The organism is Pedomonas mirosovicensis, from assembly GCF_022569295.1.
Lineage (GTDB): Bacteria > Pseudomonadota > Alphaproteobacteria > Sphingomonadales > Sphingomonadaceae > Pedomonas > Pedomonas mirosovicensis.
The window spans coordinates 15,001-240,556 of the sequence record NZ_JAKFIA010000001.1 but is presented as its reverse complement, the minus strand read 5'-3'; the positions used below and the strand labels follow the sequence as shown (position 1 = coordinate 240,556).

The 225,556-nt window shown below is 65.6% G+C and carries 208 protein-coding genes, 3 tRNA genes and 10 pseudogenes (2 of these 221 running past the window's edge); 124 read left to right on the top strand and 97 right to left on the bottom strand.

What is annotated here, in order from left to right; genetic code table 11:
- Positions 1-283 carry the 5' end (the start) of an SIMPL domain-containing protein gene (locus tag L0C21_RS01175; RefSeq protein ID WP_259278778.1) on the bottom strand. It extends 449 nt beyond the left edge of the window, so the window shows 283 of its 732 coding nt (coding positions 1-283); the start codon lies at positions 281-283; its stop codon lies off the left edge, out of view.
- Between the two features lie 205 nt (positions 284-488).
- On the opposite strand from L0C21_RS01175, the gene L0C21_RS01170 reads away from it, so the two are divergent.
- Together L0C21_RS01170 and gloB are read left to right on the top strand one after the other, a co-directional pair.
- The gene (locus L0C21_RS01170) at positions 489-908 is read left to right on the top strand and encodes a VOC family protein (protein WP_259278777.1); all 420 of its coding nucleotides are present in this window, start codon (positions 489-491) and stop codon (positions 906-908) included.
- Between the two features lie 20 nt (positions 909-928).
- Positions 929-1,660, top strand: a complete 732-nt coding sequence (gloB, locus tag L0C21_RS01165; protein ID WP_259276634.1) for a hydroxyacylglutathione hydrolase — start codon at positions 929-931, stop codon at positions 1,658-1,660.
- A gap of 502 nt (positions 1,661-2,162) precedes the next feature.
- On the opposite strand, the gene L0C21_RS01160 is transcribed toward gloB, so the two are convergent.
- Together L0C21_RS01160 and L0C21_RS01155 are read right to left on the bottom strand one after the other, a co-directional pair.
- The gene (locus tag L0C21_RS01160; protein ID WP_259276633.1) at positions 2,163-2,993 is read right to left on the bottom strand and encodes a tetratricopeptide repeat protein; all 831 of its coding nucleotides are present in this window, start codon (positions 2,991-2,993) and stop codon (positions 2,163-2,165) included.
- Between the two features lie 18 nt (positions 2,994-3,011).
- Entirely contained in the window at positions 3,012-3,785 is a 774-nt protein-coding gene (locus L0C21_RS01155) for an alpha/beta fold hydrolase (RefSeq protein ID WP_259276632.1), read from the bottom strand.
- 296 nt (positions 3,786-4,081) lie between these two features.
- On the opposite strand from L0C21_RS01155, the gene L0C21_RS01150 reads away from it, so the two are divergent.
- Together L0C21_RS01150 and thrS are read left to right on the top strand one after the other, a co-directional pair.
- On the top strand, positions 4,082-5,095 hold the full coding sequence (locus L0C21_RS01150; protein WP_259276631.1) for a DUF481 domain-containing protein: 1,014 nt from the start codon (positions 4,082-4,084) through the stop codon (positions 5,093-5,095).
- 165 nt (positions 5,096-5,260) lie between these two features.
- The gene (gene thrS / locus L0C21_RS01145; RefSeq protein ID WP_259276630.1) at positions 5,261-7,252 is read left to right on the top strand and encodes a threonine--tRNA ligase; all 1,992 of its coding nucleotides are present in this window, start codon (positions 5,261-5,263) and stop codon (positions 7,250-7,252) included.
- A gap of 103 nt (positions 7,253-7,355) precedes the next feature.
- On the opposite strand, the gene L0C21_RS01140 is transcribed toward thrS, so the two are convergent.
- Complete coding sequence (locus L0C21_RS01140) at positions 7,356-8,009, bottom strand: IS5 family transposase (protein WP_259276629.1); 654 nt, start codon at positions 8,007-8,009, stop codon at positions 7,356-7,358.
- Positions 7,921-8,130: pseudogene (locus tag L0C21_RS01135) on the bottom strand (transposase); the annotation flags it as partial. The pseudogene L0C21_RS01135 and the gene L0C21_RS01140, both read right to left, overlap by 89 nt.
- A gap of 290 nt (positions 8,131-8,420) precedes the next feature.
- On the opposite strand from L0C21_RS01135, the gene L0C21_RS01130 reads away from it, so the two are divergent.
- From L0C21_RS01130 to infC, 3 genes are all read left to right on the top strand, one after another.
- On the top strand, positions 8,421-8,801 hold the full coding sequence (locus L0C21_RS01130; protein WP_259276628.1) for a hypothetical protein: 381 nt from the start codon (positions 8,421-8,423) through the stop codon (positions 8,799-8,801).
- 140 nt (positions 8,802-8,941) lie between these two features.
- On the top strand, positions 8,942-10,114 hold the full coding sequence (locus L0C21_RS01125; protein ID WP_259276627.1) for a PQQ-dependent sugar dehydrogenase: 1,173 nt from the start codon (positions 8,942-8,944) through the stop codon (positions 10,112-10,114).
- Between the two features lie 140 nt (positions 10,115-10,254).
- Positions 10,255-10,791 carry a translation initiation factor IF-3 gene (gene infC / locus L0C21_RS01120; RefSeq protein WP_259276626.1) on the top strand — a complete coding sequence of 179 codons (537 nt, stop codon included), beginning with the start codon at positions 10,255-10,257 and terminating at the stop codon, positions 10,789-10,791.
- Positions 10,792-10,913: 122 nt separating this feature from the next.
- Here infC and L0C21_RS01115 read toward each other — a convergent pair whose 3' ends face one another.
- The 7 genes from L0C21_RS01115 to ubiE all read right to left on the bottom strand — a co-directional run bounded on the left by L0C21_RS01115 (position 10,914) and on the right by ubiE (position 16,190).
- Positions 10,914-11,075 (bottom strand): DsrE/DsrF/DrsH-like family protein, encoded by a 162-nt coding sequence (locus tag L0C21_RS01115; RefSeq protein ID WP_259276625.1) that lies wholly within the window; start codon positions 11,073-11,075, stop codon positions 10,914-10,916.
- The gene (locus L0C21_RS01110; protein WP_259276624.1) at positions 11,069-11,287 is read right to left on the bottom strand and encodes a DsrE/DsrF/DrsH-like family protein; all 219 of its coding nucleotides are present in this window, start codon (positions 11,285-11,287) and stop codon (positions 11,069-11,071) included. Before L0C21_RS01110 ends, L0C21_RS01115 begins: the two co-directional genes overlap by 7 nt.
- 3 nt (positions 11,288-11,290) lie before the next feature.
- Positions 11,291-12,046, bottom strand: coding sequence for a HesA/MoeB/ThiF family protein (locus L0C21_RS01105; RefSeq protein ID WP_259276623.1), 756 nt, complete (start codon positions 12,044-12,046; stop codon positions 11,291-11,293).
- A gap of 205 nt (positions 12,047-12,251) precedes the next feature.
- Positions 12,252-12,716, bottom strand: coding sequence for a dUTP diphosphatase (gene dut / locus L0C21_RS01100; RefSeq protein ID WP_259276622.1), 465 nt, complete (start codon positions 12,714-12,716; stop codon positions 12,252-12,254).
- A complete protein-coding gene (gene coaBC / locus L0C21_RS01095) occupies positions 12,694-13,908 on the bottom strand; it encodes a bifunctional phosphopantothenoylcysteine decarboxylase/phosphopantothenate--cysteine ligase CoaBC (protein WP_259276621.1) in 1,215 nt (404 codons plus the stop codon). The genes dut and coaBC overlap by 23 nt, the downstream gene beginning before the upstream one ends.
- 25 nt (positions 13,909-13,933) lie before the next feature.
- Complete coding sequence (gene ubiB, locus L0C21_RS01090; RefSeq protein WP_259276620.1) at positions 13,934-15,457, bottom strand: 2-polyprenylphenol 6-hydroxylase; 1,524 nt, start codon at positions 15,455-15,457, stop codon at positions 13,934-13,936.
- Between the two features lie 4 nt (positions 15,458-15,461).
- Entirely contained in the window at positions 15,462-16,190 is a 729-nt protein-coding gene (gene ubiE, locus L0C21_RS01085) for a bifunctional demethylmenaquinone methyltransferase/2-methoxy-6-polyprenyl-1,4-benzoquinol methylase UbiE (RefSeq protein ID WP_259276619.1), read from the bottom strand.
- A 77-nt stretch (positions 16,191-16,267) separates the two neighbouring features.
- On the opposite strand from ubiE, the gene mutM reads away from it, so the two are divergent.
- The 5 genes from mutM to dnaA all read left to right on the top strand — a co-directional run bounded on the left by mutM (position 16,268) and on the right by dnaA (position 20,696).
- A complete protein-coding gene (mutM, locus tag L0C21_RS01080) occupies positions 16,268-17,083 on the top strand; it encodes a bifunctional DNA-formamidopyrimidine glycosylase/DNA-(apurinic or apyrimidinic site) lyase (RefSeq protein ID WP_259276618.1) in 816 nt (271 codons plus the stop codon).
- A gap of 13 nt (positions 17,084-17,096) precedes the next feature.
- Entirely contained in the window at positions 17,097-17,444 is a 348-nt protein-coding gene (locus tag L0C21_RS01075; RefSeq protein WP_259276617.1) for a hypothetical protein, read from the top strand.
- A gap of 137 nt (positions 17,445-17,581) precedes the next feature.
- A complete protein-coding gene (locus L0C21_RS01070; RefSeq protein ID WP_259276616.1) occupies positions 17,582-18,358 on the top strand; it encodes an enoyl-CoA hydratase in 777 nt (258 codons plus the stop codon).
- Between the two features lie 117 nt (positions 18,359-18,475).
- Positions 18,476-18,739: a 30S ribosomal protein S20 gene (gene rpsT / locus L0C21_RS01065; protein WP_259276615.1), complete on the top strand. Its 264-nt coding sequence runs from the start codon at positions 18,476-18,478 to the stop codon at positions 18,737-18,739.
- A 568-nt stretch (positions 18,740-19,307) separates the two neighbouring features.
- The gene (dnaA, locus tag L0C21_RS01060; protein WP_259276614.1) at positions 19,308-20,696 is read left to right on the top strand and encodes a chromosomal replication initiator protein DnaA; all 1,389 of its coding nucleotides are present in this window, start codon (positions 19,308-19,310) and stop codon (positions 20,694-20,696) included.
- A 235-nt stretch (positions 20,697-20,931) separates the two neighbouring features.
- On the opposite strand, the gene L0C21_RS01055 is transcribed toward dnaA, so the two are convergent.
- Positions 20,932-21,384 carry a YkvA family protein gene (locus L0C21_RS01055; RefSeq protein ID WP_259276613.1) on the bottom strand — a complete coding sequence of 151 codons (453 nt, stop codon included), beginning with the start codon at positions 21,382-21,384 and terminating at the stop codon, positions 20,932-20,934.
- 79 nt (positions 21,385-21,463) lie between these two features.
- On the opposite strand from L0C21_RS01055, the gene L0C21_RS01050 reads away from it, so the two are divergent.
- Positions 21,464-21,856: a hypothetical protein gene (locus L0C21_RS01050; protein ID WP_259276612.1), complete on the top strand. Its 393-nt coding sequence runs from the start codon at positions 21,464-21,466 to the stop codon at positions 21,854-21,856.
- 71 nt (positions 21,857-21,927) lie between these two features.
- On the opposite strand, the gene L0C21_RS01045 is transcribed toward L0C21_RS01050, so the two are convergent.
- On the bottom strand, positions 21,928-22,698 hold the full coding sequence (locus L0C21_RS01045; protein WP_259276611.1) for a phospholipase A: 771 nt from the start codon (positions 22,696-22,698) through the stop codon (positions 21,928-21,930).
- 206 nt (positions 22,699-22,904) lie between these two features.
- Here L0C21_RS01045 and L0C21_RS01040 point away from each other — a divergent pair, with 206 nt between their 5' ends.
- Complete coding sequence (locus tag L0C21_RS01040; RefSeq protein ID WP_259276610.1) at positions 22,905-23,315, top strand: hypothetical protein; 411 nt, start codon at positions 22,905-22,907, stop codon at positions 23,313-23,315.
- Between the two features lie 232 nt (positions 23,316-23,547).
- Positions 23,548-24,099 carry a fasciclin domain-containing protein gene (locus L0C21_RS01035; RefSeq protein WP_259276609.1) on the top strand — a complete coding sequence of 184 codons (552 nt, stop codon included), beginning with the start codon at positions 23,548-23,550 and terminating at the stop codon, positions 24,097-24,099.
- Positions 24,100-24,161: 62 nt separating this feature from the next.
- Here L0C21_RS01035 and L0C21_RS01030 read toward each other — a convergent pair whose 3' ends face one another.
- Positions 24,162-24,473, bottom strand: coding sequence for a 4a-hydroxytetrahydrobiopterin dehydratase (locus tag L0C21_RS01030; protein WP_259278776.1), 312 nt, complete (start codon positions 24,471-24,473; stop codon positions 24,162-24,164).
- A 74-nt stretch (positions 24,474-24,547) separates the two neighbouring features.
- Between L0C21_RS01030 and L0C21_RS01025 the strand changes: the two genes are divergently transcribed.
- On the top strand, positions 24,548-24,946 hold the full coding sequence (locus L0C21_RS01025; protein ID WP_259276608.1) for a metallopeptidase family protein: 399 nt from the start codon (positions 24,548-24,550) through the stop codon (positions 24,944-24,946).
- Between the two features lie 65 nt (positions 24,947-25,011).
- Here L0C21_RS01025 and L0C21_RS01020 read toward each other — a convergent pair whose 3' ends face one another.
- On the bottom strand, positions 25,012-25,719 hold the full coding sequence (locus tag L0C21_RS01020; RefSeq protein WP_259276607.1) for an NAD-dependent deacylase: 708 nt from the start codon (positions 25,717-25,719) through the stop codon (positions 25,012-25,014).
- Between the two features lie 49 nt (positions 25,720-25,768).
- Here L0C21_RS01020 and dapB point away from each other — a divergent pair, with 49 nt between their 5' ends.
- The gene (gene dapB, locus L0C21_RS01015) at positions 25,769-26,545 is read left to right on the top strand and encodes a 4-hydroxy-tetrahydrodipicolinate reductase (protein ID WP_259276606.1); all 777 of its coding nucleotides are present in this window, start codon (positions 25,769-25,771) and stop codon (positions 26,543-26,545) included.
- A 229-nt stretch (positions 26,546-26,774) separates the two neighbouring features.
- Here the strand turns inward: dapB and L0C21_RS01010 are convergent, their stop codons facing one another.
- Positions 26,775-27,257, bottom strand: coding sequence for a DUF2244 domain-containing protein (locus tag L0C21_RS01010; protein ID WP_259276605.1), 483 nt, complete (start codon positions 27,255-27,257; stop codon positions 26,775-26,777).
- Between the two features lie 75 nt (positions 27,258-27,332).
- Here L0C21_RS01010 and nth point away from each other — a divergent pair, with 75 nt between their 5' ends.
- The 3 genes from nth to L0C21_RS00995 all read left to right on the top strand — a co-directional run bounded on the left by nth (position 27,333) and on the right by L0C21_RS00995 (position 28,792).
- Positions 27,333-28,034, top strand: coding sequence for an endonuclease III (nth, locus tag L0C21_RS01005; RefSeq protein ID WP_259276604.1), 702 nt, complete (start codon positions 27,333-27,335; stop codon positions 28,032-28,034).
- A 108-nt stretch (positions 28,035-28,142) separates the two neighbouring features.
- On the top strand, positions 28,143-28,601 hold the full coding sequence (locus tag L0C21_RS01000) for a DUF6491 family protein (RefSeq protein WP_259276603.1): 459 nt from the start codon (positions 28,143-28,145) through the stop codon (positions 28,599-28,601).
- Positions 28,602-28,715: 114 nt separating this feature from the next.
- Positions 28,716-28,792: transfer RNA gene (locus L0C21_RS00995), tRNA-Arg, on the top strand.
- Positions 28,793-29,082: 290 nt separating this feature from the next.
- Here L0C21_RS00995 and L0C21_RS00990 read toward each other — a convergent pair.
- The 13 genes from L0C21_RS00990 to L0C21_RS00930 form a co-directional block, all read right to left on the bottom strand.
- Complete coding sequence (locus L0C21_RS00990) at positions 29,083-30,693, bottom strand: terminase large subunit (protein WP_259276602.1); 1,611 nt, start codon at positions 30,691-30,693, stop codon at positions 29,083-29,085.
- Positions 30,665-31,072: a phage terminase small subunit P27 family gene (locus L0C21_RS00985; protein WP_259276601.1), complete on the bottom strand. Its 408-nt coding sequence runs from the start codon at positions 31,070-31,072 to the stop codon at positions 30,665-30,667. Before L0C21_RS00985 ends, L0C21_RS00990 begins: the two co-directional genes overlap by 29 nt.
- 66 nt (positions 31,073-31,138) lie before the next feature.
- Positions 31,139-31,429 (bottom strand): HNH endonuclease signature motif containing protein, encoded by a 291-nt coding sequence (locus L0C21_RS00980; protein ID WP_259276600.1) that lies wholly within the window; start codon positions 31,427-31,429, stop codon positions 31,139-31,141.
- 189 nt (positions 31,430-31,618) lie between these two features.
- Complete coding sequence (locus L0C21_RS00975; RefSeq protein WP_259276599.1) at positions 31,619-33,256, bottom strand: phage major capsid protein; 1,638 nt, start codon at positions 33,254-33,256, stop codon at positions 31,619-31,621.
- Positions 33,243-34,463: a phage portal protein gene (locus L0C21_RS00970; protein ID WP_259276598.1), complete on the bottom strand. Its 1,221-nt coding sequence runs from the start codon at positions 34,461-34,463 to the stop codon at positions 33,243-33,245. The genes L0C21_RS00975 and L0C21_RS00970 overlap by 14 nt, the downstream gene beginning before the upstream one ends.
- A 114-nt stretch (positions 34,464-34,577) precedes the next feature.
- A complete protein-coding gene (locus L0C21_RS00965; protein WP_259276597.1) occupies positions 34,578-34,805 on the bottom strand; it encodes a hypothetical protein in 228 nt (75 codons plus the stop codon).
- Positions 34,798-37,347 carry a DUF927 domain-containing protein gene (locus L0C21_RS00960; protein WP_259276596.1) on the bottom strand — a complete coding sequence of 850 codons (2,550 nt, stop codon included), beginning with the start codon at positions 37,345-37,347 and terminating at the stop codon, positions 34,798-34,800. Before L0C21_RS00960 ends, L0C21_RS00965 begins: the two co-directional genes overlap by 8 nt.
- 8 nt (positions 37,348-37,355) lie before the next feature.
- A complete protein-coding gene (locus tag L0C21_RS00955; RefSeq protein WP_259276595.1) occupies positions 37,356-37,637 on the bottom strand; it encodes a hypothetical protein in 282 nt (93 codons plus the stop codon).
- Entirely contained in the window at positions 37,637-37,999 is a 363-nt protein-coding gene (locus L0C21_RS00950) for a hypothetical protein (RefSeq protein ID WP_259276594.1), read from the bottom strand. Before L0C21_RS00950 ends, L0C21_RS00955 begins: the two co-directional genes overlap by 1 nt.
- Before the next feature lie 2 nt (positions 38,000-38,001).
- On the bottom strand, positions 38,002-38,280 hold the full coding sequence (locus tag L0C21_RS00945) for a hypothetical protein (RefSeq protein WP_259276593.1): 279 nt from the start codon (positions 38,278-38,280) through the stop codon (positions 38,002-38,004).
- A 216-nt stretch (positions 38,281-38,496) separates the two neighbouring features.
- Positions 38,497-39,060 carry a MerR family transcriptional regulator gene (locus tag L0C21_RS00940; protein WP_259276592.1) on the bottom strand — a complete coding sequence of 188 codons (564 nt, stop codon included), beginning with the start codon at positions 39,058-39,060 and terminating at the stop codon, positions 38,497-38,499.
- Between the two features lie 261 nt (positions 39,061-39,321).
- Positions 39,322-39,774 (bottom strand): hypothetical protein, encoded by a 453-nt coding sequence (locus L0C21_RS00935; RefSeq protein WP_259276591.1) that lies wholly within the window; start codon positions 39,772-39,774, stop codon positions 39,322-39,324.
- Positions 39,774-40,430 (bottom strand): hypothetical protein, encoded by a 657-nt coding sequence (locus tag L0C21_RS00930; RefSeq protein ID WP_259276590.1) that lies wholly within the window; start codon positions 40,428-40,430, stop codon positions 39,774-39,776. The genes L0C21_RS00935 and L0C21_RS00930 overlap by 1 nt, the downstream gene beginning before the upstream one ends.
- A gap of 71 nt (positions 40,431-40,501) precedes the next feature.
- Here L0C21_RS00930 and L0C21_RS00925 point away from each other — a divergent pair, with 71 nt between their 5' ends.
- From L0C21_RS00925 to L0C21_RS00915, 3 genes are all read left to right on the top strand, one after another.
- Positions 40,502-40,723 (top strand): hypothetical protein, encoded by a 222-nt coding sequence (locus L0C21_RS00925; protein ID WP_259276589.1) that lies wholly within the window; start codon positions 40,502-40,504, stop codon positions 40,721-40,723.
- Positions 40,720-41,157: a PBECR3 domain-containing polyvalent protein gene (locus L0C21_RS00920; RefSeq protein WP_259276588.1), complete on the top strand. Its 438-nt coding sequence runs from the start codon at positions 40,720-40,722 to the stop codon at positions 41,155-41,157. The genes L0C21_RS00925 and L0C21_RS00920 overlap by 4 nt, the downstream gene beginning before the upstream one ends.
- A gap of 314 nt (positions 41,158-41,471) precedes the next feature.
- Positions 41,472-41,732: a hypothetical protein gene (locus L0C21_RS00915; RefSeq protein ID WP_259276587.1), complete on the top strand. Its 261-nt coding sequence runs from the start codon at positions 41,472-41,474 to the stop codon at positions 41,730-41,732.
- A gap of 547 nt (positions 41,733-42,279) precedes the next feature.
- Here L0C21_RS00915 and L0C21_RS00910 read toward each other — a convergent pair.
- A complete protein-coding gene (locus tag L0C21_RS00910) occupies positions 42,280-43,557 on the bottom strand; it encodes a tyrosine-type recombinase/integrase (protein ID WP_259276586.1) in 1,278 nt (425 codons plus the stop codon).
- A 545-nt stretch (positions 43,558-44,102) separates the two neighbouring features.
- Between L0C21_RS00910 and L0C21_RS00905 the strand changes: the two genes are divergently transcribed.
- Positions 44,103-45,164, top strand: coding sequence for a polysaccharide deacetylase family protein (locus L0C21_RS00905; protein ID WP_259276585.1), 1,062 nt, complete (start codon positions 44,103-44,105; stop codon positions 45,162-45,164).
- Positions 45,165-45,168: 4 nt separating this feature from the next.
- Here the strand turns inward: L0C21_RS00905 and L0C21_RS00900 are convergent, their stop codons facing one another.
- The 4 genes from L0C21_RS00900 to L0C21_RS00885 form a co-directional block, all read right to left on the bottom strand.
- Positions 45,169-46,074 carry a GNAT family N-acetyltransferase gene (locus tag L0C21_RS00900; protein WP_259276584.1) on the bottom strand — a complete coding sequence of 302 codons (906 nt, stop codon included), beginning with the start codon at positions 46,072-46,074 and terminating at the stop codon, positions 45,169-45,171.
- A 207-nt stretch (positions 46,075-46,281) separates the two neighbouring features.
- On the bottom strand, positions 46,282-46,983 hold the full coding sequence (locus L0C21_RS00895) for a GNAT family N-acetyltransferase (RefSeq protein ID WP_259278775.1): 702 nt from the start codon (positions 46,981-46,983) through the stop codon (positions 46,282-46,284).
- Positions 46,865-47,461, bottom strand: coding sequence for a GNAT family N-acetyltransferase (locus tag L0C21_RS00890; protein ID WP_259278774.1), 597 nt, complete (start codon positions 47,459-47,461; stop codon positions 46,865-46,867). The genes L0C21_RS00895 and L0C21_RS00890 overlap by 119 nt, the downstream gene beginning before the upstream one ends.
- The gene (locus L0C21_RS00885) at positions 47,365-47,943 is read right to left on the bottom strand and encodes a GNAT family N-acetyltransferase (protein WP_259278884.1); all 579 of its coding nucleotides are present in this window, start codon (positions 47,941-47,943) and stop codon (positions 47,365-47,367) included. The genes L0C21_RS00890 and L0C21_RS00885 overlap by 97 nt, the downstream gene beginning before the upstream one ends.
- A 518-nt stretch (positions 47,944-48,461) precedes the next feature.
- Between L0C21_RS00885 and L0C21_RS00880 the strand changes: the two genes are divergently transcribed.
- Positions 48,462-51,152 (top strand): TonB-dependent receptor, encoded by a 2,691-nt coding sequence (locus L0C21_RS00880; protein ID WP_259276583.1) that lies wholly within the window; start codon positions 48,462-48,464, stop codon positions 51,150-51,152.
- A gap of 84 nt (positions 51,153-51,236) precedes the next feature.
- Here L0C21_RS00880 and L0C21_RS00875 read toward each other — a convergent pair whose 3' ends face one another.
- Both L0C21_RS00875 and L0C21_RS00870 read right to left on the bottom strand, forming a co-directional pair.
- Positions 51,237-52,364 (bottom strand): energy transducer TonB, encoded by a 1,128-nt coding sequence (locus L0C21_RS00875; RefSeq protein WP_259276582.1) that lies wholly within the window; start codon positions 52,362-52,364, stop codon positions 51,237-51,239.
- An 80-nt stretch (positions 52,365-52,444) separates the two neighbouring features.
- Positions 52,445-54,502 carry a S9 family peptidase gene (locus L0C21_RS00870; protein ID WP_259276581.1) on the bottom strand — a complete coding sequence of 686 codons (2,058 nt, stop codon included), beginning with the start codon at positions 54,500-54,502 and terminating at the stop codon, positions 52,445-52,447.
- A gap of 549 nt (positions 54,503-55,051) precedes the next feature.
- Between L0C21_RS00870 and L0C21_RS00865 the strand changes: the two genes are divergently transcribed.
- The 3 genes from L0C21_RS00865 (at position 55,052) to L0C21_RS00855 (ending at position 58,919) form a co-directional block, all read left to right on the top strand.
- Complete coding sequence (locus L0C21_RS00865) at positions 55,052-55,843, top strand: ion channel (protein WP_259276580.1); 792 nt, start codon at positions 55,052-55,054, stop codon at positions 55,841-55,843.
- An 81-nt stretch (positions 55,844-55,924) separates the two neighbouring features.
- Complete coding sequence (locus tag L0C21_RS00860; protein ID WP_259276579.1) at positions 55,925-57,823, top strand: M1 family metallopeptidase; 1,899 nt, start codon at positions 55,925-55,927, stop codon at positions 57,821-57,823.
- 139 nt (positions 57,824-57,962) lie between these two features.
- Positions 57,963-58,919, top strand: a complete 957-nt coding sequence (locus L0C21_RS00855; RefSeq protein WP_259276578.1) for a DMT family transporter — start codon at positions 57,963-57,965, stop codon at positions 58,917-58,919.
- A gap of 10 nt (positions 58,920-58,929) precedes the next feature.
- On the opposite strand, the gene L0C21_RS00850 is transcribed toward L0C21_RS00855, so the two are convergent.
- Complete coding sequence (locus L0C21_RS00850) at positions 58,930-59,880, bottom strand: cation diffusion facilitator family transporter (RefSeq protein ID WP_259276577.1); 951 nt, start codon at positions 59,878-59,880, stop codon at positions 58,930-58,932.
- Between the two features lie 272 nt (positions 59,881-60,152).
- Between L0C21_RS00850 and L0C21_RS00845 the strand changes: the two genes are divergently transcribed.
- Positions 60,153-61,739, top strand: coding sequence for a peroxidase family protein (locus tag L0C21_RS00845; protein WP_259276576.1), 1,587 nt, complete (start codon positions 60,153-60,155; stop codon positions 61,737-61,739).
- A gap of 114 nt (positions 61,740-61,853) precedes the next feature.
- On the opposite strand, the gene L0C21_RS00840 is transcribed toward L0C21_RS00845, so the two are convergent.
- Positions 61,854-62,261 (bottom strand): ArsR/SmtB family transcription factor, encoded by a 408-nt coding sequence (locus tag L0C21_RS00840; protein WP_310593343.1) that lies wholly within the window; start codon positions 62,259-62,261, stop codon positions 61,854-61,856.
- Positions 62,262-62,645: 384 nt separating this feature from the next.
- Between L0C21_RS00840 and L0C21_RS00835 the strand changes: the two genes are divergently transcribed.
- Positions 62,646-63,404, top strand: a complete 759-nt coding sequence (locus tag L0C21_RS00835) for a PEP-CTERM sorting domain-containing protein (protein WP_259276575.1) — start codon at positions 62,646-62,648, stop codon at positions 63,402-63,404.
- Positions 63,405-63,886: 482 nt separating this feature from the next.
- Positions 63,887-65,308, top strand: coding sequence for an MFS transporter (locus tag L0C21_RS00830; RefSeq protein ID WP_259276574.1), 1,422 nt, complete (start codon positions 63,887-63,889; stop codon positions 65,306-65,308).
- Between the two features lie 29 nt (positions 65,309-65,337).
- On the opposite strand, the gene L0C21_RS00825 is transcribed toward L0C21_RS00830, so the two are convergent.
- The 3 genes from L0C21_RS00825 to L0C21_RS00815 form a co-directional block, all read right to left on the bottom strand.
- Positions 65,338-65,413: transfer RNA gene (locus L0C21_RS00825), tRNA-Thr, on the bottom strand.
- Between the two features lie 256 nt (positions 65,414-65,669).
- Positions 65,670-66,533 carry an RNA polymerase factor sigma-32 gene (locus L0C21_RS00820; RefSeq protein ID WP_259276573.1) on the bottom strand — a complete coding sequence of 288 codons (864 nt, stop codon included), beginning with the start codon at positions 66,531-66,533 and terminating at the stop codon, positions 65,670-65,672.
- Positions 66,534-67,132: 599 nt separating this feature from the next.
- Positions 67,133-67,402: a BolA family protein gene (locus tag L0C21_RS00815; protein ID WP_259276572.1), complete on the bottom strand. Its 270-nt coding sequence runs from the start codon at positions 67,400-67,402 to the stop codon at positions 67,133-67,135.
- A gap of 75 nt (positions 67,403-67,477) precedes the next feature.
- On the opposite strand from L0C21_RS00815, the gene L0C21_RS00810 reads away from it, so the two are divergent.
- The 4 genes from L0C21_RS00810 to L0C21_RS00795 all read left to right on the top strand — a co-directional run bounded on the left by L0C21_RS00810 (position 67,478) and on the right by L0C21_RS00795 (position 72,256).
- A complete protein-coding gene (locus L0C21_RS00810) occupies positions 67,478-68,080 on the top strand; it encodes a J domain-containing protein (protein WP_259276571.1) in 603 nt (200 codons plus the stop codon).
- A 30-nt stretch (positions 68,081-68,110) separates the two neighbouring features.
- Positions 68,111-69,130, top strand: a complete 1,020-nt coding sequence (cobS, locus tag L0C21_RS00805) for a cobaltochelatase subunit CobS (protein ID WP_259276570.1) — start codon at positions 68,111-68,113, stop codon at positions 69,128-69,130.
- Between the two features lie 9 nt (positions 69,131-69,139).
- Positions 69,140-71,014 carry a cobaltochelatase subunit CobT gene (cobT, locus tag L0C21_RS00800; protein WP_259276569.1) on the top strand — a complete coding sequence of 625 codons (1,875 nt, stop codon included), beginning with the start codon at positions 69,140-69,142 and terminating at the stop codon, positions 71,012-71,014.
- Positions 71,015-71,116: 102 nt separating this feature from the next.
- Positions 71,117-72,256: an esterase-like activity of phytase family protein gene (locus tag L0C21_RS00795; RefSeq protein ID WP_259276568.1), complete on the top strand. Its 1,140-nt coding sequence runs from the start codon at positions 71,117-71,119 to the stop codon at positions 72,254-72,256.
- A 206-nt stretch (positions 72,257-72,462) separates the two neighbouring features.
- Here the strand turns inward: L0C21_RS00795 and rpmB are convergent, their stop codons facing one another.
- From rpmB to L0C21_RS00770, 5 genes are all read right to left on the bottom strand, one after another.
- Complete coding sequence (rpmB, locus tag L0C21_RS00790; protein WP_259276567.1) at positions 72,463-72,768, bottom strand: 50S ribosomal protein L28; 306 nt, start codon at positions 72,766-72,768, stop codon at positions 72,463-72,465.
- 461 nt (positions 72,769-73,229) lie between these two features.
- Positions 73,230-73,829 (bottom strand): glutathione S-transferase family protein, encoded by a 600-nt coding sequence (locus L0C21_RS00785; RefSeq protein ID WP_259276566.1) that lies wholly within the window; start codon positions 73,827-73,829, stop codon positions 73,230-73,232.
- A gap of 349 nt (positions 73,830-74,178) precedes the next feature.
- The gene (locus L0C21_RS00780; protein ID WP_259276565.1) at positions 74,179-74,670 is read right to left on the bottom strand and encodes a Dps family protein; all 492 of its coding nucleotides are present in this window, start codon (positions 74,668-74,670) and stop codon (positions 74,179-74,181) included.
- Positions 74,671-74,798: 128 nt separating this feature from the next.
- Positions 74,799-75,524, bottom strand: a complete 726-nt coding sequence (locus tag L0C21_RS00775) for an LrgB family protein (RefSeq protein WP_259276564.1) — start codon at positions 75,522-75,524, stop codon at positions 74,799-74,801.
- Positions 75,512-75,880: a CidA/LrgA family protein gene (locus tag L0C21_RS00770; RefSeq protein WP_259276563.1), complete on the bottom strand. Its 369-nt coding sequence runs from the start codon at positions 75,878-75,880 to the stop codon at positions 75,512-75,514. The genes L0C21_RS00775 and L0C21_RS00770 overlap by 13 nt, the downstream gene beginning before the upstream one ends.
- Positions 75,881-76,012: 132 nt before the next feature.
- Here L0C21_RS00770 and L0C21_RS00765 point away from each other — a divergent pair, with 132 nt between their 5' ends.
- The 5 genes from L0C21_RS00765 (at position 76,013) to L0C21_RS00745 (ending at position 80,376) form a co-directional block, all read left to right on the top strand.
- Positions 76,013-76,294, top strand: a complete 282-nt coding sequence (locus L0C21_RS00765) for a YciI family protein (protein ID WP_259276562.1) — start codon at positions 76,013-76,015, stop codon at positions 76,292-76,294.
- Positions 76,295-76,521: 227 nt separating this feature from the next.
- Positions 76,522-78,345, top strand: a complete 1,824-nt coding sequence (typA, locus tag L0C21_RS00760; protein WP_259276561.1) for a translational GTPase TypA — start codon at positions 76,522-76,524, stop codon at positions 78,343-78,345.
- A gap of 508 nt (positions 78,346-78,853) precedes the next feature.
- Positions 78,854-79,366: a hypothetical protein gene (locus L0C21_RS00755; protein WP_259276560.1), complete on the top strand. Its 513-nt coding sequence runs from the start codon at positions 78,854-78,856 to the stop codon at positions 79,364-79,366.
- Between the two features lie 10 nt (positions 79,367-79,376).
- Complete coding sequence (locus L0C21_RS00750; protein ID WP_259276559.1) at positions 79,377-79,634, top strand: hypothetical protein; 258 nt, start codon at positions 79,377-79,379, stop codon at positions 79,632-79,634.
- Positions 79,635-79,944: 310 nt separating this feature from the next.
- Positions 79,945-80,376 (top strand): nucleoside deaminase, encoded by a 432-nt coding sequence (locus tag L0C21_RS00745; RefSeq protein WP_374940238.1) that lies wholly within the window; start codon positions 79,945-79,947, stop codon positions 80,374-80,376.
- A 517-nt stretch (positions 80,377-80,893) separates the two neighbouring features.
- On the opposite strand, the gene L0C21_RS00740 is transcribed toward L0C21_RS00745, so the two are convergent.
- Entirely contained in the window at positions 80,894-82,324 is a 1,431-nt protein-coding gene (locus tag L0C21_RS00740; RefSeq protein ID WP_259276557.1) for a carotenoid oxygenase family protein, read from the bottom strand.
- 90 nt (positions 82,325-82,414) lie between these two features.
- Here L0C21_RS00740 and L0C21_RS00735 point away from each other — a divergent pair, with 90 nt between their 5' ends.
- The 6 genes and pseudogenes from L0C21_RS00735 to L0C21_RS00710 all read left to right on the top strand — a co-directional run bounded on the left by L0C21_RS00735 (position 82,415) and on the right by L0C21_RS00710 (position 87,404).
- Positions 82,415-83,077, top strand: coding sequence for a TetR/AcrR family transcriptional regulator (locus L0C21_RS00735; RefSeq protein ID WP_259276556.1), 663 nt, complete (start codon positions 82,415-82,417; stop codon positions 83,075-83,077).
- A gap of 48 nt (positions 83,078-83,125) precedes the next feature.
- A complete protein-coding gene (locus tag L0C21_RS00730; protein ID WP_259276555.1) occupies positions 83,126-83,632 on the top strand; it encodes a UPF0262 family protein in 507 nt (168 codons plus the stop codon).
- Positions 83,633-83,810: 178 nt separating this feature from the next.
- Positions 83,811-84,641 carry a methyltransferase domain-containing protein gene (locus L0C21_RS00725; protein ID WP_259276554.1) on the top strand — a complete coding sequence of 277 codons (831 nt, stop codon included), beginning with the start codon at positions 83,811-83,813 and terminating at the stop codon, positions 84,639-84,641.
- A gap of 384 nt (positions 84,642-85,025) precedes the next feature.
- The gene (gene dcd, locus L0C21_RS00720; protein ID WP_259276553.1) at positions 85,026-85,580 is read left to right on the top strand and encodes a dCTP deaminase; all 555 of its coding nucleotides are present in this window, start codon (positions 85,026-85,028) and stop codon (positions 85,578-85,580) included.
- Positions 85,581-85,628: 48 nt separating this feature from the next.
- Positions 85,629-86,913, top strand: a pseudogene (murA, locus tag L0C21_RS00715) (UDP-N-acetylglucosamine 1-carboxyvinyltransferase).
- Positions 86,914-86,975: 62 nt separating this feature from the next.
- Positions 86,976-87,404: a DUF2948 family protein gene (locus L0C21_RS00710; protein ID WP_259276552.1), complete on the top strand. Its 429-nt coding sequence runs from the start codon at positions 86,976-86,978 to the stop codon at positions 87,402-87,404.
- Between the two features lie 283 nt (positions 87,405-87,687).
- Here the strand turns inward: L0C21_RS00710 and L0C21_RS00705 are convergent.
- Positions 87,688-88,253: pseudogene (locus tag L0C21_RS00705) on the bottom strand (HNH endonuclease).
- A gap of 258 nt (positions 88,254-88,511) precedes the next feature.
- On the opposite strand from L0C21_RS00705, the gene L0C21_RS00700 reads away from it, so the two are divergent.
- From L0C21_RS00700 to L0C21_RS00660, 10 genes are all read left to right on the top strand, one after another.
- A complete protein-coding gene (locus L0C21_RS00700; protein ID WP_259276551.1) occupies positions 88,512-89,090 on the top strand; it encodes an HPP family protein in 579 nt (192 codons plus the stop codon).
- A 348-nt stretch (positions 89,091-89,438) separates the two neighbouring features.
- A complete protein-coding gene (gene gluQRS / locus L0C21_RS00695; protein WP_259276550.1) occupies positions 89,439-90,299 on the top strand; it encodes a tRNA glutamyl-Q(34) synthetase GluQRS in 861 nt (286 codons plus the stop codon).
- A 112-nt stretch (positions 90,300-90,411) separates the two neighbouring features.
- Complete coding sequence (locus tag L0C21_RS00690) at positions 90,412-90,615, top strand: HIG1 domain-containing protein (protein WP_259276549.1); 204 nt, start codon at positions 90,412-90,414, stop codon at positions 90,613-90,615.
- Between the two features lie 3 nt (positions 90,616-90,618).
- On the top strand, positions 90,619-91,188 hold the full coding sequence (locus L0C21_RS00685; RefSeq protein ID WP_259276548.1) for a cob(I)yrinic acid a,c-diamide adenosyltransferase: 570 nt from the start codon (positions 90,619-90,621) through the stop codon (positions 91,186-91,188).
- Positions 91,189-91,430: 242 nt separating this feature from the next.
- Positions 91,431-92,180, top strand: coding sequence for an electron transfer flavoprotein subunit beta/FixA family protein (locus L0C21_RS00680; RefSeq protein WP_259276547.1), 750 nt, complete (start codon positions 91,431-91,433; stop codon positions 92,178-92,180).
- The gene (locus L0C21_RS00675; protein ID WP_259276546.1) at positions 92,177-93,109 is read left to right on the top strand and encodes an electron transfer flavoprotein subunit alpha/FixB family protein; all 933 of its coding nucleotides are present in this window, start codon (positions 92,177-92,179) and stop codon (positions 93,107-93,109) included. The genes L0C21_RS00680 and L0C21_RS00675 overlap by 4 nt, the downstream gene beginning before the upstream one ends.
- A 110-nt stretch (positions 93,110-93,219) precedes the next feature.
- Positions 93,220-94,095 carry a 3-hydroxybutyryl-CoA dehydrogenase gene (locus tag L0C21_RS00670; RefSeq protein WP_259276545.1) on the top strand — a complete coding sequence of 292 codons (876 nt, stop codon included), beginning with the start codon at positions 93,220-93,222 and terminating at the stop codon, positions 94,093-94,095.
- A gap of 242 nt (positions 94,096-94,337) precedes the next feature.
- A complete protein-coding gene (locus tag L0C21_RS00665; RefSeq protein WP_259276544.1) occupies positions 94,338-94,874 on the top strand; it encodes a dihydrofolate reductase family protein in 537 nt (178 codons plus the stop codon).
- Positions 94,871-95,221, top strand: a complete 351-nt coding sequence (locus L0C21_RS16780; protein ID WP_374940211.1) for a TetR/AcrR family transcriptional regulator — start codon at positions 94,871-94,873, stop codon at positions 95,219-95,221. The genes L0C21_RS00665 and L0C21_RS16780 overlap by 4 nt, the downstream gene beginning before the upstream one ends.
- A complete protein-coding gene (locus L0C21_RS00660) occupies positions 95,142-95,450 on the top strand; it encodes a hypothetical protein (protein ID WP_259276543.1) in 309 nt (102 codons plus the stop codon). The genes L0C21_RS16780 and L0C21_RS00660 overlap by 80 nt, the downstream gene beginning before the upstream one ends.
- A 192-nt stretch (positions 95,451-95,642) precedes the next feature.
- On the opposite strand, the gene L0C21_RS00655 is transcribed toward L0C21_RS00660, so the two are convergent.
- Positions 95,643-96,242 (bottom strand): glutathione S-transferase N-terminal domain-containing protein, encoded by a 600-nt coding sequence (locus L0C21_RS00655; RefSeq protein ID WP_259276542.1) that lies wholly within the window; start codon positions 96,240-96,242, stop codon positions 95,643-95,645.
- A 112-nt stretch (positions 96,243-96,354) separates the two neighbouring features.
- Between L0C21_RS00655 and L0C21_RS00650 the strand changes: the two genes are divergently transcribed.
- Both L0C21_RS00650 and L0C21_RS00645 read left to right on the top strand, forming a co-directional pair.
- Positions 96,355-97,014 carry a glutathione S-transferase family protein gene (locus tag L0C21_RS00650; protein ID WP_259276541.1) on the top strand — a complete coding sequence of 220 codons (660 nt, stop codon included), beginning with the start codon at positions 96,355-96,357 and terminating at the stop codon, positions 97,012-97,014.
- Between the two features lie 169 nt (positions 97,015-97,183).
- Positions 97,184-97,453 (top strand): hypothetical protein, encoded by a 270-nt coding sequence (locus L0C21_RS00645; RefSeq protein ID WP_259276540.1) that lies wholly within the window; start codon positions 97,184-97,186, stop codon positions 97,451-97,453.
- Positions 97,454-97,540: 87 nt separating this feature from the next.
- Here L0C21_RS00645 and L0C21_RS00640 read toward each other — a convergent pair whose 3' ends face one another.
- Both L0C21_RS00640 and L0C21_RS00635 read right to left on the bottom strand, forming a co-directional pair.
- Positions 97,541-98,128, bottom strand: a complete 588-nt coding sequence (locus L0C21_RS00640; protein ID WP_259276539.1) for a TlpA family protein disulfide reductase — start codon at positions 98,126-98,128, stop codon at positions 97,541-97,543.
- 106 nt (positions 98,129-98,234) lie between these two features.
- Positions 98,235-99,590: a Xaa-Pro dipeptidase gene (locus tag L0C21_RS00635; RefSeq protein WP_259276538.1), complete on the bottom strand. Its 1,356-nt coding sequence runs from the start codon at positions 99,588-99,590 to the stop codon at positions 98,235-98,237.
- A 32-nt stretch (positions 99,591-99,622) separates the two neighbouring features.
- Between L0C21_RS00635 and argH the strand changes: the two genes are divergently transcribed.
- The 6 genes and pseudogenes from argH (at position 99,623) to galU (ending at position 105,936) form a co-directional block, all read left to right on the top strand.
- Positions 99,623-101,035: an argininosuccinate lyase gene (argH, locus tag L0C21_RS00630; protein ID WP_259276537.1), complete on the top strand. Its 1,413-nt coding sequence runs from the start codon at positions 99,623-99,625 to the stop codon at positions 101,033-101,035.
- The gene (lptM, locus tag L0C21_RS00625) at positions 101,032-101,253 is read left to right on the top strand and encodes an LPS translocon maturation chaperone LptM (protein WP_259276536.1); all 222 of its coding nucleotides are present in this window, start codon (positions 101,032-101,034) and stop codon (positions 101,251-101,253) included. Before argH ends, lptM begins: the two co-directional genes overlap by 4 nt.
- Before the next feature lie 3 nt (positions 101,254-101,256).
- The gene (gene lysA, locus L0C21_RS00620) at positions 101,257-102,528 is read left to right on the top strand and encodes a diaminopimelate decarboxylase (protein ID WP_259276535.1); all 1,272 of its coding nucleotides are present in this window, start codon (positions 101,257-101,259) and stop codon (positions 102,526-102,528) included.
- 43 nt (positions 102,529-102,571) lie between these two features.
- Positions 102,572-103,858, top strand: a pseudogene (locus L0C21_RS00615) (DUF4175 family protein); the annotation flags it as partial.
- A gap of 37 nt (positions 103,859-103,895) precedes the next feature.
- The gene (locus L0C21_RS00610) at positions 103,896-104,933 is read left to right on the top strand and encodes a DUF4175 family protein (protein ID WP_259276534.1); all 1,038 of its coding nucleotides are present in this window, start codon (positions 103,896-103,898) and stop codon (positions 104,931-104,933) included.
- Positions 104,934-105,063: 130 nt separating this feature from the next.
- Positions 105,064-105,936 carry a UTP--glucose-1-phosphate uridylyltransferase GalU gene (galU, locus tag L0C21_RS00605; protein ID WP_259276533.1) on the top strand — a complete coding sequence of 291 codons (873 nt, stop codon included), beginning with the start codon at positions 105,064-105,066 and terminating at the stop codon, positions 105,934-105,936.
- An 88-nt stretch (positions 105,937-106,024) separates the two neighbouring features.
- Here the strand turns inward: galU and L0C21_RS00600 are convergent, their stop codons facing one another.
- A complete protein-coding gene (locus L0C21_RS00600) occupies positions 106,025-106,573 on the bottom strand; it encodes a CDP-alcohol phosphatidyltransferase family protein (protein ID WP_259276532.1) in 549 nt (182 codons plus the stop codon).
- 115 nt (positions 106,574-106,688) lie between these two features.
- Here L0C21_RS00600 and L0C21_RS00595 point away from each other — a divergent pair, with 115 nt between their 5' ends.
- The 3 genes from L0C21_RS00595 (at position 106,689) to L0C21_RS00585 (ending at position 108,814) form a co-directional block, all read left to right on the top strand.
- Positions 106,689-107,120: a protein tyrosine phosphatase family protein gene (locus L0C21_RS00595; protein WP_259276531.1), complete on the top strand. Its 432-nt coding sequence runs from the start codon at positions 106,689-106,691 to the stop codon at positions 107,118-107,120.
- A 7-nt stretch (positions 107,121-107,127) separates the two neighbouring features.
- A complete protein-coding gene (locus tag L0C21_RS00590; RefSeq protein WP_259276530.1) occupies positions 107,128-108,078 on the top strand; it encodes an NADP-dependent oxidoreductase in 951 nt (316 codons plus the stop codon).
- Positions 108,079-108,145: 67 nt separating this feature from the next.
- Positions 108,146-108,814, top strand: a complete 669-nt coding sequence (locus L0C21_RS00585; RefSeq protein WP_259276529.1) for a trimeric intracellular cation channel family protein — start codon at positions 108,146-108,148, stop codon at positions 108,812-108,814.
- Between the two features lie 67 nt (positions 108,815-108,881).
- Here L0C21_RS00585 and L0C21_RS00580 read toward each other — a convergent pair whose 3' ends face one another.
- The 7 genes from L0C21_RS00580 to L0C21_RS00550 form a co-directional block, all read right to left on the bottom strand.
- A complete protein-coding gene (locus L0C21_RS00580; protein WP_259276528.1) occupies positions 108,882-110,219 on the bottom strand; it encodes an ammonium transporter in 1,338 nt (445 codons plus the stop codon).
- Between the two features lie 16 nt (positions 110,220-110,235).
- Positions 110,236-110,574: a P-II family nitrogen regulator gene (locus L0C21_RS00575; RefSeq protein ID WP_259276527.1), complete on the bottom strand. Its 339-nt coding sequence runs from the start codon at positions 110,572-110,574 to the stop codon at positions 110,236-110,238.
- A gap of 184 nt (positions 110,575-110,758) precedes the next feature.
- Positions 110,759-111,580, bottom strand: coding sequence for a patatin-like phospholipase family protein (locus tag L0C21_RS00570; protein ID WP_259276526.1), 822 nt, complete (start codon positions 111,578-111,580; stop codon positions 110,759-110,761).
- A gap of 33 nt (positions 111,581-111,613) precedes the next feature.
- Complete coding sequence (locus tag L0C21_RS00565) at positions 111,614-112,048, bottom strand: GNAT family N-acetyltransferase (RefSeq protein WP_259276525.1); 435 nt, start codon at positions 112,046-112,048, stop codon at positions 111,614-111,616.
- A 317-nt stretch (positions 112,049-112,365) separates the two neighbouring features.
- Complete coding sequence (locus L0C21_RS00560) at positions 112,366-112,635, bottom strand: putative signal transducing protein (RefSeq protein WP_259276524.1); 270 nt, start codon at positions 112,633-112,635, stop codon at positions 112,366-112,368.
- A 93-nt stretch (positions 112,636-112,728) separates the two neighbouring features.
- Positions 112,729-114,111, bottom strand: a complete 1,383-nt coding sequence (tldD, locus tag L0C21_RS00555; protein WP_259278772.1) for a metalloprotease TldD — start codon at positions 114,109-114,111, stop codon at positions 112,729-112,731.
- 261 nt (positions 114,112-114,372) lie between these two features.
- Entirely contained in the window at positions 114,373-114,570 is a 198-nt protein-coding gene (locus L0C21_RS00550) for a zinc-finger domain-containing protein (RefSeq protein ID WP_259276523.1), read from the bottom strand.
- 243 nt (positions 114,571-114,813) lie between these two features.
- On the opposite strand from L0C21_RS00550, the gene L0C21_RS00545 reads away from it, so the two are divergent.
- The 5 genes from L0C21_RS00545 (at position 114,814) to L0C21_RS00525 (ending at position 122,185) form a co-directional block, all read left to right on the top strand.
- The gene (locus L0C21_RS00545; protein WP_259276522.1) at positions 114,814-115,800 is read left to right on the top strand and encodes an ABC transporter ATP-binding protein; all 987 of its coding nucleotides are present in this window, start codon (positions 114,814-114,816) and stop codon (positions 115,798-115,800) included.
- A complete protein-coding gene (gene nadB, locus L0C21_RS00540; RefSeq protein ID WP_259276521.1) occupies positions 115,790-117,397 on the top strand; it encodes an L-aspartate oxidase in 1,608 nt (535 codons plus the stop codon). The genes L0C21_RS00545 and nadB overlap by 11 nt, the downstream gene beginning before the upstream one ends.
- Before the next feature lie 32 nt (positions 117,398-117,429).
- A complete protein-coding gene (locus tag L0C21_RS00535) occupies positions 117,430-117,984 on the top strand; it encodes a tetratricopeptide repeat protein (protein WP_259276520.1) in 555 nt (184 codons plus the stop codon).
- Between the two features lie 142 nt (positions 117,985-118,126).
- Positions 118,127-120,886 carry a DNA polymerase I gene (gene polA / locus L0C21_RS00530; protein ID WP_259276519.1) on the top strand — a complete coding sequence of 920 codons (2,760 nt, stop codon included), beginning with the start codon at positions 118,127-118,129 and terminating at the stop codon, positions 120,884-120,886.
- Positions 120,887-120,898: 12 nt separating this feature from the next.
- Entirely contained in the window at positions 120,899-122,185 is a 1,287-nt protein-coding gene (locus L0C21_RS00525) for a YfiM family lipoprotein (RefSeq protein WP_259276518.1), read from the top strand.
- Between the two features lie 254 nt (positions 122,186-122,439).
- Here the strand turns inward: L0C21_RS00525 and L0C21_RS00520 are convergent, their stop codons facing one another.
- Genes L0C21_RS00520 through L0C21_RS00490 form a run of 7 tightly spaced genes read right to left on the bottom strand, consistent with a single transcriptional unit; the run spans position 122,440 to position 130,855 of the window.
- Positions 122,440-123,627: an acetyl-CoA C-acyltransferase gene (locus tag L0C21_RS00520; protein WP_259276517.1), complete on the bottom strand. Its 1,188-nt coding sequence runs from the start codon at positions 123,625-123,627 to the stop codon at positions 122,440-122,442.
- The gene (locus L0C21_RS00515) at positions 123,624-125,246 is read right to left on the bottom strand and encodes a dipeptide ABC transporter ATP-binding protein (protein WP_259276516.1); all 1,623 of its coding nucleotides are present in this window, start codon (positions 125,244-125,246) and stop codon (positions 123,624-123,626) included. Before L0C21_RS00515 ends, L0C21_RS00520 begins: the two co-directional genes overlap by 4 nt.
- 3 nt (positions 125,247-125,249) lie before the next feature.
- Entirely contained in the window at positions 125,250-126,107 is an 858-nt protein-coding gene (locus tag L0C21_RS00510) for an ABC transporter permease (protein ID WP_259276515.1), read from the bottom strand.
- On the bottom strand, positions 126,104-127,027 hold the full coding sequence (gene oppB / locus L0C21_RS00505; protein ID WP_259276514.1) for an oligopeptide ABC transporter permease OppB: 924 nt from the start codon (positions 127,025-127,027) through the stop codon (positions 126,104-126,106). The genes L0C21_RS00510 and oppB overlap by 4 nt, the downstream gene beginning before the upstream one ends.
- Before the next feature lies 1 nt (position 127,028).
- Entirely contained in the window at positions 127,029-128,624 is a 1,596-nt protein-coding gene (locus tag L0C21_RS00500; protein ID WP_259276513.1) for a peptide ABC transporter substrate-binding protein, read from the bottom strand.
- Positions 128,621-130,327: a peptide ABC transporter substrate-binding protein gene (locus L0C21_RS00495; RefSeq protein WP_259276512.1), complete on the bottom strand. Its 1,707-nt coding sequence runs from the start codon at positions 130,325-130,327 to the stop codon at positions 128,621-128,623. The genes L0C21_RS00500 and L0C21_RS00495 overlap by 4 nt, the downstream gene beginning before the upstream one ends.
- Before the next feature lie 27 nt (positions 130,328-130,354).
- Positions 130,355-130,855, bottom strand: coding sequence for a flavin reductase family protein (locus L0C21_RS00490; protein ID WP_259276511.1), 501 nt, complete (start codon positions 130,853-130,855; stop codon positions 130,355-130,357).
- Positions 130,856-131,052: 197 nt separating this feature from the next.
- Between L0C21_RS00490 and L0C21_RS00485 the strand changes: the two genes are divergently transcribed.
- The 4 genes from L0C21_RS00485 to htpG all read left to right on the top strand — a co-directional run bounded on the left by L0C21_RS00485 (position 131,053) and on the right by htpG (position 135,467).
- Positions 131,053-132,072: a cysteine synthase A gene (locus L0C21_RS00485; protein ID WP_259278771.1), complete on the top strand. Its 1,020-nt coding sequence runs from the start codon at positions 131,053-131,055 to the stop codon at positions 132,070-132,072.
- A 58-nt stretch (positions 132,073-132,130) separates the two neighbouring features.
- Positions 132,131-132,367 (top strand): hypothetical protein, encoded by a 237-nt coding sequence (locus tag L0C21_RS00480; protein WP_259276510.1) that lies wholly within the window; start codon positions 132,131-132,133, stop codon positions 132,365-132,367.
- A 155-nt stretch (positions 132,368-132,522) separates the two neighbouring features.
- A complete protein-coding gene (locus L0C21_RS00475; RefSeq protein ID WP_259276509.1) occupies positions 132,523-133,491 on the top strand; it encodes a hypothetical protein in 969 nt (322 codons plus the stop codon).
- Between the two features lie 101 nt (positions 133,492-133,592).
- Entirely contained in the window at positions 133,593-135,467 is a 1,875-nt protein-coding gene (gene htpG, locus L0C21_RS00470; RefSeq protein WP_259276508.1) for a molecular chaperone HtpG, read from the top strand.
- 301 nt (positions 135,468-135,768) lie between these two features.
- On the opposite strand, the gene L0C21_RS00465 is transcribed toward htpG, so the two are convergent.
- A complete protein-coding gene (locus L0C21_RS00465) occupies positions 135,769-136,860 on the bottom strand; it encodes a fatty acid desaturase family protein (RefSeq protein WP_259276507.1) in 1,092 nt (363 codons plus the stop codon).
- Positions 136,861-137,066: 206 nt separating this feature from the next.
- On the opposite strand from L0C21_RS00465, the gene L0C21_RS00460 reads away from it, so the two are divergent.
- The gene (locus L0C21_RS00460; RefSeq protein WP_259276506.1) at positions 137,067-137,504 is read left to right on the top strand and encodes a MarR family winged helix-turn-helix transcriptional regulator; all 438 of its coding nucleotides are present in this window, start codon (positions 137,067-137,069) and stop codon (positions 137,502-137,504) included.
- Between the two features lie 358 nt (positions 137,505-137,862).
- Positions 137,863-138,150 (top strand): hypothetical protein, encoded by a 288-nt coding sequence (locus L0C21_RS00455; RefSeq protein ID WP_259276505.1) that lies wholly within the window; start codon positions 137,863-137,865, stop codon positions 138,148-138,150.
- A gap of 261 nt (positions 138,151-138,411) precedes the next feature.
- Here L0C21_RS00455 and acnA read toward each other — a convergent pair whose 3' ends face one another.
- The gene (acnA, locus tag L0C21_RS00450; RefSeq protein ID WP_259276504.1) at positions 138,412-141,102 is read right to left on the bottom strand and encodes an aconitate hydratase AcnA; all 2,691 of its coding nucleotides are present in this window, start codon (positions 141,100-141,102) and stop codon (positions 138,412-138,414) included.
- 535 nt (positions 141,103-141,637) lie between these two features.
- On the opposite strand from acnA, the gene ccmA reads away from it, so the two are divergent.
- The 10 genes from ccmA to L0C21_RS00400 are packed head-to-tail and all read left to right on the top strand — an operon-like array spanning position 141,638 to position 148,285.
- Positions 141,638-142,243, top strand: a complete 606-nt coding sequence (ccmA, locus tag L0C21_RS00445) for a heme ABC exporter ATP-binding protein CcmA (protein WP_259276503.1) — start codon at positions 141,638-141,640, stop codon at positions 142,241-142,243.
- A complete protein-coding gene (gene ccmB, locus L0C21_RS00440) occupies positions 142,240-142,896 on the top strand; it encodes a heme exporter protein CcmB (RefSeq protein WP_259276502.1) in 657 nt (218 codons plus the stop codon). Before ccmA ends, ccmB begins: the two co-directional genes overlap by 4 nt.
- 19 nt (positions 142,897-142,915) lie before the next feature.
- Positions 142,916-143,650 (top strand): heme ABC transporter permease, encoded by a 735-nt coding sequence (locus L0C21_RS00435; protein WP_259276501.1) that lies wholly within the window; start codon positions 142,916-142,918, stop codon positions 143,648-143,650.
- Positions 143,647-143,820, top strand: a complete 174-nt coding sequence (ccmD, locus tag L0C21_RS00430) for a heme exporter protein CcmD (protein ID WP_259276500.1) — start codon at positions 143,647-143,649, stop codon at positions 143,818-143,820. The genes L0C21_RS00435 and ccmD overlap by 4 nt, the downstream gene beginning before the upstream one ends.
- Positions 143,817-144,269, top strand: a complete 453-nt coding sequence (ccmE, locus tag L0C21_RS00425; protein ID WP_259276499.1) for a cytochrome c maturation protein CcmE — start codon at positions 143,817-143,819, stop codon at positions 144,267-144,269. The genes ccmD and ccmE overlap by 4 nt, the downstream gene beginning before the upstream one ends.
- Before the next feature lies 1 nt (position 144,270).
- On the top strand, positions 144,271-146,277 hold the full coding sequence (locus tag L0C21_RS00420; protein WP_259276498.1) for a heme lyase CcmF/NrfE family subunit: 2,007 nt from the start codon (positions 144,271-144,273) through the stop codon (positions 146,275-146,277).
- 21 nt (positions 146,278-146,298) lie between these two features.
- Positions 146,299-146,847 (top strand): DsbE family thiol:disulfide interchange protein, encoded by a 549-nt coding sequence (locus tag L0C21_RS00415; protein ID WP_259276497.1) that lies wholly within the window; start codon positions 146,299-146,301, stop codon positions 146,845-146,847.
- A complete protein-coding gene (locus L0C21_RS00410; RefSeq protein WP_259276496.1) occupies positions 146,844-147,245 on the top strand; it encodes a cytochrome c-type biogenesis protein in 402 nt (133 codons plus the stop codon). The genes L0C21_RS00415 and L0C21_RS00410 overlap by 4 nt, the downstream gene beginning before the upstream one ends.
- Complete coding sequence (locus L0C21_RS00405; protein ID WP_259276495.1) at positions 147,242-147,940, top strand: tetratricopeptide repeat protein; 699 nt, start codon at positions 147,242-147,244, stop codon at positions 147,938-147,940. Before L0C21_RS00410 ends, L0C21_RS00405 begins: the two co-directional genes overlap by 4 nt.
- A 36-nt stretch (positions 147,941-147,976) precedes the next feature.
- Positions 147,977-148,285, top strand: coding sequence for a hypothetical protein (locus L0C21_RS00400; protein WP_259276494.1), 309 nt, complete (start codon positions 147,977-147,979; stop codon positions 148,283-148,285).
- A gap of 196 nt (positions 148,286-148,481) precedes the next feature.
- Here the strand turns inward: L0C21_RS00400 and ald are convergent.
- A pseudogene (gene ald / locus L0C21_RS00395) lies at positions 148,482-149,595 on the bottom strand (alanine dehydrogenase).
- Positions 149,596-149,976: 381 nt separating this feature from the next.
- Between ald and L0C21_RS00390 the strand changes: the two are divergent.
- The 3 genes from L0C21_RS00390 to apaG all read left to right on the top strand — a co-directional run bounded on the left by L0C21_RS00390 (position 149,977) and on the right by apaG (position 153,795).
- The gene (locus L0C21_RS00390; RefSeq protein WP_259276493.1) at positions 149,977-151,860 is read left to right on the top strand and encodes a potassium transporter Kup; all 1,884 of its coding nucleotides are present in this window, start codon (positions 149,977-149,979) and stop codon (positions 151,858-151,860) included.
- A gap of 184 nt (positions 151,861-152,044) precedes the next feature.
- A complete protein-coding gene (metZ, locus tag L0C21_RS00385; protein ID WP_259276492.1) occupies positions 152,045-153,250 on the top strand; it encodes an O-succinylhomoserine sulfhydrylase in 1,206 nt (401 codons plus the stop codon).
- Positions 153,251-153,372: 122 nt separating this feature from the next.
- A complete protein-coding gene (gene apaG, locus L0C21_RS00380; protein ID WP_259276491.1) occupies positions 153,373-153,795 on the top strand; it encodes a Co2+/Mg2+ efflux facilitator ApaG/CorD in 423 nt (140 codons plus the stop codon).
- Positions 153,796-154,038: 243 nt separating this feature from the next.
- On the opposite strand, the gene gdhA is transcribed toward apaG, so the two are convergent.
- Positions 154,039-155,400 carry an NADP-specific glutamate dehydrogenase gene (gdhA, locus tag L0C21_RS00375; RefSeq protein WP_259276490.1) on the bottom strand — a complete coding sequence of 454 codons (1,362 nt, stop codon included), beginning with the start codon at positions 155,398-155,400 and terminating at the stop codon, positions 154,039-154,041.
- Between the two features lie 160 nt (positions 155,401-155,560).
- The gene (locus L0C21_RS00370) at positions 155,561-157,081 is read right to left on the bottom strand and encodes a hypothetical protein (protein WP_259276489.1); all 1,521 of its coding nucleotides are present in this window, start codon (positions 157,079-157,081) and stop codon (positions 155,561-155,563) included.
- Between the two features lie 163 nt (positions 157,082-157,244).
- On the opposite strand from L0C21_RS00370, the gene L0C21_RS00365 reads away from it, so the two are divergent.
- Complete coding sequence (locus tag L0C21_RS00365) at positions 157,245-158,291, top strand: glycosyltransferase family 2 protein (RefSeq protein ID WP_259276488.1); 1,047 nt, start codon at positions 157,245-157,247, stop codon at positions 158,289-158,291.
- On the top strand, positions 158,288-158,716 hold the full coding sequence (locus L0C21_RS00360; RefSeq protein WP_259276487.1) for a GtrA family protein: 429 nt from the start codon (positions 158,288-158,290) through the stop codon (positions 158,714-158,716). The genes L0C21_RS00365 and L0C21_RS00360 overlap by 4 nt, the downstream gene beginning before the upstream one ends.
- Here the strand turns inward: L0C21_RS00360 and L0C21_RS00355 are convergent.
- The gene (locus L0C21_RS00355) at positions 158,688-159,797 is read right to left on the bottom strand and encodes a phosphatase PAP2 family protein (RefSeq protein ID WP_259276486.1); all 1,110 of its coding nucleotides are present in this window, start codon (positions 159,795-159,797) and stop codon (positions 158,688-158,690) included. The genes L0C21_RS00360 and L0C21_RS00355 overlap by 29 nt on opposite strands.
- 446 nt (positions 159,798-160,243) lie before the next feature.
- Between L0C21_RS00355 and L0C21_RS00350 the strand changes: the two genes are divergently transcribed.
- Entirely contained in the window at positions 160,244-160,537 is a 294-nt protein-coding gene (locus L0C21_RS00350; protein ID WP_259276485.1) for a hypothetical protein, read from the top strand.
- Positions 160,538-160,600: 63 nt separating this feature from the next.
- On the opposite strand, the gene L0C21_RS00345 is transcribed toward L0C21_RS00350, so the two are convergent.
- The 4 genes and pseudogenes from L0C21_RS00345 to L0C21_RS00330 all read right to left on the bottom strand — a co-directional run bounded on the left by L0C21_RS00345 (position 160,601) and on the right by L0C21_RS00330 (position 164,109).
- Positions 160,601-161,530, bottom strand: coding sequence for an Hsp33 family molecular chaperone HslO (locus tag L0C21_RS00345; RefSeq protein WP_259276484.1), 930 nt, complete (start codon positions 161,528-161,530; stop codon positions 160,601-160,603).
- The gene (gene argF, locus L0C21_RS00340; protein ID WP_259276483.1) at positions 161,527-162,471 is read right to left on the bottom strand and encodes an ornithine carbamoyltransferase; all 945 of its coding nucleotides are present in this window, start codon (positions 162,469-162,471) and stop codon (positions 161,527-161,529) included. Before argF ends, L0C21_RS00345 begins: the two co-directional genes overlap by 4 nt.
- 3 nt (positions 162,472-162,474) lie before the next feature.
- A pseudogene (locus L0C21_RS00335) lies at positions 162,475-163,657 on the bottom strand (aspartate aminotransferase family protein).
- Between the two features lie 59 nt (positions 163,658-163,716).
- Positions 163,717-164,109 (bottom strand): hypothetical protein, encoded by a 393-nt coding sequence (locus L0C21_RS00330; protein WP_259276482.1) that lies wholly within the window; start codon positions 164,107-164,109, stop codon positions 163,717-163,719.
- Here L0C21_RS00330 and L0C21_RS00325 point away from each other — a divergent pair.
- The gene (locus L0C21_RS00325; RefSeq protein ID WP_259276481.1) at positions 164,108-165,562 is read left to right on the top strand and encodes a DEAD/DEAH box helicase; all 1,455 of its coding nucleotides are present in this window, start codon (positions 164,108-164,110) and stop codon (positions 165,560-165,562) included. The genes L0C21_RS00330 and L0C21_RS00325 overlap by 2 nt on opposite strands.
- A 198-nt stretch (positions 165,563-165,760) precedes the next feature.
- Here L0C21_RS00325 and L0C21_RS00320 read toward each other — a convergent pair whose 3' ends face one another.
- A complete protein-coding gene (locus L0C21_RS00320; protein ID WP_259276480.1) occupies positions 165,761-166,612 on the bottom strand; it encodes an ABC transporter permease in 852 nt (283 codons plus the stop codon).
- Positions 166,613-166,739: 127 nt separating this feature from the next.
- Here L0C21_RS00320 and L0C21_RS00315 point away from each other — a divergent pair, with 127 nt between their 5' ends.
- Positions 166,740-167,168, top strand: coding sequence for a GcrA family cell cycle regulator (locus tag L0C21_RS00315; protein ID WP_259276479.1), 429 nt, complete (start codon positions 166,740-166,742; stop codon positions 167,166-167,168).
- A gap of 54 nt (positions 167,169-167,222) precedes the next feature.
- Here L0C21_RS00315 and L0C21_RS00310 read toward each other — a convergent pair whose 3' ends face one another.
- The 5 genes from L0C21_RS00310 to L0C21_RS00290 all read right to left on the bottom strand — a co-directional run bounded on the left by L0C21_RS00310 (position 167,223) and on the right by L0C21_RS00290 (position 171,305).
- The gene (locus L0C21_RS00310; protein WP_259276478.1) at positions 167,223-167,729 is read right to left on the bottom strand and encodes a hypothetical protein; all 507 of its coding nucleotides are present in this window, start codon (positions 167,727-167,729) and stop codon (positions 167,223-167,225) included.
- Positions 167,730-167,857: 128 nt separating this feature from the next.
- Complete coding sequence (locus L0C21_RS00305; RefSeq protein WP_259276477.1) at positions 167,858-168,265, bottom strand: YkvA family protein; 408 nt, start codon at positions 168,263-168,265, stop codon at positions 167,858-167,860.
- A 95-nt stretch (positions 168,266-168,360) separates the two neighbouring features.
- Positions 168,361-168,435: transfer RNA gene (locus L0C21_RS00300), tRNA-Thr, on the bottom strand.
- 222 nt (positions 168,436-168,657) lie between these two features.
- Positions 168,658-169,245 carry a glutathione peroxidase gene (locus L0C21_RS00295; protein ID WP_259276476.1) on the bottom strand — a complete coding sequence of 196 codons (588 nt, stop codon included), beginning with the start codon at positions 169,243-169,245 and terminating at the stop codon, positions 168,658-168,660.
- Positions 169,246-169,520: 275 nt separating this feature from the next.
- Positions 169,521-171,305 (bottom strand): aminopeptidase P family protein, encoded by a 1,785-nt coding sequence (locus tag L0C21_RS00290; RefSeq protein WP_259276475.1) that lies wholly within the window; start codon positions 171,303-171,305, stop codon positions 169,521-169,523.
- 202 nt (positions 171,306-171,507) lie between these two features.
- Here L0C21_RS00290 and L0C21_RS00285 point away from each other — a divergent pair, with 202 nt between their 5' ends.
- A complete protein-coding gene (locus L0C21_RS00285) occupies positions 171,508-173,619 on the top strand; it encodes a S9 family peptidase (protein ID WP_259276474.1) in 2,112 nt (703 codons plus the stop codon).
- 66 nt (positions 173,620-173,685) lie between these two features.
- The gene (locus tag L0C21_RS00280) at positions 173,686-174,111 is read left to right on the top strand and encodes an acyl-CoA thioesterase (RefSeq protein ID WP_259276473.1); all 426 of its coding nucleotides are present in this window, start codon (positions 173,686-173,688) and stop codon (positions 174,109-174,111) included.
- A 44-nt stretch (positions 174,112-174,155) separates the two neighbouring features.
- On the opposite strand, the gene L0C21_RS00275 is transcribed toward L0C21_RS00280, so the two are convergent.
- Together L0C21_RS00275 and L0C21_RS00270 are read right to left on the bottom strand one after the other, a co-directional pair.
- On the bottom strand, positions 174,156-174,908 hold the full coding sequence (locus L0C21_RS00275) for a metallophosphoesterase family protein (RefSeq protein WP_259276472.1): 753 nt from the start codon (positions 174,906-174,908) through the stop codon (positions 174,156-174,158).
- A 3-nt stretch (positions 174,909-174,911) separates the two neighbouring features.
- Positions 174,912-175,850 carry a LysR family transcriptional regulator gene (locus L0C21_RS00270; protein WP_259276471.1) on the bottom strand — a complete coding sequence of 313 codons (939 nt, stop codon included), beginning with the start codon at positions 175,848-175,850 and terminating at the stop codon, positions 174,912-174,914.
- Positions 175,851-176,050: 200 nt separating this feature from the next.
- On the opposite strand from L0C21_RS00270, the gene L0C21_RS00265 reads away from it, so the two are divergent.
- From L0C21_RS00265 to L0C21_RS00255, 3 genes are all read left to right on the top strand, one after another.
- Entirely contained in the window at positions 176,051-176,302 is a 252-nt protein-coding gene (locus tag L0C21_RS00265) for a hypothetical protein (RefSeq protein WP_259276470.1), read from the top strand.
- A 79-nt stretch (positions 176,303-176,381) separates the two neighbouring features.
- The gene (locus L0C21_RS00260; protein WP_259276469.1) at positions 176,382-177,812 is read left to right on the top strand and encodes an FAD-binding oxidoreductase; all 1,431 of its coding nucleotides are present in this window, start codon (positions 176,382-176,384) and stop codon (positions 177,810-177,812) included.
- 146 nt (positions 177,813-177,958) lie between these two features.
- Entirely contained in the window at positions 177,959-178,753 is a 795-nt protein-coding gene (locus L0C21_RS00255) for a SapC family protein (protein ID WP_259276468.1), read from the top strand.
- 326 nt (positions 178,754-179,079) lie between these two features.
- Here L0C21_RS00255 and L0C21_RS00250 read toward each other — a convergent pair whose 3' ends face one another.
- From L0C21_RS00250 to purD, 3 genes and pseudogenes are all read right to left on the bottom strand, one after another.
- The gene (locus L0C21_RS00250; RefSeq protein WP_259276467.1) at positions 179,080-179,835 is read right to left on the bottom strand and encodes an alpha/beta fold hydrolase; all 756 of its coding nucleotides are present in this window, start codon (positions 179,833-179,835) and stop codon (positions 179,080-179,082) included.
- Positions 179,832-180,911, bottom strand: a complete 1,080-nt coding sequence (locus tag L0C21_RS00245) for a phosphotransferase (protein WP_259276466.1) — start codon at positions 180,909-180,911, stop codon at positions 179,832-179,834. Before L0C21_RS00245 ends, L0C21_RS00250 begins: the two co-directional genes overlap by 4 nt.
- A gap of 28 nt (positions 180,912-180,939) precedes the next feature.
- Positions 180,940-182,222: pseudogene (gene purD, locus L0C21_RS00240) on the bottom strand (phosphoribosylamine--glycine ligase).
- Positions 182,223-182,290: 68 nt separating this feature from the next.
- Between purD and xseA the strand changes: the two are divergent.
- The 8 genes and pseudogenes from xseA (at position 182,291) to L0C21_RS00200 (ending at position 195,538) form a co-directional block, all read left to right on the top strand.
- A complete protein-coding gene (gene xseA / locus L0C21_RS00235) occupies positions 182,291-183,754 on the top strand; it encodes an exodeoxyribonuclease VII large subunit (RefSeq protein ID WP_259276465.1) in 1,464 nt (487 codons plus the stop codon).
- 90 nt (positions 183,755-183,844) lie between these two features.
- Entirely contained in the window at positions 183,845-184,060 is a 216-nt protein-coding gene (locus L0C21_RS00230) for a DUF2093 domain-containing protein (RefSeq protein WP_259276464.1), read from the top strand.
- 142 nt (positions 184,061-184,202) lie between these two features.
- A complete protein-coding gene (locus tag L0C21_RS00225) occupies positions 184,203-185,087 on the top strand; it encodes a M23 family metallopeptidase (protein ID WP_259276463.1) in 885 nt (294 codons plus the stop codon).
- Between the two features lie 461 nt (positions 185,088-185,548).
- Positions 185,549-186,484 (top strand): TonB-dependent receptor plug domain-containing protein, encoded by a 936-nt coding sequence (locus L0C21_RS00220; protein WP_259276462.1) that lies wholly within the window; start codon positions 185,549-185,551, stop codon positions 186,482-186,484.
- 239 nt (positions 186,485-186,723) lie between these two features.
- Positions 186,724-188,445, top strand: coding sequence for a TonB-dependent receptor domain-containing protein (locus L0C21_RS00215; RefSeq protein ID WP_259278770.1), 1,722 nt, complete (start codon positions 186,724-186,726; stop codon positions 188,443-188,445).
- Positions 188,446-189,053: 608 nt separating this feature from the next.
- Positions 189,054-191,105, top strand: a pseudogene (locus tag L0C21_RS00210) (TonB-dependent receptor domain-containing protein); the annotation flags it as partial.
- 82 nt (positions 191,106-191,187) lie between these two features.
- Positions 191,188-191,940 carry a TonB-dependent receptor domain-containing protein gene (locus L0C21_RS00205; RefSeq protein WP_259276461.1) on the top strand — a complete coding sequence of 251 codons (753 nt, stop codon included), beginning with the start codon at positions 191,188-191,190 and terminating at the stop codon, positions 191,938-191,940.
- Between the two features lie 655 nt (positions 191,941-192,595).
- On the top strand, positions 192,596-195,538 hold the full coding sequence (locus L0C21_RS00200) for a TonB-dependent receptor domain-containing protein (protein WP_259276460.1): 2,943 nt from the start codon (positions 192,596-192,598) through the stop codon (positions 195,536-195,538).
- Positions 195,539-195,706: 168 nt separating this feature from the next.
- Here the strand turns inward: L0C21_RS00200 and L0C21_RS00195 are convergent, their stop codons facing one another.
- From L0C21_RS00195 to L0C21_RS00170, 6 genes are all read right to left on the bottom strand, one after another.
- Entirely contained in the window at positions 195,707-197,566 is a 1,860-nt protein-coding gene (locus L0C21_RS00195) for a tetratricopeptide repeat protein (protein ID WP_259276459.1), read from the bottom strand.
- A 64-nt stretch (positions 197,567-197,630) separates the two neighbouring features.
- Entirely contained in the window at positions 197,631-199,391 is a 1,761-nt protein-coding gene (locus L0C21_RS00190) for a sensor histidine kinase (RefSeq protein WP_259276458.1), read from the bottom strand.
- 67 nt (positions 199,392-199,458) lie between these two features.
- Positions 199,459-202,044 carry an ATP-dependent chaperone ClpB gene (clpB, locus tag L0C21_RS00185; protein WP_259276457.1) on the bottom strand — a complete coding sequence of 862 codons (2,586 nt, stop codon included), beginning with the start codon at positions 202,042-202,044 and terminating at the stop codon, positions 199,459-199,461.
- 91 nt (positions 202,045-202,135) lie between these two features.
- Positions 202,136-203,095, bottom strand: a complete 960-nt coding sequence (locus tag L0C21_RS00180) for a right-handed parallel beta-helix repeat-containing protein (protein WP_259276456.1) — start codon at positions 203,093-203,095, stop codon at positions 202,136-202,138.
- A 49-nt stretch (positions 203,096-203,144) separates the two neighbouring features.
- Positions 203,145-204,710: a cisplatin damage response ATP-dependent DNA ligase gene (locus tag L0C21_RS00175; protein WP_259276455.1), complete on the bottom strand. Its 1,566-nt coding sequence runs from the start codon at positions 204,708-204,710 to the stop codon at positions 203,145-203,147.
- Positions 204,710-205,714 (bottom strand): ligase-associated DNA damage response exonuclease, encoded by a 1,005-nt coding sequence (locus tag L0C21_RS00170; protein WP_259276454.1) that lies wholly within the window; start codon positions 205,712-205,714, stop codon positions 204,710-204,712. The genes L0C21_RS00175 and L0C21_RS00170 overlap by 1 nt, the downstream gene beginning before the upstream one ends.
- A 17-nt stretch (positions 205,715-205,731) precedes the next feature.
- Between L0C21_RS00170 and L0C21_RS00165 the strand changes: the two are divergent.
- Both L0C21_RS00165 and pdeM read left to right on the top strand, forming a co-directional pair.
- Positions 205,732-208,145, top strand: a pseudogene (locus L0C21_RS00165) (ligase-associated DNA damage response DEXH box helicase).
- Positions 208,142-208,822 carry a ligase-associated DNA damage response endonuclease PdeM gene (gene pdeM, locus L0C21_RS00160; RefSeq protein ID WP_259276453.1) on the top strand — a complete coding sequence of 227 codons (681 nt, stop codon included), beginning with the start codon at positions 208,142-208,144 and terminating at the stop codon, positions 208,820-208,822. Before L0C21_RS00165 ends, pdeM begins: the two are co-directional and overlap by 4 nt.
- Here pdeM and L0C21_RS00155 read toward each other — a convergent pair.
- A complete protein-coding gene (locus L0C21_RS00155; RefSeq protein WP_259276452.1) occupies positions 208,795-209,442 on the bottom strand; it encodes a DNA-3-methyladenine glycosylase family protein in 648 nt (215 codons plus the stop codon). The genes pdeM and L0C21_RS00155 overlap by 28 nt on opposite strands.
- A gap of 102 nt (positions 209,443-209,544) precedes the next feature.
- On the opposite strand from L0C21_RS00155, the gene L0C21_RS00150 reads away from it, so the two are divergent.
- From L0C21_RS00150 to L0C21_RS00140, 3 genes are all read left to right on the top strand, one after another.
- Positions 209,545-209,862: a 2Fe-2S iron-sulfur cluster-binding protein gene (locus tag L0C21_RS00150; protein ID WP_259276451.1), complete on the top strand. Its 318-nt coding sequence runs from the start codon at positions 209,545-209,547 to the stop codon at positions 209,860-209,862.
- 121 nt (positions 209,863-209,983) lie between these two features.
- Positions 209,984-211,093, top strand: a complete 1,110-nt coding sequence (locus L0C21_RS00145; protein WP_259276450.1) for a sensor histidine kinase — start codon at positions 209,984-209,986, stop codon at positions 211,091-211,093.
- Positions 211,090-211,878, top strand: a complete 789-nt coding sequence (locus L0C21_RS00140; RefSeq protein WP_259276449.1) for a LytR/AlgR family response regulator transcription factor — start codon at positions 211,090-211,092, stop codon at positions 211,876-211,878. Before L0C21_RS00145 ends, L0C21_RS00140 begins: the two co-directional genes overlap by 4 nt.
- Before the next feature lie 226 nt (positions 211,879-212,104).
- Here L0C21_RS00140 and ubiG read toward each other — a convergent pair whose 3' ends face one another.
- Positions 212,105-212,860 carry a bifunctional 2-polyprenyl-6-hydroxyphenol methylase/3-demethylubiquinol 3-O-methyltransferase UbiG gene (gene ubiG, locus L0C21_RS00135; RefSeq protein WP_259278769.1) on the bottom strand — a complete coding sequence of 252 codons (756 nt, stop codon included), beginning with the start codon at positions 212,858-212,860 and terminating at the stop codon, positions 212,105-212,107.
- A gap of 55 nt (positions 212,861-212,915) precedes the next feature.
- On the opposite strand from ubiG, the gene L0C21_RS00130 reads away from it, so the two are divergent.
- From L0C21_RS00130 to ispG, 5 genes and pseudogenes are all read left to right on the top strand, one after another.
- On the top strand, positions 212,916-214,139 hold the full coding sequence (locus L0C21_RS00130; RefSeq protein WP_259276448.1) for an aspartate kinase: 1,224 nt from the start codon (positions 212,916-212,918) through the stop codon (positions 214,137-214,139).
- Positions 214,136-215,179, top strand: coding sequence for an NAD(P)H-dependent flavin oxidoreductase (locus L0C21_RS00125; protein WP_259276447.1), 1,044 nt, complete (start codon positions 214,136-214,138; stop codon positions 215,177-215,179). Before L0C21_RS00130 ends, L0C21_RS00125 begins: the two co-directional genes overlap by 4 nt.
- A 59-nt stretch (positions 215,180-215,238) precedes the next feature.
- Positions 215,239-217,452: a phosphoenolpyruvate--protein phosphotransferase gene (gene ptsP, locus L0C21_RS00120; protein WP_259278768.1), complete on the top strand. Its 2,214-nt coding sequence runs from the start codon at positions 215,239-215,241 to the stop codon at positions 217,450-217,452.
- 374 nt (positions 217,453-217,826) lie between these two features.
- Positions 217,827-218,807, top strand: coding sequence for a helix-turn-helix domain-containing protein (locus tag L0C21_RS00115; RefSeq protein ID WP_259276446.1), 981 nt, complete (start codon positions 217,827-217,829; stop codon positions 218,805-218,807).
- A gap of 173 nt (positions 218,808-218,980) precedes the next feature.
- A pseudogene (gene ispG / locus L0C21_RS00110) lies at positions 218,981-220,112 on the top strand (flavodoxin-dependent (E)-4-hydroxy-3-methylbut-2-enyl-diphosphate synthase).
- 207 nt (positions 220,113-220,319) lie between these two features.
- Here ispG and L0C21_RS00105 read toward each other — a convergent pair.
- Complete coding sequence (locus L0C21_RS00105) at positions 220,320-220,784, bottom strand: hypothetical protein (RefSeq protein WP_259276445.1); 465 nt, start codon at positions 220,782-220,784, stop codon at positions 220,320-220,322.
- 194 nt (positions 220,785-220,978) lie between these two features.
- On the opposite strand from L0C21_RS00105, the gene hisS reads away from it, so the two are divergent.
- The 5 genes from hisS to L0C21_RS00080 all read left to right on the top strand — a co-directional run.
- Complete coding sequence (hisS, locus tag L0C21_RS00100) at positions 220,979-222,226, top strand: histidine--tRNA ligase (RefSeq protein ID WP_259276444.1); 1,248 nt, start codon at positions 220,979-220,981, stop codon at positions 222,224-222,226.
- A 3-nt stretch (positions 222,227-222,229) separates the two neighbouring features.
- Positions 222,230-223,318 (top strand): peptide chain release factor 1, encoded by a 1,089-nt coding sequence (gene prfA / locus L0C21_RS00095; protein ID WP_259276443.1) that lies wholly within the window; start codon positions 222,230-222,232, stop codon positions 223,316-223,318.
- A complete protein-coding gene (gene prmC, locus L0C21_RS00090) occupies positions 223,305-224,171 on the top strand; it encodes a peptide chain release factor N(5)-glutamine methyltransferase (protein WP_259276442.1) in 867 nt (288 codons plus the stop codon). The genes prfA and prmC overlap by 14 nt, the downstream gene beginning before the upstream one ends.
- Positions 224,172-224,309: 138 nt before the next feature.
- The gene (locus L0C21_RS00085) at positions 224,310-224,882 is read left to right on the top strand and encodes a DUF4167 domain-containing protein (RefSeq protein ID WP_259276441.1); all 573 of its coding nucleotides are present in this window, start codon (positions 224,310-224,312) and stop codon (positions 224,880-224,882) included.
- 306 nt (positions 224,883-225,188) lie between these two features.
- Positions 225,189-225,556 carry the start of a porin gene (locus L0C21_RS00080; protein WP_259276440.1) on the top strand. 571 nt of this gene lie beyond the right edge of the window, so only the first 368 of its 939 coding nucleotides appear in the window; it begins with the start codon at positions 225,189-225,191; the stop codon falls past the right edge of the window.

Here is a 225,556-nt window from a genome sequence, read left to right as displayed (position 1 = left end):
CCGCGAAGCCGAAGCCCTTGAGAAAGTCCCGGATGATCTGGGTATCCCGGTCGATCTTGCCCTGCACCGCTTCCAGCTGGTGGCCGCTGGCGGCGTAGGCGATGTTCCAGGTGGCGATGTCCGCCACCACGTCGCGCTCGGCCAGCCCGCGCACGGTGACAGCCCGGTCGGCTCTTCGTGCGTTCTTGAAGCCATCGCCGATGAAGTAGCCGCCCACGCCCACGCCCAGGGCAACAAGGGCGGCGGCGCCCAGAAGGATGGCATTGCGGTCGGTCATGGTTATCCCCCTTTTCACATGCCGTTTGGGCCCTGGCATTGTTTCAACCTGGCCGAACAGCGGTTATGTCATTAAGACCCCTGTTAGATTTCTGCCCGATGAACGTTTCGGCCGCACGGACGGATCGTCCGGCATCCACCCTCTGGACCCTTCGGGCGGGCGGGCATAGAAGCCACGGACGCGTCATAAAGCTGGAGTTGAGAAAATGGGTCTGAAGTATCTTCACACCATGGTCCGCGTGTCGGATGTCGATGAATCCCTCCGGTTCTACTGCGATCTCCTCGGCCTTCGGGAAGTGAAGCGCTGGGACAACGAGAAGGGCCGCTTCACCCTCATTTACCTCGCGGCCCCCGGCGACGAGGACGCGCAGGTGGAGCTGACCCACAACTGGGACGAGAAGGGCTACACGGGCGGGCGCAACTTCGGCCATCTCGCCTACGAGGTGGACAACATCTACGAAGCCTGCCAGCGCCTGATGGATGGCGGCGTCACCATCAACCGCCCGCCGAGGGACGGCCACATGGCGTTCGTGCGCTCGCCGGACGGCATCTCGATCGAGCTGCTCCAGAAGGGCGAGGCGTTGGCCCCCGCCGAGCCGTGGGCATCCATGCAGAACACCGGCAGCTGGTAAATCATAAGGGGTGATGCGCCATGGTTGAGGTCGTCCAGATTCCGGTGCTGAGCGACAACTACGTCTACCTCATCGGTGACGAGGGCACCAAAACCTGCGCCGTCGTCGATCCCGCCGTCGCCGAGCCGGTGCTGGCGGAGGCGCAGCGGCGCGGCTGGCGCATCACCCACATCCTCAACACCCACTGGCACGGGGACCACACGGGCGGCAACGCGGACCTCAAGGCCGCCACCGGCTGCACGATCACCGGGCCACGGGGTGAAGAGGCCAAGATCCCCGGTATCGACCGCGCCGTGGGCGAGGGCGATACGGTGACGCTGGACGGCGGGGCGATGGCCCGCGTGTTCGATGTGCCGGGCCACACGGCGGGCCACATCGCCTACCACTTCGCCGAGGATAACTTGCTGTTCTGCGGCGACACCCTGTTCGCCATGGGCTGCGGGCGGCTTTTTGAGGGCACGCCAGAGCAGATGTTCACCAGCCTCGCCAAGCTGAAGGCCCTGCCGGACGAAACGCGCGTTTACTGCGCCCATGAATACACCGAGAGCAACGGCCGCTTCGCGCTGACCGTGGAGCCGGACAACGCCCGGCTCGCCGCCCGCATGGAAGACGTGCGCGCCGCCCGCAGCCGGGGCGAGCCCACCGTGCCCTTTGCCCTCGGCCTCGACAAGCAGACCAACCCCTTCCTCACCGCCAAGTCGGTCGAGGAGTTCGCCGCCCGCCGCGCGGGGAAAGACGTGTTTCGGGGGTGATTCATCAGGGGTTTCTTTTTTTGCAGGAGGGGCTTGCCCCTCCTGCACCTCCCAGTGGTTTTAACGAGCCGCGTTTCCGGGGCGTTCTGGATAAAAGTTTGTTTGATTTTTATCCAAACAGGCAAATCGCCGCTAATGGGGTTAAAACGCCCGTAGAGAGGTTTTTGCCTATCTCGGCTAGGGTGGTAGCGGGCAGGTCTGTTTTGGCGCTGTAAGGGGCCTCTACGGGGCTTTACGGGGCATCTGGGCGTGAAGTCTCGTCCCGTTTGCCCCGTGGGCTGAAAAGGGCCGCGCCTGACCCCGAATGTTGAGCGAACGCTCCTTAAACTCATTCAAGTTTAGAGAGGCGCGGGATTTGAGACGAGGCTCCATGGGCCATCATTGGGTGCGGCCCGTTCAATTCCCGCTTGTCCAGACAACTTATCCAGAGGGCGCGCCCGTCATCCCGCGCACGGCCCGATCAAACGAATGGGGGCGCGAGGGGCGGCCCCCTCGCATGACCTTAATTCGCCTCTGCGGACTCGGTGGCGGGCACCTGTTCCAGGTTGGCGCGGGCGGTGCTGGCCTGCGCCGAGCCGGGGGCGATGTCCATGATGGCGCGCCAGTCGGTTCGGGCGGCGGCGATGTCTCCGGCCAGCGCCGCGAGGGTGGCGCGCTCCAGCAGCACCTCGGGCTCCTTGGGGGCGAGGGCGACGGCCTTTTCAATATCGGCGCGGGCGTCCTGCACCTTGCCAAGCTGCCGCTGGGCGGCGGCGCGCAGCAGCCAGGCATCGACGGAGCCCGGCAGGTCGGCGACCGCCTTGTCGAGGTCGGCCTTGGCGCGCTTGTAATCCTTCATGCCGGCCAGCGCCCGCGCCCGGTCGATCAGCAGATTGCCGCGCTGCGCGCCGGGGGTGTTCTCCACCAGTTGCAGGGCGCGGCTGAAATGCTGGTAGGCGCTCGCCGGGTCGTCTGCCACGAGGGCGGCGTTGCCCGCCTGCCCGTAAAGGGCGGCGATGGTTTGCGGAATGGCGCGGATCGGCCCGCCCAGCAGCTGGTTCTTGCCGCTTTCGAGGTCGGACGCCGCCTGGGCGAAGGCGACGGCGGCGTTCTTGGCCTTGCCGCTGTCGAACAGCGCCAGCCCCAGGCAGTGCTTGGCGGGCACGCCGCCGCCCTCGTCGCGCCAGCGGGAGGCAAGGTCCACCGCCTTGGCCGGGTCAGCCCTGACAGCGGAGACGCACTCGCGGTAATGCCGGGCCGCCGCTTCCTCGGCAGGCGTGGCGGCGGCATGGGCGGTGGCGGCGACAGTGGCGGCAGCCAGCAGGGCGGAGAGGAGAACGGCGGGTTTCGGCATGGCGGCGAGATTAGCAGGTCAGTTGCCAATCGTCGCCGTCAGTTCGCCGACAACGGAGCACAGCAGGTCCAGATCCTCCGGCCGGGAGAGGCGATGGTCGCCATCCTTCACCAGATGCAGGCGCACGCTTTGGGTGGTCAGCTTCTCGGCAATCTCCAGCGCCAGCGTCCACGGCACGTCCGGGTCCTGCTGGCCGTGGAGCAGCCGCACCGGGCCGGTAAAGGCGATCGGGCCACGCAGCAGGCGGTTGTTCGCGCCGTCGTCGATGAGCGCCTTGGTGTAGATGTAGGGGTCCGGCCCGTACTCGGAGGGAATGGCCACCTGCCCGTCCCGGCTAAGCGCTTCCCTTTGCTCGGGGGTGAAGTCGGCATAAAGGCCCCAGTCGGTAAAGTCCGGCGCGGCGGCGAGCAGCACGAGCCCCTTTACGCGCTCGGGGCGCGCCAGCGCCGCCAGCAGCGCCAGCCAGCCGCCCATGCTGGAGCCCACCAGCAGCAGCGGGCCTTCCGTGCGCTGGTCGAGCAGCACCAGCACGTCGTCGCGCCAGCGGCTGATGGTGCCGTCCGTAAACGCGCCCTCGGACTTGCCGTGGCCGGAGCAGTCGAACCGCAGGAAGGCCTGCCCGGCTTTCCGACAATGCTCCTCCAGCGCCAGCGCCTTGCCGCCCTCCATGTCTGACATGAAGCCGTGGAGGAACACGACCGTGGGTCCCTTGCCCTCCAGGCGGGCATAGGCGAGGCGAACGCCGTCGCCGCGATCAACAAGGCCGTGCTGGCTGACGGATTGGCGGATCATGCGGGCTCCCTTGCTCAAGAATAGTACGGCACCGCCTTAGAGCAGGTTTCGGACGAGGTGAAAACAGGCTGCGCCAGAGAGGGAGGACAAGGAACCCGGATGGCGGGCGTGGATGCCATTTGCTTGCCGGAGGGGAACGGGAGACAACAAAATAGCATCTTTTGCCTAGCCTTTTTCGAAATATTAAAACACAAGCGTTGCTCGGCTATTGGCATTTTGCCTAGGGTATGGGCCGGGGTGTCGAATCTTGTCGGGTCAGCCTTTCCCGGCGCGTATGATAAAACAAAGGGTAGGGTATGCTTTCTACGACTCTGCGGGTCCCGGTCATGGCAGTGGGGCTGGTGGCCGCGAGCCAGGTTTGCGCTGTTGCCGCACAGGCCAAGACCGCCGTGCCGGATGCATCGGCATCTGCCGCTTCTCAGGATACGTCAGTCTCGTCCGGCGTCTCCTCCGCTTCGGAGCCAGCCGCACCGGCGGCCATGCCCGAGGCGATCGGTGCCATGCTGCACAAGGCGGCCGAGGCCGGCGACACGGGCAAGCTCGACAGCGTGGCGGATGTGGCCAAGAGCGCCTATCCCGAGCACGCCCGCCAGATCGACCACCTGGTGGCCGAGCTGAAGAACGGGCTGGAGCAGGAGCGTCGCACCGAACTGGCCGAGCGGTCGTTCGTCGAGGGCTGGAACGGCTCCGTCGAGGCGGGCCTCAGCAAGACCACCGGCAACAGCGATGAAACCGGCATCCTGGTCCAGGTCGATGCCCAGCGCGAGGGGCTGACCACCCGCCATCGCATCAATGCCCTGCTCGACCGGCAGAAGTCCTATGGCGAGCTGACCCGCAACCGTTCGCTCGCCAACTACCAGCTCAACCGCAAGTTCAATGACTGGATTTCTGTCTACGGTCTTGCCGGGTGGGAGCGCGACCGCTTCGCCGGTTACGAAAACCGTTTTACCCAGTCCCTCGGTGTGGGCTTCCAGCTGATCCAGAGCCAGCGGATGAGCCTGTCGCTGGACGCGGGCCCGGCGTTCCGCCAGGTAAAGTTCATCGACGGCACGTCGGAGAATGCCATCGCAGCTCGCGGCTCGCTGGCTTACCGCTGGGATATCCTGCCGACGCTGGTGCTCCGTCAGGACGCCTCGGCCATCATGGACACCAGCAACACCTTCACTTCCAACACATCGCTGACGACAAAGCTGATCGGCTCGCTCTCGGCCCGCCTGTCCTACAACGTGGTTCACGAAAGCGACCCGCTGGATGACAGCCTGAAGAAAACCGATACCGCCATGCGCGTGACGGTGGTTTACAGCTACTGAGCATCGGGGGACGGGCCTCCCGCGTCCACATGGGGCGGGGAACCCCCGGGCGGGTGGCCCTTGCCCCGAAATCCTTGGCCGCAGCGACACCGCATCGCTTGACTTGGCCGCCCCGGTGAATAGGGTCTGCCAGCCTTCCAGACCCTTATGGTAAAGCAGAGACTCATGAACGACGCATCCCTCCGCATCACGCTTCCCGACGGCTCCGTACGCGAAATGGCGCGGGGGACGACTCCGGCGGACGTGGCCGCGTCTATCGGCGCGGGGCTGGCCAAGGCGGCGCTGGCGGCGCGCGTCAATGGCGACCTGTGGGACCTCAACCGCCCGCTGGAGGGCGACGCCCAGCTCGCCCTCATCACCTCCAGGGACACGGACGATGCGCTCGATATCGTGCGCCACGACTTCGCCCACGTGCTGGCCGAAGCGGTGCAGGAGCTGTTTCCCGGCACGCAGGTGACCATCGGCCCGTCGATCGAGGACGGCTTCTATTACGATTTCGCCCCCGCGGGCCGCGGGCCCTTCACCGAGGATGACCTGCCGGTCATCGAGGAGAAGATGCGCGAGATCATCGCCCGGGATGAGCCCATCACCCGCGAGGTGTGGAACCGCGAGGAGGCGATCAAGCACTTCAACGAGATCGGCGAGGTCTACAAGGCGCAGATCATCGACGACATCATCGCGCCGGGCGAGCCGATCACGGTCTACCGCCAGGGCAACTGGAAGGATCTGTGCCGGGGCCCGCACCTGCCCTCGACCGGCAAGCTGAATCCGGAAGCCTTCAAGCTCACCAAGGTGGCCGGCGCCTACTGGCGCGGCGACCACCGCAACGCCATGCTGAGCCGCATCTACGGCACCGCCTGGCTGAACAAGAAGGACCTGGAAGCCTACCTCCACCGCATCGAGGAGGCCGAGAAGCGCGACCACCGCAAGCTGGGCCGCGAGATGGACCTGTTCCACCTGCAGGAAGAGGCCCACGGCTCGGTGTTCTGGCACCCCAACGGCTGGGTGCTGTGGCAGGCGCTGGAGCAGTACATGCGCCGCCGCCTGAACGACGCGGGCTACGTTGAGGTGCGGACGCCCCAGCTCTACCACAACAAGTTCTGGAAGACCTCGGGCCACTGGGCCAAGTTCCGCGCGGGCATGTTCCTGGTGCCGGACGAGATCCCCAACATCGACACCGAGGAGCCGAAGCTGGGCGAGGAGCCCGACTTCCTCGCGCTGAAGCCGATGAACTGCCCCGGCCACATCCAGATCTTCGACCAGGGCATCAAGTCCTACCGGGATCTTCCGATCCGCATGACCGAGTTCGGTTGCTGCCACCGCAACGAGCCGCACGGCGCGCTGCACGGCCTGATGCGCGTGCGCCAGTTCACGCAGGACGACGCCCACATCTTCTGCCGCGACGACCAGTTCATCGACGAGACCATCGGCTTCTGCGAGTTGCTGAAGACGGTCTACGCCGACCTCGGCTTCCCCGAGTTCAAGGTGCACCTCGCCACCCGGCCCGAGCTGCGCGCCGGCTCCGACGAGGTGTGGGATCGCGCCGAGAAGGGCCTCGAGGACGCGGTGAAGGCCGCGGGCTACGAGTATCAGGTATTCCCCGGCGAAGGCGCGTTCTACGGCCCCAAGCTGGAATTCCACCTGCGCGATGCCATCGGCCGCACCTGGCAGTGCGGCACCATCCAGCTGGACTTCGTGCTGCCGGAGCGGTTCGATATCTCCTACGTGGCGGAAGACGGCTCGCGCCAGCGGCCCGTGATGCTCCACCGCGCCATCCTCGGCTCGATGGAGCGGTTCATCGCCATCCTCATCGAAAGCTACGCGGGCAAGTTCCCGCTGTGGCTGGCCCCGCGCCAGGTGGTGGTGGCGACCATCGTGTCGGACGCCAACGACTACGCCGTCGAGGTGACGAAGGCGCTGAAGGCGGCGGGCATCCGCGCCGAGGCGGACATCCGCAACGAGAAGATCAACTACAAGGTGCGCGAGCACTCGCTGGGCAAGGTTCCCTACCTGCTCGTCGTCGGCAAGCGCGAGGCGGAGGAGCGCACCGTCGCCGTCCGTCGCCTCGGCTCGGACGAAAAGCAGCAGGTGGCCAGCCTCGACGAGATCATCGCCCGCCTCAAGGAAGAAGGCACGCCGCCCGACCTGCGTGGGTGAGGTTTTTCCTTCTGACGGAAAATCACAGGAAGGCGGCCTTCGGGCCGCCTTTTTGTTTTCTCAGGATTTTTTGCAGGGGTCTTGGGCTGTGGTGACATTTTAATTATTTGAGCCAGAGCATGATGCTGACAAGCTTTACGAATCCGAGGAAGGTGGCGGCGAGCTTGTCGTAGCGGGTGGCGATGCGCCGCCATTGCTTGAGCTTGGCGAAGAAGCCCTCGATGCCCCATCGCTGTTTGTAGGCAAAGCGGTCATAGCCATGCTGGCATCTGCGGTGCCGGCGCGGCGGGATGACCGGACTGCCGCCCTGTTCGCGGACGAGGTCATAGACGCAGTCGGCATCATAGGCGCGGTCGCCCAGAACCAGCAGCGCGTGCAGGCCGTACAGCAGCTCGCAGGCCGGGGTCATGTCGCTCTGCTGACCCGGACCAAGGGCGAAGCGGACCGGCAGGCCCAGCGCGTCAACTACGGCATGGATCTTGGTCCCGAAACCGCTACAGGAGCGGCCAAGAGCCTGGGCTTGCGGTCCCCCCTTTTTGGCGCCCGCCCGCCGCCTGAGCTTGAGCGCGGACCACCGTGGCGTCGATCGCCAGCCACTCCATGTCCGGGTCCGAGGCCACCGCCTCGAAGATGCGATCAAATACGCCCTGCTCGATCCAGCGGTAATAGCGCCTCTTGACCGTCTGGTAGGGGCCAAAACGATCCTCCGGCAGATCGCGCCAGCGTGCCCCCGAGCGCGCCAGCCACAGCAGCGCATCGAAGAACCGCCGCCCGTCGCTGCGCGGACCGCGTTTGCCCTTGCGGCCGCCGGGCACAAACGCGCGCAGCCGCTCCCACTGATCGTCCCGAAGAACCTCGCCTTCCACACCAGCCTCCATCAGCCAGCCGTGAACCACGCCTCCCGAAACGCATCACCTCCTAAAATGTCACCGCAGCCTGGACCCCTGCACCCCCATTCGTTTATCGGGCCGCGCCCTTCATGCCGCGCTCGCCCCATTCATACAGAAATTGACGGGCCATGTTCCGGGCGGTCGCTGGAAACACGGCCGTAAAACGAATAGGGGGTCGCAGGGGAGCAAGCTCCCCCTGCATTCTTCCTGAAAGGCCGTCATACGGAACCCCGGAGACGGCGTGGCCGTTCGCTTCGCATGGGGGAAGGAGAAGCGTGATGGCCGAAGACAAGAAGATTCACGAGCAGCCCGTACCCACCGTTGCCAAGCCGACGACGCCGGACCGGCTGCAGGGTGCGCCGACGGAGCCGGAGCGGGAGCTGGAGCAGGCCGACGAGCCGGAAGAGGAGCCGGGCGATCATAGCGCCGGCGGGCTGATCCGGCAGGCGTGGTCGCTGCGCGAGGGCGACGGGATGCACGAGGTCGATACGCACGGCCACACCGCGCCGCCTGCGGCATCGGTTGGCGCGTCGGTGGCGCGGGGCGATGTGGGGCCGATGCCGCCGGCCCGGCGCCGCGCCAAGGGCAATGAGGCCAAGCCGACCGGGGCGCGGCCCGAAGGCGCGCCGCCCGCGCCAGGGTCCGCCAAGCGCCGCTGAGGGGCGAATATCGGATTATCAGCCCCTCGCCAGGGCCTGTGCGGAAACCACCATTCTTGACGGAACGGAAAGGAGCCGGTTAGGTGCTCATCCGTTTATAACGTAACGATCCGTTGGCGAAGTTTGGTGGGGGTGCAGTCATGTCGATGCAGGCATCGGGGCTTTTCAACATGAAGGCGGCGCGGGGTGCCATGGTGGCGCTGATGCTGGCGGCCTGCGGCGGCGCGGTGCCGGGCAGCGCATCCATGGCGGCGACCAGCGTCAAGGTGGAGACCGTGGCCGAGGGGCTGGAGCAGCCGTGGGGTCTCGCCTTCCTCCCCGATGGCCGGATGATCGTCACCGAAAAGCCGGGCCGCATCCGCATCGTCTCGAAGGACGGCAAGCTGTCCCAGCCGGTCGCGAGCGTGCCCGAGGTGGATGACCGCCGCCAGGGCGGCCTTCTCGGCATTGCGCTCGATCCGAAGTTTGCCGAAAACCGGTTGATCTACTTCGCCTTCTCCGAGCCGCGCGGGGACGCCGGCAACGGCACCTCCGTTGCGCGCGCCAAGCTGGTGGAAGAGGGCGGCGCGCCCCGGCTGGAGGGGCTGCAGGTGATCTTCCGCCAGATGCCGACCATCAAGAGCAGCGCCCACTTCGGCGGCCGCGTGGTGTTCGCTCCCGACGGCACGCTGTTCGTGACGCTGGGCGAGCGCTACAGCCAGAAGGAAAAGGCCCAGACGCTCGACAACCTCCTCGGCAAGCTGGTGCGAATCAATCCGGACGGCTCGGTGCCGAAGGACAATCCGTTCGTCGGCAAGCCGGGCGCCAGGCCGGAGATCTGGTCCTATGGCCACCGCAATATTCAGGGCGCGGCCATCAACCCGACGACGGGCAAGATCTGGACCGTGGAGCACGGCGCCAAGGGCGGCGATGAAATCAACATCCCCGAGCCCGGCAAGAACTACGGCTGGCCGGTCATCACCTGGGGCGTTGATTATTCCGGCGCGAAGATCGGCGAGGGCACGCACAAGGAAGGCATGGAGCAGCCGATCCATTACTGGAATCCCTCCATCGCCACCTCGGGGCTGGCCTTCTACACCGGCACCCTGTTCCCTGAGTGGAAGGGCGACGTGTTCGTTGGCGGCCTTGCCGGCCAGATGCTCGCTCACGTGGATGTGGAAGGCAACAAGGTCGTCGGCTGGGAACCGCTGCTGCAGGATCTGGGCGAGCGCATCCGCGATGTGGTGCAGGGACCGGACGGCGCGCTTTATCTGCTCACCGACAATGTGGAAGGGCGCGTCCTGCGTGTTGTGCCTGCCACAGCGCAGAAGTGACGCGGTTGCAGCGGATACTCATTCGAAATTCGCGCGTTTACGCCTTGCAGGTTTCGTGTTAGCGATTACCTGCTCAAGCGTGCCGGGGACGGCGCGCTTGTTTGCGTTAACTGAAAGGAGAATGAGCCATCCGCCCGCCTATGTCACGGCGCCCTCTGGCGCCACCACCGCCGCTTAGTGGTCCCGCCTATAATGAGTTCATCAAGGCGCCGCGCGTGCGCGTCATTGATCAGAACGGAGAGAATCTCGGCGTTCTCTATACGCGGGAGGCACGGGAAATTGCTGCTGAAGTCGGCCTCGACCTGGTTGAGATTTCTCCCAACTCCGATCCGCCAGTGTGCAAAATTCTCGACCTCGGAAAGTTCAAGTACGAGTCGCAGAAGAAGGCGGCTGCCGCCCGGAAAAACCAGAAGACCCAGGACGTCAAGGAAATCAAGATGCGTCCGGGTATCGATGACCATGACTACCAGACCAAGCTGAAGGCCATCGCGCGCTTCATCGAGGAAGGGGATAAGGTCAAGGTCACCCTGCGTTTCCGTGGCCGCGAGATGGCTCACAACCAGCTGGGTATGCGCGTCATGGAACGCGTGGCCACAGACACGGCGGAATACGCCAAGGTCGAGCAGTCCGCCCGCATGGAAGGCCGTCAGATGCTTATGGTCATCGCGCCGAAGTAAGCGGCGGCGTCGATCCGTAATCGAGAACAAGGAAGGCCGGGCATCGCCCGGCCTTCCTTGTTTTCAGGCCCTGCCTTTTTGAAACCTGAAGGCAAACTTGCGGTACGGAAAAGCCAGCCGGCTCACACGAAAAGAAGCTCGCTGTCTTTCGCGTCGGCAAGGAAGGCCACCATGCCCGCCGCTTCCACGCCTTCGGGCAACTGGTTGGCGGTGAGGCCGCACAGGTGCAAGCCCGTGGTGCACGCCGTCATGACGATGCCCAGTTCGCGCGCCGTCGTCAGCATTTCGCAGATCGAGGGAATGCCTGCGCTGGCGAAGGTGTCATCGCCTTTCCATTTTCGGTGAGGGTCAAGCGCCGCGACCGACTCGCTGTGAAAAAGATCCGCACCGGGCGGCCCATGGCCGCCGAGGCGCAGGCGAGGCTGAGGCCGGCATGAATGCGGCCGTGATTGGAATCACTGAAGATGATCGCCAAGCCTTGGCGCGTCTTGCCCATCGATTACCTCCCGCGGCACGCCGGGCAACCAGGGTCCTTCGGCAAACTCAACGTGCGTATCCGATTGCTGAGACCGTCATAAATCAGCAGGCGGCCGGCCAGCGTTTGTCCAAAGCCTACGATCTCACGCAGCACTTCGAGAGCTTGCAAGGACCCTATAACGCCTGTCAGCGCGCCAAGGACACCAACGTCCGCGCATGTACGCTGCTGGCCGCCGGGGGTTTCAGGTACAAAGCAGCGATAACAGGGAAGGGTTTCCTCATATCCCTTAAAAACTGAAACCTGCCCCTCAAACGGTCCCACCGCTGCCGAAACCAGCGGCTTTTTCAGCTGTAAGCAGGCATCCGCCACGGCAAACCGCGTCTCGAACGAATCAGAACCATCCGCGACGATATCATAGCCGCTAATGATCTCGGCTGCATTCTCCGTCGTCAGGCGCAGGGCATGGGCCACCACCTTCACGTCCGGGTTGAGGCGCGCAATGGCTTCCTGCGCGCTCTCGGTCTTCAACCGGCCGATATCGGGCGTGCCGTGCAGCACCTGCCGTTGCAGGTTGGACAAATCCACCACGTCATCGTCCACGATGCCGAGCGTGCCGACGCCCGCTGCCGCCAGATATTGCAGGCACGGGCTGCCCAGCCCGCCCGCGCCGATGACCAGCACCCTCGCCTGCAGGATCTTCACCTGCCCCGCACCGCCCACATCGCGCAGCACGATGTGGCGGGCATAACGGTCCAGCTGCTCGTCGGTCAGGTCCATGGCTCTGGCTCCGGGCTTAGAACTTCAGGATTTTTCAAGGGGGACTTGTCCCCCTTGACCCCCATTCGTTTTATCCGGCCGTGTTTCAGGCGCTTGCTGGATACACGAGCTTTAGATTAGAGGGCCGCGCCCTTCATGCCGCGCACGGCCCGATGAAACAAATGGGAGGTGCAGGAGGGGTAAGCCCCTCCTGCGAAATAACAAATCATACGCCCGTCGAGCCGAAGCCGCCCGCGCCGCGGCTGGTCTCGGAGAGGGTTTTGACTTCCTTCCACACGCCGCGGGTGACCGGGGCAATGACCATCTGCGCGATCCGCATGCCGCGGGTGATGGTGACGGGAGCATCGCCCAGGTTGATGAGGATGACCTTCACTTCGCCGCGATAGTCGGCGTCCACCGTGCCCGGCGCGTTGGCGACGGTGAGGCCCTGCTTGAGGGCGAGCCCTGAGCGCGGGCGCACCTGCGCCTCGAAGCCTTCCGGCAGGGCGATGCCAAGGCCGGTCGGCACGGCGAAGCGCTTGCCCGGCTCGATCACCAGTTCCTCGGTTTCGCCGACGGCGGCCAGCAGGTCCATGCCCGCAGCGCCGGGGGTTTCGTAGCCCGGCAGGGGCAGGCCTTCGCCGTGGGGAAAGCGGATGACTTCAATTTCAGCGTGGTTGGGCGAGAGCATGGGCAATCCGTTCTGCAAGGAGGGTGGCAACGTCGGCCTTGGCCGCTTCCGGCCACGACTCGACTTGGGTGGGAGTGATGATGTGCACCGCGTTGCGGTCGCCGCCCATCACGCCGCCCGCAACGCCGGATGCCGGCGAGACGTCGTTGGCGACGATCCAGTCGCAGCCCTTGCGGGCGATCTTGGCCTTGGCGTGCTGGATGACGTTTTCCGTCTCCGCCGCGAAGCCGACGACGAGGCGCGGGCGGTTCTCGCCGGGCCGCGACAGGGCGGCGAGAATGTCCGGGTTCTCGATGAAGGTGAGCGCGGGCGTGCCGCTGGCGTCCTTCTTGATCTTCTGCGGGCTTTCCTCCACCCGCCAGTCGGCAACGGCGGCAACGCACACGGCGGCATCGACCGGCAGAGCGCTCTGGCAGGCGGCGGCCATCTCGCGGGCGGTCTCCACGTCCACCCGCGTCACGCCTGCGGGCGTCGGCAGGCTGGTGGGGCCGGAGACGAGCGTGACCTGCGCGCCGAGTTTCGCCAGCGCTTCCGCCACCGCATAGCCCTGCTTGCCCGACGAGCGGTTGGCGATGTAGCGCACGGGGTCGATGGGCTCGTGGGTCGGCCCGGCGGTCACGAGGATCTTGTGGCCCGCAAGCGGCCTTGGTGCATCCTCAAGCTGGGCGGCCACCCAGTTGACGATATCCGGCACGTCCGGCAGGCGGCCGGGTCCGTATTCGCCGCAGGCCATGGGCCCCTCGGTTGGCTCCATCACGGCGACGCCATCGGCGCGCAAGCAAGCGACGTTGCGGCGGGTGGCCGGGTGCTGCCACATCCGCACGTTCATGGCGGGGACGATTGCGACTGGCTTATCGGTGGCGAGCAGGACGGTCGACGCCAGATCCCCCGCCAACCCCACCGCCATCTTGGCGATAAGGTCTGCGGTCGCTGGGCACACCAGCAGCAGGTCCGCCTCGCGGCTGAGCTGGATGTGGCCCATCTCGGTCTCGTCCTTCAGGCTGAACAGGTCCGTGTAGACCGGCTGCTCGCTGAGCGCCGCGACGGACAGCGGGGTGACGAACTGCGCGCCCCCTTCGGTGAGCACGCAGCGCACGCTCGCGCCCCGGTCCCGCAGGCGGCGGATCAACTCCAGCGCCTTGTAGGCCGCGATACCGCCGCCGATGATGAGAAGGATGCGCTTGCCGTTCATGCCGCGTGTTCCCGAGTTGCCGCGCCTAGAGTAGCCAGCCCGCGGCCAGCCCGGCAAGGAAGGCGGTTGTCAGGCCGATGAGCCACCAGTTGGGGCCATGCACGGTGATGTCTTCCGGCAGCGGCGGCAGCGGCGGCGCCGCGCCCTTCGGCGGCACCAGCTCCATCAGGCGGCGGGCGACGCTTGGAAGGGCGCGTACGTCCCGCACGAACTGGATGATCTCGTCCGCCGCGCGCGACTCAGGGGAAAGCTCGTCGCGCATCCAGCTCTCGATATAGGGCTGGGCGATCTCCCACATGTTGGCGTCGGGGTCGAGCGAGGCGGCAAGCCCCTCCACCATCACCATGGTCTTTTGCAGCAGCAGCAGGTGCGGCTGGGTTTGCATCTCGAAGATGCGGGTGATGGCGAACAGCTGTTCGAGCAGGCGGCCAACCGAAATGTCCCTGACCGGGCGGCCGAGGATGGGATCGCCCACCGCGCGCAGCGCCGTCGCGAATTCCTCCACCGAATGGTAGGGCGGCACGTAGCCCGCCTCGAAGTGGATTTCGGCGACGCGGCTATAGTTGCGGGTGAGAAGGCCGTAGAGGATTTCGGCCAAGTAACGGCGGCCCAGCCGGTCGAGGCGGCCCATGATGCCGAAATCCACCGCCACCAGCCGGCCCTTGTCGTCCAGCAGCAGGTTGCCGTGGTGGAAGTCGGCATGGAAATAGCCGTCCCCGATCGCCTGCTGGAGGAACACGCGCACGGCGGTGGCGGCCAGCGCCTTCAGGTCCGCGCCGCTCTCCACCAGTCGCTTGCGGTCGGTGAGCGGAATGCCGTTGATCCACTCCATGGTCAGCACACGCTTGGTGGTGCGCTCCCAGTCGATGGAGGGAACGTGGAAGTTCTCGAACGACTCGAGCCGCGCGCCCAGCTCCGCCGCGTTGGCGGCTTCCAGGCGGAAGTCCAGCTCCCGGTCCACCCACTGGCGGAAGGTGTCGATGACGATGCGCGGGCGCAGGCGCTCGGCCTCGCCGCCCAACCGCTCCAGATGCCACGCCGCCCAGTTGTAGGTGGAAATGGCCTCGGCGAAGATTTCCTCGATATGCGGGCGCAGCACCTTGACGGCAACCGTGCGGCCGTCCGTCGTCATCGCCCGGTGCACCTGCGCGATGGAGGCCGCGCCGATGGGCGTCTCGTCGAATGCGGTGTAGAACTGCCCGATCGGCCCGCCCAGCTCCCGCTCCACCGTCGCCTTCACCTGCGCGAAGGGGAAGGCGGGCAGCTTGTCCTGCAACCGTTGCAGGTCGCGGGCGGCGTCCTGGCCGATCAGGTCCGGCCGGGTGGCGAGCGCCTGCCCCAGCTTGATCGCCGCGGGGCCGATGGCCTCGAACGCGTGGGCGTATTCGGGCTGCTTGGGCACGCTGAGGCCGATGCGGGCAAGGCGGGCCAGCATCCGCGCGCTGGCGGGGATGTCCTGAATGTCCTCAAACGGGCGCAGCACGCCGTGGCGGGCAAGGATGCGCCCCCACTTAATCATGCGCCAGGCATGAACGAGCGTTCCGGCCACGCTTTTAGACCTTCCAGCCGGAGTGGATGGCAACGACGCCGCCCAGAATCAGCTGGGAGCGCACGTTGGAGAAGCCCGCGTCCCTGATCATCTGCTCGAAGGTTTTGGCGTCGGGGAAGCGGCGGATGCTCTCGGCCAGATACTGATAGGCTTCCCGGTCTTTCGCCACGATCTCGCCCATCTTCGGCAAGAGGTTGAAGGAGTACCAGTCATAGGCGCCGGCCATCAGCGGCAGCTCGACCTTGCTGAACTCCATGCAGAAGAAGCGCCCGCCGATCTTGAGCACGCGATAGGCTTCCCGCAGGGCGGCCGGAATGTCGGTCACGTTCCGGATGCCGAAGGAGATGGTGTAGGCGGTGAAGCTGGCGTCATCGAACGTCAGCTTCTCGGCGTTCTGCTCGCTCCACTTGAGCTCAAACCCGCGCTTGGCGGCGCGCTCCTTGCCCACTTCCAGCATGGCCGGGTTGATGTCGGAGACGGTCACATCCGCGCCCTTGCGGGCCATGCGGAAGGCGATGTCGCCGGTGCCGCCCGCCATGTCGAGGATGGGCTCGCCGGGGCGCGGGCGCACCTTATCGACGAAGTGGTCCTTCCACATGCGGTGCAGGCCGCCCGACATCACGTCATTCATGATATCGTAGTTGCGGGCGACGCGCCGGAACACGTCGGTGACGCGCTCGGTCTTCTCGGCGGGGTCCACCCACTGGAAGCCGTAGGAAACTTTCTCGCTCATGGTGACCGTCTCTAAAGGAGGCTTGCGGTGGGTGCAATTGCACGCGACTAAGGCAGGGGCAAGACAAGTGAGGACCCATGCCCGAATTACCTGAAGTCGAGACCGTCTGCCGCGGCATGGCGCGGGTGCTGACAGGCCGCCGCATCGCCCGTGTCGAGGTCCGCCGCCCGGACCTGCGCCGCCCGATCCCTCTCGACCTGGCGGAGCGGCTGACGGGCAGCACCGTTACCCGCATCACCCGGCGCGCCAAGTATGCGCTCATCCACACCGACCGGGGGGACGTGGTGGTGCTTCATCTCGGCATGTCCGGCCGGGTGCGGGTGGACCCGGAGGCTCCCGAAAAGCACGACCATGTGCTGTGGGCAACCGACGACGGCCATGTGCTGGTGCTGAACGATGCCCGCCGCTTCGGCAGCCTCGACATCGAGCGGGAGGAGCGGCTGCACGAGCACCCGCTGTTCATCCACCTCGGCCCCGAGCCGCTGGGTAACGAATTCAATGCGGAAAGCCTGGCCAGGGCGCTGACGGGCAAGGGCACACCCATCAAGCTGGCGCTGCTCGACCAGCGCGTGGTGGCGGGGCTTGGCAACATCTACGTATGCGAGGCGCTGTTCGGGGCGGGGATAGACCCCTGCTGCCCGGCAGGCCACCTGTCGCCCGAACAGCTGGAGAAGCTGGTGGCGGAGATCCGCGCCGTGCTGGCGCGCGCCATCGAGGCGGGCGGGTCATCCTTGCGTGACTATGTGCAGGTGGATGGCGAGCTTGGCTATTTCCAGCACAGCTGGCAGGTTTACGGGCGCGAGGCGGAAGCGTGCCGGGTATGCGCCCGGCCCATTTCCCGTATTGTGCAAAGCGGGCGCTCGACCTTCTATTGCGCCCATTGCCAGCGGTGAAAGGCGATTCGGAATGAAGATGGTGCTTGCGGTTCTGGCATTCCTGGCGGGCGCGCCGCTGCTCGAAGGCTTCGACGTGCCGCTGATGCCGGGCCTGGCCGAGCAGGCCGACTCGCGCCTCACCTTCGATAAGGAGGAGGGCAGCATCGTTGAGACCGTGCTGGAAGGCGCGGTGCCGAGGGACCAGGTGCGGGACTATTACGCCAAGGCTCTTGCCGGGCTGGGCTGGACGCTCGCCGACTCGCAGGGCAGCCGCCAGGTCTATCGCCGGGGCGGCGACCAGCTCATCATCGACTACGCGGGCGAAGGCGACACCACCCGGATGCGGCTGCTGCTGGAGCCGGTGGAGCCCCGGCCTTAAGATCTCGGCCTGCATTGGGATTTTTGCAGGAAGGCTGTGCCTTATCGCCTCTGGCCCCAGGGCCGGGGGTGGGGCATGTCATCTCCTGTACAGACGCGCATGGCGCCTGAAATTCCGAACAATCGAGGAGTCGTCCCTTGAGTTACGAAACCCTGATCGTTGAGACCCACGGCGCGGTTGGCCTCATCCGCCTCAACCGGCCGGAGGCGCTGAATGCCCTCTCCCTCAAGCTCACCAGCGAGCTGACCCAGGCGCTGCGGGCCCTCGAGGCGGATGACGCCATCGGCTGCATGGTGCTGACCGGTTCGGAAAAGGCGTTCGCGGCCGGCGCGGATATCAAGGAGATGGCGGGCAAGAATTTCTCCGACGTCTACCTTGAGGACTTCATCACCGCCACGTGGGAGGAGATCACCCGCTGCCGCAAGCCGGTTCTGGCGGCGGTGAACGGCTTCGCGCTGGGGGGCGGCTGCGAGTTCGCCATGATGTGCGACATCGCCTATGCGGGGGAGAACGCCAAGTTCTCCCAGCCCGAGATCAAGCTCGGCGTCAGCCCCGGCGCGGGCGGCACGCAGCGGCTCGCCCGCTTCGTCGGCAAGGCCCGCGCCATGGACATGTGCCTGACGGGCCGCATGATCGATGCCAAAGAGGCGCTGGAGATGGGGCTGGTCGCCCGCATCTTCCCGACCGAATCGCTGGTGGCTGAGGTGCTGAAGATCGCCGCCGAGATCGCGGCCTATTCGCGGCCGACGGTGCTGGCGGTCAAGGAGATGGTCAACCGCGCCTACGAGACCACTCTCTCCGAGGGCATGCGATTCGAACGCCGGCTGTTCCACGGCCTGTTCAGCACCGAAGACAGCAAGGAAGGCATGGCCGCTTTCCTTGAGAAACGGAAGCCCGCCTTCAAGAATCGGTAAAATTTGAGCGGACTCGCGCCCCTCCTGTTGACCGGGGGGCGCGACTCTGCCATAAGCCGCCCGCTCGTGTCGGGCAGGGCCCGGCGCATTTAATATTCTATTGGCTGAGGACGAGAGATGGCCAACACACCGCAGGCGCGTAAGCGCATCCGCCGCAACGCTCGTCGCGCGGAGATCAACAAGGCGCGCGTCAGCCGCATCCGTACGTTCGTGAAGAAGGTTGAGCTCGCCATTGCCAGCGGCGACAAGTCTGCCGCCGAAGTGGCTCTGCAGGCTGCTCAGCCGGAACTGCAGCGCGGCGTCACCAAGGGCGTCCTGCACAAGAACACGGTTGCGCGCCGCATTTCGCGCCTCACGCATCGCGTTCGCGCCCTGGGCTAATCCAGCCCCGATTCGGAGCCGAAAGGCTCCGGCGCATGTCTCGCGAGAGCGTCAATCATGGCCCCGGCCGGCAACGGCTCGGGGCTTTGTGCGTTTTGAACCTGCCGCATTCCAGGCGAATCGAGACATGGCGGTAGCGTAATAATTTCAGCACTTTAGATATCGCAGATGTTTGAAGAGCTTAGCCTGTCAATGAATTTATTTGTGCGATGGGTTTGAGCGTGGCCTTGTGAAGCCTGGGACGGCTGGCTACAGTCCGCCTAACGAGATTCGGGGCAGCACCTATTCTTCGTAAAACCGAAGAAGAACGGGTTTAGGGCAGGTAACTTGTTCTAAATCTTGTTGTCGATATTACTTTCGGCAACCGTTCAGTTTGCTTCGATATCTTGGCTATGGGTACTTCGACGTACAGAGCATTCCATTCTGCCGCAGGTTCTTTTTCGTTCCGGAACATTTTGGAGCGAGGAGTCTTCATCCTTTTGGAGCGGGATTGCGGCGGGGATCGCAGGGGGCAGCGATCCGCTGCGTCGGGGACCCGCAGGCGCGTGCTGAGCATTACGAGGGGCAAATGAACGGGGATCTAGGAGGGCAGGCGGCTCATACCGGCGATCCGTGGCAGACGATTCGGGACGTTCTGCGCGCGGAGTACGGCGAGCGCACCTTCGAGAGCTGGCTGAAGCCCATCACCTATGTGGGCGTTGAGGGCAGCGACGTTCTCCTCAGCCTGCCGACCCACTTCATGTGCGATTGGGTGAAGAGCCATTTCGCCGAGCGCCTGCGCGCCCTGTGGTCGTTCTATGTGCCGGGCATCCGCTCCGTGCGCCTGGTGGTCGCCCCGGCCATGCGCGGCGAAGCCTCGCCCGTTTTCCCCGCCAACGATTCGCACGCCAACGATACGGTGTCGGTCGATCCGACCGTCGAGGAGCCGGAACTTGGCGCGCGCCTTGAAGAGCGCTTCACGTTCGAGCGGTTCGTCATCGGCAAATCCAACGAGTTCGCCTACAACGCCGCGCGCCGCGTGGCCGAAGGCGGGCCGATCAACTTCAACCCGCTGTTCCTGCACGGCGGCGTCGGCCTCGGCAAAACCCACCTCATGCACGCCATCGGCTGGGCCGTGCGCCAGCAGAAGGCCGATGCCAAGGTGGTCTACCTTTCGGCCGAGAAGTTCATGGTCGCGTTCCTCGCCGCCCTGCGCCACAAGGACACCATCTCCTTCAAGCAGCGCTTCCGCAGCGTCGACGTGCTGATGATTGACGACGTGCAATTCATCGCGGGCAAGGAATCGACTCAGGAAGAATTCTTCCACACCATGAATGCGCTGATCGATGACGGCAAACGCCTCGTCATCTCGGCGGACCGCAGCCCCTATGATCTGGAGGGCATCGAGGAGCGGGTGCGCTCGCGCCTCCAGTGGGGCCTGGTGGCGGACATCAACCCCACCGACTACGAGCTGCGCCTCAACATCCTGCATGCCAAGGCGGAAGCCATGCCGGGCGTCATGGTCTCCCACGACGTGCTCGATTTTCTGGCCCGCAAGATCGTCTCCAACGTGCGCGAACTGGAAGGGGCGCTCAACCGAGTCGCCGCCCACGCCTCGCTCATCGGCCACCCGATCACGCTGGACTTCGCCCGGCAGGTGCTGGCCGACGTGCTGCGCGCCAACGACCGCAAGATCACCATCGACGATATCCAGCGCAAGGTGGCCGATTACTACAAGGTGAAGCTGGCGGACCTGCTCTCCGCCCGCCGCGCGCGCGACATTGCTCGCCCGCGCCAAGTCGCCATGTACCTGGCCAAGCGCCTGACGCCCCGCTCACTGCCGGAAATCGGCCGCAAGTTCGGCGGGCGCGACCACACCACCGTCATGCACGCGGTCAAGCGCATCGAGGAACTCCGCACCACCGATAGCGAACTGGAAGCGGATCTCGACCGCCTGTCCCGCCTGATCGACGGCTGATTCTTTCTCTTTCGAGATTTTTCTGAAGGTCTTTTTGCAGAGGGTCGCTCAGCCAGTGGCTTCGCCCCTCTGCACTCCCCTTCGTTTGCCGGAGGCGTTTCAGGTGCCTTCTGGAAACACGTCCGTTTTAGAAGACCTTGCTGGGACGCGACCTTCATCACACGCGCGGCCCGAAAAACAAATGGGAGGTGCAGGAGGGACACGTCCCTCCTGCAAAACCCTTTCTCGCCGGATATCAAAACAACCAGAAGCGCTTTTTCTTCGTCGGCTCCTCGGCGACGGGGGCGGGTTCATCTTCTGGGGAGGGCGGCAGGCCGAGGGCCTGGCGGGCCGCAGCCCGGTGGCTTGGCTTGATGTTGGACCCGACGATGCCGATGACGGCTGCGAGCACGGCGGCATCGTCCGTAAATCCGCCGAGGTGAAGAAGGAAATCGGGGATGACGTCGGTCGGCACCACGAAGTAGGCCAGCGCGCCCAACAGCATGGCCCGCACCCTGGGCGGCGTGTCGGGGTCGCGGGCGCAGAACCACGCGGCGACCAGCGTGTCGGCAAAGGGCAGGCGGCCGGCAAGGCGGCGGATCTTGTCCCAGAAGCCGGCGTCCACGGTTTCGGCGTTGCGCGCCTCATCCTTCACGTCGATGACGGGGATAGGCGTCAGGGGCGGTTCGCTCGCCCGGTCTTTCGGCATGGGCTTTGTTCCTCCTGGCCTGACAGGCATGTGCGCCCTACAACCCTTATGTAGGAACGCCTCGCCGGATATGAAATCGATGAGATTGGGCCCCCTCGCATTCCTTGCCCGCCGCCTCGGCCCGCTGCTGCGCCGCCGCCCCAGGCGCGAGACGGTGCTGTTCACCGAGGATCATCTGGTACTGGTCTGGCCCCAGCGGGGCGAGGAAGCGGTGGCGTGGGATGCCATCAGCCACATCGCGCTGCGGCGGATGGAGGGCGCAGCGGGGCCGGAGGGGCTGTTCGTCTACGTGGTGGCGGGGCGGGAGCGTCTGGTCATTCCCCCGTCGGCGGACAACAGGCAGGCGCTGCTGGGTTTTGTGCGCGGCCTGCCCGCCTGCGATACGGCGACGTTCGACCGGGTGCTGGCAGGCGTAGCGCCGGAAACCGTGCCTGCAGGGCTTGTCACCGTCTGGCGGCGGCCTGGGGGCTGAGCTTTCTCAAGCGTTCAAGGCCTTGTTGCAGGGGGTCTTGGCCCCCTGCAATCGAACAAAACCGAGCCGCCTTACCGCACGATGGCGAAGCCGATCCGGAAGCGGGTGTCGCGCCGGTTATAGTCCAGCAGGTTCTCGCCGTAGCCGGTGAAGGCCTGGCCGAAGAGGTAGAGGTTGAGGCTGGTGTCGATGATGCGGTCGAACGGGTAGGACAGCTCGGCGTTGATCGATGCCCGGCCGGACTGGAAGCTGAACCTCGTGTTGGTGGAGAGGCGCAGGCCATCGTCGTCGCCGACCTCGACCAGCAGGCCGGTGTTGCCCCGGTAGCGCTTGATGTCCGGGTTGTCCTTGAGGCTGCCCACATAAACCTCCACCAGCGGGCCGATGGAGAGGCTGTAGTCGTCGCCCACCGGCAGGGTGGCCACCGGCTGCACGTAGAGGGTGTTGATGCTGCGGGAGTCCGCGCCGTCGCGTCCGTTGGAGGCGTGGCGGATGCCGAACTGGCCGCCGAGCGAAAGCCCGTCCGCCACCTGCTGCGCGGGGATGAGGTAGAACAGCTCCGGCATGAAATCGATGTTGCGGAAGGGGGAGGAGTTGGCGCTCCAGTCCCAGAACATGCGCTGGGTGTAGCCGAAGTGAATGCCGTTCAGCAGGGAGTGGCCGGGGCCGACCGCGCCGGGATTGCCGAACAGCTGGTACTTGAAGCTGAACTGAAGCCGGATCTCCGTGTTGGTGCCCGGCCCGTAGGCGGCGTAAATGGGCGCATAGGCTGACAGGTTGCCGATGTAGGCATTGCCCGTTTCCGGCTTGGCGGAGGGAACGGGGAGCCAGCGGGGGCGCAACGTTCGGTGCGGCTGGCGCCTGCGCTGTTGCTTGCGCTTCCGTCCCCTGCTGCATGGCAAGCGCCGTGCCGGCCTCAATGGTGGGAAGCGCGAAGGCCAGGCCGGGCGTGTCCTGTTCCCTCAGGCGCAGCAGCGCGGTCCCGCCTTGGGAAGCGCCTTCCGGCAGGGGCAGGGTATAGCGCGCCTGGGCGAAGCCGCCGGGGGCAATGGCAAGGGTTTCCGGCGTTTCCTTGGTGCGGATCAGTTCAACCGGAATGCGCCGGCCTTCCACCTCCAGCGTGGCGGCCATCCGCGCGGGAAAGTCCTGCCGCCCGGTGGTCGCCCCCGTGTTCAGCACGGTAATCTCCACCACAAGGGTGCCTGCCGCCGGCGCGGGCTCTACGGCGCTCACCAGCATGCGTGCCTTGGCGGCCAAGGCGGCGGAGGCCGCCATCGGTATGGCCAAAGCGGCGGAGGCCGCCATCGGTGTGACCAAAGCGGCGGAGGCCGCCATCGGTGTGGCCAAAGCGGCGGAGGCCATCGTCAGCGCGGCAAGCCAGCTCAGGCTCAGGGCTTTCATCGATTCTTGTCCTTATTCCGCAAGGGGGCAGTGTCGCGGACACGACAGGAATGGGTAAGAACCCCTCCGGCTCCGCACGTCAATTGGCGACTGGCCAGCAGGTGCTTGGCAGCAGACGAGGAGTGACGGCGCAACATCCGGTAATTCTTTCTGCTGGTCGCCATTAATTCAGCTGACAGCAACTTAATTCGTTATAGGGGTGTCATAAACATGGCCAGGGTCGGCCTGGCCGTGCAAGGGGAGAACTTCCCCTTGCAGTGCACAACCATACGTAGCTTTAGGTTCTTTCCATGCTGAACGCTTTAATCCGATTCGGGATCGTCGGTCTGACGGCGGCCTCAGCGCTTGCTGCTCCCGCTGCCGTGGCGCAGGAGACGGACCAGCAGGCCGGGGCCGTGTCGGCGGCATCGGCTGCTGCTGAGCAGGCCAATGTGCTCGACATCATCAACGGATCGGCCAACTACAGTGTCTTTGCCAACCTGCTTCAGAAGTCAGGTCTGGCGGGCGTGCTCGCCGGTCGGGGGCCGTTCACGGTTTTCGTGCCGTCGAACGAGGCCTTTGCCAACCTGCCGGCCGGCACCGTTGACTGGCTGCTCCAGCCCCAGAATAAGGCCCGGCTCGCGGAACTGGTGACCGCGCACATCCTGCCGGGGCTGATCTCCTCCAACCAATGGGGCGCCAGCACCCACCTCGGCATTACTTTGGGCGGCAATCCTCTGGCCTACGTTGGTGGCCAGCAGGAGCGGGTCAACAATGCCCCGGTGATGGCGAAGGACATTCGCGCCGCCAACGGCGTCGTGCATGTGGTGGGCGCGCCGCTGAAGCTGCCGCAGGCCGGCTAGGCGGTTACCCGTCGCAGGCGAAACAGCGCCGGCCGGACCCCCCTCCGGCCGGCGCTTTGCCGTTATGCGCCAGTCGCCCCTTCCGCACCCGCGATGCGGTCGATGGCCTTGGCGAGATCCACATCCCGCCCCGAGAGGCCTTTCACGTCGTGCGAGGTGAGGAAGATATCGACCCGGTTATAAACATTGAACCACTCCGGGTGATGGTCCCGCTTCTCGGCCGCCAGCGCCACCCGGGCCATGAAGCCGAAGGCGGCGTTGAACGACTTGAAGCGGAAGCTCTTGGCAATGCCGTCCCGCACGGCGTCATGGGTCCAGCCCGCAAGGGCGCTCAAGGCTTCCTGCCGCTCGGCCTCCGTCAGCTTTTCCTTCATGGCGTCATTCTCCATCGCGCCCTGTCGATAAACAGGCATTGCCGAAACGGTTCCGGCACCATATCTGCCCCGTGATGCAACGCTCAACACTCCCTCCGGCTCTGGCCGATATCGAAGCGATGGCCCGCGCGGCGCTGGAGCGCCTGCCCGAGCCGTTCCAGACCTGGCTGGCGGATGTGGTGCTGCGGGTGGAAGATTTCCCCGACGAGGATGTGATGGACTCGATGGGGCTGGAGACGCCCTTCGATATCCTCGGCCTCTACCAGGGCTTTCCCATCGGGGAGAAGTCGGTGAGCCATTCGGGCGCGCTGCCGGACATTATCTTCCTCTACCGCCGCCCGATTCTCGACTACTGGGCCGAAACCGGCGAGTCGCTGGAGGATATCGTCGTCCACGTGCTGGTCCACGAAGCCGGGCACCACTTCGGCCTGTCCGACGAGGACATGGAACGCATCGAAGCTTCGGTGGAGTGAGTTTGGTTTTGTTTTTCGCAGGAGGTTATAGACTCCCTGCAAGGAAAACCGCGTAGCGGAAAGCGTTACCCGCCCAGCACCTCGTCCACGAACGCGGGCACCAGCTTTGAGGCCGGGCCGTGGCGGGTCTCAGCGAACAGGCGGCTGCCTTCGGAGGGGTCTAGGTTCAGCTCCAGCGTGTGGGCGCGCCCATAATGGCGGACGAGGGCGACGAATCCGGCGGCGGGGTAGACGTTGCCCGAGGTGCCGATGGAGACGAACAGGTCGCAGGCGCTGAGCGCTGCGTCGATGCGCTCCATCTGGTAGGGCATTTCGCCGAACCACACGATGTCCGGCCGCAGTCTGCCTTCCCGGGCGCAATGGGGGCAGCGGCTGGTCTCAAGAATGTCGTCTTCCCAGAGGGCGCGGCCGTCGCAGCCCAGGCACCAGGCCTTTTTCAGCTCGCCGTGCATGTGGAGCACGTTCTTCGAGCCCGCGCGCTCGTGGAGATCATCGACGTTTTGCGTGACGATGAGCAGGTCGCCATCGAACGCGTCTTCCAGCTTTGCTAAGGCCTGGTGGGCGGGGTTGGGCTCCACGGTTTTAAGCGCCGCGCGGCGCATGTTGTAGAACTGGAGCACCAGTTCGGGGTCCCGCGCGAAGGCTTCAGGCGTTGCCACGTCCTCCACGCGATGCCCTTCCCACAGGCCGTCGGAGCCGCGAAAGGTCGGAATGCCCGATTCCGCCGAGATGCCCGCGCCGGTCAGCACAACGATCGATCTGTACTTTGCCATGGCTTGCTTTTAACCCTGCCGGGCAAGGCTTCAAACAGGAGAGATGGGCATGGCGGTACGAATCGGCATCATCGGGGCAGCGGGGCGCATGGGCCATGCCCTGGCCGAGGCGGCGCTGGCGCAGGATGGCGCGGTGCTCGCCGGGGCCATCGAGCGGCCAGGCCACCCTGCCAATGGCCAGCCGATCTTGCCGGGCTCCGATATTCTGATTCGCGACGACGCGGCGGCGGTGGCAGCCGAATGCGACGTGCTCATCGATTTCTCCGCCCCCGTGGCGCTGGCCGCCTCGCTGGCTTTGGGCAAGCCGCTGGTCGTCGGCACCACCGGGCTCGAGGCCAGCCACCACGCCGCCATTGACGCAGCGGCGAAGGGACAGGCCGTGCTCCAGTCCGCCAACATGAGCCTCGGCGTCAACCTGCTGGCGGCGCTGGTGAAACAGGCCGCCGCGCGTCTGGGCGATGATTGGGATATCGAAATCCTTGAGATGCACCACCGCCACAAGGTGGATGCCCCCTCCGGCACCGCGCTGCTCTTGGGCCGCGCCGCCGCCGAAGGGCGCGGCGTTGACCTCGAAGAGAAGTCCGTGCGCGTGCGCGATGGCATCACCGGCGCGCGCCGGGCAGGCGACATCGGCTTTGCGACCCTGCGCGGCGGCTCGGTGCCTGGTGACCACACGGTCATGTTCGCCGCCGAGAACGAGGTCATCGAACTCTCCCACCACGCCCAGTCCCGCGCCATCTTCGCCCGCGGCGCGGTGCGCGCGGCGCTATGGCTCACCGGGCAAAAGCCGGGGCGCTATTCGATGAACGACGTGCTGGATCTGTGATTATCTGATTGGTTTTCAAGGTTTTTGCGGGGGTCTTAACCCCCGCGCCCCCTTTCGTCAGGAGGGCCGTGTCCTTCATGGAGGGCGCGGCCCTTGTCTTTGAAAGGGTTGGATTGGGACGTGTTCGTCAGGGCTGGCGCAGCGTTCCGGTTTGCACCGCCCAAAAAGGACCGGGAGGTGCAGGAGGGGCAAGCCCCTCCTGCGAAAAGAGAATCATCCCGAGATTCCCTCACGCGTAGCGCAGGGCCTGGTCGCGGCGGGCGAGACCATCCTCGATGACGGCCTTGATCTCGCGGCGCTCCTCGGGCGTCAGGAAGCCGCCCAGCGCCAGCTTGCGCCCGTGGGAGCGCAGCCACAGCTTGTTTTCGTCCTCGCCGAAGGTCTCGAGTTCCAGCCGCACCCAGTAGGGCTGGAAGCTCACTTCTTCCTCGCGGCCTCCGGAGGAGACGCGGCGGATGACGAGGGCGTCTTCGTCCAGCTGCACTTCCTCGTATTCCTTGCCCGAGGCGTAGTTGAGGCGGAAGGCGCCGTAGAGCAGCGCGGCGTCCAGCACGAAGAAGAAGGCCACCGGCCAGGCGCCGATCATCAGGAAACGCAGGGCGCTGAAGGCGGAAATGATCGCCACAATAACCATCATGCGCTTGAACTGCCGCACCGTCAGCGACCGGTGCGGGTATAGCCGTAGGTTGAGGAAGAAGGTATGACCCATCATATGCCTCACGATAGCGCGCGGCGCCGGGGCTTCAAACCGGACAGGGCGTCAAACCTAGGGTAGCTGATCGTCACAATGAAACCCTCTGATATCGAAGAGATGTTCCGCCGTCTGTCGGCCGCGAACCCCGAGCCCAGGACCGAGCTGGAATACACCAACCCCTATACGCTGCTGGTGGCCGTTGCCCTGTCGGCGCAGGCCACGGACGTTGGCGTCAACAAGGCAACAAGGGCGCTGTTCGCCAAGGTCTCCACCCCCCAGCAGATGCTGGATCTGGGGTTGGAGGGCTTGAAGCAACACATCAAGACCATCGGCCTGTTCAACACCAAGGCGGCCAATGTGATCGCCATGTCCGAGATTCTGGTACGCGAGCATGGCGGCGAGGTTCCGCGCGACCTGGCGGCGCTGGAGGCGCTGCCGGGCGTGGGGCGCAAGACCGCCAATGTGGTGCTGAACGTCGCCTTCGGAGAGGAGACCTGCGCGGTCGATACCCACATCTTCCGGGTGTGCAACCGCACCGGCCTTGCGCCGGGCAAGACGCCGCTGGCGGTGGAGCAGGGGCTGATGAAGGTGCTGCCGAAGACCTACCGGCGGCACGCCCATCATTGGCTCATTCTGCACGGCCGCTACACCTGCAAGGCGCGCGGCCCCCTGTGCGGGGCCTGCCCCATCAGCGACATCTGTGAGTGGCCGGAAAAACCGGCCTTCGGCGGTCCGGCATTGCCTGCGTCGTCCAGGGTGCGGGCGGGCGCCAAGGCCAAGGCAGCGGTTCATTAGACTTGTTAAGCCTGTTCATCCACGGTTCAGCGTTCAGTCCGCGTTCAGTTGCAGGGGCGTAGCTTTTGCCGAACGATGGACAGGAATGTTCGCGTAAGGGGAGTTCACATGGCAAAGCCGTATCTTGGTTTTCTGCTGGCCGTTCCACTGGCGCTGGTGGGCGGCTGCGCCGCCTCTGCCGGCAACACGGGGGCGCAAAGCGCGAATGCGCCGGCCGCCCAAACCGCGGCAAAGCAGGCAGGCGGTCCCCAGACGGTGGACTGCATTGACCTCATCCGCATCGACCGCACCGAGGTGCTGGATGACCAGACCATCCTCTTCCACATGAAGGGCGGTAAGATCTGGCGCAACCGTCTGCCCTACAAGTGCCCGCAGCTCGGATTCGAGAAGGCGTTCAGCCACAAGACCACCATCAGCCGCCTGTGCAGCATCGACACCATCACCGTGCTCAACACCACGGCGCGGATGCCCGGCGCGACCTGCGGCCTTGGCGAGTTCGAGGCCTACACTCCGCCGCCGAAGGGTGAGAAGGGCGATGCGGCCAAGCCCGAGGGCGAAAGCCGCTAGCAGGTTCGCCCGCCAAACGGGCTCTGCCGGCCGCCCAAGTGGCGGCAGGCGCAAATTTCTGCTTGGCCGAAGGGCCCTTCTTCTGATAACGGAAGGGCCGTTCGCTTAGGCGATGCACCCGTAGCTCAGCTGGATAGAGCGTTGCCCTCCGAAGGCAAAGGCCACACGTTCGAATCGTGTCGGGTGCGCCACCTTTTTCAAGGACTTAGAGCGAACAACTGCCCCGCTTGGATCGGCGCAGGAATCATATAGGAAGCAGGCGAGAGCAAATGCCTGCCGGGCGAACCGCCAAGGATTTCCGCCCTGATTGTGCGCCTCCGCCGCCATTATCTCCCAGTTCAACCTTGATGTTTTTCGCATGGAACGCGGGGAACATGGGGAACAAGACGCGCAAGCGTCTGATTTTACAGAACTAATGCTTCGATCTGGGCTGTTCCCCCGCCCCGCAATGTGAGGGGAACGCAGGGAACAGCCGGGCGAATCAGATGAACAGGAAGCCTTCTTCGCGCTGCTCGTAGGGCGAGGGGGCCGATTCATTGGCCAGCACTCGCCCGATAGCCATTGCTGCTGCCACCGCGCCGTCAATGCGTCCCCGCGCTCGGTCCTTGGTGAACTTCTCGTTTTCAGCCGCATCCTTGTCAGCCACCACGTTGGCGAAGCACATCCGCAAGAGCGGGTTCCCGCCGTGGCGAAAGTGACCGCTGAGGATTGCCCGCTTCAGTTCCTTCACAGGGGCGGCCATGCTGGCAAAGCCTTGGCCGAACTGGTTGATCGTAAACCCCTCTGCCTGAAGGGCTGTGCTGACAGCCGTGGAGTTCCAGCGATCAATGGCGATTTCCTGAACAGCATACCGTTCGCCGAGGGCGGTGATGTGATCCACGATGGCGGAGTGATCCACGACGTTGCCGGGCGTGAGGGTGAGATGTCCTTCTTCTGCCCAGCGCAGATAGTCGGCCTGGTCGCGCTCTCCCTTCTTGGCGATGCCCGCCTCTGGCAGAAAGAACATGGGCAGCACGTCATACCGCCGGGCCTCGCCATCGCCGTCCGGAAACACGGCTACAACCGCCGTCAGATCCTCGACGCTGGACAGGTCCACACCGATCCAGCACGGCCGCCCCATGAGCTGGTCGATCGGCGTCATTGCCTCGGCTGTGTCATACACATCCAGCGCCAGCCAGGGGTTTGCCGCACCCTCCTGCCACTGGTTGAGGTGGAAGCGGCGGAAGTCGGCAATCTCAGCCGGGAAATGTTCGATCCTGCGGGCCTTGATCCGCAGTTCCTCAAGCGAACAGAAACCGGCCTCGATGGCAGGGTTGGCAGCGTGCCAGGCGGCTTCATCTCGCCAGTCGGCCGCCGGGTCAGCGGCAAAGATGATCGGGGCGAAGCTTGGGTCCTCCACTTCGCCAGAGGCCACCTTCTGGGAGTACTGCCACAGATCCCACGCAAGACCGCCTTGCCCCTCGCCTGCGGTGGAAATGACAACCGTGAGCGGGTTTGACCGCTTCACCATAGAGTCGGTGACGGTCTTGAACAGCTTGCGGCCCTCTCCCAAGGGCCAGGCATGGATTTCATCGGCCAGGAAGAAGGACACGTTCAGGCCGTGTTTCGAGTAGGCTTCCGACGAGATGGCCTTCAGCGTGCTTTTGGTGCGAGGATGGATAAGCGTCTTCCGGCTCTCAACCGGGCGGACCAGGCTGGACAGGGTATCGTCCTGCAGAACAAACTGGTGGGAGGAGTTGAAGGCGATGCTGGCGTTTTCGCGGTCAGCGGCGGCCATGACGACCTGTCCGCCAGCCTCCGCCTCCGGCCCCATGAAATGGGCGAGGGCGAGCGCACTGGCCAAGGTTGTCTTGGCGTTGCCGCGAGGAATCCAGATGCAAGCCAACCGTACCTTGCGGCTCCCGTCTTCGTTGGACGGACCATAGATGCGGCGGATCACGGCCTCCTGAAAACTGTGCAGGTGGAAGGGGCGACCGGCAAAGTCTCCTTCCCACAGGCGCAGGCGTCGGACGAAACGGCAAATCCGGTCTGCTCGGCCTGTCGGGTCAGGATAGAGTGCTGGATCAGGCGAGAAGATCGGCCCAGTCGTCATTTTTGCGTCCTTCGTCCTTTCCTTTCGAGCCGCGGCGGTGCGGGGTGAGGCCGAGTTCAGCCGCAAGCAGGCGGGCTTCCCGCATGGCGGCGCTCTGCATTTTGAAGGCTGGATGGGGTTTGGGGCCGTCTTCGGTATCGATCAGCCGCCCATCGCGGCCCATGATCTCCTCGCATTCACGCACCACGCCGACGGCTACGCAGTAGCTTTCCAGCGTTGCCAGCGTGTCCGAGGACAGCAGATTTCGGCCGTGCAGTTCCGGGGCAGCCCGCTTCCATTCAGCCTTGGCCTGCGGCGTCAGCCAGGCTGGTGCGGACGGGCATTTGCCGCGCACGGTCCCGCCATCGATGACGGTGAGCTTCGGCTTCCTGCCCTTCATTTTAGAAAACTCCCAATTTCCGAAAGATTGCGCGCAAGATTGGGTGGCGGTCCCTGGCCAACTCGCTCAAAATTCGAAGCTGCCCCCTCCTTCTGTGACCGGCCGGCCGAAGCCGCCATCATGCTGGGCCGTCTTGCGGCTGTGGCACCGGCGGTTCATGGGCTGCCAGTTGGCTCGGTCCCAGAAGAGGCCCATGTCTCCCTTGTGGGGTATCCTGTGATCCACAACGTCAGCCACCTGGCCGCACCCACAGATGCACAGGCGGTTGCGAGGCAGGGCGAGCCACGCCTTGCTTTCCCGCTGCCACTTCCGGTCATAGCCGCGTGCCCGCGCGGAAGGACGCAAAGCCTCGGTCATGGCCTTGCATTGAGGGCAACGGTTGCCGGTGTAGGGTGGGTGCCCCCTCGGGCAGTGCTTGGGTGGTGCCCAAGGCATCGCGTCATCCTCTCAGAACTCTGTGCTTCAGAGGCGATACCCTCGGTAATGTCGAGGGTATCCTTTGCTTCAGGTGGGTCAGGGCGCGGGCCAAGACCCGCGCCCAGCCGATCAGGCAGCCGCCATGCGAAGGAACTTGATGGCTTCCGCCTTCACCACGCCACCGGCCACGCGGCGGCGGGCATGGAAGCGCACCTGGCCCTTCGTCTGGATTGAGTAGGGATCCCGCAGCACGGACAGGGACACGCGGTCAAAGATGCGGAAGCCCTGCCGGAAGTCGCCGAAAGCAACGGGAACCGTGCCTGCGCCAAGGTCCGGCATGTCAGGCATCTCGACAACCGGGCGGCCAAGGATGGTCGGGGGATTGCCTTCGGCAAGGGAGTCCCGCCACAGGTAATCGCCGGATGCGTTCTTCAGCTTGCGAACCACGCCGATGGTGCTGCGGTTCATAATCCACGTTCCGTTGGCCGCGTAGAAGCCCGGCAAGGCATGGAACAGGTCAATCAGCTCATCAGCCGTGATCGCGTTGGCCGCTGCCGCCTCAAGGGCAGTAATGCCAGCCGTGTTGAGGAGGCCGCTCGGCTGCCCGGCGCCGGTGCCGTTGATGAATGCCGCGCCCTCGGCCCGGCCGAACTCTTCGGCAAAGTCCGAGGAAAGCTCAGCCTCCATGTTGAAGGCGCTGTCTTCCAGCAACTGGTTGGAGATGTCCACATAGCAGCCCAGCTCATAGACGGTCAGGGTCTGCTGACCGTAGCTGGGCTGGGTGCTGTCACGGTCATCTGTCTCGCCTTCCCACTTGGCGGTGAGCGTGCCGGTGCGCTTGGGGAGCAGAATCGAGCTGCTCGAAGCCTGGCTGATCCGGGCGAGTTGCCGCATGGGGCTGAACAGCACCAGGTTCTTGATAAGCTCGCGCTGGAATTGGTCAGGGACTAGATAGCCTCCGGCGGTGTCGGCAGAGACGGTCAGCGCCTTGGCTTCCAGCGGGTCCATGCGCTCGAGGCCGCGGCGCAGGAACGAACCGAAGGCCTTGCCCTCAAGTTCGGCCGGTGCCGACTTCACTTCGGGGGCGATGCCGCCGGGGCGGTTCAGCTTCTGCTCGATGCGCGAAGCGGATTTGGCAACATCCGTGATGCTGGCCTCCACCGCCTTCAGGCGGGTGTCGATACCGGCCACGCTTTCTTCAATGGCGGTGACGCGCTCTTCAATATCGGTGTCGCCCGCTTCGGGCGCGGGGTTCTGTTCATTGCGATCCATGCTGTTTCTCCGTTCATGCGCCGCGCCCATCGCGGCATTCTTCACGCTGGTGATCCGTGCCCGTGTCGCGGCAGGGATCGTCACCAACGAGATTTCGTAGAGGTCCACGTCTTTCAGGATTCGGCCGCCGCCAGGGCGGGGGTCAGACGCCCGCGTGCGGTAGCCAATGGAAAGGCCATTCAGCGCCCCGGCCTTCAGCAGGGCATAGGCTTCCTGCCCCCGGCGGGTTTCAAGGATCAGGCGGCCAGTCACGACAAGGCCCGCGCTGTCCTCCCGCACGTCCAGCCAGATGCCGATGGGTTCGGCCAGATCATGATGCCACAGCATCAGGGGCACGGTTCCCGCCGCCTTGTGCTGGGCGAGGCTTCGGGCGAACGCGCCCTTAGCGATCACGTCGCCGTAGCTGTCCGGCTCATCGTTGAACAAGGAGGCATAGCCGGTCAAAACCCCGGCCTCGCTGGTGGACAGCTTCACTTCAAGGTCAAAGCGATCCATCGCGGGCCTCCGGCTTGCGGGCGTCTTCGGTGTTCATCGGCAGGCGGAACTGATCGCCGCCAGCGTAGGGCGGGCGGTTCTCAGCGGCGCGTACTTCGTTCGGGGAAAGCAGGCCGTTGGTGACGGCCTTCGCATAGGCATCGAACCGGGCGGCCAGATCGGCACGGGCAAGATCGTCGGTCAGGAACTCTGCGTAGTACTGTGCTCGCTCATCTTGCGTCAGGAGAGAGCGACGGATTGCCCCTTCCCAGCACTTGAGCCACGGCAGCAGAGTCAGGGACAGGAACTGCTGGCCCATGTGTTCGGCATTGTTGTGAGTCGTGCGCTCCAGTTCCTGAAGCAGATGGAGCGGGATGCGAAAGACGCGGGCAATCTCCGCCAACTGGTGCCGGCGCATTTCCAGAAACTGAAGATCCACGGAGTTGAACTGGAGCGCCTGGAAGTCCATCCCATCTTCGAGGATCAGCGTCTTGCCCGCATTGGCTCCACCGGAGTGAGCGGCGTTGAAACTGTCCTTGAGGCGGCGAAGCGCCTCCGGACCCAGGGTCTTGGCATATTTGAACACGCCGCTAGGCCGCGCACCGGAGCCGAACAGCCGCGCTCCGTACTCCTCCATGACAAGGGCCAGCCCGATCGCTTCCTTGGCCTGCATGATGGGAGACAGGCCAACATGCGGAGCGGTGCCGAGGGTCCGCAGGTGGAAGATCTCGGCGCGGTCATAGACGCGCTGGCTGCCGTCTGCTGCCGTCACGCGGTAGAAGGGTTCGAGCGTCGCCGTGTCGATCTCCACAGTGACGCACGGAGAAGGCAGGGGAATCAGCTCGGCAATCTGTCCATCGACGCGGTTGATATAGGCGTAGGCGTTGCCGTGCAGGCAGAGGGCCGTTTGCAGGTACAGCTTGAACTCGAAAGCCGAAGTCCAGTCGTTGGCCTGGCCGCTCAGCAGTTCTTCAAGCGGGTGGTTGCTCGCCCGCTCCTTGCCGCCGCCGGGAAGGCGCTGGAACAGGTGCAGGGGCAACTGGGCGACGGATTCGGAGATGACCTTCACGGCCGCATAGACCGCTGGGCAGCGCATGGCCGTCTCCGGTGTTACTGCAACACCAGAGGCCGCTGGACTGCTTCCGAACAAGGCGAGAAGTTCGGAAGAGGGATTGGCCAGTGTTCCCTTCTCTTCCAGTCTAAGAAGCTTCTTGAGGCGATCAATCATTTCCGTTCACAAGCAGTTGCTGTGAACTAGATTTGCCATTATCGTTGCGATCTAAAGGAAAAACGGCCACGAAGGCCGCCTTAGATTTTCCGGAGTATTCCAGAACATTCCCGATTATTCTTGGTCACTCTGTCCGTATTGCTCGGAGCCGAACACTTCCTGCCATGCGCGAGCCTCCGCTTCCTGGCGCGGAAGGCCGCCGTCAAATTCCATGATGGCGGCTCGCTCCTCGTAATCGTCCAGTAGGTCTGCGTCACCTATGCCTACGCCCTGCGGCGCAGGCGTCAGCGGGGTCAGGCCCAGCCGCCGGGCGAGCGCAGCAGCTCCGCTCAGGTCAATCATGCTCTTCCTCCCCTTGGCTGTCGCCAAGGATGTGGGAAGCGATGACGTAGCAGCGGTATGTTTTTGACGACATCGGCAATCGCACGTTCCGCTGGGGCTTGCCTTGCTCGCCAGCCTTCAGGATGCCGTGCTTCAGCAGCGTGCGTGCCACAAGCGACGGGTCAAAGCCCTTGCAGATTTCCGACCGCCACACCTCTGGCAGCACGATATATTCGGTGCCCCCAGCCTTATCCCGACGGCGAAAACCGGCGCGATCCACAATACGGGTTTCAATCGGGTTGCCGAAGCCATCCTTGGGAGCCAATTCCCCCATCGGCTCGAACCGGGAGGATCCGTGCAACTCGATGAAGCGCCGCACCGCCGCCAGCGCCTCCCGCTCTTCTGCGGGTTCGGCCCCGCCTCGCGCCTCCAGCCAGTCGGAGAAGCACTTTGCTGCCGCATGGGCGGCCTCAAGTGGCTGCCAACCGACAATGCCGAATTGGATGGCAAGCTCGCCGGCTGCCGCGACAAGGCCAAAGCGGGCCAGCACCCGCCGCACCTGTCCATCCGCAAAGGGAGGGCAATGCGCCTCAATGAATTGCTGCTGGATGTTCTTCACCTCGCCTGGAATTTCATCGCGGCCTCGCACCAGGGCGTGCAGAAAGGTAAGGGAGGCATGCCCGAAGTGTTCGCTGACCGCTGCCTTCAGATGGCGGGCGAGCTCGTCGGCAGACGGGAAGCCATGCAGATTCTCGAAGATGCCAAGGCCCGCGCCGGCATCGGCCGGAATGTCGGTGACACGGACTTCCTGACCGGCAGCAGCGCGGCCGCCGCGCCCGTCCTCCGCCATCTTGTCAGCCAGGCTGATTTCCCCGGTTGAAAGGAACAGTGTGCGCCACCGCAGCGCCCGGCGTGCCTCTCCATTCCGGCCGGCGCGGGTTTTCCCCTGGCCGTTGGCCAGCATGTAGGCACTCTGTCCAACCTCCCGGCTATCGCACTGGCCCATCTCGTCCAGCAGAAGCACGGTGTCGCAGTGCATCGCCGCAATGGACTCAAGGCCGTTCGAGGTGGCCCGCCATGAGCGGATGAAATCCCTGCCACCCCAGACGGAGCCAGCCACTTGCAGCGCCGTGGTCTTGCCAATGGATGACCCGCCCCGGAAGTGGAAGCCGCCCGATTCCGTCTCTACGAGTTTCAAAAGCGGGCCGGCCAAGGCTGCGCTGATCGCGAAGACGAGGCGGGAGTTTCCGACCGCCAACGCCGCAACGCTGCTCTGCCAGCCATCCAGCGTGCCGCCCACCCGGTAAGGATCGGTTGCATAGGCATCACTCTGATACAGCACCCGCTCGCCATCATTGCCGAGGGTTATGGTTTGACGGGGCAGCACAAAGGCCTGGCTGCTCCAGCCAAGGTGGCTGACACACCGCGCCTTCTCGGTGGGGCGGGCAGTTGAAATCATCTCGTGCAGAGCCTCGCGTGCGAAGCGGCCCGGCGCGAGAATGAGGCCGAGGCTGAGCAGCCGCTCCCGGTATGCGCTGCCGTCGCCTGCCAACATGGACATGGGCATTGCCCACTCCTTGCTTCGTGCGTCGCGATCCGTGACCCTGAGCAGCCGCCCCCAGTCCTCGCCATCGTCGTTGCGGGTGTCAGCCACCACTTCGAGGGACGAACAGAACCAGCGCCACTCGACGGTGGTTTGTCCGGTCTCCTTGTCCACTTTCTCGATGCGCTTCTCGACGCCAAGTTCGGTCAGGCGAAACGGCCAGCGCCAACCGGACGAGGCTTCAGCAGTGTCTTCTTCATCATCATAAGGGTAGGGCGAGAAGAAGTGGGGGTGGCTGGCCTGCGCCTCCGCTACCGCCTCGGCGGTCCAGCCCTCTTCTAGGGCGTCGGCCAGATCCCAGCCCTTGGGAATATCAGCGCCTCGGGGCAACCTTTCACCGTTGCGCCAGATCCAGTCCGCCAGTTGATGCGGCGCAAGATGCAGGATTTCGGCAGCGCCAGCCTCACGCAGCAGCGAGGCCACGTTGTCGCCAAACCGGGTGCCGGGTTCGTCGTTGTCCGTCGCAATGATGACCTGCCGCCCGGCCAGTGGCGTCCAGTCGGCCCTGTGAGGGGATTGGGCACCGTTGGGCGGGGTTGTTGCAATCATCTCAGGAAAGAGAACCGTCGCCGCGTCCGCCGCCTTCTCCCCCTCCGTGACGATCACGGGCGCGTCAGGGCGGGCCAAGATTTCGTGCAGCCGATAAAGGGGGCGCTGGCCCTCGATGCCCTTGGCGCGCCACTGCCGTCGGCCGTTGCCGAGGTCGCAGAAGGTGAGGGGCAGATACACCTTCGACGGAACACCCTCTACGTTCTGGTAGTCGAAGCGGGCGATGTAGAAGAGGAGCTGCCCTTCGGCATTGTGGTAGGACCACCTCTTGGTGGGAATGCCGAACTCCGGGTGGCGGAACTTCACCTCGGGGGCATCATCCGGCACCGGCAGGATTGGCCGCCGATTATCGCTCCGGGCGGAGGCTCCCTGCAAAGATGCGATTTCCTCTGGCGTCAGAGGAGAAAACATGTTCATATTCATACACCTAGCATGGAGGCAAGGGAGCGGGCGGCCTCGGCCTGGCTCACACCGGCCAGATAAGCGGCCAGGCTGATCGGATCGCCGCCCCTGTCTCCGGTTGCAAAATCCGCCCACTTTCCTGTTCGCATGTTCACCCGGAAGCTGCCGGGGGTGCGGTCAGCGCGCCTTGGGTTGCGGGCGGTCCATTCATTGCCGACGCACCGGCCATCCGGCAGCCAGCGCGCCACCAGAGACGGCAGCACGGCTAGAGCCGCAGCGTTGATGCGGGCGTAATCCATCAGTGTGTCGCCTCCCGCCGCATCCGGACATAGATGGCGCGGAGCCATGCTTCCTGTGCTTCGGTCGGCTGGCGGCCACAAACAAGGTGGGCGGCCACGCTTGTGACGAACTCCCTCTCCCGCGGCGCAAGGCGGCCGTGGTCGTTGTCCCGGCACCAGATAGCCACTTCCTCCCACGTTTGAGGATCGCGGCTAAGTGCGGCAATGGCTTCCAAGGATGAGGCCAGATCGTGGAAGTCCAGGCCGGCGCTTTTCAGCGTGCGCTCGATGGCACGCACCGCCGCCAGCGCCTCGCCGTCGTGATTGGTGCCGAGCAGGGGCAGCAGCTTGGTCAATTTCGGGGCCACGGCTTCAAGGCTCATGCTCACTCCTCCGAAGTGCTGCTGACCGGGGCGGAAATCTTGGACGCCACCCAGCGGTCCAGTTCTTCAACCGGGTAGAGGGGGGTGCGATTGATCCGGCTGTACCTTGGGCCGCCGCCCACCGACGCCCACTTGCTCAGGGTTGCGGGGGCTACCTCGATGCCATGCACCAGGCGCAGATACTCCGAGGCCTCCCAGCGGCGGAGGCGCGGCTTGCGAAGGGCTGGCGGCAGGCAAAGTGCGGCCGTTCCCGCCGAAGCGGGCTTGGTGATCTCACCCATGTTTGGTCTCCTGCTAAAGGAGCAGTGGGCTGCCGGTTATCCCGATGCGTGCCCCGTGTTGCTCGTCATGTTCCGGTTCCCCCATGAATTGTTGCGGCGTTGCCTTCCTTGACCCTTGATATGCCCCGCTCTTTCGAGCGGGCCGCCCCCAGGGAGGAAAGCTTTTCGTTGTTGGCTGCGCCGCGTCAGCCTCTCGGAGCAGGGGGCGGGGAAATCTCAAATTTCTTGGCCTTCCCACCATTCAACCGTAGCGATGGGCTTCTGGGCGCGGCTTCGCAGATTATTGCCAAGTGCCATCAGGTCGAGAACGATAGTGACGGCAGAAGCCTCTGGGCTCAGTTGCTGATAAAAGCTATTCAGATCATCGACCGCATGGATGCCGCCCGGCGCGGGCAGGATGATGCCGAACCGTTTGGTCGTGAATGCAAGCGGCCGGCTTTCTCGATCAGCAATGTCTTCACACCAAGCTTGGTATCCTTCGATGGTTTCCCAAGCGGCCTCATTGGCCATCGCGTGCTGGGTGACGTGCGATGCCATTGCTGACAGCCAAGCTCCAACCCGCTGGGGGCCAACTCCTTGATCGGACAGGGTCCGAAGAATTAGTAACTCGGCCACCTCAAACAGAGTGAAGCGCTGCCAGCCCTGGCCTTCGCGAGGCGGGATGAATCCGCGCCGCCGCCAATCGCGAATGGTCGCGGGCTTAATGTTGGTGATCGCCTCAACCTCCATAGGGAGGAAGCTGGCGTGACGGAATTCAGGGATTCGGATCGTATCGGTCATAAGCGTGTTATCTCCCACGCTTGTTGGCGTGTCAATAGAGCGTTGTATGCACCGCGCTTTTTTTGCAAGCCAGCCGTAGCCCTGATCCACTTGCCTGCTCCTACTGGCCGAAGAACGCCCATTGGACGGGGGTTCCGACGGGGGTTTTAAGGGGGGGTATTCGGCTAAGGATGCCGCCTGAGCCGACGCCGTTTTTCGGTGACTGCCGAATTACAGGCAGGGGTGTCAGTTGAATTGACATCCCCGCCCGGTGCAGCCCCCTCAATGCGTTGCCTTGGCAAGCCGCCGCGCGTCGGTCAGGGCTGACCAGATCAATTTCTGGTAGTAGTCGAGCGCATCGATGTCATCCGCAGTCAATTCGCGCTCGCCGAGAATGGCTGCGTCAATCATCGGCTCATGCCAAGTGTGATGCACGCCAACCCACAGCTTTGCCGCAATGCCTGCGGGCGTGTAAGCTGGCTCGCGCAACATGGCGTCACTGGCCGCATCCATGCGGGCGTAAAACTGGTCGTTGTCCCGATCAGTATTGGTAATCGGCGCGTCGCGCAGTTCACGAAAAGCCACGCAGTATGTGTCAAACGCCGCCAGCAGTCGGGCATCCGGGTTGTCATGAACCGCAGCAGGAAGCGCCGCGGCAGGCAGTGCCATAATGGACGAGGCGGCCAGCAGGCCCAGCACGGCCCGCCGATTCGCAGAGGTTGTCTGAATGTCCATCACGCCCTCCCTCCGGCCCACTCGGCCTCTGCTGCAAGACGGTTCAGGTCTTCAACGACAAGGCGCTTGTCCTCGTTGACCGGACAGCCCTCGCCATCATCGCCCCACAGCAGGCGTAGCTTGTAGATGGCCGCCTGAAGATCGGGCGCAGGCGTTTCCAACAGGCGGCGGCGGGCTGCGCTGTGCCGATCCTCTGCCGCTCCACAAGCCACCTCAATCTCTTCGCAGTTGCGTCTCGCTTTGATTGCTGTCGCTTGCCGGTGCCACTCATCCCACAAAGGAATCAGATCCCTCCGTGCCTCGGCGTAAGCAACCCCCAGAAGGGTCCATTCATACAGGCAGGGTCCGCGCAGTTCATTCTCGCTGCCAAAAGCTACAGGCAGGGTGCGTTGGGAGCCATTGGGGAACTGCACAATCTTGTTCATCTGAAGCGGCGGTGTAGGCGGAAGATCGTCAAGATAGGCCTCGATTGCTGCATCGTTGCGAGCAATTGCAGCCTCAAGCTCGGCCTCTGCCGCTTCGTATTCGGCCACCGCCGCCCTCCAGGCCGATCGGTCAGTTGTTTGCGCCAGTGCGGCGGGCGCAGCGATCAAAGAGGATGCTGCCAGAATGCCGAGAACTTCCCGGCGTGATGTGTTAAGGCATGGCTCAGCCATGATCGTCTCCTGGTAAGACGGTTGGTGGTTAGAGCCGAGGGGAGGCGGCAACCTCCCCTTGGTTCGCAACGGTGATATCACTCACAACACTTGCCGTCAACACCATTGTCGGTTATATCACCTACATGGCTATCAACCGCGAGACCACGACTCGAAAACTTGTTTCTCTGTCGCACGAGAAAGTGCGGGAGATTGAGGGCTATCGCTTCGAGAACAGGATCAAAACTGAATCCGAAGCTATCCGCCGCCTGATCGACCTCGGCCTTGAGGCGAGCAAGCGCGAGCAAAAATGAGCAGTCCTCGCCCGGTTGCGCCTCGCCGTCCCGCAGCAGCGAAGCGCAAGTACCCGGCAATCATTGTTGGGCCGCTACCCGTAGACAAGATCAATGGCGCGCTGGGCACCGAACTGGAGCCCGGCGTGGTTTCGGTCAGCCCCGCCTGTCACAGACACATCGCCGAAGACCACCCCGACGATTACCCGCACATCATAGCCGCAATCGCGGACATCGTGACCGGGCCTTTGTACGTCGGGCAGGATCCCAAACACGCCGACAACTTCTATGTTGTGCGTCGGTTGCCTGAAGAGGCACCGAACCCCTACGGTCTGGTGGCTATCGGCTTCGAGCGGAACAAAGAGGGCGGGTATAGTGTGAAGTCTGCCTATACCATCAACCAGGTCACGGTAGATAAGCGAAGGGCGGCTAGACGCCTTCATCGCATCCTGTAATAAAAAGGGAGAGCCTAGGCTCTCCCTTGAATGGTTTGAGCGCGTTGCAAAGCGCGATCTCTTGGCTCGAAGCCTCTACTCCACTTGCCGAAGCCAGTGAAGTGTGTGGGTAGCGGTTCCACCTCTCAAACCAACTTGTCGACACTTTATCAAACTTGGTTCCAGAGTCAACTTTCGGTTGACGCCTTGGTTCCCGGGCCCGTCTCGCTTCGTCATCGCACGGCACAAGCCTCCAATGCCTACGCCAGCGCCGCTTCCGTTCGTGCTTTTCGAAGTGTTAGGCTGGCGCTGCTCAGCAGAAGAGGTAGGTAGGCATGAGCGAAGCAATCACATTCGATAGATCAGACTGGCGCGACCTCACCGGGGCCGAAAAGCGGGCGCTGCGCGCCTTCTCTCGGGTCGGGATCGACTTTGAGCCGCTGGCGAAGGCGGTGGGCGTCGGCCAAAAGAGCATGGATGCGCTGATAGAAAAGGGGCTTGCTGTTGAAGGCAAACCGTCTCTGCACGGGCGTACCTTCAAGATCACGGAAAAGGGCTGGCTGGCCGTCGAATGGCTTTCGGGCCGCCGGGGGTGATCGTCGTGGCCTTGGCGATAGGGGGTGAGGCAAGGGCCAGCCCCATAAGCCAGGTCAACGCGTGCAAAAAATGCACAGGTTCGCCAAGGGTGTCCACAATATGGACACCCTTTTTGTTTGCCTGAGGCTCACCAAAGCCACCCATTGGTGAGGGTAAAGGTGAAGGCCTTGATGGGGCCGTGCCCCTAAGCTTAACTTAGCCTGGCACAGCTTGACCCTCCACAATGGAGAGGGTCGGCTGATGCCGTCCATACTGTGGACGGCAGGTCACGCATTGTCACGCCGCGTCACGCATAGATCTTGGGCGCGGTTTCCGCCGGCTCTGGCGAAAACCCAAGGCCTGCCGTCGGCAATTCCGACACCAGCTGGATGGGGGGCGAACACGCATCTCCTGACGGTTGCCCGGCCTTTTCTTTGTTCCCTAGTGTTCCCTAACCTCTATCATATATAGGGAACAGAAAATCCGTATATAGATCAGCCAGTTAAAGGCGGTGTTCCCCGTGTTCCCCATGTTCCCCGGAAAAATAGATGTTCGCGTGAGGCATTTTCAGCCTCCCTGCGCCCGGCGCGGAAGAGGGACCACCTTTCCTTCGGCCTTAGTCATCATGCTGTGGATGGTCCGGGCCACCTTGTCGGCCGCCGCGATCAGCACGCTGTCGAGGTGATGGACATAACGCGAGGTCACGGATCCGGCTGAATGCCCAAGCAACGCCGCCACAACGCTTTCCGTGAAGCCGAGGTCCGCCGCCACACTGGCAAGGGAGTGGCGCAGCGTGTGGGGCGTCACCCCCTCCAGCTTGGCCCGGTCCATCACACGCCTCCAGGCGCGAGCCATGCCCCTGAAGGCTCCCTCGCCCCTGATGGCGGTCAGCACAAACGGGTTGCCGTCCTCCGGGGCGATCTGCTCGATCACATCAAAGGCAGCCCGGCCCACCGGGCGGACCGATGCCCCCTCCTTGGAGTCTTCCAGCCGGAAGCAGCCGCCTTCCTTGTCCACCTCCGCCCACTTGAGGTTCTGAATCTCGCCCAGGCGGCATCCGGTGAGGGCCAGCAGCCAGATGGCATAAAGCCCCTGTTCCGTCTCCCGGTCTGCCGACGCCGCTGCCAGCGCCTTGCCCAGCGCCCGGTACTCATCGACACTCAGTCGCCGCTGCCGTCGGTTATCGGCCGGGCGCTTCACTCCGGTTGCCGGGTTGAAGGGGATAATGCCTTCCGCCACTGCGAAGGAGAGGATGCCGCCCAGCAGCCCGGCTGTGCGCGCCGCCGTGCCTGCCCCTCCCTCCACCACCGCCTTGCCACCCTTGCGCTCAGTGGTCACGACTGTGGCCGTCTTGCCGGCGGATACGTCCCGAATGAAGCGGTTGATGTCAGCTTGCGTCAGATCGCGGACCAGCTTCTTGCCCAGCAGGGGTTTGATATGCCGCTCGATGCGGCCCCGGTCGCTGTAGAGCGTGGATGCCTTCTTCGGTTGCCGGCGCTTGCCCATGACAAGCCCCTTCTCGGCAGCCTTCAGATAGTCGTCGCAAAGCTGGGTGACGGTCAGAGACTTGCGGCGGGTCTGCTTGTCCTCCTGCGGATCCTCACCCCGAGCCACCTGCCCCAGAATGACTCGGGCCTCCTTGCGGGCCTCCTCGACGGTCAGGGGGCCATGCGCTCCGATCTTCATGCGCCGAAGGCGGGTGCCAGCCCTATACTGGGCCACATAGACCTTCTTGCCTGTGGGCCACACACGCACCCCGAAGCCGGGCAGTTCGTCATCCCACTCAAAGTAATCCTTGTCCCGCGGCTGAAGGGTGTCGATCAGCCGCTTTGTGAGCCTTGCCATGCTGCCCCCTTTCAATGGCCTTTCAGGTTACAGGAATCATATAGGAATCACGCGGCGGAATATTCCGGAGTTTTCCGGAGTTTTCTCGCGCCTGCTCCATGCCCTGTTTTTCCAAAGAATAGAAGGGCTTGGACAAGCGGGGAAAGGTCGGGAAAGTTCGGGAAAGCCCACGGTCGCCGCCCTCCGAAGGCAAAGGCCACACGTTCGAATCGTGTCGGGTGCGCCACCTTTCCTTTCTTCCTGCGCCTGCCTGGTTTTTCTGCGGTCACGCTTCGCGTGGGGCGCGGCGTGCTTTCGCCTTGGGTAGACCGGCGAACCTTAGACCCCAGCTTGGTTGACAGGCAGGCCGGTTTTCATGGGATAATCATGAAAGCGTAGGGCCCTGGTGATGGCCCTGCCGCACGCTGGTTTTCTTTCCCCGTATCGCTTTCTTCCCGTTCCGAGCATCGAGACGTCATTCATCGATTGGTGGCCGTCGCTTGGTGGCGCTTGCGTGGTGGTTCCTCCCTGAAACCCACGTTCCCGAATCCCATGGCGGAGAGCCTATGACGGGCGTCTTCATCACCATCGATACGGAGCTGTCGCTGGGGCGGCACCTGCAGGGCCTCACCCCCAGGGTCAACCTGCTGGAGTCGGTCTTTGGCGTCTGTGGCGACGGCACCCTCGGCATTTCCCACCAGATCTGCCGGCTCGACGCCTATGGCCTGAAGGCGGTGTTCTTCGTCGACCCCATGCCGGCGCAGGTGTTCGGCCTTGATCTCCTCAAGCGCATCCTCGCCCCCATTCTGGAAGCCGGGCATGAGATCCAGCTGCACATTCACACGGAATGGCTGCCTTACCTGCCGTTCGATCCGGTGGGCGGGCGGCGCGCCGCCAATATCGGCAGCTTCAGCTACGAGGACCAGCTCGTCCTCCTCAACATGGCGAAGGAGTTGCTGGTGGCGGCCGGCGCGCCGGAGCCTCTGGCTTTCCGGGCCGGCAACTACGGGGCAGACGACAACACCCTGCGCGCCCTGGCCCGGCTGGGCATCCGCTACGATACCAGCTTCAACCCAGGTTATCTGGGGGATCGGCCCCGGCTGTCCCTGCCGCTCAGCGTCGTGGAGCCGGTTCTGCATCACGGCGTCGTGGAGTTTCCCATCAGCTGCATCGCCGACCGGCCGGGCGGGCTGCGTCCCGCCCAGCTTTGCGCCCTGTCGGCGTGGGAGATGCGGGCCGCGCTGCGCCATGCCGCAGCCTCAGGCCAGCGCTATTTCACCCTGGTCTCCCACAGTTTCGAACTGCTGAGCCGCGACCGGCAGCGCGCCAACCGCACGGTGGTGGAACGGTTCGAGCGCCTGTGCGCCTTCGTTGCCAACCCCGCCAGCGGGCTGCGGGCGCTTACCTACAGCCAGGTCGATCCGGCAACTCTGGGGCAGGCGCGGCCCACTGCACGCCTGTCGCCCAACCTGCTGCGAACGGCCCACCGCATGGGCGCGCAGCTGCTGGCCTCGATCCGCTATGAGCGGGCGACGCGCCGGCCCGCGCCGCCGTGGCCGGTCGCTCCTCCCCCGGCCACGCCTGCGCGCGCGCGGGCCCGGCAGCGGGCGGAGGCGCGCCGGATCTGACGCGCTATTTCCGCCGGCTGCGCGATCGCCGCTTGCGGATCTGCGCGGCGGCTTCCCGCGCCCGTGCCGCCAGCAGGGCGGTCCTGCCGCCAAGGCTCGGCGCGAAGGCGATGACATCGATCAGGGTTGAGGCCGGGCGCGCGCCCCAGCCCGACTTGTAGCCGGAATCGCCAAGGCCGATGTTCACTTGGCTCAGCCCGCGCCCGAAGGCATCGAAGATCAGCTGCTGATAGATTTTGGAGCCGGTGCTGAACTTCGCCACCCGCTCGTCGAAGCTGTTGGCAATGACATAGCGGGTGCTGCCGGAATCGAGCGTCAGCGCGAAGCTCACCGGCGTGCCGCAGTGGTCGATCAGCCACACGTTGACCGCCTGGTTAAACCAGGGATCGTCCATCAGCTGGTTCCAGTACCGCTCGTTGCGCGCTCCAAGGAAGCGAGGCTCACCGGTTTGGGCCACCCACGAGGCGGCCTCCACCGCCCGGATGTCCGCAAACACGCTGGGCCAATCGCAGCCTGCTCCATTGAAATGGCGCAGTTCGGTCTTCCCGGCCTCGTTCAGCTTGCGCCAGTAATAGTCCACCTTCTTGCGGCGGTTGCTGCTCAGCCCGGCCTGATAGGCCTCAAGGCCGCCGGGGTTTTTCAGCACGAACTCCACCCCCACCCTTTGGCGCAGCAGCCGCCAGCCGCCACGTTCCAGCGCCGGCAGCAGCGCCGTCAGCATGGCGTCGTCGTGCGGCACGGGGCCAAGGCGTAGCCCCACCTTGGCCTTCATGGCGCGCAGGGCCGCCTCGCAGGCCGGGGCCAGCCGGTCCGGCGCGCCGCAGTAGGGGATGCCGCGCGAGGGAAAGTAGCCGCCGCACAGGGAAGCGAAGGGAAAGGGGCCAACCCGCTGGGTGCCCAGCGGCAGCACGCAGGCGGCATCTCCGCCGTCCGCAACGGCGATGTAGCGAACAGGGGGCGCCAGTTGCGGTCGTCGCCGAAGGCGGCTTCCCAGGCCTGATACCAGGCGGGCCTCAGGAATTGCCGGTCGTCCGGCCCCGTGTCGGCAACATGCGTCCAGTCCTGCATTGCTGGGTATTTCTCTCGCTCCGGTCCTTCAGGGAGTACGCGCACGCACCTACGCAGGGTCGATGGCAATGCCGTGCCGGTTGAGCCCGCCCTGGTAGAGGATTCGCCGTCGCCGGTCGGTCACCAGGAGGCCGGCGCGCCGCCAGCCGCTGGCAAGAAATGCGTTCTGGGAACTGATGTTGGTGGCGCTGACATGGGAGACGAAATGCGATGTGCCTTCCTCGCTGAGGCCGCGCACCACGTGGCGGATCAGCCGCTGCGCCAGGCCGCGCCCCCGCCAGGCGGGATAGGTGTAGAGATAGCTGAGGAAGCCCGCGGCCGGCGGCAGCTTGATGAAAAGCGGAACGGGCGTTTCAACCGCCACCGGAGCGCGTAGGTCCACGGTGAGTTGGGTCAGCACCGCATCGCCATCCACCAGGGCATAGACCCGGCCGCCGGCGCGGATGATCCGGCGCACATTATGGCCGCTCTGGCGGGAGAGCCGGCTCACCAGCGCCTCGCCGCAGGCATCGCAATCCGCCAGGGTGCGAAGGGCCGTGAACCGGGCCTCCGGGCTGGCGTCAATGCCGGCGCTGCTATGGCCGCCTGCCGCCTGCGCGGTTCGCAGGTCGCCGGCCGAGGCCAGGAAAACGTCATAAATCTCGATCGGCATTACGCGCTTCATCAGCCAGGCCGTGGTTCCGCGCAGGCCGCCCGGCTTCAGGGCGGCGCGCAGGCGCTCGTTCTGTTTCAGACGCGCCGGCAGTCGCAGCTCCGCCATTGGTTGCCTCAAGCGTTGGGGTCCCGCGCAGCCACTTCTTCAGCCGCGCCTTCACGCCCCAACGCTCGGCTACGTTTCCCAGTGCCTCGACGCCAAGGTGGAAATTGCGGTGTGTTGCGATCAGGACGCGGTTTGAAAGGCTCGGGCGCAGCAGCAGCACGTCGGCGCAGTCCACGCAGCCGGTGGCGAACAGCCGCTTGTGCTGGCCGTCGCCTTCGGTGAAATCGAAGAAGCGGTGGCGCCGCTCGGCGAACAGGCGCGCCATCGCCTCCAGTTGCAAGACGGTGCCCGGCGAGTGGGCGGCCAGCGCCGGGTCATACCCGAGGTGGGAATAGATCACGCAGCCCTGCCGCACGGGCGCGTAGAGATAGCTCACCGGCTCCCCGGCCAGGAACAGCAGGTAGCCGCGCTCATTGTCCTCTGCCGCGCTGGCCAGCATCTCGGCGCGGAAGGCCTCGCCGTCCGGCAGGCCGCTGCCCAGCAGCCGTTCCTGGTAGGTTTTTTCGAAACCAAGCGGGCCAGCGCGTGAAACGTCTCCATCTGGACGGGGGTGCGGTATTCCCGCACGTCGAGCCGCCCGCCGGAGAGCTGCTCGAACCGGCGCACCTTGCGCTTCAGCGTCGAGCGGGACTTGGGCGAAAAGCCCGCTAGATACTCCTCGAAGCTGCCCTCCAGCCGCGCGTAATGGCGGGGGTAGCGCTGGCGCACGTATAGCAGCAGGTCGTCCGCCCGCGCCTCGATGGTCCCAAGCTGGTCGGAGGCGACGGAGCGCAGCAGCAGGCCATCCGCGTGCGGCGGCAGCGGCGGCAGGGTCACGTCCGCCGCATCGAGCAGGCTTTCCAGATCCTGGCTGCGTGAGAGCAGGCGGCGTCGAACCGTTGCCAGCGTGCGTTCGCCGATCTGGAAGCGCAGCGGCAAGATCAGGGAGCTGTCGGGCGCGCCGGGGTCCATCAATAATTCCATCAAATGGATTGATAAGAACTGAATGAGAAAAAGAGCACGCCAACTATAATCATGCGAATTGGTGCTATTTTACCGGCTATGTTCGTGAAAAAATATATCATTCTTTTAAATGATATATGGCGATAATTCTTCCTGTCGTCCGTAATTTAATTCAAGGCAGCGCCGCTGGCCGGCTCGGCCCGTTTGCCTCCCGCGCCTTTGGGGGGCGTCTTCCCAGGCGTGCTGGGAGGGAAAGGCTCGCTCCTTCCCCAGGTCGACCAGCCCCCAATCGAAACCCAGGCCCCCCCGAGCCCAGACCTAGCGTGTGATGCGGCAGTCGGTAGAGTTGCACAAAAGACGCGGGCTTTAATCCTTTACCTGGGGGTTAATTCAAATCACTTAATCACAACCGCATAAGTGATAGGCTTCCAAGAGACTGAGCCAAAAAATAAAAATCGATTGGCCGTCCGGAAAGACAGGGCTCGGCGCGCAGTGCAGACGCCGCGGCTGAACATGGGGAGGAGCGAATGCGAAAGAGTGTATTTCTGGCATCCGTATGCGTTCTCGGCTTCCAAAATCTGGCGCTGGCCCAGACGGAGGAGCCGGCGACCGGCGCGACTGCCCAACCGGCTACCCGGTCATCGGCGGCTGAACTGGGGCAGATCATCGTCACCGCCACCCGGCGCGCCCAGGCCTTGTCGGAAGTGCCGATCGCGGTCTCCGCGGTGACGGCCGAAAGTCTTGAGCGCTCCGGCGTCAGCGACATCCGCCAGCTGAACCAGCTCGCGCCGTCGCTGCTGGTCTCCTCCACCTCGTCCGAAGCCAACACCGCCGCCCGCATCCGCGGCATCGGCACGGTGGGCGACAACCCAGGGCTTGAAAGCTCGGTCGCCGTGTTCATCGATGGCGTCTACCGCGTCCGCAACGGCGCTGGCCTTACCGAGCTGGGCGATCTCGAGCGCATCGAGGTGCTGCGCGGCCCGCAGGGCACGCTGTTCGGCCGCAACGCCTCGGCGGGCCTTATCAACGTCATCACCAAGAAGCCCAGCTTCGATTTCGGTGCGGGCGGCGAGGTGACCTACGGCAACCATGATTTCCTGCGCCTTGGCGGCTATGTCACCGCCCCGATCGTGCAGGACACGCTGGCGGCCCGGTTTGACGCGGTCTACTCCGAGCGCGACGGTTTCCTTGAGGACCCGACGACGGGCTTCCAGATGAACGACCGCGATCGCTACATGCTGCGCGGCCAGCTGCTATTCACGCCCAACGACAACCTCGAGATGCGGCTGATCGCCGACTACGCCAAGACCGACGAGCATTGCTGCGGCGCGACCTTCCAGCCGACGGTTGAGACTTACGTGGATGCCGACGGCAACATCGCAACGCGGCCCAACCCGTTCGTGCCGCTGCTGGAGAGCCTGGGCGGGCGCTACAACTTCAACACGTTTGATCGCGAGATCGCCGTCACGCCGGGCAAGGAAACCCAGAGCCCGACCGAGGATTGGGGCATCTCGCTCCAGGCCGACTGGGACATGGGCTTCGCCAACCTGACCTCCATCACCGCCTACCGCGACTACTCCTCGCTGCTCTACGGCGATACGGACTACACGAACGTGGACATCCTCTATCGCGATCCGGGCAGCGGCCGCGAGTTCAAGACCTTCTCGCAGGAGCTGCGCCTGCAGGGCCGCGCCTTCGACAACCGGCTGGACTGGCTGGTCGGCGCCTACTTCGCGGATGAATCGCTGGAGATGGTGGACCGGCTGAAGTTCGGCAGCGATTACGGCCAGTTCGCTTCCTGCCGCGTGGTGCCCGAGGCGCTGCGGATTCTCGGCGTGCCGGGGTGCCGCGTGCCGCAGACCAGCGCCATTCTCAGCGCGGTGGCCGGGGCGCACGGCGGGCGCATCATTGAGGCGCTCGACCTGCTCGGCGGCATGAACAACGTGGGCGACGAGAACTCCCTGTTCAAGCAGGACAGCCAGAACTGGGCGCTGTTCACCCACAACGTCATCAGCATCACCGATAAGCTGAGCCTGACGCTCGGCGTGCGCTACACCGAGGAAACCAAGAAGCTGCGCGCCACCTTCGACAACAGCAACACCTTCTGCCCCAATCTGAAGCAGACACTGGCGCCGGTATTCCTCGATCCGGCCGCCAACCCCACCGCTCAGGCGCTGGCGGGCGGCATCATCGCGCTGGGCTGCCAGGGCGGTAACACGGCGGAGCTGAACGCGCTCACCCTGGCCGACAAGACCAAGGACAGCGAGTGGACCGGCACGGGCGTGCTGTCCTACCAGTTCAACGACGACCTGATGGCCTACGTCAGCTACGCCAAGGGCTACAAGGCGGGCGGCTACAACCTGGACCGCTCCGCGCTCGATACGCCTGGCGCGACCCTTACCGCGTCCGACGTGGAGAACCTGCGGTTCGATCCCGAGAAGGTGGACGCCTACGAGGCGGGCTTCAAGTACACGGGCGGCAGCTTCAACCTGAACGTGGCGGCCTTCCGCCAGCTGTTCAAGAACTTCCAGCTCAACACCTTCAACGGCCAGTTCTACTTCGTTCAGACCGTCAACAGCTGCGGCACGGACCTGGGCGGGGCGGATCGGGACGCCTCCGGGGCGACCGGCGCATGCAACCCGAACGATGTCCGGGCGGGCGTCGTCACCCAGGGCATCGAGGTCGAGGCGACGGCCTTCCCGTCCGACGACATCACCGTGTCGGCCGGCCTCACCCTGGCGGATACCAAGTACCGCAAGAACCTGGTGGGCGGGGCGGACGGTGTGCCGCTTGATCCGGTGCTGTTCCTGCTGCCGAACCAGCGCCTGTCCAACGCGCCCAAGTATGTCCTCACCGGCTCGTTCGCCTATACGCCGCAAATCGGCGGCAACGGCATGAGCGCCCTGTTCTATGCCGACTTCCGCTACAGCTCGGACTACAACACCGGCTCCGACCTGTTCCCGGAGAAGATGCAGGACGGCTACATGGTGGTGAACGCCCGCGTCGGCCTTTACGGCGAAGAGCGGCGCTGGGGCTTGGAGCTGTGGGCGCAGAACCTGCTCAACAAGGACTACCGGCAGGTCGCCTTCAACGCGCCGTTCCAGGGCAGCGGCTCGTCGGCGCAGACCGCCGCCTTCGGCACCACGGCCAACCAGATGTTCACCAACTTCCTGGCCGAGCCGCGCACCTATGGCCTGACCTTCCGGGTGCGCTACTAAGCAGCGCCTGAAAGGCCGGAAACGGGAAGGCCCGCGCTTCGCAGCGCGGGCCTTTTCTTTTGCCCGAGACGGGGCGGGCCGTCCTCAGGGCAGGCGACTGCCGGTGCGCGCCTCGCGCTCGCGGGAGACATTGAACCTCTGGCTGTGCTCGCGCGAGACTTCCGGCACGCCGTCGTGAATCACCGGCACCCAGCGCCATTTCTTCATCGCCTCCACCACATAGGCGGGATACTGCGGGTTGCCCGAGATCAGCTCGCCGCGAATGTTCTGGGCGCGGCCATCCGGGCCGATGTCGAAGTGCGCGGTCGCCGAGGTGGTCATCCGGTCTTCGTTCCAGTCCTCCAGCGGGTCTGGGCTCCACATCACCAGCGCCTTGGGCTCCGGGTTCTCCTGGGTGTTGGCGATGATGCGGGCGATGGCCGCATCGGCCTTCTCCTGCTCGCCCATGCGCGCCAAGGTGGCGGCCAGGGTGCCCATGGTCTGATGCCACAGGGAAGCCTGCGCCTTGTCGTCGGGCGACAGCTTGGCGACGATTCCCTCCAGCCGCCGCACCGCCTCGTCGTGGCGCCGTCCTTCGATGTCGTAGATGGCGAGCATCCGCAGGATCGCCAGCCGGTTGAGGTTCGCAGGCGGTAGTTTACCGGCGATGCGCTCGGCGGCCTCAAGATGCCCGCTGGCATTGCCCCATGGGCCCGAGCGCATCCGCCCCAGCATCTGGCTTTGACGGGCATATTCAATATGGACGAGGGCAAGTTCCGGGCTATCCGGCCCGAACGCTTCCTCCGTTGCTGCGATGAGGGCGAGGTATTCGTTCTTCGCGTCCGCCCAATAGCCGCGCGCCTTCGAGAGATCGATGACGACATTGTGCAGGTAAAGCCGGTTCTTGGCCGAAGCCGGGCCTTTTTCCTTGAGATCCTTGATGATCGCCTTGATCTCTCGCAGGCTGGCGTCGATGTCCGTGCGGGTGCGCCCCGCCATGTCCGCCATGTTGATGGCAAGGTTCACCAGCATTTCTTCAGATGGCGCGCCTGCCTCCCTGTAAAGCCGCAGCGCTTCCTGGCTGTGGGCATAGGCGGCCTGGTTGTCCCCCGCTTCCAGCGCCTTGCCCATGGCTTGGTTGGCGGCCTTCCAGTCCGCCGCCGCCCAGGCGTCGCTCGCCCCGGCGCTGGCAAGCAATATCAACCCCAGCGCCACTCCCCTCTTGTTGACCATGAATTCCCCCCCTCCAATGTTTTCGAGCCGGAACAATATTGACCGACTAGTCTGATTGGAAGACACAAGGGCGCATCGCGCTACTCGGCGGCTGGGGGTGTCGATGCCGCTGAAGCCGCCACCGCCGCTTCCAGCCCCGGCACATGCGCCGCCCCCTCTTGAATGCGGACGCTGGAGCCCTTGAGCGCGGCGCCGATCGGCTCGGCCCGGCCGCCCAGGCAGGGTTGGAGGAAGTTCTCAGCAATGGCCATGAAGGCGATGTTGTTCTCCGGCCGGGCGAAGCCGTGGCCTTCGTCCGGGTAGAGCGCGTAGGTGACCGGAATGTTCTTGGCTGTCATCGCCGCGACGATCTGGTCGGATTCGCGCACGTTGACGCGCGGGTCGTTGGCCCCCTGGCCGATGAGCAGCGGCCGCTTGATGGCATCGACGCGGAAAAGCGGCGAGCGGTCCCGCAGCAGGGCGCGCCCCTCCTCGGTGGTGGGGTCGCCCATGCGCCGGTAGAACTGCCGCCGGAGCGCTTCCCAGTAGGGCGGAATGGTCTCGAGCAGGGTGAAGAGGTTGGACGGGCCGACGATATCAACGCCGCAGGCGAAGCGCTCGGGCGTGAAGGTCATCCCCACCAGCGTCGCATAGCCGCCGTAGGAGCCGCCCATGATGGCCACCTTGTCCTTAGCGGCGATGCCTTGCCCGATGGCCCAGTCGACCGCATCGATCAGGTCGTCGTGCATCTTGCCGCCCCACTCCAGGTCGCCTGCCGAAATGAAGCTTTTGCCAAACCCGGTCGAGCCGCGGAAATTCACCGAGAGCACCGCATAGCCCCGGTTGGCCAGCCACTGGTGAAGCCGCGTGAAGCCGGAGGTATCCCGCCCCCACGGGCCGCCGTGGACGAGCAGAACCATCGGCACCGGCCGGTCGGGCCGGGCGTTGCCGTCCGCGTCGCTTCCGGGCGGCAGGGAGACGTAGCCGGTCAGCGTCAGGCCATCGCGGGAGCGCATCTCGACGGAGTGCATGTCCACCAGCGGCGCGGCCTCCAGCTGCGGCAGGGTGCTGAACAGCCTGGTCAGCACTCTCGCCTGGCGATCATAAAGGTAGGTCGCCGGCGGCGCATCGGTCGGGCTGGCGGATACCATCCAGCGGTCATCGGCCAAGGTGCGGGAGGTCACCTCGATCTCGCCGTTCAGCTTCTCCTGCAGAAAGGCTATGTCCGGGGCGATTTTTGGGGCCAGCGCCGTCCACTGCGTCTCCAGGTAATTGACCGCATAGGCCTGCATCTCGCCCGTCTTGGGGTCGGCCAGCACGTCGGATACATCCGCCCGGTCCGATTGCCCGAGGATGGTCTGCTTCCCGCTCGTCATGTCCTGCGCCACCAGCGCCGCCTTGTCCCGCCCGCTGGACATCATCCAGTAAAGGGTCTTCCCGTCGGCGTTGAAGCCGAGCGGCAGGGTGGTGAGCGAATCCTCCAGCCCGACGGAGAGGAAAGGCTTCGGCTCGATCGCGCCGCCCATGATGCGGTGGTAGTCCGTGCCACCGTCATCCCGGGCCTTGGCGGCGAGGCGGAGGTTGAGATTGCGGTCGGCGATGAAATCGGCATAGCCGTCGTTCTGCTGCACCAGCGTCAGCGCGCCGGTTTTCAGATCGATGCTGTAAACATCGTGCCAGCGCGGGTCGCGGTGGTTGAGGCCGACGAGAATTCGGTCCGTCACCTGCGGGCTGATGCCGACGACGCGGTTGCGAACCTTGGGGAAGGGCGTCAGCACCCGGTGCTGGCCGGTGTGCACGTTCACGCTGTGAAGCTTGAAGTTCTCGTCCCCGCCATCATCCATGTTGTAGAGAACCTGCGCGGAATCGGGCGACCAGTAGTAGAAGCGGATCGGCCGCGTTTTCTCCGCGCTTACGGCGCGCGCCTGCGAAGGGTTGTCGGCCGGGGCCACCCAGATGTTCAGCACGCCATCTTTTGGCGCCAGCCACGACAGCCATCTGCCATCCGGGCTGATGCGCCCCACGCTTCGCGCCGGGTTGCCGAAGATGGCCTCCCGCGGGATCAGCGGCGTTGCGGTCCCGCTCGCGGCTTCCGCCGCAAGCGCTGGTGTCTGGCAAAGCGATGTAAGCAGCAGTGCTGCAACGACGGCCTGGCGCATCCTGTCCTCCCCCTGATGCCCGTGCGCGAAGAAGGTGAGGCTGCATCAAACGGCGGGCCCGCGCAATTGGCCGGGTAGGCGAATGGCATGCCTTTCCGGGCGGAAAAGCGATATATTCCTAATATGTTATGGTGAGCCAGCGCCAGGAGGGGCTCAGGTGGCCGCCATGGAAAAATCGGCGGGGGAGAACCCCCGCCGATGTATTTTCCGGAAACGTATTTTTGGAAAGTGCTCAATCTCTTGAGCGAATTAAAGATAAGAAGGATAGACATTCCACGTCAGATCAACGCGCTGGTCGAGTGCCTTGAGGAAGGGTTGCCGACCCCTCAGGGCAATGTGGAAATTACCATCCGGGAACAGGGGCAGGCAAGCCATGCCGCCAGTTCTTATAGTCGTAGATTCAGGGTCCTTGTTGGAGTGTCGCGGGGCGGTTTGTGATTGCCTCGGGGGCCGTCCTGGCGTTTTCTCACTGACGCCAGGGGTTCGCGCCCGTGCGGTGGTCTTCGCCGGCGGGAGGAGGCGCGGCGCCATAGGGTTGGGGAGTTGGTGATGAGCGTACGATCGGACCGGAGTATGGCGAAGCGGGATATGGCGAAGATCGTTGTCTTTCTGCGCCGCCTCTATGCCAACGATGGGTTCCAGTTCGGCCTCCTCATCTTCGATGTCCTGACCGTCCTGTCCTTTCTGGTGCTCACCTTCACGCCTCACACCCTGTGGGTGGATATCTTCGATGCCGTGCTGGGCGCGTTGCTGCTGGCGGAGGTGATGATGCGCGGGCTGGTGTCCTACAACCGGCCCAAGTTCTGGCGGCAGCCGAGCACCATTCTCGATTTGGTGATCGTCTGCTCCCTCCTCTGGCCGGGGTTCACCGGCAGCTTTGCTTTCCTGCGGGTTCTGCGCGTGGTGCGGCTGGTGCGGGCGGTGCCTTTTCTGCGCGACCTGCCCAAGCGGCACCTGTGGCTGATCGAAAAGGGCGAGCTGCTCCGCAGCGCGGTCAACCTGCTGATCTTCGTGTTCGTCGCCTCGGCGCTGGTCTACGAGGCGCAGGCGGACCAGAACCCCGCCATCAACACCTTCAGCGACGCGCTCTATTTCACCGTCACGACGCTGACGACCACCGGCTTCGGCGACGTCACCCTGGTGGGCGAGAGCGGGCGGCTGATCTCGGTCGTCATCATGATCGTCGGCATCTCGCTGTTCGTGAAGCTGGCGCAGTCCATCGTCCGCCCGTCCAAGGTCTACTACCCTTGCGACCAGTGCGGCCTCAGCCATCACGATCCGGATGCCGTCCACTGCAAGCACTGCGGCAACCAGCTCGCCATCCCGACCGAAGGGCTGTAGATCCCGCCCCCATTGCCCTGGCGGGACGCGGCCGTTAACGTTGCCGGCAATATTCTTTTTCAGTCTGAAAGGCGTCTTTTCATGCGCTCACTCGTTGCTGCCGCCTGCGCGGGCCTTTTGCTCAGCGCCGCGCCCGCTGCCCTTGCCGCGCCCCAATCCCAGCGCGCTGCGGCCCCGGCCGTCGCGCCGATCCTGACCACGCCCGAGGCGAAGGACGCGATGACCTACGCCCGGCCGGAGATCGCCCGCGTTACCCATGTGGACCTGGACCTTGCCGTTGATTTCGACCAGCAGACCCTCAGCGGCACGGCGGCGCTGTCGGTTCTGGCCCAGCCGGGCGCGAAGGAGATCATCCTGGATTCCGAGAACCTCGCCGTCACCCGGGTGACGGATGACAAGGGCCGGGCGCTGCCGTGGACCATCGGCGCGGCGGAGCCGGAGAAGGGCGCGCCGCTCACCGTGCAGCTGAACGGGGCGAAGCGCATCATCGTGCACTACACCGCCCGGCCGGGGGCGAGCGCCCTGCAGTGGCTGCCGCCCGCGCTGACGGCAGGCAAGAAGAAGCCGTTCCTGTTCAGCCAGGGGCAGGCCATCAACAACCGCAGCTGGATCCCGACGCAGGACAGCCCCGGCATCCGCCAGACCTGGACCGCCCGCCTCGTGGTGCCAGAGGATCTGATGGCGGTGATGAGCGCCGAGCGGCTGACGCCCGAGGGCGAACCGGCGGGCGATGGCCGCCGCGCCTTCCGCTTCGCCATGGACAAGCCGGTGCCGCCGTACCTCATCGCGCTGGCGGTGGGCGATCTTGCGTTCCGTCCGCTGGGCCCGCGCACCGGTGTCTACGCCGAGCCCTCCATGCTGGACCGCGCCGCCTACGAGTTGGCCGATACCGAGAAGATGGTGGAAGTGGCCGAGAAGCTCTACGGCCCCTACCGCTGGGGCCGGTATGACGTGCTGGTGCTGCCACCCGCCTTCCCCTACGGCGGCATGGAGAACCCGACGCTCACCTTCCTCACCCCCACCTTCCTCACCGGGGACCGCTCCAACGTGAACCTGGTCGCGCACGAGCTGGCGCACAGCTGGTCCGGCAACCTCGTCACCAACGCCACCTGGCCGGACGGCTGGCTGAACGAAGGCTTCACCAGCTACTTCGAGAACCGCATCATGGAGGGCATGTACGGCCGGGAGCGCGCCGTGCTGGAAGCGGATCTGGACTGGGATGTCCTGATGCGCGAGATCGAGCTGGCCGGCGGCATGGATGCGCCCGCCACCCGCCTGCGCGGGGATGACGGCGAGGAGTCGGGCCAGATCGACTACATCAAGGGCTCGCTGTTCCTGCGGACGCTGGAGACCATCCTGGGCCGCGAGCGGTGGGACGCCTACCTTACCTCCTACTTCAACCGCCATGCCTTCCAGCCGCAGACGACGGCGGGCTTCCTGGCCGACCTGCGCCAGCATGTCGTCAAGGGCGACAAGGCGCTGGAGGAGAAGCTCCAGCTCGACAAGTGGGCCTACGGCACCGGCCTGCCGGACAACGCGGTGCGCCTCCACTCCGAGGCGCTGGCCGCCGTGGACGCGCAGGTGAAGGCGTTTGCGGAAGACGACGCCTCCGCCGCCAGCCTCCAGACCAAGGGCTGGTCGACGCAGGAGTGGCTGCGCTTCGTGGGCAACCTGCCGCGCGCGCTGTCCGCGGAGAAGCTGGCGGATCTGGACAAGGCCTTCAACCTGTCCCGCTCGCCCAACGCCTATGTGCGCTCGGCCTGGCTGGAACTGGCCATCGCCAACCGCTGGGAGCCCGCCGTGCCCGCGCTGGAGGAGTTCCTCAACAGCGTCGGCCGCACGCTGTTCCTGCGCCCGCTTTACCGGGAACTGAAGGAGCAGGGGGACTGGGGCATGGCCATCGCCAAGCGCGCCTACGCCACCGCCCGCGACACCTATCACCCCAACACCGCATCGACGATCGACGCGATTCTGAAGTAATTCAGGCAGGGAAGCTTTTGGCAGGAGGGGGCCGCGTGCGCGGAGGCGCACAACGATCAAGCCCCTCCTGCACCTCCCTTTCGTTTTCCCGCAAGACGGCGGCTTTCCGCTCCGCTATAGCGGCGGCGGAGGTTGGCGTATGCGTGCGGACAGCAAACTGCTTTTGGGCACCCTCAGCGGCATGGGGGCGGGCGCGTTGTGGGGGCTGGTGTTCCTGACGCCCCAGATCGCGGGGGATTTCTCGCCGCTCCAGCTCTCGGCCGCGCGGTATCTCGCCTATGGCGTCATCGCGCTGGCGCTGCTGCTGCCGCGCTGGCGGCGGATATCGGGGGCGGTCGGCCGGGCGGAATGGGTTGCGCTCGTCTGGCTGAGCCTGCTTGGCAACATCATCTATTACCTGTTCCTCGCCGCTGCCGTGCAGATGGCGGGCGTTGCGGCCTCCACGCTCATCGTCGGCTGCGTGCCGGTGGTCGTCACCGTGGTCGGCAGCCGGGAGAGCGATGCGGTGCCGCTGCGAACGCTGCTGCCGTCGCTGGCGCTGGCGGTCGTTGGCGTCGGTCTCATCGGCTGGGAGTCGCTGGGCCGGGAGAGCGCGGGCGGCGACCCGTGGCGACAGCTCATCGGCATCTTCTGCGCCTTCGGGGCGCTGTTTTCCTGGTCGGCCTATGCGGTGTTCAACAGCCGCTGGCTCGCCCGCCTGTCCCATGTTTCGGCGCATGACTGGTCGCTGCTCACCGGCGTCGTCACCGGCGCGCTGGCGGTGGTGCTCGCGGTGCCCGCCTTCGCCCTCGGCGGCGAGGCCCATGGCGGGGAGGCCTGGCTGCGCTTCTGGGGCGTCAGCTGCGCGGTAGCGCTGGGCGCATCCATCCTTGGCAACGGGCTGTGGAACCGCGCCAGCCGCCTGCTGCCGCTCACCATGGTCGGGCAGATGATTATCTTCGAGACGCTGTTCGCCCTGCTCTACGGCTTCCTGTGGGAAAACCGCTGGCCGACCGCGCTGGAAGTGATCTCCTGCGTGCTGCTGGTGGCGGGCGTGCTGTGGTGCGCCTCCTCCCACGGGCGCAAGCCGAGGGCGGAGGGCAAGGCCGCGGCGTGATGCGGCCTGCTCAGGCCTTGTAGCGCTTCATCTTTGCCTGCTGGTATTGCTCCGTGCTCTGCGGCTTGACGAACAGGGCGGAGATCTCCGGGTGGGCCTGCCGCACGCGGTCTTCGATGTTGCTCACGGCGGTCTCGATGTCCCCGGCCAGCAGCTGGTCGTCGAAGTCCACGCTCAGCGCGGCCACCACCTGGTCGGGCGCGAGGTGGCTGGTGATGACGCCATTGGCATGGGTCACGCCCGGCTCCGCGTCCGCGATGGCGAGGATGGACTGGCTGAGGCGCGCGTCGGCCCGCTCGCCGATGAGCAGGTTCTTGCTCTCGCGGGCCAGCACTGCGGCCACCACCGCCAGCAGCAGGCCGATGCCGATGGAGGCGAGGCCATCGATGCGGGTATCCCCCAGCTGCACCGAGAGGAACACCCCGGCAAAGGCGATGACGAGGCCGAGCAGGGCGGCGGTGTCCTCCAGCAGCACCATGAAGGAGGGCGGGTCCTTGCTCTTCCGCACCGCTTCCAGATAGCCCATGTCCCCCTTCAGCCGGCGGAAGGAGCGGAAGGACACCCACCACGACACGCCCTCGAACAGGAACGACAGGCCCAGCACGATATAGCTCACGTGGGGATCGGCGATCGGCTCCGGCGCCAGTATGTGCATCACGCCTTCATAGAGGGAGACGCCCGCGCCCACCGCGAAGATCAGCAGGGCGACGATGAAGCTCCAGAAATACAGCTCCCGCCCGTAGCCGAGGGGATGCTCCCGGTCCGGCGGGTTGCCGGCGCGGCGGATGCCATAGAGCAGCAGCACCTCGTTCCCGGTGTCGACGAGGGAGTGGATGCCCTCCGACAGCATGGAGGAGCTGCCCGTCCACCCTGCGGCGATGAACTTGGTGATGGCGACCAGAAGATTGCCGATGAGCGCCGCATAGATGGGCGCCTTGGAGGAGACGGGGCCGGATGTCATGCCCTCACAATGAGTGTCGCCACCAGATGTTCCGCTGGCAACCAGGCTTGCATCACGTTGATGCGGGGGATGCCGGAGACGATCCGATCCGGTCGTCGGTTTCGGTGTCGCTCTGCCCGCCATCTTCCGGCAATGCCGTAGCCGCAGCAAGAGAACGACTATTAGAAATATTAAATAAAATGAGTAACTTATGGTAGAATACCGGCCGAATCCGCCTGTTTGCGGTTTGGGCGGCGTGGTAGCTTTTCCCTTCCTGATCGAGGGAGGCGGCTATGCTTCACGGCGTCGAGCGGTATCTGATCGAAGGCGAGGGGCTGGTGGAGGGGGCGCTGATCCCGTCTGCCTTGCGCGCGGCACGGGCAGGGCCGGAACTGGCGCTGCGGGCCACCGATCCCTTCCAGAGCCCGGAGAAGCGCCTGCTCGCGCCCCGGCAGCGGTTCTGCCGCCTGTTCGACAAGGGGGTCCAGCCTGATGCGGAGGCGCTCATTGAGCTGGGCCTCGCCATGGAGACGGAGGTGGATGTCACCACTGATCCCAACAGTTCCATCCCGGCGGGCTACACCTATCTCGGCCAGTTCATCGACCACGACATCACCTTCGACAAGACCAGGCTGACGCGCGGCGGCGCGGCGGATCCGGACGCCACGGCCAGCCATCGCACGCCGTCGCTCGATCTCGACAGCCTCTACGGCGGCGGGCCGGAGGTCAGCCCCCAGCTTTATGAGGCGGATGGCGCTACCCTGCGGGTGGGGATGTGCAGCGAGAGCGTGGATGGAGACGGAAACCCGGTCCCGGCAGTGCCGAATGACCTGCCGCGCGAGGACCGCAAGGCGATCATCGGCGACCCCCGCAACGACGAGAACCTGGCCATCGCCCAGCTGCACCTGACCTTCCTCAAGTTTCACAGCAGCTTCGTGCGGGAGCTGCGCGCGGCCTATCCCACCTTGCCGCCCGCCCGCCTGTTCCGCCGCGCGCGGGAGGCGACGATCCGCCACTATCAGCGCATCGTGCTGCGGGACTTCCTGCCGCGCATCGTTGATGCCAACGCCATCCAGCAGGTGCTGCTGAACGGCCACACGATCTTTCCGCCAATGCTGCATGACATGATGCCCATTGAGTTCTCGGTGGCGGCCTATCGCTTCGGCCACTCGATGGTCCGGCCGGTCTATGACTGGAACCGCTTCTTCCACTCGCAGGAGGGGGCCATCACCCAGGCGACGCTGGAGCTTCTGTTCGAGTTCACTCAATTCTCCGGCTCCGATCCCGAAACCGAACTGCCCTTCTTCGGCGGTGATACCCTGCCGTCCAACTGGGTAGCGGACTGGCGGATGCTGTTCGAGATCGAGGGGCACCCGCCGGAGCCCCTGTTCGTCGTCAACCGCGCCCGCAAGATCGATACCAGCATGGCGTTTGCGCTGAAAAGCCTGCCCGAGTTCTCCGGCGCGGGAGAGGCGGACCCGGCGCTGCTGTCGCTGGCCAGCCGCAACCTGCTGCGCGGGCGGCTGGTGGCGCTGCCGCATGGCCTGCAGGTGGCGGAGCGCATCATCGTCACCGGCCTGCCGCACGAGCGGCTGACGCTCGACCAGCTGCGCGGCGGCCCGCATGGGGCAACGCTGGAGCGGGTGGGGCTGCTGGAGACGCCGCCGCTATGGTATTACATCCTGCGCGAGGCGGAGCTGAACGGCGGCGAGCCGCTCGGCCCCGTTGGCTCGCGCATCGTGGCGGAGACCATCATCGCCCTCATCCGCAATTCAGACGTCTCCATTCTCGACCAGCCTGGCCCCATCGGGCTGGCGGACATTCCGCGCTATTCCATGTCCGACATGCTGCTTCGGGTGAACGAGCTGATGCCGGTGTAGGGAGCTATTCGGGCCAACCGCGCCGCCTCTTCGCGCTTTGGGCAGGGCGGGGGCACCCGCCGGCCGGCGGATTGCAGGCAGCCGTAAACCTTGCCCGGCGCTTCCCGGCTTTTCTTAGCTTTCGGTGGGGCAGCAGGTCGTGGCGGCGTTGTCGCTGCCGCGAATCTCCGGGTGGCCGTGGCAGCAGTCTTCCATCAGGAAGGTAATGAGGCCGCGGGCGCCTTCATAATCGGCGGCATAGAAGATCTGGCGGCTCTCCCGGCGCGAGACGGCAAGGCCCGCCCGCTCCAGGGTAGCCAGGTGGTGCGACATGGTAGAGGCGGGAACGCCGAGATGCCGGGCGATCGCGCCTGCGGTCAGGCCGTCGGGCCCGGCCTGCACCAACAGGCGAAACACGGTCAGGCGCGTGTCCTGCGCCAGGGCGGCGAAGGCGTTGATGGCATCGGCCTGTTCCATGAGCATTCGGCTCCTGCCCTTGGTTTCGATCTTCATGGAAATATTGAGCGCGGGGAAGATGGTCAAGCCATTGTTCCCGCAATCACCGAATAAAGGTGTCTTTGCCCGTGCAGGAAACCCCTGGGGTCGAAAGGCCAGGGTGGTTTGCGGCGAGCGGATGGCGGATTTTTAAGAAAGATAATAAGTTAAGTAGTCATCGGTGCGAGCAAATAATAAATATAAAATCTATAAACTGCATTTGATACGGCAATAAAACTGTCGGTTATATTTACGATTAAAGTAAAATTAACAGGATTTAATTGTTACGGAGAGTGCGGAATTCAGCGACTGGCCCGAAAGTTGCTTTGTTGGACGGCGGAAGCTCCGCCGTTGGGGCTTTCTTGTTGGGCTTGGGGAGCCGGTTGTCAGATGTCGGCTGCCCGCAAGGCCTATCGGGACAGGAGATACCAAATGAAAATAATGATGAGTATGTTTCTTGCAGGCGTTGCGGCGCTTGGTCTTTCGCACAGTGCGTCAGCCAGTCTGGTTGTTTTGAACTCTGATGACACGAACGGTTTCGGCTTCGGCAACGTGAACCGTGACCTGACGATTCAGGAAACCGGACCCGATCAGGACGGCACTGAGTCCGGCTGTGTCGGCATTACCGGCGGCGGCTCGTTCGCGGTCGGCAGCGGGGCCTGCTTGCCCAACGAGTCTGGCGTGTTCATGGGCAACGGCGTCGTCAATTTGGGCGGTAACGAGCCGCCGCCGCTGACTGATGACCTGAAGTACGGAACTCCCACGATCGGCTCGCTCGGCATCACGGATGCAAGCGAAATCCTGATCGTCTTTGATGCCACCGAGCCCGGCGGCGATGGTTTGACCATCACTGACCTGACCCTGAAGTTCTATGATGGGGGCACTCTGCTTCTGGCCATCGACGGCGATGCCACGTTTGCGACCACCAGCCCAGGCAACGGCATTGCCGACTACATTTTCGGCATCGACGCCGCGCAGCAGGAAGAAGTGAACGAAGTCATCTTCAGCGCTGAGGACTTCGGCGATTTCCGCATGGCGCTGGAGGCCACCATCGAGGACGTTGACGGCGGTCCCGAAAGCTTCGTCATCGTTCGCGGCGAAGGCGGCGTGCCGGTGCCCGAGCCTGCCTCTCTCGGCCTGCTGGGCCTGGGCATTGCCGGTCTGGGTCTGGCGCGCCGGCGTCGGAATTAATCTGGTTTCCGCGTAACCCTCGCATTGGAAAACGCTCCCCTCACCGGGGAAAACTGGAGGGCGGCATCACCCTGCCGCCCTCTTTTTGGGCCCCCGCTTTCTTTGGCTGCGTTCCGCTTGATATCAGCAGGGGCGCTCGGCCAGCGGCTTTGCCCCTCGCGCTTCTTCTGTTTTTTTCATGTCCTGTTTTTATGGCTGTGCAGACGCAGATGGACGCCCCTGCTGGATTATTCTTGGATTTTAAAGGATCGCGATGGGCAGCAGCCCGCTGCGCTTCATTCTACGGCGATGATGAATTGCTGAATGATTTTAAGGAACGATTGCCTCTTTAATTTCCGCCACGCAGCGCCAGGCATGCAAGGCCCAGCCCATGGCGGGGTTGCCAGTGCGGATTGGCGAATGTGGATTTGTCCGCGGCAAGCGGCCATAGTGCCGGGCGATCTGATTTTAAATCGTTCAAACCCTTCGCCGGCATCCCCTCTATGAGCGAACACAGGCACGCCCCTTCCACCTGGGCCGATCTTCTGGCTGCAGGCCGGTTGCCGCGCTTTGCCCTCATCTGCCTCGGGGTCTGGCTGAACGCTGCCGATGCCCTGGTCACCGCCACCATCATGCCGAGCGTCGGGGCAGACCTTGGCGGCTATGCCTTCTTCAGCTGGTCGGTTGCCGGCTTCCTGCTGGGGGCCATCCTTGCCGGGGCCTCAGCCGGCCGGTTTTCCGAAATTGTCGGGCTGCGGCCCGCCACGGTCATGGCCGGTCTGGTGCTGACGGCCGGGTGCGTGCTCAGTGCCCTTGCTCCAGGCATGGGTCTGTTCCTGCTTGGCCGGGTCGTTCAGGGCGCCGGCAGCGGCTGGATGTCCGGCCTTGCCATGGTCGCCATCGCCTTCCTGTTTCCCGAGCGGCATCTGGGGCGCATCTTTGCCGCCGTGGCTGCCGTCTGGGGTTTGGCGACCATCCTCGGCCCTCTGCTCGGCGGGCTGCTGGCGGCGGCAGGCTCCTGGCGCACTGTCTTCTGGATCTTCGCGGCGCAGGCCGCCCTCTTTGCCGTGGCCGCCCGCTTTCTGCTGCCGCGGGAGGCCACGCCGGCCCAGGCCGCAACGGTGCCCTGGCGCCAGCTGGGCCTCTTGTGCCTTGCCGTTGCCGCCATCGGCTGTGCGGATATGATCCAGCGGCCGGGCCTGGCCCTGGCCCTGGTCGGCCTGGGTCTGGGATTGCTCGTGTGGCTGCTCCGGTTCGACCGGCGGGCGACGCATCGCCTGCTGCCGCGCATGGCCGCCAACCTCGGCGCCGTGCCGGGCGCGGGCTATGCCGCCATGTTTTTCCTTACCGCCACGTCCATCGGCTTTCTCATCTATGGCCCGGCGCTGTTGCAGCAGCTGCACGGCCTCACGCCGCTGGCCGCAGGCTATGCGGTGGCCGCCCATGCCATGGCCTGGACGCTGGCCGCCTTCGTCGTCTCGGGCGCCACGCCGCAAACGGGTGACCGCTGGATACGGCTGGGGGCGGCGTGCATCCTTGCCGGCCCCATTCTCCTCGCGCTGGTGATGCGCGAGGCGGCCGTGCCCCTGGTCATTGCGGCGGCGGTAATAATGGGGGCGGGCTTCGGCTTTTCCTCCGCCCTGATGAACCGCCGGGTGCTGGCCGCCCTGCCGGATGAGGACCGCGCCATCGGCAGCTCCGCCCTCATCGCCGTGCGCCAGACAGGCGAGGCGGTAGGCGCGGCCATTGCAGGCGCAACGGCCAACCTGGCGGGCTTCGGCGCGGGGCTGACGCTTATCAGCGCCCGGTCGACGGCGCTGTGGGTGTTCATCGCGGCTCTTCCCCTGGCGTTGGCGGGCGCCATGGCCGCCTGGCGGATGACGCGCCTGCCCCACGGGGAGGACGGTCAGGGCACGGGCGGCTGAGAGGCCAGGGCGGGAGAGTGGTTGGGAAGTGGTGCCGGATGTCGGACTCGAACCAACGACCTACCGCTTACAAGGCGGTTGCTCTACCAGCTGAGCTAATCCGGCACGCCGCAGACAAGTCTGCCCAAAGACGGTTTGGGATGTATGTCTTGCCTTTGGAGCGGAATCAACGCCCCTTTGGGAAAATTCTCATGTTTGCGAGGCTGATGAGGTGGCGGCCCGCCATGTTGGGGTAGGGCCTTGCTGGTGTGGAGGGAGGAGGAGAGGCAGGTCCGGCGCGGCAGGCAACGGGGCATCGTCCGTCCCCTCTCCGGGCGTGCCCGCCCGTTGCTCACCGCGCCGGTGCCCCCCTCCGTGGTCCTCAGCCGTAGCTGCTGACCAGTCCGGCGCTCACCGGGTCCCCCACCCGGTTGATGAGCGCCGTACGAAGCTTGTTGAGCGCCTGGGTTTCAATCTGGCGCACCCGTTCCTTGGAAATGCCGAGCCGCTCGCCCAGCGCCGCAAGCGTCACGCTGTCGTCGCCCAGCCGGCGCTCGCGGATGATGGTCATCTCCCGCTCGCTCAGAATCTTCATGGCGTCGCGCAGCAGGTCCATCTTCACGCGGCTGTCGTTGATCTCCTCCAGTTCCTCGTCCGGCTGGGGCGCATCGGAGGCGAGGAAATCCATCCATTCGCTCTCGCCGTCCTCGCCCACCATGGCGTTGAGCGAGCGGTCGTAGCCAGTCAGGCGCGCCTCCATCACCTCCACGTCCTTCAGCCGCACGCCCAGCTTCTCGGCCAGCAGCTGGCGCGAGGCGTAGGTCATGGGGCCGTCGTAGTCGCCCACGATCTGGGCGCGCAGGCGGCGCAGGTTGAAGAACAGGCTCTTGTGCGCCGCCGTGGTGCCGGTCCGCACGATCGACCAGTTCCTGAGGATGTAGTCCTGCATCGATGAGCGGATCCACCAGGAGGCATAGGTGGAGAAGCGAATCTCCCGTTCCGGTTCGAAGCGGCCGGCGGCCTCCATCAGTCCGACCGTTCCTTCCTGAATGAGGTCGGACACCGGCAATCCATAGCTGCGGAAGCGGCTTGCCATGGAGATGACCAGTCTTAAATAGGATCGTGTGAGCGCCCTGAGCGCATCTACGTCCCGCTGTTCGCGCCAACGGCGGGCGAGTTCCAGTTCATCCTCTTTTCCGAGCATGGGCGCGGACATGGCCGCGCGCAGCACTGCCTGACTTTCCATTCCCGAGGGCTGTGATGTTTTAAGCGCCATGAAGTCCCCCTGCGTCGGATCTTTCGGCTCCGCTGTCCGGCCGGGTGGCCGGGGCGCGAACGGGCAGGGCGGATCTGGCTTGTCCGAAGCCGCGCTGTGCGGTCACGCTGTGCTGTGGTGAAGCGGTCAAAGGCCAGAACACCCTTTTCATCTGCCGTGCGCCGCCGAACGGAGCGCGGCTGTTGACTCCGTAACAACCAGGAAGGCGTTGCGGACCCGTCAGACCCGTAACGTTCGAACTCGTCAAAGGTTGCGAGTCCTCTGGTCGGAATCGCGCGGGGCGGGACGGCGGAGAACCGGGAGGATGGCGGCCAGCCCGAAGGCGCGCGAGCAATCAAACCCTATGCGGGGAGCGCGTGAGCAAAAGGGCCAGGGGGGCTCACGTCCCCCTCAAGGCCCGCATACGTTTTCTTGGGGCATCGCCGGTCAAGCCGGCGTGCAGGCACTGAACACCAAGGGCCCCGCAGTTCATGCAGGGCGCGGCCCGGCCAAGCAGACGGGAGGGTGCGGGAAGGGGCTGGGATCCCCCTGCAAAACAAGCACTTCCTGCGAAGTGAAGGCCGCGGGCCCTAGCCTTCCGGCGTGGTGATCTTCAGGCTGAGCGCGTGGATGGGGTTGTTCATCAGGTCGGAGAGCGCCGCATAGACCATGCGCTGCCGTTCCACCCGGCTGCGTCCGGCAAAGGCGGCGGCGCAGATTTCCACGGTGAAATGGGTTTCCACCCCTTCCCGGTGGCCGGCATGGCCGCGGTGCTGTTCGCTGTCGTCCCGCACCACCAATGCGGTAGGTTGAAACGTTTCGCTCAAACGGCGGCTGACTTCCTTGGCAACAGGCCCCATATAAGCTCCATCCGGCAGCCGTGGCTGTTCGCTCCCCCCTTTACGAACCTGCATGCGTTACAGCAAGGAGAACCCGTGTCTGAGTATCAGTCCCGTCCCAAAGGCCGGTCCAGCCGGTTTCACGGCCGTGTCGTCCACGCCGATGGGCGGCGCTGCGACTCTCCGGGCTGCGCGGAGGCCGGTGAATTTCGGGCGCCCCGCTCACCCCGGCCGGAGCGGGACGGCTACCACTGGTTCTGCCTGGAGCATGTGCGCGCCTTCAATGCGGGCTATGACTATTTCAAGGGCCTGTCGGAGGAGGAGGTGGCGGCCGAGCGCGTGGGCCATCCATCGTGGGAACGAGGCAGCCGGCCCTTTGCCACCAACGCCAATCCGGCCGACCTGAACATCGATGATCCCCTCGGTATCCTGAAGGCCATGCAGGGGTTCACCCGCCGGTTCGGCGCGGGCGGCGCACGCCCGGACGGAACCCGCCTGTCGGCCAAGGACCGGCAGGCGTTGAAGGTTCTGGGACTGGGCGACGATGCCTCGCTTGAAGCCATCAAGAAACAATACAAACGGCTCGCGCGGCGCTATCATCCCGACACCAACGGCGGAGACCGCTCCCAAGAGCATCAGTTGCACAAAGTGATCGATGCCTATACGCATCTGAGCCAGTCGCCCGCTTTTTCGTCCTGACCCGCTAAGCTGTTTGCAAGGTTGCGATCTATGACTGCTGAAGCCCACGCCCACCGCCCGCGCACCGTCGCGCTCGAGGCCCCGGACATCACGGTGGATGCCCGGCAAACCTTTGGCGTGGATGTTGACCTCAAGGTGCCCGCTTTTTCCGTGGCCGATGAACACGTGCCCGAGCGGGACGATTCCTATGTGTTCGATCCGGATACCACGCTGGCCATTCTGGCGGGGTTCGCCTTCAACCGCCGCGTCATGGTCCAGGGCTTCCACGGCACCGGCAAGTCCACCCACATCGAGCAGGTGGCGGCGCGCCTCAACTGGCCGTGCATCCGCGTCAACCTCGATTCGCACATCAGCCGCATCGATCTGGTCGGCAAGGATGCCATCGTGCTGCGCGACGGCAAGCAGGTGACCGAGTTCCGCGAGGGCATCCTGCCCTGGGCGCTGCAAACCCCGACGGCCCTGGTGTTCGACGAATATGACGCCGGCCGGCCGGACGTAATGTTCGTCATCCAGCGCGTGCTGGAGGTGGAGGGCCGCCTGACCCTGCTCGACCAGAACCGGGTGATCCGCCCCAACCCCTGGTTCCGCCTGTTCGCCACCGCCAATACGGTGGGCCTGGGCGACACCACCGGCCTCTACCACGGCACCCAGCAGATCAACCAGGGCCAGATGGACCGCTGGAACATCGTGACGACCCTGAACTATCTGCCGGCGGAAACGGAAGTCGGCATCGTTGCGGCCAAGTGCAAGGCTTATGATACCGAGGCGGGCCGCAAGACCATCGCCAACATGGTGCGCGTCGCCGAGATGACGCGCCAGGGCTTCATCGCGGGGGACATCTCCACCGTCATGAGCCCACGCACGGTCATCACCTGGGCACAGAACGCCGAGATCTTCAAGAACGTCGGGTTCGCCTTCCGTCTGTCGTTCCTCAACAAGTGCGACGAGGCGGAGCGGGCGATCGTGTCGGAATATTATCAGCGCGCCTTCGGCGAGGAGCTGCCCGACTCCGTCGCCTCCAAGGCGCAGAAGGCGGCCAGCCGCAAGTAACGCCCCGTGATGCCCCCACCCAACCTGCTTGAGGACTTCCGCCAGTCGCTGGCCGCGACCATGCGGGCGCTCGGCCATCTGCCGGAAGCGGATGTCACCTTCACCGCCGACAAGCCGGCCCTGCTCGGCAACCAGGCGCGGGTGCCCCAGCCCATGCGGAACCTGCCGCCCGAGCAGGTGGCGGAGGTGCGCGGCTGGGTGGACGCCTATGCGCTGCGCCAGCGGCACCACGATGACAAGGTGCACGCCCGCAACCAGCCGGCGGCGGGGCTGGCGCGGGACATCTACAACGCGGCGGAGCAGGCGCGGGTGGAGGCCATCGGCAGCCGCGAGATGGCGGGCGTGGCGGAAAACCTTGCCCGCATGACCGAGGCGCGGGTGCGGCTTGATCCCATTTCCCGCGCCAAGAGTTCGGAGGAGGTGCCGCTGGCCAGCGCCATCGGCCTCATGATCCGCGAACGGCTGACCGGGCAGGCGCCGCCGGATGGTGCCCGCGTGGCGGTCGATATGGTCCGCGCCAGCATCGAGGCCAGGGCAGGCGCGCACCTGGACGCGCTGGAGGCCAACCTTCAGGATCAATCCGCCTTCTCCCGCATGACCCGCAGCATCATCGCGGACCTGGGGCTGGCGGACGAGCCGGTGGAAGACCCGGAAGAGCAGGAAGAGAACCAGAAGGACGAGGCTGACCAGTCCGGCGACCAGGATCAGGACGGCCAGGAGCAGTCTTCCGCCGCCGAAGGCGACCAGGACCAGGGCGGGGAGGAGATGGAGAGCCCTGCCGAGGCCCGCGGAGAGCAGTCCGGCGCGGAGATGGAGAGCGAGGATAGCGTCAGCCCCGAGCTGGGCGACGAGGGACCGGAGGGCGTTGCCCCCTGGCGGCCCAATGCGCCCCTGTCGGAGGCCACGCCCCAGTTCGACTACAAGGTCTACACCACCGCTTTCGATGAGACGGTGGCGGCCGAGGAGCTGTGCGACGCGGAGGAGCTGACCCGCCTGCGCGCCTATCTCGACCAGCAGCTCACCCACCTCCAGGGCGTGGTTACCAAGCTGGCCAACCGGCTTCAGCGCCGCCTCATGGCGCAGCAGAACCGCTCGTGGGACTTCGACCAGGAGGAGGGGCTGCTCGATACCGCGCGCCTGTCTCGCGTCGTTACCAGCCCCAGCCACTCCCTCACCTACAAGGTGGAGCGGGATACGGAATTCCGCGACACGGTGGTGACGCTGCTCATCGACAATTCCGGCTCCATGCGCGGGCGCCCCATTTCCATCGCCGCCATCTGCGCCGACATCCTTGCCCGCACGCTGGAGCGCTGCTCGGTGAAGGTGGAGATCCTTGGCTTCACCACCCGCGCCTGGAAGGGCGGGCAGTCGCGCGAGAAATGGCTGGCGGAAGGCCGCCCGGCCATGCCTGGCCGCCTCAACGATCTGCGCCATATCCTCTACAAGACGGCGGATGCGCCCTGGCGGCGCGCCCGCAAGAACCTGGGGCTGATGATGCGCGAGGGGCTGCTCAAGGAGAACATCGACGGCGAGGCGCTTTTGTGGGCGCACAACCGTCTGATCGGCCGGCCGGAGGAGCGCCGCATCCTCATGGTCATCTCCGACGGCGCGCCGGTGGATGATTCCACCCTGTCGGTCAATACCGGCAATTACCTCGAGAAGCATCTGCGGCAGGTGATCGGCTGGATCGAGGCCAAGTCGCCGGTGGAGTTGATCGCCATTGGCATTGGCCATGATGTGACCCGCTATTACAGCCGCGCCGTCACCATCATGGACGCCGAGCAGCTGGGCGGGGTGATGACCGAGCAGCTGGCCAGCCTGTTCGAGGCGGACCGGCGCCCGGCGTCCCGGCCCCAGGCCGGGCGAGGCGCGGCGCGGCGATAGGGTGGGCGGCCTGATGGCATTCGGCTCGCTGCCCGCCTGCCGGCCGTCTTTCCGGGCTTTCCTGCCACCTGTTCCTGTCCATGCGCGCCGGAGGCGCACGCCATGACGCCCTCCGCCCCCATTCGCAAGCGCGTTGTCCTCGGTCTTGTCGGCCTTGCCGCCGTCTGCGGGGCCTGGGCGGCGGCGCCCGGCCCGGCTGCGTTCGAGGCCGCGCGGCCGGTATCCGTCGCCATCACCGTCCGGCCGGTGCCGCTCGACACCAAGAACCCGGCGCAGGCCACGGTGGGCTCGCTCGCCTATCTGGGCGGCCTGCATGTCATGAGCGATGCGGAGGGCTTTGGCGGCTATTCCGGCCTGCGCGTTCTGCCTGACGGGCGGCTGCTCGCCATCTCCGACCGGGGCCACTGGCTGGCGGTCCGCCCGGTCGAGGCGAACGGGCGTCTCGTCGGCCTGAGGGACGGAATGCGTGGCCCGCTGCTGGATGAGGCCGGCGCGCCGCTCGCCGCGCCCGACTATGACGCTGAGGGGCTGGAGGTGGTCCAGGGCCCGGCGGGCGGCCTCAGCATGCTCGTCTCCTTCGAGCGGAACCATCGCATCTGGCGGTATTCGGCTCCGATCGAGGCTGTGCCGGTCAGCGCCGGGGCCGAGCCTCAGACCGAGGCCGCGCAAGGCCACCCGGCCCAGGCCAAGGGCCTGACGGCGGCGCTGCGCCAGCCACCCCAGCGGCTGGCCGGATGGTTGGAGGACTGGCCCGGCGGCCTGCCCGGCAACGGAGGCATCGAAGCGATGGCGGTGCGCGGCGATGGCGCTGCTCTGCTGTTGGCCGAAGATACGAGCATGGGCCGCTTCCGCCGGAGCGGGGACGCGCCATGGTCCATGGTGAAGTATCAGGGTGTGCCGGATTTCAAGCCCACCGATGCCGTATTCCTGCCCGTCAAGGGGCGGCATCTGGCGCTCGTTCTCTCCCGCCATTTCTCCCTGATGGATGGCGTGGCTGCCACCCTGGAACTGGTTGATCTGGACACGGTTGGCAGCGACGGCAGCCTTGCCGGAAAGCTGCTGGCCCGGCTCGCCCCGCCGCTTAGCGTCGATAACATGGAGGCCCTGGCGGTTGCGCCGCGCGGCGATGGCTGGGATGTTTATGTGATGGCGGACAACAACCAGAATCCGCTGCAGCGCACGCTGTTGCTGAAGTTCGCCCTGCCTGCCGCTGCGGTGCCCGCCCCCGTGGGCGGGAAGTAGGCCACGGCGCTGCGGGGTTGGCCCTACGGCCTTCCCTTCCTTGCGGAAGACGGCCTTACTCGGGGCGCACAAAAAGACACCGCGCCGGAATATCCGGCGCAGTGTCCCTGAATCCTGCGATTCGTAATTTTGGGCCTTTGCGGCCCTGGCCGTGCCGGCCTGCCAGTCGAGGGGCCGGGCGGCCCCATCAGCCTGGGTTTGGCGGCTTAGGCGGCCTGCTCGACCGAAGCTTCGGCCAGCGCCTTGGCGACCAGACGCTTTACGCGGCGCGCCTTCAGCGACAGCTTGTCGTCGTGGGTCTTCAGCAGCCACTTGTCGAGGCCACCGGCATGCTCCACCGAACGGGCGCCCGCAGCGGCGACGCGGAAGGTGACCGAGGAACCCAGGGCATCGGACAGGAACGTCACGTTCTGCAGGTTCGGCAGAAAGCGGCGCTTCGTCTTGTTGTTGGCGTGGGACACGTTGTTGCCCACCATGGTGCCCTTGCCGGTCAGTTCGCAAACGCGCGACATGATCAGGTCCTTCAATTTCAATAGCCGACACCGGGCGAAAACCCGGCGACAAATACGAGGGGAGGCGTATAGGCGAGTCGTGCCCGAGCGTCAACCGGCGAAACCGGATCCGCACCGTTTCCAGCCGGAAGGCCGGGAGAAACGCTGCCCACAGACGTTTTAACCGCCCGGAATCCCCGCTGCAAGCCTGAGGCCCTGCGCCATCGGGGCAGGGGTTCGAAGCCTGGGCGGCGTTGTTATGGCCGAGTCGGGGCTGGGCAGTGGCCGCCCAGCCAGCCGCCCTCTGCCCATTTTCTCTCCGCCCACCCGCGCTCCGCCTGTTCTCTCTGGCGCAAAGCCCGTCCATGTTTCCCCCTGTTGTTCTTGTTCTCGGGGCAATGGGGCTCCTCACGCGGCAGCGCGCTTGCGCGTGCCGCCGCGTTGATTAAAGCCTCAGCTATAAAGAATTGCGTGCGCGGGGCTCAGGCCCCAGCGGCGTTGATCGCCATGGCCCGCTGGAAGGCCGGGCGTTCGGTGCAGCGGGCCACATAGGCCTCGATGCCCGGCCGCCCTTCGATGACCTTGAGAAGATACAGGCCGTACCAGAGGCTGGAGCCCATGGCGACGTCCGCCGCGCTGAACCGGTCGCCCAGCAGCCAGGGGCCGGGCGTCACCGCCGACTCGACGACATCCATGGTTTTATCGAAGCTGCCCCAGCCGGCGGCGGTGGAATCCGTCGTCCAGCCCTGCAGCTTCTCGCCGAAGGCAGCTTCCATGCAGCCGGCGCGGAAATACAGCCAGTGCAGGTAGCGGCCGCGGGCGGGGTCATCCAGCGTCGGGGCGAGCTCTGCGCTGCGCGCCTTGTCCGCCACATAGGCGCAGATGGCGGTGGTTTCCCCCATCATCGCCTCGCCATCGCGCAAGGCAGGCACCTTGCCCATGGGGTTGACCTTCAGGAAGTCGGCCGGCCGCTCCGGCCCGCTGCGAATATCGATCAGCGTACGGCTATAGGGAAGCCCCGCCTCTTCCAGCATCCATAGGGCCGTGATTGACCGCGTCTGCGGTGCCCAGAATAGTTCCATTGCGATTGTCCCCTGAGGTTTGGCTTCGTGAAATATGCGGACTAGAACGTATGGCGAACGTTTCGTCCTCGTCAAGTCAGTGTTCGGAGGGGAATGGTCGTATGTCCGACAGGTTGTAGGAAAGGGGCGCAGGCAAGCCGATGCGGCCCGTCAGAATGGCAAGGATGCCAGGGGCGTCGGCTGCTTGCGCGCACGGGGCCGTGCGCCCGGAAAACCTGGGGGACAAATAAAGTGCCGGCCGCGCTCCCTTGCAGGGGGGAATGGAGCGCGGCCGGCGGTCTCGCGGCCCAACGAGAGGGGGCAGGGTAATGGGCCGCGGGGGTAAGCCTGTGGGTTTTAGCGTGCAGCCTCAGGCGAGGTGCGAGCGCAGCATCCAGGCCCGCTTCTCGTGCGCTTCCAGGAGCGCGGTGAGGAAGTCGGCAGTGCCTTCGTCGCCCACCTCGTCGGCGGCATGGATGTCCTCGCGCAGCTGGCGGGCCAGCGCCTCGTGGCCATCGCGCATGGAGGCGATCATCTGCTCGGAGGTCAACTCCGTGCTGTCCACCTCGGGAATGGTGCGGTTCTGCACATATTGGCTCAGCGTCGCCTGCACCGTGCCGCCCAGCGAGCGGGCGCGCTCGGCCACCTCGTCGATGGTCTCGTCGAGGGCTTCATACTCCTCCTCGAACAGGGCGTGGTCCTGCTTGAAGTGGCGGCCGGTCACGTTCCAGTGGAAGGCGCGGGCGCGGGCATAGAGGGAGAATTCATCGGCCAGCAGCCGGTTGAGAATGCCGACGACCTTGGCGCGCGCCTCGGCGGTAAGGCCAATCTCAAGGGTTTCCTTCATCTCTGGCGTGGCCATGTCTGGTCTCCTCTCTGTCTGATGAACTGAAAATACAGCGAAACCGGGCAGAAACAAGTAATCGATGCAATGATATTTTTGCGTTTCAATAATCGAAAAAGCCGATATTGTCCGTTCGGCTCTTCCGCTCAGCCTGCGATCCATGGCCACAGCAGCGGCAGCAGGAGAGTGGTGGCCAGCCCGGCCAGCGTCAATGCCAGGCTGGCGATGCTGAGCGCCTGCGGCGCGATGCGCGCCACGTGCTGGCTGCCGACGATATGGGCGGAAAGGCCCAGCGCCAGCGCGTAGCTTTCCGGGTCGCGCTCCCGCTCGCGCTTGAGGAGGACGGGCAGCAGGATCGCGCCCAGAAGGCCGGTGACGATGACGAGGCCCGCCGCCAGTTCCGCCGGTCCGCCCAGCCGCTCCATCACGGCGATGGCGAACGGGCTGGTGATGGACTTGGCCGAGAGCGCCCTGATGGTCACCGGCGAGAGGTCCAGCAGCTTGGCCAGCCCCACGGCCGAGACGATGCCCGCGAGCGAGCCGATGAGAATGGCCCCGATAAGCGCCTTTCCTGCCGAGATGATGAGCGCCCGCTGGCGATAGATGGGCAGGCCGAAGGCAACCGTCGCCGGCCCCAGCAGCCAGCGCAGCGGCTCGACGCTGCTCATGTAGCCGCGCACCGGCAGACGGGCGAGCGCCAGCCCGGCGATCAGCAGCAGCGCGGCGATGAGGATGGGGTTGGCCAGCGGGTGCTGGCGGGTGAGCTTGCCGAGGCGCAGCGCCACCCCGTAGGCGAGCATGGTGGCAAGAATGCCGCCCGCCACCTGGGCGAGGCTTGCAGCATTCGGCAGCATCTCCATCAGCCCAGCCATTTGCGGAGTCCCTTATAGGCGAGCATGGTGGCAACCCCGGTCGCCACGGTGGAGAGCACCACCACCAGCGCCAGCCGGCCCACTTCGCTTCGCAGCGTGTCGGCGTGCAGCGCCAGCCCCACGGCGGCGGGAGTGATGAGCAGGCCGAGCAGCTTCAGCAGCCCTTCGGCGGCGGCCTGCGTGGAGCGCTCGAGCGCGGGGAAGGCGAGCAGCAAGGCGACATAGGCGGCAAGGCCGATGACCGGGCCGGGCAGGCCAAGAGGCTGGCTCGCCCACCAGCCGGCGAGCGTCAGCACCGCCAGCACGGCGAGGCCGGGCAGGTATGCGCGAACGGAATGGAGGAAACGCGGGAACATTTGGCTCACGCCCTAGACCTGTGCCGCCGGGTTTACAAGCAGGCAGGTCGCGTTCCGATGAGGGGGGAGACGCGCCGGCTTTGGCCCGCTATAGCGCCGTGGGTAACGTCCGCACTTCAAGAAGGAGCCGCCATGCCCCACTTCCTCATCCAGGGTTGGGACAAGCCCAATTCGCAGGATCTGCGCGCCGCCACCCGCCCGGAGCACCTTCGGCATGTGAATTCCGGCCAGGTAAAGGTGGTGATCGCCGGCCCCATGCTGACGGACGACGGCCAACCCATCGGCTCCATGCTGGTGGTGGAAGCGGAGAGCCGCGCAGAGGTGGAAGCCTTCGCCAATGCCGACCCTTACGCGAAAGCCGGCCTGTTCGGGCGCATCGATATTCTTGTCTGGCGGCAGGTCATTCCCGCCTGAGAAAAGGTTCCACCGCGCACGGCCGGAACGGGACGGGGCGCCCCGGCCGCACGGCGGAAAAAAACTTAAGTACTATGGCTGCGCTTGCTGCAATGCGGTGAAATGGATATAAGCGCCGGTCCGCCGCAACCTGCCGGTAATAATGCTGGCCTATTTGCTGTGCCGGACGGCACCCGTTTCCGGGGTGCCGTGCTGGGCGGCATCCCATACTCGAGGCTTACATTTATATGTCCCTGCGCAACGTCGCAATCATTGCCCACGTCGACCACGGCAAGACCACCCTCGTCGATCAGCTGTTCCGCCAGTCCGGCACGTTCCGCGATAACCAGCGCGTTGAAGAGCGCGCGATGGACCGCAACGATCTGGAGCGCGAGCGCGGCATTACCATTCTCGCCAAGTGCACCTCGGTCACCTGGGGCGACACCCGCATCAACATCGTGGACACGCCGGGCCACGCCGACTTCGGCGGCGAGGTGGAGCGCATCCTGTCGATGGTTGATGGCGTGATCCTGCTGGTGGATTCGGCCGAAGGCCCGATGCCGCAGACCAAGTTCGTCACCGGCAAGGCGCTGGCGCTGGGCCTGCGCCCGATCGTGGTCGTCAACAAGATCGACCGCCCGGACGGCCGCCCGGACGAAGTGCTGAACGAAATCTTCGACCTGTTCGTGGCGCTGGACGCCAATGAGGATCAGCTCGACTTCCCGGTGCTCTATGGTTCCGGCCGCGGCGGTTACGTCAGCGAGGACCCGGCCTCCCGCGAAGGTACGCTGGCTCCGCTGTTCGATCTCATCGTCAAGCACGTCGGCACGCCGAACGTCGGCTCGGTCGATGAGCCCTTCGCCATGCTGGCCTCGCTGCTGGACCGCGAGCCGTTCCTCGGCCGCGTGCTGACCGGTCGCGTGCAGCAGGGTCGCCTCAAGGTCAACGACCCCATCAAGGTGCTCAACAAGGACGGCCAGATCGTCGAGCAGGGCCGCGCCTCCAAGCTGCTGGCCTATCGCGGGCTGGAGCGCCAGCCGGTCGATGAGGTGCAGGCGGGCGACATCGTTGCCATCGCCGGTCTTCTCACCGGCACGGTGGGCGAGACCATCGGCGCGCTGACGCTGGAAACGCCGATCGAGGCCCAGCCGATCGATCCGCCGACCCTCTCCATGCGCTTCGCCGTGAACGACTCGCCGCTGGCGGGCCGCGACGGCGACAAGGTGACCAGCCGCATGATCCGCGATCGCCTGATGCGCGAGGCCGAGGGCAACGTCGCCATCAAGATCACCGAGAGCGCCGACAAGGACAGCTTCGAGGTGGCAGGCCGCGGCGAACTTCAGCTGGGCGTGCTCATCGAGACCATGCGCCGCGAGGGCTTCGAGCTTTCCATCTCCCGTCCGCGCGTGCTGTTCCAGACCGACCCCGAGACCGGCCAGCGCATGGAGCCGTATGAGACCGTGCAGGTGGACGTGGACGAGGAATTCGCCGGCGTCGTCGTCGAGAAGCTCGGCCTCCGCAAGGCCGAGATGACCGACATGCGCCCGTCGGGCGGCGGCAAGACCCGCATCGTGTTCAAGGCGCCGTCGCGCGGCCTCATCGGCTACCACGGCGAGTTCCTGTCGGACACCCGCGGCACCGGCATCATGAACCGCTCGTTCGAGGGCTATGGCCCCTACAAGGGCCCGATCTCCGGCCGCCAGAACGGCGTGCTCATCTCGCTCGGCTCCGGCCAGGCGGTGGGCTACGCCCTGCAGGGCCTCGAGGAGCGCGGCATCATCATGATCGCGCCGGGCGATGACGTCTACGAAGGCATGATTATCGGTGAGAACGCCAAGGAGCAGGATCTTGAGGTCAACCCCCTCAAGTCCAAGCAGCTCACCAACTTCCGCGCATCGGGCAAGGACGAGAACATCCGCCTCACCCCGCCGAAGAAGCTGACGCTGGAGCAGGCCATCGCCTACATCGCCGACGATGAGTTGGTGGAAGTGACCCCCAAGGTCATCCGTCTCCGCAAGCGCTACCTCGATCCGCACGAGCGCAAGCGTCACGCCCGCGCCGCCGCTGAATAAGCGCGCACGCAGGAACAAAAGTTCGTCACGTGGGAAAGGGCCTGGCAGAGCAATCTGCCGGGCCTTTTCTTTTCTATCCAGGGTATCGCCGGTGCGCTGGAGTATGGTTGGTCTCTTCGAGGATTTCTGAACGTTCTTTATTTGTCGGGATTGGCACTCGCCCTGGCATTTGCAGTGGTGTTTCCCTCGTGCCTGCTGATTGGCCTGCCAACAGCTTGGATTCTTCGCCGCTACGATATGGAGAGCCTGAGCGGCGTTATTACGGCTCGAACATGGTGGATCGCCAACCGGGCCAAAGCAAATCATGCTCCGGCTGTCGATTGATCGGCATTTCCAGCAGACGCCGGAACCACGGCCCGAAAAAATCGCGGGAGTGCAGAGGGGTAGGCCCCCCTGCAAAGAGAGCAGTGCTCGGCGCGCCATACGCCATGCGGTCTAAGGTGCGGGTGCTTCCCCCTTTTCGTGCAGGCGTAAGGAACCTCCCGGTCTGGCCGAGCGTGAATTCGGCATGGACCCCATTACCGACCTCCACCTGGAGCATTTCCGGCAGCTCTATCTGAACGAGCGGTCGCGTCGCGAGACGATTCGCAGCAGCGTCAGCACGCCGGTGGCGGCATTGTCGTTCGCGGTGTTTGCCTTCAGCACCCTTGCGGTCGAGATCGACCTCGCGCGCTGGCAGGAGCCGGTGACGCTGCTCATCCTGCTGCTCAGCGCCTTGGCGGCGGCGGCCCTGTTTGCCTCCGCCTATCAGATTTTCCGGGCCGAATGGCTGTTCGTCTATCACGAGCCGCCGCGCCTGATCGACCTTATCGGCGACGCGCGGGCGGCGGAGCCGGTTGAAAACATTGTCAAACGCACGCGGCGTGTTCTGACCGCCAGCTATGCGGTGGCTTACGAGCAGTATCTGCAAGGCAATGCGCTCAGCTCCCGCAGCCGCACCTGGGCATTGCGGCTGATCCTGGTGTCGCTGCTGCTTCAGGTGGCGGCGTTCATGCTGCTGCCCTTCCATCTGGCGAAATAGAGGGCCCGCTATGAGATGGCTTGACGGACTTTTCACGCGCCGGCGCATTCAGCCCCATGCGGACAGGCTCGCCTGGCGCACGCGGCGGTGGCTGCGTCATGCCTGCCGGGAGTTGTCGGAGTCGGAACGTCAGGTCGTTCGCGCCCTTGCGCTTGAGGAGGCGCCGGGCATGGTGCTGGTTGACGAAGAGGCGGGCGTCATCGTCCCGCCGGACATGCGCCGGATCATCGAGGGGGAAGAAGCGCCGCGCCGCCGCGCGACCGATTGAGCGCCGCGCAAAAAAAGAGGCGGTGGGACAGCCACCGCCTCAAGTCGCACGGACCACGTGTCGGGGGAAGAAACGCAACGGAAACTCTGTCGCTGGCCGTGGGGGCGGCCCTTCGATGACAGCACTCAAGAATTGCAATTCATTCTCAAGTGCGAATTCATATAGGGGTAAAGCGCTTGGGCGTCAACCGCTGCTGTGGCGCGAAAGGTCGCATCGGGGGTGGCCTTGCGTTGTGCTCCGCGCCGTGCGGCATTGATCCTTTTGCAGCCGGCCAGCCGCCGCATTAAGGTGCGGCCCCATGAGCCGGTACATGCAAATGGCGCTGGAGCAGGCGCGTCTCGCGGCAGCGCGGGGCGAGGTGCCCGTGGGCGCGGTCATCGTCGATGAACGGGGTGAGGTGCTCGCCGCCGACGGCAACCGCACGCGCGCGCACAACGATCCCACTGCCCATGCGGAAATGCTGGTCATCCGCCAGGCCGCCGCCAGATTGCAGGACGAGCGCCTGCTGGGCTGCGATCTCTACGTGACGCTCGAGCCCTGCCCCATGTGCGCCGGAGCCATTTCCTTCGCCCGCCTGCGCCGGGTCTACTTCGGCGCGGGCGACCCCAAGGGCGGCGGGGTGGAGCACGGCCCGCGCGTGTTCAGCCATCCCACCTGCCATCACCGCCCCGAAGTGTACGGCGGCCTCTCCGAAACGGCGGCGTCCGACATTCTCAGGCAGTTCTTCGCCGAGCGGCGCTGAGGCGCTTCTCTTCAGAAATGTATTTCTTTGCGGGGGGGCGCTCAGCCCGCGGCTTCGCCCCGCGCCCCCTTTCGCTTGCCGGGCCGCGGCCGTCAGGGCGCGTTGTGCCTGCCCGATCGCCCGGAGGTGATGTGGCGGGCGGGACAGGGTGCGGCATCGGCCGCCCCCTGAGGGAATCGTTGCCATCTCAACAGCCGCGCGATTCAAATCATCGGAAGGGCAGATCCTTGAATAATTTTAAGGAGCGTTTGTGCCGCTTTAGATGGCCAGTTCAGCATTCAATCCAGGTGGGCGAGGCCTTCTTGCCGGACGCATCCCATTCAATTCCCGCAAGGGCTCAAGGAGACGAGAACCATGTCTGTGCGCCTCCCCGCCCAGCCTCAAAAAACCGGAATGATTTTAGGGAGCATATGCGCTTGCTCAGGTGCGCGAGACGGCCATGCCGGGCGCGGCCCGTTCAAACAAAATGGGGCGCAGGGGTCCCAAGACCCCTGCATAGAAATAACACCATTGTCGCTCACCCCATCGCCACCTCAGCGGCATCGATCCAGTTGCCGTGAAAGCCGTGCGGCACGCGGTGGTGGAGATGCACCACGGCCTGCGGTGGGCCGGTCACATCCTGCGCGTTGAGGATCACGAGATCGCTTTCCCCTCGGTTGGCGTCGTAGACGAAGCTCAGCAGCCAGCCGTCGTCTTCCGCCATCGCGCCGCTGCGCGGCACGAACACCGCCTCGCCGGTCTCCCGGCCCGGCCCGTGGTCGTGCGTCTCCGTCCGTCCGGCCTCCAGGTCGTGCTTGATGAGGCGGGTGCCGCCCGTCAGATCCTCGCCGTACGAAACCGCATAGGCATAGCGGTAGGGCCGGGCCGCCAGCTGCTCGTTCATGCGCGGGAATTCCTGGCCGCGATCATCCACGACCGTGCGCGCCGTGGTGCCGCGCTGCGGGTCGATCAGCCAGCGCTCGAAGGTGACGCGGCGCGAATCCGGCCCGGTGATCGAGTGGTCGAACATCCGGTCGTGCGCCACCACATCCAGCTGCACCCGGCCATCCGGCAGGTCGTAGGCGTTGCAACTGTGGAACACGAAGCAGGGGTCGACGGCGCACCACAGGATGTCATCAGCCGTCGCCTCGTTGTCGCGCGGCAGCAGGCCGATGCGTGCCTCGTGGCGCGGGTTCCAGGCATAGGGCATGGCGCTGCCGCGCAGCAGCCGCCGTGCCGAGAAGGTCACGGGCAGGTCGAAAATGATGACATACCGCCCGGTCAGCGCGCAGTCGTGCACCATCGGGCCGTGGCGCACGGGAATATCGACCGTCCGGAGCACCCGGCCATTGCTGCCCACCGCCACATGGAACAGCCGCCCCTGCACCCGGCCGTCGTAGCAGATGGCGTGCAGCTCGCCCGTTGCCGGGTCGCGGTGCGGATGGGCGCTGAAGGCGGTGCCGAGCGTGCCGCTAAGGTCGGTGTGGGCGCGCGTCTCCAGCCCTGCGTCCAGCGCAACGGGGAAGGGGCCGGCTTCCACCAGCGCCCAGATCTGCCCCGCATGGGCGATGATGTTGGTGTTCACGGTCTCGAAGATGCCCCGGCGCGGTCCAGGGGCGGGGGGCTCGCCCAGAGCCCGGCTCACCGGCCCGGTGCGAATCCAGCGGTTGCGATACCACAGGGCCCGTCCTTGGCGCAGGCGCACGCCATGGGCCATGCCGTCGCCCGAGAACCAGTGGTAGCGTCCGGCGTGTCGCGGTGGGCGGACCGGGTTCGGCCCGATGCGGGCATAAAGGCCGTCCAGCTCCGGTGGTATGCTGCCCGTCACCCGTAGCGCGGTCTCCTCCGTCTCCTGGAAAACCGGGGCGAAGCCGCCCTCCAGCCAGGAATTTGACTCCCGCGGAGAGGGGGCCAGACGTTGAATGCCTTGTATAATGGCGCCAAGGGCGCGATCAGCAAAACGAGACATGGAAACGCTCCTGTGGTCTCGGACCGGAGTCCTGGCCAGGATTCCAGCCTTGGGGGTTGAGATGCGCGACGCTATGTGTACGGTGTTAACATGACGATGCGACAGAATGTAAACGGTGTCAACATTGAATCCGCCGCCGAGGACAAGTCTGTGCCTGGGCGGCGCTATCACCATGGCAACCTGCGGGAGGAGCTGATCGCCACGGCGCTCGACATGCTGGAGGCGCAGGCGGAAGGGACCGTCAGCCTGCGCGAGCTGGCCCGTCGGGTCGGCGTGTCGCCCAATGCGGCCTACCGCCATTTCCCCGACAAGGAGGCGCTGCTGGCGGCCCTGGCGGCGGAGGGCTTCAAGCGTCTTGCCGCCCTTCAGGCGGGGGCGGGCAAGGGCGAGGGCGATCCCCGCGCGGCGTTCCGGGCGGCGGGGCTGGCCTATGTGCGCTTCGCCCGACAAAATCCGGCGCTGTTCCGCCTGATGTTCGGGCGCTTTCATGATACGGACAGCGCCCGCCGTGACGAGGCGCTGGCGGCGGCGAGCGCGCTGGCGGTCGAAGGGCTGCGCCGGGGCGTGGCGCGGGCGGCGGGCCTGGCGGAGGATGACACTGCCGCGATTCGGGTCCATGCCCTGCGCGCCTGGTCGCTGGTGCACGGTCTCAGCCTTCTGGTGCTCGACGGGCAGGTGGCGGCGGAAGGCGAGGCGCTGGAGCGGTTGATTCAGGCGGTCTTGACCCCGGAGAGCCTGCTGGCCGTTCCCTGAGGCGGGCCGGCTGATTTTCAGCGTAATGGTCCTCTCCTGGAATCTGCTATGCAGGTCTTGATGAAGAGCGAGCAGCACACCCAGCGGATCATCGCCGTCGATCTGGACGAACGCACGATCCTGTGGCGCAACGCCGATGTGGAACAGGAGCGGCGGGTTGCGATCTTCGATCTGCTGGAGGGCAACCGCTTCGCGCCCAGGACTGAGTATCCCAACGGCTATCGCGGGCCGTACAAGCTGCTGATGCGGGTGGAGGAGGGGCGGCTCGCCTTCGACATCTCGACCGACAAGGGCGACCTCCTCGAGACCATTACCCTTTCCATGACCCCGTTCCGCCGGGTGATCCGCGAATATTTCGCCATCTGCGAAAGCTACTACCAGGCGATTCGCAACGCCTCGCCCAGCCAGATCGAGGCCATCGACATGGGCCGGCGCGGCATTCACAACCACGCCGCCGAGGTGCTGCAGGAACGCATTGCCGACAAGCTGGACGTGGACTTCGACACCGCCCGCCGCCTGTTCACCCTGATCTGCGTGCTGCACATTCGCGGTTGAGGCGGCCGGAGGATGCGCCTGGCGCAATGCCCGCGCATCACGAAAATCCATCCCATGCGTTAGCCCCCCTATCCGGGTAAACTCCTGGGCTTATGGGCGGGCCGTCCGCGGCCTGCTCCGGCCTGTGGCGAGGCGTGTCGTTTCACCCGGAAACTCAGGTGAGGACCAAGGGGGAGTCATGACGCAAACCCGCAGCGAACGGAACGATGGTCTTGGCATTCAGGATGGCGAGGTGGAGCGCCTTTGCCTCCAGCATCAGGTCTGGCGATCGCGCGCGCTGGATGCATGGCGGCGCGCCGGCTTCACGGTCGGCCAGAGTCTCCTCGATGTCGGGTCGGGCCCCGGCTACGCCTCCTTCGACCTGGCGGATATCGTCGGGCCCAAGGGCAAGGTGTGTGCGGTCGACCGCTCGGCCCGGTTCGTGGAGGCGCTGCGCGAGCGGGCCCGGCGCTGCGGCTACGGTAACATTGCTGTCCATTGCCGTGACATGACCGTTGATGGCCTGCCGGTCATGGACGGCTCGATGGATGGGGCCTGGTGCCGCTGGATCTTCGCCTTCCTGCGTCAGCCGGCGATTCTGCTCGACGCCCTTGCCGCGGCGCTGCGGCCGGGCGGCGCGCTCGTCCTTCACGAATACCTCGATTACCGCACCTGGCGGCTTGCGCCCCGCTCGCTGCTGCTGGAGCGTTTCGTCTCCGAAGTTGTTGCCAGCTGGCGCGATGCGGGCGGGGAGCCGGACATCGCGCTTGATCTGCCCGGCTGGCTCACCGATGCCGGCTTCGAGATTCGCGAACTGCGGCCCATGATCGATGTCATCACCCCGGCCAGCTTCGTCTGGCAGTGGCCCGCCAGCTTCATCGACGTGAACCTGACGCGGCTGGTGGAGCTGGGCCGCATCGCCCCGGCGCTGGCGGGTGAGATCGGCGCTGAGTTCCAGGCGCGCAGCCAGGAGCCCTCTTCCCTGATGATTACCCCGACCGTGCTGGAGATCATCGCCGTGCGACGCTGAGGCGCACAGGCAAGTAGTTTAAGGGGGCCTCAGGCCCCCCTTTCGATCCCGCTTTCGTATTATCGGGCCGCACCCGGTCAGGACGGCGTGCGAGCCTTGGCTATTCAGTAAACCCTGAGGCTTATGCCGGGCACGGCCCTTTCAAACGAAAGGAAGGTTGCAGGAGGAGCGAAGCCACTGGCTGAGCGCCTCTCCTGCGAATCAAAAGCAGGGGAGGCGTGCCCATGGGCCGTGCGGCATGTGCGGTCCGCCGCGCTCGGTTGCCCGCTCTCAGCTTGTCGGTTTGACCCTGACCGGCTAGAACGCGAGATCCGCGCTGCCCGTCGTTCCGGGCGTGCATCGCCAACAGCTGCGTTTCTTGCCGCGAGGGGAAGTTTTCAATCCATGGCCGTGATGTCTGACCGCTGGATTCGTGAGAAGGCTCTGAGCGAGGGGATGATCGAGCCCTTCGTCGACCGGCAGGAGCGGGGGAATTGCATTTCCTACGGCCTCTCCTCCTATGGCTACGACGCGCGCGTGGCCGATGAGTTCAAGATCTTCACCAACGTCGACAACGCGGTGGTGGACCCGAAGGACTTCTCGCCCCACTCCTTTGTCGACCGCAAGCAGGATGTCTGCATCATTCCGCCCAACAGCTTCGTGCTGGCGCGGACGGTCGAATATTTCCGCATCCCGCGGGATGTGCTGGTCATCTGCCTTGGCAAGAGCACCTACGCCCGCTGCGGCATCATCGTGAACGTGACCCCGCTGGAGCCGGGCTGGGAAGGCCACGTGACGCTGGAGTTTTCCAACACCACGCCGCTGCCCGCCAAGGTCTACGCCAACGAGGGCGCGTGCCAGTTCCTGTTCCTGCAGGGCAACGAGCCGTGCGAAGTTTCCTACGCGGACCGCGCCGGCAAGTACCAGGGCCAGCGCGGCGTCACCCTGCCCCGCCTGTAACGCGGCGCGGAATTGTGAAAGGCCGGCGCGCCGGATAAGAGCGACTCCATGGACAAGATCATCATTCGCGGCGGCAGGCCGCTGAACGGACGCATTCCCATCTCCGGCGCGAAGAACGCGGCGCTGACGCTGATGCCGGCGGCCATCCTGACGGAAGAGCCGCTGACGCTCCGCAACCTGCCGCGCCTGGCGGACATCGACACCTTCAGCCATCTGCTCAACCAGCATGGCGTGTCGCTGACGCTGGAAGGTTCGCGCCCCGAAGAGTTCGGCCGGGTGATGACGCTGAAGGCCAGCCGCATCACCAACACCGTCGCGCCCTATGACATCGTGCGGCGGATGCGCGCCTCCGTTCTCGTCCTCGGCCCGCTGCTGGCCCGCTGCGGCGAGGCCACCGTCTCGCTGCCCGGCGGCTGCGCCATCGGCACTCGCCCCATCGACCTGCACCTGAAGGGGCTGGAGACGCTGGGCGCACGCATCGAGCTGACGCAGGGCTACGTGAAGGCCGTCGCGCCGGACGGCCTCAAGGGCGGCGTGGTGCGCTTCCCCTTCGTCTCGGTGGGCGCGACCGAGAACGTGCTGATGGCGGCAACGCTCGCCCATGGCGAGACCGTCATCGAGAATGCAGCGCGCGAGCCGGAAATCGTTGATCTTGCCCACTGCCTCCAGGCCATGGGCGCCGAGATCGAGGGCATTGGCACCGAACGGCTGGTGGTGCGCGGCAAGACCCGCCTGCACGGCGCGACCTATGCCGTGATGGCGGACCGCATCGAGGCCGGCTCCTATGCCTGCGCGGCGGCCATCACCGGTGGCGAGCTGGAGTTGCTCGGCGTCCATGCCGACACGCTCGGCTCGGTCATCGAGGCGTTCGAGGAAGCGGGTGTCGCCATCACCCCCCACCCGCGAGGGGTTGAAGGTCGCCCGCCGCAACGGCGCGCTGAGCGGCATCTCGGTGACGACCGCGCCCTACCCCGGCTTTCCCACCGACATGCAGGCCCAGTTCATGGCCATGCTGGCCCTGGCGGATGGGGCCAGCGTGCTGACCGAGACGATTTTCGAAAACCGCTACATGCACGTGCCGGAACTGGCTCGCATGGGAGCCGATATTCAGGTGCGCGGGCGCTCGGCCTTCGTGCGCGGCGTCGGCCAGTTGACTGGCGCGCCGGTGATGGCGACGGACCTGCGCGCGTCGATGAGCCTGGTGCTGGCGGGCCTGGCAGCCCAGGGCGAGACCACGGTCAACCGCATCTACCATCTTGACCGTGGCTACGAGCGGCTGGAGGAAAAACTCTCCGCCGTCGGCGCGGACATCGAGCGGGTGAGCGCGGGCTGATCCGCCTGCCGGCAGGGTCGCCCCAGGCAGCGGCGAGGCAAGGAAGCGAGGAGGCGCAACGCATGTCGAAACCACTTCGGCTTCTGGCGCAGGACCAGGACGACGTTCCCGTCGTCTCGGCCCTCATCCAGGATGCGGTTGTTCGCCCTTCGGAAGTCTGCCTCGACGCGCGCGCCCGCCGCTTCGTGCTGTTGATGAACCGCTTCCGCTGGGAGGATGCGGCGGAAGAGCCCAGGCGCGTCCGCACCGCCCTGCGGATCGAGGGGGTGATGAAGGCCACCCGCAAGGCCTGGCCGTCGGCCGCCGACAAGGAGGCGGTGCTGGAGCTGCTTGCCATCACTGTCACGCCCCGCGCGGAAGGCGCCGCCACGCTGGAGCTGGACTTCGCCGGGCCCGCCGCCGTGCGGCTGGAGGTGGAGTGCGTCGAGATCCTGCTCGAAGACCTGACCGAGCCCTGGCCCGCCCGCGCCAAGCCCGCCCACAAGGCGTGATTTTCGGTTCGACTGATTTTTGGGCAGGTGATTTTATGCCGGGGGAGCTTGTTCCCCCTGCGACCCCTATTCGTTTAAAGGCCTGTTCGTCTAAAGGCCTGTTTGTTTAAAGGCCTGTTTGTTTAAAGGAACGTGCGCGGGAGGAAGGTCGCAGCCCACTGAATGACGGCCTCTCGATCAGGCGCCGGAAACGCGGCCCGAAAAACGAAGGGGAGTGCAGAGGGTCCGCGACCCTCTGCAAAAAAACAGATGCCTGAAAATAATCCGATCCCCGGCCTGCCGCTTACGCCTCCAGCTCCGTGTCCCAGTAGAGATAGTCCCGCCAGGTTTCGTGCAGGTAGCGGGGCGGGAAGGCCCGGCCGTTCTGCTGAAGCTCGAAGGTGGTGGGCTGGTGCGGCCTGATGCGCGGGTGCATGTGCGCCTCGGCGGGGGTGCGGCCGCCCTTGCGAAGGTTGCAGGGCGCGCAGGCGGTGGTCACGTTCTCCCAGGTCGTGCGGCCGCCATGGGAGCGCGGCACCACATGGTCGAAGGTCAGGTCCTCGCCCGCGCCGCAGTAGGTGCAGGCGAAGCGGTCCCGCAGGAACAGGTTGAACCGGGTGAAGGCGGGGTAGCGGGCCGGCTTCACATACTGTTTGAGGCTGATGACCGAGGGCAGCTTCATGGTGAAGCTGGGGGAATGCACCTCGCGCTCGTATTCGGCGACGATGTTCACCCGATCGAGAAAAACCGCCTTGAGGGCGGTTTGCCAGTCCCACAGGCTTAGGGGGTAGTAGGACAGGGGGTACAGTCCGCGTTGAGCACCAGCGCGGGACATTGTTCCAGCTTTGGCAGGACGGTTGGGTGGTACATGTTTGGTCCGCTCTCGCTTTCTCTCGAAAGCGACCGCGACCGCTCGGACTTGTCGCACTCAAGCCGGCCGACGAGGCCGCTCGACTTTTGCAATCCGCAACAACACGATGTCTACCACACCTCGTGTTTCATCATAATGACATGACATGATCTGGTATCGTCAAGCCTATGTTTGCTGCTCTGGCGGCAACAAACGCGAAAATGTCGCCGATGTTTCGCAGATGCCCAGACTGGGCTGTGGCAAGGCATAGTTTTTCTGTGTTGACGGTCACAGGGCGCTCGGGCATCCGGCCTGCCCGCAAGTCACCGTTTCAGCAGCAGTTCAATTCCGTGCGTCACTACATCACCCGTCATCAGCCCAAGACCCACCCGCGCCATTCCGTCCTGGCAGGGCTGGGCGGTATCGTCGGCATCGGCATGGTCGCCGGCCTCAGCGTCTGGTCCGGCAACCCCTTCCTGATCGCCCCGTTCGGCGCCAGCGCGGTGCTGCTGTTCTCGACGCCGGACAGCCCGCTCTCCCAGCCGGCCCATGTGGTGGGCGGGCACTTCATCGGCGCGCTCGTCGGCCTGATCCTCCACGCCTTCCTGCCCGACACCTGGTGGGCGGCGGCAATGGGCGTGGGGCTGGCCATCACCATCATGTCGGCGCTGCGGCTCACCCACCCGCCCGCCGGCGGCAACCCGCTGGTCGTCTTCGCGTCCGATCCCAATTTCGGCTTCCTGTTCATGCCGGTGCTGCTGGGCTCCGCCTGCCTGGTGGCGACGGCCTGCCTCTACCATCGCCTCACCCGCGTGCCCTATCCGCGCCGCCCGGAGCCTGCCCCGGCAATCTCCTGAGGGCTCGCGCCTCCCCTCAGGGCGAGGCGCGTCATACAGCCGGCTGGGTCGCCAATGGTTCCGGGTTGCATTCCCTGCCGCCCGGCGGGCGTGGCGTGCCGCACCGGGGCGCTTGTCCAACAATGAGAAAGAGCGAAACGCCACGCGACAGGCCACACGCTTCCACGCCAACGCCTCACCCACTCACCAGCTTCTTCAGTCACCCGTACGCCCTTGGCAATTGCCAGAATGTTCTCTATTTATTCTTGCTTGTTTCCGCCGTCAATAGGCAAAAAGCAATACATGTGAATTAAATCCCCTGCCGCCCCCTCTTCCAGAACGGGCCGCCCCGGTCTAGGGTGCGCCGTCATGGCCGCGCCTGAATCCTTCCCCGTCGTCACCCGCTTCGCGCCGTCGCCCACCGGCCGCCTGCACTTGGGCCATGCCTTCTCGGCGCTGCTGAACGCCCGCTTCGCCGCCGGGCACGGCGGGCGCTTCCTCCTTCGCATCGAGGACATCGACGCCACCCGCTGCCGGGCGGAGCTGGTGGAGGGCATCTTCGAGGATCTGGGCTGGCTCGGCCTTAAGTGGGAGGAGCCGGTGCGCCGTCAGAGCGCGCACATGGCCGATTACCGGGCCGCGCTCGATCGCCTGTCGGCCATGGGCTTGCTTTATCCCTGCTTCTGCACCCGGAAGGACATTGCCGCCGAGGTCGCCCGCTCGGGCGCGGCGCCCCACGGCCCTGATGGCCCGCTCTACCCCGGCCTGTGCAAGCGCCTCCCGGCGGAGGAGCAGGAGGCGCGCATCGCCTCCGGGGCGCCTTATGCGCTGCGCCTTCATGTCGACCGGGCGCTCGGGCTCACCGGTCCGCTCACGTGGGAGGATGCGGAGGCGGGAGAGGTCGCGGCCGATCCCGCCAGCCTTGGCGACGTGGTGCTCGCCCGCAAGGAAACGCCCGCCAGCTATCACCTGGCGGTGACGGTGGATGATGCGCTCCAGGGCATCACCCACATCATTCGGGGGCAGGACCTGTTCCACGCCACCCACATTCACCGGCTGCTGCAGGCGCTGTTGCAGCTGCCGACGCCGCGCTATCATCACCATGCGCTGCTCACCGACGAGACCGGCCAGCGCCTTGCCAAGCGGGCGGGCTCGCCCTCGCTGGCCGACCTGCGCCAGCAGGGGTGGACGCGGGAAGATGTCTTCCGCCGCCTCGGCCTTTGGCCGTGATTTGCAGGCAGCGGAGAAAACCGGTAATCCACACGTTGGCTTGGGGGTAATTCCCGGCTTCTCAAGAGGTTCGGCTTCTCGGAAAGCCCGGCTTCTCAGGAGGATAGAGACGATGAACGCTTTCATGCTGGCTGTAATCATCATCGGCGCGCTGCTGACTGTGGGCGCGCTGGTTCGCGGTCTGGTCCTCCTCGGCTCCGGCAAGGACGTGTCGGGCGAGAAGCAGAACAAGATGATGTGGTATCGCATCCTGTTCCAGGGTCTCACCGTTCTGGCGGTCATCATCGTGCTGCTGATGGTTGGCGGCCGCAGCTAGACCATGGTGAAGCTGACCCGGATCTACACCCGCGGCGGCGACAAGGGGCAAACCAGCCTCGTCGACGGCAGCCGCCTGCCCAAGCACGCGCTTCGCATCGAGGCCTACGGCACGGTGGACGAGGCCAGTTCGGCCATCGGGCTTGCCCGCCTGCACACGGCGGGCGAGGCGGCAAGGGAGGCGGACGCCATGCTCGCCCGCATCCAGAATGATCTGTTCGACCTTGGCGCGGACCTCGCCACGCCGGGCGTCGACATGGAGGGCGCGCTTCGCATCCAGCCCTCGCAGGTGGAGCGGCTGGAGCGGGAGATCGACGCGCTGAACGCGGAGCTGGAGCCGCTGAACAGCTTCATCCTGCCGGGCGGCTCGGCGGCATCAAGCCACCTGCACCTTGCCCGCGCGGTGGTGCGCCGGGCCGAGCGCATGACAACCCACGCGGCCGAGCAGGAGGCGATCAACCCGGTCGTCATCCACTATCTCAACCGCCTGTCTGATCACCTGTTCGTGCTGGCCCGCCACCTCAATGACAGGGGCCGGGCGGACGTGCTGTGGGTGCCGGGCGCGAACCGGTAGAAAAAACCGTCTTTTGTTTTGGCCTGTCATTCTGGCGGCTATACCGGCGTTCTGGCCGGAGGAAAGGCCCCGTTTCCGTCAGAAATGGGGTGGGTGCGCTTATAGCGCGTGAATTATGGGGTGCCGGAGTTGACACGGTTGGCCCAGTTGACGCAAACGCCAAGCAATTGGCGGTTTCGCCAAAGCTTTTTGATCGGGGGACGAAGGTCCTCCTCCTCCCGTGGCCGAAGAGGAGTGATGGAATGAAGGTTCTGGTGCCCGTCAAGCGGGTGGTCGATGCGAATGTGAAGGTCCGCGTGAAGCCGGACCAGACGGGCGTTGAGCTCGCCAATGTGAAGATGAGCATGAACCCCTTCGACGAGATCGCGGTCGAGGAAGCGGTTCGCCTCAAGGAAAAGGGCGTGGCGACGGAAGTCGTCGTGGTCTCCATCGGTGAGCAGAAGTCGACCGAGACCCTGCGGACCGCCCTCGCCATGGGCGCGGACCGGGGCATTCTCATCAAGGCCGAAGGCGCGGTCGAGCCGCTCGCCGTCGCCAAGCTGCTCGCCAAGGTGGCGGGCGAGGAACAGCCCCAGCTGATCGTCATGGGCAAGCAGGCCATTGACGACGACAGCAACCAGACCGGCCAGATGCTCGCCGCCCTGCTGGGTTGGGCCCAGGGCACCTTCGCCTCCAAGGTGGAGCCCGCAGAGGGCGAGGTTTCCGTCACCCGCGAGGTGGACGGCGGCCTTGAAACCGTCGCGCTCAAGCTCCCGGCGGTGGTGACGACCGACCTGCGCCTCAACGAGCCGCGCTATGCTTCGCTGCCCAACATCATGAAGGCCAAGTCCAAGCCGATCGCCGAGAAGAGCCCGGCCGACTACGGCGTTGATGTCACCCCGCGCCTCACGACGCTGAAGGTCACCGAGCCGCCCAAGCGGCAGGCGGGCATCAAGGTCGGCAGCGTTGATGAGCTGATCGGTAAACTCAAGGAAGTGGGAGCGATCGCATGAGCGTCCTGGTTCTGGCAGAACACGACAACACCGGCCTCAAGGACGCCACGCTGGCGGCCGTCACTGCGGCTTCGAAGCTCGGCGGCGATGTGCATGTGCTGGTGGCCGGTCAAGGCGCGCAAGCTGCGGCCGACGCCGCCGCCAAGGTGGAAGGCGTCGCCAAGGTGCTGCTGGCGGATGATGCCTCTCTCGCCAACGGCCTTGCCGAAAACCTCGCCCCGCTGCTCGTTGATCTGATGGCGGGCTACGATGCGCTGGTGGCCCCGGCCACCTCGTTCGGCAAGAACGTCGCCCCGCGCGTGGCGGCGCTGCTCGACGTGGCGCAGATCTCCGACATCACCGCCGTCGAGGGGCCGGATACCTTCCAGCGCCCGATCTACGCGGGCAACGCCATTGCGACCGTCCAGTCGTCGGATGCCAAGAAGGTCATCACCGTGCGCGCCACCGCCTTCCCGAAGGCAAACGCCGCCGGGGGCTCCGCAGCCGTCGAGGCCGTGGCGGGCAAGGGTGACGCTGGCCTGTCCCGCTTCGTCGGGGCCGAGCTGTCCAAGTCGGATCGCCCGGAGCTGACCTCGGCCAAGATCGTCGTCTCCGGCGGCCGTGCGCTGGGGTCGGCCGATGCGTTCAAGACCGTCATCGAGCCGCTGGCCGACAAGCTGGGCGCGGCCATCGGCGCATCCCGCGCGGCGGTCGATGCGGGCTACATGCCCAACGACTATCAGGTCGGCCAGACCGGCAAGATCGTCGCGCCCGAGCTCTACATCGCCGCCGGTATTTCCGGCGCAATCCAGCATCTGGCGGGCATGAAGGATTCCAAGGTCATCGTCGCCATCAACAAGGACGAAGAAGCCCCCATCTTCCAGGTGGCCGACTTCGGGCTGGTGGCGGACCTGTTCCAGGCCGTGCCGGAGATGACCTCGAAGCTTTAAAGGCCTGCGAGGTTCGCAACGAAACGGAAGAAGCCCGTCCGCACCCGTGCAGGCGGGCTTTTCTGTTATGAAACAGGCGGAAACGTCTCTTTGAGGGGGAGGGAACAACCATGACCATCAACACCATCGGCGTCATCGGCGCGGGGCTCATGGGCAACGGCATCGCCCACGTGGCGGCGCTGGCGGGCTACGCCGTCACCATCGCCGAAGTCTCCATGGACCGGGCCGAGAAGGGCCGCGCCACCATCGAGAAGAACATGCAGCGGCAGGTCTCGAAGGAGGTCATCACCACGGCCGACATGCAGGCGGCGCTCGCCCGCATCTCGCTCACCACCGACTACGCGGATTTCGCATCGGCCGACCTCGTGATCGAGGCCGCCACCGAGAACGAGGCGATCAAGCGGGAGATCTTCGGCAAGCTGGCCGCCATTTTGACGCCGGAAGCCCTCATCGCCACCAACACCTCCTCCATTTCCATCACCCGCCTCGCCGCCGCCACCGACCGGCCGGACCGCTTCGGCGGCATGCACTTCTTCAACCCCGTGCCGATGATGGCGCTGGTTGAGGTCATTCGCGGCATCGCTACCTCCGACGCCACCGCAAGCGCCCTCCGTCAGGTCGCCGAGCGCATGGGCAAGACCGTGGTCGCCGCCGACGATCAGCCCAGCTTCGTCGTCAACCGCATCCTCTGCCCCATGATCAACGAGGCCATCTTCGCGCTTCAGGACGGCGTCGGCTCCGTCACAGATATCGACAACGGCATGAAGCTGGGGGCCAACCATCCCATGGGCCCGCTGCAACTGGCGGATTTCGTCGGGCTCGACACCATGCTCGCCGTCATGCGCGTCATGCACGAAGGGTTCGGCGATCCCAAATACCGCCCCGCACCGCTGCTGGTGAAATACGTCGAAGCCGGCTGGCTCGGCCGCAAATCCGGCCGCGGCTTCTACGACTATTCCGGCGAGACGCCGGTGCCGACGCGGTAGGGGGTATCCAGTAAGGGGCTTTTCGTGGGGGTCTTAACCCCCACACCCCCCACTCGTTTATCGGGACGTGTGCAGGAATGGCCGGGCGCGTCCGTTTTTTGCTGCACTTGGAAGCCCAAAACCAGCCAGCCTCCGCTAATGGTGGGAGGCGGAGCGGCGGCTTGTATTCACCGCAATTATCATGGGGGATTGACACGTCGTGCAACCCCATAATTATACGCTGTATAATTATGGGGTGTAAGATGATCACCGGCCATGTTTTTATTGCAACCAGCTTGGACGGGTTTATCGCGTGCGAGGACGGTGCCATTGAGTGGCTGATCGAGCGCGACGATCCTGCCGAGGATCACGGTTATGATGACTTCATAAAGGACATCGACGTCATAATAATGGGCAGGGGCACCTTCGAAACAGTGCGTGACAAGAAACCCTGGCTATACAATCGTCCGGTGCTCGTTCTTTCCGCCACCCTGGCGGACCAAGCGGTTCCGGCCGATCTTGCAGGTAAAGTCCGCTTCTCGGGACAGTCGCCACAGCAGGCGATGGCGATGCTTGAAGCGGAAGGGCACCGTCGCGTTTATGTTGATGGAGGGCGCGTTATCCAGTCCTTCCTTCGCGAAGGCTTGATCCGCGATCTGGTGATCACCCGCGTCCCGATACTGCTCGGCACCGGCCGCCCCTTGTTCGGTCCGGTCTCGCGCGAGATTCCTCTCACCCATGTGAGCACCCGTTCGTTTCCGTCCGGGCTGGTGCAATCGACTTATACTGTCGTGCCATGACCACGCGAGGCCGAGGCAGGCCCTCTGGCGGCACGGAGAGCGTCTCACCAGCAAAGATTCTTTCTGAAGCCCTGGGCCTTTTGGATAGTAAGGGGCTGGAAGGGTTGACGATGCGCGCCTTGGCCATGCGCGTCGGCATCAGTCCGATGACGATCTACCATCATTTTCAGGATCGAGACGGATTGATCAGAGCATTGGGGGATATGGTCTACTCAGATGTTGACGCACCCCCCGGCGGGATGTGTCCGATCGCGTATCGAGGGGCTGTTGAGCGCCTATCGCTCGAAGGTGGTGCGGCATCCAAATTTAACGCTCGCCATCTTTACCCGGCCAGCGGTTTTCCCTGATCACGCCAAGCGCATCACCGAGAGCCTTGCAGAGCTGCTCGGCGAACTTGGGCTCCCGGCGTTGCACTCTCGACTATGGGTGCACATTCTTGTGGACTACACCCACGGTGCAGCACTTGCGACAGCGATGGGCGGCGGGAGCACAGGTTCGAATCCGGCAGCGAGCGATGCCGGGGATGAGGACTATTCACGCGCGGTTTGCGAGCTGCTGGCCCGCCTTGAGGGATAATGCGACTGTCTGCATAACGATCGCCAGATCTGGGCAGCAATAACAGGAAGGGCGGCTGAAACTGAAGTCAGGTCCGCCCCGGATGGGAAGCGATCGTTCGCCGTCAGGGCGCCACCCAAACCCAGAGGCGCGGCCCGATAAACGAATGGGGGCGTGGGGGTTATAGACCCCCACAAACTTCCTGAACCAGAATCAAGCCGGGGCGCTTTCGGCAATCAGCGGTTCAGCGCTCGCCTTGGCGTACCACGCCGCCAGCCTGGGCCGGGTGGCGAGCCAGTTGTCCGCACCCAGCCGGAATTCCAGATAGCCCAGCGCGCAGACGGCGGTGACGGAGCCGATGGTCCACGGGCCTTCGAGCGTGTCGATGTCCGCTTCCAGGGCGTCGAGGGCGCGGGCAATGGCGGCTTTCTGGCGGGCGATGTTGGCGGCGCGGGCGTCTTCCGGCGGGCGGCGGCTTTCGTAAACCACGGCGAGCGCCGCATCCATGATGCCGTCGCCCAAGGCTTGCAGGCGGAGCGCAGTCCAGCGGGCCGGGCCTGCGGCGGGGAAGAGGCGCGGGGCGTCGCCCAGTTCATCGAGATATTCGCAGATCACCGGGCTGTCGTAGAGGCACTGGCCGTCGTCGGTCAGCAGCGCGGGGATTTTGGAGAGCGGGTTGGCGGCCACCAGTTCCGGCGGGCTCGCCATGGCGTCGACGGCGACCAGTTCGAGCCGGTCGGCAAGGCCGCGCAAGTTCGCTGCGATGCGCGCCTTACGAGCAAAGGGGCTGGGGGCGGCGTGGTAGAGTTTCATGGGGGTTCGCTCCTTGTAAGCTGCGGCGGACGCTACCCAATCCGCCCTCGTTGCGCTAGGCATCTGAGCGGGCGGCGCGGCGTCGCCCCACGCATTCCGAAGGAGACGGCAGATGGCGGATCTTCACCTCACAATCGGCAACAAGGCTTATTCCTCCTGGTCCATGCGGCCGTGGCTGGCGCTCAAGGCCAGCGGCCTGCCGTTCGACGAGACGGTTCTGTGCCTGTTTACCGAGGAAACCAACGCCTGGCTCGCCGCCAATTCGCCCAACCGCAAGGTGCCGCTGCTCCGGCATGGCGACCTCAGGATCTGGGATTCGCTCGCCATCATCGAATATCTGGCCGAGCTTGTCCCCGAGGCCGGGCTGTGGCCCAAGGACAGCAAGGCCCGCGCCATCGCCCGCTCGGTGAGCGCCGAGATGCACTCGGGCTTTCAGGCCCTGCGCCAGAACCTCGGCATGAACGTGCGCCGCACCTATCCCAATTTCGCGGTGCCCGCCGACGCGCAGGCCGACATCGACCGTGTGCAGGCGATCTGGGCCGAGTGCCGCAAGACGTACGGCGCGGGCGGGCCGTTCCTGTTCGGCGCGTTCTGTGCTGCCGACTGCATGTACGCCCCGGTCGTCACCCGCTTCGTCACCTACGACGTGAAACTGACGCCGGAGGCGCAGGAGTATGTGAACGCCATGCTCGCCCAGCCCTTCGTCGCCGAATGGATCGCGGCAGGCAAGGCCGAGCCCTGGGTGATCGAGAAGTATGAACTGACGGTTTGATCGCTTGTTTTTTGCAGGGGTCTCGGACCCCTGCACCCCGGCTTTTGAAGGGGCGTACGCGGGAAGGGGCGCACTGTGCAAACCCCGGATGGGTAGGGGGCGGACACCTTGTATCGTTGCGGGGACGCTGCTTCTTTGGCAACCTTATCCTAGGTAATTGGGGGATATCATGGAAGTAACAAATCGCGCTCCGGGCTATGGCCTGTGTTTCGTAACTCTTGCCCTGGGAATGTCGCCGTTTTTTCTGCTCATGGGCATTTCGGCACTCTTTGGGGCAAACACCGTCACTTCGGGAGGACAGACCGTCCACGGCATTGGAGGGCTGCTTCTCGCTCTGGTTTTGAACGTGATCTTTGCCGTAATCTTCGCTGGCGCGCAGAAGCTGGGGTACGTTATTTTGCGGCTTTTTCGCCGCAAGCGATCTGAAGCTGCGGCTTAGGGGGACAACCTCGCCACACACACGGCCCGATAATCGAATGGGGGCGCGGGGGTTAAGACCCCCGCAAAACTCCCGCAAACAGAATCCCTACTTCTTCCCCTGCGCCACCACCACGGCGATCAGGTCGATGGCGGGTTTGGCGTCCCACTCGGCGGGGGCGGCGATGCGGGCGACTTCCTTGCCCTTGCGGTCGTAGATCACGGTCAGCGGCAGGCCGCGCGCCTTGAAGCCGAGGGCGAGCTGGTTTTTCTTGTCGAGGTAGGGGGCGATGTTCTTGAGGCCCCGCTTCTGCCAGAAGGGCTCGACCACGCGCCAGCCCGCCATGTCCATGGAGACGGTGACGACCGCCACGTCCTTCTTGGGGAACATGGCTTGCAGTTTATCGAGCGAAGGCATTTCGGTGATGCACGGCGCGCACCAGGTGGCCCACAGGTTCAGCACCACGACCTTGCCCTTGAAGTCGGCGAGGCTGGCCGTCTTGCCGCCCTTGGCCTCGAACGTGGTCTCGGGGGCAGGGGTGCCTGCCTGTGAAAAGTCCAGCCGCTGGAGGTCGCCGGTCGCAAAGCGGCTGAGGTCAGTCTTGGCCGGGGCCGCGAAGGCTGCGGCCGGGGCGAGGGTTGCAAGGCCCGCCGCGCAGGCGGCAAGGGTGAAGACATGAGACAAACGGCGCAGCATCGCCTGGGTCCTCCTGAAAATCTCAGCCAGGCCAACAGGTAAAGAAAAGGGCGCGCCGGGCCAAGCCCCGCGCGCCCCCGTGGGGCTCTGTGCCGCGCCCCTCCACTTACGGGTTCAGGGCCAGCTCGTTCTTGTAGATGGTGCCGCCCTTCATCACGAAGTCCACGGTTTCCAGCTCGCGGATGTTGGCGATGGGATCGCCCTTCACCGCGACGATATCCGCCTTGAGGCCGGGGGCGAGCTGGCCCCAGGATTTCTCCACGCCCAGCGCCTGCGCGCCGTTGAGGGTGGCGGCCTGGATGGCCTGCATCGGCGTCATGCCGTATTCCACCATCACCGCGAACTGCTTGCCGCCGTCGCCGTGGGGGTAGACGCCCGCGTCCGAACCCAGTGTCAGCTTCACGCCAGCCTGCACGGCCTTCTTGAAGTTGTCGCGCTGCACCTGCGCCACTTCCCGGTCCTTCCGCAGGAACTCCTCCAGCACGCCGTGGGCCTTGCCGTAGCTTTGGGTGAATTCGGTGTTGTAGATGTCCATGGAGAGGAACGCGCCGGTCTTCTTGGCGAGCGCAATTCCCTCGTCATCAATCATGCTGGCGTGCTCCACCGTATCGACGCCACTTCGCAGCGCCGCCTTGATGCCTTCGGTGCCGTGGGCATGCACGGCGACCTTGCGGCCGTGCATGTGCGCCTCATCGATCAGCGCTCGCATTTCCTCCTCGGTGTACTGCTGCGCGCCCACCTGCGTACCCTTGGAGAAGACGCCGCCCGTGCCGCAGTATTTGATGACATCGACGCCATACTTCACGTTGCGGCGCACCACGCGGCGCACTTCCGTCGGTCCGTCGGCCACGCCCTCGCTCTTGTCCTCGTATTCGGGCGGCAGCATGTTGTTGTCGCAGTGCCCGCCGGTAATGCCCAGCGCCGGGCCCGAGACCAGCATGCGCGGCCCCGGCACCTCGCCGTCGGCAATGGCATCGCGAATCGCCACGTCCGAGAAGCCCGGCGCGCCCACATCGCGAACGGTGGTGAAGCCTGCCAGCAGCATTTTCTGCGCGTTGGCGACGCCCCGCACCGTGGCGCGGAGGATGGAGGTCGCCAGCCCCTCGTAGCTGCCCTCAAAAGGGTTGGCGGTCACGTGGGTGTGGGTATCGATGAAGCCCGGCATCACCGTCGAGTCCGACAGGTCGATGACGCTTGCGCCCGCCGGAATGGCGGTGGAACCTGCGGGGCCTACGCTCGTGATGGTATCGCCCGAAATGATGAGGACCTGATCCGTCTTCACCTTGCCCGTCGCCACGTCCACCAGCCGCCCGGCCTTGAGGACGGTCACGGCCGGGGCTGTCGCCTCGATCGGGGCGGCCAGCGCCGTGCTGAGCGGGGCCAAGGCGCTTGCGGCGAGAAGCGCAAGGCCGTATGCGCCATGGCGTGCATTGCTGCGGCAACCGTTGCGTGCTTGGTACATGAGTGTAGGCTCCTGAGGTCGGGATAAGGCAGATGGCGAACAGCAAGGCGGCCAACCAGTTGTGGGGCGGTCGTTTCAGTGGCGGACCGTCTTCGGTCATGACGGAGATTAACGCATCGATCGGCTTCGACAAGCGCCTGTGGAAACAGGACATTGCCGGATCGAAGGCCCACGCCGCCATGGCCGCCGCGCAGGGCATCCTGTCGCCCGAGGATAATGCTGCCATCCAGGCCGGGCTCGATCAGGTCGCCGCCGAGATCGAGGCGGGCAAGCTGGTGGAAGACCCCGCGCTTGAGGACATCCACATGCATGTGGAGGCGCGCCTCGCCCAGCTGATCGGCGAGCCCGCCAAGCGGCTGCATGTCGCCCGCTCCCGCAACGATCAGGTAGCGACCGATTTCAAGCTCTGGGTGCGTGACGCCATCGACCAGATCGACGCTGCCCTGCGCGCGCTTCAGGTGGCCCTGGTCACTCGCGCCGCGGAGCATGTGGAGACGGTGATGCCCGGCTTCACTCACCTGCAAGTGGCGCAGCCCGTTACCCTTGGTCATCACCTGATGGCCTATTACGAGATGATTCGCCGCGATCGCGGGCGTTTTCAGGATGCCCGCAAGCGGCTGAACGAGTGCCCGCTGGGCGCGGCGGCGCTGGCTGGCACCAGCTTCCCGACGGACCGTTTCAACACGGCCGCGGCGCTCGGCTTCGACCGGCCGACCGCCAACAGCCTCGATTCCGTGTCGGACCGCGATTTCGCGCTAGAGTTCCTCTCGGCGGCGGGCCTGGCGGGCCTGCACCTGTCGCGCCTGGCGGAAGAGATCATCATCTGGGCGAGCCAGCCCTACCGGTTCGTCAGCCTGCCGGATGCCTTCTCCACCGGCTCCTCCATCATGCCGCAGAAGCGCAACCCGGATGCGGCGGAGCTGGTGCGCGCCAAGGCCGGGCACCTGCTCGGCAACTTCCAGCGGCTGGCGGTGGTGATGAAGGGCCTGCCGCTCGCCTATTCCAAGGACATGCAGGAAGACAAGGTGCCGGTGTTCGAGGCGTTCGACACGCTTGCCCTGTGCCTTGCCGCCACCACCGGCATGGTCGAGACGCTGGTGTTCAACGCCGAGCCCATGCGCGCGGCTGCCGCCTCCGGCTTCTCCACCGCGACAGACCTGGCCGACTGGCTGGTGCGCGCGGCGGGCGTGCCGTTCCGCGATGCCCACCACATCACCGGCAATGCCGTGAAACTGGCGGAGAGCCGGGGCGTCATGCTTCATGAGTTGTCGCTGGACGACCTGAAGACCATCGATGCGCGCATCACCGCGGATGTCTACTCGGTTCTCACCGTCGAGGCGTCCGTTGCCAGCCGCAAGAGCTATGGCGGCACCGCGCCGAGCCAGGTGCAGGCGCAGGTGGAGGCTGCCCGGAAAGAACTGGGGCTGAAGGAACTGGGCCTATGAACCGCACTGCTCTTGCCTTGATCGGCCTTCTCGCCGTTGCCGCGTGCGGCAAGCGCGGCGCGCTGGAGCCGCCGGCCGGCACGCAGCCGCCCGCGCCGATTTGGGTGGAGAAGAGCGGGGGCATCCAGCCGCCAGCGCCTGTGCCGGCGCATCCCCAGCCGCCGGCATCGAGAGAACTTTCTACGCCTTCGACGACAGCCGAAGGCCCGAGGAACTGAGCCATGCGTCATTTCGCTTACCGGGACGGGCAGCTGTTCGCCGAGGACGTACCCGTCGCCAAGATGGCCGAAGCCGTTGGCACGCCCTTCTACTGCTATTCCACCGCCACGCTTGAGCGGCACTTCGACGTGTTCGCCCAGTCCCTTGAAGGGCTGGATGCGCTGGTGTGCTTTGCGGTCAAATCCAACTCCAACCAGGCGGTCATCTCGACCCTGGCCCGTCGCGGCGCGGGGGCGGACGTGGTCTCGCTCGGCGAGTTGAAGCGGGCGCTGGCGGCCGGCGTGCCGTCGGAGCGCATCGTCTTCTCCGGCGTCGGTAAAACCCGCGAGGAAATGGCGGCGGGCCTTCAGGCGGGCATCTATCAGTTCAACGTCGAGTCCGAACCGGAGCTGGACGCGCTGAGCGAAGTCGCCTCCGGTCTCGGCCTTACCGCCAACATCGCCTTTCGCGTCAATCCGGACGTGGATGCCAAGACCCACGCCAAGATTTCCACCGGCAAGGCGGAGAACAAGTTCGGCGTGCCGTGGGACCGGGCGCGGGAAATCTACGCGCGGGCGGCCGCGCTTCCGGGCATCCGGGTGGTCGGCGTTGATGTGCACATCGGCAGCCAGCTCACCGATCTGATGCCGTTCGAGGAAGCCTTTGCCCGCGTCGGCAAGCTTATTCAGATGCTGCGCGAGGACGGCCACGCCATCGAGCGGGCGGACCTCGGCGGTGGCCTTGGCATTCCCTACTACGAGGACAGCGAGGCCCCGCCGCTGCCGATCGCCTACGGCGCGATGGTCAACCGCATCACCCACAACTGGGGCGTGCGCCTGATCCTCGAGCCCGGCCGGTTGATCGTTGGTAACGCGGGTATTCTGGTCACCCGCGTCATCTACGTGAAGCAGGCAACGAAGAAGACCTTCGTGGTGGTGGATGCCGCCATGAACGACCTCATCCGTCCCTCGCTCTACGACGCGCACCACGACATTGCGCCGGTGGCCGAGCCGCAGGCGATAACGCCGCGCATCACCGCCACCCTCGTCGGCCCGGTGTGCGAGACGGGCGACACCTTCGCCACCGACCGGGAGATGCCCGCCGTGAAGGAAGGGGATCTTGTGGTCCTTCACTCGGCGGGGGCTTACGGCGCGGTCATGGCGTCCACCTACAATACCCGGCTTCTGGTGCCGGAGGTGCTGGTCAAAGGCGGCGAATTCGCGGTTGTCCGGCCCCGGCCGACCTATGATGATCTGATAGGACTCGACAGACTGCCGCCCTGGCTCAATTCTTAAGGGGTCAGACAAGCGAAAGTGCCACGGCACGGGAGGCGGCCAGATGGCCCGGCCGAGCCAGTTCTCGGAAGCCTTGAGCGGTAAGGAGGCATCCTTGCCGCCCTGGCTCGTGCGCCGTGTGCAATTGGCGCGGGCGGTGCTGTGGCTGGAGCGGGCGTTTCCCTATCTGGCGGCGGTGGTGGCCGCCGGCGGCCTGTTCGTTGCACTGGCGCTGCTGGGCGTCTGGGCGGCGGTTCCGGGCTTCGTGCGCTGGCTCTGCCTGTTGGGCGTCAGCCTGTTCGTGCTCTGGACCACCTGGCGGCTGTGGAGGTCCATCCAATGGCCCACGGCTCGGCAGGGGCTGGCGCTGATCGAGGCCCGCTCGGCCCTGCCGCGCGGCCTTCTCGCCGTTCTGGGCGATCGTCCCGCGCTGGCGCAGGAGGGAGACGCCCTCTCCACCCAGCTGTGGGACCATGCCCGCGAGGATGCATCGCTTGCCGCCGGGCACGCGCGCCTGCCGCTGCCGCGCGTCGATGTGGTTTCGGCAGATCGCTGGGGGCTGGGCGCTCTGGTGGTGCTGGGGCTGGTTCTGGGCATGCTGGTCGCGGGGCGCGATGCCCGCTGGCGCGTCGAGGACGCCCTCTCGCCCTGGCTGACCTCGCTGGCGGATGTCACCGTGGAGATCGTGGTGACGCCGCCTGCCTACACCGGCCGTCCGGCCGTATTCCACACTGTGCAGGGTGACGGGCGTCTGGCCTTTGCCGCGCTTGCGGGCAGCACGGTGCGTTTCGTGGCGCGAGGGACGGACGGGGACCTGACCCTGATCCCGGCGAAAGGGGACAGGATCGACTTCCAGCCGGTGGCGGACGGCCTGTCGGCGAGCACGAAGATCAGGACCGGCGGCGTCTGGCGCATCCGGCAGGGGCTGCGGACCGTGGCCAGCCTCGACATCGCCCTTGTGCCCGACAAGGCTCCCCGCGTCGCGCTCACCGGCTTGCCCACTGTTACCGCCACCCAGGCGCTGCGCTTGCCGTATCGCATCGCCGATGATTTCGGCGCGACCCGCTGGTTCTTCGAGGTTTCCCTCAACGAAGAAACCCGCGTCTTTCCCCCATCTTCCCCGCCGCAGCAGGGTGATGGGGTCATCTACATGGATTTCACGCCCGATCCCTGGGCCGGGCATACGGTGCAGCTGCGTCTGGTGGCCGTGGATGCGGCGGGCAACCGGGGGCAGAGCGCGGCGCTGACCCTGAAGCTGCCGGAGCGGCGCTTCACCCATCCGTTTGCGCGGCGGATCATCGCCCTCCGCAAGGAGTTGCTGGACCAGCCCTCTTCGCGGGCGCTGGTGGGCAAGAAGCTGACCGAGGCCGCTACCGACATCGGGGCCTATGGGGGGCGATTTCAGCGTTTTCTCCGGCCTGCGGAGCGCCTTCTGGCGTCTGCGCTACGACCGGGAGGACCCGCGCGGCTGGTCGGCCGCCCGCCTGCTGTGGGATGTGGCCGTCGCGGTCGAGGAGGGCGAGCAGGGACGGCAGCTGTCCGACCTGCGGCGCAGCCTTGATGAGCTGGCGGCGCGCATGGGCCAGGCGAACGAGGCGGAACTGGCCGAGATGTCGGACCGGCTCACCCAGTCTTTGGCCGCCTATCTCAGCCAGATCATCAGCGAAGCGCCGCCCATGCCCTCCGGGGCTGACATGTCGGGCGCGCGCATGATCGACGCGGCGGCACTGGGCGATCTGCTCTCCGACCTGCGCGAGCGCATGGCAGCGGGCGATGAAGCCGGGGCGCGGCGTGCGCTGGAGACCTTGCGGGCGCTGATCGAGAACCTGCGGATGGCGGGCAGCCCGTCGGGCGCGTCCTCCGCCGTCAACGAGGCCATGGCGGGCCTGCGGGGGTTGGAGAGCCAGCAGCGGGACGTGCTGGGCCAGACCATCGGCGCAGGGCTCAGCAATGCGCTGGGCGGGAACAGCCAGGCCCTGCGCGACCTCGGCCAGACTCAATCGCAGCTATCGCAGCAAGCCGGCGCGCTGGGCGACCGGCTGCGACAGGCGGGCGTGAATGCGCCCCCGGCTTTGGGCGAGGCCCGGCAGGCCATGTCCGCGGCGGCGGAAGCGCTCTCTGGCGGCAAGCTGGAGGCCGCGCTTCAGGCTCAAAGCCGCGCCATGGAGGCGTTGGCCGACGCGCAGGAAGCGCTACAAGCCCAGAGCGTGGCCTCTGGCCAGACGCCGGGCGGTGGCATGGGCAGCGGGCTTGATCCGCTCGGCCGGTTCAGCGGCGGCGGGCTGGGGCCCGAGTTCCGCCTGCCCGATGGCAACGAGCGCCGCATGGTCGATGCCATCCGTCATGAGTTGGAGGAAAAGGCGGCTGATCCGCGTCGCAGCGCCGAGGAGCGCGCCTACTACCTGCGCCTGCTCCGCCAGTTCTAACCCTTGCCGCATGCCCCTGGCGCACCAAGTTGGCGGGATATGGCGCAGCTGTGCCTGGGGTTCCGTTTGAAATTGACGGCTGGCCCCGTTACAAAGCGGCGCTTTCCCCAGTCGGCGTGAAAGGAGTCTGATGAAACCGGTTCGCATTGCAGTGTTTCCCGTCGGCGGTTTGGGCACCCGCTTCCTTCCGGCCACCAAGGCCATGCCGAAGGAAATGCTCCCCATCGTCGACAAGCCTCTCATTCAGTATGCCGTGGAGGAAGCCCGGGCGGCTGGCATCGAGGAGATCATCTTCGTCACCGGTCGCGGCAAGACCGCCATTGAAGACCACTTCGATTACGCGGCGGAGCTGGAGCAGGTGCTCAGCAACCGGGAGAAGAACGGCATTCTGACCGAATTGCACGAGATTCCCGGCCCTCCGGGCTCCATCTCCTATACCCGCCAGCAAGAGCCGCTGGGCCTCGGCCATGCCGTATGGTGCGCGCGCCATCTGGTGCACAACGAGCCCTTCGCCGTGCTGCTGGCCGACGACCTTATCAAAAGCGACGTGCCGTGCCTCAAGCAGATGGTCGAGGCCTACGACGAGGTGGGCGGCAACATCGTCGCCGTGACCGAGGTGCCGCAGGAGCACACCAACCGCTACGGCATCGTCGCGCCGGGCGAGCGCAAGGATCGCCTCGTCGAGATCAAGGGCCTGGTCGAGAAGCCGAAGCCGGAGGAGGCTCCGTCGCGTACCGCCATCATCGGCCGCTACATCCTCCAGCCGGTGGTGCTGGACATTCTCAGCAACCAGCAGTCGGGCGCGGGCGGCGAAATCCAGCTGACCGACGCCATCGCCAAGGCGTTGACCGTTATCCCGACCCACGGTTTCCATTTCGAGGGCACGCGGTTCGATTGCGGCGACAAGGCCGGCCACGTCATGGCCAACATCGCCTTCGCGCTGGAGCGGGAGGATATCGGCCCGGCGGTGAGCCAGTATGTGGCCCGCCTGCAGCTGAAGTAGGCTCCCAAGGGGTCCGCATCCCTGCTTTTTCAGGAACGGCGCTGGTGGTGAACCGGCGCCGTTCTTTTTTCGAGTGTGGCCTTCGCGTTCAGGGTACGGGCTGGCGGCGCGTTGCCAGGTGCACCAGCCAGGAGGCGGCGTAGAGAATGCCCGATGCCACGGTGGCGAGGGTGACCGCGACGACCAGCGCATTGGGAATGGCGAAGGTCGCAGGGCCAAGCACGGCGCTGGCGAGCGTGACCACCATCAGGACCATCTGCAGGGCGGTCGAGATCTTGCCGATGGCGAGCGGCAGCAGGTCGTGGCCAAGGCCGAACACCCGGCTGGCAATGGCGCCCGCCAGGATGATGACGTCGCGGGCCAGCACCAAGAGCGCCAGCCACCACGGCAAGTAGCCGCTGGCGGCCGCGGCGATGTACGACAGGTTGATGAGCGCCTTGTCGGCCAGGGGGTCGAGCATCTGCCCGAGCAGGCTCACCTGTCGCCAGCGCCGGGCGAGATAGCCGTCAACGGCATCCGTGATGGCCGAGCAGGCGAACAGGGCCGCCGCCAGCACTGCCTCGCCGCCGTAGATCAGGGCCGCGACGACCGGCGCCGCTATCAGGCGCAGCACGCAAAGAATGTTCGGCAACGTCATTAACAAGGCCCTTTTTGGTCATCGAGCGCGGCTCGAGAGCGTTCCTGCTAGCAACGGAGTGTCAATCTTTTAATATAGGGGAAACCAGAGCAGGCTCCAAAGACGGGAGAGATATATGTTTCGTGTGCTGACGCCCGGCTTCGCGGTGGCGGGACAATTGCAGCCGGAAGACATGGCGGCGGCCGCGGCCGAAGGCTACGCCCTGGTCATCAATAACCGCCCTGACGGGGAGGAAACGGGCCAGCCATCGGCGGAGGAGATTGCCGAGGCGGCCCGTGCGGCAGGGCTTGCGTATCGCCATATCCCTCTCAGCGGCGGCGGCCTGACGATGGACCACATCGGCCAGACTGAGGCGGCGCTGGAGGGAGCAGGTGGGCCGATCCTCGCGTTCTGTCGGTCCGGCATGCGCTCGACAACCCTGTGGGCGTTGGCGCGGGCCAAGACCGGGGCGGAGCCGCAGGAGTTGGTGACGCTGGCCGGCCAGGCAGGGTATGATCTCACTCCCATGACCGGCCTGATGGAAAAGTTGAAGCACGACAACATGTGAGGCGGGTGTGAAGGCGGCCTATTACGCGCGGTTCGGCGGCGCCGAACTTCTGAACGTGGGAGACCTGCCGGAGCCGGAACTGGCCCCTGGCGAAGTGCTCATCCGTGTGCGGGCCGCCGGGGTCAATCCGGTCGACTGGAAGATCCGGCAGGGCCAGCTCAAGGCGGTTCTGCCCTATGCCTTTCCCATCATTCCCGGCTGGGATGCCGCGGGCGAGGTGGCGGCCGTGGGCGAGGGGGTGAAGGGCCTGGCGCCAGGCATGCGGGTGATGGCCTGCACCAAGAAGCCGCTGGTCCAGTGGGGCGCGTGCGCCGAATATGTGACGGTGCCTGCCGCCGCGGCCATCCACACGCCCCAGAGCCTGGACGATACGCAGGCGGCAGCGCTGCCGGTGGCGGGGCTCACCGCCTGGCAGGCGCTCCGGGACTTTGCGCGCATCGAGGCGGGGCAAACGGTGCTCATTCACGGCGCGGCGGGCGGCGTCGGCTCGCTCGCGGTGGGCATTGCCCGCGAGCGCGGCGCAAGCGTCATCGGCACGGCCAGCCCAGCCAATGGGGATTACCTGCGCGAGCTGGGGGCCGACTCGGTGATCGATTATGGCGCGCCGGACCTGAAGGCCGGGGTGCTGGCCGTCGCGCCCGAAGGGGTGGACATGGTGCTCGATACCATCGGCGGTGAGACGCTGGAGCTGTCCTACGCCCTGGTGAAGGCGGGCGGCACGCTGGTCAGCCTGTGCGATCAGCCTGACCATGACCAGTGCGCCCACAAGGATCTGGCGGCCACGCGGCTCTCGGTTCGCCCTGATGGCGGCCAGCTGGCGGAGCTAGCCGGTCTGGTGGCGTCAGGCGCCGTTTCCCTGCCGGAGATCGAGACCCTGCCGCTCGAGCGCATTGCCGAGGCGCACCGGCGGAGCGAGGCGGGGCATGTGCGCGGCAAGCTGGTGTTGACCATCTCCTGAACCCTTCCTTCGTTCTTGTTCTCAACAGGGGGCCGTTCGGCCTGTCCTCCATCGGAAGGATGCTGACGTGGTTGCATCGGAAAGCCTGATTATGGCGCTCGATTACGCGGGCGTTGCGGTCTTCGCCGCAACCGGGGCGCTCGCCGCCGCCAAGATCCGGGGCGATATCATCACCTTTGCCTTCTTCGCGGCGGTCACCGGCATTGGCGGCGGCACGCTGCGCGATGTCCTCCTCGATGTGCCGGTGTTCTGGGTGCGAAACGCGGATTACGTCGCCATCTGCATCGGCATGGCGGTGCTGGTGTGGGTGACGGGCGGCCCGCGCCGCTGGCGGGAACAGGCGCTGCTGTGGCTCGATGCAGTGGGCCTGTCGGCCTATGCCATCCTCGGCGCGTCCAAGGCGCTGGCGGTTGGCGTCCACCCGCTCATCGCCGCCGCCATGGGGATGCTTACCGCCAGCTTCGGCGGGGTCATCCGCGATGTGCTGGCCGGCCAGCCCTCCGCCATCATCAAGCGGGAAATCTACATGACCGCCGCCATCCTCGGCGCGGGCCTCTACGCCGTGCTGTTCACCTTAGGGCTGCTGCCGCGCTACGCCATGGCCATTGCCTTCATGGCCGCGTTCCTGCTGCGCGCGGGGGCCCTTCGTTATGGCTGGTATCTGCCCGCCTTTCCCGATCCCTTCGCGCCGCCCCGGCTGCGGTCGCGCCAACCAGACGACGCGCCCAAGCAATAAAAAGAGAGAGCTGGAGACCTTAAGCCTCCAGCTCCCAAGGCGACGTTCTGAGGGAACGTTCGTGAAATCAGTGGTGATAGGCCCGCTCGCCGTGTTCGGAGAGGTCGAGGCCTTCGCGTTCCTGGTCGGCCGCGACGCGCAGGCCGACAACCTTGTCGACGATGAAGTAGAGGATGGCCGAGCCGATGCCGGACCACAGGATGGCGATGGCCGTGGCGACGACCTGCACCCACACTTGATGGCCCATGGCGTAGCCGTCGATGCCGACGCCGCCCAGCGCGGGGGCAACGAGGATGCCGGTGCCGATGGAGCCGACGATGCCGCCAACGCCGTGGATGTTGAACACGTCCAGCGAGTCGTCGTAGCCCAGCCTGTTCTTCACGGTGGTGCAGAAGAAGTAGCAGACGACCGAGGCGACCACGCCCAGCACGATGGAGCCCATTGGCCCGGCAAGGCCCGCCGCCGGGGTGACGGCGACGAGACCGGCGATCACGCCCGAGACCACGCCGAGGAGCGACGGCTTGCCCTTGCCCAGCCATTCGACCACGAGCCAGCCGAGCGCCGCGCCCGCCGTGGCGAGGAAGGTGTTGATGAGGGCGAGCGCCGCGCCGCCGTTGGCTTCAAGGTTCGAGCCCGCGTTGAAGCCGAACCAGCCGAACCACAGCAGGGCTGCGCCTACCATGGTCAGGGTGAGGGAGTGGGGCGTCAGGGCTTCCCGGCCATAGCCGATGCGTTTGCCCGCGATGATGCAGCCGACGAGCCCCGCGACGCCCGCGTTGATGTGCACCACGGTGCCGCCTGCGAAGTCGAGCGCGCCGAGGTTGAACAGGTAGCCTTCGCCGCTCCACACCATGTGGGCCATCGGCAGGTAGACGACGGTGAACCACAGGGCCATGAACACCATGACGGCGGCGAACTTCATCCGCTCGGCGAACGCGCCGACGATGAGCGCGGGCGTAATGGCGGCGAAGGTCATCTGGAAGCAGACGAACACGAACTCGGGGATCACAACGCCGTCGGAGAAGGTGGCGGCGGTCGAGTCCGGCGTGATGCCGGCGAGGAACGCCTTGCCGAGGTCGCCGATGATGGCGTTGCCGCCGTTGAAGGCGAGGCTGTAGCCGTAAAATACCCACAGAATCATCATCAGGCAGGTGATGGAGAGCACCTGCATCAGCACCGAGAGCATGTTCTTGGCGCGCACCAGGCCGCCGTAGAACAGGGCCAGCCCCGGCACGATCATGAGCAGGACCAGAATGGTCGACAGCATCATCCAGGCGGTGTCGCCCTTGTCGGGCACTGGCCCGGCATGAGCCAGTGCGGCGTCTTGCGCCAGCGCGGCGGTGGTTGCCAGCGCCGTGCCCAGACCGGCAGCGCTGCCTGCGAATTTCCGTAAAAGCTTCTGCATTGTTGCTACCCTTGTCCTACAGCGCCAGTTCGGCCCGCTCATTGGTGCGGATGCGGATGGCCTCGGCCACGTCGATGACGAAAATCTTGCCGTCGCCGATGCTGCCGGTCTGCCCGGCTTGCTGGATGGCCTCGACCGCGCGATCGGCCATGTCGTCGCCAACCACCACGTCCAGTTTCAGCTTGGGCACCATGTTGGTGGTGTACTCGGCGCCGCGATAAATCTCGGTCTGGCCCTTTTGTCGGCCAAAGCCTCTGACTTCGCTCACGGTCATTCCCTGCACGCCGACAGCGGTCAGCGCATCGCGGACCCCCTCGAGCCTGTAGGGCTTGATGATCGCCATGATCAGTTTCATGCCCGCCTCCCTCTGGCCGGCGCAGCGAAGAACAGCGCCGGTGGCCAGGAGCATTGCAGGCGGCGTGCCAAGCTGAGCCGTTTGTCTTAAATGCTTGGATTCGCAGGAGAGGCAGGCGCAGGCAGCTCGCCTGGTCGTTGCCAGACGTGCCCAAAAACAGTGCAAAGCTTTTTGATTGGCTATTTTATATGCAATTCAGGGCTTCGATGGTGGGCCACGCGTCCTCGGCGGCTCGCCGCCCGGCCTGGATCAGATCCTCGGCTCGGGTGAAGTCGCCCACCTCGATATGGCCGATGGCCGGGGTGATGACGAGATCAGCCGGGTTGGCGGCCAGAACGTGTCTGGCAAGGGAGGACAGCAACAGGCCGAGCGAGGCCCGCGTTGTGCGGATGGCTGAAATGCGGGCGTTGCCTGCCGCCTTGCGAAAGCCCGTGGCGGCGGCGCGGTTGATATAGTCGCCCTGAAGGTTCACCGCGATCACCGGGCAGGCGCTCAGCTGCCGGGCCGCCGAGACGGGCACCGGGTTCACCAGTCCCCCGTCGGCGAGCATGTAGTCATTTCTCACCACCGGCTTGAACAGCCCCGGAATGGCGAGAGACGCGCGCACCGCCTCGACGACCGGGCCGTCGCGCAGCACCACCTCGGTTCCAGAGACGAGATCAGCGGCCACGGTGGCGCAGGGCAGGGGCAGGTCTTCCAGCCGCAGGTCACCGAAATGGCGACGCAGCTGCCGCTCGATGGTGCGCCCGCCGAGCATACTGCCCCGAAAGCCGACATCCAGATAGCGCAGCACCGTAAGCGCGGTGGCGGAGCGGGCCAGATCCTCCAGCGCGTCCAGCTTGTCGGCGGCAACGCACGCGGCCACCACCGCGCCGATGCTCGTGCCCGCCACCGCATCGATGTGCACGCCGCGTTCCACCAGCGTGCGAACGATGCCGATGTGCGCCCACCCCAAGGCGGCGCCGCCTCCGAGGGCCAGGGCAACGGTGGGCGACGGCGCGGGCATCGGCTTGGTTCGTGTCAGTTCATGCGATCGGGCTCAGAGCGGGCGCATCATGAAGTCGCCGGACTTGCACAGCGCCGCGAATTGCGCCGAGGCGCGCAGCGTGTCGGGCGCCGTCCTTTCCTCGCAGGGCGTGAAGCCGAGCTTGGAGAAGATGCCCGATTCATCATCGGTGAAGATGTACAGCATCTTGATGCCTTCCCGGCGCGCACATGCGGCCACCTCCTCCAGCATCGTGCCGCACAGCCCCTGGCCATGGTGGCAGCCGGTCGTCAGGAACGACCGCAAAATTGCCGCCTCGCCAAAGATTTCGAGGCTGCCGACAGCCACGCGCCATCCATCATCATCGACGAACGCAAAGAACTTCCGGTTATCACCAGCCAGATCGCCGGGCAGCATGCTGTTGTCCGCCAGGACCGAAGCCAGGGCGTCATAATCCTCCCGCGGGACCTGGACCATTTTCAGGCTCATGGTTTTTCCCTCCTCCCAAGCTAGAGGGTAGCACAGGGTGCTCGTCCTACAATGGCCTTGCGCGTTGCCGGATCAGGCCACGGTTAAGCCTCTGTTCAAATGCGCCGTTGAAAGATTTGTTTCTTCAAACGGTTGTCCGGCGTCAGTCGGGCAAGTTAAGTCCGTACAATTGGGCGATATGCCCGGAACATTCCGCATAGGTTCTTTCGACTCAGTCGAATTATCGAGCGGATGCCGGGCGCGACTCGCGCCAATGTTGAACGGACCTATAGGGTTATGCACGCGCCTGCGCGCCCGCCATGTCCCTGAACGGGGCGTCAGGCCTCCGGCGTGTCGTCGCCGTCCACCGGACCAGGTGGGCTCTCTTTCAGCAGATTTGTGGCCTGTTCGGCCTCCTGCGCGGGGACATGCAGGATAACGCCGCGCATGGTGGGATCGATTCCCGCCAGCACATGGGCGCTGTTTTCACCCTCGATGCCGGGGGTCAGGCCATAGGCTTCCAGCATGGCCCTGGCCAGCTGGGCTTCAGCCAGGGTGCTGAACCGGCCAACCTCCACCCATTCGGTTTCTTCAGGTAGGTCTGGCAAGCGCGCTTCTCCACAATGAACCGTAAGGAAGAATGCCCCGCGCTCCGTTCCGTTCCGGATCAGGAGGCGCGGTTGCCTGCCAGGATACGCCTGTCAGCCCGTGCCGCCAACGGTCAGCCCTTCGATCAGCAGCGTCGGCTGGCCCACACCGGCCGGCACCGACTGGCCGCCCTTGCCGCACACGCCGATGCCGGGGTCGAGCGCCAGGTCGTTGCCGATGGCCTTGACGCGGGTCAGCACGTCCGGGCCGTTGCCGATGAGCGTCGCACCTTTAAGCGGACGGCCGAGCTTGCCGTTCTCCAACTCATAGGCTTCCGTGCACGAGAACACGAACTTGCCGGAGGTGATGTCCACCTGCCCGCCGCCGAAGGTCTTGGCGTAGATGCCTTTCTTCACTGAACCGAGGATTTCCGCCGGGTCCTTGTCGCCGCCCAGCATGAAGGTGTTGGTCATGCGCGGCATCGGCGCATGGGCGAAGCTCTCGCGCCGGCCGTTGCCGGTGGCCTTCACGCCCATCAGGCGGGCGTTCATGCGGTCCTGCATGTAGCCCTTGAGGATGCCGTCTTCGATGAGCACGGTGCGCTCGGTCGGCGTGCCCTCGTCATCGATGGTCAGCGAACCGCGCAGGCATTCCAGCGAGCCGTCGTCCACCACGGTGACGCCGGGGGCGGCCACCCGCTCGCCGATGCGCCCCGAGAAGGCCGAGGTGCCCTTGCGGTTGAAGTCGCCCTCAAGGCCGTGGCCGATGGCTTCGTGCAGCAGCACGCCCGGCCAGCCGGGGCCCAGCACCACGGTCATCTCGCCCGCAGGCGCAGGCACGGCCTGAAGGTTCACCAGCGCCTGCCGCAGCGCCTCGTCCGCCACCGTCTTCCAGGTGTCGGGCGCGAACAGGCGGGAATAGTCGTGCCGTCCGCCCAACCCCTCGTAGCCCGACTCGCGCCGGTCGCCGTCCTGCGCGATCACCTGCACGTTGAGCCGCACCAGCGGGCGCACGTCCCAGGCCCGGTAGCCATCGGGGCGCAGGATCTCGATGACCGTCCAGGAACCGACGAGCGAGGCCGACACCTGCGCCACGCGCGGATCCTTTCCCCGCAGGTAGGCGTCGATGTCCGCCAGCAGCTTGGTCTTGGCCTCGAACGGGAAGGTCTCGAACGGATTGTCCGGCTGGTAGAGCATCCGGTTGGTGCGCGGCGGCGCGTCGGCCCAACGGGCTTCGCGTCCGGTGCGGACGGTCGCCACCGTCTCGCCCGCGCGGCGGATGGCGGCTTCGGATAGCTCGTTGGCGTGGGCAAAGCCGGTGGTCTCGCCCATGACGCCGCGCAGGCCGAAGCCCTGCGTCGTATCGAACGTGGCGCTTTTCAGCCGACCATCGTCGAAGCCGAAGGACTCGGAGAGGGTGTACTGGAGGAACAGTTCCCCGTCATCCAGCCCGGCCAGCTTGTCCGCCACCAGGCCAGCCACCCGGGCTTCGTCCATTTCGGTGCGGGCGTAGAAAAGGTCATGGGCAAGCGCGGCAGGAGTTTTCGACACGGCTTTGGTCCTTTCACCCGGCAGAGGCGATGATGTTCACGAAAAGCGCCGGCGCGTCGCCACGCCCGAACCGGGGCTGCGAGGAACGCCGGGTTGGCGGCTTTCCTGGGTGGCGAGGCTCAGCGGCGCTGCCCGCCGCCTTGCGGGACGGGGCAACCCCGGAGAAGATCGCCCGGAGCAGATCGGACGAGGGCCGGTCTGGCTGGCTCAGGCCGCCTTATCCTGCCGGTCGTCGGCAGGGCTGCCCTTCAGGATGTACTGGCGGTCGCAGTAGCCGCACTCGACCTTACCGCTCGACCCGAACTTCAGATAAACGCGCGGGTGGCCGAGGGGTCCCTCACCGCCGTCGCATGCGACCTGCGGCGTGTCGACGTAAAAGACTTCCGGTGGCGGAGGCGTGTTCATGCCCTGTCATTCCCAGTTCGTAAAACAATGAAACATTGGTCTTGGCGATGCAGATAGCACCGCTTCTCCCGAGTTTGAAGGGCCGGTATCGCCTGCGGTTCAGGCCTTGTCGGAACCCTTCGCACGGCCACAGGTAAGCCTATGCGATATGGCCCCCTTTTCCGGCGCGCGAACGGTGTTTCCGCGCTGGCCATGCAACGGTCCCTTCGACAAGTGCCTCGCCAGGGTTTATGTGTCTGCGCCATGACGACAGAATCCGCCATTTCGATCCGCAATCTGGTCAAGACCTACGGCAACGGCAAGCAGGCCCTGCGCGGCGTGTCGCTGGACATCCCCAAGGGCTCCCTGTTCGCTTTGCTCGGTCCCAACGGCGCGGGCAAGTCCACCATGATCAACATCATGGCGGGGCTGGTGAACAAGACCTCCGGTTCGGTGAGCATCTGGGGGTTTGATATCGACGAGCATCCGCGCAACGCCAAGCTGTCCATCGGCGTGGTGCCGCAGGAGCTGGTGTTCGATGCCTTCTTCACCCCCTTCGAGACGCTGGAGCTTCAGGCAGGCCTTTACGGCATCCCGAAGAGCCAGCGCCGCTCGATGGAAATTCTCCGCGCGATGAAGCTGGAGGACAAGGCCCACGCCTACACTCGCACGCTCTCGGGCGGCATGAAGCGGCGCCTGCTGGTCGCCAAGGCGCTGGTGCACACCCCGCCGATCCTGGTGCTGGACGAGCCGACGGCGGGCGTCGACATCGAGTTGCGCCAGCAGCTGTGGGCCTATGTGCGCGAGCTGCACGCCCAGGGCACCACCGTCGTGCTGACCACCCACTATCTGGAGGAAGCGCAGGAGCTGTGCGACCGTATCGCCATCGTCAACCAGGGGCAGGTGGTCGCCAACGAGACCAAGGCCTCGCTGATGGCGCAGGCGCACGACAAGGTGGTGGTTGTCACCATCGACCGCGATCTGGACGCCGTGCCGGAGGTGCTGTCGCAGTTCGATGCCCGCCTGCGCGACAGCCGCCGCATCGCCGTTACCTACGACAAGCGCCGCATCAACTCGGGGCAGGTGCTGGCGGCGCTGGCCACCTGCGGCTTCGGCATCGAGGATGTCACGACGGAAGAGGCGGACCTGGAGGACGTGTTCCTGCGCCTGACCCAGGCACCCGCCGAGGGCCAGTCCTCCACCGCAGGCCAGTCTCCCGCAGGAAGGAATGCTCCGGCCCATGTCGCCTGAGGATCTGTATCAGTTCGATGTTCTGGTAATCGGCTCGGGCGCGGCGGGTCTTACCCTCGCGCTCGACCTGGCCGCTGACTACAAGGTGGCGGTTCTCTCCAAGGGGGAGATGTCGGCCGGCTCCACGGCTCAGGCCCAAGGCGGCATTGCTGCGGTGCTGGAGGAAGGCGACACCTTCGAGTCGCACATCGAGGATACCATCATTGCAGGCGCCGGCCTCAACAATCGCGCGGCGGTCGAGTTCGTGGTGGAGCGCGCGCCCGCCGCGGTCGAGACGCTGACCCGGCTCGGCGTGCCCTTCAACGCGGGTGAAACGCCCGCCCAGCCCTTCCACCTGACCCGCGAGGGCGGCCACAGCCGGCGTCGCATCGTGCATGTGGACGACGCCACCGGTTTTGCCGTGCAGAAGGCGTTGATGGCCCGCGCTCTGGCCGAGCCCAACATCCGCTTCTTCGGCAACCGCTTCGCCGTCGACCTCATTACCGAGCGGCACACCGGCTGCGCGAGCGAGCGTCATTGCTACGGCGCCTACATCTACAACAGCGAGACCTCCCGCGTGGAACGGTTCACGGCGCGGGCGACCGTGCTGGCAACCGGCGGGGCGAGTCGCGTCTATCTCTATTCCACCAATCCGGATGGCTCCACCGGCGATGGCATCGCCATGGCCTGGCGGGCGGGCTGCCGCGTCGCCAACATGGAGTTCAACCAGTTCCACCCCACCTGCCTTTATCACCCGCAGGTGAAGAACTTCCTCATCACCGAGGCGATGCGCGGCGAGGGGGCGCGCCTGTTGCTGCCCGATGGCACGCGCTTCATGGAGCGCTTCCACCACCAGGCGGAGCTGGCCCCGCGCGATATCGTCGCCCGCGCCATCGACCACGAGATGAAGCGCCTTGGCGTGCCGCATGTCTGGCTCGACATCAGCCACAAGGACCCGGACTTCGTCATCTCCCACTTCCCGACCATCTATCGGCGGCTGCTGGAGCTGGATATCGATATCACCCGGCAACCCATCCCGGTGGTGCCCGCTGCCCATTACACCTGCGGCGGCGTGCTCATCGACCTTGCCGGCCACACCGACCTGACGGCCCTCTATGCCATCGGCGAGACCGCCCACTCCGGCCTGCACGGGGCCAACCGCATGGCTTCCAACTCCCTGCTGGAATGCCTGGTGTTCGGCCATGCCGCCGCCGAGGACATCCGCAACCGGATGAACAGCCTGCCCGAGCCGCCCGCGCCTGCGCCATGGGACGAGAGCCGGGTGGAAGATTCGGACGAGGCGGTGGTCGTCACCCACAACTGGGCTGAGCTTCGCCAGTTCATGTGGGATTATGTGGGCATCGTCCGCACGACCAAGCGATTGGAACGGGCGCAACATCGCGTAAAGCTTCTCCGCCGCGAGATTCAGGAATATTATGGCAACTTCCGTGTGACGCGTGACTTGTTGGAGTTGCGGAACCTGGTCACGGTTGCCGACCTGATCGTCCGGTCGGCGCTGGCTCGGAAGGAGAGTCGCGGCCTTCACTACACGCTCGATTATCCCGAGCTGTTGCCGGAGGCGCGCGACACCGTTCTGGAGCCCTGGGCTGAATCCTGACGCCGGACCTGTTGCCGGAGGAGTCGAGGAACATGCTGGATCACGACCTGCTGCAACGTTTGATGACGTTGCTGGCCGAGTTGCCGTCACGCCGACCCCACCCCGGCCTGCCGCGCGAACTGGACCTGCTGTTCGATCGCTTGCGGCAGGAGGAGCCGTCTCCTTCCGCCCATGAGGTGGAGGATCTCATCTGGCAGGTATGGGCCGAGGAGGAGGATGTCGCCGCCGGCGACGGCATGGAGGCGGCGATTCGCGCGCTTGCCCTGCGCGATCTCGATGAGGCCGAGCTGCTGCTCGACCGCCTTGCCGAGAACTATCCCACCTGGCCGGAAGTCTACAACAAGCGGGCGACGCTCCACTTCATCGATGGGGAAGACAATCTTGCCCTTGCCGACATTCTGCGGACGCTGGAGCTGGAGCCGCGCCATTTCGGGGCGCTCGCCGGGCTGGGGCAGATTTGCCTGCGAAATGGCGAGCCGGAAGCGGCCGCGGCGGCTTTTCATGCGGCCATGCGGGTCAACCCCCATCTGATCGGCGCGCAGGCGCTGGTGGAAGACCTGAACGAAACCAAGCCGATGCTCAATTGATCCGGGGTTTTAGGGTTGTATCCGCCGCCCTGCGGGCATGCCTACCCGATCTGGCGGACTGTGCGGGTCGCACGACCGGCAGTCGATCATTGTGCGGCTCAAGAGTAGTCAATGCTCCAATCCGCCGCTAAGTTGCGCGGCCATGAGCACCCAGAAGCACCTCTATCTCGTTGACGGCTCCGGCTACATCTTCCGCGCCTACCACAAGCTGCCGCCCATGACCGATCCGTCGGGCACGCCGGTCAATGCCGTCTACGGCTTTACCGCCATGCTGTGGAAGCTGCTGGAGGACCTGAACGACGCGGAGCACCCCACCCACCTTGCGGTCATCTTCGATGCCGCCAAGCGGACGTTCCGCAACGATATCTACGCCGAGTACAAGGCCAACCGGCCCGAGCCGCCGGAGGACCTGAAGCCCCAGTTCGCGCTGATCCGCGACGCCGTGCGCGCCTTCTCCGTGCCCTGCATCGAGCAGGAAGGCTACGAGGCGGACGACCTCATCGCCAGCTACACCAAGGCGGCGTGTGAGGCGGGCTATCACGTCACCATCGTCTCGTCCGACAAGGACCTGATGCAGCTGCTGCACCTGCCCTGCGTCGACCTTCTGGATACGCTCAACAACCGTCATCTCGGCCCCGAGGCGGTGATGGAGAAGTTCGGCGTGCCGCCCGAGAAGGTGATCGAGGTGCAGGCCCTCATGGGCGATGCCGTCGACAACGTGCCGGGCGTGCCGGGCATCGGCCCCAAGACGGCGGCCGAGCTGATCAACCAGTACGGCGATCTGGAGACGCTGCTCTCGCGCGCTCACGAGATCAAGCAGCCCAAGCGGCGCGAGAATCTGATCCAACATGCCGATCTGGCGCGCATCTCCAAGCAGCTCGTCACCCTCAACGACAGCCTGCCGTTGCCGGAAGCGCTGGACGACCTGGTGATGAAGCACCCGCCGCACGAGCCGCTCAGCGCCTTCTTCGACAAGCACGGCTTCCGCTCATTGAAGGCCAAGCTGGCCTCGCGGGACGTGGGCGAGGATGGCGCGCCCGCGCCCGTAGTCGCCAAGGTTGATACCAATGCTTACGAGTGCGTGACGACCGAGGACCGGCTGGAGTGGTGGGTGAACGCCGCCCGCGATGCCCGTCTGGTGGCGGTCGATACGGAAACCACGTCGCTCGATGCCATGAAGGCTGAACTGGTGGGCGTCAGCCTCGCCATTGCGCCGGGCAAGGCTTGCTACATTCCCATCGGCCATATCGCGGCGGGCGGCGGCTTCCTCGATGAGAAGCCCGTCCAGCTGCCGCGCGAGGCCGTGCTGGCCAAGCTCAAGCCGCTGCTGGAAGACCCGAGCGTGCTGAAGGTGGGCCAGAACCTGAAGTACGACCTGCTGGTGCTGCGCCGGGTTGGGCTCGATGTCACGCCGTTCGATGACACCATGCTGTTGTCCTACGTGCTCGACAACGGGCGCAACAGCCACGGCATGGACATGCTGGCCAATCTCCATCTCGGCCACACCACCATCAAGTACACGGATGTCTGCGGCACGGGCAAAAGCCAGATCGGCTTTGCCGAGGTGCCGCTGGACAAGGCCACCCAGTACGCCGCCGAGGATGCGGACGTGACCTGGTGCCTCCACTGCAACCTCAAGCCTCGCCTGGTGCGCGAGCAGATGGCAACCGTCTACGAGACGCTGGAGCGGCCGCTGGTGCCCGTGCTGGTGGAGATGGAGCGGGCGGGCATTCTGGTTGACCGCAACACCCTCTCCCGCCTGTCGGGCGACTTTGCCCAGCGCATGGCAGCGCTGGAGGCGGACATTCACCAGCTTGCCGGGGGCCCGTTCAACGTCGGCTCGCCCAAGCAGCTGGGCGAGATCCTGTTCGAGCGGATGAAGCTGAAGGGCGGCAAGAAGGGCAAGACCGGCGCCTATTCAACGGACGCCGACGTGCTGGAAGCCTTGGCGGCCGAAGGCGTGGAACTGGCCCAGAAGGTGCTGGACTGGCGGCAGCTCGCCAAGCTGAAGAGCACCTACACGGATGCCCTGCAAGGCCAGATCAACCCGGAGACCGGCCGCGTCCACACCAGTTACGCGATGGCGGCCACCTCCACCGGCCGCTTGTCATCGACCGACCCCAATCTCCAGAACATTCCGGTCCGCACCGAGGAAGGCCGCAAGCTGCGCCACGCCTTCGTCGCGCCGGAAGGGGCAGCGCTGATTTCGGCGGACTACAGCCAGATCGAGTTGCGCCTGCTTGCCCACATTGCGGACATTCCCGAACTTCGCCAGGCCTTCGCCGAGGGGATCGACATTCACGCCATGACCGCGTCGGAAGTGTTCGGCGTGCCGGTCGAGGGCATGGACCCGATGATCCGCCGCTCGGCCAAGGCCATCAACTTCGGCATCATCTACGGCATCTCGGCCTTTGGCCTGTCCCGCCAGCTGGGCGTGTCGCGCGGCGAGGCCCAGGGCTTCATCGACCGCTACTTCGCCCGCTTCCCCGGCATCCGGGCCTATATGGACGAGACCATCGCCAGTTGCCGTCAGAAGGGATACGTGGAGACCCTGTTCGGGCGGCGCACCTACATCCCGACCATCAACGACAAGAACCCGAACCAGCGCAATTTCGCCGAGCGCCAGGCCATCAATGCGCCTATCCAGGGCACGGCGGCGGATATCATTCGCCGGGCGATGATCCGGATGGAACCAGCACTCAACGCAGCGGGGCTTGATCGGGTCCGGATGTTGTTGCAGGTCCATGATGAGCTTGTGTTTGAAGCGCCGCAGTCTCTGGCGGATGCCGCATCTGCTGTCATCAAGCAGGTCATGGCGACGGCCGCGGAGCCTGTGATACGCTTGTCTGTGCCATTGGTTGTGGAGGCGGGGCAGGGAGCAACCTGGGGGGCCGCTCACTAAGAGGCAGAATTAATGCTTTGGCTTTTCCGTCTGCCGCTGGCTGTTGTGGCGGTGCTGGGCTTCCTCACGGCGGCTGTTGTCAGCAGTGAGCCGCGAGTCGGTCCATCACCGAACCCGATCCCTATGGACTCGGTTCATGCCAACCAAATCGCCAGCGCTGTCATGGGCGCGCTGCAGGACCCCGGCCGCAACCACACCATTACCCTGACCCAGGCGCAGCTCGACTCGCTGGAGCGGCTGGCCAACCATGGCGTCGGTACGGTGCGCCCGCGCTTCCAGATCGAGAAGGGCGGAGCGACGGCCGACGTCACCATCGATCTCGGCCACAAGGGCTACCTGAACCTGAGCGCCCATGCGGACGAAAGCCCGAACGGTTTCCCGCCGCTGGCGTTCCGTATCGGCTCGGTGCCGGTGCCCAGCGCGCTCACCCGCTGGCTGCTCAATCAGAGCGTGATTGCGCTCGACCTGCCTGCGCCGGAAGCGCGGCTGGACCGCTTCATCACCAAGTTCGTAGTGTCGAAGCCGGGCAAGATGGTCGTCAACATCCAGCCGGACACGGAATTGTTCGAGGGACTGAAGGCGATGGTGCCGCACTTCAGCACGTCGCTCGATCCGCAGCTGGTCCGCTTCTACTACAACTCTCTGCTGGACCGCGATTTGAGATCGGGCGTCGGCGCCAAGTCCTACGCCACCTTCGTCAACACCACCTTCCGCATCGTGGTCCAGCGCAGCGAGCGGAACGATCCGGCCGCTGAAACGCGCGCCGCCCTCGTTGCGCTCAGCATGATTACGCTCGGGCCGGATGCCAAGAATCTGGCCCGGATGGTCGCGCCGTTTGACGCGCCCTGCGTGCCGGAGCCATCCACCTTCGTCCTGTCCGGGCGCACGGATCTGCCCAAGCACTTCTCCCTCTCGGCGGCGCTCTCCATTGTGTTCGCCGAACGCTTCTCCCGCGCGGCGGGCGAGTGGAAGGAGTTGAGCGACAGCACCCCCGGCGGCAGCGGTTTCTCCTTCGTTGACCTGATGGCCGATCGGGCCGGCCTGCGCCTTGGCATGGCCGCCAATGGCGACCGCTCTCTCCTGCGGGAAGTGCAGTACGGCCTCGCCTACGTGGGCGACGAGCGGCTGCTGCCGACGGCAGCGCTGCACAAGCTGCGGGAAGGCATGACCACCAAGGAGTTCGAGAGCCAGTACGTCAGCATCGGCGACGACCGCTACCGGCGCATCGTGGTCCAGATCGACAAGGAACTGGACCGCATCCCGCTCTACAAGGCCACGCCCAAGCCGGACATCGGGTAGGACTGCTGATTTTGTTTGCAGGGGACTCGGTCCCCTGCACCCCTTCGTTTTTAATGGGGGACGCACCCGGCCGGAGATCCAGCGAACTCTATGGCCCATGCAAGGCGCGGCCCGATGAATCGAATGGGAGGTGAAGGAGGGACGCAGTCCCTCCTTCAAAAAGAAGACCAGTCACCCCAAAAACAAAACCGTGGCGCTGCTGGGCAGGGCAGCGCCACGGTCTCATTGGATGATCGGTTCTGCTGTATGGCGTTCTAGTTCAACCGCTCGATGGCGATGGCCGTTGCCTCGCCGCCGCCGATGCACAGGGACGCCACGCCCTTAACCTTATTGTAGCGTTGCAGGGCCGACAGCAGCGTGACGATGATGCGTGCGCCCGATGCGCCGATCGGGTGGCCGAGGGCGCATGCGCCGCCGTGGACGTTCACGGTTTCCGGGTCGAGGCCGAGATCGTGGATGGCCGCCATGGTGACGACGGCGAAGGCTTCGTTGATCTCGAACAGGTCGATGTCGCTCCGGGTCCAGCCGGTGCGCTTCAGCAGCTTCTCGACCGCGCCGACGGGGGCGGTGGTGAACCACTCCGGCGCTTGCGCGTGCGAGGCGTGGCCGACAATCCAAGCCAGCGGGGTCAGGCCGCGCTGCTTGGCGGTCGACTCGCGCATCAGCACCAGCGCTGCCGCACCGTCCGAAATGGACGAGGAGCTGGCGGCGGTTACCGTGCCGTCCTTGGCGAAGGCGGGGCGCAGCTGCGGGATCTTGTCGAGCCTCGCCTTCAGCGGCTGCTCGTCCTTCGTCACCTCCACGTCGCCCGTGCGGGTCTTCACCGTCACCGGCACGATCTCAGCGTCGAACATGCCGCCATTGATGGCATTCTGGGCGCGGGTCACGCTGCGCACGGCGTATTCGTCCTGCGCGTCGCGGGTGAACTGATACTTCTGCGCCGTGGCTTCGGCGAACACGCCCATGGCCCGGCCGCGCTGATAGGCATCCTCAAGGCCGTCGAGCATCATGTGGTCGAGCACCTCGCCGTGGCCGATGCGCATGCCGCCGCGGGCCTTGGGCAGCAGGTAGGGGGCGTTGGTCATGCTCTCCATGCCGCCCGCCACGATGATGTCCGCCGAGCCGACGGCGAGGATGTCGTGCGCATCCATCACCGCCTTCATGCCCGAGCCGCACATCTTGTTGACGGTGGTGCAGGCGACCGAGTCGGGCAGACCGGCGAAGCGCGCCGCCTGACGGGCCGGGGCCTGACCCTGACCGGCCTGGAGCACGCAGCCCATGATGCCCTGCTCGATCTCCTCAGGCGCCACGCCCGCCTCGGCCACGGCGGCCCGGATCGCAGCCGCGCCCAGGTCGGCGGCCTTCAGCCCCGACAAATCGCCCTGGAACCCGCCCATGGGGGTCCGCTTCGCGCCGACAATGACAATCGGATCCGCACTCATTGGATATGCTCCCTCGTTGTCTCCTCCCCCATGGCCGCGAGCCGGGGAATCGCTGCGATCAGAGCCCTCGTACAGGGATGGCTCCCCCTAGTCATAAGCGACGAGGTCTCGCCTGCGTCAACTATTTTGCTGCACTGCAAAACTATTGTGCGAGAACACAGCCGCGCCACTGCATGGAAGTCGTGGGTGACGAACAGCAGCGCGACCCCGGTTTCGTGCCGAAGCTCGGCCAGAAGCGCCAGAATCTCCGCCTTGGTCTGGGCATCGAGCGCGCTCACCGCCTCGTCGCAGGCAACGAGGCGCGGCTGGCTGATGAACGCGCGGGCGATGTTCATCCGCTGGTTCTGCCCGCCCGAAAGCTCGTGGGGATACCGCTCTGCAAAATGGGGGGGCAGGCCCACCCGATCAAGCCAGGCGGCGACGAGCGCGCGGCGGCCCCGGGGGGAGAGGTCGCGCCGGTGAATCGCCAACGGCTCGGCCACCGATTCGCCGATGGTCATGCGCGGGTCGAGCGCGCTGTAGGGGTCCTGGTGGACGATCTGCATGTCCTTGCGCAAGCTCCGGGGGTAGGGATGCGCCAACGGCTTGCCCTGCCATTCGATGGTGCCCGCCGTCGGCTCCGCCAGCCCGAGGATGGCGCGGATGAGGCTGGACTTGCCCGAGCCCGACTCGCCCACGATGCCGATGGCCTCGCCGGGGTGGACGGTGAGGCTGGCATCCTCCAGCGCGCGGTGGGTCTCCTTGCCGAACAGCCCCTTTGCCTGCGTGTAATCGAGCGTCAGCCCCTGCACGGTGAGCAGCGGCCGGGCGACCGGCGCGGGCGGCGCATAGGCGGGCGGCGTCGGCAGGGTGGCGGCCTCGGCGAGCAGGCGGGTATAGTCGCTCCGTGGCGCGGCCAGCAGCCGGCGGGCGGGGCCGCTCTCGATCACTTCCCCACGCCGCAGCACGGCGATGCGGTCCGCCACCTGCGCGGCGACGGCCAGATCGTGGGTGATGAACGCCAGCGCCATGCCGTGTTCCCGGCGCAGCTCGGTGAGCAGGTCGAGAATGTCCGCCTGCACCACCACGTCGAGCGCGGTGGTCGGCTCGTCCAGAATCAGCAGCTTGGGGCCGGTGGCAAGGCTCGCCGCGATCATCGCCCGCTGGCGCTGGCCGCCCGAAAGCTGGTGCGGGTAGCGCCTGGCGATCTCCGTCGGCTCTGGCAGGCGCATCCGGTGCAGGAGGTCGATGGCCTGGTCCCGCGCCTCGCGACGGGAGAGCTTTTCGTGAATCCTCAGCGCCTCGGCCACCTGTGCGCCGATGGTGAGGTGGGGCGTCAGCGCGCTCATCGGGTCCTGAAACACGAAGCCCACGTCCCGGCCCAAAACCGCCCGCAGCGCGCGCGGCGATGCGCCGAGCAGGTCTTCGCCGTTGAACCTGACCGCGCCTTCCGCCCGGCCGCTGCGTGGCAGCAGACCGAAGGCGGCAAGCAACGTCTGGCTTTTCCCTGAGCCCGACTCGCCCACGATCGCCAGCGCTTCGCCCTCCGCGATGGACAGGCTGACGCCGCGCACCGCCTCGACCGTTCCAGCGGGTGTGTCGAAGTGGACGGTCAGGTTCTCGATATCAAGCAGGGCCACGGGTTACAGGTCTTTCGGATCAAGCACATCGCGCAGCGCATCGCCCACCAGATTGAGGGAGACGAGCAGCGCCGCCAGCCACAGGGACGGGAACAGGATCAGCCACGGGGCCGTCTCCAGCGTCTCGACGCCCTCGCGCACCAGCACGCCAAGGGAGGTGAGGGGCTCCTGCACGCCGAGTCCCAGGAAGCTGAGGAAGCTTTCCACCAGAATGACTTGCGGGATGGTTAATGTTGCGTGGACGGCAACGATACCGAGCAGGTTCGGCACGATATGGCGGGTGAGCAGCCGCCACGGCCCAGCCCCGCAGGCGCGGGCGGCCTCGGCGAAGGGCTGGTTCTTCAGGAGCAGCGTCTGCCCGCGCACGATGCGCGCCAGCGTCAGCCATTCCACCGCGCCGACGCCGATGAAAATGAGCCAGATGCTGCGCCCGAACACCGCCATGAGCACGATGACGAAAAACAGGAACGGCATGGCGTAGAGCACGTCCACAAACCGCATCATCAGCGCGTCGGTCCGCCCGCCCGCCAGCCCGGCGACTGCGCCCCAGCCAATGCCGATGACGACGCTGACCACCGTCGCCAGCAGCCCTAGCGCCAGCGAAATGCCGGTTGCCAGCATCAGGCGGCTGAACAGGTCCCGCCCCACGCTGTCGGTGCCGAAGAGGTAGGTGGCGGAGGGGGCCTGCTCGATAGCGTCCCAGTCCACCGCATCGTAGCCGTGGGGCGAGAGCAGCGGGGTCGCCACGGCCAGCACGGCGAGGAGCAGCAGCACCGCCAGCCCCCAGCGTGCGCCGCCGTGGCGCAGAAGGCGCTGCCGCCAGCCGATCCGCTTGCCAGCCAATAAAACCGTGTCGTTCATGCTCGCCTTACCCTCGGGTCGAGCCAGCCGTAAATCAGGTCCGTTGCCATGTTGAAGAGGACGATGACGCCGCCGTAGAGCATCACCACGCCGAGCACGAGGGTGTAGTCGCGGTTGATCGCCCCCTGCACGAAGTAGCGGCCGATGCCGGGCAGGCCGAAGATGGTCTCCACCACCACCGAGCCGGTGAGTAGCCCCGCTGCCGCCGGGCCGAGGTAGCTCACCACCGGCAAGAGGGCGGGCGGCAGGGCGTGGCGCAGCAGGATGCGTGCCGGGCTCGCGCCGCGGGCACGGGCGGTGCGGATGAAGTTTTCGCTCAGGGTCTCGGCAAGGCTCGCGCGCATCAGCCGGGCGATCGCCGCCACATAGGGCAGGGCAAGGGTGATGACCGGCAGCACGAGGAAAGCAAGCCTGCCGCCGCCCCAGCCGGCCAGTGGCAGCCAGCGCAGCCACAGGCCGAAGACGAGGGCGAGGATCGGCCCTACGACAAAGGTGGGGATCACCTGCCCGCTGACCGCTAATCCCATGAGGGCCGTGTCGAACCGGGAGCCGCGCCTGAGCGCCGCCGCGCAGCCGAGGCTGATGCCGAGCCCGGCGGCGAGCACGAGGGCGGCAAGGCCGAGCGTCATGCTCACCGGCGCACCGTCGCGGATCAGCTCGGCCACGGTGAAGTCTTTGTACTTGAACGAGGGGCCGAGATCGAAGTGGGCAAGGTCGGTCAGATAGCGGGCGAACTGCGCGTGCAGCGGCGCATCCAGATCATACTGGGCGCGCAAGGCTGCCTCCACTTCCGGCGGCAGGGCCCGCTCCGCATCGAACGGGCCGCCGGGGGCGAGCCGCATGAGGGCGAAGCCCAGCAGCACGATGGCGAACAGGGTCGGAATGGCGCCAAGCAGGCGCCCGCTCAGCAATCGGATCATATCAATGGGCGGCCTGCGGCGTGAGGGCAGAGAGGGGGTGGCTGCCGGCGGTGTTGTCGGTCCAGCCGTTGATGCTTTCGCTCACCAGCATCCAGCGAACCGGAACGAACAGCGGGATCGACGGCGCCTCCTCCACCAGCAGCTGTTCGGCGGCCTTCAGCTGTTCCGTGCGGGCGGTAAGATCGTCGGTCTGTCCGGCTTCCTCCAGCAGTTGGTCTGCCTCGGGCACGCAGAAGTTGCCAACGTTCTCCGGCGCCTTGCATTGATAGGGGGCGAGGAAGACGAGCGGATAGTCGATGGGCGTCATGACGGAACGCATCGCCAGATCGAAGTCGCCAGCCTTGAGCGTTTCCTCATAGGCCTGGGGCGTGCCGACCTTGGCCGAGACCTCAACGCCCAGTTCGCGCCACCCGGTGGCGATCGCCGCCAGGATCTTCTGGTGCTCGCTGGCGGGCGGCAGAAGCACGGAAATCTTGAGCGGCTTGTCCGGCCCGAAGCCCGCTTCCGCGATGAGGCGGCGCGCCTCGGTCAGCCGCTGCTCCAGCGACCAGAAGGCCCATGTCGGCAGGGCCGGGTCGCCATAGCCCGTAAAGCCCGGCGGCACGATGCTTTCCACCGGCACCATGGCCGGGATGTTGAACATCTGGCGGGATAGCCCCTGCCGATCGATGGTCATGCTGAGCGCCCGGCGCAGGCGCACGTCCGCCAGTGGTCCCTTGCCGGTCTGCGCCACATAGCCGTAGACGCCGAAGCTCGGCTCGATATGGATGGCCCCCGGCGTTGGCAACGCACGAGCCTCGGCAAGGCCGCTGATCGCGCCGCCCATGACCAGGTCGGTCTTGCCATCGCGGAAGCGCCGGACGGCATCCACCGGGTCCGTCACCGCCTCAAGGGTGATGCGGCCGTAGGCCGGTCCGTCTTCCGCGTCGGTCTGCTGCTGATCGGTTGGTTGCCGGTTGGTGACCAGAACCAGTTGCTGGTCGCTCTGGCTCTCGATCCGGTAGGGGCCAAGGCCCATGATGGTGGTTTGTCCCTGCGCCCGCACCTGCCGGAGAATGGCGACGGACGGCTCGGCCAGCAGCGCCAGGAAGGCGGGCTGCGGCTGTTCGAGGCTGATCTCCACCACCGTATCGGTGAGCGCCCTGACGCCCAGTTCGCGGGTTCGCATCCGGCCCCGCCGCACGGCTTCACCGTTGCGGATGCGCGCCAGCCATTCCGCCAGCGGGTGCTTGGTCCGAGGAGAGAGCATCCGGCGGAACGAAGCCACCACGTCATCCGGGGTCAGCAGCTTGCCATCCGCCCATTGCATGGGGCGCAGGCGGAAGATGTAGCTGAGCCCATCCTCGCTCACCCACCAGCTTTCGGCCAGGCCCGGCACGATCTGGCCCGAGGAGTCCACGGTCACGAGGCCCAGGTGGGTTTCGCCCGCCAGAATACGTTCCGGCCGGGTGTAGGCGCGGTGGGGATCGGTGGTGGTGATGAGCCCGATGGCAGTGACCCGCAGGGTGTGCTCCTGCTCGGGAGCCGTTTGCTTGCCGGTGCAGCCGACAAGCGCGGCGCAGGCCAGAGCCGCCAGGAAGAGACGCCGCATCATCATGAGTGCGTCTCCGGAGCAGCGGCGCCCGCGCCGGACGACGTGCCTTTCAGGCGGAGCGTGCGCGAAGGGTGGGCATTGGCGATGTTATCGATCCAGCCCTCGACGGCCGGGTTGACCAGCGCCTTGGAAACATAATGGTAGAGCGGCAGCACGGGAACGTCTTCCACCAGCATGGCCTCGGCCGAGCGCAGTGCGGCGGTGCGGGCGGCCGGGTCGGCCAGGGCCAGGCCCTCTTGCACCCGCGCGTCAAAGCCGGGGTTCTGATACCCGGGATAGTTGATCGGTCCGGCATCTGACAGGAATACCGAGAGAAAACTCTCCGCCCCTGCATAGTCGGCAATCCAGCCTGATCGCGCCATGGTGAAATCACCCGCTTTGAGCGACGAAAAGTGCACCGCCGCTTCCGTATTGGCAAGTCTGGCAATCACGCCCAGCGGCTTCCACATCTGGCTCAGCGCCAGGGCAACGCGCCGGTGCTCGACATCAGTGTTATAACGGATCTCGAATACGAGGGGACGCTTGGGCCCGTAGCCGGCGGCGGCGAGCAGACGCTGAGCTTCGGCAAGACGCTTCTGCTTCGGCCAGCGGGCATAGCCAGGCAGCACGGCCGGGCCGTATCCGGCAAGGCCGGGCGGCACCACGCCCCAGGCCACGGGCTGGCCAAGGCCGATCACCTTGTTCACCAGAATCTCCCTGTCCACCGTCATGGCGAGCGCGCGGCGCACCCGCACATCATCAAACGGCGGATGGCGCGTGTTGAAGGCGAAGTAATAACTGCCCCGGTAGGGCGCGATGTGGATAGCCCTTGGCACATGACGGCGCAGCAGCGGCAGGTCACGCGCCGGAAAGTCGGTGAGCACGTCGGCGCTGCCCGCCCGGAACAGGCGCAGGGCGGTCTGGTCGTCCTGCACCGGACGGTAGGTGACGCCCGCCAGCGCCACGTTCGCCGCATCATGGTAAAACGGGTTGCGCTCCAGCTTGAGCGCGCTGTGCAGGCGCCATTCCTTCAGCCGGAACGGGCCGGAGCCTACCAGCGGGCGCTGCCGCACCCAGCCGTCGCCATGCGTTTCCAGCAGGCGGGCGGGCAGCGCGCTTGCTGCCGGGTGAGCCAGCAGCTCGGCAAAGGCGGGGAAGGGCCGGGTGAGGCGAATCTCGAGGCCGCGTTCTCCTCGCGCGTCCACCGCAAGCCGCTCCGGCGGGGCCTTGCCCGTCGCAACGGCTTCCGCGCCTTCGATGGCGTAGAACAGGTTGGCGTTGGGCGCGGCGGTTGTGGGCGCAAGCAGGCGCTGGAAGCTGGCAACCACATCCCGCGCGGTCAACGGCGTGCCGTCGGAGAAATGCAGGTCCGGCTTCAGGGTAAACTGCCAGACGAGGCCGTCGTTCGAGACGGTCCAGCTCTCGGCAAGGCCCGGCTCTATGTCTCCGGCTGCGGTGTAGCGGGTTAGCCCTTCGAACAATTCGGAGGCCACCCGCACGTCCTCGACGGTCGAGACCTTGTGCGGGTCGAGGCTCTGCACCTCATCGCTGCCGAGGCGCACCAGCACGCCCGGATCCCGGCTGATGGCCGGAACATCCGGCGCGTTGCCGTTGCAGGCGGCGAGCAGCGCGAAGCCCGCCACGGTGACGGCATGGACAAGCTTGCGCCAGCCCCCGCCCCCGCTTTGTATTCCGCCCTGCAGCCCTGTCTGGGCCCGCCGCGCCATGCGTCCTCTCCCGTCCTTGCGTCTGCCTTAAGCCTGCGGCGCTTCGAGCGCGAGGAACCGGCCCTGATGGAAGCCGAGCGGCGCGCCCGGCCGGCAGTTCAGCCGTTCGACATGGCCCACGATGATCTCATGGTCACCGCCCGGATAGATCGCCCAGGTGGAGCACTCGAACGTTGCCAGCGCGCCGGGAATAAGCGGGATGCCGCCAAGGCCGGTATGGATCGCCATGTCGCGGAACTTGTTTTCCTCCGCGCGGGCGAAGCGCAGGGCCATGTCTTCCTGATCCGCGGCCAGCACGCAAATGGCGAATCGGGCCGCCGTGCGGAAAATGTCCGCGGAGCCGGTGTGCACTTGCACCGACCACAGCACCAGCGGCGGGTCGAGGCTGACCGATGCGAAGGAGTTGATGGTCATGCCGACCGGCCGCCCGGCGGCGTCGAGCGTGGTCACGATGGCCACGCCCGTCGGATACTGGCCCAGTGCAGTGCGAAAGACCCGCGGGTCGATGGCGGGTTCAACAGGTGCCATGGCCGTATCTGACATCGTTCAACCTGAACTCTCGATTCATCCAGCGCTGTCGTTCATAGCCTTTCCTGCATGAATTGCCATGCCGGATGCAAAATCGGCTCACCGAGCTGCGGCAGGAGAAAATCTTTGCGTTCGCAATCGAATTTCTCGCCCTTCGCTGCCTTGAAGGGGCATCCGTGGCGCAGTACACCATTGCCATGACTTTGGATCGACCTTCTCAGCGCCCCGCCGTTGCCGAGAGCGTGCTTCCGCTCATTGGCAATACTCCCCTCATCAAGCTTCAGCGCGCGTCGGAAGAAACCGGCTGCACCATTCTGGGCAAGGCCGAGTTTCTGAACCCCGGCGGATCGGTCAAGGACCGGGCGGCGCTGGGCATCATCGAGGACGCCGAGGAGCGCGGCCTCATCCAGCCCGGCGGCGTCATCGTCGAGGGTACGGCCGGCAACACCGGCATCGGCCTCGCGGTGGTGGGCAACGCCAAGGGTTACAAGACGATCATCGTCATGCCCGAAACCCAGTCGCAGGAGAAGAAGGACACGCTGCGCGCGCTCGGCGCGGAGCTGATCCTGGTGCCGCCTGCGCCCTACTCCAACCCCGGCCACTATGTGCACACCTCCCGGCGCATCGCCGAGGAGACGCCGAACGCCATCTGGGCCAACCAGTTCGACAACACCGCCAACCGGCTGGCCCACATCAAGACGACCGCCCCGGAGATCTGGAAGCAAACGCAGGGCCGCATTGACGGCTTCACCTGCGCGGTGGGCACCGGCGGCACGCTGGCGGGCGTCGGCCTTGGCCTCAAGGAGTTCAACGAGAATATCGTCGTTGCCCTTACCGATCCTTACGGCGCGTCCCTGTTCAACTACTACGCCAAGGGTGAGCTGAGCGCCGAGGGCAATTCGGTTGCCGAGGGCATTGGCCAGAGCCGCATCACCGCCAACATGGATGGCGCGCCGGTGGATGACTGGTTCCGCGCGTCCGATGAGGAAGGCCTGCGCTACGTCTACGACCTGATGCAGTACGAGGGGCTGTGCGTCGGCCTGTCCACCGGCATCAACGTGGCCGGCGCGGTGCAGCTGGCCCGCAAGCTGGGGCCGGGCAAGACCATCGTGACGATCCTATGCGATTCCGGGCGGCAATACCTGTCCAAGATCTTCAATCCCGCGTGGCTGAAGGAGCGCAACCTGCCGCTGCCACCGTGGATGGTCGCTGAATAAGCTCGACCTGCCGCTTCCGAATTGCTAGAACGGAACTCGTACAGAGAAAGCGGCTGAGATGAATAGGGCAAAACTCGGGATCGTTGGTCTTGTCGGCATCATGACGGGCCTGCTGATTCTCGCTGCCGTAAATGTTCAGCCGCTCTTTTCCGACTCGCACGAAAACCAGGCCGGATCGGTGCTGATGATGCTCGGCTACGAGCCGGGCAACGCCCAGCCGGCGCTTCCCGCCGTGTCGCGGCCCGTTCTGGTGGAGTGCCCCGAGCGCGCGCCCTCGCGTCCCGCGACTGTCTAAGGGCCGGGCCTGCCTGACATTTGACCGGTTGGGCGTTTAGGCGTTGGGCCTGGCGTAATTTCCCGTTACACCTCTGGTTTCTGATCTGGCGTTGGGCACGGCCTTTCGGGCTGTGTCCGTGATTGGCTTTGCAACCGGGGAGGGAGAGTGCGCCGATGCGGGTATCGAAGAAGGTGCTGGGTCTGGCCGGGTTGGCCATCGTTCTGGTGGCGATTGCCATTCTTCTTGTGGTTCAGAGCGGTATCTTCAGCGAGCGCGCCCTGCCGGCGCTCGCGACGCAGCTCGATCAGATTGCCCGCATTACCATTCGGCACAAGGCCGAAACCCTTGGTCTCCGCAAGGCCGATGACGGCACGTGGCATGTGGAAACGGCCGGTGATGCTCCGGCGCGGGACGGTATGGTGGATCAGCTTCTCGATGATCTGACCGGCATGATCGTGGCCGAGAAGAAATCCGCCCCGGCATCCGCGCGGCTCGATGGTTCGCAGGCCTATGCCTTTACGCTGGCGGACAAGGGCGGGGTTGGCCTTGCGCTCTTCGCCATCCGCCATGACGACAGCCTGCCGGAAGATCAGGCGCTCATCATTCCCGAAGGCGGGAAGCCGGTGGTGGCGGCCCGCGTGCCGGAGATCGATCTGTCGCCGGAGCACTGGGCGGAGGTGTTTCTCCCCACGGTGAAGGCGGAGCGGGTGCGCGTGCTGCGCGTAATGACGCCCGATGGCCGCATGTCGACTTTCGAGCGGTCCGCGCCCAACGCCGCGTTTCAGCGCGTGGCGGCCGATGCGGGCGCGCCGGTTAATGCCGAGGCGGTGCGCCAGGCGGTCGAGGCGGTGGAAACGCTGAAATATGACCAGGTGCAGCAGGCCCGGGATCTGGCGTGGACCGGCGCGACCATGGTCATGGCCGAAACCTTCGACGGGGTGACGCTCACCCTGCTGTGCAAGGCGGACGACACGGGCGCGTGGGTGCGGGTCAACGCCCACCATCAGGCCACGCCGGGCGAAGCGCCGGAGGCCGCCGGCCCGGCCGAGGAAGAGGCCGCGCGCCTCAATCGCATGCGCGCCTTTGCCTTCCGTCTGCCGCGCGAGACGGCGGCCAGGCTGCTGGGCGCGGTGGGCTCCTGAGGCTCACGCGCGCCGGGGCGCTTGCCTCTTTAGATTCAGCCCCGGCTTCCTTACATGACACGCAGGAATTTCATCTTCGACGAAAGGGGAATGGGAACGTTATGGCCGATCGTGACGCGGTAAAATCCGAGAGCTTCGGCTTCCAGGCCGAAGTGGCCCGGTTGCTGCACATGATGGTGCACTCGGTTTATTCCGAGCGTGAGATTTTCCTGCGCGAGCTGATCTCCAACGCGGCGGACGCCTGTGACCGGCGGCGCTACGAGGCGCTGACCCGGCCGGAGTTGCTGGGCGACACCCCGCTGGAGATTGTCATTACCATCGACAAGGCGGCCAAGACGCTGACGCTGTCCGACACCGGCATCGGCATGAGCCGCGAAGACCTGATCGAGAACCTGGGCACCATTGCCCGCTCCGGCACCGCCCGGTTTATGGAGGCGGTGAAGGGCGCGGAGACCAAGAGCAGCGCGCCTGATCTTATCGGCCAGTTTGGCGTCGGCTTCTATTCAGCCTTCATGGTGGCGGACAAGGTGCGGGTGGTCAGCCGCCGCGCCGGGTCTGACGAAGCCTTTGCGTGGGAGTCCGACGGCCTTGGCAGCTTCACCGTGGAGCCTGCGACGCGCGACGCCACCGGCACCACCATCACCCTCCACATGAAGGAGGACGCGGCGGAGTTCCTGGAGAAATACCGCCTGTCCTCCATCATCCGCACCTATTCGGACCACATCGCCATCCCGATCAAGCTGACCGAGGGCAGCGAGGCGGCGGACACGGTCAACACCGCCAAGGCGCTGTGGACCCGGCCCAAGTCCGAAATCGAGGAAAAGGACTACGCCGAGTTCTACCGCCACACCTCCGGCCTGTTCGATGAGCCGCTGCGGACGCTCCACTTCCGGGCCGAGGGCAAGCTGGAATACACCTGCCTGCTGTTCACGCCGAGCCAGGCACCGTTCGATCTCTACGACCCCGAGCGCAAATCGAAGGTGAAGCTCTATGTGAAGCGCGTCTTCATCACCGACGACTGCGAAGAGCTGCTGCCCGCTTACCTGCGCTTCATGCGCGGCGTCGTCGACGCACAGGACCTGGCCCTCAACATCTCCCGTGAGATGCTCCAGCACAATCCGGTGCTGGCGGCGATGAAGAAGGCCATCACCGGCAAGGTACTGGGCGACCTTGCCAAGATGGCCGAGAACGAGCCCGAGACCTACGCCAAGTTCTGGGGCCAGTTCGGCAAGGTGCTGAAGGAAGGCCTCTATGAGGACTTCGACCGCCGGGACGACATCCTCAAGCTCACCCGTTTCAAGTCGACCGGCGTTGAGGGCTGGACCAGCCTTGGCGAGTACATCTCCCGCATGAAGGAAGGCCAGAAGGCCATCTACTACCTGACGACCGAGGAAGGCGCGGCCTCCAGCCCGCAACTGGAAGGCTTCAAGGCGCGCGGCATCGAGGTGCTGCTGCTGACCGACCCCATCGACGATTTCTGGCTGGGCGTCGTTACCGAGTTTGACGGCAAGCCGCTCCAGTCTATCACCAAGGCCTCCAGCGCCGACCTCTCTGCGCTCGGCGAGGCGAAGGATCTGGGCGAGGCCGCGCCGGAGACGGATGTCTCCCGCCTCATCGCCGTGATGAAGGGCGTGCTTGGCGATTCGGTGAAGGACATCCGCGCCTCCGAGCGGCTGACCGACAGCCCCGTCTGCCTTGTGGCGGATGAAGGCGACATGGACCTGCGCCTCAGCCGCATGCTTAAGGCCCACGACCGCCTGAACGCGATCGCGCCGCGTGTGCTCGAAATCAATCCGCGCCACGCGCTGGTCAAGCAACTGGCCGAGCGCTCCGGGCAGGAAGGCCAGTACGACACCATTGCGCTGGCCAGCCAGCTGCTGCTCGATCAAGCCCGCATCTTGGAAGGCGAGCCGCTGCCGGACCTCCCCGGCTTCTCCAAGCGCATGAGCGACGTGCTGCTGCGACTGGCGCAGTAGTCGCGATTGGTAGGGATTGTTTGCAGGGGGTCTCGGACCCCCTGCACCCCCTTTCGTTTATTGGACCGCGCGGGCGGAAGCGCAGCGCCCTTATTTCTCTCGCTCCCAGTGCACATTGAATGAGCTTAAGGAGCATCCGCTCCCATTATTGCGCGCCAGCCAGATCTGGCCGGGTGCGTCCCATCACATCCAAATGAAAAGCCGTGTTTCCAGAAGTCTCCGGAAACACGGCCCGTCAAAGCGATCGGGAGGTGCAGGAGGGTCAAGACCCTCCTGCAAAGCCAAAAAGCCAGAAAAACCCCTACCGGCCCGCGTGCTTGCGGAACGAGCTGCTGACCAGCCCCCGGCACAGCGTCCACAGGCCGGTGTAGTTGGCGCGGTTGTAGGTGCTCTGGGTGCCGAACTGCTGCATCAGCGCGCGGTGGGCTTTGCCGAGGTTGTGGTAGGGCACGGCGGGCAGCAGGTGATGGATGGCGTGGTAGCGCAGGCCGACGGGAGCCCAGATGGCGGCCAGCGGGTTCGGCGGCGGCACGTTGGCGCTGTCGAGGAACTGCTGGGTGAGGCTCATCTGCTCGCCCTCGTTCTCCCACAGGTGGGCAACGAGGGTGCGGACCTGGTTGAGCACGGCAACGCCCGAGATCACGGCCATGACAGTGAGCAGGATGGACCAATGGAGGGTGCCGGTTGCGGTCAGCGCCAGCCAGCCGATGGCGTAGACGCTGGTCAGCGCCTCCCACAGCGGCCAGTCCTTGTGGGCCATGCGCTCCTTCGGGTCGCGGCGGAAGGCCGGGTTGATGACGAGGGACGAGTAGCGCTCCACCACGATGCGGCGGAACTTGCGCGAGAGCAGGGAAAGCGGCGCGAGGATGCCGTAGCGCAGCAGCAGGCCGACCGGGGCCAGCGCCGAGGTGAGCAGGAACAGCACCAGCATGCGCGGCGGCATCAGGGCCAGCGGCAGGTATTCCGGGTCCTCCGCCGTGCCGTAGCGCGTGCGGGCGTGGTGGATGTTGTGCACCCCTTCATACATGAACGAGGGGATCATCAGCGGCACGCCGACGATCGCGTTCCAGAAGCGGCGGAAGCCCGGCATGGCGCGCGGGTTCAGGTGGGACAGCTCGTGGATGAAGCCGAGCGCCCGGTAGAGCGCCAGCACCGCGAAGGCCCCGAGGGCCAGCTTCAGGCCCCATGTGGCGCTGGCGATGGTCAGCGCCAGCGCGCCGTAGCCAAGAACGACGCAGGCGATGAGGTCGGCGTAGTAGATGGCGGCGTTGGGCTTGCCCAGATCGCGCGCAATCTTGCCGGCCGCGCGCAGCAGGTCCTGGTCCTCGGCCGACTTGCGGGCCGGGGCCGGTACTTCCGTTTCTGCGGGCCTTACGGCGGTATAAGCGTTCATCTCGCGCCTTCGAACAGTATCTTCACGGCAGGAAACGGCTGGCCCCTGCCGCGCAGGTTCCGGCTTTCCCGTTGAGCCTGCACTTTCGCGCGGCCGTGTGGCCACATTAGGACACAGATCTGGCCAAAGGATGATGGCAGGCACCGGCTTGACCCGGAAGCTGCCGGGGCAGATAGTTGCAAATGCACGAAATGGTGGAGCCCGTGATGCGGCCAACCTACAGTCTGGATGATTGCTCCTTCCTGCGGCTTCGCAAACTCGCGCGCCGCATCACCCAGATCTATGACCACGCCCTGGCCCCGTCGGGCCTTTCCACCAACCAGTTCAGCATCCTGGCGCACATCTGGTTCCTGAAGAACCCCACGGTCTCCCAGCTTGGCGAGCAGATGGTGATGGATCCTAGCACCGTTACCCGCAACCTGCGTCCGCTGGCGGACAAAGGCTGGATCACGCTGGTCGTGAGCGAGGCGGACCGCCGCCAACGCGAAGCACGGCTCACCGAGGCGGGACTGGAAACCTTGCGCGCCGCCGTGCCGCACTGGAAGACGGCGCAGTCGCAGCTGGAGGAACTGCTGGGCGAGGGCGGCACCGCCACGCTGCACGGTGCCCTTGATGACGTGCTGAGCCGGCTCCGTACCGCCTGATCCCCATCCCCTGACCGCTTTGCTTTCTCGCTGACCCGGCAGCCATCAGGCGTGCATGGGCGAGCTATTTTCGTCTCGCCCGCAATAACTGCATATACAATTAAATCCGAATATGATTGTATATGCAGGTAACGACTCGGGAGCCTTCCCGTTCAGGCTCCCGGCCAGGGTTCAGAGGAGATCAGTCATGGCCCGTCCTTCCCGTCGTCACCTGGAGCAGCTTTCGACCAGGGCGGTACACCCTGCGGTTAAGAAAGTGCGGCCAACAAAAGAGGTAGAGCCCCGATCTGATGCGATCAGATCGGACAAGGCTCTGGCGTCCGGCCTTGTTCCTGCGTTCCTGTCTTTTGCCGCGCTTATGTTCGGTGCGGCTTCCCCTGCCTTTGCGGACGACCAGTCCGAGGCCGTCGCCGCCTGCCGGGCGAGCGTGGCCCGGCAGGTCGAAGGGCTCGCGCCCAACGCCCTTGACCTCGATCGCATCGGCGGCGGCGGGCGGCGCTTCAAGGTATGGTTGGCGGCCAGCCCCGCCGGCGCTGACAGCCCGCGTCAGTTCTACTGCCTCGTCAAACGCGACGGCACGGTCGAGGAGTTGACGGCCCTGAACGCGGACGGCTCCCCCGGCCAGAGTCTCCTGGCAGCGCGATAGGTTGTTGGCTTTGCTGTTTTTTTGCAGGAGGGATTCACCCCTCTTGGCAACCTCCCTTCCGTTTTTTTGGGGATGCACTCTGCATGAGCCGGGTGCATCCTTTTTATTCCGGTTTGCCTGTCGGCACGCGCCGGAAACGCGGCTCGAAAAATCAGGGGGTGCGGAGGGCCCAAGACCCTCTGCAAAGAGAATTCTGAACCAAAGAAAAAGGGCGGCCCCGAAGGACCGCCCCGTTTCTTTTCGGCAGGTAGCCGGAGGCTGTTACGCCGCCAGCTTCCGCAGCACGTAGGTCAGCACGCCGCCGCTGTAGAAGTAGCCGATCTCGTTTTCGGTATCGATACGGCACAGGGCGGTGAAGCTGAACGTCTCGCCGTTGGCGCGGGTAACCTCGACCTCGATATCCTGGCGCGGGCGAAGGTTGCCGACGCCACGGATGGTGTAGGTCTCGGTGCCATCGAGGCCCAGGGTGGCGCGGGACTGGCCGTCCTTGAACTGGAGCGGCAGCACCGCCATGCCGACGAGGTTCGAGCGGTGGATGCGCTCGAAGCTTTCGGCGATCACGGCTTTAACGCCCAGGAGGTTGGTGCCCTTGGCCGCCCAGTCGCGCGAGGAGCCGGTGCCGTACTCCTTGCCGGCCACGATGACCAGCTGGGTGCCTTCCGCCTGATACTTCATGGAGGCGTCATAGATCGGCATGACCTCGCCCGTGGGCACGTGCTTGGTGATGCCGCCTTCGGTGCCGGGGACCATCTCGTTGCGAATGCGGATGTTGGCGAAGGTGCCGCGCATCATCACTTCATGGTTGCCGCGGCGCGAGCCGTAGCTGTTGAAGTCCGCCTTCGAGACGCCGTGCTGCAGGAGGTACTGGCCCGCGGGCGAGTTCTCCTTGATGTTGCCGGCCGGCGAGATGTGGTCGGTGGTGATCGAGTCGCCCAGCACCGCCAGAGGACGGGCATTGACGATGTCGCCAACGGCGGCAGAGGTCATGCTGATGTTCTGGAAGTACGGCGGGTTCTGCACGTAGGTCGACTCGGACGACCAGCTGTAGGTCTGGCCCGTGCCCACCTTGATGCCCTGCCAATACTCGTCGCCCAGGAACACGTTGGCGTAGCGGGACTTGAACATCTCCGAGGTGACGGCCTGCTGGATGGCGGTCTGGATCTCCTGGTTGGTCGGCCAGATGTCCTTCAGGTAGACCGGCTTGCCGTCCTTGGAGGTGCCGAGCGGCTCGGTGGTGATGTCCTTGGCCATGGTGCCGAGGAGCGCATAGGCGACCACCAGCGGCGGGGAGGCCAGGTAGTTGGCCTTCACGTCGGGGCTGACGCGGCCCTCGAAGTTGCGGTTGCCCGATAGCACGGACACGGCAACCAGATCATTGGCGTTGATGGCCTTGGAGATCGGCTCCGGCAGCGGGCCGGAGTTGCCGATGCAGGTGGTGCAGCCGTAGCCGACCAGGTTGAAGCCCAGCGCGTCCAGATGCTCCTGCAGGCCGGCCTTCGCCAGATAGTCGGTGACCACCTGCGAGCCCGGCGCCAGCGAGGTCTTCACCCACGGCTTGGACTTGAGGCCCAGCTCGTTGGCCTTCTTGGCGACCAGGCCGGCAGCGATCAGCACGTTCGGGTTCGACGTGTTGGTGCAGCTGGTGATGGCGGCGATGGCCACATGGCCATGGCGCAGGGTGTAGTCCGCGCCTTCCACCGGCGCCTCGACATTCGCGGCGTCGCCGGACTTCTTGTAGAAGCCCGTCAGCTCTTCCTTATAGGCGTTGGTGGCGTTGGACAGCGCCACGCGATCCTGCGGACGGCGCGGGCCGGCCAGCGACGGCTCGACGGTCGAGAGATCCAGCTCCAGCGTATCGGTGAACACCGGGTCCGGCGTGTTCGCGTCGGCGAACATGCCCTGCTCCTTGGCGTATTCGCCAACGAGCGCGACGCGCCAGTCTTCGCGGCCGGTGAAGCGCAGGTAGTCCAGCGTTTCCTGGCAGATCGGGAAGAAGCCGCAGGTCGCGCCGTATTCCGGGGCCATGTTGCCGATGGTCGCCATGTCGGCGACCGACAGGGTCAGCACACCCGGGCCGTAGAACTCGACGAACTTGCCGACCACGCCCTTCTTGCGGAGCATGTTGGTGACGGTCAGCACCAGGTCGGTGGCGGTGGTGCCTTCCTTCAGCTTGCCGGTCAGCTTGAAGCCGATGACTTCCGGCAGGATCATGGAGACCGGCTGGCCGAGCATGGCGGCTTCCGCCTCGATGCCGCCCACGCCCCAGCCCAGCACGCCAAGGCCGTTGACCATGGTGGTGTGCGAGTCGGTGCCCACCAGCGTATCGGGGTAGGCGATGGTTGCGCCCGCGGTGTCCTCGGAGGTCCACACCACCTGCGCCAGATACTCAACGTTCACCTGGTGGCAGATGCCGGTGCCCGGCGGCACCACGCGGAAGTTCTTCAGCGCGTTCTGGCCCCACTTCAGGAACTCGTAGCGCTCCATGTTGCGCTGGAATTCCAGCTCCACGTTGCGCTTGAAGGCGAGCGGGTTGCCGAAGTCGTCCACCATCACCGAGTGGTCGATCACGAGGTCGACCGGCACCAGCGGGTTGATGCGGTTCGGGTCGCCGCCGAGCTTGGCCATGCCGTCGCGCATGGCGGCCAGGTCCACCACGGCGGGAACGCCGGTGAAGTCCTGCATCAGCACGCGGGCCGGGCGGTACTGGATTTCACGGTCGGACTTGGGATTGCGGAGCCATTCGGCGACGGCCTTGATGTCGTCGACAGACACCGTCTGCCCGCCATCCTCGAAGCGGAGCAGGTTCTCGAGCAGCACCTTCATGGAGAAGGGGAGGCGCGAAACGTCGCCGATGTGCTCTTCAGCCGCCTTGAGGCTGTAATAGGAAAACTCTTTGCCGCCCACGTTCAGCGTGCGGCGTGTCTTTAGGGTATCTTGCCCCACGGCAGTCATACCTGCTCTCCTTGATTGTACAGATGCACGTGTCCGATCCGTCGCGGGCTTTTTGCCGCAACGCAGCGCAATTGTGAAGGGCTGGCAGACATGCCCCCGCTCGGCAGTCAATCCCTATGTTTTGCCGGAAAACTGAGCAGGGAGCGGCTGTTGTCGCGCAGAAGCATTCCGCCGTGCCGCACACAAGCGCAAAGCGATTGGCGTGGACTAGGTTCCCGGTCGGCCGGGAGGAGCGGTATCCACCTTTATAGGTAGGCACGTGGCAAGCACGGCGCGCGCCATCGGGGCGGGAGCCCGACTCGGGAATAATTTTTCTCGACAAGCGGCCCTGCCGGTTTCTAACGAGGGACAAACGATCGGATCGGGGGGCTCGACGTATGGTGCAGGAGGGGCAAGGACTTGGCGGTGCCGGGGCGCGGTTGTGCGCGCGGCAGGCGCGTCCTTGCGCCGGGTGCGCCGCCTTGGCTCTCCCCATCCCGTCCGGCGGTTGCCGGAACAGACTTGTGCTATGGGGCGCGCCCGCTAGGGTGCGCCCATGAGTGCAGCCCCCCTTGCACTGCGCGCCGAGGCCGTTGCCTGTCGGCGTGGCGGCCGAACCGTTTTTGCGCGGCTGAGTCTTGCCGTTGCGCCCGGCGCGGCGCTGCTGGTGACGGGGCCGAACGGCGCGGGCAAGTCCAGCCTCTTGAAGCTGCTGGCGGGCACGCTGCGTCCTGAGGCGGGCACCATCGAGCGGCCGGAACGCATCGCCTACCTCGGCCACGACAACGCCCTGAAGCCGGTGCTGAGCGTGGCGGAGAACCTACTGTTTTGGGCCGGGCTCGCCGCGCCGTCGCGCAAGGTCGCCGAGGCGCGCGTGGAGGCCGCCGTGGCGGCAGTGGGCATTGCGCCGCTGTGGGACGTGCCGGCGCGGCTGCTCTCCTCCGGACAGAAGCGGCGCACGGCGCTGGCGCGGGTGCTGGCGAGCAACACCCAGCTCTGGTTGCTGGACGAGCCCACGGTAGGCCTGGATGCGGCCTCGGTTGAACGGCTCGGGCCGGTGTTTGCCGATCACCGGGCGGCGGGCGGCATGATCGTCGCCACCAGCCACACGCCGTTGCCCTTGGAGGGCGCGGACACCCTCCTGCTCGGGGGCCGGGCATGAGCGGGGGCGTCTTCACCCTGGTGCGGCGGGAGCTGCAGCTGGTCTGGGCCGAGCGCGGCGGCGGGGCCATCGCGCTTATCTTCTTCGTCATTGTCGCCAGCCTGTTTCCCTTCGCCGTGGGGCCGGAGCCGCAGGTATTGCTGCGGATCGCCTCGGGCATCATCTGGGTGTCGGCGCTGTTGGCCTGCCTCCTCAGCCTGGAACGCCTGTTCCAGCCGGACGCGGAGGACGGGACGCTGGAGCAGCTGGTGGTCTCCGGCCAGAGCCTGGAGGCGGTCGCCATCGCCAAGTTGATCGCTCACTGGCTGACGACAGCGCTGCCTCTCGTCATGTTGACGCCGATCACTGCGGCCATGCTGGGCGCTCCGGTAGACCTGTGGGGTGCGCTGCTGCTGGGGCTGGTGCTTGGCACGCCTGCCCTGTCCGCCATCGGCGCGGTGGCGGCGGCGCTCACGGTCGGCGTGCGGCGGGGCGGGGTGCTCATCAGCCTCCTCGTTCTGCCGCTGGCGGTGCCGACGCTGATCTTCGGCGTGGGCGTTGCCGATCCCCTGGCGGGCGCATCGGCGCTCAGGTGGCTGGCGGCCACAACCCTGCTGGCTTTGGCGGTGAGCCCATTCGCCGCAGCCGCGGGGCTCCGCGCAGCAATGGAATAATGTTATACGGCGCGCACCTATGCACAGATTCGCAAATCCAGCCCGTTTCCTCCGCATCGCGCGCGCGGTGCAGCCGTGGACGGCGGCGGCGACGCTGATCGCCTTCGCCTTCGGGCTCTATTATGCGCTGGTCGCCAGCCCCATCGACTACCTGCAGCGCGATACCGTTCGGATCATGTACGTCCATGTGCCGGCTGCGTGGCTGGCGCTTGGCGCCTACGCCACCATTGCGGTCGCCAGCCTTGTCTCCATCGTCTGGCGGCACCCGCTGGCGGACGTATGCGCCAGGGCCGCTGCGCCCATCGGCGCCACCTTTACCGCCATCTGTCTGATTACCGGTTCATTTTGGGGTAAGCCAACCTGGGGTACATGGTGGCAATGGGACGCGCGCATGACCTCTGTTCTGGTCCTTTTGTTTGTGTATCTGGGCTATATGGCGCTCTGGTCGGCCTTTGACGATCGCCAGCGCGCTGCCCGTGCGGCTGCGATTCTCGCGCTGGTGGGAGCGATCAACCTGCCGATCATCAAGTTCTCGGTCGATTGGTGGAATACGCTGCATCAGCCGGCGAGCGTATTTCGCAGCGGTGGTTCGACCATTCATCCGGCCATGCTGACTCCCCTGTTGATTATGGCGCTGGCATATCTGTTGTTCTTCGTCACGACGCTCCTCATGCGAATGCGGGCGGAGTTGGCGGCCCAGCGTCTTGAAGTTGCAGCCGAAAGGCGAGCCCTGGCGTTAGAAGGCGCAGAATGAGCGAATTTTTTGCGATGGGAGGCTACGCCGCGTTCGTCTGGACGGCATACGCGGCCGCCGCGATCGGACTGGCGGGGCTCGGCTTTGCCAGCTGGCGGCGTATGCGCGCGCTGGAACGCAAGGCGGACAACCTGCGCGCGGAGCGCCGGGCGGAGAGGGGACGCGCATGAAGGCCAAGCATCAGCGGCTCGTTCTGGTGGGTCTGGCGGCGCTCGCCGTCAGCGGCGCGGCGGCCCTCGGCTTCTCCGCGCTCGACGACACCATGACCTACTTCTATTCCCCCACCGACGTGCTGGATAAGGGCGTGTCTCCGGGCCAGCCCATCCGTCTTGGCGGACTGGTTGAAACCGGCTCGGTCCGCCATGAGGCGGACGGTCTGACGCTGGCCTTTACCGTCACCGACACCGCCCACTCCGTTCCGGTGCGCTACCGCGGCCTCGTGCCGGACCTGTTCCGCGAGGGGCAGGGCGTGGTCGCGGAAGGCACGTTCGATGCCGCCGGCGTGTTCGTGGCGCAATCGCTGCTCGCCAAGCACGACGAGAAGTACATGCCGCCGGAAGTCGCCGATTCCATCAAGCGCGCCGGCGAGTGGCGGCCCCAAACGCAGGCCGGGAGCTGACATGGTTGCCGAGATCGGACATTTCAGCCTCTGGCTCGCCCTGGCCGTCGCGGTCTGCCAGGTCCTGCTGCCCGGCGTCGGCTTCCACAAGGACGACGAGCGCCTGCGGGCGGTGGCGGTGCCGGCGGCGCAGGCCCAGCTGCTGCTGGCGCTTATCAGCTTCGGCGCGCTCACTTGGGTGTTCTGGGTTTCGGACTTCTCCGTGCGGGTGGTGGCGGAGAACAGCCACACCCTGAAGCCCGCGCTCTACAAGATCACCGGCGTCTGGGCCAATCATGAAGGCTCCATGCTGCTGTGGGTGACCATCCTGGCGCTCGCCGGCTGGGCCGTCGCCACCTTCGGGCGCAGCCTCAACGAGCGGCTGCGGACCCGCGTGCTCAGCGTGCAGGCGCTCATCGGCATCGGCTTCTACGTGTTCCTGCTCGTTGCCTCCAACCCGTTCGAGCGGCTGCTGCCTGCTCCGGGCGAGGGCAATGGCCTCAATCCGCTGTTGCAGGACCCCGGCCTCGCCTTCCATCCGCCCATGCTTTACCTCGGCTATGTGGGCCTTTCGGTCACCTTCTCCTTCGCCGTCGCCGCGCTCCTGGAGAACCAGGTGAACCCGGAATGGGCGCGGCGCATGCGCCCGTGGGTGCTGGCCGCGTGGGCCGCGCTGACCGGCGGCCTCGCCCTTGGCTCCTGGTGGGCCTACTACGAGCTGGGCTGGGGCGGCTGGTGGTTCTGGGACCCGGTGGAGAACGCGGCCCTCATGCCGTGGCTGGCGGCGACCGCCCTCCTGCACTCGACGCTGGTGTTGGAAAAGCGCGACGCGCTTCGCAACTGGACCGTGCTCTTGGCGGTGCTGGCCTTCTCGCTCTCCATGCTGGGCACATTCATCGTGCGCTCCGGGCTGCTCACGTCGGTGCACTCCTTCGCGGTCGATCCCGAGCGCGGCATCTTCATCCTCGTGCTGCTCGCCCTTTACATCGGCGGGGCGCTGACGCTCTACGCCTGGCGGGCGGGCACGGTGGAAGCGGGCGCAACCTTCGCCGCCACCAGCCGTGAAGGCTCGCTGGTCATCAACAACCTGCTGCTGGCGGCCATCCTCGGCACCGTGTTCCTCGGCACCCTCTACCCCATGGCTCTGGAAGCGGTGGCGGGGGAGAAGATTTCCGTCGGCGCGCCCTATTTCAACGCCACCTTCCGCCCGCTCATGGTGCCGGTCGCGGCGCTGATGGCGGTGGGGCCGTTCCTGCCCTGGCGCAAGGCGGCCGGCGGCCGGCGCGTCGCCCGGCGTCTCGCCCTGCCGGCGCTGCTCGCGCTGCTCAGCGCGCTGACCGTCTACGCCTTTGCCGATACGCGCGGCGCCTGGGCGCTGCTGGGCGTGGGCCTTGCCGTGTGGCTGGCGGCCAGCATCTTCGCGGACATCGCCCGCCAGGTCCGCCTCGGCCACGGCGGCCCGCGCCTCGTCTGGGGGCGGCTCATCCGCCAGCCCCGAGCCATGTTCGGCATGTGGCTGGCCCACCTGGGCGTTGCGGTTTCCATCTTTGGCGCAACCGCCTCGGGCGCGTGGGAAAGCGAAGTCATGACCACGGTGGAGCCCGGCCAGCCGGTCTCCGTCGGCCCTTACACCTTCACGCTCGACAGCATTATGCCGGTGGCGGGCCCCAACTATACCGCCATCGAAGGCCGGTTCGACGTGCGGAAGGACGATAATCTGGTCGTCTCCGTGCGGCCGCAGTCCCGCACCTATACCGAGCCGCCGATGGAAACCACCGAGGCCGGTATCGCCCCGCTGTGGGCTGGCGACATCTACGCCGTGCTCGGCAAGCCGGACGGGCAGGGCCGCTGGCAGGTGCGCCTGCACTGGAAGCCGTTCATGCCGTGGGTGTGGTATGGCGCGGCGCTGATGATGCTGGGCGGCGCGGTCTCCATGCTTGACCGGCGGCGGTCGCGGGTGGCGCTGATGCAGCCGCATCAGCTTGCCGCCGAGGCGGCCGAGCAGAAGCTGCCGCTGGCTGCCGAGTAACAGGGGCGAGTAGGGGAAATTATGTCGCTGGGTCGCAAGCTGCTGGTGGGACTGCCGGTTCTGGTGCTTTTGGCGCTGGTCGCCGTGTTCTTTCTGCGTCTGGACCGGGGCGGCCAGCCGATGATCCCGCCGTCCGCCCTCATCGGCAAGCCCGCGCCGCAGTTCGACCTTGCAGGCTACGATGCCGAGCATCCCGGACTGTCGGATGCGGACCTGCGTCAGGGCGGCGTCACGCTGGTCAACGTCTTCGCCTCGTGGTGCGCGCCGTGCATCGCCGAGCTGCCGCAGCTGAAGGCGCTGGCGGAGCAGCATGGCGTTACCATCCACGCCATTGCTTGGAAGGACAAGCCGGAGGCCATGGCGCAGGTGTTCGCCGAATATGGCAACCCCTTCCGCCGCATCGGCCTCGACAACAACGGCCGGGCCGCCATCGCCTGGGGCATCTCGGGCGTGCCGGAGACCTTCGTGGTGCGCGGCGACGGTACGGTGGTCTATCGCCATCTGGGCGACATCCGGCCGGAGCATATTCCCGCCCTGCTTGAGACCATCAAGAAGGCCCAGCAGCAATGAGACGGCTCGCCCTTCTTGTCGGTCTGCTGCTGTGGCCCGCTGTGGCCTTTGCCGCGTTTGATGCAGAGACCCTGCCTGACCCGAAGCAGGAGGCCATGGCGCAGGCCATCATGGTCGAGGTGCGCTGCCTGGTCTGCCAGGGCGAGTCGATTGCCGAGTCCAATGCCGACTATGCCGCCGATCTGCGCCGCCTGGTGCGCGAGCGGGTGGCCGCTGGAGATAGTCCGAAGGAAGTGAAGGCGTACCTCGTCTCCCGTTATGGAGACTGGGTTCTGCTGAAGCCGCCGGTCAAGCCGGAGACCTATGTGCTATGGGCGGCCCCGGTGTTGTTCCTGGGGTTGGGTCTTCTGCTTGTGTGGCGTATATTCCGGCGCGGCGCGCGGAAGGAGGGAGCATGATCGCCCTGGTTCTGATGCTGATGGTCGCCGTGGTGCTGGCACTGGTGCTGCGTCCGCTGCTGGTCGGACCGCGTGCGGGCTACCCCGGCTGGGCTGCGGTGGTATTGGTCATCCTGGGACTGGGCGGCGGCACCTATGCCGTGGTCGGCCATCCGGCCGCCAAGGGTATCCGTCCCGCAGCACCTGCGGCTGCGCCCGAGGCGGATGAAGCCTTTGCCGAGGCGCGCTCCGTGCTGCTGGAGAACCCGGCGGACGTTCCGGCCTGGTTGCGCCTGTCCATGGCGCTGAGCGGCAAGGGCGAGACCGAGCGCGCGGCCGAGGCGCTGTCCGTGGCGCTCGGCGCCATGCCCGACAGTCCGGATCTCTGGATCGGCTATGGCGAGACGCTCACCGCCCACGCGGGCGGGCAGGTGACGCCGGCGGCGCGCCTGGCGTTCGACCGGGCCAACCAGCTGGCCCCGCACCATCCCGCGCCCAAATACTACCTGGCCCTGTCGTGGCTCCAGAGCGGCAACCCGCGCGAAGCCCTGGCGGCGCTGGAAGACCTGGCCAAGGAGTCCAAGCCTGATGCGCCGTGGATGCCGCGCGTTGAACGCATGATGCGCGGCGCGCGCACCATGATCGCGGCGGGCGTCGGCCCCAACGGCGCGCTGCCGGGCAGCCCGGCAACCGCCTCTCCCGTGCTGTCCCGTTAACGGTTTCTTTACGACTCGGGAACAATCCTGAACGCTATGCTCATCGGCTCCGATCCTTCCTGGCTGAACGGCGCGCCCAAACAGGGCGACGCGCGGTCGTTCGCGGACCGGAGCACGGCGCGCAACGAGGCCGCAGCCGCTGCGGCGGGCCCGGCCGAAAGCCAGGCGCTGGCGGCCCGCACCCAGCGGGTTATCGCCGCCCAGTCGGCCCGCAGCCAGAACGAGCTTGGTGCCCGCAACCCGCAGGAGCGCGAGGACGACGCTCGCCGCTTCGCCCGCGAAGCGCCGAACGGGGAGCGCCCCCGCTTCATCGCCAAGGGCCAGAAGCTCAACGTTCTGGTTTGACAGGGGTTTTCGTGGGGGGTCTGTAACTCCCACACCCCCATTGGTTTCAAAGGGCTGTGTCCTTGGAGAAAAGGGCGCGGCCGTTTTCTTTGTGAATGAGTTGCGCCCCTGATGAAGCGCACGACCCGATAAACGAAGGGGAGGTGCAGGAGGGTCAAGACCCTCCTGCAAAAATCAAAATTCCCGAAACGAACCCTCAATCCAGCCAGGCCGGGCGGCGGTAGGACAGGTTCAGGTCTCGAGCCACGGCTTCGTAGGTGATGTAGCCTTCAGCCACGTTGAGGCCGTTGGCGAGGTGAGGGTTGGCGCGCATGGCCTCGATGGGGCCGTGGCCCGCCAGTTGCAGCACGAACGGCAGGGTGGCGGAGTTCAGCGCCATGGTGGAGGTGCGGGCGACGGCTCCCGGCATGTTGGCGACGCAGTAGTGGATGACGTCGTCCACCACGTAGGTGGGTTCGGCGTGGGTGGTGGGTTTGGATGTCTCGAAGCAGCCGCCCTGGTCGATGGCGATATCCACCACCACCGAGCCGCGCTTCATGGAGCGGATCATGTCGTGGGTGACGATCTTGGGCGCGGCGGCGCCCGGCACCAGCACCGCGCCAATGACGAGGTGGGCCTGCGCCACCGCCTCGGCGATGGCCGAGCGGCTGGCATAGGCTGTTTTTACCTGCCCGCAGAAGTAGGCGTCCAGCTCCGCAAGGCGGTCGAGGGAGATGTCGAACAGGGTCACGTCCGCCCGCATGCCCGAGGCGATGAGCGCGGCGTTGAACCCGGCAACGCCGCCGCCCAGCACGGCGACCCGCGCCGCCGCCACGCCCGGCACGCCGCCCAGCAGGATGCCGCGCCCGCCCTGTTCCTTCTCGAGATAGTGCGCGCCCACCTGCGCCGCCATGCGGCCCGCCACTTCCGACATGGGGCGCAGCAGCGGCAGGCGGCCGTTGCGATCGGTCACGGTTTCATAGGCGATGCAGGTTGCGCCTGATTCCATCAGCGCCTCGGCCTGCGGCTTGTCGGCGGCCAGGTGCAGGTAGGTGAACAGCGTGTGGTTCGGGCGCAGCATGGCGCATTCGTGCGGCTGGGGCTCCTTCACCTTCACGATCATGTCGGCCAGGGCGAACACCTCCTCGGGGGGTTTCCACCACCCTGGCCCCGGCGCGGATGTATTCCTCATCCGTGAAGTCGATACCGGCTCCCGCGCCGGCCTCGACGAACACCTCGTGGTCGGCCTCCACCAGTTCCGCCACCGACGGCGGGGTGAGGCCGACACGGTACTCATGGATCTTGATCTCCTTCGGCACTCCGACGCGCATGAGAATTCTCCCTGAACATATCCTTCTAGGACTTATATCTCGCAGCTCGTTGTAAAGTCGCCAGGTTCTGCCATCGCGCTGATGCGGGCAGATATTTTCGCCGGCGTTGCAGGTCCGCCGCGCGGTCGCGCCATTACGTGGCCGGAATGTGGCAAATCGCCATGGCTTGTCCCGTGAGAGCCCATGTGCTACCGCGAAGGCAATATGTTGTTGTGCACTGCAGCGAAGGTTGGCGGTGAATTACGAAACGTGAATCGGCGTCTACGCTCCGGCGCCAACCATGCGTGACGCTTCCGGTTCGGATCAATCGGCCGGTCAGCGTAACACAGGCGAACCCAGAGCGTTCCCGCATTCAGAGATAGAGTAAGCTAAGGTGCAGTTATGGCCGGGTCAGACCCGAACCCTCATCCGCAGGGCTCGCTCGCGAAGCTCATGGTTGGCGCCATGGGCATCGTCTATGGCGATATCGGCACCAGCCCGCTCTACGCCATGCGCGAGGCCTTTGCCGGCCATCACAAGCTCGCCATGGATCAGGAGCACATCTTTGGCGTGCTGTCGCTGATCTTCTGGTCGATGATTCTGGTGGTGACGATCAAGTACGTGGTCTTCACCATGCGGGCGGACAACAAGGGCGAGGGCGGCTCGCTCGCCCTGCTGGCGCTCATCTCCCACAAGGTGGCGGGCGCGCGCTGGACCACGGGTATCGTGCTGCTCGGCGTCTTCGCCACGGCCCTGTTCTATGGCGACAGCATGATTACCCCGGCCATGTCGGTGCTGTCGGCGGTCGAGGGCCTGACGGTGATCAACCCCGGCTTTTCCGTGCTGGTGGTGCCGCTGGCCGTGGTGCTGCTGGCAGGCATCTTCCTCATCCAGCGGCGGGGCACGGCGCGGGTGGGCGCCTTGTTCGGCCCCATCATGGTGCTCTACTTCACCGTCCTGGCGGTATTGGGCGCTGCCAACCTTATCGCCGCGCCGCAGGTGCTGCTGGCGCTCAACCCCTGGTACGCCATCCACTTCTTCATTCTGGATGGCTGGACGGCCTTCCTTGCCCTGGGTTCGGTGGTGCTGGCCGTCACCGGCGCGGAGGCGCTCTATACCGACATGGGCCACTTCGGAAAGCGGCCGATCCGACTGTCGTGGCTCACCATGGTCATGCCCGCGCTCATGCTGAACTATCTGGGGCAGGGCGCGCTGCTGACGGTCGATCCCAGCGCCATCACCAGCCCGTTCTATCACCTCGCGCCGGAATGGGCGCTGGTGCCGCTCGTGGTGCTGACCACCCTTGCCACCATCATCGCCAGCCAGGCGGTGATCTCGGGCGCCTTCTCGGTAACGCAGCAGGCGATCCAGCTCGGCTTCCTGCCGCGCCTGTCCATCAAGTTCACCTCGGCCGAGGCGCAGGGGCAAATCTACATCCCCTTCATCAACTGGGGCCTGATGGCGTGCGTGCTGGCGCTGGTGCTGGCGTTCCAGAACTCGTCCAATCTGGCGGCGGCCTACGGCATCGCGGTCACCGGCGCCATGACCATCGACACCATCCTTCTCGGCGTGGTGATGTTCCTGCTGTGGCGTTGGAACAAGTTCGCCGCCTTCGCGCTGCTCGGCATCTTCCTCATCGTCGATTTCACCTACTTTGCCGCCAACCTCACCAAGGTGCCGGCGGGCGGCTGGGTGCCGCTGGCCATTGGCCTCACCATCTTCACCCTGCTCACCACCTGGAGCCGGGGCCGCAAGCTGGTGCAGGACAAGCTGTCCCAGTCGGCTATGCCGATCGACGTATTCATCAAGTCGGCCTGCGCCAGCACCACCCGGGTGCCGGGCACGGCGGTGTTCCTCACCTCCACCTCCAACGGCGTGCCCCATGCGCTTCTGCACAACATGAAGCACAACAAGATTCTGCACGAGCGGGTGGTGTTCCTGACGGTGATGATCGAGAACGTGCCCTATGTTCCGGCGACCCGCCGCATCGAGGTGGTGGACATGGGCCAGAACTTCTACCGCATCATCATCCACTACGGCTTCATGCAGGACCCGGACATCCCCCGGGCGCTGGCCCGGGCGGAGGACTTCGGCCTCACCTTCAAGATGATGGAAACCAGCTTTTTCCTGTCGCGCCAGACGCTCATCACCTCCAACGCGCCGGGCATGGCCATCTGGCGCGAGAAGGTGTTCTCGTGGATGATGCGGAACGCCACCAATGCGATGGAATTCTTCAAGCTGCCCAGCAACCGCGTGGTGGAGCTTGGCAGCCAGGTGGAGATCTAGGGCTTCTTGGTCGCGCGTCCTTGGCGGCAGGGGAGTTTGCCCTGCTCGAACGTTGCTCTGGCCGCGCTTGGTTCTATAAGGACGATACGCGCCCGCAGGACACAGGCGTCTCCGGCTTTCCGCCGCCGCTCCCCTTGCCCTCCTGCCTTCCGGCGTGCGGATAACAGAACAGGAAGTCAGTCCCATGAAGCCCAGAACCGGTGTTGATCGCTCCATCACGAAGACATGGCGTCCGGCCACCCAGGCCATTCGCGGCGGGACTTGGCGTTCCGATTTCGGCGAGACCTCCGAGGCGCTGTTCCTGACCTCGGGCTTTGCTTACGAGAGCGCGGACGAGGTGGCGGCCCGGTTCCGCGGCGAGGCGCAAGGCTTCACCTACAGCCGCCAGACCAACCCCACCGTCTCCATGTTCGAAGAGCGGATGGCCCTGCTGGAGGGCAGCGAGACTGCGCGCGCCACCGGCACCGGCATGGCGGCCATGGCGGCGGCGCTCCTGTGTCAGGTGCAGGCGGGCGACCATGTGGTGGCGGCCCGCGCGCTGTTCGGCTCGTGCCGTTGGCTGGTCGACACCCTGCTGCCCCGCTATGGCGTCGAGACCACGGTGGTCGACGGGCGCGACACGCAAGCCTGGGCAAAGGCGCGCAAGCCCAACACCAAGGCCTTTTTCCTCGAAACCCCGGCCAACCCGACGCTCGATATCGTCGACCTGAAGGCGGTTTGCGATCTCGCCCATGAGGTGGGGGCCAGGGTCGTGGTCGATAACGTGTTCGCCACGCCCGTGCTGCAGAAGCCGATGGAGATGGGGGCGGATATCGTCTGCTACTCGGCGACCAAGCACATCGACGGCCAGGGCCGGGTGCTGGGCGGCGTCATCCTCTGCGACAAGCAGTTCGATACGGACCTGCTCGGCCCCTTCTTCCGCCACACCGGCCAGATCATGTCCGCCTTCAACGCCTGGGTGCTGCTGAAGGGGCTGGAGACGCTGGACATGCGCGTGCGCCGGATGTGCGAGAACGCCGTGCAGGTGGCGGACTTCCTCAGCCCCCGCGTGCCGACCCTCCTGTATCCGGGCCGCAAGGATTTCCCGCAGTACGACCTGGCGATGAAGCAGATGGCCGCCGGCGGCACCATCCTCAGCTTCCACATGGAAGACGAGAAACAGGCCTTCGCCCTGCTGAACGCGCTGGAGCTGATCGATATTTCCAACAACATCGGCGACTCGCGCTCGCTGGCGACTCACCCGTCGTCCACCACCCACAAGGCGGTGGCAGTCGAGATCCAGCGGGAGCTGGGTATCACGCCGGGGATGATTCGCCTGTCGGTCGGCCTGGAAGACCCGCAGGATTTGATCGAAGATCTTGACCGCGCGTTGAAGATTATAGGTCTTTAAAACAAGCATGGTCTGCGTGGCGGCGGTTCGCGTCCGGCGGGCTGCCGTCACCACCGGCACGAGCAAAAGCCCGGCTCCGTTTGTGCGGCGGAGCCGCCAGGGCTGCGGGGAGGCAAGGTGCGATGGCGACACTGCCAGATGACGTGGACTATCCGTACGAGGCGACGACCGGCAATATCACGGTCAAGGTTCTGCCTACCTATATCGACGATCAGTCAGACCCGTCGGAGAGCCGCTATGTCTGGGCCTACCACGTGCGGGTGGAGAACAACGGCGATTTCACCGTGCAACTGATGACCCGGCACTGGATCATCGCAGACGGCAACGGCCGGGTGCATGAGGTGAAAGGCGAGGGCGTGGTCGGTGAGCAGCCGGTTCTCGAGCCGGGCGACGCGTTCGAATATACCTCCGGCTGCCCGCTGGGTACGCCGTCGGGCATCATGCGCGGCACCTACGGCCTGGTGGACGAGACCGGCAACAGTTTCGACGTGGAAATCCCCGCCTTCTCGCTCGACAGCCCCTTCGCTATCCGCACCCTCAACTGAGGGCCTCTGCAGGGGCGCTTCCCGTGCGCGGAGGCAAACAAGCAAAGAGGAAAGGGGTCGCAGACCCCCTTTCAATCCCCCATTCGTTTGAACGGGACGTGCCCGGTCGAGGCCGGGATGCGCCTCGCGGGGTCCGGCAAGTGCGACGGGCCATGAAGGGCGCGGCCCGATAAAAGGAATGGGAGGTGCAGGAGGGTCGAGACCCTCCTGCAAATGATCAACAAGCTGCGCTATCGGCGCGGCTCAGATCACGCCCAGCGCGTCCATGGCTTCGGCGACGCGCACGAAGCCCGCGATGTTGGCCCCCAGCACATAGTCGCCCGGCGCGCCGTATTCCTCCGCCGTGGCGGCGCAGCGATCATGGATGTTTCGCATGATCTCGGCGAGGCGCGCCTCGGTCTGCTCGAACGACCAGCTGTCGCGCGAGGCGTTCTGCTGCATTTCCAGGGCTGAGGTGGCAACGCCGCCCGCGTTGGCGGCCTTGCCCGGCGCGAACAGCACGCCGGCCTGCTGGAACAGGCGCACGGCTTCCGGGGTGGAGGGCATGTTGGCGCCCTCGCCCACGGCGATGACGCCGTTCTCGATCAGCGCCTTGGCGTCCTTGCCGGTCAGCTCGTTCTGGGTGGCGGACGGCATGGCGATCTGGCATGGCACGTTCCAGATGGAGCCGCCTTCCACGTAGTGCGAGCGGCCGCCCTTCAAGCGGGCGTATTCGGAGATGCGCTGGCGGCGGACCTCCTTGATCTCCTTGACCAGGGTGAGATCGATGCCGTCCTCGTCCACGATGTAACCGTTGGAGTCGGAGCAGGCGATCACCTTGGCGCCGAACGTCTGCAGCTTCTCGATGGTATAGATGGCGACGTTGCCCGAACCGGAGACCACAGCGGCCTTGCCGTCGAGGGTGTCCCCGCGCGCATTCAGCATGCGATCGACGAAATAGACCGCGCCGAAGCCAGTGGCTTCCTTGCGCGCGAGCGAGCCGCCATAGACGAGGCCCTTGCCGGTGAGCACGCCCGCCTCGTAGCGGTTGGTGAGGCGCTTGTACTGGCCGAACATGTAGCCGATCTCGCGCCCGCCAACGCCGATGTCACCGGCCGGTACGTCGGTATATTCGCCGATGTGCCGGTGCATCTCGATCATGAAGGACTGGCAGAAGCGCATGATCTCGCCGTCCGAGCGGCCGCGGGGATCGAAGTCCGACCCGCCCTTGCCGCCGCCGATTGGCATGCCGGTCAGCGCATTCTTGAAGATCTGCTCGAAGCCCAGAAACTTGATGATGCCCAGGTTCACCGAGGGGTGGAACCGGATGCCGCCCTTGTAGGGGCCGAGCGCGGAGTTGAACTGCACGCGAAAGCCCCGGTTGATCTCCACCTGCCCCTTGTCGTTCACCCAGGGCACCCGGAAGATGATCTGGCGCTCGGGCTCGCAGATGCGCTCGATCAGGGCGTTGTCGGCATAGCGAGGATGTTTGGCGATCACGCGCCCCAGGCTCTCAAGGACCTCGCGCACGGCCTGGTGAAATTCTGGCTCGCCGGGATTGCGACGCAGCACGGCGGCCAGCACTTCATCCAGGATGGGTTCGGTATTTTCGTCGGTGTGGGTCAAGGTTGCAACTTTCTTGCTCTATAATTTCAACCACTGCAATTCTTGTTCAAAAAGAACTGCTGCGGCTTCCTATCGGACCCACTCCCCGCTGAAAATAGAAAACTGGCGATACGGATTGCGTTTATGGTGTGGTTTGCCGTGGGGCCTTGCCCTCGGGCGATCAGCTGATCGTCCGGCACTTTGGAGTGCGGACAGGCGGGATATCGCCCACGCGCTCCCAGAGCGTTAGGGGGCCGGAGGTTCTGACCGGGCGGTAATGGCCGATGAACGCCCTGAATGCAGCATCGCGCTTCATAAACCCAATGATGTCGAAGCGGCTGTGCATATATTGGGTTTTGCTGCTGTCATCCGCGACGATGAAGCGGGGCGGCAAGCACAGCAGGTCTTCCCGCGTTTGCCGGATTATTTCCTCTTCCAGCGCTTTCAGCTGGGGTGTTTTCTCCGCCTCCGGCGTGTTCGCCATGGCGGGCAGCATCCAGTAGGAATACAGCCGCAGCGGCCAGACCAGCCGGGCATCTTCCACAAGGGGCCAGGCCCTCATCGAGCGGACCGTCAGGATCGCGACCGGGTCTCCAGGGCGCGCGCGGGCAAGCAATGCCCGCGTCTCGGCTTCCGTTGAGTTGTGGTAGGGGCCGGTGTTGGCCGACAGGGCGCCAAGCAGTAGGAGCATTGCGGGCAGGCTGGGGTGACGAACCATCCAGCGCCATGAGAGCGGCTGAAGCAGGACGGCGATGCCGAGCGTGAAGAAGAGCGCGCCCGATGCGCTGATGGCGTGATAGGCCCAGCCCTTCATTTGAATGAAATAGGAAAAGATGAAGCAGAGGCTGGTCAGCAACCCGGCCATGACCCGCGGATGCAGTGGCCTTGGGAGGTTCGTAGCGCCGATCAGGCCGAGTGCCCACAGGATTGTCCAGGTGCGAAGCAGCACGGTGATGAACGGCCGCTTGTAGCCATCGTAGGCCGCCGCGACCATCGGCAGTTGCACGTCGAGGAAGGCAGGGGCAAAGGCGAAGATTGCCGCGCCATAGGCCAGCCCGCATAGGGCGAGAACCAGGGTTTCTGGCCGCAGCAGTCGCCAGTGGGCGCGGTGGAACAGGGCCAGCCAGGCCTCGAGCGCAATCGGGATCAGCAGGAAATAGTGTTTCAGCGCAAAGCCATAGGCCGCGAGAAGGCCGGTCAGCACGGCAACCCAGAGGGGGATGGCCTTTCCCTCGGCCCGCCGCGCGGCGAGCATGGCGTAGGGCAGGGCGCCGATGAGGGCCAGATGCTCCCGCTGGGCGAACTCATGAATCGGGATGAGCACCATGGCGAGCAGCGCGGCGAAAAGCACGCCCGCGCGTCGCCATGGGCCCTCCTCCGCGCACAGCCGGGACAGAAGCGCCAGGGCAAGGCTGATGAGGCCGAGGGTCGTGGCGATAAGGATTGACCGCGCCGGCAGATGAAGCGCCTCGGCCAGGCCCTGTACCGGCAGCGCCGCCCAGAACCAGAGCGGGGGATTGACCTCGTTGATCTCGGCGTAGAGCTGGGTGCCGTGAATCATCTGCCGGGCAATCCACAGCTGCCAGACCACGTCATGGGAGACGGGCAGCTCCCACATGGCGACCAGCAACACGCTTAAAATCAAGGCGATTCCGATCTCGGGAAGCATGGAACGGAACCGGCTGGGATTGGTCGCCGGCATGGCACCCTCTCGTCTGTTCGGCGCAGGATTAAAAGACGGGAGGGGTTAACCATAATTTAAAGGCGGGCTGAAACAATCGGAGCATGTTTGTGGCGTGCTGTCTTGAATCTCCAGAAGGGGTGGGCGCCGCTGGGCCACTTCTTGCTTCAAAAGGTAAGGGCGCATGACTGTCAGGCTTTCCGCTGTTGTGCCCTGCTTCAACGAGCAGGACTGTCTTCACGAACTTCATGCCCGGCTGAGCGATGCCTGCCGGGCCGCCGTAGGCGAGGATTATGAGATCATCCTCGTCAACGATGGCTCGCGCGATGGCACCTGGGCGATCATGCAGCAGCTGGCAGCAAGGGATCCGCGCCTGTCCGCCGTCAATCTGGCGCGCAACCACGGGCACCAGCTGGCGCTGACCGCCGGGCTTGCGCTCTGCCGGGGCGAGCGGATCTTCATTATCGACGCTGATCTTCAGGACCCGCCTGAGCTGCTTGCCGCCATGCTGGCGCGAATGGACGCGGAAGAGGCGGAGGTGGTCTACGGCCAACGCCGCGTGCGGGAGGGCGAGACCGCCTTCAAGAAGGTGACGGCCAATGCCTTCTACCGCCTGCTTTCGCGGCTGGCGGAGGTGGATATTCCCCGCAACACCGGCGATTTTCGGCTGATGTCCCGGCGGGCGCTGGACGTTATTCTGGCCATGCCGGAGCAATTCCGCTTCGTGCGCGGCATGGTGGCCTGGATCGGCATGAAGCAGGTGCCGTTCCTCTATGACCGGGCCCCGCGCTACGCGGGCGAGACCAAATACCCCTTGCGGAAGATGGTCCGATTCGCTGTTGACGCCATCACCGGCTTCTCCACCAGCCCGCTGCGGCTGGCCAGCCATGCCGGGCTGATACTGGCGTTTCTCAGCATCCCCTTGATGATCTACGTGCTCTCGGGCTGGGCGCTGGGGCATACGGTGCCGGGCTGGACCAGCGTCATTCTCGTGGTCACCATTCTGGGGGCGAGCCAGATGGTCATGCTGGGCCTGCTTGGCGAGTACATCGGGCGGATCTACGTGCAGAGCAAGGCGCGGCCCCTGTTCATCATCCAGGATGTGGTCTCGCACCAGGCCGCGCCCATGGCCGTGCCGCTGGGTTATCTGATGGGCGGCGCGCCCAAGCGCCCGTTGGGTGAAGACGGCGACATGGCCGTTGCCGCAAGCCGGGTGCGGGAAGTGGCGTGATCTCCCGATCCCGTGCCCTGCTGCGCGGCGAGCGGATCGTGGCGCAGGTTTTTCGCTTCGGCATGACCGGCATTGCCGCCACCGCGCTGCATGGCCTGATCTACCTGCTCGCCACGGGGGCGATGAAGATAGGGCCCTTTGCCGCCAATGTGCTGGGCTACGCCGTTGCCATGCCCTTGGCTTTTGCTGCCCATTTCCTGTGGAGCTTCCGCGGCCAGACCCGCGATGCCCGCCCCGGCGACATGGCCGCGATGGCGCTGCGCTTCCTCGTCATCAACGCCGTGGGGTTCAGCCTCAATACGGCCATCGTCTGGCTGGTGTGCGAGCGTCTGGACCTGATGGCAGCCGCCGCTGTGCCGTTCATGGCAACGCTGACGCCCATCATCACCTTCCTGCTCAGCCGCAACTGGGGCTTTCGCCGGTAGAGGGCATGGCGCCATCAAGGCCGAAGCGCTTGATGGCGTGCCCAAGGCCCTTCCAGATCAGCACGGTTGCGATCAGCGACACGTAGCCGTCAACAGCATAGTGCCAGCCGAAGTGCACCGAGCCGATGAAGATGGCGGCGGCGTAAACCCACAGCGCGGCGCTGAACGCCCGGCTGAAGCGCCACATGCCCATGGCCATGACGAGGGAGAGGGAGACGTGCATGCTGGGCATGGCCGAGATGCCGCCCAGCGTCGCGGCGTCGCCCGTGCCGTGCTGCGCCCACAAGGCGTTCTGCGCTTCCAGGGTCCAGATCCGCATCCAGCTGCCCTCGGCGGCGAGGCGGGCGTCGAGCGCGTGCAGCCCGTCCATCAGCGGCTGGTAGGGGTTGGGCCCATCAACGATGAAGCCGAAGTAGCAAGGCCCGGCCGAGGAGAAGAGATAGGCGAGCAGCGTGCCGTTGAGGATCCACGCCACCAGTAGCGCGCACAGGTAGTGGAAGCGCTCGACTGGCCGATCAACGCGCAGGATGACATAGAAGGCGACGCCCCAGATCAGCAGGAACCACAGGTTGTAGAGAAAGCTGAGGGCGAAGGTGGCCGAGGGGCCGCCGAACAGGGCGTGGGTGATCCGCCACGGGTCGTGCCCGAAATGGATCGCCTGGTCGAGAGCGTGGAAGGTGGCATCGAACGCGAAGGGATGAACGTCCGGAATCAGGCTCTTCAGCGTCAGGAACGCCGGGATGAACAGGGGCAGCAGCCCTAGCGGCACGAACAGGCTGAGGAAGCGGTCCCGCCGCAGGACATGGGTTTTAAGGTCTCCCCACAGCCGGGCAAGGACGCTGAGGCGCGGCTCGTTGATGACGGTGACAATCACATGGGTGAGCCCGATCAGAGCCAGTGAGGCGCCGATCACCAGCAGCGTGTGGTCGTTGAGCCTGTAGAAGACAGAGGCAGTCTCGCCCCCGACGAGGATCGCGGCCGCGTTGGCCAGCGCGGCATAGGCCAGCACGATGGCCGCCAGGATGCAAAGCCGCTTGCGTTCGGCAGAGGCAGGGAGTCCGCCACCAGGGGGTGGCTTCACACGAAACGGCGGTTGGTTGGGCGATAAGGTCCATGCCGGTCCCGTCCATTAATGAGCGGGTCCAAAGCGTAGGCGATTTTGCTTAACAGCCTCTAAAGGGCTTGCCGGGGGGCTTCAGGCATCCAACCATGGCACTGTAAAGCCGCGATACATCCGGACAAAAACCCATATGCCTCTAGATCGGCTTTAAACGTCCGTTTAGAGGTTTTTGCCTATTTCGGCTAGGGTGGTAGCGGGCAGGTCCGTTTTCGCGCTGTAAGGGGCCTCTACGGGCCTTTATGGGGCATGGCAAAGGCTGGTCTCGCCCGTTTTGGCGTTCGGCGGGCAAAAGAGAGCCAATGGAGCCTGCGAGCCAACGGCTGTGTCCTGTCGGGTCTTATAAGTAAAATTAAGGAATTAATGCTCCCAATGCCTCTGCTGAAACATCCAGGCAGAGGAGATGCCCCATGCGTACGCTAATGTTCGCCGTTGGTTTGGCAGTTTCTTTGTTCTTTGTTGCGAATCCTGCCGTTGCGTCATCGAAAAGCGAGGCTCCGACCGAGGAGGTCAAGCAATATATTATTCGGCAATCGATCGCCAGCTATCCGGGCAATTGCCCTTGCCCTTACAACACCATGCGTAATGGGCGCAGTTGCGGAAAACGGAGCGCTTATTCCAAGCCCGGCGGCTATGCACCCAAATGTTATCCGTCTGATGTGACTGCCGCCGATATTGCGGCCTTCCGCGCGGCTGCCCGCTGAATGAGGCGGCCCCTTGCCGGATTGGGGCTGCGGATCGCTCCGCAGCCCCTTCCTCAAGGAGGATTATTCCTTCTCCTGCGGGCGTTCGAACACCCAATCCTTCGAGCAGAAGGCGCAGTTGACGCGGATGGAGCCATCCGGCTCGCGCATGTTCATCAGGTCATCGAACGAGAACTGGCGCAGCACGGACTGGATGCGCTCGCGGGTGCAGCGGCAGCCGCGATGGATGGGGATGGAATCGTACACCCGCGGCTCGTCCTGATTGAACAGCCGCCACAGCACGGTTTCCAGCGTGACCGTGGGGTCGGTCAGCTCTTCCGGCTGGAGGGTGTTCACCAGAATCGTCGCGTGCTGCCAGTTGGGGTGCTGGGCCTCGGCGGCGAAGTGGCGGGGGCCGCCTTCCTCGCCGTGCGGCAGGTGCTGCACCAGGATGCCGCCCGCGAACCACTCGCCGGTCAGCCCGTCGTGGCGCACCGCCAGCTTGACGAGGGAGGGCAGCTGCTCCGAATTCTGGAAATACTCGCCCGCCGCCTCGGCAAGGCTCGCGCCCGTCAGCGAGACGATGCCCTGGTAGCGTTCCGTGTTCAGCGTCTTGTCGACCGTGAGGGCGAGGTAGCCCTCGCCGAACAGGGTCTCCAGCGGCGCGCCCGGCTCCACGGCCTTGATCGCCTCGGGGTCGAACTGGGCGTAGCCGCGCACCGCGCCGGGGGCGAGATAGTCGGTCACCAGCAGCGAGACGGGGCCGCTCGCCTTGGCCTGGAGGGTCATCTGGCCGCCGTCCTCGCGCAGAACGGAGCCGAGCAGCGCGGTCAGCGCCAGCGCCTCGGCCAGAATCTGCGCCACGGGAGCCGGATAGGCGTGGGCCGCCAGCACTTCCGACAGGGCCGGGCCCAGGCGCACCACCCGGCCGCGCACGTCCAGATTGTCGATCTGGAACGGCAGAACCAGATCAGTCACCTTCTCGCCATCCAGCCGGATGGTCTCTTCACTCACGGATTCAGTCGTTCCAGACACCACAGCAAAATCGCCTTCTGAGCGTGGAGGCGGTTTTCCGCCTCGTCGAACACTACGGACCGGGGGCCGTCGATCACCTCCGCCGTCGCCTCCTCGCCCCGGTGGGCGGGCAGGCAATGCAGGAACACGGCCGACGGGCGCGCCAGCGCCATCAATTCCTTCGTCACCTGATAGGGCATCATCGCCGCCATCTTGGCCGCGCTGTCCGCCTGGCCCATGGAGACCCAGGTGTCGGTGACCACCACGTCCGCGCCCTCGACGGCCGCGCGGGGATCGCGCACCAGCTCAACCTTGGCTCCGCGGGCGAGGGCGGCTTCCACCACCGTCTGCTCGGGCTCGTAGCCGTCCGGCACCGCCACGCGCACGGTGAAGTTCAGCAGCGCCCCGGCCTCGATGATGGAGTGGACCACGTTGTTGCCGTCGCCCAGCCACGTCCAGGTGGTGCCTTCAACGCCGCCCAGCTTTTCCTCGACCGTCAGCACGTCGGCGACGGCCTGGCAGGGGTGATTGAAGTCGGTCAGGCCGTTCACCACCGGTACGGTGGCGTTGGCCGCCAGCTCCTCGATCTTCGAGTGGGCATCCGTGCGGATCATGATGGCATCGACCATGCGCGACAGAACTTGCGCCGTATCGGCAATGGTCTCGCCGCGTCCCAGTTGCAACTCGGATGACGACAGGGTGAGGGTCGAACCGCCCAGTTGCCGCATCGCCATATCGAAGGAAACGCGCGTGCGGGTGGAGGGCTTCTCGAAAATCGAGGCCAGCGTATGGCCCTCCAGCGGCCGGTCCTCGTCCACGCGGCCCTTGGGCAGGCCCCGGCGCGCCTCCTTGCGGCGGCGCGCCTCCGTCAGAATGGCCCTGAGCGCTGGAAGGCCGGGCGTGGTCAGATCGAGAAAGTGGCGGATCGGGCTGTTGTTCATCCGTCAGTCCTTGCGGAAGGAGCGTGCGGCGGCGGAGAGCCGCTCGACCGCTTCGTCGATGTGGGCCTGCTCGATGTTGAGCGGCGGCAGCAGGCGCAGCACGTCCTGACCGGCGGCCACGGTGAGAATGCCTTCCGAGCGGGCGTGGTTGACCAGCTCGCGGCTCGGCACCAGGCACTTGATGCCGCGCATCAGGCCAAGGCCGCGCACCGGCTCGGGCGCGAAGATGCCGTCGTGATTCGGAATCATCTGCTCCAGCGCCTGGGAGAGGCGCTCGCCCATCTGGCGCACATGGTCGAGGAAGCCCGGCTCCAGCACCAGATCGAGCACGGCGTTGCCGACCGCCATGGCCAGCGGGTTGCCGCCGTAGGTGGAGCCGTGGGTGCCGACCACCATGCCCGCCGCCGCCTGCTCGGTCGTCAGGCACGCGCCGACGGGGGAAGCCGCCGCCAATGCCCTTGGCGATGGCCATGATATCGGGCGTGATGCCGTACTGCTCGTAGGCGAACAGCGTGCCGGTGCGGCCGACGCCGCACTGGATCTCATCGAGGATCAGCAGAAGGCCGTGCTTGTCGCACAGGGCGCGCAGCCCCTGCATGAACGCGGGGGTTGCGGGCGTGATGCCGCCTTCGCCCTGCAGCGGCTCCAGCATGATGCCGCCGGTGTGCTCGTCGATGGCCGCTTCAACCGCCGCCAGATCGTTGAACGGCACCACGGTGAAGCCCGGCAACAGCGGCTCGAAGCCCTCGCGCAGCTTCTTCTGGTCCGTCGCCGAGATCGCGCCCATGGTGCGGCCGTGGAAGGCGTTGGAGAAGGTGATGATGCCGTACTTCTCGGGCCGGCCCTGCGCGTAGTGGTAGCGGCGGCAGGCCTTGATGGCGAACTCCACCGCCTCGGTGCCCGAGTTGGTGAAGAACATGGTGTCTGCAAAGGTGACCTCGCGCAGCCGCTCCGACAGGCGCTCCTGCCCCGGCACCCGGTAGAGGTTGGAGGTGTGCCACAGTTGCTCGGCCTGGCGCTTCAGCGCATCCACCAGATGCGGGTGGCCATGCCCGAAGGCGTTCACAGCGATGCCAGCGGCGAAATCCAGATATTTTCGCCCTTTGGAATCAAACATATAAGCGCCTTCACCACGCACCATTTCGATATCGGCGCGAGCATAGGTCGGCATCACCGGCGTGATCATGCTTGGTTCTCCAAACGACAAAAGGCGGTCCAAGAGGGACCGCCACGGTTGTGCAAGGTTTAATGGCGGCGAAGCGCGCGCAAGTCAATGGAACTGTATGCCGCGCCAAGGGGATGCGGGCCCGCCCCGGCCCGGTTTTGCCCCGTCCTGCCGATCCGGCTTTTATGCCGATGTTCCTTGACTTTATGGCCGTTTGCGCCCATGTGTAGCCGGCTGCCAATGCAGCCTCGGAAGTTCTCCGGTCGCGTGACCGCCGCCCTGTTTCTTTGTTTAGCGGGCGGCTGCCAATAAAGAGCCTTCCTGATTCGACCGGCCATCCAGATCACGCGGAGGGTCATTGCCCTCACTGCCGTGCGGTTCGTATCGCGCGGCACGGCGATGCGCGCGGCATGCGTCCCGTTTTCGGGGCGGGGCCGTGTCATCGCCTGCGAAGATTTGACGAAAGTATCCATGACCACGAACTTTTCAGGCCTCGGCCTTCATCAGACCCTCCTCCAGTCCCTCGCCAAGCATGGCTTCGAGACGCCGACGCCGATTCAGGCGGGCGCCATCCCCCATGTGATGGAAGGGCGCGACCTCCTCGGCATCGCCCAGACCGGCACCGGCAAGACGGCGGCCTTCGCGCTGCCGCTGCTGCATCGCATCCTGAAAGCGCCGCGCCGGGTGAGCTACAAGCACTGCCGCGTGCTGGTGCTGAGCCCCACCCGCGAGCTGGCCAGCCAGATCACCGCCACCTTCCGCACCATGGCGCACGGCACGGCGCTCAAGATCGTCACCGTGTTCGGCGGCGTGCCGATGGGCGCGCAAAAGCAGGCGCTGGCTGCCGGCGTCGACGTGCTCGTCGCAACGCCGGGCCGCCTGCTCGACCACATGGGCCAGGGCACGGTCAGCCTGTCCGAAGTCGAGGCCGTGGTGCTCGACGAGGCGGACCAGATGCTCGACATGGGCTTCATCCAGCCGCTGAAGCGCATCGTTGCCGCCCTGCCGAAGAAGCGGCAGGGGCTGTTCTTCTCCGCCACCATGCCGCCCGCCATCCGTCAGCTTGCCGAAACCCTGCTCACCGACCCGGTGGAGGTGGCGGTGACGCCCGTCGCCAAGACCGCTGACAAGGTGGAGCAGAAGGTCATTCACGTGGCCCAGCCGCACAAGCGGCTGCTGCTGGTGGAAACCCTGCGCGACGCGGAAAACATGGACCGCGCGCTGGTCTTTGCGCGCACCAAGCACGGGGCGGACAAGCTGGTCACCATCCTTACCCGCGCCGGGATGCACGCGGCGGCCCTGCACGGCAATAAGACCCAGGCGCAGCGCACCCGCGCGCTCGCCGGCTTCAAGGACGGCAGCATTCCCATCCTCGTGGCGACGGACATCGCCGCGCGCGGCATCCACGTGGACAACGTTTCGCACGTCATCAACTTCGACATGCCGAACATTCCGGAAAGCTACGTTCACCGCATCGGGCGGACGGCGCGCGCCGGCAGCTCGGGCATCGCCATCTCGTTCGTCGATGACAGCGAGAAGCCGTACCTGAAGCTGATCGAGCGGCTGATCGGCCACTCCATCTACGCCACCTCCCACAAGGGCGGCGAGTTGCCCGCCGCCATGGCCGCACCGGCCCCGCGCGGGGAGGGCCGCGAGATCCGGGGCGGGGAGCGCAATGGCTCCGGCAACCGCCCACGCGGTGAGCGCGGCGAGCGTGGTGAACGCGGCCCGCGCGGCGAACGGCATGAAGGCGGCCGGGGCGAAAAGCCTTTCCGCGCCGGGCAGGAGAAGAAGCCCTTCCGTGGCGAGAAGCAGGAAGGCAGCCACAAGGCCCGCCCCGCGCAGGAGCAGGGCGAGGAGGGCGGCAACCGTCCTCCCCGCCGCCGTCGCCGCCCGCAGGGCGCGCGCCCGGTGCGCGCCGCGTAAGCGGGTTACTGGATAGGGGTTTCATTGCGGGGGATTTATCCCCCGCGCCCCCATTTGTTTTGGAGGGTCGTGCTCGTGATAACGGGCGCGGCCCTTTTCTTTGGCCGAAATGAAAAGGGACGCACCCTTGGATAGAAGGATGCGCCCCAAAAAATCGAAGGGTTGCAGGGAGGGTAAGCCCTCCCTTGCAAAGAACAATTACGCCTTCAGCCGCCAGCCGGTCCGCAGCACGGCGTAGGTGATGCCGCCGAGCACGGCGTTGATGGCGAGCAGGTAGAGCGCGCCCCAGGCAAGCGGGCCGTCGGACTGCCCAAGGAAGCCGTAGCGGAAGCCGTCAATGATGAAGAAGAACGGGTTGGCGTGGCTGATGGCCGCCCAGACGCCGCTCAGCCGGTCGAGCGTGTAGAAGGTGCCGGAGAGCAGGGAGAGCGGCTGGATGACGAAGTTGGTGACGGCCGCGCCGTGGTCGAACTTCTCCGCCCAGATGCCGGTGAGGATGCCGAGGAACGACAGCATGGCGGACCCCATCAGGCCGAAGTAAAGGACGGCCCAGGGCTGGCGGATGGTGGCGTCCGCTCCCGGCCAGAGAGCAATGGCGACCCACACGGCCGCGCCCACGGCAAAGGCGCGGGTGACGCCGCCGCCGACATAGCCCAGCAGCAGCTCGCCTGGCGAGAGCGGCGGCATGAGGATATCAACGATGGTGCCCTGCACCTTGCCGATGAGCAGCGAGGAGGAGGTGTTGGCGAAGGCGTTCTGCAGCATGGCCATGGCGATGAGGCCGGGGCCGAGGAAGCTGGCGAACGGCACGCCGAGGATGGTCTGGCCGCCGCGTCCCAGCGCCACGGTGAAGATGGCGAGGAACAGCAGGGTGGTGACGGCGGGCGCCCAGATGGTCTGGGTATGGACCTTGAGGAAGCGGCGCACTTCCTTCAGGTAAAGCGTTCGGGTGCCATACCAGTTGAGGACGCCGATGCGTTGCACGCCGGGTTCGTGAAATCGGCCGCTGTCCCGGGGGGCGGCGCTGGCGCTTTGGGCTGGACTGGTCATGAATTCAAATTCCCTCGTACTATCATCGTTCCACAGCTAGCCTGCGTCCTTTCCGCCCACAAGGTCTCGCTATTTGGACAGACCTTCCCTATGTAGTGTGCGAATATCTCAAACGAGGTTCTTTAGTATGTCCTGGACTGACGAGCGGATCGATCTTTTGAGGCGGCTCTGGGAGAAGGGCTTGTCCGCGAGCCAGATCGCCGAGGAGCTGGGCGAGGGCGTGACCCGTAACGCCGTCATCGGCAAGGCGCACCGCCTTGGGCTCAAGGCGCGTCCGTCTCCGGTGAAGGCCGATGCGCCCAAGAAGGCGGCGGCCGCCGTGCCGAAAAAGCCGAAGGTGGTCACCAAGCCGCAACGCGTTACGCTGCTGGATCTGAACGACAAGATCTGCAAGTGGCCGCACGGCCACCCTGGCGAGGAAGACTTCCACTTCTGCGGCAAGTCGGTGCAGCCGGGCTTCCCCTACTGCCCCGAGCATTGCGCGGTCGCCTATCAGGCGCAGCTGCCGCGGCGCGACCGGCGCTCGCCGATGCCGTCGATGGGGCCGCGCCGCTAAGAGTCGTTTCTCAGAACTCGGGAAAACCAGGCTGGGGAGCGCGGGGCTGAGGTTTCAGCCCTTGCGCTCTCCGGCCTTTTTCTTGCCTGCCTTTGCCGCGGCGGCCGGGGCACTGTCCGCATCGCCGCGCCGCGGCTTCTCGATTCGCGTGAACGACTCGATGGGGCAGCGGCTGCCGGAGCGGGCCATGATGACATCCAGACCGCCGCAGAGCTGCCGGTTGGGCGTCGTGCGATAGTAGAAGCCATCATAGAACGACAGGCCTGGGCAGGTATTCTGCAGGCGCATCTCGTAATAGACGTTGCCGCGCATCCGCAGGTGAATGGTGCGATCGTTGCGAATCACCGCATCGCGAATCTCATCGATGGAGATGCACTGCACCTTGTCATCTTCTGGCGACAAGGGCGCGGCGGCCGGCTTGTCGGCCGGCGGCGGAGGCGGATTGTCCGGCATGGAGAGGTTGGCGGCGGTGCCCGGCACCTTGACCACAGGGCGCATGTAGTCCTGGGCGCGCGCCGTCTGGGCCGTCGCACCGCACAGAACCAGTAGCGCTGTAACCAAGGCAAGGCGCATGGGTTTTGTCCGAACTTCTCCCTACCCTGCCTAAAGCGGGAACGGTGAACAAGGTGTGAACCACAGGGCGCGCGGCACTTCTGGCAACAGTGTGCGTGTTTTTGCTGCCACAGGCGCTAGGCGGGGGTGCCTTCACCGAGGCTCCGCCAGAGCCAGGCGGATATCAGCGCCGCCAGCGCAAGCCACAGGCAGACGATCATCCATGCCGCCATCCGACTGCGCGGGCGCGCGGCGCGTTGGGCGGCAAGAACGCGCATCTCGGCCATGACTACCGGCGGCACCAGCCGAATCGCCGCCAGAACGCCCAAGGGAACGAGGATGATGTCATCCACAAGCCCGAGGACCGGAATGAAGTCGGGAATGAGGTCGATCGGCGACAGGGCGTAGGCGGCAACCAGCGCGGCCAGCGCCTTGGCATACCAGGGCGTGCGCGGGTCACGGGCGGCAAGCCACAGGGCCACCACATCGCGCTTGATGGTGCGGGCCCAGTCCCTGGCCTGGGCGACAAGCCTGCCTGCCTTCACTGCGCCGCTCTCCTCTATGCCGCTGGGCGCGAGCGCGCGTCATAGCACGGCAGGCCGACGCTGCGGAAGTTTCGACAGGGAGATGGGGAGGGGGATGGTGCTGCTGAGTGGGATTGAACCACCGACCTCTCCCTTACCAAGGGAGTGCTCTACCACTGAGCTACAGCAGCCCATACATGGGCTGCGGGGCGAACCCCGCGTCCCGAACGCATCGGGTGCGCGGTCTATTGCCGTTCGCGCTGCGGCTTGTCAAGAAAAGGTAGGCGTCAATCGAGGAATTTTATGTCGAGTAACTCAAAACAGGCTCAGGAACGCGCCAAGCGGCTGGCGGAGGCTCTCAGAGCCAACCTCCGCCGCCGCAAGGAAGCGGCCCGCGCCCGCAACGCGGCCGATCAGGACGCCGGTTCGGACAGGGCCGATTCGATGGCCGATGTCAGCTCGGGCGAATCAGGCGCGACCCGGGTACCGAAGTAACCGATCAGGCGGCCGTCGCGGCCGACGAGGTACTTGTGGAAGTTCCACTTCGGCTCCGAGCCGGGGCCGAGGGTCTCGGCGGCCCAGCGGAACAGCGGCGTCGCCTTGTCCCCCTTCACATGCGCCTTCTCGGCCATGGGGAAGGTGATGCCGAACTTGGTCTCGCAAAACTCCTTCACCTCCTTGTTGGTGTCGAACTCCTGGTCGTTGAAATCGCCGGACGGCACGCCGATCACCGTGAAGCCCTTGGGCGCATACTTGTCGTGGATCGCCTGCAGGCCCTCGTACTGGGGCGTGAAGCCGCATTTGGAGGCGGTGTTCACCACCAGCATCACCTTGCCCTTGAACTGCGACAGCGGCAGCTTCTCGCCATCGATCGCGGTCAGGGTGAAATCATAGGCGGTGCGGCCGTCCGGCGCGTTCACCGGCTCGGCATGAACGGCATAGCTGTACGCAAAGCCGCCGGTCAGCAGCGCTGTGGCAACCGTCGCAATCTTTTTCAGCATCGTGCTTCTCTCCCTTCGATGCCTGATGAGCGACGGATTATAGAGCGAAGCAAAAGGCGCGAAAGGGTTTGCAGAAAAGGGCTTGCAAGGGAGCCCAGGCCCCCTTCCGGTCCCCGTTCGTTTTATCGGACCGCGCCCTGCATGAAGGGTGCGCCCCATCTGACCCCGCCAAAAGGAAAGGGCCGCGCCCTCCATGAAGGACACGGCCCCTTGAGACGAATGGGGGTCAGGGGGACAAGTCCCTCTGCAAAAATCAACTCCCCGCAAGCCTCACATCACAGCGGCCGGGTGGCGGCGGCGAGCCAGCCGCGCGTGTCCTCGGGCACCAGCGGGGCCAGCGTCTCGATCACGCGGCGGTGGTAGGCGTTGAGCCAATCCTTCTCCTCGGGCGTCAGCAGGCGCGGCTCCACCAGGGCCAGGTCGATGGGGGCCATGGTGAGGGTCTCGAAGGCGAGCATGGGGCGCTCGTCGCCCTCCCGCCGGTCCTCGTGCGTCAGGACGAGGTTTTCGATGCGGATGCCATAGGCCCCGGTCTTGTAATAGCCGGGCTCGTTGGAGAGGATCATGCCCGGCGTCAGCACGGTGTCGTTGACCGTCTTGCCGATGCGCTGCGGGCCTTCGTGGACCGAGAGATAGCTGCCGACGCCGTGGCCGGTGCCGTGATCGTAATCGAGTCCAGCCAGCCACAGCGGCAGGCGGGCGAGCGCATCCAGCTGGCGGCCGGTGGTGCCGGAGGGGAAGCGGGCGGTCGCCAGCGCGATGTGGCCCTTGAGCACGCGGGTGAAGCGATCGCGCTCCTCCGCGCCTGCGGTGCCGACGGCGACGGTGCGGGTGACGTCCGTCGTGCCGTCAAGGTATTGGCCGCCTGAATCGATGAGGAACAGCTCGCCCACCTTCAGCGGTCGGTTGGTCTTCGGCGTCGAGCGGTAGTGGACGATGGCGCCGTTCGGCCCCGCGCCGGTGATGGCGGGGAAGCTGACGTCGCGGAACAGGTTGGCCTCCTGCCGGAGCGAGAGCAGCCGGGCGTCGGCGTCCAGCTCGGTCACCGTGCCCTTGGGCGCCTCGATGTGCAGCCAGTGCAGGAAGCGGGAGAGGGCGACGCCATCACGAATGTGAGCGGCGCGGCTGCCGGCGATTTCCACCGGGTTCTTGATCGCCTTGGGCATGACGCAGGGGTCGCGCCCCTCGATGATGACCGCGCCCGCGGCCTCCAGCCGCTCGAACACGGCGAACACGGTGCTCTCCGGGTCCACCAGCACGCGGGCTTTCTCCGCGCCCAGCTCGGCCAGCCGGTCGGCGAAGCGCTCGCGCGGGTGAACGGTCACGCTGTCGCCCAGCGCCTGGGTGACGGCGGGCGTTATCTTCTCCGCCTCGGTGAACAGCTCAGCCCGGCCATCGGCGAAGCTGAGAGCAAAGGCGCGGGCGACGGGCGTGCAGGCGACGTCCGTGCCGCGGATGTTGAAGAGCCACGCCACCGAGTCGAGCGCGGCGATCACCGCCGCGTTCGCACCGGCCGCGCCGACGGCCGCGCCGGTGGCGGCCAGCTTTTCCTCCGTGCTCATGCCGGTATAGGCGTCGTCATGCACCAGAATGGGGTCAAGCGGCGGCTTGGGCTGGTCCGCCCAGACGGCATCGACGGGGTTGCTCTCCACCGCCACCAGTTCTGCGCCCTTGGCCGCCAGTGTGCGCCGGGTCGCCTCCACCCAGCCGCGGGTGTGATACCAGGGGTCGAAGCCGATTTTCTGCCCCTCGCCCACCCGCTCGCCCAGCCACTGGGCCGGGGAGGTCTCGAGCACGCTCTGGTATTCATAAAGGCTGCCATCCACCTGGTCGCGGACCTGAAGGGTGTAGCGGCCATCAACGAAAATGGCGGCGCTGTCGGCCAGCACCACGGCGGAGCCCGCCGACCCGGTAAAGCCGGTCAACCACTCCAGACGCTTGGCGTATTCGCCCACGTATTCGCTCATGTGCTCGTCGGTCAGGGGCACCACAAAGCCCGCAAGGCCACGGGCAGTCAGCTCCGCGCGCAGGGCGGAGAGGCGTTCTGCTGCATTCGGCATGACGAAATCCCTTTTGATCGCTAGACTTCTCATAAGACGGTAGGGCGTGTCCCGACAAGGGAGTGCGCGGGTTGCGTTCGCTGCCGACGGGAATAATTCAGGGGAAGACAACATGAAACGTTGGGTTTGGCTCGGCGCAGTGCTTGCGCTCGGGGCCGGTTGCGCTGAGGCGCAGCAATCGCCGCAAGAGAGGACCGGACGCATGACAACCACGACGCTGACTGCCCAGGGCCTGCCGCAGCCGCCCGTCGCGCCGCAGAAGCCTTACAGCTACACGCGCCACGGCTACACCATCGAAGACCCGTGGCACTGGCTGAAGGACGAGGGTTATCCGGAGGTCAACGACGCGGAAGTGCTCGATTACCTGAAGGCGGAGAACGCCTATTTCGAGGCGGCGATGAGCCCGCACAAGCCGCTCGTCGAGAAGATCTACGAGGAGATGAAGGCCCGCCTGAAGGAGGATGACTACAGCGTCCCCGCCAAGGACGGCGCGTGGGAATACTGGTGGAAGTTCCAGCCGGGCGCGCAATACCGCGACTGGTATCGGCGGCCCATCGGAGGCGGTGCGGACGAGCTGCTGCTGAGCGAGCCGGCATTGGCCGAAGGGCTGGAATATTTCCGCCTCGGCGCGCTGGAGGTGAGCCCGGATGGCAAGCTGCTGGCCTATGCGGCGGACACCAACGGCTCCGAGCGCTTCACCCTCAAGGTGAAAGACCTGGGAGCCAAGGCCGACCTGGACTTTGAAATCCCCGGCACCATCGGCGGCATCGTGTGGGATGCCGACTCAAAGGGCTTCTTCTACACGCTGGTGAACGAGAACTGGCGGCCCTACGTGGTGAAGTACCACCGTCTCGGCACGGCCGTCGATCAGGATCCGGTGATCTACGAGGAGGCGGACAGCGGCTTCTTCGTCGACATCAGCCACACCCAGAGCCGCCGCTTCCTGGTGCTCTCGACGGCGGACCACGTGACCTCCGAGGTGCGGCTGGTGCCGCTCGGCGATCCGCTGGCCAAGCCCGTGCTGGTCTCGCCGCGCAAGGCGGAGCGGCAGTATGAGGTGGATGAGCGGGAAGGCACCCTCTACATCCGCACCAACGACACGCATAAGAACTTCCGCGTCGTCACTGCCAGCCTGGACGCGCCGTCCGAGTGGAAGGAGCTGATCCCCGGCTCGAACGAGCACTACATTCGGGACGTCACCTCCTACAAGAACGCGCTGGTGATCGAGGAGCGGTTGAACGGTCTCGACCAGATCCGCGTGCGCGACTATGCGGGCGGTGAGCACTACGTGACCTTCCCCGAGGCCGCCTATACCGTGGCGGTGGACGAGGATAACCGCGAGTATGCGCTGGGCTCTTTGCGCCTGCGCTACGAGTCGATGGTAACGCCGCGCACCACCTTCGATTACGACCTGGCGCAGCGCAAGCTCGTCACCCGCAAGGTGCAGGAGATCCCGAGCGGCTATGATTCGAGCCAGTATGAGACGGTTCGCATCATGGCTCCGGCGCGGGACGGGGCGCAGATCCCGGTCTCCGTCGTCTACAAGAAGGGCTTCAAGCGCGACGGCTCCCAGCCGCTGCATCTCTATGCCTATGGCGCCTACGGCATGGCCATGTCGCCGAACTTCTCGACCATCCGGCTGTCGTTGCTGGATCGGGGCTTCGCCTACGCCATCGCCCACATCCGTGGCGGTGACGAGATGGGCTACCAGTGGTATCTCGACGGCAAGCTGGACAAGCGCCAGAACACCTTCAATGACTTCGTGGACGCCGCCAAGGCGCTCATCAAGGAGGGTTACGCCTCCAAGGGCAACATCTCCATCTCCGGCGGCTCGGCAGGCGGCGAGCTGATGGGCGCCGTCACCAACATGAACCCGGAGCTGTGGCGGGCCGTGGTGGCGCACGTGCCGTTCGTCGATGTGCTCAACACCATGCAGGATGAAAGCCTGCCGCTGACGCCGATGGAATGGCCGGAGTGGGGCAACCCCATCACCGACAAGACGGCGTTCGAGACCATCCGCGCCTACAGCCCCTACGACAACGTGGAGGCCAAGGCCTATCCGCCGCTGCTCATCACCGGCGGCCTCAACGACCCGCGCGTCACCTACTGGGAGCCGGCCAAGTGGGCGGCCAAGCTGCGGGATATGAAGACCGACGACAACCTGCTCTTGCTCAAGATCAACATGGGCGCAGGGCACGGCGGCAAGTCCGGCCGCTTTGCCAGCCTTTATGAGGATGCGGAGGAATACGTCTTCATCCTCAAGGCGTTTGGTATGGCGGAAGCCCAGCCGCTGGGTGCGGCCGCGGCTCAGTAAAAGGCATGTCTTTGCGCCACCCCGGCGAGCGTCGGGGTGGCGTCTTTCCGCCGGAAGGAGGGTGTCATGGTTCTTGTCTACGAAGTGCCGCTGGCGGTGCAGCCGGAGGACATCGACGAGCAGGGCCATGTCAACAACGTCGTCTACCTGCGCTGGGTGCAGGAAGCGGCGACCGCCCACTGGCTGGCCTGGGCAACGCCGCAAGAACAGGACCAGTGGATGTGGGTCGTGAAGCGCCACGAGATCGAGTACGTCTCGCCCGCCCTGCCCGGTGACGTGCTGGTGGCGCGCACCTGGCTGGGCAAGGCGCGCGGCGCGCGCTTCGACCGCTTCGTGGAAATCCTGCGCGGCACGGACGGCCAGCTGCTGGCCAAGGCCAAGACCACCTGGGCCCTGCTCGATGCCAAGATCCAACGGGTGGCGCGGGTGCCGAAGGACCTGATCGCCCGCTTCACGGGTGAGGGCGAGGCGCAGCCCGAGGTTTCGGGATAGAGGTTTTTTGCAGAGGGTCGCGGACCCTTTGCACTCCCGTTCTTTTATCGGGCCGCGCCCTGCATTCGCCCGGTGCGAAGGGCGACCGCCCAGTCGGGGCGGTTGTGCTCGTCGGCAAGGCGAGCGGCCGTGTCCCAATCGTAATCGACTGTAAGAAGCTCGGCGGACCAGACGCCGTCCTGTCCCTGCTCGATGATGGCGTATCGGGCGTGCGGGCTGCCGGTCTCCATCACGTGGGGGTAGGGCCGGTCGTCCTCATAAGCAGGCAGGCCGACGGAGCCCGGATTGACCACCAGCTGGCCGTTGGGGAGACGCCGCACGCGCGGCATATGAGTGTGGCCGCACAGGACGACCGGTGCCGTACAGCCCGCCATACGATCCTCGACCTCGCCATCGGTGGCCGCCCGCGCGCCCGTCGGCTCGACGGTTTCGAGGAAATACGCCAGATCGCTGTCCGGCGTGCCGTGGCAGAGGAAAACCTCGTCCGTCAGGGAGAGTGTTTCCGGCAGGCCGGCGATCCAGCCCATGTGCTGCGGCGCAAGGCGAGCGCGGGCGTAGGCGTCCGACGCGCCCATGGCCTCGGGCGCTTGGGTGAGCAGCTGTCGCTCGTGATTGCCCCGGATTGTGGGCAGGCCGAGCGTCATCAGCCGGTCTGCGGTCTCGGCGGGCTGGAGCGGGCCGGAGAGGGTGTCGCCCAGGTTGACGGTTATTCCCACGCTCCGGCGGGTGATGTCCGCCAGCACGGCATCGAGCGCGGCGAGGTTGCCGTGAATATCGGAGAGAATGGCGATCCGCACCGGCTACTTGCCGTTCGGGCAGTCGCCGCAGGCCTTCTCCCACGGCGCGGCGTCGCCCCACAGGCCTTTGAGGAAGTCCACCAGCCGGCGCACCTTGGCCGAGACGTGGCGGTTGGGTGGGTAGACGGCATAGATGCCAAAGGGCGGTGCGGCGTATTTGGTGAGAATGGGCACCAGACGGCCCTGGCAGATGTCCTCGGCGGCAAGGAAGCTGGGCCCGGCGATGATGCCCTCGCCCTTGACGGCGGCGGCGCGCAGCACCTCGCCGTTGTTGGCGGTGATGCGGCCGGAGACGGCGATCTGGATAGGCTCGCCGGTTTCGGGGTCGCGGAAGCTCCACTCCTGCGCCGGGCCCAGATTGGAATAGCGCAGGCAATGGTGTTGCAGCAGGTCGCGCGGGTGCTGAGGCTCACCGAACTGCTGGAGATAGCTGGGCGAGGCGCAGGTGATGGTGCGGGCCGAGCCGAGCTTGACGGCGATGAGGTTGGAGTCCTTCAGCCGCCGCGAGATGCGGATGGCGAGGTCGAAGCCTTCCTCCACAATGTCCACTACCCGGTCGTTCAGCGCGAGTTCGAGCGATACGTCCGGATACTGGGCCATGAACTCTGACAAAGGCCAGCCCAGGTTGAGCACGGAGAAGGTGACAGGGGCCGAGACGCGCAGCACGCCGCGCGGACAGCGCGCGCTGGAGGAGACCATGTGCTCGGTTTCCTCCACCTGCTCCAGAATGGTGATGCAGCGATCGTAATAGGACTGGCCCATTTCGGTCAGCGACATCTGCCGCGTCGTGCGGTTGAGCAGCTGCGCGCCCAGCCGGTCTTCCAGTTCCGCCACGGCCTTGGAGACGACGGATTTCGAGACGCCGAGCTGGCGGGCGGCGCCTGAAAAGCTCTTCGCCATCACCACCCGCACGAACATCTCCATCGCGGTCAGCCGATCCATACCCCTCGCTCCTGCAAATTCTGCCGCCCGCCCGGTGCGGCACCGGGCAGTTTTGGCCGAGCTTGCGGCGTTTCGCAACGCCAATGCTCTGGAAAGGCGCGCCAATAGCATCTGGCCCGCCGCTTGCATGGTCTCTCCGCGAGGTCGCGCCCTGACTGGTCGGGACCACCGACAGTCGACGCGTAGGGAAGGATGTGCACATGATCGAACAGGCCTGGACGGTTGAGCAGGACATGGGCGCCAGCGCCTACGCGCAAAATCCGCTGGTGCGGCAGGTGGCGCAGAACCTGCGGAACAACCTGGGGTCGCGCGCTGTCGACATGGCGCATCAGGCCATCGAGAGGATGCGCGCCAACAGCGATGCGGTGGGCCTGTCGCTTTGGCTGGCGATCCATGCCCGCATGGTGGAAGAAGAGCAGGCAACCCTGCCTGCCGGCATTGCGGTGCACTAAGCAATTTCATGATTTGATCCGCCCCGCACGGCCCGCCCCGTGCTAAACAGGCCTCGATCGAAGGATGAGCGAGGCAGGCATGGACGGTGTGGCGGGCGAGGCATGGCGGGCGGCGGAACCCGCCTTCAAGGCGGCTGTCGGCGATGGCGGCTGGCTCAGCGATCCTGCGGAGCTTGAGCCCTACGTGCGGGACTGGCGCGGGCTGTTCAAGGGCCGGGCGCCGTTGGTGCTGCGCCCCCGCGACGTGGCGCAGGTCGCTGAAATCGTGAGAATTGCAGGCCGGTATGGCGTGCCTCTCGTTCCCCAGGGCGGCAACACCGGGCTGGTGCGCGGCGGCGTGCCCGATGCCTCGGGCCGGCAGGTGGTTGTCAGCCTCCAGCGCCTCAACCGCATCCGCTCCGTCGATGCCGATGACTTCTCCCTGGTGGCTGAGGCCGGCGTCGTGCTGGCGGATGTGCAGGCGGCGGCCGAGCAGGCTGACCGGCTGTTTCCCCTCTCGCTGGGTTCGGAAGGCTCGGCGCGCATCGGCGGGCTGGTTTCCACCAACGCCGGGGGTATCCATGTGCTGCGCTACGGCACCATGCGGTCGCTGGTGCTGGGGGTGGAGGCGGTGCTGCCCAGCGGCGAGGTGTTCCACGGCCTCACCCCCCTCCGCAAGGACAATACCGGCTATGATCTCAAGCAGCTGTTCATCGGCGCGGAGGGCACGCTCGGCATCGTGACGGCCGTGACGCTGCGCCTGTTTCCGCGCCTGCGCGAGGCGACGAGCGCCTGGGTCACGCTGACCTCCCCCCATGCGGCGGTAAAGCTGCTGGCCCTGCTGCGGGCGCGCACGGGCGATCAGGTGAACGCGTTCGAGCTGATCCCGCGAGATGGCGTTGATCTGGTGCGGAAATACTTTCCGGACGTGCGCGATCCCTTGCCTGCTTCGCAGCCGTGGGTGGCGCTGACGGAGATCGCCTCGGCGCGGGCCGACGGCTCCTTGCGCGCCGATGTGGAGGCGGCCTTGGCTGAAGCGCTGGAGCAGGGGCTGATCGCGGATGCGGTTCTCTCCGAATCCGAAGCGCAGGCGAAGGCGCTGTGGCGCATCCGCGAGATCCTGCCCGAGGCGGAGAAGCTGGACAGCGCCGCCATCAAGCACGACGTGGCGGTGCCGGTGGCGCAAATGCCCGCCTTCATCGAGGAGGCGACGCCCATCGTCGAGGCCATGGTGCCCGGCAGCCGGGTGCTGGCCTTCGGCCACCTGGGGGACGGCAACATCCACTTCAACCTGCGCCAGCCGCCCGGGATGCCGCGCGAGGCCTTTCTTGAGGAGTGGCACCGGGTCAGCGCCCGCGTGCACGATATCGTGCTGGCCTATGGCGGCTCCATCTCCGCCGAGCACGGCATCGGCAGCCTGAAGCGGGATGAGTTAGCCCGCACGGCGGACTCCGCCAAGCTGGCGGCGCTGAGGGCGATCAAGGCGGCGCTCGATCCCAAGGGTATCCTGAACCCAGGCAAGGTGCTCTGATTTTGGCAGCCTGAGGCATGGCTGTGCCATTCCTGCGCCAGACTGTTGCCGATTTGACCACGAGTATATTGCCTCCGGCGTGGGATAGCGCTTAACCTGCCTTGGCGTCCGGTCCGGGGAGGGCCGGTTTTTTGTTAGGGGAAGATATGACGACCAATTCTACCGCTCCCGCCGAATCGCGGCTGCCGCTGTTCTACAACTCCGTTGTGCCGCTTTCGCCGTCCCAGCACGCCAAGCTGGTGATGGGTGAGCGCCAGAACTTCAAGTTTTCCGCCAAGACGCACGCGATTCCGCTGACGGTTGACGAGTTCGTGGTGGCACAGCGCCACTTCCCGATCATTTTCGGCCCGGGCGATGTGTCCGTGCCGCTGGCGCTGGTCGGCCTGCGCGAGGGCCAGAACCTGTTCGTGGACGAGAACGGCCAGTGGCAGCGCGACATCTACATTCCGGGCTATGTGCGCCGCTATCCGTTCGTGCTGGCCCGCCTGTCGCCGGAGTCGCAGGATCTCAGCCTGTGCTTTGACGAGAAGTGCGACCTGTTCAGCGAGGGCGAGAAGAGCAACCTGTTTGAAGGCACCGAGCCGAGCGAGACCACCAAGGGCGTGCTCCAGTTCTGCGAGCAGTTCGAGATGGCGGTGCAGCGCACCCGCGCCTTCGCCCAGGAACTGAAGGACCTGGACCTGCTGATGGAAGGCGAGGCCCAGATTCAGCCGCAGGGCGGCCCGGCCAGCCAGTTCCGTGGTTTCCGCATGATCAACGAGCAGAAGCTGAAGGACCTGCGCGGCGACCAGCACCGTAAGCTGGTTCAGTCGGGCGCGCTGGGCCTCATCTATGCCCACCTGTTCTCGCTGAACCACATGCAGTCGCTCTTCGGCCGTCAGATGCAGCAGGACACTGCCAACGCCGTTCAGGAGCCGATCGGCGAGGCCGCCAACGCCTAAGGCGCGCAGCGGTTTACGGAATAAAGGCCGGGCCTTCGGGTCCGGCCTTTTTCGTTTTCGCTCTGCCCGAACGGAAAGGCCCCGCAGGTGAGTCGCCTGCAGGGCCTTATTGGGATCTATGCGTTTGCACACGCTAGAACTTTAAAAGGTTATCTCAGGCATCCGGGCGCCACAATCCGGTGCATAGTCGAATATCCGGAAAGGGCTCGGCTTGGGCTTGGTTCTCTCAAGTCTAATTTATCAATGTTCTTTGATTTACAATGACATAAGGTTACGCGTTTCTTGCCTGACCGTGTTTCGCCCCCTGCGCCTCCCGGTTCGGGGCGTTATAACCGGTGCAGTGCGAAGAAGCGGCGCATCATCGGCTCCACCTGGTCCATCACTTCGAACTGGAGCATGTGGCCTGCGCCGGTGACCTGCCCAGTCATCACCTTGGGATAGGCCTTGGCGAGATTGACGGGCCGGTTGAGCGGCCTCTCGATGACGATGGCGAGCGCCGGGCAGGTGAGGCGGGCGAAGGCGGCCGGGCCGTCCCAATTGCACACCGCGTCCCAGCAAGCGCGCACCACGGCGGCGGGGGTGCGGGTCATCACCTCGATGAGCGATTCAACCGCGGTCTGGTCGGCGGCCTTTACGATCTGGCGGCGGCCGAATACCTCCAGCATGTCGGAGAGCTGCTCCGGGTCCATCCGGTCGATGTGGCGGCGCATATCTTCGGTGTAGGCCTTGGCGCTGTCGTGCGGCACGATGGGCGCGGGGTCGAGCAGCACCAGGCCCGCCACCCGCTCCGGGGCCTGAACGGCGGCTTCCACCGCTACTTGCGCGCCCATGCTGTGGCCGACGAGAATGGCCCCGTCCGGCACCGCCTGCATCAGTGCCGCGGCCTGCGTCTCGATGGAATAGCTGTTCGACGCCGGGCTGCGGCCGTGGCCGAGCAGATCGACGCTGATCACATGGCGCTCGGGAAAGGCGTCGGTCACCGGCTTCATCGCGCCGTGATCGCAGCACCAGCCATGGACCAGCACCAGCGGATGCTCGGCCTCGCCGGGGTTTCCGGCCCGCTCGTTGATGAAGAGACTCATGACGCCACCTTGATCGCCTTTTCCGCCTGTTGCCACGCCAATTCCGCCAGCGGTTCGACCTTCGCCGCCATGTCCTGCGCGTGGGCGCTGGAGGCGGTGCCCCGGATCAGCCGTCCCTTGATGCCATGGAGGATGGCCGCCAGGCGGAACATGTTGAAGGCGATGTAGAAGTCCAGATGCGGAATGCCAGCGCGGCCGGTGCGCCGGCAGTAGGCGGCCACATAGTCTTGCTCGGAAGGGATGTTCAGCGCCGCCAGGTCCGCGCCCTTGAGACCCGCCGCGATGGCGGGCGGCATGCGATACATCATCAGGTTGTAGGTGAAGTCCGACAGGGGGTGGCCGATGGTGGAAAGTTCCCAGTCCAGCACCGCCAGCACGCGCGGTTCAAGGGGGTGAAAGATCATGTTGTCGCAGCGGAAGTCGCCGTGGACGATGGCGCTGTCGTCCCCCGCCGGAATGTTGGCAGGCAGCCACTCCGTCAGCCGGTCCATGGCGGGGACGCGGCCTGCCTCCACATCCTCAAGGTATTGCTTCGACCAGCGGCCGATCTGCCGGGCGAAGTAGTTGCCGGGCTTGCCGTAGTCCTCCAGCCCCGCCGCCCGGTAATCCACCCTATGCAGGTGGGCGATGGTCTCGTTCATGGCGTCGAAGTAACGGGGACGATCTTCCGCCGGAACCTCGGGGAAGGCGGGGTCCCAGAACACCCGGCCCTCCACCATGTCCATGATGTAGAACCATGTGCCGATGACGCTCTCATCCGTGCAGAGTGCGTAGGGCTTTGCGACCGGAAAGCCGGTGGCGAAGAGGGCCGAGATCACCCGGTATTCCCGGTCGACCGCATGGGCAGAGGCGAGCAACTGCCCCGGCGGCTTGCGCCGCAGCACATAGCGCTGCCGGGGTGTGATCAGCAGATAGGTGGGGTTGGACTGCCCGCCCTTGAACTGGCGGACGGTGAGGGGACCACTGTAGCCCGCCACATGCTCCCGCATGTAGGCATCGAGCCGGGCTTCATCGAAGCGGTGCTGCTCCCGCACTTCGGTGGTGCCGGTGTTCATTTCCTGCCGGTTGTCGGCCATGGTCCCCCCGCAGCAAACGCGCCGGGGCTCAGGCCTCCTGAGCCTCCCGCTCGATCGCGCGCCAGCCGATATCCCGGCGGCAGAAGCCCTCCGGCCAGTCCAGCTTGTCGATCGCGGCGTAGGCGCGGCTCTGCGCCTCGGCGACGGTTTTCCCCAGGGCGGTCACGTTGAGCACGCGGCCGCCGTTGGCCACTATGCGGCCGTCCTGCGCCTTTGTGCCAGCATGGAACACCACGACCCCCCAACGGAGCCCGCGTCTTCCAGCCCGCCGATAACGGTGCCCTTGCGTGGCTCGCCAGGGTAGCCCTCGGCCGCCATCACCACGGTCAGCGCCACCTCGTCCTTCCACTGGACGCTGTTCGGCTGAAGCTCGCCCTTGGCCGCCGCCACGAGGACTGGCAGCAGGTCGCTCTGCATCCGCATCATCAGCACCTGGCATTCGGGGTCGCCGAAGCGGCAGTTGTATTCGATGAGCTTAGGGCCGTCCTTCGTGATCATCAGGCCCGCATAGAGCACGCCGACGTAAGGATGGCCTTCGCCCGCCAATGCCTTGATGGTCGGCTCAACGATCTCGGCGAGGGTCTGGGCCACCAGCGCGTCGGTCATCACCGGGGCTGGGGAGTAGGCGCCCATGCCGCCGGTGTTGGGGCCAACGTCGCCATCGCCCACGCGCTTGTGGTCCTGCGCGGTCGCCAGCGGCACGGCGGTCTTGCCGTCGGTCAGCACGAAGAAGCTGGCCTCCTCGCCCTCAAGGAATTCCTCGACCACCACTTCCGCGCCCGCAGAGCCGAACTGGCCGCCGAAGATCATGTCGATGGCCTCAATCGCTTCATCGAGCGTCATGGCGACGACCACGCCCTTGCCAGCGGCAAGCCCGTCTGCCTTGACGACGATCGGCGCGCCCTGCTGGCGAATGTATGCCTTGGCGGCTTGCGGATCGCTGAAGCGCTCGTAGGCGGCGGTCGGGATGTTGTGGCGCTTGCACAGGTCCTTGGTGAAACCCTTGGAGCCTTCCAACTGGGCGGCATATTGCGAGGGGCCGAAGCACAGGATGTTCTCGGCCTTCAGCGCGTCGGCAAGGCCATCGACCAGCGGCTGCTCGGGGCCGACGACCACGAGGCCAATGTCCTTCTCCCGCACGAAGCGGATGACGGCCGCGTGATCCTTCACGTCGAGCGCCACGCACGCCGCAACCGCCGCGATGCCGGCGTTTCCGGGGGCGCAATAAAGAGTGCCAAGCGTCTCGGAAGCTGCCAGTTTCCAGCACAGGGCGTGTTCGCGCCCGCCGCTGCCAATGACCAATACGTTCATGTCGCCCTCTTCATTAGGCTTGGAGGTTGGGCGGCTTGTAGCTAGACATGGGCCGAGGAACAACGCCGGTGACGACAGAAACGCCCAATCTTCCCGAATACTCGGTCAGCGAGATCGCCCACGCCGTCAAGCGCACGGTGGAGGATCGCTTCGGCCTTGTGCGCGTGCGCGGCGAGATTTCCGGCTGGAAGCAGGCCGGTTCGGGCCATGCTTACCTGTGCCTCAAGGACGAAAGCGCCGTGCTCGACGGCGTGATGTGGCGCGGCATGGTGAATGGCTTGCGCTTCCGCCCCGAAGACGGGCTGGAGGTGATCGCCACCGGCAAGCTCACCACCTATCCCGGCCGCTCCAAGTACCAGATGGTCATCGAGCGGATGGAACCGGCGGGCGTCGGCGCGCTCATGGCGCTGCTGGAGGAACGCAAGAGGAAGCTCGCCGCCGAGGGACTGTTTGACCCCAGGCGTAAGCGGCCCATTCCCTACCTGCCGGAGGTGATCGGCGTGGTGACCTCGCCCACCGGCGCTGTGATCCGCGACATTCTCCATCGGCTGGCCGACCGCTTCCCGCGTCATGTGCTGCTGTGGCCGGTGCTGGTGCAGGGCGAGGGCGCGGCCGAGCAGGTGGCCAATGCCGTGCGCGGCTTCAACAGCTTGGCGAAGGGCGGGCCGATCCCGCGGCCGGACGTGCTGATCGTGGCGCGCGGCGGCGGCTCCATCGAGGACCTGTGGGCCTTTAACGAGGAAGCCGTCATCCGCGCGGTGGCGGAGAGCGATATTCCGGTCATCTCCGCCGTGGGGCACGAGACGGACACGACGCTGGTTGACTACGCCTCCGACCGGCGCGCGCCCACCCCGACGGCGGCGGCCGAGATGGCCGTGCCGGTGAAGGCGGACCTGGATTACACCATCGGCCAGTTCGGCCTGCGGCTGGAGCGGGCGCTGTTCAAAGGCATGGAGCGCCGCGCCGAGACCGTGAAGGGACTGGGGCGCGGCCTGCCGCACCCGCGTCACTTGCTTCAGCTTGCCGAGCAGCGGTTCGATGAGCTTTCGGAGCGACTCCCGAAGTCGCTCAACCACGGCCTCGTTGCCTGGCGCAACCGCTACGAGCGGCTGGGCGACCGGCTCGCCCCGCGCCTGCTGACGCAGGAGCTGCGCCGCAGCGCCGAGCGGGTGGAGCGGGCGGGCGAGGGGCTGGTCCGTACCACTTCGCTGCGCCTCCGCGACGAGCAGCGACGGCTCAGCGAGGCGGTGCGGATGCTGGAGACGCTCAGCCCCTATGCCACCGTGCAACGCGGCTATGCTGTCGTTCGGTCGCGCGATGGGCGCGTTCTGACGACGGCCGAGGCAGCGAAGGGGGCCGGGGCCTTGACCCTCGAGCTGCGGGATGGGACTGTGGACGCCGTGGTCGATGGCGAACCACAGGCGCTGGCGGAAGAAAGCGTGGTTCCGGTTCAGCCCAAGACGAAGGCAAGCAAGGCCAAGCCTGCGATGCCGGAACCGGCCAAGGACAGGCGGCAAGGCAGCCTGTTCTGACGGAGCATTTCTGCCCGGCGCGCCCTCGGGCTTGCGAGGCGGGTCCGGCACTATGGTCAATGTCCCCAAAGGCAAGGTGAAGTGGTATCCATGCTCAATTCCAACGCTCAGCGCCCCGCGCGCGTGCAGTATCTCCCCGGCACGTTCCGCCTGCTCAGCCCCGGCGACCATGTGGTCTGCGCGGTGACGGGCGTGAAAATTCCGCTGCATGAACTGCGCTATTGGAATGCGGAGACGCAGGAAGCTTACGCCAGCGCAGAAATCGCCACCCGCCGTTTCGCGGAATTACAGAAGAAAGCCGGCTGACCGGTATCAAGGTTCAGGCGGGCTGACCCAGGCGGGGGTCTGAACGATAAGGCAGGAGTAAAAGGCGGTGCGTGGTGTGTTGAAAACCGGGGCCGGTTGGTCCCGGCGCCTTGGGGCATTGGCGATCCTGGCGGGGACGGCGATGGCGTTCAGCGGCGATGTCCGGGCTGATGAAGTCCGGGCGGACGAGGCGCAGCCGGAACAGGTTGAACCCGCCAAGGTTGTGCCCGAGGCAGAGTTCCGTATCGAGAGCCCGATCATGCAGGGCGCAGTCGTCATCGGTCATGCGCCGCAGGGCACGGTGCGGCTGGTCTATGACGGGCAGGATTTGCCGCTGACGGCTGACGGCCGTTTCGTCATCGGCCTGCACCGCGACACGGGCAAGGAAGTGACGCTGACCGCTACCCTTGCCGACGGTTCGACGGTGGAGCATGTCCTTGCCGTCACGCCGCGCGAATTCAACATCCAGCGCGTGAATGGCCTGCCGCCCAAGACGGTCAACATGCCGCCCGAGATGCTGGAACAGCGCAAGGCCGAGGTGGCGGAAATCACCGCCGCCCGCGCCACCCCCTCGCTCGACCTCTTTTGGACGCAGCCGTTCATCTGGCCGGCCAGCGGGCGCATTTCCGGCATCTATGGCTCCCAGCGCATTCGCAACGGCGTGCCCGGCTCGCCCCACTATGGCGTCGATATCGCCAACAAGACCGGCACGCCCATGGTTGCTCCGGCTTCCGGCATCGTTCGCGTCGCGCGGTCCGGGTTCTCGCTGGAAGGCGGGCTCATCATTATCGACCACGGCTTCAATCTTTATTCGTCCATGCTGCATCTCAGCCGCATCGACGTGAAGCCAGGCGATGTGCTGATGCAGGGCCAACAAATCGGCGCGATTGGCTCCACCGGCCGCGCAACGGGCCCGCACCTGCACTGGGGCCTGCGCTGGGGCAATATCCATGTGGACCCGACCACCCTTCCGGGTCTGCCGCCGTTGCCGGGGGCCAGCGCCGCTATCGCTGCGGCCCAGCACTAACGAGAGAGTTGTCTTTATTGCAGGAGGGCCTTGGCCCTCCTGCGCCTCCCCTGTGTTAATCCTAAAAAATGAAATAATAGATTTAAATCCTGCCGAAATTGGTCCTTCTAATTTCTCAAAAATCCACAGTTTTCCGCGCCTCTTAGGCTCATTTCTGTATCAAAATTGATACAGCCATTTCCGGAAATGAGACGGTTCGCAGCGCTTAAGCGAGCGATGTGAAACCTGCCATTCGTCCTGTCCGTTACTGGACCACATGGACGGCCCACCATGCTTGCAACACTGGTTGCATGTCTTGCGCGGCGACCTGTCCATCGACTGCCGGCACGTCTGTCTATCGTCTGTTGAGTCTTCCTTTCCCGTTGTTTCGGTTCGACGGCCCATGCGGGATTTCCGGCGCGCTGGCGCGCGCCCGGAAAATCCCTGGGGCGGATTCTGTCCGGCTAAGGAGATATCCAGTCATGAGAAGAGCATCCCCCGCACGGCAGAGAGCGGTGTTGAAAACCGGCGTTGCCACGGTTGTCCTGGGTGCTGCAGTCCTTTCGTCCCCCGTGGCGTTGGCGCAGCAGGACACTCCAGAGACGGAAACCATCATCGTCACCGGGTCGCGCATTGCCCGCCCCGACCTGAGCAGTTCGAGCCCGCTGTCCGTTGTGGGGCAGAAGGAGTTCGCGCTTGCGGGTGCGACCAACGTTGAATCCGTGCTCAATGTCCTGCCGCAGGTCATTCCCGGGCAAACGGCCTTTTCCAACAATCCGGGCGGCGGCATCGCGACGATTGACCTGCGCGGCCTGGAAGAGGAGCGCACCCTCGTGCTGGTCAACGGGCGTCGCTACATTTTTTATGACACCTCGCAGATTGTGGACATCAACAACGTGCCCACCTTCCTCGTGGATCGCGTGGATGTGGTGACGGGCGGCGCGTCGGCCGTCTATGGGTCTGATGCGATCGCGGGTGTCGTCAACTTCGTGCTGCGGCAGGATTTCGAGGGCGTGGAAATCGGCAGCACCTATCGCATCACCGAAAAGGGCGATGGCGAGCGCATTGACGTCAATGCCACCATAGGCACCAATTTCGCCGACGATCGCGGCAACATTCTCGCCTACGTCAACTACTACAAGCGCAAATCCATTTATCAGAGCGCCCGGCGCTTCTCCCGCTTCGCGCTGGTGGATGATGTGGATGCGGCGGGCAATCCTGTTCTGGTGCAGGGGGCAGTTCGGTCGTGCCTGCCGGGCGCATCACGATTTCCGAAGCAACCCGGCCCGCCGCCTTTCCGGGCGATTTCGGCGCGCTGTTCCAGCCGGGCGGCACCTTTCGGCCCTTCATCTTTCCGAACGACCAGTACAACTACGCCCCGTCCAACTTCCTGCAGGTGCCGCAGGAGCGCTGGCTGATCGGAAGCCAGGGGCACTACGACATCACGGACAATATTCGCCTCTATGTGGAGGCGACCTTTACCAACAACCGAGTGGTCGGCGAACTTGCGCCGACACCCTACGGGGAACCGGTCGCCATCGATGTGGATAGCCCCTTCCTGTCCCCGGCGGCGCGCGCGGCTTTCGCGGCGGCGGATGCGCTCGAAACCGGCGCGGACGCGGGCGACGGTTTTGCCGATGCCACCCTTTTCCGGCGCATGAACGAGGTGGGCGCGCGCGAAAATATTGATGAGCGCAATGCATGGCGCTTTGTTGGCGGCTTCACGGGCGATGTGGTGGAGGGGTGGACCTACGACGCCTATTACCTCTTTGCCCGTACGCGCAACAGCCAGATCCAGAACGGCAACATCTCCAACAGCCGCCTGCGGGCCGCCCTTCGCACGGAAATCGATCCGGACACCGGCGCGCTGCGCTGCGCCGACGCCACGGCGCGGGACCAGGGATGCGTTCCGGCCAATGTGTTCGGCGAGGGGGCGTTGTCGGATGAGGCGGCCCAGTATGTGGCCATCACCGCCGCCAACAGTGAAATCTCTCAGTTGCAGGTCGCCAGCGGCAGCGTCACCGGTAATTTGTTCGACCTGGGGGCCGGGCCGGTCGGCCTGGCGCTCGGAGCGGAATGGCGCTCGGTGAGCAGTGAGTTCATCCCCGACTTCTCACTGGCCTCGGGCGACGTGATCGGCTTCAACGCCGGGCAGGCGACATCGGGCCGGTATTCGGTGAAGGAGTTGTTCGGCGAAATCCGCGCGCCGCTCTTGGCGGATGTTCCCTTTGCCCACCGCCTGGAATTGACCGGCGCCGCCCGTTATTCCGACTATTCGCTCGATGCGGTGGGCAGCGTCTTCACCTGGGCGGCAGGGGGAGAGTGGGCGCCCATTCCTGATGTGACCCTGCGCGGTCAGTACCAGCGCGCCATTCGCGCGCCCAACGTCGAGGAGCTGTTCGGCGGGCAGGAACAGGGCTTCCCTCCGGCAATCGATCCGTGCTCCGACCGCTCGCCTGAAACCCAAACGGCGGCGGTGCGCGCCCTTTGCATCGCGACCGGCGTGCCGGCAGGGGCGGTATTCACCACCGGCGTACAGCCCGACGCGCAAATCGAGGGCTCATTCGGCGGCAATCCGGAACTGGAGGAGGAGAAGTCCGATACCTACACCTTGGGTGCGGTCCTCCGGCCGGATTTCGCGCCGGGCCTCAACCTCACGGTCGACTACTATCACATCAAGGTGAAGAACTACATTACCGAGCTTGGCGGTGGTCTCAGCAACGTGCTCGACCTGTGCTACAACGTGGTGCAGGACATCAACGACCCCTACTGCCAGGCCATCCAGCGCAATCCGGGCGGCGACATCAACATCGTGCAGGTCAACAACGCCAACGTGGCCTCGCTCACCACCTCCGGCATTGATTTCCAGGTGGATTACAGCCTGGATCTGGACTTCGGCCTGTTCGATACCAACGAAAGCCGGCTGACCTTCTTCTTCCTCGGAACCTGGGTGGACAAGTGGACCTACACCCCGGTCGTGGAGTTGCCGGACAAGGTCGACTGCGTCGGCCAGTTTGGCGCGACCTGCGACGATCCCATCCCCGAGTTCCGCTACACCACGCGCGTCACCTGGGATACGGGGCCGCTGCAACTCAGCGTTCGCTATCGCTGGATCGACAAGCTGAAGGACGATCGGATCAAGAACGCGGACACACCGCCGTCGCAGCTGGCCAAGGCGGCGCTGGGCGACCAGCACTACTTCGATCTGACTGCGCTCTATAATGTGAACGAGGATGTCCAGCTCTCCTTCGGCATCAACAACCTGTTCAATAACAAGCCGCCTCTCACCGGCGACGCGCAGGAGCAGTCCAACACCTTTCCTGGTCTCTTCGACGTGTTGGGGCGAGACTATTTCCTGAGCGCCACCGTGCGGTTCTAGGGCATGCGGTTCTAATCCAGGAGCCATGAGGGCAACGGTCTGACAGGCCCCAGCCAGGTGATCCTGGCCGGGGCCTGTCCGTTTGCCGATTCCCGTGTAAGCCGCGGCCTTGATGCCGTGGCTTAAGCCGGCGCAGGAGCTCGGCTAATCCCGCCTTTTCCGCGCCTTCCGGTGGACGCCACAGGCCTTCTCCCATGCGGCGCGATACTCCCATATACAATCATATCGAGAGTTTCGCCGGGCCGGGCCACGGCTTCGTCGCGCATGGCGAGTAATTTTATTCCGAGAATCTGGAAGACTGTGGGAATAACATAACAACTGCGTGCCAAAATAGCCACACCCCCGCTGCCCCTATTCTCCAAATGGTTGTGTGGCACTTTACTCAATTCCCCGTATCGGCTTGATTGAGCGCAGGCCGAAATGGCGCATTACAGCGGTGAATGGAAAAGTCACGCATATCAGACACACACGTGATCCGGGAATTGGGGGTTCCTGCATTCGCTGCGGACTATTCTCAGGGTTAACCTAACGGGAGGAGTAATCAGGTGAGTTCAACCAATTTGGTGCTTCACAGGGCACTTCTGAAGGCAGGTGTCGCGACGGCGCTCATGGCTGCGGCCGCGCCCGCGGTGGCGCAGGAGCAAGCCGGCACTGCGTCGATGGAGACCATCGTCGTCACCGGTTCGCGCATTGCGCGTCCGGAGCTCCAGGCTTCGAGCCCGGTTGCGGTCATCGGCGCGGAGGAATTCAAGCTCTCCGGCACGGTGAACGTTGAAGAAGTGCTGTACGACCTGCCGCAGGTTGTCCCGTCGCTGTCCGCAGCGTCGAACAACCCGGGCGAAGGCGTGGCCACCGTCGACCTGCGCGCGCTGGGGGCAGTCCGCACCCTGGTGCTGGTCAACGGCCGCCGCTACGTTGCTTATGACGAGCAGCAGATCGTCGACCTCAACACCATCCCGGCGGGCTTGATCGAGCGCGTCGACGTGGTGACCGGCGGCCGTTCGGCCGTTTACGGTTCGGACGCGGTCGCGGGCGTCGTCAACTTCGTGCTCAAGGAAGACTTCGAAGGCGTTCAGGTATCGGGCAACTATCGCCTGAACGAAAAGGGCGACGGTGACACCTACACGGTCGATGGCCTGATCGGCGGCAACTTTGCCGACGGCAAGGGCAACGTCACCGCCTACATGAGCTACACCAAGCGCAAGCCGCTGCTGCAGAGCGCGCGCTCGTTCTCGCGCGACACCATCGCCGACAACGGCGACGGCACCACCTATCTCGGCGGTTCCAGCTCGATTCTCGGCACCCGCTACGCCGTCGGCAACTTCGGCGAGGACATGGATCCGACCAGCAGCATCGTCACCTCGACCGGCAACCGCCGGTATGCGGAGGGTGGTGACTCGGTCGTCTACAACGCCGAAACCGATGCCTACAATTACGCGCCGGACAACTACCTGCAAACGCCGCAGGAGCGCTGGTTCATCGGCACGATGGGCAACTACGAGATCAACGAGCACTTCGAGGTGTTCGCGGAAGCTCAGTTCGTCAACAGCCGCGTGAACAGCCAGCTGGCCGCCACCCCTGTCACCGGAAACTTCCGCATCGGCGTGGACAATCCGTTCGTGTCCGCGGCTGAACGCGCCCGCTTCGCGGCCATTGACGCGAGCGAGCTGACCATCCGCCGCGACGCCGAGGGCAACGCCATCACCGACGCTGACGGCAACATCCTGGGCGATCCGGCCGCGACCCGCGGTGATGGTTACATCACTGCTGCTATCGGTCGCCGGTTCGCCGAAGCCGGCCCGCGCTTCCAGACGGACGACCGCTCGGCCTACCGGATGCTGACCGGCCTGCGCGGCGAGATCGCGGGCAACTGGACGTACGAGGGCTACTACTCCTACGCCCACAACCGCAACACCCAGACCCAGGAAGGCAACGTCTCGGTCAGCCGCTTCCAGAGCGCTCTGGACGTGGAGGTCCTGGCGGACGGCACCATGCGCTGCCGCAGCGCTGAAGCCCGGGCTGCCGGCTGCGTGCCGCTGAACATCTTCGGCGAAGGCGTGGCCTCGGCCGAAGCCGCAAACTACGTCACGGTTCCGACCACCAACATCAATACCATCACCTCGCAGGTGGCCAGCTTCTCCGTTTCCAACGGCGAACTGTTCGACCTGGGTGCGGGTCCGGTTGGCGTGGCGCTCGGCGCCGAGTGGCATTCGGAATCCGGCGCGTTCCGTCCGGACTTCTACCTGTCCTCGGGCGACATCGTCGGCTTCAACGCCGGCCAGCCGACCAAGGGCCGCTACAGCGTGAAGGAACTGTTCGGCGAAGTCGTGGTGCCGCTGCTGGCTGACGTGCCGTTCGCTCACAACCTCGAGTTCAACGGCGCTCTGCGCTATTCCGACTACTCGAACGCGGTGGGCTCGGCCTGGTCGTACTCGGCGGGCCTGATGTGGGCTCCGGTTGAGGACATCAGCTTCCGTGGTCAGTACCAGCGCGCCGTTCGCGCCCCGACCATCTCCCAGCTGTTCCTGGGCAACTCGGTCGGCTTCCCGGGCGCGCTTGATCCCTGTGAACAGCCGGTGGCTCAAACCAACGCCAACCTGAACGCCACCTGCCGCGCGCAGGGCGTGCCGGCCAGCCTGATCGGCACCGAGTTCGCGGGTGGTGACTCGCAGATCCAGTCGTTGTTCGGCGGCAACCCGGATCTGCAGGAAGAAAAAGGCGGATACCTACACCGTTGGTGCCGTGATCCAGCCGCGCTTCCTGCCGCGCTTTACGCTGACGGTCGACTACTACAACATCACCATCAACGACTACATCGGCGGCTCGGGCCCCGGCACGGTGAACATCATCGCGGCCTGCTATGGCGACGCAGCCAGCGACTTCGTGCCCTATGACAGCTCGTTCTGCGCCCTGGCGCCGCGTAACCCGAACGACCTGTCGCTCGAGGACGTGGTCAGCATCAACGCCAACCTCGGCAAGATGAAGACCTCGGGCGTCGACTTCGAGGCTCGCTACTGGGTCAACGTGCCGTTCGGTATCGACAACGACGGCCGCCTCGACTTCCGCCTGTCGGGCACCCGCCTGATCGAGTGGAAGCTGAACCCGATCGCCACCGCTTCGGGTCTGGTCAGCGACTGCGCCGGCAGGTTCGGCACCAGCTGCGGCGACCCGCTGTCCAAGTGGCGCTGGTCGGGCCGCGTCAACTACTCGACCGGTCCGTTCACCACGTCGCTGCTGTGGTACCACCTGGGTGGTGCCAAAGACGACGACGACGGTTCGCTGTACTGGAAGGAGAAGGTTGGCTCGTACGACATCTTCAACCTGTCGTTCGCCTACGAGGTCAACGAGAACCTGGACCTCGGCCTGGGTGTCAACAACCTCTTCAACAAGAAGCCGCCGCTGTTTGGCGACAACCAGCAGCAGGCCAACACCTATCCGTCGACCTACGATCCGTTCGGTCGCCAGTACTTCTTCAGCGCCACGGCCAAGTTCTAAGAACTGGCAAATACGCTGGAAACTACAGGAAGCGGCGGGGAGAAATCCCCGCCGCTTTTCTTTTTGCCTGTCGACATGGTGCTCCGGCTTTCTGCGCGACTGATTGTCTGAGCCGGAGAGGGGGATCCCAGCGTACAGGGCGGTCGTGTGCCGCCTTTGTCGGTATCGGGAAAATGGCGATCGGCTGGCGCCTGTCCCCACGGAGGCCGACAGACTTATGGCCTTAATGGCCAAATTCGTTTCATTGCGCGAACGCTGTCTTCCGAGGCGTTAACATTTCACGCAGGCCGCAGACTCTGCAACGAGCGGGGACCTTTGTTTTGCAAAAGTGCAACATACACGTAATGGTTGTATAGATATCGCTGGAATACCCGCAATTAAATTTTAATAATTAAATATCAGGTGTCACAAACTTGCCATTATGTGTCAAAAGGGCAACAGCGGAGAAGCGTTGCCATAGGGCGCAACCGGCCGCTGCTTTACACCGTCCCGTCGCTCCGTTTGAGTGCAGGTAAGCCGATAAGGCGAGCGGTCCTTTCCAGGATGTTCGGACAAACGGCGATGCCCCGTTCGCATGGCAACGGGGCGCGGGGGCTGTCCGTGCATGTAGGCGAGTGTCGCGTAAGCAGGGTAAAATTACGAGAGGAACTCGGTTGTGAGTCAATCTAACTCGTCCGTTCTCAGGGCAGTTCTGAAGGCCGGTGTCGCAACTGCGATCGTGGCCTCGGCTGTTCCGGCCGTCGCGCAGGAACAGACTACCTCCATGGACGCCATCGTCGTCACCGGTTCGCGCATTGCGCGTCCGGAGCTCCAGGCTTCGAGCCCGGTTGCGGTCATCGGCGCGGAGGAATTCAAGCTCTCCGGCACGGTGAACGTTGAAGAAGTGCTGTACGACCTGCCGCAGGTTGTCCCGTCGCTGTCCGCAGCGTCGAACAACCCGGGCGAAGGCGTGGCCACCGTCGACCTGCGCGCGCTGGGCGCGAGCCGCACCCTGGTGCTGGTCAACGGCCGCCGCTACGTTGCTTATGACGAACAGCAGATCGTCGACCTCAACACCATCCCGGCGGGCCTGATCGAGCGCGTCGACGTGGTGACCGGCGGTCGCTCGGCCGTTTACGGTTCGGACGCGGTCGCGGGCGTCGTCAACTTCGTGCTCAAGCAGGACTTCGAAGGCGTTCAGGTATCGGGCAACTATCGCCTGAACGAAAAGGGCGACGGCGACACCTACACGGTCGATGGCCTGATCGGCGGCAACTTTGCCGACGGCAAGGGCAACGTCACCGCCTACATGAGCTACACCAAGCGCAAGCCGCTGCTGCAGAGCGCGCGCTCGTTCACGCGCAACACCATCTCCGACAACGGCGACGGCACCACCTATCTCGGCGGTTCCAGCGCCATCCCCAGCACTCGCTATGCCATCGGCAACTTCGGCGAGAACATGGATCCGACCAGCAACATCGTCTCCGCGACCGGCAACCGTCGGTACACCAGCGGCGGTGACTCGGCTGTCTATGATCCGGTGGCTGACGCCTACAACTACGCGCCGGACAACTACCTGCAAACGCCGCAGGAGCGCTGGTTCATCGGCGCGATGGGCAACTACGAGATCAACGAGCACTTCGAGGTGTTCGCGGAAGCTCAGTTCGTCAACAGCCGCGTGAACAGCCAGCTGGCGCCGACGCCGGTTACCGGCAACTTCAATGTTGGCGTGGACAATCCGTTCCTGTCGGCGGCCGAGCGCGCCCGCTTTGCGGCGATCGACGCCAGCGAGCTGACCATCCGTCGCGACGCCGAGGGCAATGCGATCACCGACGCTGACGGCAACATCCTGGGCGATGCGGCTGCAACTCGCGGTGACGGCTACGTCAACGCTTCCCTTAACCGCCGCTTCTCCGAAGCTGGTCCGCGCTTCCAGCTGGATGATCGTTCGGCCTACCGGATGGTCACTGGTCTGCGCGGCGAGATCGCGGGCAACTGGACGTACGAGGGCTACTACTCCTACGCCCACAACCGCAACACCCAGACCCAGGAAGGCAACGTCTCGGTCAGCCGCTTCCAGAACGCTCTGGACGTGGAGGTCCTGGCGGACGGCACCGCGCGCTGCCGCAGCGCCGAAGCCCGGGCTGCCGGCTGCGTGCCGCTGAACATCTTCGGCGAAGGCACGGCCTCGGCTGAAGCGGTGAACTACGTCACGGTTCCGACCACCAACATCAACACCATCACCTCGCAGGTGGCCAGCTTCTCCGTTTCCAACGGCGAACTGTTCGACCTGGGCGCGGGTCCGGTTGGCGTGGCGTTCGGTGCCGAGTGGCATTCGGAATCCGGCTCTTTCCGTCCGGACTTCTACCTGTCCTCGGGCGACATCGTCGGCTTCAACGCCGGCCAGCCGACCAAGGGCCGCTACAGCGTGAAGGAGCTGTTCGGCGAAGTCGCGGTGCCGCTGCTGGCTGACATGCCGTTCGCTCACAACCTCGAGTTCAACGGCGCTCTGCGTTACGCCGACTACTCGAACGCGGTGGGCTCGGCCTGGTCGTACTCGGCGGGCCTGATGTGGGCTCCGATTGAGGACGTCAGCTTCCGCGGTCAGTACCAGCGCGCCGTTCGCGCCCCGACCATCTCCCAGCTGTTCCTGGGCAACTCGGTCGGCTTCCCGGCCGCGCTCGACCCCTGCGAACAGCAGGCGGCTCTGACCAACGCCAACCTGAACGCTACCTGCCGCGCGCAGGGCGTGCCGGCCAACCTGATCGGCACCGAGTTTGCGGGCGGTGACGCGCAGATCCAGTCGCTGTTCGGCGGTAACGAAAACCTGCAGGAAGAAAAGGCGGATACCTACACCGTTGGTGCCGTGATCCAGCCGCGCTTCCTGCCGCGCTTCACGCTGACGGTCGACTACTACAACATCACCATCAACGACTACATCGGCGGCTCGGGTCCGGGCACGGCCAATATCGTTGCGGCCTGCTATGGCGACGCAGCCAGCAACTTCGTGCCCTATGACAGCTCGTTCTGCGCCCTGGCGCCGCGTAACCCGAACGACCTGTCGCTTGAGGACGTGGTCAGCATCAACGCCAACCTCGGCAAGATGAAGACCTCGGGCGTCGACTTCGAGGCTCGCTACTGGGTCAACGTGCCGTTCGGCATCGACAACGACGGCCGCCTCGACTTCCGCCTGTCGGGCACCCGCCTGATCGAGTGGAAGCTGAACCCGATCGCCACCGCTTCGGGTCTGGTCAGCGACTGCGCCGGCAAGTTCGGCACCAGCTGCGGCGACCCGCTGTCCAAGTGGCGCTGGTCGGGCCGCGTCAACTACTCGACCGGTCCGTTCACCACGTCGCTGCTGTGGGCTCACCTGGGCAGCGCCAAGGACGACGACGACGGTTCGCTGTTCTGGAAGGAGAAGGTCGGCTCGTACGACATCTTCAACCTGTCGTTCGCCTACGAGGTCAACGAGAACCTGGACCTCGGCCTGGGTATCAACAACCTCTTCAACAAGAAGCCGCCGCTGTTTGGCGACAACCAGCAGCAGGGCAACACCTACCCGTCGACCTACGACGTGTTTGGTCGCCAGTACTTCTTCAGCGCCACGGCCAAGTTCTAAGAACTGGCAAATACGCTGGGAACTACAGGAAGCGGCGGGGAGAAATCCCCGCCGCTTTTCTTTTGCCGGATGCTCGAACCACAACGCCTCGCGCTGTTTTTCAGACAACCGTAGGCGTGTCCGCCTCAGGGGCAGGCTTAAGATCAGGATTGGGTAGGAAGAGCCGCGTCAGGCCGCGGGCACGGCATCAAAGGCGATGGTCGTGCGCGTGTCGTCATCCTCGAACGGTATCGTGCCGTGCCAGGTATAGGAGGGGAACAATACCAGGCGTCCCACCTCCGGGCGGATCACCCGGCGCGGCGGCAGATCGAGCCCCAGCTCTACCGGTGGCGCACCGAACTGGATCCAGCCGGCCATGTCGTTGCCACCATTGGCGTGAACGCAGGCGGGCAACTGCACGTAGAAGGCGGAGCTGATCCAGCCTTCCGAGTGCATGTGGTTGATATGGTGGCTGCCATTGCCCCGCAACCGCACCGACCATGAGCCGCTGAAACGTACCCGCTCCGCCTTGCGTCGCAGCAGCGGATGGGTCTCATCGTCTGGCAGTCGGCGAACATAATCCGCAATCGCCTTCTCGATCTGCCGTCTGGCCGACTGGATCACCGGGTCCTTACTGACGAACAGCGCGCCCGCCGTTTGGGTGCCGCCGCGCAGGGTCTGGTCGAGCGGATGCTGGGCGCTGCGGTGCAAGGGCAGCAGCGCGGCTTCGAGTTGCCGCGCAAAGGTTGCAATATCGTCCACGCCCTCGGGCGGCTCCACCGCCAGCGGCATCACCAGCCGGTCGTAGTCATGCAGCCAGTGTTCACGCGGATCGTCCAGCATCCGCCATGCGGTGCCGAGATAGGCGAAGGCGAACTGGCTGTCCGGGTCAAGCCGGGCAGCTTCCTCCGCCTGCCGCGCTGCGGCATCGGGCATTTGCTGGCGCAGCAGATGACGGGCGAAATCTGACCGGGCCATGGCATCGCTGGGCTGGGCCGCGATGAGTGTTTCGAACAGCGCCGTCGCCGCCGCGCCATCGCCGCGCTCGCTGCGGGCCATGGCTTCCGCATGGCTCAAGAACGGCAGGTCGCCGAGGACGCGGCGGGCATCCGTCGCTGCGGTCACCATCTCGTCCCAGCGCTTCAGGGGCATGAGAATTTGGAACAGGGCGCGCCAGAGCCCAACATCCGCCCTGGCCCTTCCCAGTGCCTTGCGGATGGTGGCGGTGGGCTCCTCCTCCAGCTTTTGTTCCCAGATCAGCTTGGCGAGGGTGACATGGCCCATCGCATAGTCTGGCGCAGTTTTGGTCAGGCGGCGGTAAAATTCGATGCCATCCCGCGTGCGGCCCAGATCCAGCAGAGCGCTGGCGCGCCCGTCCGTCAGCTCCGGCCCGGAAAAGCCGGCGCGCTCGGCCGCATCGAAGCAGGCCAGAGCGTCCTCCGGCTCGCCGTTCATCCTGAGCGCTACTCCCAGGTTCACCCATGTCCGGGCCTGGCGCGGCTCCAGCTGGGTCGCCTTGCGATAAGCGGCAATGGCGTCCTCCAGCCGGCCGGCGCGACGATAAGCGCCACCCAGCGCTGCCCACGCCTTGGCGGAATTGGGGCTGAGATCGCGCGCCCGCTCCAGCGCGGCAATGGCCTCTGTTGCCAGCCCGGCGCTGTTGGCGGTCAGCCCCAGGTTGATCCAGGCCTCGACGAAACCGCTGTCCAGCGTGAGTGCTTGCCGATAGGCGGCAAGGGCTTCGTCGGTGCGCCCCATGCTGTCCAGAAGGTTGCCGAGATTGTTCAGCAACTGCGGCTGGCGCGGGCGTACCTGCAGGGAGGTCCGCAGGGCAGTGACCGCGCCCTCCCGGTCGCCGAGGGCCTTTAGCGCCAAACCCAGAAGGTGCTGGGCATCCGGCTGGAAAGGCTTGGTGGCGAGCACCTGCCGGCAGAGGTCGCAGGCTTGTGCCGCATGGCCGCCTTGCAATGCCTGAAGGGCACGCTGCAGGCATAGGGCCTCGTTTGATGTCAGCGGTACGTCATGGGACGGGGCGAGTTGCGTGGCCATGACACGACTATAGGTAGAGTACCGTTTTGCTGGCAAGCCGGCGCGGGTGTCAATCGTGAGGCGCTCAGTGCAGTATCACCCGCCGCGCGGCGGGCAGGTGAATGGTCGCCCGCGTGCCTTCGCCCATGCGGCTTTCCAGTTCCAGCCGGCCACCCTGCAGTTCCACGAACTGCTTGGCCAGCGGCAGGCCGAGGCCCACGCCGCCATAGCGACGCGCCTCGCTGTCCTCCACTTGCGCGAAGGGTTTCATCACTTCCTCGATCAAATGCCGGGGAATGCCGATACCCTCGTCCACGATATCAATGCGGATGGAGCCATCCGCGTCTTCCCTCATACGCAGTTGCACCCGCCCCTGCGGCTTCGAGAATTTCAGCGCATTGCCGATGAGGTTGATGAGCGCCTGCCGCGTCAGCCGCGCATCCAGCCGCACCGGCAAAGGCATCTCGGGCAGGAGTTCTTCCAGCGTCGCGCCGTTGCTGGTGCCACGCCCGCGCGCCATCATGGCGGCGCTGCGGACCAGCGCCACCAGGTCGATCTGCGTTTCCAGAAGCTGCAGCTTGCCGGCCTCGATGCGCGCCAGATCAAGCATGTCCTCAACAATGCCGAGCAGATGCTGCCCGCTTTCCAGCACGGTGCGGGCATATTGGCTGTGCGTTGCCGGGTTGCATCGCCCCGCCTCCAGATCCTGCGTCAGCAGATCAGAAAAGCCGATCACCGCATTGAGCGGCGTTCGCAGCTCATGGCTCATGTTGGCGAGAAAGCGCGATTTGGCCTGGCTCGCGGCCTCGGCCCCATCGCGGGAGGCTTCCAGTTCCTGCTGGAGAGCAAGCAGTTCTGCCTCCCGCCGCTTGAGCGCGGAAATGTCCACGTGCGTGACCGCCACGTGCCCGTTGGCCAGCAGCTGGAGGGTGCTGCGATACCATTTGTCGCCCTGCTGTTGCTCCTGACTGAGGCTGGCCCTGCCTTCCAGGGGCGTGTCCGAGGCAAGTGCCTGTATCTCCGGCAGGTCAGCATGCAGGCAGGCTGCCTTGATATTCGCCCACGGCATGTGCGGCGTCAGCGCTTGCGGCGCCAGGCCCAGCACCCGCGCATAGGCGTCGTTCCATAGCAGCAGGCGCCGGTCGGCATCGAACAGGGCGAAGGCGTCGGCCGTTTCCGAAAGCTCGCGCCAGTTCTGTTGGGCCGCACGCAGGTCGGCGACGGCGCGATCTGCCGCCAGTTGCGCCTCGATGCCCTCCTGCAAGAGCGCATGGCCTGCGCGATTGGTGAAAATCATGGCGCAGGCCAGCAGCGCGGCAGCCAGCGCGAGAAGAGTGGACTCGGTTTCTCCTTGCCATGCGAACACAAGAATGAACGGCGCGGCAATGGCGATGATGAAGCTGCGGGCGGCGCGCGGGGCCGGGGTGAGTACAGCGGCCGCACCCGCGCAGACCGCGCCGTTGACCACGACCAGGAAGATGCCGTGTTCCAGTGGCAGCCAGGGCAGGAAAGCAGCCGTCAATCCCCACAGCAGGCCGTTGATGGCCGCCGACTTCTGCACGGTGCCAAGAAACTGGCTTGCCTGGGCATCGGTTCGAATTTTTAGACCGCGGTGACGGGAATCAAAAAGGATAAACCCCCACAGCAGACTGTGCAGCGCCAGCCACACAAGCTCCAGCCGATAGGGCAGCGTACCCCACAGGAAAAAGATGGTCAGCAGCGCGGCCAGCGTCAGCGCGAGGCCATGCAGGGTCGCCCGCTGATTGAGCGCCAGGGTGAGGCGCACATGGCCGCTGATGGCGAGTGGCGCGCCAAGCGCCTGACCCTCCGTGGCCGGGGCGTTCAACGCACCGTGCGCCAAAGGCGGGCGATCGAAGTCGTCTCTCAGCACAGGTGCATTGAACCCGGATTTATCAGCTTTCTGGCACCACGGTCAGGATCAGCCGTCCATCGCCTTCCGTGACTACGACAGTCTGGCCATCCCTGACCTGGCCGCGCAGTATCAACTCGGCCAACGGGTCCTGCAAATATTTTTGCACGACGCGTTTCAGCGGCCGCGCGCCGTAGACCGGATCGTAGCCCATGCGCCCCAGCCAGGCGGCTGCGCCAGGCTCCAGCTCCAGCCGGATCTTCCGGTCTTCCAGCAGCTTCTGCACTCGCTGCACCTGGATCGCGACGATTGCTCCCATATGCTCCTCGCCCAGCCGGTGGAAGAGGATGATCTCGTCCAGCCGGTTGAGGAATTCCGGGCGGAAGTGGCTGCGGACCACCTGCATTACCTCGTCCCGCACGTCCGCCGTATCCCGGCCTTCCGGCAGGTTGGCGATGAACTGCGCGCCGAGGTTGGAGGTGAGCACGATGATGGTGTTGGTAAAATCGACCGTGCGGCCTTGGCCGTCCGTCAGGCGGCCGTCGTCGAGCACCTGCAGCAGCACATTGAACACGTCCCCGTGCGCCTTTTCCACCTCGTCGAACAGCACCACCTGATAGGGCCGACGCCGCACGGCTTCCGTCAGCACGCCGCCTTCCTCATAGCCCACGTAGCCCGGAGGCGCGCCGATGAGCCGGGAGACGGAATGCTTCTCCATGAACTCGCTCATGTCGATGCGGACCATCGCCTGCGGATCGTCGAACAGGAAGGTGGCGAGCGCCTTGCACAGTTCGGTCTTGCCGACGCCGGTGGGACCTAAAAACAGGAAGCTGCCGAGCGGCCGGTTCGGGTCCTGAAGCCCTGCACGGGCGCGGCGGACGGCAGCGGAGACGGCCGCGATGGCTTCCTGCTGACCGATCACCTGCCGGCCCAGCACCTCTTCCATCGCCAGCAGTTTCTCGCGCTCGCCTTCCAGCATCTTGTCGACCGGAATGCCGGTCCAGCGGGAAACAACCGAGGCGATGTCCTCCGCCGTCACGCTCTCGCGCACCATGCGGCTCTTCTCCGCGTCCTTGGCGGCGGCCAGCTGTTTTTCCAGCTCGGGGATCACGCCATAGGCCAACTCGCCGGCGCGTTGCAGATTGCCGGTGCGCTGGGATTGCTCCAATTCGGTGCGGGCGGCATCCAGCTTCTCTTTCAGCTGGCGCTCGCCCTGCATCTTCTCGCGCTCGGCCATCCAGTGGGCGGTCAGCTCAGCCGACTGGCGTTCGAGATCCGCCAGTTCGGTTTCGATTTTCGCCAGCCGCTCCTGCGAGGCGGGGTCGGTCTCCTTGCGGAGCGCCTCGCGCTCGATTTTCAGCTGGATCACCCGCCGGTCGAGATTTTCAATTTCCTCGGGCTTGGATTCCACCTCCATCCGCAGGCGGCTGGCGGCTTCGTCCATCAGGTCGATGGCCTTGTCCGGCAGGAAGCGGTCGGTGATGTAACGGTTGGAAAGGGTGGCCGCCGCCACCAGCGCGCCGTCCGTAATCCGCACGCCGTGGTGCACCTCGTATTTTTCCTTGAGGCCGCGCAGGATGGAAATGGTGTCGGCAACCGTCGGCTCGCCTACGAACACCGGCTGGAAGCGTCGCTCCAGCGCCGCATCCTTTTCCACGTGCTTGCGGTATTCGTCGAGCGTGGTCGCGCCGATGCAGTGCAGCTCGCCGCGCGCCAGCGCCGGTTTCAAGAGGTTGGAGGCATCCATCGCGCCTTCGGTTTTGCCTGCGCCGACGAGGGTGTGCATCTCATCGATGAACAGCACCACCTCGCCCTCGGCCGCGCGCACTTCCTCCAGCACGCCTTTCAAACGTTCCTCGAACTCGCCGCGATATTTCGCACCCGCGATCAGGGCACCCATATCGAGCGCCATGATGCGACGGTCCTTGAGGCCATCGGGCACGTCGCCCTTGGCGATCCGCAGCGCGAGGCCCTCGACGATCGCCGTCTTGCCGACGCCGGGCTCGCCGATCAGCACCGGGTTATTTTTGGTGCGGCGGGAGAGCACCTGAATGGTGCGGCGGATTTCCTCGTCCCGGCCAATCACTGGGTCCAGCTTGCCGTCCCGCGCCGCCTGCGTGAGATCGCGCGCGAATTTCTTCAACGCATCATAGCGGTCTTCGGCGGAAGCCGTATCCGCTGTTCTGCCTTTTCGCATTTCGTTGATCGCCTGATTGAGGCTTTGCGCGGTGACACCCGCGTCAGCCAGAATTTTCGCGGCCGCCGTGCCTTGCGCCAGCGCGATGGCCAGCAGCATCCGCTCGACGGTGACGAAGCTGTCGCCCGCCTTGGTGGAAATCTGCTCGGCCTGATCGAGAATCCGCACGGTCTCGGCGTCCCAGCCGATCTGGTTCGCGCCCGCGCCGGTCACTTTGGGAATACGCCCCAGCGCCAGATCGACGGCTTGCGTCACCTGCTCCGGCCGCCCGCCCGCCGCGCGGATAAGCCCCGCCGCCATGCCCTGGTCATCTTCCAGCAGGGCTTTTAGCAGGTGTTCGGTCTGCACCCGCTGGTGGTCGTTCCGCAGCGCCACGGTCTGGGCCGATTGCAGAAAGCCGCGTGCGCGCTCGGTAAACTTCTCGATATTCATGGGCTTTGCCCCTCAAGGTCTACGCTCAAGCTTCATGTAATGTGGCATATTTGCCACACAAGGGGTCCGGTAGTCTGATCCGCCGATTCCTTTACGGCGGGTTCGTCTGCCTTGGTGGCGGAATGGCGAAGGGGGCGGCCGGGCCTTCCACTTCCGTCACCGGAGCACCGCTGAACACGTTGCCCATCACCTGTGCCGGAATATTGCTCAGGTTCCGCACGAAGGTGATCCCAATGGCGGTGTCGTTGCTGATGCTGTTGTTGGCGATGAAGATCTGCTGCCCTGGCTGGGCCCCGCGCTGCGGCGCGATGATGATGGCGGCCGTTGCCGCGCCGGGGGCGGCCATGGTCTTGCGGAAGCTGTTGCCGCGCACCACCGCATTGCCGCCCGCGATTTCCACCAGCAGGCGGGACGCGGCGGAGCCGTCCGCGATCGATGAGAAGGTGATGTCCGTGTTGGCGGCGGCGGAGCGCACGGCGGGGCCGCCCAGCGGCGCGACGAACTGGCTGGCGGTGATGCTCAGCCGCTCGATGTCGCGCGCTTCCACCTGTGCGCCGCCCATGAAGGAGGCGTTCTCCAGCCGCACGATGCTGCCCCGGCGCGGCAGGGCGAGCACGCCCCGGCCGGTCGTGCGGAACGTGACCCGGCGGATGGTGGCGCTGCGCCCTTCGATGCGAATGGCGGCGGCCTCTGGGTTAGGCCCTCGCGCGCCGGCAAAATCCACGCCGTCGATGGTGATGTTGTCCCCGCGGAGTAAAAACTGCCCGCGCCCCTCGCACAGCACGCCTTCCACCCGCGCCGTGTTGGGCTCGGCCTGAATGGTGAGGTTGCTGGCTGTCCACACCGCGCACTCCCGGTAAATGCCCGGCGTCAACCGCACCGTTGCGCCGGGCTGGGCAGCACGGGCGGCGTCCGCAAGTGAGGTGTAAACCTCGCCCGGTCCGACCATCATTGGCCGCCCCCATTGCGGTTGCGCCATCAGTGGGCCGGCGCTCAGCAGGAACAGCGGGCAGAGCACAAACTGGAGCGCAAGGCGGGGCAGGCGCAGCATGGGGTACTCCGGCAACGAACAGATCAAAGAACTGGCCCCTGCCTTCGGGTCAACGCGCGAGGGAACGCAGCGTTTCGATGTGGTCAGCCTCGCGCGCGGGCTTGTCGGTGCGGATGCGGGATATGCGCGGAAACCGCATGGCAAGGCCCGACTTGTGCCGGTTCGAGACATGAATGCTGTCGAACGCCACCTCCAGCACCAGCGCCTTTTCCACCTCCCGCACCGGGCCGAAGCGCTTGAGGGTGTGGCCGCGCACCCAGCGGTCCAGCCATTTCAGCTCCTCATCCGTGAAGCCGAAATAGGCCTTGCCCACGGGGAGCAGCTGCCCGTCCTGCCCCCACGCGCCGAAGGTGTAATCGGAATAGAAGCTGGAGCGCTTGCCGTGGCCGCGCTGGGCATACATCAGCACGCAATCGGCCGTCAGCGGGTCGCGCTTCCACTTGAACCACAGGCCCTTCTGCCGCCCGCCGGTATAGGGGCTGTCCCGCCGCTTCAGCATCAGCCCTTCGATGTCGTGCCCGCGCGCGGCGGCACGGACTTCAGCCAATGCTTCCCAGTCTTTCGCCTCGACGAGCGGGGAGGTGTCGAAAAACTCCCCCGGCAGGCGTTCCGCTACCGCCAGCAGCCGCTCCCGCCGCTGGACGAGGGGCAGGGGGCGCAGGTCTTCGCTGCCGTCCACCAGAATGTCGTAAAGGCGGATGAAGGCGGGGTGGGAGCGCAGCAGTTTCGCATCCACCGTCTTGCGGTTCAGCCGCTGCTGCAGGGCGTTGAACGAGGCGGGGTCGCCCTCGTTGCCGCGCACCAGCAGCTCGCCATCGAGCGCTGCCTCGGTTGTGAGATTTTCGATGATCTCGGGGAACGCGCCCGAGATATCATCCCCGGTGCGGGAATAAAGCCGTTTCGTCCCGCCGATGCTGACTGCCTGCACGCGAATGCCGTCCCACTTCCACTCGGCGAGAAATTCGCGCAGGTCCAGCGTCTCGCCTTCCTCCAGCGGCGTTGCCAGCATGAACGGGCGGAACACGGCGGTTTCGCCGACTTCGGGCAGCGGGGCCTTGCCCTCCGCCCATTCGAACAAATCCGGGTAGGGCGGGGCGAGGCCGTGCCACAGCTCCTCCAGTGTTTCCAGTTCCACCCCGAAGGCTTCGGCAAATCCGGTCTTGGCGAGCCGGGCGCTCAGCCCCACGCGCATTCCCCCGGTCGCCAGCTTGATGAGCGCATAGCGGCCGGAAGAGTCGAGCCGGTCCAGCAGCCGCGCCAGTTCGGCGGGCGCTTCGGCGCGGCTGAGGCGTTGCAGCGTCGTCACCGTGTCGGCGAGGCCAAGCGGCGCGTTGCCCGGCGTGTGCGTCGGCCACAACAGCGCGCAGGTCTCGGCCAGATCGCCCACGTAATCGTAAGACAGGTCGAACAGCACCGGGTCGGTGCGCTCCAGCAGCAGCGCGCGGATGAGCGCGGGCTTCACGGCGGGAATTTTCAAATCCCCCGTCAGCGCCGCCAAACCCCAGCCCCGGTCCGGGTCCGGTTCGGATTTCAGATAGTCGGCGATCAGCGCGATCTTGCCGTTGCGGGACGGGGTGTAGACCAGCCGGTCGAGCAGGTGGGCGAAGCGCTCCATCACTCCTCCCCCTCGTCCTCGCGGCCGTGCAGCAGCAGGGCGCGTGCCGGAATGCCCTTGCTCTGGCACCAGTGCACCAGCGCTTCCTCCCGCCCGTGGGTCACCCACACCTCCGCCGGGCCCAGCTCCTCGATGGTGGCGGTGAGTTCGCCCCAGTCCGCATGGTCGGAGAGGATGAGCGGCAGCTCCACGTTCTTCTGCCGTGCCCGCTGGCGCAGCCGCATCCAGCCCGAGGCCATGGCGGTGATCGGGTCCGGCAGTCGCCTCGACCAGCGATCGGCAAGCGCCGAGGGCGGGCACAGGATGATCTCGCCCTTGAGCGCCGCCTTGGGCAGCCCGGCCATGGGCTGCACGTCGCCCAGCCTCACGCCCAGCTTTTCGTAAAGCCGGGTGAGTTGCAGGAGTGCGCCGTGCAGGTAGATCGGCCGGTCATAGCCCGCCTCGCGCAGGTGGGCGATCAGCCGCTGCGCCTTGCCCAGCGCGTATGCGCCGACGAGCACGCAGCGCTCCGGCGCACTCGCGCGGGCGTCCAAGAGCTTCCCGATTTCCTTCTCGACCGGCGGGTGGTGGAAAACCGGCAGGGCAAACGTCGCCTCGGTGATGAACACGTCGCACGGCACGGGGACGAACGGCGGACAGGTGGGGTCGGGCGAGCGCTTGTAATCGCCCGAAACCACGATCCGCTCGCCCGCATATTCCAGCAGAATCTGCGCCGAACCCAGCACGTGCCCGGCTGGGTAAAAACAGGCCCGCACGTCCCCCACCCTGAAGGGATCGCCGTAGTTCACCGCCTTGGCCCCTGGCTGCGGGCCGTAGCGGGTGGCCATGATGGCGAGCGTTTCGGGCGTTGCCACCACCATGCCGTGGCCGCCCCGGGCGTGGTCCGCATGGCCGTGGGTGATGAGCGCGCGCGTTTGCGGCTGGCCGGGGTCGATCCAGAAATCGCCGGGCGGGCAGTAGATGCCATCCCGCTCGGCGCGCAGCCAGGTGCCAAAGCTTGCCATGCTTCTATATCTGGAGCGTGTCCCTCATCGGCCAAGAGCTGCTGCCGCCTGTCATCGCCCGCTGGTTCGCGGGCCGCGGCTGGTCGCCCCGCCGCCATCAGCTGGAAATGGTGCAGGCGGCCCGCGATGGCGTCCACGCTCTCCTCATTGCGCCGACCGGCGCGGGCAAGACGCTGGCCGGGTTTTTGCCCACCCTCGCCGCACTGGCGAAGGGCGAACGGCGCGGCCTCCACACGGTTTATGTCTCGCCCCTGAAGGCGCTTTCGGTCGATGTCTCCCGCAATCTGTCGCAACCCATTGCGGAGATGGGGCTCGACATCCGCGTCGAGACCCGCACGGGGGACACCGCCGCCCACCGCAAGGCCCGCCAGCGCATCGCCCCGCCCGATGTGCTGCTCAGCACTCCCGAATCCCTCTCGCTCCTGCTCACCTATCCGGAAGCAGGCGCAATGTTTGCCGACCTTCGCACGGTCATTATCGACGAGATCCACGCCTTCGCCCCCACCAAGCGCGGCGATTTGCTGAGCCTCGCGCTCGCCCGCCTGCAACGGCTGGCACCCAGCCTTCGCCGTGTCGGCCTCTCGGCGACGGTGGCGGACGAACCCGCCCACGCCCGCTGGCTCGCGCCCAATGCTGACGAAGCTGCCGTCCGCCTTGTGCGGGGGGAGGCGGGGGCGACACCGCATATCGACATTCTGGTGCCGGGAAGCCGCATCCCCTGGGGCGGGCACACGGCCCGCCATGCGGTGCCGGCGATCTACGACCTGATCCAGCGCCACCGGGTCACGCTGGTGTTCACCAACACGCGGGCCAATGCGGAGCGGCTGTTTCAGGAGCTGTGGTCCGCCAACACGGAGAACCTGCCCATTGCGCTCCACCACGGCAGCCTTGCGGTGGAACAGCGGCGGCGGGTGGAAGCGGCGATGGCGGCGGGCAGCCTTCGCGCCGTCGTCGCCACCGCCTCGCTCGATCTGGGCATCGACTGGGGCGATATCGACCTTGTGATCCAGGTGGGTGCGCCCAAGGGGGCGTCCCGCCTGCTCCAGCGCATCGGCCGCGCCAACCACCGGCTCGATGAGCCCAGCCGCGCGGTTCTCATTCCCGGCAACCGGTTCGAATATCTGGAGAGCATGGCCGCCCGCGATGCCGCCCTTGAGGGTGATTTGGATGGCGAGCCCTTCCGCCCCGGCGGGCTCGATGTGCTCGCCCAGCACATCATGGGCCTCGCCTGCGCCGCCCTGTTCGACCCGGATGAACTGTTTGCCGAAATCCGCACGGCCACGCCTTATCGCGATCTGCCCCGCGCCGACTTCGACGACACCCTCGCCTTCATCGAGAGCGGCGGCTATGCGCTGCGCGCTTACGACCGCTTCAAGCGGCTCGTCCGCCAGCCCGACGGGCGCTACCGCGTCTCCCACCCGCGCCTCATCCAGCAGCACCGCCTCAACGCCGGGGTCATTCTCGACGCCCCCATGCTGGAGGTGAAGATCGGCCGCCGCTCGCTGGGGCGGGTGGAGGAGAGCTTCGTCCAGCAGCTGGAGCCCGGCGACACCTTCCTGTTCGCGGGCCGCGTGCTGGCGTTCGAGCGGCTGGAGAAAACCACCGTCCACGCCCGCCCCAGCCCGAGCCGCGAGCCCATGGTGCCCGCTTACCTCGGTGGCCGGTTGCCCCTGTCCGCCAACCTCGCCGACCGGGTGCGCGCGTTCCTCGCCGAGCCCGGTGCATGGGGCCGCTTTCCCGATGAGGTGCGGGAGTGGCTGGAAATTCAGGCTCGCGTCTCCGTGCTACCGGAGGCGGACGGCCTCCTTGTTGAGACCTTCCCCCGCCGCCGCAAGCAGTACATGGTCGCCTATTGTTTCGAGGGGCGCGCGGCGCACCAGTCGCTTGGCCTGCTGCTCACCCGGCGCATGGAAAAACTCGGCCTCGCCCCGCTGGGGTTCGTGGCGAACGACTATGCGCTGGCGGTCTGGTCGCTTTACCGGGTCGAACACCCCGCAACCCTGTTCGCGCCTGATATCCTGCATGATGAACTGGCCGAATGGCTGGCCAATTCGGCTCTCCTCAAGCGCTCGTTTCGGGACGTGGCGGTCATTTCCGGCCTCATCGAGCGCCAGCACCCCGGCCTGCGGAAGACCGGCCGCCAGCTCACCATCTCATCGGACCTCATCTACGACGTGCTGCGCCAGCACGAGCCCGGCCACCTGTTGCTGCGCGCCACCTGGGCCGATGCGCGCGGGCGTCTGACGGACGTGGACCGCCTGGCCGCTTTCCTCGCCCGCGTCGAGGGCCATATCCACCACCAATCGCTGCTTCGCGTCTCGCCGCTCGCCGTGCCGGTGCTCTTAGAAATCGGCCGCGATCGATCATGGGCAGCGCGGAGGACGCGCTGCTGGCCGAGGCCGAAGCCCTGATGCGGGAGGCGACGCGATGACCGATCCCAACGCCTTCACCTTCCATGGTGACACCTTCGTGGCTCTGCCCGAGCATGCCCTGTGGTGGCCCCGCCGCCGCGCGCTGCTCGTGGCTGACCTGCATCTGGAAAAATCGACCAGCTACGCCGCCCGCGGCCAGTTCCTTCCCCCTTACGACAGCCTTCAGGCGCTGGGCACGCTGGAGGCGCTGGTGGACCAGTTGGACGTGCAGGAGTTCTGGTGCCTGGGCGACAGTTTCCACGATCTGCACGCCGGCACGCGCCTCCAGCCGGACGTGCGGGCGCGGTTGCAAGCGCTCACCTCCCGCCTGTTCTGGGTGTGGATCACCGGCAACCATGACCCCGCCGTTGATGCCACCCTCGGCGGCGTCTCGATGGAGCAGATGGCGCTCGACCAGTTCATCCTGCGCCACGAGGCGGACCCCTATGAACGGCGCCCCGAGTTCTCCGGGCACTTTCACCCCAAGCTGCGCCTTGTGGTGCGCGGCCAGCCGATCAGCCGCCGCTGCTTCGCCATGGGGGAGGGCAAGCTGATCCTGCCCTCGTTCGGGCCATTGACCGGCGGGCTGGACGTGACCGACCCCGCCATCGCCCGGCTGATCGGCCCTCGGGGCGAGGCGCTGGTGGCAACGAGCACCGGCCTGCGCCGCTACCCGATCGGCGCCTTGTCGTCCTGAGCCTTTGAGGTGGCGGCGTAGTAGTGCCAGCCGAAAATCGCCATCGCGCCCCGGTGTGGCCGCCAGTTCTCGGCCAGCAGGCGCGTTGCCTTGGCCTTGGGCCGCTCTTCCAGCGCCATCAGCCGTTTCACCGCCTCCTGCAGGGCCAAGTCGTCGGCGGGCCAGATATCCGTGCGCCCTTCGGCGAACAGCAGGTAAATCTCGGCGCTCCACCGCCCGAAGCCGCGCACGGAGGAGAGCACGGCAATCGCCGCCTCGTCGTCCATGCTCCGCAGCGCCTCGAAGTCCAGCCGGCCGCTCGCCACCGCCTCGGCCAGCGAGCGGGCATAGGAAATCTTCGGGCGGGAGAGGCCGCAGCCCCGCAGCGTCTCATCATCGGCCGTCAGCACCGCCGCAGGGCTGTCCAGATCGCCAAGCGTTGCCTCCAGCTTCGCGTAGATGGAACGGGCCGCATGAACCGAGATCTGCTGGGCGATGAGCGTGCGGAGGAGCGCATTGTAGCCGCGCGGCCGGTGCCGGGCCTCGGGCAGGCCCACCCGCGACAGGGCCTCCGCCACGCGCGGGTCAATCACAGCAAGGGCTTCCAGTCCTGCGGCCAATTGTTCGGTGGTCAAACCCATGAACAGTTCCAACTTGATTTGTGGTCTTGGCCCCGTAAACAGCCTTGATATCACATAACCACAAACTGCGCGTAACCGACAGAAAAAGGGATAAGCAGTCACATGCCGAAGCTGATTGTCGTGAACCGGGAAGGCGAAGAGACCGTATGCGAGGCCGAAACCGGCCTGTCGGTGATGGAAAACATCCGTGATAACGGCTTTGACGAACTGCTGGCCCTGTGCGGCGGCTCCTGTTCCTGCGCCACCTGCCATGTCTATGTGGATGACGCCTTCCTCTCCAAGCTCGATCCCGTCAGCCCGGACGAGAACGAACTGCTGGATACCTCGGACAATCGCGAGACCAACTCGCGCCTCTCCTGCCAGATCGAAATGACCGACGAGCTGGACGGCCTGCGCGTCACCATCGCGCCGGAAGACTAATCAGGCTCAAGGCCTTGGGTGTACCGGGGCTTGGATGTGCGGGGGCTTGGACGTGCGCGCCCAACGGTTCGTCGCACGTCCGCTGTCCCATAGGGCCGGCCTGTGGTGTTAGACTTAAACAATGGCTGACCGCGGCGAGCCCTGGATCGAACAATTCTTCATGCGGAAAGACCGCGCGTTCTGGATTCTCCAGAGCTGCGGCTGGCTGGGCTACGGCCTGTTGCGTTTCCTCAACGGCCTCGTCAACAAGATGGGGCTGGAGTATCTGGCCCCCACGCTCATCAGCACGGCCACCGGCTTCTCGCTCTCGCTCATCATGGCGGCGGTGTTCCGCCACATCGTGCGCTACCGCGCGCCTGTTGTCTGGAGCGTCAGCGCGTTTGTCGTGTTTCTGTGCGCCGCGCCGTTCTCGATCATCGAGGTGTGGGGCTTCTCCATCTTCTTCGCCCCCACCTGGGAGCCGCATGGCCTCCAGTTTCTCGGCACCATCCTCATCGACGTGACGGTGCTCACCGCCTGGACGGCGCTTTACTACAGCATCAACTACTATCTTATGCTGCGCCACCAGATGGAGAGCATGCTGGCCCTCTCGGCGCAGGCCCATGCCGCGCAGCTGAAAATGCTACGCTATCAGCTCAACCCCCACTTCCTTTTCAACACCCTCAACTCCATCTCCACCCTTGTGATGCTGAAGGAAACGGACCGGGCCAACGCCATGCTGAGCCGCCTGTCCTCCTTCCTGCGCTACTCGCTGGTGGGCGAGCCCAGCCACATGGTGTCGCTGGAGCAGGAGGTGCGGGCGCTCCAGCTGTATCTGGACATCGAGCGGATGCGCTTCGAGGACCGGCTGCGCGTGCGTTTCGAGGTTTCGCCCGCCGCGCAGGAGGCGCTGCTGCCCTCGCTGCTGCTTCAGCCACTCATTGAGAACGCCATCAAGTACGCCGTTGCGCCATCGGAGGACGGGGCGGATATCCACCTCAAGGCCGAGGTGCTGGGCGGCCGCCTGTGCGTCACCGTCTCCGACACCGGCCCCGGTTTTAGTGCTGGCACGAAACACTCGGGCAGCAGCGGCGTTGGTCTGGCAAACATTCGAGACCGGCTCACCCAGGCCTATGGCGACGATCACCGCTTCGAACTTGGCGCAAACGAGCCGCACGGGGTTGTGGTACGAATAGAGATCCCCTTCCAGCGTGCGGGGCGCGCATCAGTCGATATGGAGGCTGCAGAATGACCATTCGTACGATCTTGGTGGATGACGAGGCGCTTGCCATTCAGGGGCTGGAACTCCGCCTTGCCAGCCACCCGGACGTCGAGATTGTCGATCGCTGCCGCAATGGCCGGGAGGCCATCCGCTCGATCAAGACGCACAAGCCGGACCTGGTGTTCCTCGACGTGCAGATGCCGGGGTTCGACGGCTTTGGCGTCATCGAAGGGCTGATGGACATTGAGCCGCCGCTGATCGTGTTCGTGACGGCCTTTGACGAGTTCGCGCTGAAGGCATTCGAGGCGCAGGCGCTGGACTACCTGTTAAAGCCGGTCGATGAGGCCCGTCTCGCCGCCACCCTTCAGCGGGTGCGCGAGCGGTTGGCCGAGCGCCGCGCGTCCGACGAGACCGGTCGCCTGCGGAACCTGCTCAAGACCGTTGCGCCCCAGGCCGTTTCCAACACGCAGGAGGACGTAGGGCCGGGCCGCTACGAAAAGCTGCTGAACGTGAAGGACCGGGGCCAGATCTTCCGGGTGGACGTGGAGAGCATCGAGCGCATCGATGCGGCCGGCGACTACATGTGTATCCACACTGGCGGTCAGACCCTCATCCTGCGCGAGACCATGAAGGATCTGGAGCGCCGCCTCGATCCGCGCAAGTTCCGCCGCATCCACCGCTCTACCATCGTCAATCTCGATCAGGTGCGGCAGGTGCGTCCCCATACCAACGGGGAGTGCTACCTCATCCTCTCCTCCGGCGCGCAGGTGAAGGTGTCCCGCAGCTACCGCGACGTGGTAGCCCGCTTCTTGTAAGCCTCGTCTGAGCAGGTACGAGAAGAGCCGGTGCGCCTCTCAGCGTGCCGGCTTTTCTGTTTCTGATCCATGGGGTTTGGCCCCCCTATGGCCATTCGCCACGCCCATTCGATTGGCCGGCCGGGCCTTCTGGCCAGCGGCGTTCTCCTTCGGGTGCGGCAAATCTGTCGCCCATTGCCGTGAGGATGGGCGGCGTTGGCGGGTCCTCTCAACCCCAAGCGCTTCCTCAAGGCTTGGCGACGGCCGTGCCGATATAGTTGATGCTGGTATCGCGCGTGACCGAGAAGGTGCGGTTGACGAGCGAGTAGCTCAGCCCCTTCAGGTCGGTGACGTGCAGCCCCGCCTGCGCCAGCTTGCACGTCAGTTCCTCGGGCGTGATGAACGCCTTCCAGTCGTGCGTGCCCTCGGGCACCCAGTGCAACACCCGCTCCGCCGCCACGATGACGGAGAGGTAGGATTGCGGCGTGCGGTTGGGCGTCGAGAAAACCAGCAGCCCGCCAGGGGCGAGAAGGCGGCTGAGCGCGCCGAGGAACAGATCGACGTCCGCCACATGCTCCACCACTTCAAGCGCGGTGATGAGGTCGAACCTGCGGCCCTCCTCGGCAAGGCTCTCGGCCGTGCCGGCGCGGTAATCGATGGCAAGGCCGCTTTCCTCGGCGTGGACCCGACCGGCGGCCACGGCGTCCGTGCTGGCATCGAGACCGGTGGCGGTTGCGCCCATGCGGGCGAGCGACTCCGTCACGATTCCTGCGCCGCAGCCCACATCCAGCGCGGTTAGGCCCTTGAGCGGCCGAAGCTGGCCCGTATCACGGCCGAAATGGGCGCAGGCGGCATCCCGGATATAGCCCATCCGCGCCGGACCCAGCCGGTGCAGCGGGGCCATCGGGCCGTGAGGATCCCACCACTGGGCAGCCAGGGCCGAAAACTTTTCGATTTCGCCCTCATTGATTGTCGAAGGGCTTGGAGCTTTGCTTGCGTTCATCATCGGCACTTTCTATCAAGAGCGCGCACTTTCAACTAGGGATCGTCGCGACGACATGGCGCGCATTGTAATGAAATTCGGCGGCACCTCTGTCGCCAATCTGGACCGGATCCGCAACGTCGCCCGGCGCGTGAAGGCCGAGGTTGACCGTGGGAACGAAGTAGCAGTGGTTGTCTCGGCCATGTCGGGTGAGACGGACCGGCTTGTCGGCTTCTGCCGCGAGGCCGCTACCCTTTATGACGCCCGCGAGTATGACACGGTTGTGTCCACTGGCGAACAGGTGACGACCGGCTTGCTTTCGATCGTGCTTCAGTCGATGGGCGTGCCGGCCCGCTCGTGGCTGGGCTGGCAGCTGGCGGTCGAGACCGACGGGGCGCATGGTGCAGCCCGTATCCAGTCGATCAACACCGATGAGGTCATCACCCGCATGATGACCGGCCAGGTGGCCGTCGTCGCCGGGTTCCAGGGGCTGGGACCGGACAACCGCATCACCACCCTCGGCCGTGGCGGCTCGGATACCAGCGCCGTAGCGCTGGCCGCCGCGCTGAAGGCGGATCGCTGCGATATCTATACCGATGTGGACGGCGTCTATACCACCGACCCCCGCATCGTGCCGAAGGCCCGCAAGCTCGACAAGATTACCTACGAGGAGATGCTGGAGCTCGCCAGCGTCGGCGCCAAGGTGCTCCAGACCCGCTCTGTCGAGCTGGCGATGAAAGAAAAGGTACGCGTCCAGGTGCTATCCTCATTTGAGGACTTGCCTGGCACGATGGTCGTGGATGAGGATGAGATCGTGGAACAGGAACTGATTGCAGGTGTAGCCTACAGCCGGAACGAGGCGAAGATCACGCTCTCGGGCGTGCCGGACCGGCCGGGCGTTGTCGCGGCCATCTTCTCCCCGCTGGCCGACGCCAACGTGAACGTGGACATGATCGTCCAGAACGTCGCTCAGGACAGCAAGACCACTGACGTCACCTTCACCGTGCCGCGCACCGACCTGCCGCGCGTGCTCGACGTGCTGGAGAAGCACCGGGGCGAGCTGGGCTATGCGGGCCTGCGGTCCGATGATGCGGTCTCCAAGGTTTCCGTCGTCGGCGTTGGCATGAAGAGCCACGCGGGCGTCGCCCAGACCATGTTCAAGGCGCTGGCGGACCGCGGCATCAACATCCAGGTGATCTCCACCTCCGAGATCAAGATCAGCATCCTCATTGCCGAGGAATACACCGAGCTGGCCGTGCGCGCCCTGCACACCGCCTATGGCCTGGATGCCGCCGCATGACGGCACCGGCAACCGCTTCCGGCGCCGCGCGGCTTGAGTCGCTGATGGCGCGCGGCGCTGCCTTCTTCGGCAGCCGCTACGCCATCCTGGGCGGCGCGATGACATGGGTGTCCGAACGCAACCTGGTCGCCGCCATCTCCAACGCGGGCGGCTTCGGCGTGCTGGCGAGCGGCGCCATGCAGCCGGAACGGTTGCGCGAGGAAATCCGCGCCACCCGCGCGCTGACTTCCAGTCCCTTCGGCGTCAATCTCATCACCCTGCACCCGCAGCTCTTGGAAATGGTCGACGCCTGCATTGCCGAGGGCGTCACCCACATCGTACTGGCCGGCGGCTTGCCGCCGGGCGAGGCGATCGAGCGGGCGAAGACCGGCGGCGCCAAGGTCATCTGCTTCGCGCCCGCGCTCGCGCTGGCCAAGAAACTGGTGCGCTCGGGCGTTGACGCGCTGGTCATCGAGGGTTCGGAGGCGGGCGGCCACATCGGCCCGGTGTCGCTGACCGTGCTGGCGCAGGAGATCCTGCCGCACATCACCGATGTTCCCGTGTTCGTCGCGGGCGGCATCGGCCGGGGCGAGGCCATCGCCAGCTACCTGGAAATGGGCGCGGCGGGCGTGCAGCTCGGCACCCGGTTCGTGTGCGCGACCGAGTCCATCGCCCACCCCAACTTCAAGAAGGCGTTCATCCGGGCCTCGGCCCGCGATGCCATCGCCTCGGTGCAGCTTGACCCGCGCTTCCCGGTCATTCCGGTGCGCGCGCTCAAGAACCAGGGCGCAGAGGAGTTCATGCAGGCCCAGCGCCGCATCATCGAGCGGGTGGACCGGGGCGAGCTGGACCTTGCCGCCGGTCAGCTGGAGATCGAGCACTACTGGGCCGGCGCCCTGCGCCGCGCGGTGGTCGATGGCGATGTGGATACCGGCTCGCTGATGGCGGGCCAGTCGGTCGGCATGGTCAAGGCCGAGCAGCCGGTGGCGGAAATCGTCAAGGAGCTAATGGATCAGGCGGCCGCCTTCCTGACGGGCCGCGCGATGGAGGATGTTGCGTGAGCCCGTCGGCGCCCGTCGTCTCCGCGCCGCGCGCCATTCTGCGCCGTCTCCATGATGTCATGGCCTCGCGCGGCAGCGTGCAGGCCAAGCTCAATCAGGTCGTGCGGGCCATTGCGGAGGCGATGGCGAGCGAGGTCTGCTCCATCTATCTCCTGCGCGATGGCCGGCTCGAGTTGTTTGCCACCGAGGGGTTGTCGCAGGACGCGGTGCATGTCACGCGTCTCGCGCTGAGCGAGGGGCTGGTCGGCAACATTGCCCGCAACGGCGAGCCGCTTAATCTGGCCGAGGCCCGGGCGCACGCTGACTTTGCCTACCGTCCGGAAACGGGCGAGGACCTGTACCACAGCTTTGCCGGCGTGCCGATCCTGCGGCGCGGGCAGGCGCTGGGCGTTTTGTGCGTGCAGCACATGGAGCAGCGCCAGTACGAGGACGAGGAAATCGAGGCGCTGCAGACCGTCGCCATGGTGCTGGCGGAGATGATCGCGAACTCCCGGCTGGTGGACGAGGACGCCATTGCCAGCGTGCGCGCCCAGAGCACCGGACCGGTGCGGCTCACCGGCACCCGGCTGGTGGATGGTCTGGCGCGGGGCGTCGCCGTGATGCATGAGCCGCGTGTAGTCGTTGAGCACACCGTCGCCGAGGACATCGAGACGGAGAAGCTGCGCGTCCGCACCGCTTTCCAGACCATGCGCGCCCAGATCGATCGCATGATGAGCCAGGCGGAGTTCGCCGCCCCTGGCGAGCATGAGGAAATCCTTGAGACCTACAAGATGTTCGCCTTTGATGAGGGCTGGGCGCGCCGCATCAATGAGGCGATCGAAAGCGGCCTGACCGCCGAGGCCGCCATCGAGCGGGTGCAGCAACGCACGCGCGTCACCATGCGGAACACCAAGGACCCGTTCTTCCTGGAACGGCTTCATGACCTGGACGATCTGGCCAACCGCCTGCTTCGTATCGTTGCGGGGCAAATGGGGACGGCCGCCCAGACCGGCCTGACGCAGGACACCATCCTCATCGCCAAGAATCTTGGCCCCGCCGAGTTGCTGGAATACGACCGGCGGTTCCTGAAAGGCGTGGTGCTGGAGGAGGGGTCGCCGACGGCGCACGTCACCATTCTCGCCCGCGCCATGGGCATCCCCATGCTCGGGCGCATCAAGCAGGTCCGCGAGGTGGTGGACGAGGGCGATCCGCTGCTGCTGGACGGCAGCAACGATACGCTGTTCGTGCGTCCCGCGCCCGATGTGGTGCGTCAGTTCGAGGCCCATGTCGCCCTGCGGCAGGAGCGGCAGGCGGCCTATGCCAAGCTGCGCGATCTGCCGGCGATCAGCCTCGACGGCCAGCGCATCGAGCTGATGATGAACGCCGGCCTGCGCGTCGACCTGCCGGGGCTGGATGTCACCAATGCGGACGGCATCGGCCTGTTCCGCACCGAGTTCCAGTTCCTGGTCTCCGCCACCCTGCCGCGTCGCGAGGCGCAGACCCGGCTTTATTCGGCCGTCCTCCAGGCGGCGGGCGACAGGCCGGTGATTTTCCGCACCGTTGATATCGGCGGCGATAAGGCCGTGCCCTACCTGCAGGACGACGGACCGGAGGAGAACCCGGCCATGGGCTGGCGCGCCCTGCGCGTGGCGCTGGAGCGCAGCGGTCTTTTAAAGGTGCAGGCGCGCGCGCTGCTGGATGCGGCGGCCGGCCAGAAGCTGAACCTCATGTTCCCCATGGTGACGGAGCCTTGGGAGTTCGAACAGGCCCGTGCCATCGTGGAGGAGCAGGCCAGTTACTTGCGAGGCCGTGGCCTGCCGCTGCCTTCGGAAATCCACTACGGCGTGATGATGGAAGTGCCGGCGCTCGCCTGGCGGCTGGATGCGCTGCTGCCGCATATCGATTTCCTCTCCATCGGCACCAACGATCTTATCCAGTTCCTGTTGGCGGCGGATCGCTCCAACCCCAAGCTGGCGGATCGCTATGATTGGGTGTCGCCCGGCATCCTGCGCTTTCTGAAGTTCGTCATCGACCAGGCGGCCGTGGCTGACAAAACCGTCTCGGTGTGCGGCGAGATGGGCGGGCGCCCGCTGGAGGCCATGGCGCTCCTGGGTCTTGGCGTGCGCCGCCTCTCCATTACCCCGGCGGCCATCGGGCCGATCAAGATGGTGGTCCGCAACACGCATCTCGGCCGCCTGCGAGCGTTGATGCAGGAATTGCTGGCCCGGCCATCGGCGGACATTCGTGGTGAATTGCGGCGCTTTGCCCGCGAAGAGAATATTCCCCTGGAATAATTCTGCCACCGGCAAGTAAAGCGGCGCAGCCGTTGCCGAACGATAAAAATGAACGGTTCGTTAACTGGATCGTTCAACGGCCGAGAGATGTTCCGAGTGGCTCTCGGCCTGGCTTGAAGCGAGGCCAGGCGGCACGAGAATTATAGTGTCATCCTTGTTAACCAACAATTGGCCGTAATTTTACGCGCCGGCCCTTGCTGTTGTGCGGAAAATGTGGGCAGAAACCCTAAACCGTTATTGACAAGGTAAACTGCGCTGTCACTCTAATGGGTGGGGCGAAGGAAAAAGACGGTGTTGAACGCCGTCAACCTTCAGGGGTTTGTGCAAGATCACCAATCGGTCGCTGACAAGGCCGGCGACCTGTGGAGAAGCGGATGACTGCCTTGACGGATTCCAGCGCTGGTGCAGGGGGAACTGCGATGTCCGTGGGGCAGTTGCTGCGGACACGCCGTCTTGAGCTTGGTATGGAGGTCAGCGACATTGCGGCGGAGACGCGTATCCCCGCCCGCTTCCTCTGTGCCATTGAAGATGACCAGCATGAGAAGCTGCCCGCGCTTCCTTTCGCGGTCGGTTTCGTACGCAACTATGCCAAACTGCTCGGGCTGTCGCCGGATATGGTGTGCGCCCAGTTCAAGGCGGAGACCAGCCGCCTGACGCCTTCCGAGCAGGTGTATTTTCCCGAGCCGCTCGATGAGAGCCGCATTCCCTCCAAGTCGTTGGTGCTCGGCGGTATCGTCATTGCCGTGGCGGCGCTTGGCGTATGGTGGCTGTGGACCGACCGGTCGTCGAGCCCGGCGCCGGAGACCCCGGAAACCGAGCTGGCCATGGCGGACGCGGTTACGATCGATGAGACTGGCGGCGAGGCTGCTGCCAGCGGGGCCGCGGGCGCAACCGCTGCTCAGGGTGATGCGACGGCAACGGACGCCACCTCGGCTGGTGATGCAACCGGCGAGACCGCCGCGCCTGCCGATAATTCCGCAGCCGTGACAGCACAGGACAAGGCGGAGGCGCAGGCAGCCGCTGCCGCCCAGGTCATCAACAGCGGCCCGGTTATTATCCGGGCGATCGAGGACAGCTGGGTGCGGATTTCCGATGGCGTCAGCGGCGCGGTCAAAATCGGCATCATGAAGGCGGGCGAGACCTATCGGGTGCCGAGCCTGCCCAACCTCAAGCTGATGACTGGCAATGCCGGCGCGGTTGAGATTCAGGTTGGCGATACGGTCCTGCCGCCGCTGGGTGGCCGGGGCGAAGTGGTTCGCAACATCGACCTGGCGCCGGACTCGCTGCGCCGGCTGGCAGCCGGCAGCGCGGCCTCGAACAATGCCTCGTCCTCCGGGGCTGCTTCGACCCGCTAACCGCAAGTTTCCTCATGATGGCATTGCGCCCGGCCCTGCGCCGGGCGTTTTGCTTTTCAGGGGACAGGCAGAAACGCCGCAGGCGGCACGCCATTTTTCGACATTCGGCGCCAGCATCGCTATATAGGGGGCGATTGGCGATTGGCCGCCTCCAGTATTTCAGAGGTTCTGACATGAGCGTGCGCCCCTGGCGGGATATCCAGCGCCGGAAAAGCCGGCAGATCATGGTTGGCAACGTACCGGTGGGGGGGCGATGCGCCCATCACCGTGCAGACCATGACCAACACCATCACCGCCGATGCCAAGGCCACCATCGAGCAGATCCGCCGCTGCGAAGAGGCGGGGGCGGACATTATTCGCGTCTCCTGCCCGGATGAGGACTCAACGGCGGCGTTCAAGCAGATCGCCCGTGCGGCCCGCGTGCCGCTGGTGGCGGATATCCACTTCCACTACAAGCGCGCGCTTGAGGCGGCGGATGCCGGCGCAGCCTGCCTTCGCATCAACCCCGGCAACATCGGCTCGGCCGAGCGGGTTCGGGAAGTGGTGCGCGCTGCCAAGGCCAACGGCTGCTCTATCCGCATCGGCGTCAACGCCGGTTCGCTGGAGAAGCACCTCTTGGAGAAATACGGCGAGCCCTGCCCGGAAGCGATGGTCGAGTCCGCGCTGGAGCACGTGAAGCTGCTGGAAGACGCAGACTTCTTCGAGACCAAGATCTCGGTGAAGGCGTCGGACGTGTTCCTCGCCGTTGCCGCCTATCAGGGGTTGGCGGAGGCCTGCGATTACCCGCTGCACCTTGGCATCACCGAGGCGGGCAGCATGATCGGCGGCACGGTCAAATCCTCCATCGGCATGGGCATGCTCCTGTGGTCGGGCATCGGCGATACCATCCGCGTATCCCTCTCCGCCCCGCCGGAGGAAGAGGTGCGCGTCGGCTTTGAAATGCTGAAGTCGCTCGGCATTCGCCATCGCGGCGTGCGGATCGTCTCCTGCCCGTCCTGCGCCCGGCAGGGCTTCCAGGTCATCAAAACCGTCGAGGTGTTGGAGGAGCGGCTGCGCCACATCCAGACCCCGCTCTCCCTCTCCATCATCGGCTGCGTCGTCAACGGGCCGGGCGAAGCGCGGGAGACCGACATCGGCGTCACCGGCGGCGGTAATGGCAAGCACATGGTCTACCTCTCCGGCGTCACCGACCATCACATCGAAGACGCCACCATGGTCGACCACATCGTAAAGCTGGTCGAACAGAAGGCCGCCGAAATCGAAGCCGCCAAGGCTGCCGCCGAGGGCGCCGCCTCCGCAGCGTAGGGCTGTTATATGCAGGGGGAACTAGTTCCCCCGCGACCCCCTGGTCGTTTCAAAGAGCCGTGCCCGTGATGACGGGTGCGGCCCTTTTTATTCGATCATTATCGGGCCGAGTCCTTCATGCCGCGCACGCCCTGATAAAAAGCAAGGGAGGTGCAGGAGGGGCCATGACCCTCCTGCAAATCGGAAAAAACGAAAGCCCTCTGCCCATCAGCTGGCGCTTGCCGCCTCCAGCGCCTGGCGGGCGAGCTGGCGAAAGCTGCCGGGGCGGCGGGCGCCGGGTCCAAAGTCGCCGCGCAGGGCCTTGAGGGCGTAGCGTTCGGCATCGATCTCGCTGGCGGTACGAACGCCGAGGCGGCGCAGCAGCGGGATGGGCGGGCACCAGCCTTGCAGGGCGTGTTGCAGCATGAAGGCGGAAACGCCGAACGGGAGCAGCAGCCAGCGACGGTCGCGGCGGGCAACGGCCAGCACGAACCCTGCCAGGGACAGGGTGGAGGAGCTGGTCTCCACCATGCGTTCGATGTCCCACTCCCGGTCCAGTTCGCGCAGTCGCCCGTCGATCAGCTCCGGGTTGCGCGCGTAGTACATCAGGCGACGCTCGGTGCGGTCGCGAATGCGGGCGTTGGCAACGGCGGACGAGTTGTCGACGACGCGACGGGTAGTCGGCGGCAGCATGGCGTTCTCCCGGAACGAAGGATGGACCCTGGCCGGTCAACGCCGGGGCAGGCATTGCTGTTCCGGGGGCGGGCCGTCTCGTCTCGCGCTATTGCCCGTATGTGCGGGGCTTTCTGGCGGCCCGGCCTTTAACTCAGCATTTCCACCGGGCCGCTTTTGTTTCTATAAGCGCCGCTCGAAGGAGATTGATCGGCATGTCCAAGCTTCAGCCCGTGCGTGGCACGCGTGACCTTTTCGGTGAAGATGCACAGCGTTTTGCCAAGGTGGTGGAAACCTTCCATCGTCTCGCCAGGCTTTACGGGTTCCAGCCGGTCGATACGCCGATTTTCGAATTCACCGAACTGTTTGCCCGTGGCATCGGCGAGGCGACGGACGTGGTCTCGAAGGAGATGTACACCTTCGAGGACCGGGGCGGCGAATCGCTCACCCTGCGCCCGGAGTTCACGGCGGGCCTGTGTCGCGCCTTCATCTCCAACGGCTGGCAGCAACTGGCCCCGCTGAAGCTGGCGGCCCATGGCCCGATGTTCCGTTATGAGCGCCCGCAGAAGGGGCGTTACCGCCAGTTCCACCAGATCGACGCCGAGATTCTGGGGGCGGGCGAACCGCAGGCGGATATCGAGCTGCTTACCCTGGCCGCCCACCTGCTGGACGAGCTGGGGCTGGCCGGCAAGGTACAGCTGGAGATCAACACGCTGGGCGACGGCGAGAGCCGCGCCAAGTGGCGGGATGCGCTGGTGAACTATTTCTCGGGACACCGCGACGCGCTGGGCGAGGACAGCCGCAACCGGCTGGAGAAGAACCCGCTTCGTATTCTTGATTCGAAGGACGAGGGCGACAAAAAGCTGGTGGCTGACGCGCCGCTGCTCGACCAGTTCCTCTCGCTTGACGCGGGTCAGTATTTCGAAACCGTGCTCAAGGGTTTGGAGGCTGTCGGCATTCCTTATGTCGTTCAGCCCCGGCTGGTGCGCGGGCTCGATTACTACTGCCATACCACCTTCGAGTTCACGACCACTCACCTCGGCGCGCAAGGGACCGTCATCGGCGGCGGGCGCTATGACGGCCTCATCGAGCAGCTGGGCGGCCCAGCGACACCGGCTATCGGCTGGGCTGGGGGCATCGAGCGGCTGGCGCTGCTTGTCGACCTGCCCGCGCAAGGCAAGGGCCCCATTGCCGTCATTCCGCTGGGCGAGGCCGCGCAAGGGGAGGCCACCGCGCTCACCGCCCGCCTGCGCCGCCTTGGCTTCCGGGTGGAGCAGGGCTTTCGGGGCAACATGAAGAAGCGCCTTTCGCGGGCGAACGACGCGCACAGTCCGGTTGCCCTCATCTTGGGTGAGGACGAGCTGGCGCGGGGCGAACTTATGCTGAAGGATCTGACCACCGGTGAGCAGCGGGCCGTGCCGCTGGCCGAGGTCGAGGTCGCGTTGCAGTCGTATCGGGATTAAGTCATGCCTTCCATCCCTCAAGCGAAGATCGATCGCATCCGCCTGCGCCATGCAGAGCTGTCGCGCGAGATGTCTGATCCGTCTGCCTCGGCGGACCGGTTCGTCAAGCTGTCGAAGGAATATGCTGAGCTCAATCCGGTGGTCGAGGCGGCCAATGCGCTGGCTCGCCTGGCGACCGAGCTGGAAGAAGCGGAAAGCCTGCTGAACGACGCCGGGGCGGACGCCGAAATGAAGGCGCTGGCCCGCGACGAGGTGGAAGCCCTCAGGGCCCAACTGCCCGAGGCCGAGCGCACGCTGCAGATCATGCTGCTGCCCAAGGACGTGGCCGACGAGAAATCCGCCATCCTTGAAATTCGCGCCGGCACCGGCGGCGATGAGGCGGCACTGTTCGCGGGCGATTTGTTCCGCATGTACACCCGCTATGCCGAAAGCCAGGGCTGGAAGGTGGAGATGATTTCCGCCTCGCCGTCGGACGTGGGCGGCTACAAGGAAGTGGTTGCCTCCATCACCGGGCAGGGCGTGTTCGCCAAGCTGAAGTTCGAATCCGGCGTGCATCGCGTCCAGCGCGTGCCTGCCACCGAATCGGGCGGGCGCATTCATACCTCCGCCGCGACCGTCGCGGTGCTGCCCGAGGCGGAAGAGGTGGATGTGCAGATCGACGAAAAGGATCTTCGCATCGATGTGTTCCGCTCCTCCGGTCCCGGCGGCCAGTCGGTCAACACCACCGACTCCGCCGTGCGGATTACCCACCTGCCCACCGGGCTTGTGGTGAGCCAGCAGGACGAGAAGAGCCAGCACAAGAACAAGGCCAAGGCGCTGAAGATCCTGCGTGCCCGGCTGTATGAGATCGAGCGCGAGAAAGCCGCGCGGGAGCGGGCCGATGCCCGCAAGTCGCAGGTCGGCTCGGGCGACCGGTCGGAGCGCATCCGCACCTACAACTTCCCGCAAGGCCGGGTGACGGACCACCGCATCAATCTCACTCTTCACAAGCTCGATCTGGTTCTGGAAGGCGAGGCGCTGGAGGAGCTGATTCAGGCGCTCATCAACGAGGATCAGGCCGAGAAGCTGGCCCAGCTGGATGACGCGGGCTGAGGCCATGCGCCGGGCGGCGGGGCAACTCGCCGCCGCAGGGCTTCTTGATCCCCGGCTGGATGCCGAGGTGCTGCTGGCCCATGTGCTGGGCATGCCGCGCCTTGTCATGCTGATCGACACCAGCCGCGAGATCACCGATGCGGAGGTCCGCGCCTTCGAGGCGCTGGTGGCCCGCCGCGAAACCCATGAGCCGGTGGCCTACATCACCGGCATGCGCGAATTCTGGTCGCTCGACTTCCGGGTGACGCCTGCCACGCTCATCCCCCGGCCGGACAGCGAAACGCTCGTCGAGGCGGCGCTGAGCGCCTTTCCGCAGGAGCGGCCCGCCCGCGTGCTTGATCTTGGCACCGGCTCCGGCTGCCTGCTGCTTTCCGTGCTGCATGAATTCCCCGGCAGTTTTGGGGTTGGCGTTGACCGCTCGGAGGCGGCAGCGATGGTGGCGGCCGACAACGCGGCGCGGCTGGGGCTTCAGGAGCGTGCCGCCTTCATCGTGGGAGACTGGGCCGGGGCGCTTGTCGGGACATTCGATTGCATCCTCGCCAACCCGCCCTACATCGGCGAAGGGGAGGCCCTCTCACCTGAAGTTGCAGCGTTTGAGCCTGTGACGGCTCTGTTTGCGGGGCCGGACGGGCTCGACGATTACCGGCGTATCATCCCCGAGCTTGCCCGACTCCTCTCGCCCCGGGGCCACGCCTTTTTCGAGATCGGCTACACCCAGGCCGAGGCGGTTGGTCGCATCGCCGAGGCCTGCGGCTTGTCTGTCAGAGTTCACAACGACTTGGCCGGGCATCCCCGCTGCGTCGAGTGCTGGAGAGGTGAGAATTTCCTTGGAAAGATGCCGGGAAACGGTTAGACACGAAGTCGGTAGGGTTGATGGTTTCCTCTGCCACCTGATTTCCGAAAACGCGGATTGCAGGGCATGACGGCGCCCGACGTGCGCCGACGTATGGGGCGATTGCCCTAAGGGCAAAATTTTTTTGAGAACGGGTCAATGAGAAACGGACAAAGCGGTCGCCGTAGAGGACGCGGCGGTGGGCGCCCTGCACAGTCAGGCGGTCGCCCGATGGAAGCGGGGAACCGCAACGACGCGCGCATTCGCGGCAATGCTCAGCAACTGCTGGAAAAATACAAATCGTTGGCGCGGGACGCGACGGCGTCGGGTGACCGGATTCTCGCTGAATATTATATGCAGCACGCCGATCACTACTATCGCGTGCTGGCCGAGTTCCGGTCGCGCTACGATGATGCGCCCCGCTCGCGGGATCGCGATGACCGCGATACCGACGAGGGCGGTTACGATGAGGATGTGACCGAGACGACTGCGCCGCAGGCGGCCTATGTCAGCCCGAGCGTTCAGCACAGCCTGGGCCTGGAGCCCGCTGCGCCGGAAGCTCCGTCTGAGACGCGTGCGGAACCGGTTGCCGAGGCCGCCGGCGCGGAAGAGGCTGGCGCTGCTCCCGCCGAAGGCGAGGAGGCTCCCCGCCGTCGTCGCCGTGGCCGTCCTCGCAAGGTCAAGCCCGAAGAGGGCGTCGAGACGGCCGATACCGCCGAGAACGCTGCCTAAGCGCAACCTACCTTCAGAAAATCAGCCAAACGGCACAGCTGTCGGAAACGCAGTTGTGCCGTTTTCGTTTGGGTTGCGCGGCAGCTTGCTGACCCTTTTATGACAACGCGCTACCCGCCGGCCTTTGCTGATGCTCCGCCTCGCCGTCCGGCGGGGGCTAAAATGACCGTTTTATTTCTGTTGTATTAAAGCCACAGCCCTCGACAGGGTGCTTGCGTAACAAAACTGTCATGTTTCTGTCGCGGAAAATTCACGCGACGCCCTTAGATGCGGGCCTGCAACGCACCCAATCAGTGAGGGTATTTCATGACCACGAAGAACAGGTATCGCGCTGTCCTGCTGGCGACGGCGCTCGTCGGGGCGAACATTATCGCCGCGCCGGCATGGGCCCAGCAGGAAGCCGGTCCATCCGAGACCCAGCAGCTGCGAGAGCAGCTCCAGGCTCTGCAGTCGCAGATGGAAGAGCTGAAAGCGCAGATCGCCAAGAAAGAGCAGGGTGGCGAGACCAGCTGGAAGGGTGCGCCGCAGTCCTCCGGCAGTGGCTTCACCTTCAAGGTCCGTGGCCGCATCCAGTATGACGTCGGCATGGTCACCGACCCGGACAACCTGGTGGACGGCAAGGAGCTGGGCATCGACAGCTACTTCCGCCGCGCCCGCATCGGCGTTGAAGGCGC

Coding starts and splice junctions, on each gene's coding strand:
- L0C21_RS00500 (WP_259276513.1), bottom strand. CDS start 128,624: ATGATGATGCGGCGTCTCTTCCTGGCGGCTCTGGCCTGCGCCGCGCTT.
- L0C21_RS00845 (WP_259276576.1), top strand. CDS start 60,153: ATGCTTCACGGCGTCGAGCGGTATCTGATCGAAGGCGAGGGGCTGGTG.
- L0C21_RS00480 (WP_259276510.1), top strand. CDS start 132,131: ATGAATAGGGCAAAACTCGGGATCGTTGGTCTTGTCGGCATCATGACG.
- L0C21_RS00370 (WP_259276489.1), bottom strand. CDS start 157,081: ATGCCGGCGACCAATCCCAGCCGGTTCCGTTCCATGCTTCCCGAGATC.
- L0C21_RS00815 (WP_259276572.1), bottom strand. CDS start 67,402: ATGGGGCCTGTTGCCAAGGAAGTCAGCCGCCGTTTGAGCGAAACGTTT.
- L0C21_RS00400 (WP_259276494.1), top strand. CDS start 147,977: ATGCTCATCGGCTCCGATCCTTCCTGGCTGAACGGCGCGCCCAAACAG.
- L0C21_RS00330 (WP_259276482.1), bottom strand. CDS start 164,109: ATGGATACTTTCGTCAAATCTTCGCAGGCGATGACACGGCCCCGCCCC.
- L0C21_RS00990 (WP_259276602.1), bottom strand. CDS start 30,693: ATGACGACTGGGCCGATCTTCTCGCCTGATCCAGCACTCTATCCTGAC.
- L0C21_RS00350 (WP_259276485.1), top strand. CDS start 160,244: ATGCGTACGCTAATGTTCGCCGTTGGTTTGGCAGTTTCTTTGTTCTTT.
- oppB (WP_259276514.1), bottom strand. CDS start 127,027: ATGATCCGATTGCTGAGCGGGCGCCTGCTTGGCGCCATTCCGACCCTG.
- htpG (WP_259276508.1), top strand. CDS start 133,593: ATGGCCGATCGTGACGCGGTAAAATCCGAGAGCTTCGGCTTCCAGGCC.
- L0C21_RS00765 (WP_259276562.1), top strand. CDS start 76,013: ATGCCCCACTTCCTCATCCAGGGTTGGGACAAGCCCAATTCGCAGGAT.
- L0C21_RS00885 (WP_259278884.1), bottom strand. CDS start 47,943: ATGGACCCCGGCGCGCCCGACAGCTCCCTGATCTTGCCGCTGCGCTTC.
- L0C21_RS01000 (WP_259276603.1), top strand. CDS start 28,143: ATGGCAAAGCCGTATCTTGGTTTTCTGCTGGCCGTTCCACTGGCGCTG.
- L0C21_RS00410 (WP_259276496.1), top strand. CDS start 146,844: ATGAGACGGCTCGCCCTTCTTGTCGGTCTGCTGCTGTGGCCCGCTGTG.
- L0C21_RS00565 (WP_259276525.1), bottom strand. CDS start 112,048: ATGAGCCTGAAAATGGTCCAGGTCCCGCGGGAGGATTATGACGCCCTG.
- L0C21_RS00550 (WP_259276523.1), bottom strand. CDS start 114,570: ATGAACACGCCTCCGCCACCGGAAGTCTTTTACGTCGACACGCCGCAG.
- L0C21_RS00915 (WP_259276587.1), top strand. CDS start 41,472: ATGAGCGAAGCAATCACATTCGATAGATCAGACTGGCGCGACCTCACC.
- ubiG (WP_259278769.1), bottom strand. CDS start 212,860: ATGAACGCAAGCAAAGCTCCAAGCCCTTCGACAATCAATGAGGGCGAA.
- L0C21_RS01050 (WP_259276612.1), top strand. CDS start 21,464: ATGAGATTGGGCCCCCTCGCATTCCTTGCCCGCCGCCTCGGCCCGCTG.
- L0C21_RS00570 (WP_259276526.1), bottom strand. CDS start 111,580: ATGCCCGCGCCGTCGCCCACCGTTGCCCTGGCCCTCGGAGGCGGCGCC.
- L0C21_RS00945 (WP_259276593.1), bottom strand. CDS start 38,280: ATGGGTGAGATCACCAAGCCCGCTTCGGCGGGAACGGCCGCACTTTGC.
- L0C21_RS00485 (WP_259278771.1), top strand. CDS start 131,053: ATGACTTTGGATCGACCTTCTCAGCGCCCCGCCGTTGCCGAGAGCGTG.
- L0C21_RS00265 (WP_259276470.1), top strand. CDS start 176,051: ATGATCGAACAGGCCTGGACGGTTGAGCAGGACATGGGCGCCAGCGCC.
- L0C21_RS01125 (WP_259276627.1), top strand. CDS start 8,942: ATGTCGATGCAGGCATCGGGGCTTTTCAACATGAAGGCGGCGCGGGGT.
- ubiE (WP_259276619.1), bottom strand. CDS start 16,190: ATGAGCGAGAAAGTTTCCTACGGCTTCCAGTGGGTGGACCCCGCCGAG.
- dut (WP_259276622.1), bottom strand. CDS start 12,716: ATGCTCTCGCCCAACCACGCTGAAATTGAAGTCATCCGCTTTCCCCAC.
- L0C21_RS00405 (WP_259276495.1), top strand. CDS start 147,242: ATGATCGCCCTGGTTCTGATGCTGATGGTCGCCGTGGTGCTGGCACTG.
- L0C21_RS00775 (WP_259276564.1), bottom strand. CDS start 75,524: ATGGCTGGGCTGATGGAGATGCTGCCGAATGCTGCAAGCCTCGCCCAG.
- mutM (WP_259276618.1), top strand. CDS start 16,268: ATGCCCGAATTACCTGAAGTCGAGACCGTCTGCCGCGGCATGGCGCGG.
- ccmE (WP_259276499.1), top strand. CDS start 143,817: ATGAAGGCCAAGCATCAGCGGCTCGTTCTGGTGGGTCTGGCGGCGCTC.
- ccmA (WP_259276503.1), top strand. CDS start 141,638: ATGAGTGCAGCCCCCCTTGCACTGCGCGCCGAGGCCGTTGCCTGTCGG.
- L0C21_RS01010 (WP_259276605.1), bottom strand. CDS start 27,257: ATGATGGGTCATACCTTCTTCCTCAACCTACGGCTATACCCGCACCGG.
- L0C21_RS00870 (WP_259276581.1), bottom strand. CDS start 54,502: ATGCGCCAGGCCGTCGTTGCAGCACTGCTGCTTACATCGCTTTGCCAG.
- L0C21_RS00125 (WP_259276447.1), top strand. CDS start 214,136: ATGACGGCACCGGCAACCGCTTCCGGCGCCGCGCGGCTTGAGTCGCTG.
- L0C21_RS01040 (WP_259276610.1), top strand. CDS start 22,905: ATGGCAAGGGTTTCCGGCGTTTCCTTGGTGCGGATCAGTTCAACCGGA.
- L0C21_RS00610 (WP_259276534.1), top strand. CDS start 103,896: ATGGGGGGCGATTTCAGCGTTTTCTCCGGCCTGCGGAGCGCCTTCTGG.
- pdeM (WP_259276453.1), top strand. CDS start 208,142: ATGACCGATCCCAACGCCTTCACCTTCCATGGTGACACCTTCGTGGCT.
- L0C21_RS01055 (WP_259276613.1), bottom strand. CDS start 21,384: ATGCCGAAAGACCGGGCGAGCGAACCGCCCCTGACGCCTATCCCCGTC.
- L0C21_RS00635 (WP_259276538.1), bottom strand. CDS start 99,590: ATGTACCAAGCACGCAACGGTTGCCGCAGCAATGCACGCCATGGCGCA.
- L0C21_RS01160 (WP_259276633.1), bottom strand. CDS start 2,993: ATGCCGAAACCCGCCGTTCTCCTCTCCGCCCTGCTGGCTGCCGCCACT.
- L0C21_RS00475 (WP_259276509.1), top strand. CDS start 132,523: ATGCGGGTATCGAAGAAGGTGCTGGGTCTGGCCGGGTTGGCCATCGTT.
- L0C21_RS00865 (WP_259276580.1), top strand. CDS start 55,052: ATGAGCGTACGATCGGACCGGAGTATGGCGAAGCGGGATATGGCGAAG.
- L0C21_RS00390 (WP_259276493.1), top strand. CDS start 149,977: ATGGCCGGGTCAGACCCGAACCCTCATCCGCAGGGCTCGCTCGCGAAG.
- L0C21_RS00215 (WP_259278770.1), top strand. CDS start 186,724: ATGAACGAGGTGGGCGCGCGCGAAAATATTGATGAGCGCAATGCATGG.
- L0C21_RS00115 (WP_259276446.1), top strand. CDS start 217,827: ATGACTGCCTTGACGGATTCCAGCGCTGGTGCAGGGGGAACTGCGATG.
- L0C21_RS00140 (WP_259276449.1), top strand. CDS start 211,090: ATGACCATTCGTACGATCTTGGTGGATGACGAGGCGCTTGCCATTCAG.
- L0C21_RS00940 (WP_259276592.1), bottom strand. CDS start 39,060: ATGACCGATACGATCCGAATCCCTGAATTCCGTCACGCCAGCTTCCTC.
- L0C21_RS00490 (WP_259276511.1), bottom strand. CDS start 130,855: ATGGCACCTGTTGAACCCGCCATCGACCCGCGGGTCTTTCGCACTGCA.
- L0C21_RS00365 (WP_259276488.1), top strand. CDS start 157,245: ATGACTGTCAGGCTTTCCGCTGTTGTGCCCTGCTTCAACGAGCAGGAC.
- L0C21_RS00650 (WP_259276541.1), top strand. CDS start 96,355: ATGGCGGATCTTCACCTCACAATCGGCAACAAGGCTTATTCCTCCTGG.
- hisS (WP_259276444.1), top strand. CDS start 220,979: ATGTCCAAGCTTCAGCCCGTGCGTGGCACGCGTGACCTTTTCGGTGAA.
- L0C21_RS00780 (WP_259276565.1), bottom strand. CDS start 74,670: ATGGCCACGCCAGAGATGAAGGAAACCCTTGAGATTGGCCTTACCGCC.
- L0C21_RS00735 (WP_259276556.1), top strand. CDS start 82,415: ATGACGATGCGACAGAATGTAAACGGTGTCAACATTGAATCCGCCGCC.
- L0C21_RS01075 (WP_259276617.1), top strand. CDS start 17,097: ATGAAGATGGTGCTTGCGGTTCTGGCATTCCTGGCGGGCGCGCCGCTG.
- cobS (WP_259276570.1), top strand. CDS start 68,111: ATGACTGCTGAAGCCCACGCCCACCGCCCGCGCACCGTCGCGCTCGAG.
- ccmB (WP_259276502.1), top strand. CDS start 142,240: ATGAGCGGGGGCGTCTTCACCCTGGTGCGGCGGGAGCTGCAGCTGGTC.
- dapB (WP_259276606.1), top strand. CDS start 25,769: ATGGCGGTACGAATCGGCATCATCGGGGCAGCGGGGCGCATGGGCCAT.
- rpsT (WP_259276615.1), top strand. CDS start 18,476: ATGGCCAACACACCGCAGGCGCGTAAGCGCATCCGCCGCAACGCTCGT.
- coaBC (WP_259276621.1), bottom strand. CDS start 13,908: ATGAACGGCAAGCGCATCCTTCTCATCATCGGCGGCGGTATCGCGGCC.
- L0C21_RS00875 (WP_259276582.1), bottom strand. CDS start 52,364: ATGGTCAACAAGAGGGGAGTGGCGCTGGGGTTGATATTGCTTGCCAGC.
- L0C21_RS00535 (WP_259276520.1), top strand. CDS start 117,430: ATGCTGGATCACGACCTGCTGCAACGTTTGATGACGTTGCTGGCCGAG.
- L0C21_RS00545 (WP_259276522.1), top strand. CDS start 114,814: ATGACGACAGAATCCGCCATTTCGATCCGCAATCTGGTCAAGACCTAC.
- argH (WP_259276537.1), top strand. CDS start 99,623: ATGGCGAACAGCAAGGCGGCCAACCAGTTGTGGGGCGGTCGTTTCAGT.
- lptM (WP_259276536.1), top strand. CDS start 101,032: ATGAACCGCACTGCTCTTGCCTTGATCGGCCTTCTCGCCGTTGCCGCG.
- L0C21_RS00295 (WP_259276476.1), bottom strand. CDS start 169,245: ATGCTGAAAAAGATTGCGACGGTTGCCACAGCGCTGCTGACCGGCGGC.
- thrS (WP_259276630.1), top strand. CDS start 5,261: ATGAACGACGCATCCCTCCGCATCACGCTTCCCGACGGCTCCGTACGC.
- rpmB (WP_259276567.1), bottom strand. CDS start 72,768: ATGTCGCGCGTTTGCGAACTGACCGGCAAGGGCACCATGGTGGGCAAC.
- L0C21_RS00580 (WP_259276528.1), bottom strand. CDS start 110,219: ATGCAGAAGCTTTTACGGAAATTCGCAGGCAGCGCTGCCGGTCTGGGC.
- L0C21_RS00740 (WP_259276557.1), bottom strand. CDS start 82,324: ATGTCTCGTTTTGCTGATCGCGCCCTTGGCGCCATTATACAAGGCATT.
- L0C21_RS00980 (WP_259276600.1), bottom strand. CDS start 31,429: ATGACCGAGGCTTTGCGTCCTTCCGCGCGGGCACGCGGCTATGACCGG.
- L0C21_RS00950 (WP_259276594.1), bottom strand. CDS start 37,999: ATGAGCCTTGAAGCCGTGGCCCCGAAATTGACCAAGCTGCTGCCCCTG.
- L0C21_RS00465 (WP_259276507.1), bottom strand. CDS start 136,860: ATGAACGCTTATACCGCCGTAAGGCCCGCAGAAACGGAAGTACCGGCC.
- L0C21_RS01110 (WP_259276624.1), bottom strand. CDS start 11,287: ATGGGCAAGACGCGCCAAGGCTTGGCGATCATCTTCAGTGATTCCAAT.
- L0C21_RS00290 (WP_259276475.1), bottom strand. CDS start 171,305: ATGCCGAATGCAGCAGAACGCCTCTCCGCCCTGCGCGCGGAGCTGACT.
- galU (WP_259276533.1), top strand. CDS start 105,064: ATGAAACCGGTTCGCATTGCAGTGTTTCCCGTCGGCGGTTTGGGCACC.
- L0C21_RS00220 (WP_259276462.1), top strand. CDS start 185,549: ATGAGAAGAGCATCCCCCGCACGGCAGAGAGCGGTGTTGAAAACCGGC.
- L0C21_RS01035 (WP_259276609.1), top strand. CDS start 23,548: ATGCTGAACGCTTTAATCCGATTCGGGATCGTCGGTCTGACGGCGGCC.
- clpB (WP_259276457.1), bottom strand. CDS start 202,044: ATGAATATCGAGAAGTTTACCGAGCGCGCACGCGGCTTTCTGCAATCG.
- L0C21_RS00510 (WP_259276515.1), bottom strand. CDS start 126,107: ATGAACGACACGGTTTTATTGGCTGGCAAGCGGATCGGCTGGCGGCAG.
- L0C21_RS00130 (WP_259276448.1), top strand. CDS start 212,916: ATGGCGCGCATTGTAATGAAATTCGGCGGCACCTCTGTCGCCAATCTG.
- acnA (WP_259276504.1), bottom strand. CDS start 141,102: ATGACTGCCGTGGGGCAAGATACCCTAAAGACACGCCGCACGCTGAAC.
- L0C21_RS00670 (WP_259276545.1), top strand. CDS start 93,220: ATGACCATCAACACCATCGGCGTCATCGGCGCGGGGCTCATGGGCAAC.
- apaG (WP_259276491.1), top strand. CDS start 153,373: ATGGCGACACTGCCAGATGACGTGGACTATCCGTACGAGGCGACGACC.
- infC (WP_259276626.1), top strand. CDS start 10,255: ATGTCACGGCGCCCTCTGGCGCCACCACCGCCGCTTAGTGGTCCCGCC.
- L0C21_RS00270 (WP_259276471.1), bottom strand. CDS start 175,850: ATGGATCGGCTGACCGCGATGGAGATGTTCGTGCGGGTGGTGATGGCG.
- L0C21_RS00600 (WP_259276532.1), bottom strand. CDS start 106,573: ATGACGTTGCCGAACATTCTTTGCGTGCTGCGCCTGATAGCGGCGCCG.
- L0C21_RS00960 (WP_259276596.1), bottom strand. CDS start 37,347: ATGTTTTCTCCTCTGACGCCAGAGGAAATCGCATCTTTGCAGGGAGCC.
- L0C21_RS00820 (WP_259276573.1), bottom strand. CDS start 66,533: ATGGAAAGTCAGGCAGTGCTGCGCGCGGCCATGTCCGCGCCCATGCTC.
- L0C21_RS00880 (WP_259276583.1), top strand. CDS start 48,462: ATGCGAAAGAGTGTATTTCTGGCATCCGTATGCGTTCTCGGCTTCCAA.
- L0C21_RS00260 (WP_259276469.1), top strand. CDS start 176,382: ATGGACGGTGTGGCGGGCGAGGCATGGCGGGCGGCGGAACCCGCCTTC.
- L0C21_RS00680 (WP_259276547.1), top strand. CDS start 91,431: ATGAAGGTTCTGGTGCCCGTCAAGCGGGTGGTCGATGCGAATGTGAAG.
- L0C21_RS00905 (WP_259276585.1), top strand. CDS start 44,103: ATGACGGGCGTCTTCATCACCATCGATACGGAGCTGTCGCTGGGGCGG.
- L0C21_RS00955 (WP_259276595.1), bottom strand. CDS start 37,637: ATGGATTACGCCCGCATCAACGCTGCGGCTCTAGCCGTGCTGCCGTCT.
- prfA (WP_259276443.1), top strand. CDS start 222,230: ATGCCTTCCATCCCTCAAGCGAAGATCGATCGCATCCGCCTGCGCCAT.
- L0C21_RS00750 (WP_259276559.1), top strand. CDS start 79,377: ATGAGATGGCTTGACGGACTTTTCACGCGCCGGCGCATTCAGCCCCAT.
- L0C21_RS00860 (WP_259276579.1), top strand. CDS start 55,925: ATGCGCTCACTCGTTGCTGCCGCCTGCGCGGGCCTTTTGCTCAGCGCC.
- typA (WP_259276561.1), top strand. CDS start 76,522: ATGTCCCTGCGCAACGTCGCAATCATTGCCCACGTCGACCACGGCAAG.
- L0C21_RS00150 (WP_259276451.1), top strand. CDS start 209,545: ATGCCGAAGCTGATTGTCGTGAACCGGGAAGGCGAAGAGACCGTATGC.
- L0C21_RS00230 (WP_259276464.1), top strand. CDS start 183,845: ATGCTCAATTCCAACGCTCAGCGCCCCGCGCGCGTGCAGTATCTCCCC.
- lysA (WP_259276535.1), top strand. CDS start 101,257: ATGCGTCATTTCGCTTACCGGGACGGGCAGCTGTTCGCCGAGGACGTA.
- L0C21_RS00155 (WP_259276452.1), bottom strand. CDS start 209,442: ATGGGTTTGACCACCGAACAATTGGCCGCAGGACTGGAAGCCCTTGCT.
- prmC (WP_259276442.1), top strand. CDS start 223,305: ATGACGCGGGCTGAGGCCATGCGCCGGGCGGCGGGGCAACTCGCCGCC.
- ptsP (WP_259278768.1), top strand. CDS start 215,239: ATGGCCTCGCGCGGCAGCGTGCAGGCCAAGCTCAATCAGGTCGTGCGG.
- L0C21_RS00245 (WP_259276466.1), bottom strand. CDS start 180,911: ATGGCCGACAACCGGCAGGAAATGAACACCGGCACCACCGAAGTGCGG.
- cobT (WP_259276569.1), top strand. CDS start 69,140: ATGCCCCCACCCAACCTGCTTGAGGACTTCCGCCAGTCGCTGGCCGCG.
- L0C21_RS00985 (WP_259276601.1), bottom strand. CDS start 31,072: ATGAAGGGCAGGAAGCCGAAGCTCACCGTCATCGATGGCGGGACCGTG.
- L0C21_RS00255 (WP_259276468.1), top strand. CDS start 177,959: ATGACGACCAATTCTACCGCTCCCGCCGAATCGCGGCTGCCGCTGTTC.
- L0C21_RS00665 (WP_259276544.1), top strand. CDS start 94,338: ATGATCACCGGCCATGTTTTTATTGCAACCAGCTTGGACGGGTTTATC.
- L0C21_RS00520 (WP_259276517.1), bottom strand. CDS start 123,627: ATGAGTGCGGATCCGATTGTCATTGTCGGCGCGAAGCGGACCCCCATG.
- L0C21_RS00105 (WP_259276445.1), bottom strand. CDS start 220,784: ATGCTGCCGCCGACTACCCGTCGCGTCGTCGACAACTCGTCCGCCGTT.
- metZ (WP_259276492.1), top strand. CDS start 152,045: ATGAAGCCCAGAACCGGTGTTGATCGCTCCATCACGAAGACATGGCGT.
- L0C21_RS00965 (WP_259276597.1), bottom strand. CDS start 34,805: ATGATTGACCTGAGCGGAGCTGCTGCGCTCGCCCGGCGGCTGGGCCTG.
- L0C21_RS01115 (WP_259276625.1), bottom strand. CDS start 11,075: ATGCTGACGACGGCGCGCGAACTGGGCATCGTCATGACGGCGTGCACC.
- L0C21_RS01155 (WP_259276632.1), bottom strand. CDS start 3,785: ATGATCCGCCAATCCGTCAGCCAGCACGGCCTTGTTGATCGCGGCGAC.
- L0C21_RS00910 (WP_259276586.1), bottom strand. CDS start 43,557: ATGGCAAGGCTCACAAAGCGGCTGATCGACACCCTTCAGCCGCGGGAC.
- L0C21_RS00675 (WP_259276546.1), top strand. CDS start 92,177: ATGAGCGTCCTGGTTCTGGCAGAACACGACAACACCGGCCTCAAGGAC.
- L0C21_RS00435 (WP_259276501.1), top strand. CDS start 142,916: ATGCACAGATTCGCAAATCCAGCCCGTTTCCTCCGCATCGCGCGCGCG.
- L0C21_RS00415 (WP_259276497.1), top strand. CDS start 146,299: ATGTCGCTGGGTCGCAAGCTGCTGGTGGGACTGCCGGTTCTGGTGCTT.
- L0C21_RS00225 (WP_259276463.1), top strand. CDS start 184,203: ATGGCGTTCAGCGGCGATGTCCGGGCTGATGAAGTCCGGGCGGACGAG.
- L0C21_RS00420 (WP_259276498.1), top strand. CDS start 144,271: ATGGTTGCCGAGATCGGACATTTCAGCCTCTGGCTCGCCCTGGCCGTC.
- L0C21_RS00525 (WP_259276518.1), top strand. CDS start 120,899: ATGCTTTGGCTTTTCCGTCTGCCGCTGGCTGTTGTGGCGGTGCTGGGC.
- L0C21_RS00850 (WP_259276577.1), bottom strand. CDS start 59,880: ATGACATCCGGCCCCGTCTCCTCCAAGGCGCCCATCTATGCGGCGCTC.
- L0C21_RS00655 (WP_259276542.1), bottom strand. CDS start 96,242: ATGAAACTCTACCACGCCGCCCCCAGCCCCTTTGCTCGTAAGGCGCGC.
- L0C21_RS00830 (WP_259276574.1), top strand. CDS start 63,887: ATGAGCGAACACAGGCACGCCCCTTCCACCTGGGCCGATCTTCTGGCT.
- L0C21_RS00170 (WP_259276454.1), bottom strand. CDS start 205,714: ATGGCAAGCTTTGGCACCTGGCTGCGCGCCGAGCGGGATGGCATCTAC.
- L0C21_RS00320 (WP_259276480.1), bottom strand. CDS start 166,612: ATGACCAGTCCAGCCCAAAGCGCCAGCGCCGCCCCCCGGGACAGCGGC.
- L0C21_RS00195 (WP_259276459.1), bottom strand. CDS start 197,566: ATGGCCACGCAACTCGCCCCGTCCCATGACGTACCGCTGACATCAAAC.
- L0C21_RS00770 (WP_259276563.1), bottom strand. CDS start 75,880: ATGTTCCCGCGTTTCCTCCATTCCGTTCGCGCATACCTGCCCGGCCTC.
- L0C21_RS00855 (WP_259276578.1), top strand. CDS start 57,963: ATGCGTGCGGACAGCAAACTGCTTTTGGGCACCCTCAGCGGCATGGGG.
- L0C21_RS00455 (WP_259276505.1), top strand. CDS start 137,863: ATGTTCGGTGCGGCTTCCCCTGCCTTTGCGGACGACCAGTCCGAGGCC.
- gluQRS (WP_259276550.1), top strand. CDS start 89,439: ATGGCCGCGCCTGAATCCTTCCCCGTCGTCACCCGCTTCGCGCCGTCG.
- L0C21_RS00835 (WP_259276575.1), top strand. CDS start 62,646: ATGAAAATAATGATGAGTATGTTTCTTGCAGGCGTTGCGGCGCTTGGT.
- L0C21_RS01025 (WP_259276608.1), top strand. CDS start 24,548: ATGCAACGCTCAACACTCCCTCCGGCTCTGGCCGATATCGAAGCGATG.
- L0C21_RS16780 (WP_374940211.1), top strand. CDS start 94,871: ATGACCACGCGAGGCCGAGGCAGGCCCTCTGGCGGCACGGAGAGCGTC.
- L0C21_RS01140 (WP_259276629.1), bottom strand. CDS start 8,009: ATGCGCTGCTGTGGCTGGCGCGCTCGGGGGCACGCTGGCGCGATCTGC.
- L0C21_RS00640 (WP_259276539.1), bottom strand. CDS start 98,128: ATGCTGCGCCGTTTGTCTCATGTCTTCACCCTTGCCGCCTGCGCGGCG.
- L0C21_RS00325 (WP_259276481.1), top strand. CDS start 164,108: ATGACCACGAACTTTTCAGGCCTCGGCCTTCATCAGACCCTCCTCCAG.
- nadB (WP_259276521.1), top strand. CDS start 115,790: ATGTCGCCTGAGGATCTGTATCAGTTCGATGTTCTGGTAATCGGCTCG.
- gloB (WP_259276634.1), top strand. CDS start 929: ATGGTTGAGGTCGTCCAGATTCCGGTGCTGAGCGACAACTACGTCTAC.
- L0C21_RS00725 (WP_259276554.1), top strand. CDS start 83,811: ATGACGCAAACCCGCAGCGAACGGAACGATGGTCTTGGCATTCAGGAT.
- polA (WP_259276519.1), top strand. CDS start 118,127: ATGAGCACCCAGAAGCACCTCTATCTCGTTGACGGCTCCGGCTACATC.
- argF (WP_259276483.1), bottom strand. CDS start 162,471: ATGAACAACAGCCCGATCCGCCACTTTCTCGATCTGACCACGCCCGGC.
- L0C21_RS00785 (WP_259276566.1), bottom strand. CDS start 73,829: ATGGAACTATTCTGGGCACCGCAGACGCGGTCAATCACGGCCCTATGG.
- dnaA (WP_259276614.1), top strand. CDS start 19,308: ATGAACGGGGATCTAGGAGGGCAGGCGGCTCATACCGGCGATCCGTGG.
- L0C21_RS00970 (WP_259276598.1), bottom strand. CDS start 34,463: ATGATTGATCGCCTCAAGAAGCTTCTTAGACTGGAAGAGAAGGGAACA.
- L0C21_RS00920 (WP_259276588.1), top strand. CDS start 40,720: ATGAGCAGTCCTCGCCCGGTTGCGCCTCGCCGTCCCGCAGCAGCGAAG.
- L0C21_RS00085 (WP_259276441.1), top strand. CDS start 224,310: ATGAGAAACGGACAAAGCGGTCGCCGTAGAGGACGCGGCGGTGGGCGC.
- L0C21_RS00180 (WP_259276456.1), bottom strand. CDS start 203,095: ATGCTGCGCCTGCCCCGCCTTGCGCTCCAGTTTGTGCTCTGCCCGCTG.
- L0C21_RS00145 (WP_259276450.1), top strand. CDS start 209,984: ATGGCTGACCGCGGCGAGCCCTGGATCGAACAATTCTTCATGCGGAAA.
- L0C21_RS00755 (WP_259276560.1), top strand. CDS start 78,854: ATGGACCCCATTACCGACCTCCACCTGGAGCATTTCCGGCAGCTCTAT.
- L0C21_RS01020 (WP_259276607.1), bottom strand. CDS start 25,719: ATGGCAAAGTACAGATCGATCGTTGTGCTGACCGGCGCGGGCATCTCG.
- L0C21_RS00575 (WP_259276527.1), bottom strand. CDS start 110,574: ATGAAACTGATCATGGCGATCATCAAGCCCTACAGGCTCGAGGGGGTC.
- L0C21_RS00645 (WP_259276540.1), top strand. CDS start 97,184: ATGGAAGTAACAAATCGCGCTCCGGGCTATGGCCTGTGTTTCGTAACT.
- dcd (WP_259276553.1), top strand. CDS start 85,026: ATGGCCGTGATGTCTGACCGCTGGATTCGTGAGAAGGCTCTGAGCGAG.
- L0C21_RS01130 (WP_259276628.1), top strand. CDS start 8,421: ATGGCCGAAGACAAGAAGATTCACGAGCAGCCCGTACCCACCGTTGCC.
- L0C21_RS00280 (WP_259276473.1), top strand. CDS start 173,686: ATGGTTCTTGTCTACGAAGTGCCGCTGGCGGTGCAGCCGGAGGACATC.
- ccmD (WP_259276500.1), top strand. CDS start 143,647: ATGAGCGAATTTTTTGCGATGGGAGGCTACGCCGCGTTCGTCTGGACG.
- L0C21_RS00975 (WP_259276599.1), bottom strand. CDS start 33,256: ATGGATCGCTTTGACCTTGAAGTGAAGCTGTCCACCAGCGAGGCCGGG.
- L0C21_RS00250 (WP_259276467.1), bottom strand. CDS start 179,835: ATGAGTCTCTTCATCAACGAGCGGGCCGGAAACCCCGGCGAGGCCGAG.
- L0C21_RS01105 (WP_259276623.1), bottom strand. CDS start 12,046: ATGGACCTGACCGACGAGCAGCTGGACCGTTATGCCCGCCACATCGTG.
- L0C21_RS00745 (WP_374940238.1), top strand. CDS start 79,945: ATGCAAATGGCGCTGGAGCAGGCGCGTCTCGCGGCAGCGCGGGGCGAG.
- L0C21_RS01030 (WP_259278776.1), bottom strand. CDS start 24,473: ATGAAGGAAAAGCTGACGGAGGCCGAGCGGCAGGAAGCCTTGAGCGCC.
- L0C21_RS00710 (WP_259276552.1), top strand. CDS start 86,976: ATGTCGAAACCACTTCGGCTTCTGGCGCAGGACCAGGACGACGTTCCC.
- L0C21_RS00175 (WP_259276455.1), bottom strand. CDS start 204,710: ATGGAGCGCTTCGCCCACCTGCTCGACCGGCTGGTCTACACCCCGTCC.
- L0C21_RS00795 (WP_259276568.1), top strand. CDS start 71,117: ATGACGCCCTCCGCCCCCATTCGCAAGCGCGTTGTCCTCGGTCTTGTC.
- L0C21_RS01150 (WP_259276631.1), top strand. CDS start 4,082: ATGCTTTCTACGACTCTGCGGGTCCCGGTCATGGCAGTGGGGCTGGTG.
- tldD (WP_259278772.1), bottom strand. CDS start 114,111: ATGGACGAAGCCCGGGTGGCTGGCCTGGTGGCGGACAAGCTGGCCGGG.
- L0C21_RS00315 (WP_259276479.1), top strand. CDS start 166,740: ATGTCCTGGACTGACGAGCGGATCGATCTTTTGAGGCGGCTCTGGGAG.
- L0C21_RS00495 (WP_259276512.1), bottom strand. CDS start 130,327: ATGGCGCGGCGGGCCCAGACAGGGCTGCAGGGCGGAATACAAAGCGGG.
- nth (WP_259276604.1), top strand. CDS start 27,333: ATGAAACCCTCTGATATCGAAGAGATGTTCCGCCGTCTGTCGGCCGCG.
- L0C21_RS00935 (WP_259276591.1), bottom strand. CDS start 39,774: ATGGACATTCAGACAACCTCTGCGAATCGGCGGGCCGTGCTGGGCCTG.
- L0C21_RS00690 (WP_259276549.1), top strand. CDS start 90,412: ATGAACGCTTTCATGCTGGCTGTAATCATCATCGGCGCGCTGCTGACT.
- L0C21_RS00595 (WP_259276531.1), top strand. CDS start 106,689: ATGTTTCGTGTGCTGACGCCCGGCTTCGCGGTGGCGGGACAATTGCAG.
- L0C21_RS00930 (WP_259276590.1), bottom strand. CDS start 40,430: ATGGCTGAGCCATGCCTTAACACATCACGCCGGGAAGTTCTCGGCATT.
- L0C21_RS00685 (WP_259276548.1), top strand. CDS start 90,619: ATGGTGAAGCTGACCCGGATCTACACCCGCGGCGGCGACAAGGGGCAA.
- L0C21_RS00460 (WP_259276506.1), top strand. CDS start 137,067: ATGCGGCCAACCTACAGTCTGGATGATTGCTCCTTCCTGCGGCTTCGC.
- L0C21_RS00285 (WP_259276474.1), top strand. CDS start 171,508: ATGACAACCACGACGCTGACTGCCCAGGGCCTGCCGCAGCCGCCCGTC.
- L0C21_RS00730 (WP_259276555.1), top strand. CDS start 83,126: ATGCAGGTCTTGATGAAGAGCGAGCAGCACACCCAGCGGATCATCGCC.